This is a genomic window from Salipiger bermudensis HTCC2601, assembly GCF_000153725.1.
GTDB classification, from domain to species: Bacteria; Pseudomonadota; Alphaproteobacteria; order Rhodobacterales; family Rhodobacteraceae; genus Salipiger; species Salipiger bermudensis.
On record NZ_DS022276.1, the window covers coordinates 2,435,690 to 2,608,088 of the forward strand.

At 65.8% G+C, this 172,399-nt stretch carries 140 protein-coding genes, 1 tRNA gene and 4 pseudogenes; 85 read left to right on the forward strand and 60 right to left on the reverse strand.

The genetic code is table 11. The features are described from left to right. The first annotated feature begins 182 nt into the window (after window positions 1-182). The 5 genes from R2601_RS11625 to R2601_RS11645 all read left to right on the forward strand — a co-directional run bounded on the left by R2601_RS11625 (window position 183) and on the right by R2601_RS11645 (window position 4,701). On the forward strand, window positions 183-509 hold the full coding sequence (locus R2601_RS11625; protein ID WP_195903847.1) for a hypothetical protein: 327 nt from the start codon (window positions 183-185) through the stop codon (window positions 507-509). A 99-nt stretch (window positions 510-608) separates the two neighbouring features. After that, the gene (locus R2601_RS11630) at window positions 609-971 is read left to right on the forward strand and encodes a hypothetical protein (RefSeq protein ID WP_007798405.1); all 363 of its coding nucleotides are present in this window, start codon (window positions 609-611) and stop codon (window positions 969-971) included. 355 nt (window positions 972-1,326) lie between these two features. Beyond that, a complete protein-coding gene (locus tag R2601_RS11635; protein ID WP_007798406.1) occupies window positions 1,327-1,536 on the forward strand; it encodes an OmpA family protein in 210 nt (69 codons plus the stop codon). A 137-nt stretch (window positions 1,537-1,673) separates the two neighbouring features. Beyond that, entirely contained in the window at window positions 1,674-3,674 is a 2,001-nt protein-coding gene (locus tag R2601_RS11640; RefSeq protein ID WP_007798409.1) for an acetyl-CoA carboxylase biotin carboxylase subunit, read from the forward strand. 7 nt (window positions 3,675-3,681) lie between these two features. Then, the gene (locus R2601_RS11645) at window positions 3,682-4,701 is read left to right on the forward strand and encodes a hypothetical protein (RefSeq protein ID WP_007798412.1); all 1,020 of its coding nucleotides are present in this window, start codon (window positions 3,682-3,684) and stop codon (window positions 4,699-4,701) included. Window positions 4,702-4,866: 165 nt separating this feature from the next. Here the strand turns inward: R2601_RS11645 and R2601_RS11650 are convergent, their stop codons facing one another. Next, window positions 4,867-5,319 carry a DUF4174 domain-containing protein gene (locus R2601_RS11650; protein ID WP_007798418.1) on the reverse strand — a complete coding sequence of 151 codons (453 nt, stop codon included), beginning with the start codon at window positions 5,317-5,319 and terminating at the stop codon, window positions 4,867-4,869. 148 nt (window positions 5,320-5,467) lie between these two features. On the opposite strand from R2601_RS11650, the gene R2601_RS11655 reads away from it, so the two are divergent. The 6 genes from R2601_RS11655 (at window position 5,468) to R2601_RS11680 (ending at window position 11,600) form a co-directional block, all read left to right on the forward strand. Next, window positions 5,468-6,403 (forward strand): hypothetical protein, encoded by a 936-nt coding sequence (locus R2601_RS11655; RefSeq protein WP_007798420.1) that lies wholly within the window; start codon window positions 5,468-5,470, stop codon window positions 6,401-6,403. After that, window positions 6,366-8,495: a methylmalonyl-CoA mutase gene (gene scpA, locus R2601_RS11660; protein WP_007798422.1), complete on the forward strand. Its 2,130-nt coding sequence runs from the start codon at window positions 6,366-6,368 to the stop codon at window positions 8,493-8,495. The genes R2601_RS11655 and scpA overlap by 38 nt, the downstream gene beginning before the upstream one ends. Before the next feature lie 276 nt (window positions 8,496-8,771). Next, window positions 8,772-9,392 (forward strand): VOC family protein, encoded by a 621-nt coding sequence (locus tag R2601_RS11665; protein WP_007798424.1) that lies wholly within the window; start codon window positions 8,772-8,774, stop codon window positions 9,390-9,392. Continuing rightward, window positions 9,389-9,868, forward strand: coding sequence for a GNAT family N-acetyltransferase (locus tag R2601_RS11670; protein ID WP_007798427.1), 480 nt, complete (start codon window positions 9,389-9,391; stop codon window positions 9,866-9,868). Before R2601_RS11665 ends, R2601_RS11670 begins: the two co-directional genes overlap by 4 nt. Window positions 9,869-9,909: 41 nt before the next feature. After that, window positions 9,910-10,593, forward strand: a complete 684-nt coding sequence (locus tag R2601_RS11675) for a molecular chaperone DjiA (RefSeq protein WP_007798430.1) — start codon at window positions 9,910-9,912, stop codon at window positions 10,591-10,593. A gap of 5 nt (window positions 10,594-10,598) precedes the next feature. Continuing rightward, window positions 10,599-11,600, forward strand: coding sequence for an endonuclease/exonuclease/phosphatase family protein (locus R2601_RS11680; protein ID WP_007798433.1), 1,002 nt, complete (start codon window positions 10,599-10,601; stop codon window positions 11,598-11,600). Between the two features lie 5 nt (window positions 11,601-11,605). Here the strand turns inward: R2601_RS11680 and hisA are convergent, their stop codons facing one another. Next, complete coding sequence (hisA, locus tag R2601_RS11685) at window positions 11,606-12,328, reverse strand: 1-(5-phosphoribosyl)-5-[(5-phosphoribosylamino)methylideneamino]imidazole-4-carboxamide isomerase (protein ID WP_007798435.1); 723 nt, start codon at window positions 12,326-12,328, stop codon at window positions 11,606-11,608. A 143-nt stretch (window positions 12,329-12,471) separates the two neighbouring features. Between hisA and R2601_RS11690 the strand changes: the two genes are divergently transcribed. Beyond that, entirely contained in the window at window positions 12,472-12,858 is a 387-nt protein-coding gene (locus R2601_RS11690; RefSeq protein ID WP_007798438.1) for a DUF2147 domain-containing protein, read from the forward strand. 206 nt (window positions 12,859-13,064) lie between these two features. Here the strand turns inward: R2601_RS11690 and R2601_RS11695 are convergent, their stop codons facing one another. From R2601_RS11695 to R2601_RS11710, 4 genes are read right to left on the reverse strand one after another with little or no spacing between them, the layout of a single operon-like run. After that, window positions 13,065-14,183 (reverse strand): DNA polymerase III subunit delta', encoded by a 1,119-nt coding sequence (locus tag R2601_RS11695; protein WP_007798439.1) that lies wholly within the window; start codon window positions 14,181-14,183, stop codon window positions 13,065-13,067. After that, on the reverse strand, window positions 14,180-14,806 hold the full coding sequence (gene tmk / locus R2601_RS11700) for a dTMP kinase (RefSeq protein ID WP_007798441.1): 627 nt from the start codon (window positions 14,804-14,806) through the stop codon (window positions 14,180-14,182). Before tmk ends, R2601_RS11695 begins: the two co-directional genes overlap by 4 nt. Further along, entirely contained in the window at window positions 14,803-15,978 is a 1,176-nt protein-coding gene (locus R2601_RS11705) for a D-alanyl-D-alanine carboxypeptidase family protein (protein ID WP_007798444.1), read from the reverse strand. Before R2601_RS11705 ends, tmk begins: the two co-directional genes overlap by 4 nt. 49 nt (window positions 15,979-16,027) lie before the next feature. Then, window positions 16,028-16,954 (reverse strand): SPOR domain-containing protein, encoded by a 927-nt coding sequence (locus tag R2601_RS11710; RefSeq protein WP_050768447.1) that lies wholly within the window; start codon window positions 16,952-16,954, stop codon window positions 16,028-16,030. A gap of 257 nt (window positions 16,955-17,211) precedes the next feature. On the opposite strand from R2601_RS11710, the gene R2601_RS11715 reads away from it, so the two are divergent. The 6 genes from R2601_RS11715 to R2601_RS11735 all read left to right on the forward strand — a co-directional run bounded on the left by R2601_RS11715 (window position 17,212) and on the right by R2601_RS11735 (window position 28,682). Further along, window positions 17,212-17,301: transfer RNA gene (locus R2601_RS11715), tRNA-Ser, on the forward strand. Between the two features lie 946 nt (window positions 17,302-18,247). Continuing rightward, window positions 18,248-21,232, forward strand: coding sequence for a DEAD/DEAH box helicase (locus R2601_RS11720; RefSeq protein ID WP_254656050.1), 2,985 nt, complete (start codon window positions 18,248-18,250; stop codon window positions 21,230-21,232). A gap of 48 nt (window positions 21,233-21,280) precedes the next feature. After that, window positions 21,281-21,751 carry a protein NO VEIN domain-containing protein gene (locus R2601_RS27305; RefSeq protein WP_007798453.1) on the forward strand — a complete coding sequence of 157 codons (471 nt, stop codon included), beginning with the start codon at window positions 21,281-21,283 and terminating at the stop codon, window positions 21,749-21,751. Beyond that, on the forward strand, window positions 21,748-22,521 hold the full coding sequence (locus R2601_RS11725) for a hypothetical protein (protein WP_007798455.1): 774 nt from the start codon (window positions 21,748-21,750) through the stop codon (window positions 22,519-22,521). Before R2601_RS27305 ends, R2601_RS11725 begins: the two co-directional genes overlap by 4 nt. A 14-nt stretch (window positions 22,522-22,535) precedes the next feature. Beyond that, the gene (locus R2601_RS11730; RefSeq protein WP_040544645.1) at window positions 22,536-25,337 is read left to right on the forward strand and encodes a DUF1156 domain-containing protein; all 2,802 of its coding nucleotides are present in this window, start codon (window positions 22,536-22,538) and stop codon (window positions 25,335-25,337) included. A 12-nt stretch (window positions 25,338-25,349) separates the two neighbouring features. Further along, on the forward strand, window positions 25,350-28,682 hold the full coding sequence (locus R2601_RS11735) for a DUF499 family protein (RefSeq protein WP_007798461.1): 3,333 nt from the start codon (window positions 25,350-25,352) through the stop codon (window positions 28,680-28,682). Between the two features lie 89 nt (window positions 28,683-28,771). On the opposite strand, the gene R2601_RS26995 is transcribed toward R2601_RS11735, so the two are convergent. The 4 genes from R2601_RS26995 to R2601_RS11760 all read right to left on the reverse strand — a co-directional run bounded on the left by R2601_RS26995 (window position 28,772) and on the right by R2601_RS11760 (window position 39,974). Further along, window positions 28,772-28,897, reverse strand: coding sequence for a transposase domain-containing protein (locus tag R2601_RS26995; RefSeq protein ID WP_195903848.1), 126 nt, complete (start codon window positions 28,895-28,897; stop codon window positions 28,772-28,774). A 521-nt stretch (window positions 28,898-29,418) separates the two neighbouring features. Further along, a complete protein-coding gene (locus R2601_RS11745; RefSeq protein ID WP_007798469.1) occupies window positions 29,419-35,430 on the reverse strand; it encodes a DEAD/DEAH box helicase in 6,012 nt (2,003 codons plus the stop codon). 4 nt (window positions 35,431-35,434) lie between these two features. Next, window positions 35,435-38,749 carry an STY4851/ECs_5259 family protein gene (locus R2601_RS11750; protein WP_144266904.1) on the reverse strand — a complete coding sequence of 1,105 codons (3,315 nt, stop codon included), beginning with the start codon at window positions 38,747-38,749 and terminating at the stop codon, window positions 35,435-35,437. 505 nt (window positions 38,750-39,254) lie between these two features. Beyond that, a complete protein-coding gene (locus R2601_RS11760) occupies window positions 39,255-39,974 on the reverse strand; it encodes a hypothetical protein (protein ID WP_007798479.1) in 720 nt (239 codons plus the stop codon). 519 nt (window positions 39,975-40,493) lie between these two features. Here R2601_RS11760 and R2601_RS26645 point away from each other — a divergent pair. Next, entirely contained in the window at window positions 40,494-41,036 is a 543-nt protein-coding gene (locus tag R2601_RS26645; protein ID WP_144266905.1) for a hypothetical protein, read from the forward strand. Here R2601_RS26645 and R2601_RS11765 read toward each other — a convergent pair. Beyond that, entirely contained in the window at window positions 41,005-42,228 is a 1,224-nt protein-coding gene (locus R2601_RS11765; RefSeq protein ID WP_007796303.1) for an IS256 family transposase, read from the reverse strand. The genes R2601_RS26645 and R2601_RS11765 overlap by 32 nt on opposite strands. Window positions 42,229-42,310: 82 nt before the next feature. On the opposite strand from R2601_RS11765, the gene R2601_RS11770 reads away from it, so the two are divergent. Next, window positions 42,311-43,420 (forward strand): SEL1-like repeat protein, encoded by a 1,110-nt coding sequence (locus R2601_RS11770; protein ID WP_007798481.1) that lies wholly within the window; start codon window positions 42,311-42,313, stop codon window positions 43,418-43,420. Between the two features lie 278 nt (window positions 43,421-43,698). Here the strand turns inward: R2601_RS11770 and R2601_RS11775 are convergent, their stop codons facing one another. From R2601_RS11775 to R2601_RS11795, 6 genes are all read right to left on the reverse strand, one after another. Beyond that, window positions 43,699-45,216: a DUF3987 domain-containing protein gene (locus R2601_RS11775; protein WP_007798484.1), complete on the reverse strand. Its 1,518-nt coding sequence runs from the start codon at window positions 45,214-45,216 to the stop codon at window positions 43,699-43,701. Further along, entirely contained in the window at window positions 45,213-46,082 is an 870-nt protein-coding gene (locus R2601_RS11780) for a DUF7146 domain-containing protein (RefSeq protein ID WP_007798486.1), read from the reverse strand. Before R2601_RS11780 ends, R2601_RS11775 begins: the two co-directional genes overlap by 4 nt. Then, window positions 46,079-46,324 (reverse strand): transcriptional coactivator p15/PC4 family protein, encoded by a 246-nt coding sequence (locus R2601_RS11785; protein ID WP_195903849.1) that lies wholly within the window; start codon window positions 46,322-46,324, stop codon window positions 46,079-46,081. Before R2601_RS11785 ends, R2601_RS11780 begins: the two co-directional genes overlap by 4 nt. Before the next feature lie 104 nt (window positions 46,325-46,428). Beyond that, complete coding sequence (locus tag R2601_RS25905) at window positions 46,429-46,617, reverse strand: helix-turn-helix transcriptional regulator (protein ID WP_083793920.1); 189 nt, start codon at window positions 46,615-46,617, stop codon at window positions 46,429-46,431. Between the two features lie 144 nt (window positions 46,618-46,761). Then, window positions 46,762-47,790: a hypothetical protein gene (locus R2601_RS11790; RefSeq protein WP_144266906.1), complete on the reverse strand. Its 1,029-nt coding sequence runs from the start codon at window positions 47,788-47,790 to the stop codon at window positions 46,762-46,764. A 458-nt stretch (window positions 47,791-48,248) separates the two neighbouring features. Continuing rightward, on the reverse strand, window positions 48,249-49,010 hold the full coding sequence (locus R2601_RS11795) for an IclR family transcriptional regulator (RefSeq protein ID WP_195903850.1): 762 nt from the start codon (window positions 49,008-49,010) through the stop codon (window positions 48,249-48,251). Window positions 49,011-49,188: 178 nt separating this feature from the next. On the opposite strand from R2601_RS11795, the gene R2601_RS11800 reads away from it, so the two are divergent. The 8 genes from R2601_RS11800 (at window position 49,189) to R2601_RS11835 (ending at window position 58,335) form a co-directional block, all read left to right on the forward strand. Then, window positions 49,189-50,775 carry an ABC transporter substrate-binding protein gene (locus R2601_RS11800; RefSeq protein ID WP_007798497.1) on the forward strand — a complete coding sequence of 529 codons (1,587 nt, stop codon included), beginning with the start codon at window positions 49,189-49,191 and terminating at the stop codon, window positions 50,773-50,775. 85 nt (window positions 50,776-50,860) lie between these two features. Next, the gene (locus R2601_RS11805; protein WP_007798500.1) at window positions 50,861-51,712 is read left to right on the forward strand and encodes an alpha/beta hydrolase family protein; all 852 of its coding nucleotides are present in this window, start codon (window positions 50,861-50,863) and stop codon (window positions 51,710-51,712) included. Further along, window positions 51,709-53,322: a gamma-glutamyltransferase gene (ggt, locus tag R2601_RS11810; protein ID WP_007798504.1), complete on the forward strand. Its 1,614-nt coding sequence runs from the start codon at window positions 51,709-51,711 to the stop codon at window positions 53,320-53,322. The genes R2601_RS11805 and ggt overlap by 4 nt, the downstream gene beginning before the upstream one ends. Window positions 53,323-53,341: 19 nt before the next feature. Then, window positions 53,342-54,316, forward strand: a complete 975-nt coding sequence (locus R2601_RS11815; RefSeq protein WP_007798505.1) for an ABC transporter permease — start codon at window positions 53,342-53,344, stop codon at window positions 54,314-54,316. Between the two features lie 5 nt (window positions 54,317-54,321). After that, window positions 54,322-55,266, forward strand: coding sequence for an ABC transporter permease (locus tag R2601_RS11820; protein WP_007798507.1), 945 nt, complete (start codon window positions 54,322-54,324; stop codon window positions 55,264-55,266). Continuing rightward, complete coding sequence (locus R2601_RS11825; protein WP_007798509.1) at window positions 55,263-56,234, forward strand: ABC transporter ATP-binding protein; 972 nt, start codon at window positions 55,263-55,265, stop codon at window positions 56,232-56,234. The genes R2601_RS11820 and R2601_RS11825 overlap by 4 nt, the downstream gene beginning before the upstream one ends. Before the next feature lie 2 nt (window positions 56,235-56,236). Continuing rightward, window positions 56,237-57,292: an ABC transporter ATP-binding protein gene (locus R2601_RS11830; RefSeq protein ID WP_050768413.1), complete on the forward strand. Its 1,056-nt coding sequence runs from the start codon at window positions 56,237-56,239 to the stop codon at window positions 57,290-57,292. Next, window positions 57,289-58,335 (forward strand): AbrB family protein, encoded by a 1,047-nt coding sequence (locus R2601_RS11835; protein WP_007798514.1) that lies wholly within the window; start codon window positions 57,289-57,291, stop codon window positions 58,333-58,335. The genes R2601_RS11830 and R2601_RS11835 overlap by 4 nt, the downstream gene beginning before the upstream one ends. Before the next feature lie 486 nt (window positions 58,336-58,821). On the opposite strand, the gene R2601_RS11840 is transcribed toward R2601_RS11835, so the two are convergent. Further along, a complete protein-coding gene (locus R2601_RS11840; RefSeq protein ID WP_040544650.1) occupies window positions 58,822-60,123 on the reverse strand; it encodes a tyrosine-type recombinase/integrase in 1,302 nt (433 codons plus the stop codon). A 425-nt stretch (window positions 60,124-60,548) separates the two neighbouring features. Beyond that, complete coding sequence (locus tag R2601_RS11845) at window positions 60,549-61,481, reverse strand: IS5 family transposase (protein ID WP_040544652.1); 933 nt, start codon at window positions 61,479-61,481, stop codon at window positions 60,549-60,551. Between the two features lie 17 nt (window positions 61,482-61,498). On the opposite strand from R2601_RS11845, the gene R2601_RS11850 reads away from it, so the two are divergent. The 5 genes from R2601_RS11850 to R2601_RS11875 all read left to right on the forward strand — a co-directional run bounded on the left by R2601_RS11850 (window position 61,499) and on the right by R2601_RS11875 (window position 72,458). After that, complete coding sequence (locus tag R2601_RS11850; RefSeq protein ID WP_007798531.1) at window positions 61,499-61,804, forward strand: hypothetical protein; 306 nt, start codon at window positions 61,499-61,501, stop codon at window positions 61,802-61,804. Window positions 61,805-61,998: 194 nt separating this feature from the next. Further along, a complete protein-coding gene (locus R2601_RS11855) occupies window positions 61,999-63,564 on the forward strand; it encodes an ATP-binding cassette domain-containing protein (RefSeq protein WP_007798534.1) in 1,566 nt (521 codons plus the stop codon). Further along, the gene (locus R2601_RS11860; protein WP_007798537.1) at window positions 63,561-65,570 is read left to right on the forward strand and encodes an ATP-binding cassette domain-containing protein; all 2,010 of its coding nucleotides are present in this window, start codon (window positions 63,561-63,563) and stop codon (window positions 65,568-65,570) included. Before R2601_RS11855 ends, R2601_RS11860 begins: the two co-directional genes overlap by 4 nt. After that, a complete protein-coding gene (locus R2601_RS11865) occupies window positions 65,567-66,862 on the forward strand; it encodes an HlyD family type I secretion periplasmic adaptor subunit (RefSeq protein WP_007798540.1) in 1,296 nt (431 codons plus the stop codon). The genes R2601_RS11860 and R2601_RS11865 overlap by 4 nt, the downstream gene beginning before the upstream one ends. Before the next feature lie 10 nt (window positions 66,863-66,872). Beyond that, complete coding sequence (locus R2601_RS11875; protein ID WP_086003294.1) at window positions 66,873-72,458, forward strand: VCBS domain-containing protein; 5,586 nt, start codon at window positions 66,873-66,875, stop codon at window positions 72,456-72,458. Between the two features lie 258 nt (window positions 72,459-72,716). Here R2601_RS11875 and istB read toward each other — a convergent pair. From istB to istA (R2601_RS11890), 3 pseudogenes are all read right to left on the reverse strand, one after another. Beyond that, a pseudogene (gene istB, locus R2601_RS11880) lies at window positions 72,717-73,444 on the reverse strand (IS21-like element helper ATPase IstB). Window positions 73,445-73,459: 15 nt separating this feature from the next. Continuing rightward, window positions 73,460-74,937: pseudogene (gene istA, locus R2601_RS11885) on the reverse strand (IS21 family transposase); the annotation flags it as partial. Between the two features lie 110 nt (window positions 74,938-75,047). Then, window positions 75,048-76,208 (reverse strand): annotated as a pseudogene (istA, locus tag R2601_RS11890) (IS21 family transposase); the annotation flags it as partial. Window positions 76,209-76,315: 107 nt separating this feature from the next. On the opposite strand from istA (R2601_RS11890), the pseudogene R2601_RS27755 reads away from it, so the two are divergent. Further along, a pseudogene (locus R2601_RS27755) lies at window positions 76,316-76,726 on the forward strand (IS66 family transposase); the annotation flags it as partial. Window positions 76,727-76,924: 198 nt separating this feature from the next. Here R2601_RS27755 and R2601_RS11900 read toward each other — a convergent pair. Beyond that, window positions 76,925-77,758: a formate/nitrite transporter family protein gene (locus R2601_RS11900; RefSeq protein WP_007798565.1), complete on the reverse strand. Its 834-nt coding sequence runs from the start codon at window positions 77,756-77,758 to the stop codon at window positions 76,925-76,927. Window positions 77,759-78,178: 420 nt separating this feature from the next. Between R2601_RS11900 and R2601_RS11905 the strand changes: the two genes are divergently transcribed. Beyond that, complete coding sequence (locus R2601_RS11905) at window positions 78,179-79,039, forward strand: aldo/keto reductase (RefSeq protein WP_007798567.1); 861 nt, start codon at window positions 78,179-78,181, stop codon at window positions 79,037-79,039. Window positions 79,040-79,312: 273 nt separating this feature from the next. Here the strand turns inward: R2601_RS11905 and R2601_RS11910 are convergent, their stop codons facing one another. The 9 genes from R2601_RS11910 to R2601_RS11950 all read right to left on the reverse strand — a co-directional run bounded on the left by R2601_RS11910 (window position 79,313) and on the right by R2601_RS11950 (window position 87,703). Continuing rightward, the gene (locus R2601_RS11910) at window positions 79,313-81,508 is read right to left on the reverse strand and encodes a xanthine dehydrogenase family protein molybdopterin-binding subunit (protein ID WP_007798570.1); all 2,196 of its coding nucleotides are present in this window, start codon (window positions 81,506-81,508) and stop codon (window positions 79,313-79,315) included. Between the two features lie 3 nt (window positions 81,509-81,511). After that, the gene (locus tag R2601_RS11915; RefSeq protein ID WP_007798573.1) at window positions 81,512-81,958 is read right to left on the reverse strand and encodes a (2Fe-2S)-binding protein; all 447 of its coding nucleotides are present in this window, start codon (window positions 81,956-81,958) and stop codon (window positions 81,512-81,514) included. 353 nt (window positions 81,959-82,311) lie between these two features. Next, the gene (locus R2601_RS11920) at window positions 82,312-83,013 is read right to left on the reverse strand and encodes a dihydrofolate reductase family protein (RefSeq protein WP_007798576.1); all 702 of its coding nucleotides are present in this window, start codon (window positions 83,011-83,013) and stop codon (window positions 82,312-82,314) included. A gap of 236 nt (window positions 83,014-83,249) precedes the next feature. Continuing rightward, window positions 83,250-83,645, reverse strand: a complete 396-nt coding sequence (locus R2601_RS11925; protein ID WP_007798580.1) for a (R)-mandelonitrile lyase — start codon at window positions 83,643-83,645, stop codon at window positions 83,250-83,252. 29 nt (window positions 83,646-83,674) lie between these two features. Further along, the gene (locus R2601_RS11930; RefSeq protein WP_007798583.1) at window positions 83,675-84,310 is read right to left on the reverse strand and encodes an NADPH-dependent F420 reductase; all 636 of its coding nucleotides are present in this window, start codon (window positions 84,308-84,310) and stop codon (window positions 83,675-83,677) included. Between the two features lie 60 nt (window positions 84,311-84,370). Further along, on the reverse strand, window positions 84,371-85,132 hold the full coding sequence (locus R2601_RS11935) for a carboxymuconolactone decarboxylase family protein (protein ID WP_007798586.1): 762 nt from the start codon (window positions 85,130-85,132) through the stop codon (window positions 84,371-84,373). A 111-nt stretch (window positions 85,133-85,243) separates the two neighbouring features. Then, entirely contained in the window at window positions 85,244-86,140 is an 897-nt protein-coding gene (locus R2601_RS11940) for a LysR family transcriptional regulator (protein WP_007798589.1), read from the reverse strand. Between the two features lie 107 nt (window positions 86,141-86,247). Next, entirely contained in the window at window positions 86,248-87,252 is a 1,005-nt protein-coding gene (locus R2601_RS11945; protein WP_007798591.1) for a PQQ-dependent sugar dehydrogenase, read from the reverse strand. Beyond that, window positions 87,242-87,703, reverse strand: a complete 462-nt coding sequence (locus tag R2601_RS11950) for a (R)-mandelonitrile lyase (RefSeq protein ID WP_007798594.1) — start codon at window positions 87,701-87,703, stop codon at window positions 87,242-87,244. The genes R2601_RS11945 and R2601_RS11950 overlap by 11 nt, the downstream gene beginning before the upstream one ends. Before the next feature lie 353 nt (window positions 87,704-88,056). Between R2601_RS11950 and R2601_RS11955 the strand changes: the two genes are divergently transcribed. The 3 genes from R2601_RS11955 (at window position 88,057) to R2601_RS11965 (ending at window position 90,340) form a co-directional block, all read left to right on the forward strand. Continuing rightward, a complete protein-coding gene (locus tag R2601_RS11955; RefSeq protein WP_007798597.1) occupies window positions 88,057-88,410 on the forward strand; it encodes a cyclophilin-like fold protein in 354 nt (117 codons plus the stop codon). A 114-nt stretch (window positions 88,411-88,524) separates the two neighbouring features. Beyond that, window positions 88,525-89,271, forward strand: a complete 747-nt coding sequence (locus R2601_RS11960; RefSeq protein WP_007798599.1) for an SDR family oxidoreductase — start codon at window positions 88,525-88,527, stop codon at window positions 89,269-89,271. A 118-nt stretch (window positions 89,272-89,389) separates the two neighbouring features. Continuing rightward, on the forward strand, window positions 89,390-90,340 hold the full coding sequence (locus R2601_RS11965) for an alpha/beta hydrolase (RefSeq protein ID WP_007798602.1): 951 nt from the start codon (window positions 89,390-89,392) through the stop codon (window positions 90,338-90,340). 57 nt (window positions 90,341-90,397) lie between these two features. Here R2601_RS11965 and R2601_RS11970 read toward each other — a convergent pair whose 3' ends face one another. Further along, window positions 90,398-91,288 carry a LysR substrate-binding domain-containing protein gene (locus tag R2601_RS11970; RefSeq protein WP_007798603.1) on the reverse strand — a complete coding sequence of 297 codons (891 nt, stop codon included), beginning with the start codon at window positions 91,286-91,288 and terminating at the stop codon, window positions 90,398-90,400. Between the two features lie 188 nt (window positions 91,289-91,476). Between R2601_RS11970 and R2601_RS11975 the strand changes: the two genes are divergently transcribed. The 10 genes from R2601_RS11975 (at window position 91,477) to R2601_RS12020 (ending at window position 101,004) form a co-directional block, all read left to right on the forward strand. Beyond that, window positions 91,477-92,484 carry a hydroxyacid dehydrogenase gene (locus tag R2601_RS11975; protein ID WP_007798605.1) on the forward strand — a complete coding sequence of 336 codons (1,008 nt, stop codon included), beginning with the start codon at window positions 91,477-91,479 and terminating at the stop codon, window positions 92,482-92,484. Next, window positions 92,481-93,167, forward strand: coding sequence for an RraA family protein (locus R2601_RS11980; RefSeq protein WP_007798608.1), 687 nt, complete (start codon window positions 92,481-92,483; stop codon window positions 93,165-93,167). Before R2601_RS11975 ends, R2601_RS11980 begins: the two co-directional genes overlap by 4 nt. Before the next feature lie 30 nt (window positions 93,168-93,197). Further along, window positions 93,198-94,154 (forward strand): Bug family tripartite tricarboxylate transporter substrate binding protein, encoded by a 957-nt coding sequence (locus R2601_RS11985; RefSeq protein ID WP_007798611.1) that lies wholly within the window; start codon window positions 93,198-93,200, stop codon window positions 94,152-94,154. A 64-nt stretch (window positions 94,155-94,218) separates the two neighbouring features. Next, complete coding sequence (locus R2601_RS11990; protein ID WP_007798614.1) at window positions 94,219-94,668, forward strand: tripartite tricarboxylate transporter TctB family protein; 450 nt, start codon at window positions 94,219-94,221, stop codon at window positions 94,666-94,668. A 7-nt stretch (window positions 94,669-94,675) separates the two neighbouring features. Continuing rightward, window positions 94,676-96,181 (forward strand): tripartite tricarboxylate transporter permease, encoded by a 1,506-nt coding sequence (locus tag R2601_RS11995; RefSeq protein WP_007798616.1) that lies wholly within the window; start codon window positions 94,676-94,678, stop codon window positions 96,179-96,181. Window positions 96,182-96,305: 124 nt separating this feature from the next. Then, window positions 96,306-97,280 (forward strand): TRAP transporter substrate-binding protein DctP, encoded by a 975-nt coding sequence (gene dctP / locus R2601_RS12000; protein ID WP_007798619.1) that lies wholly within the window; start codon window positions 96,306-96,308, stop codon window positions 97,278-97,280. A gap of 8 nt (window positions 97,281-97,288) precedes the next feature. Then, window positions 97,289-97,804 (forward strand): TRAP transporter small permease, encoded by a 516-nt coding sequence (locus tag R2601_RS12005; RefSeq protein WP_007798622.1) that lies wholly within the window; start codon window positions 97,289-97,291, stop codon window positions 97,802-97,804. Beyond that, window positions 97,804-99,096 carry a TRAP transporter large permease gene (locus tag R2601_RS12010; protein ID WP_007798625.1) on the forward strand — a complete coding sequence of 431 codons (1,293 nt, stop codon included), beginning with the start codon at window positions 97,804-97,806 and terminating at the stop codon, window positions 99,094-99,096. Before R2601_RS12005 ends, R2601_RS12010 begins: the two co-directional genes overlap by 1 nt. After that, the gene (locus R2601_RS12015; protein ID WP_007798626.1) at window positions 99,093-100,043 is read left to right on the forward strand and encodes an SMP-30/gluconolactonase/LRE family protein; all 951 of its coding nucleotides are present in this window, start codon (window positions 99,093-99,095) and stop codon (window positions 100,041-100,043) included. Before R2601_RS12010 ends, R2601_RS12015 begins: the two co-directional genes overlap by 4 nt. Before the next feature lie 415 nt (window positions 100,044-100,458). Next, window positions 100,459-101,004: a peroxiredoxin gene (locus R2601_RS12020; RefSeq protein ID WP_007798629.1), complete on the forward strand. Its 546-nt coding sequence runs from the start codon at window positions 100,459-100,461 to the stop codon at window positions 101,002-101,004. A 107-nt stretch (window positions 101,005-101,111) separates the two neighbouring features. Here the strand turns inward: R2601_RS12020 and R2601_RS12025 are convergent, their stop codons facing one another. The 6 genes from R2601_RS12025 to R2601_RS12050 all read right to left on the reverse strand — a co-directional run bounded on the left by R2601_RS12025 (window position 101,112) and on the right by R2601_RS12050 (window position 106,813). After that, window positions 101,112-101,531, reverse strand: coding sequence for a DoxX family protein (locus tag R2601_RS12025; RefSeq protein WP_007798632.1), 420 nt, complete (start codon window positions 101,529-101,531; stop codon window positions 101,112-101,114). Window positions 101,532-101,711: 180 nt separating this feature from the next. Beyond that, window positions 101,712-102,491, reverse strand: a complete 780-nt coding sequence (locus R2601_RS12030) for a citryl-CoA lyase (RefSeq protein ID WP_007798635.1) — start codon at window positions 102,489-102,491, stop codon at window positions 101,712-101,714. Next, complete coding sequence (locus R2601_RS12035; RefSeq protein ID WP_007798637.1) at window positions 102,488-103,654, reverse strand: CaiB/BaiF CoA transferase family protein; 1,167 nt, start codon at window positions 103,652-103,654, stop codon at window positions 102,488-102,490. The genes R2601_RS12030 and R2601_RS12035 overlap by 4 nt, the downstream gene beginning before the upstream one ends. Before the next feature lie 37 nt (window positions 103,655-103,691). Next, complete coding sequence (locus R2601_RS12040; RefSeq protein WP_007798639.1) at window positions 103,692-105,215, reverse strand: tripartite tricarboxylate transporter permease; 1,524 nt, start codon at window positions 105,213-105,215, stop codon at window positions 103,692-103,694. 1 nt (window position 105,216) lies between these two features. Beyond that, the gene (locus R2601_RS12045; protein ID WP_007798640.1) at window positions 105,217-105,714 is read right to left on the reverse strand and encodes a tripartite tricarboxylate transporter TctB family protein; all 498 of its coding nucleotides are present in this window, start codon (window positions 105,712-105,714) and stop codon (window positions 105,217-105,219) included. Between the two features lie 115 nt (window positions 105,715-105,829). Continuing rightward, window positions 105,830-106,813, reverse strand: coding sequence for a tripartite tricarboxylate transporter substrate binding protein (locus R2601_RS12050; protein ID WP_007798642.1), 984 nt, complete (start codon window positions 106,811-106,813; stop codon window positions 105,830-105,832). Window positions 106,814-106,937: 124 nt separating this feature from the next. On the opposite strand from R2601_RS12050, the gene R2601_RS12055 reads away from it, so the two are divergent. The 4 genes from R2601_RS12055 to R2601_RS12070 all read left to right on the forward strand — a co-directional run bounded on the left by R2601_RS12055 (window position 106,938) and on the right by R2601_RS12070 (window position 111,175). Further along, window positions 106,938-107,606 carry a response regulator transcription factor gene (locus R2601_RS12055; RefSeq protein ID WP_007798643.1) on the forward strand — a complete coding sequence of 223 codons (669 nt, stop codon included), beginning with the start codon at window positions 106,938-106,940 and terminating at the stop codon, window positions 107,604-107,606. Beyond that, window positions 107,603-108,973, forward strand: coding sequence for a sensor histidine kinase (locus R2601_RS12060; RefSeq protein WP_007798646.1), 1,371 nt, complete (start codon window positions 107,603-107,605; stop codon window positions 108,971-108,973). The genes R2601_RS12055 and R2601_RS12060 overlap by 4 nt, the downstream gene beginning before the upstream one ends. Beyond that, window positions 108,943-110,019, forward strand: coding sequence for an ABC transporter substrate-binding protein (locus R2601_RS12065; protein WP_083793922.1), 1,077 nt, complete (start codon window positions 108,943-108,945; stop codon window positions 110,017-110,019). The genes R2601_RS12060 and R2601_RS12065 overlap by 31 nt, the downstream gene beginning before the upstream one ends. Window positions 110,020-110,206: 187 nt before the next feature. Continuing rightward, window positions 110,207-111,175, forward strand: coding sequence for a SphA family protein (locus R2601_RS12070; protein WP_007798650.1), 969 nt, complete (start codon window positions 110,207-110,209; stop codon window positions 111,173-111,175). Between the two features lie 64 nt (window positions 111,176-111,239). Here the strand turns inward: R2601_RS12070 and R2601_RS12075 are convergent, their stop codons facing one another. The 6 genes from R2601_RS12075 to R2601_RS12100 form a co-directional block, all read right to left on the reverse strand. Next, window positions 111,240-112,040 (reverse strand): HpcH/HpaI aldolase/citrate lyase family protein, encoded by an 801-nt coding sequence (locus R2601_RS12075; RefSeq protein WP_007798652.1) that lies wholly within the window; start codon window positions 112,038-112,040, stop codon window positions 111,240-111,242. After that, a complete protein-coding gene (locus R2601_RS12080; RefSeq protein WP_007798653.1) occupies window positions 112,034-112,870 on the reverse strand; it encodes an HTD2 family dehydratase in 837 nt (278 codons plus the stop codon). The genes R2601_RS12075 and R2601_RS12080 overlap by 7 nt, the downstream gene beginning before the upstream one ends. Continuing rightward, the gene (locus R2601_RS12085) at window positions 112,870-113,970 is read right to left on the reverse strand and encodes a CaiB/BaiF CoA transferase family protein (RefSeq protein WP_007798655.1); all 1,101 of its coding nucleotides are present in this window, start codon (window positions 113,968-113,970) and stop codon (window positions 112,870-112,872) included. The genes R2601_RS12080 and R2601_RS12085 overlap by 1 nt, the downstream gene beginning before the upstream one ends. Then, window positions 113,970-115,133, reverse strand: coding sequence for an acyl-CoA dehydrogenase family protein (locus R2601_RS12090; RefSeq protein WP_007798657.1), 1,164 nt, complete (start codon window positions 115,131-115,133; stop codon window positions 113,970-113,972). The genes R2601_RS12085 and R2601_RS12090 overlap by 1 nt, the downstream gene beginning before the upstream one ends. A 395-nt stretch (window positions 115,134-115,528) precedes the next feature. Beyond that, window positions 115,529-116,449, reverse strand: coding sequence for an SDR family NAD(P)-dependent oxidoreductase (locus tag R2601_RS12095; RefSeq protein WP_007798658.1), 921 nt, complete (start codon window positions 116,447-116,449; stop codon window positions 115,529-115,531). A 39-nt stretch (window positions 116,450-116,488) separates the two neighbouring features. Then, complete coding sequence (locus R2601_RS12100) at window positions 116,489-117,265, reverse strand: IclR family transcriptional regulator (RefSeq protein WP_007798660.1); 777 nt, start codon at window positions 117,263-117,265, stop codon at window positions 116,489-116,491. Between the two features lie 89 nt (window positions 117,266-117,354). Here R2601_RS12100 and R2601_RS12105 point away from each other — a divergent pair, with 89 nt between their 5' ends. The 8 genes from R2601_RS12105 to R2601_RS12140 are packed head-to-tail and all read left to right on the forward strand — an operon-like array spanning window position 117,355 to window position 125,670. Further along, window positions 117,355-118,521 carry an acyl-CoA dehydrogenase family protein gene (locus R2601_RS12105; RefSeq protein ID WP_040544660.1) on the forward strand — a complete coding sequence of 389 codons (1,167 nt, stop codon included), beginning with the start codon at window positions 117,355-117,357 and terminating at the stop codon, window positions 118,519-118,521. Window positions 118,522-118,523: 2 nt separating this feature from the next. Then, on the forward strand, window positions 118,524-118,943 hold the full coding sequence (locus tag R2601_RS12110) for a PaaI family thioesterase (RefSeq protein ID WP_007798664.1): 420 nt from the start codon (window positions 118,524-118,526) through the stop codon (window positions 118,941-118,943). Between the two features lie 22 nt (window positions 118,944-118,965). Next, window positions 118,966-119,346 carry a Zn-ribbon domain-containing OB-fold protein gene (locus R2601_RS12115; protein WP_007798666.1) on the forward strand — a complete coding sequence of 127 codons (381 nt, stop codon included), beginning with the start codon at window positions 118,966-118,968 and terminating at the stop codon, window positions 119,344-119,346. Continuing rightward, window positions 119,343-120,497, forward strand: coding sequence for a thiolase family protein (locus tag R2601_RS12120; RefSeq protein WP_007798668.1), 1,155 nt, complete (start codon window positions 119,343-119,345; stop codon window positions 120,495-120,497). The genes R2601_RS12115 and R2601_RS12120 overlap by 4 nt, the downstream gene beginning before the upstream one ends. Further along, complete coding sequence (locus R2601_RS12125) at window positions 120,494-122,614, forward strand: acetate--CoA ligase family protein (RefSeq protein ID WP_007798670.1); 2,121 nt, start codon at window positions 120,494-120,496, stop codon at window positions 122,612-122,614. Before R2601_RS12120 ends, R2601_RS12125 begins: the two co-directional genes overlap by 4 nt. Beyond that, on the forward strand, window positions 122,604-123,467 hold the full coding sequence (locus R2601_RS12130) for a MaoC/PaaZ C-terminal domain-containing protein (protein ID WP_007798673.1): 864 nt from the start codon (window positions 122,604-122,606) through the stop codon (window positions 123,465-123,467). The genes R2601_RS12125 and R2601_RS12130 overlap by 11 nt, the downstream gene beginning before the upstream one ends. Further along, window positions 123,464-124,225: an enoyl-CoA hydratase/isomerase family protein gene (locus tag R2601_RS12135; RefSeq protein ID WP_007798676.1), complete on the forward strand. Its 762-nt coding sequence runs from the start codon at window positions 123,464-123,466 to the stop codon at window positions 124,223-124,225. Before R2601_RS12130 ends, R2601_RS12135 begins: the two co-directional genes overlap by 4 nt. Continuing rightward, the gene (locus tag R2601_RS12140; RefSeq protein ID WP_007798679.1) at window positions 124,219-125,670 is read left to right on the forward strand and encodes a hypothetical protein; all 1,452 of its coding nucleotides are present in this window, start codon (window positions 124,219-124,221) and stop codon (window positions 125,668-125,670) included. Before R2601_RS12135 ends, R2601_RS12140 begins: the two co-directional genes overlap by 7 nt. A 70-nt stretch (window positions 125,671-125,740) precedes the next feature. Here the strand turns inward: R2601_RS12140 and R2601_RS12145 are convergent, their stop codons facing one another. Continuing rightward, window positions 125,741-126,667 carry a LysR family transcriptional regulator gene (locus R2601_RS12145; protein WP_007798681.1) on the reverse strand — a complete coding sequence of 309 codons (927 nt, stop codon included), beginning with the start codon at window positions 126,665-126,667 and terminating at the stop codon, window positions 125,741-125,743. A gap of 182 nt (window positions 126,668-126,849) precedes the next feature. Here R2601_RS12145 and R2601_RS12150 point away from each other — a divergent pair, with 182 nt between their 5' ends. From R2601_RS12150 to R2601_RS12200, 11 genes are all read left to right on the forward strand, one after another. Continuing rightward, window positions 126,850-127,980, forward strand: a complete 1,131-nt coding sequence (locus R2601_RS12150; protein ID WP_007798685.1) for a TAXI family TRAP transporter solute-binding subunit — start codon at window positions 126,850-126,852, stop codon at window positions 127,978-127,980. A gap of 74 nt (window positions 127,981-128,054) precedes the next feature. Next, entirely contained in the window at window positions 128,055-130,007 is a 1,953-nt protein-coding gene (locus R2601_RS12155; protein WP_217626368.1) for a TRAP transporter permease, read from the forward strand. An 11-nt stretch (window positions 130,008-130,018) separates the two neighbouring features. Then, window positions 130,019-130,684 carry a 3-oxoacid CoA-transferase subunit A gene (locus tag R2601_RS12160; RefSeq protein WP_007798690.1) on the forward strand — a complete coding sequence of 222 codons (666 nt, stop codon included), beginning with the start codon at window positions 130,019-130,021 and terminating at the stop codon, window positions 130,682-130,684. Between the two features lie 11 nt (window positions 130,685-130,695). Further along, window positions 130,696-131,331 (forward strand): 3-oxoacid CoA-transferase subunit B, encoded by a 636-nt coding sequence (locus R2601_RS12165; protein ID WP_007798693.1) that lies wholly within the window; start codon window positions 130,696-130,698, stop codon window positions 131,329-131,331. A gap of 71 nt (window positions 131,332-131,402) precedes the next feature. Continuing rightward, on the forward strand, window positions 131,403-132,236 hold the full coding sequence (locus R2601_RS12170) for an HpcH/HpaI aldolase/citrate lyase family protein (protein ID WP_050768449.1): 834 nt from the start codon (window positions 131,403-131,405) through the stop codon (window positions 132,234-132,236). Between the two features lie 49 nt (window positions 132,237-132,285). Beyond that, on the forward strand, window positions 132,286-133,251 hold the full coding sequence (locus R2601_RS12175; RefSeq protein ID WP_007798700.1) for an NAD(P)H-dependent flavin oxidoreductase: 966 nt from the start codon (window positions 132,286-132,288) through the stop codon (window positions 133,249-133,251). An 11-nt stretch (window positions 133,252-133,262) separates the two neighbouring features. Further along, entirely contained in the window at window positions 133,263-134,600 is a 1,338-nt protein-coding gene (locus tag R2601_RS12180; RefSeq protein WP_007798703.1) for an MmgE/PrpD family protein, read from the forward strand. A 270-nt stretch (window positions 134,601-134,870) separates the two neighbouring features. Continuing rightward, window positions 134,871-135,497 carry a nucleoside/nucleotide kinase family protein gene (locus R2601_RS12185; protein WP_007798705.1) on the forward strand — a complete coding sequence of 209 codons (627 nt, stop codon included), beginning with the start codon at window positions 134,871-134,873 and terminating at the stop codon, window positions 135,495-135,497. Window positions 135,498-135,833: 336 nt separating this feature from the next. Continuing rightward, window positions 135,834-136,814, forward strand: a complete 981-nt coding sequence (locus tag R2601_RS12190; RefSeq protein ID WP_086003312.1) for an ABC transporter substrate-binding protein — start codon at window positions 135,834-135,836, stop codon at window positions 136,812-136,814. Window positions 136,815-136,858: 44 nt separating this feature from the next. Next, entirely contained in the window at window positions 136,859-137,659 is an 801-nt protein-coding gene (locus tag R2601_RS12195) for an ABC transporter ATP-binding protein (protein WP_007798712.1), read from the forward strand. Beyond that, the gene (locus tag R2601_RS12200; protein WP_007798714.1) at window positions 137,659-138,423 is read left to right on the forward strand and encodes an ABC transporter permease; all 765 of its coding nucleotides are present in this window, start codon (window positions 137,659-137,661) and stop codon (window positions 138,421-138,423) included. Before R2601_RS12195 ends, R2601_RS12200 begins: the two co-directional genes overlap by 1 nt. Window positions 138,424-138,664: 241 nt before the next feature. On the opposite strand, the gene R2601_RS12205 is transcribed toward R2601_RS12200, so the two are convergent. The 4 genes from R2601_RS12205 to R2601_RS12220 form a co-directional block, all read right to left on the reverse strand. Further along, window positions 138,665-139,291, reverse strand: coding sequence for a GNAT family N-acetyltransferase (locus R2601_RS12205; protein ID WP_007798717.1), 627 nt, complete (start codon window positions 139,289-139,291; stop codon window positions 138,665-138,667). Between the two features lie 192 nt (window positions 139,292-139,483). After that, window positions 139,484-139,945, reverse strand: a complete 462-nt coding sequence (locus R2601_RS12210; protein ID WP_007798720.1) for a thiol-disulfide oxidoreductase DCC family protein — start codon at window positions 139,943-139,945, stop codon at window positions 139,484-139,486. A 61-nt stretch (window positions 139,946-140,006) separates the two neighbouring features. Beyond that, the gene (locus tag R2601_RS25490) at window positions 140,007-140,636 is read right to left on the reverse strand and encodes a TetR/AcrR family transcriptional regulator (RefSeq protein ID WP_007798723.1); all 630 of its coding nucleotides are present in this window, start codon (window positions 140,634-140,636) and stop codon (window positions 140,007-140,009) included. 256 nt (window positions 140,637-140,892) lie between these two features. After that, window positions 140,893-142,245, reverse strand: coding sequence for a cytochrome P450 (locus R2601_RS12220; protein ID WP_007798727.1), 1,353 nt, complete (start codon window positions 142,243-142,245; stop codon window positions 140,893-140,895). Window positions 142,246-142,489: 244 nt separating this feature from the next. On the opposite strand from R2601_RS12220, the gene R2601_RS12225 reads away from it, so the two are divergent. Further along, window positions 142,490-144,370 (forward strand): amidohydrolase, encoded by a 1,881-nt coding sequence (locus tag R2601_RS12225; RefSeq protein ID WP_007798729.1) that lies wholly within the window; start codon window positions 142,490-142,492, stop codon window positions 144,368-144,370. 163 nt (window positions 144,371-144,533) lie between these two features. Continuing rightward, complete coding sequence (locus tag R2601_RS12230) at window positions 144,534-146,849, forward strand: Tex family protein (protein ID WP_007798733.1); 2,316 nt, start codon at window positions 144,534-144,536, stop codon at window positions 146,847-146,849. Window positions 146,850-147,054: 205 nt separating this feature from the next. Here R2601_RS12230 and R2601_RS12235 read toward each other — a convergent pair whose 3' ends face one another. Then, on the reverse strand, window positions 147,055-148,572 hold the full coding sequence (locus tag R2601_RS12235) for an MDR family MFS transporter (RefSeq protein ID WP_007798736.1): 1,518 nt from the start codon (window positions 148,570-148,572) through the stop codon (window positions 147,055-147,057). 152 nt (window positions 148,573-148,724) lie between these two features. Between R2601_RS12235 and R2601_RS12240 the strand changes: the two genes are divergently transcribed. From R2601_RS12240 to minE, 4 genes are all read left to right on the forward strand, one after another. Then, window positions 148,725-149,333, forward strand: a complete 609-nt coding sequence (locus tag R2601_RS12240) for a MarR family winged helix-turn-helix transcriptional regulator (protein WP_040544661.1) — start codon at window positions 148,725-148,727, stop codon at window positions 149,331-149,333. Between the two features lie 232 nt (window positions 149,334-149,565). Beyond that, window positions 149,566-150,270, forward strand: a complete 705-nt coding sequence (minC, locus tag R2601_RS12245; RefSeq protein WP_311135726.1) for a septum site-determining protein MinC — start codon at window positions 149,566-149,568, stop codon at window positions 150,268-150,270. Further along, window positions 150,267-151,115: a septum site-determining protein MinD gene (gene minD / locus R2601_RS12250; protein ID WP_007798748.1), complete on the forward strand. Its 849-nt coding sequence runs from the start codon at window positions 150,267-150,269 to the stop codon at window positions 151,113-151,115. Before minC ends, minD begins: the two co-directional genes overlap by 4 nt. After that, on the forward strand, window positions 151,112-151,402 hold the full coding sequence (gene minE, locus R2601_RS12255) for a cell division topological specificity factor MinE (RefSeq protein WP_007798750.1): 291 nt from the start codon (window positions 151,112-151,114) through the stop codon (window positions 151,400-151,402). The genes minD and minE overlap by 4 nt, the downstream gene beginning before the upstream one ends. Before the next feature lie 78 nt (window positions 151,403-151,480). Here minE and R2601_RS12260 read toward each other — a convergent pair whose 3' ends face one another. Together R2601_RS12260 and xsc are read right to left on the reverse strand one after the other, a co-directional pair. Next, window positions 151,481-152,512, reverse strand: coding sequence for a YeiH family protein (locus R2601_RS12260; RefSeq protein ID WP_007798754.1), 1,032 nt, complete (start codon window positions 152,510-152,512; stop codon window positions 151,481-151,483). Between the two features lie 4 nt (window positions 152,513-152,516). Next, window positions 152,517-154,295: a sulfoacetaldehyde acetyltransferase gene (xsc, locus tag R2601_RS12265; protein WP_007798757.1), complete on the reverse strand. Its 1,779-nt coding sequence runs from the start codon at window positions 154,293-154,295 to the stop codon at window positions 152,517-152,519. A gap of 613 nt (window positions 154,296-154,908) precedes the next feature. Here xsc and R2601_RS12270 point away from each other — a divergent pair. From R2601_RS12270 to R2601_RS12280, 3 genes are read left to right on the forward strand one after another with little or no spacing between them, the layout of a single operon-like run. Further along, window positions 154,909-156,429: a CHAD domain-containing protein gene (locus R2601_RS12270; RefSeq protein WP_007798760.1), complete on the forward strand. Its 1,521-nt coding sequence runs from the start codon at window positions 154,909-154,911 to the stop codon at window positions 156,427-156,429. Then, the gene (locus R2601_RS12275) at window positions 156,426-157,169 is read left to right on the forward strand and encodes a ParA family protein (protein WP_007798763.1); all 744 of its coding nucleotides are present in this window, start codon (window positions 156,426-156,428) and stop codon (window positions 157,167-157,169) included. Before R2601_RS12270 ends, R2601_RS12275 begins: the two co-directional genes overlap by 4 nt. Further along, a complete protein-coding gene (locus R2601_RS12280) occupies window positions 157,166-157,639 on the forward strand; it encodes a CYTH domain-containing protein (protein WP_007798766.1) in 474 nt (157 codons plus the stop codon). Before R2601_RS12275 ends, R2601_RS12280 begins: the two co-directional genes overlap by 4 nt. A gap of 101 nt (window positions 157,640-157,740) precedes the next feature. On the opposite strand, the gene choV is transcribed toward R2601_RS12280, so the two are convergent. The 3 genes from choV to choX form a co-directional block, all read right to left on the reverse strand. Next, on the reverse strand, window positions 157,741-158,763 hold the full coding sequence (choV, locus tag R2601_RS12285; RefSeq protein ID WP_007798768.1) for a choline ABC transporter ATP-binding protein: 1,023 nt from the start codon (window positions 158,761-158,763) through the stop codon (window positions 157,741-157,743). After that, window positions 158,760-159,596 carry a choline ABC transporter permease subunit gene (gene choW, locus R2601_RS12290; protein WP_007798771.1) on the reverse strand — a complete coding sequence of 279 codons (837 nt, stop codon included), beginning with the start codon at window positions 159,594-159,596 and terminating at the stop codon, window positions 158,760-158,762. Before choW ends, choV begins: the two co-directional genes overlap by 4 nt. Window positions 159,597-159,702: 106 nt before the next feature. After that, window positions 159,703-160,623 carry a choline ABC transporter substrate-binding protein gene (gene choX / locus R2601_RS12295; protein WP_007798775.1) on the reverse strand — a complete coding sequence of 307 codons (921 nt, stop codon included), beginning with the start codon at window positions 160,621-160,623 and terminating at the stop codon, window positions 159,703-159,705. Between the two features lie 102 nt (window positions 160,624-160,725). On the opposite strand from choX, the gene betI reads away from it, so the two are divergent. Genes betI through betA form a run of 4 tightly spaced genes read left to right on the forward strand, consistent with a single transcriptional unit; the run spans window position 160,726 to window position 165,946 of the window. Then, window positions 160,726-161,301 carry a choline-binding transcriptional repressor BetI gene (gene betI / locus R2601_RS12300; RefSeq protein WP_007798778.1) on the forward strand — a complete coding sequence of 192 codons (576 nt, stop codon included), beginning with the start codon at window positions 160,726-160,728 and terminating at the stop codon, window positions 161,299-161,301. Next, window positions 161,298-162,809, forward strand: a complete 1,512-nt coding sequence (betC, locus tag R2601_RS12305; protein WP_007798781.1) for a choline-sulfatase — start codon at window positions 161,298-161,300, stop codon at window positions 162,807-162,809. Before betI ends, betC begins: the two co-directional genes overlap by 4 nt. A 21-nt stretch (window positions 162,810-162,830) precedes the next feature. After that, the gene (gene betB, locus R2601_RS12310; RefSeq protein WP_007798784.1) at window positions 162,831-164,288 is read left to right on the forward strand and encodes a betaine-aldehyde dehydrogenase; all 1,458 of its coding nucleotides are present in this window, start codon (window positions 162,831-162,833) and stop codon (window positions 164,286-164,288) included. Then, a complete protein-coding gene (gene betA / locus R2601_RS12315) occupies window positions 164,288-165,946 on the forward strand; it encodes a choline dehydrogenase (RefSeq protein WP_007798785.1) in 1,659 nt (552 codons plus the stop codon). Before betB ends, betA begins: the two co-directional genes overlap by 1 nt. A gap of 76 nt (window positions 165,947-166,022) precedes the next feature. Here betA and R2601_RS12320 read toward each other — a convergent pair whose 3' ends face one another. Together R2601_RS12320 and R2601_RS12325 are read right to left on the reverse strand one after the other, a co-directional pair. After that, entirely contained in the window at window positions 166,023-167,585 is a 1,563-nt protein-coding gene (locus R2601_RS12320) for a D-aminopeptidase (RefSeq protein WP_007798788.1), read from the reverse strand. 205 nt (window positions 167,586-167,790) lie between these two features. Continuing rightward, the gene (locus R2601_RS12325) at window positions 167,791-168,972 is read right to left on the reverse strand and encodes a GAK system CofD-like protein (protein WP_007798793.1); all 1,182 of its coding nucleotides are present in this window, start codon (window positions 168,970-168,972) and stop codon (window positions 167,791-167,793) included. A 318-nt stretch (window positions 168,973-169,290) separates the two neighbouring features. Between R2601_RS12325 and R2601_RS27325 the strand changes: the two genes are divergently transcribed. After that, on the forward strand, window positions 169,291-170,094 hold the full coding sequence (locus R2601_RS27325; protein WP_007798796.1) for a hypothetical protein: 804 nt from the start codon (window positions 169,291-169,293) through the stop codon (window positions 170,092-170,094). Between the two features lie 3 nt (window positions 170,095-170,097). On the opposite strand, the gene R2601_RS12335 is transcribed toward R2601_RS27325, so the two are convergent. Together R2601_RS12335 and R2601_RS12340 are read right to left on the reverse strand one after the other, a co-directional pair. Beyond that, window positions 170,098-170,715, reverse strand: coding sequence for a PAS domain-containing protein (locus R2601_RS12335; protein WP_007798801.1), 618 nt, complete (start codon window positions 170,713-170,715; stop codon window positions 170,098-170,100). A gap of 90 nt (window positions 170,716-170,805) precedes the next feature. Then, on the reverse strand, window positions 170,806-172,365 hold the full coding sequence (locus R2601_RS12340; RefSeq protein WP_007798804.1) for an HWE histidine kinase domain-containing protein: 1,560 nt from the start codon (window positions 172,363-172,365) through the stop codon (window positions 170,806-170,808). Window positions 172,366-172,399: the final 34 nt, after the last annotated feature.

Below are 172,399 nucleotides of genomic sequence, written 5' to 3' on the forward strand. Positions count from 1 at the left end.
CTACCGGCCGCCCATCCCTCAGCCCTGCGATCTCAAGGTCTTGTTGACCGAGATCATGGCTCGCATTCCCGTGATTGCTACTGTTCGACGCATTGGGTCGCCGTCTCTCCGGCGCCCTTGCAGCAAGCGGGAGGACGAGAATGTCACCAAGAGTCAAATTCGTTGCGGTCGGTGCAATGGCATTGGGCCTTGTGGCCTGTGCGCAGCCTGAGCCTGAGCCGCTTCCGGTTCAGCCGCTCTACGACAAGCTCGGCAATGCGGAATGTCCGGCAGGCTACATGCTGTCCGGCAATGTCTGCGTGCTTCCGGCCGGAACCGCAGCCCCGATGGGCGCCGGCGGCGATGGCGACATGGGAGGCGACGGCATGTCGGCAGATCCGGGCGATCCCGGTAACGATCCAGCCGACGCGCCTGATGACGGCAGCGGCACCCAGAACCAGAACGAAAACCAGAACCAGAATCAAAACCAGAACCGGAGCGACACCCAGTCTCGCAACCAGAACGGCTGATCTTGGCGGGCTGCCTTGCGGTGGCCCCGACCAGCCTGGCGGCCGGGATGTGATCGCGGGTCAGGCGCATGGGCGCCCGCTCCGTCTCGAGAGGGCAATATGCTGAAACACCGCGGCTTTCCCGGCCGTCTTCCCGGAACCGACTACCAGTTCGTCATCCGGCGCGCCAACCCGCGCGGCGTGAGCGCGATCATCCGACGCGAGCGCTATCGCGACCGCAAATCCGCCGACAAGCGTGCGGATCTGGCCTTCATGGCCTCGCTCTGGGCGCATTTCGGCGCCGAACCGTTCGAGCGCGGCAATCTCGATGCCGGTCGGCTGAGCTGGCTCTTCGGGCGCGAAGTGCTGCCCTATGACGATCCTTTCGATGCCGAGAGCTACGAGGCGCTGCTGGTGATCGACGAGCAGGCCGCCCGCGCCTCCTTTCCCGAAGCCTTCGAGGAGAACGAAGATTGGGCGTGATGCCGCCTGTCCCGGCCCGCGCTGAGCGGAGCGACGCCGACGTGCGAGCGTTCGGTGAATACCGCTATGCGTGTGTCGGAGACTCGGGCACTCTTCAGGTGTTGCGAGCTGTCTGGAGTCACCGCAGAGACCCGGGCAGACACCGTTACCCTTCCCCTTGCGGGCGGCGCGGCACATCCCCTGGCCCGTCGTCCGCCTTTCTTTCTGCACCCGTTGCCGGGCACCCGCGATATTCCGCCGTCACTCGGCAAGCTGGCGCCGGTCTCGGCAGGATCGTTAAGATCGTATGGAACCCTGTTCAGATCTGTGGCGTTGATCACCCGACAACGCAACAGGATCCAAGGGAACAGAATCCATGGCAAAATTCGCCGTTCGCACCGCCGCCATCCTCGGCCTTCTCACCGTCGCAGCCTGCGAGACCTCTGATCTCGGCCGCGCGGGCATCGGGGCCGGCAGCGGCTATCTCATCGACCGCGCCGTGGGTGGCGACGGCACCGTGGGCGCAGCCGTGGGCGCGACCGCAGGCGTCGTCTGCGACGACGTCACGCCGCAATACTGCAACTGATCGCCTGATCTCCGCCGCGTCCCGCGCGGCGGCCAGCAAGACATCGAAGCCATCGGAGCCCCGCGCTCCGGTGGCTTTTTTCGTGGCTGCGCCCGGGACGGGGCACGGCCTGAGGAATACGTAGGAAAGGGACGAGGATGTTCGACAAGATCCTGATCGCGAACCGGGGCGAGATCGCCTGCCGGGTCATCAAGACGGCGAAGAAGATGGGCATCAAGACGGTGGCCGTCTATTCCGAGGCCGACAAGCACGCGCTGCACGTGGCGATGGCCGACGAGGGCGTGCATATTGGCCCGCCGCCGGCCAACCAGTCCTATATCGTGATCGACAAGATCATGCAGGCGATCAAGGACACCGGGGCGCAGGCCGTGCACCCGGGCTACGGCTTCCTCTCCGAGAACCCCAAATTCGCCGACGCGCTCGACGCGGCCGGTGTCGCCTTCATCGGACCGCCGAAGCGCGCGATCGAGGATATGGGCGACAAGATCACCTCGAAGAAGATCGCCAAGGAAGCCGGGGTCAACACCGTGCCCGGCTACATGGGCCTGATCGAGGATGCAGACGAGGCGGTGAAGATCTCGGGCGAGATCGGCTACCCGGTGATGATCAAGGCCTCCGCCGGCGGCGGCGGCAAGGGCATGCGCATCGCCTGGAACGACCAGGAGGCGCGCGAGGGCTTCCAGTCGTCGAAGAACGAGGCTGCCAGCTCCTTCGGCGATGACCGCATCTTCATCGAGAAGTTCGTCACCCAGCCGCGCCACATCGAGATCCAGGTGCTCTGCGACGCCCATGGCAACGGCCTGTGGCTGAACGAGCGCGAATGCTCGATCCAGCGCCGCAACCAGAAGGTTGTCGAAGAGGCGCCGAGCCCGTTCCTCGACCCCGAGACCCGCAAGGCGATGGGCGAGCAGGCCGTGGCGCTGGCCAAGGCGGTGGGCTACACCTCGGCCGGCACGGTGGAATTCATCGTCGACGGCGAGAAGAACTTCTACTTCCTCGAAATGAACACCCGTCTGCAGGTGGAGCACCCGGTCACCGAACTGATCACCGGCATCGACCTCGTCGAGCAGATGATCCGCGTCGCCAATGGCGAGCCGCTCTCGATCACGCAGGACGACGTGAAGATCAACGGCTGGGCCATCGAGAACCGCCTCTATGCCGAGGATCCCTACCGCAACTTCCTGCCCTCCATCGGGCGCCTGACGCGTTACCGTCCGCCGGCAGAGGGCGAACTGGGCGAGGGCATCGTGCGCAACGACACCGGCGTCTACGAGGGCGGCGAGATCTCGATGTATTACGACCCGATGATCGCCAAGCTCTGCACCTGGGGCCCGACCCGTGACGCCGCGATCGAGACCATGCGCAACGCGCTCGACAGCTTCGAGGTCGAGGGCATCGGTCACAACCTGCCCTTCGTGGCTGCGGTCATGGACCACGAGCGCTTCATCACCGGCAACATCACCACCGCCTTCATCGCCGAGGAATATCCCGACGGCTTCGTGGGTGTGACCCTGTCGGACGAGAAGCTGCGCGAGGTCGCGGCGGCCGCTGCCGCGATGAACCGGGTGGCAGAGATCCGGCGCACCCGCATCTCTGGGACGCTCGACAACCACGAGCGCAAGGTCGGCGACGAGTGGAACATCGCGCTGCAGGGCGAAAGCTTCGACGTCACCATCGCCGCCGACAAGACCGGCTCGAGCGTCACCTTCGCCGATGGGGCGGTGATCCGCGTCGATGGCGACTGGACCCCGGGCCACGCGCTGGCCCACATGACCGTCGACGGCAATCCGCTGGTGCTCAAGGTCGGCAAGATCTCGGGCGGGTTCCGCATCCGCTCGCGCGGGGCCGATCTGAAGGTCCATGTGCGCACGCCGCGCCAGGCCGAGCTCGCGCGCAAGATGCCCGAGAAGCAGCCGCCCGACACCTCCAAGATGCTGCTCTGCCCGATGCCGGGTCTCATCGTGTCGATGAACGTGGCCGAGGGCGACGAGGTGCAGGAGGGGCAGGCGCTCTGCACCGTCGAGGCGATGAAGATGGAGAACATCCTGCGCGCCGAACGCAGCGGCACCGTCAAGAAGATCAACGCCGGTCCGGGCGACAGCCTCGCGGTCGACGACGTGATCATGGAGTTCGAGTAACTCCGGCATGGGCGGGCAGGAGCGGGCATATGGCGGCCTCAGGCTGGAGCGCGTCGGCGCTCCGGTTCTGGTGGCGTTGGCCTGCCTGCTCCTGTTCGTCTGGCCTGCGCTGCCCGCGAGCCTGCCGCAACGGCTGGTGAGCTTTGCGGCCGTGCTGCTGGTAGCCTACTGCATCTTCGATGCGAAGGTCCTGCGGGTGCTGTGGAAGGCGGCGCTGGTCGCCGCTCCGATCTCGCTTCTGGGCGTGGCCTCGGTGCTGGCGCTGCTGCCGGTGATCGACGGCATCCAGGCCGAGGGGGCGCAGAATCCGCGCTACCTTTACCAAGGGCTCATGGCCGGCGGCGTGGTCGCCGCGGGCTGGGTCTTCACTTTCCTCGTGCAGACATGGCGCGAGGAGAGTGCCCGCGACAAGGCGCTGAACGAGACGCTGCTGGCACTGCGCTCTGAGGTGTATGATTACCTCTCGGACATTCTCGCGATCTGGGAGCGCGAGGCCCCTGCGAGCGCCGCGCCCGAGGCGCGCCTGCAGGCGCTGGTCGCGGCCATGCTGGGCCATGATGCGGCAGGCCGCAGCGTGGCCGAGCGCATCGCGGCGGACGGCTACGAGCCGTTTGTCCCGAGTGGCAAGGAACCGGTGGTGCTGACCACCTTGGCCCCGAACCTCCAGCTTCTGCCCGAGGACGTGATGCAGCCGGTGATCGGCTTCTACACCCAGCTTGGCGACGTGCAGCGTCTGGCGCAGGATCTCAACGGAGCGGCCTATCGGCGGCTTGGCCGGGCGCGTCGGGCAGAGATCTATTTCGATTTCGAGGAGGTGCGTCTGCAGACCGTGCGGGTGGGCTGTCAGGCGTGGCTGGCGCTTAACGCGCGTACACGGCCGCAAAAGGTCGAGCCCGAGGTGTTCGGTCTTTTGGCAGAGGCGGATACCAGCCGCGCGCGACCGGATTTCGAGGCGCTGGTGCCGGCGGGCGCGGACGAATCGCGCAAGGCCGAAAGCTCCGGCGATGCGGAGCGGTCACATGATTAAGGCTTTGAAATCAGTAGCTGATCTTGGGGCCGGAGCGATGCGGAGAGCGTTCGACCGGTTCGGGGAGCGGCTTGAGAAAGATCCGCTGCAGGTATGTGATGAGCTTTTCCATGCCTCAAATATAGCGCGGGGCCGGGCGCATTTCAATCTTCACCGCCGCGCGGCTCACTGGTCGGGCAGGGCGCGGCGGTCGCGGACCTCCTGCTTGCGCAACGGCTGCTTGTCGATCGAGCGCGAGATCTCGCGCACATCCCAAGGCGCGGGTTTGCGCAGCAGGATGGTGCCGTCCTTGGCGATCAGCACGAACATGAAGCCGCGGGCGCGCAGCTCGTGGCGGATTGGGGAATCCGCCGCCGGGTCGGTGTCGGTGATCACCACCACGTCGCGATCCTCGAGCGCGTCGAGCCGTTCGGAGATCAGCTGCATCTGCTGCACGTATCGCGGATCTGCCGGATTGTCGGCGAACACCACCAGCGGCCGCTTCACCCAGAGAAACTCGTCGAGCGTCGACTCTCCCGCCGGGCGGATGGTCTCGTCGAGCGTATCCGGCGTTTCGGCCCCCTGCGCCGCGCCGAAGCTGGCGGTGAAGGTGAAAAAGGCGAGCGATGCGAGGGTCATGCGGCGGTTCATGCCCAGAGATATAGGCATGGCGGCACCGAGTTCACAACGTTTGCCGCAAGGTCGCGACGATTTTACCGCGTTTAACCGCTTTCTCAGGGAGGGGCGCGCATGATGCAGCGGTTCACTCTCGTGAGGACGGGCACGCATGGAGATCATCCTGCATGTCGGTGCGCATCGCACCGGCACGACCAGCTTTCAGAGCTACCTGCGCGGTGTCGCTCCGGGTCTCGCAGCGCAAGGGCTGGGGTTCTGGGGGCCGAGGTGGACCCGCAGGGGCCTGTTCCAAGGCGTGCTGAGCCCGGCTTCGGCGGCGGACAGCCGGCAAGCACAGGACCGCTTGCGCCGCGCGCTTGCGGCGTCGGCGGGGCAGGGCTGTACGCGGTTGCTGATCTCGGACGAGAACCTGCTCGGCTCGACGCGGGCCTGCCTTCGGGCGCAGGCGCTCTATCCGCAGGTCGGGGATCGGTTCCAGCGGCTCCATGCGGCGCTCGGGAGGATCGACCGGGTGGTGCTGCAGATCCGCTCGCCCGAGGCGTGGTGGACCTCGGCGCTGGCCTTTCTGGTGACGCGCGGCGTGGCGCCGCCGCCTGCGGCGCTGCTCGAGCGGCTGTCGCGGGAGGCGCGCGGCTGGCGCGAGGTGATCGCGGATCTCGCCTGCGCGCTGCCGCGCTGCGACATCGTGGTGAGCCGGTTCGAAACCTGCGCCGCCCGGCCCGATGCGCTGCTCATGGTGGCGACCGGCGGGGCTTGCGATGTGCCTGCGCTGCCCGAGGGCGGCATCTGGTTGCATCGCAGCCCGGCCTTGCCGGAGCTGCGCGCGGCGCTGGCCGAGACCGGCGCGGATGTCACACGACTGCCGATGGGGGAGGGCCCGTGGCGGCCCTTCTCGGAGGCGCAGGCCGCACGGCTGCGCGAGAGATACGCCGACGATCTGTTCTGGCTCATGGCCGGGGCGGACGGGTTGGCACGACTGACAGAGGACCCGAAGCCCGGCAGGGACAGGAGGCACTGGCCGCCGGCTTCACAGAAGAGAGGACAGGACGATGACAGCCAAGGTGGACGACTGGCGGGCACTCGCTGAAAAGGAACTGCGGGGCCGCCCGCTCGAGGATCTGACCTGGAAGACGCTGGAGGGCATCGAGGTCAAGCCGATCTACACGGCAGAAGATGTCGAGGGGCTGCCGCAGGTCGGCGAGCTTCCGGGCTTCGAGCCCTTCACCCGCGGCGTGAAGGCGACCATGTATGCCGGCCGGCCCTGGACGATCCGGCAATATGCCGGTTTCTCCACGGCGGAGGAATCCAACGCCTTCTACCGCAAGGCGCTGGCCGCCGGTCAGCAGGGCGTGTCGGTGGCGTTCGACCTCGCCACCCACCGCGGCTATGACAGCGATCACCCGCGCGTGGTGGGCGATGTCGGCAAGGCCGGCGTGGCGATCGACTCGGTCGAGGACATGAAGGTGCTGTTCAACGGCATCCCGCTCGACAAGGTCTCGGTCTCGATGACGATGAACGGCGCGGTGATCCCGGTGCTGGCCAACTTCATCGTCACCGGCGAGGAGCAGGGCCACGACCGCTCGCTGCTTTCGGGTACGATCCAGAACGACATCCTGAAAGAGTTCATGGTGCGGAACACCTATATCTATCCGCCCGAACCCTCTATGCGGATCATCTCGGACATCATCGAGTACACCTCGAACGAGATGCCGAAATTCAACTCGATCTCGATCTCGGGCTACCACATGCAGGAGGCCGGCGCGAACCTCGTGCAGGAGCTGGCCTACACGCTGGCGGACGGCAAGGAATACGTGAAGACGGCGATGGATGCCGGCATGGACATCGACAAGTTCGCCGGGCGGCTGTCGTTCTTCTTTGCCATCGGCAAAAACTTCTTCATGGAGATCGCCAAGCTGCGTGCCGCGCGGATGCTGTGGTCGCGCATCATGACCGAGCTCGGGGCCAAGTCGGCGCGCTCCAAGATGCTGCGCACCCACTGCCAGACCTCGGGGGTGAGCCTCGCCGAGCAGGATCCCTACAACAACGTCATCCGCACCGCCTACGAGGCGATGTCGGCGGTGCTGGGCGGCACCCAGTCGCTGCACACCAACGCGCTTGACGAGGCCATCGCGCTGCCGACCGAGTTCTCGGCCCGCATCGCGCGCAACACCCAGCTCATCCTTCAGGAAGAGACCGGCGTGACCAAGGTCGTGGACCCGATGGCGGGCTCCTACTACGTCGAGAAACTCACGGCCGATCTCGCCGAGGCAGCCTGGGCGCTGATCGAGGAGGTCGACGAGATGGGCGGCATGACCAAGGCGGTGGCCTCGGGCATGCCCAAGCTGCGCATCGAGGAGACCGCCGCCAAGCGTCAGGCCGATATCGACCGCGGCGACGACGTGATCGTCGGCGTGAACAAGTACCGGCTCGAGAAGGAAGACGAGCTCGACATCCTCGACATCGACAACGCCAAGGTGCGTGACGGCCAGGTGGCGGCGCTCGAGCGTATCCGCGCGAGCCGCGATCAGGCTGCCTGCGATGCGGCGCTGGGCGAGCTCGAGCGTCGGGCCAAGGAGGGCGGCAACCTGCTCGAGGCGGCCGTGGAAGCAGCCCGCGCGCGGGCCTCTGTCGGAGAGATCAGCATGGCGATGGAAAAGGTGTTCGGCCGTCACCGGGCCGAGGTGAAGACGCTGGCAGGCGTCTACGGTGCCGCCTACGAGGGCGACGAAGGCTTTGCCGCGATCCAGAAATCGGTCGAGGACTTCGCCGAGGAGGAGGGCCGCCGCCCGCGCATGCTGGTGGTCAAGATGGGCCAGGACGGCCACGACCGTGGTGCCAAGGTGATCGCCACCGCCTTTGCCGATATCGGTTTCGACGTCGACGTGGGCCCGCTGTTCCAGACGCCCGACGAGGCGGCGCAGGACGCCATCGACAACGACGTGCACATCATCGGCATCTCTTCGCAGGCCGCCGGCCACAAGACGCTGGCACCGCAGTTGATCGATGCGCTGAAGGCGCAGGGCGCCGGGGACATCATCGTGATCTGTGGCGGGGTGATCCCGCACCAGGATTACAAGTTCCTATACGATGCCGGCGTGAAGGCGATCTTCGGGCCGGGGACCAACATCCCCGATGCGGCGCAGGACATCCTCAAGCTGATCCGCGAAGCGCGCGGGTAACGGGACAGGGGCCGGGGCTTTTCCCCGGCCCTTTGCTTTCCGGAGGCGGTTCTTGCCAGAGGCGTGTTTCCGGCATGACGATGGCGCGCTGCCCCGCGTGCGAACGCGGCATTCTCCGCCGCTCCCCGGAGCCGATACGCTCGGGGACAATCTGCAAGGGTCCGTGTTCAGCTGAATGGTAGCGCGCAAACCCCGGGGGTTGATGCATTTTAGCCGTTGCGCAGCCGGTCCGCTCGCCTATCGTAGCTCGGATGCACGAAGAAACCCGAGCGACGGATGAAGCTGGAACTGGATCACATTGCGGTGGCGGGCGAGAGTCTCGAGGAGGCGGTCGCCCACGCCGAGGCCGCGGTTGGCATGCCGCTGCTGCCGGGCGGCGAACACCCGCGCTATGGCACTCATAACCAGCTGCTCGGCCTCGGCCGGGGGCTCTATCTCGAGGCCATCGCCATCGATCCCGCCGCCCCGCCACCGGAGGGCGCGCGCTGGTTCGGGCTCGACGACTTCCGCGGCCCCGCAAGGCTCGACAAGTGGCTCTGCCGGGTCTCCGACATGGATGCCGCGCTCAAAGCGCTGCCGATGGCCGGCAAGCCCGTCGATCTCGAGCGCGGGCGTCTGCGCTGGGTGATGTCGGTGCCCGAGGACGGGCGTCTGCCCTTTGATGGCGTGTTCCCGGCGCTGATCGAGTGGAAAAGCCCGGTGCCCGCCGGCGCCATCCTCTCGGCCTCCGGGACGCAGCTCGAAAAGCTCGAGGTGATCCATCCCGAGGCCAAGGCGCTCGAGGCGCTGCTGGGCCCGCATCTCGACGCGCCGCTGGTCTCCTTCGTCAGCGGCCCCAAGCCCGGCCTGCGCGCCGAGCTGCGCACCGCACAGGGCCAGCGCCGCATCCTGCAATGATCATCCGTCCCGCGCATGCAACGGACGCCGCCCCGCTCGCGGCGCTCTGGAACCCGTGGATCGAGACCACGGCGATCACCTTCTCGACCGCGCTCAAGACGCCCGAAGGGCTTGCCACCGACATCGCCGCGCGCGGCGACGCCTTCCTCGTCGCGGAGGCTGACGGCGCGCTCCTTGGCTTCGCCACATTCTTTCCGTTCCGCGGCGGGCCGGGCTATGCCCGCACCAAGGAACACACGGTGATCCTCGCCCCGGAGGCAAGAGGTCGCGGGGCGGGCCGCGCGCTGATGAACGCCCTCGAAGAGGTCGCCCGCAGCCAGCAGGTGCACTCGCTTTTCGCCGGCGTGTCGGCCGAAAACCCCGCAGGCGTGGCGTTTCACGCCGCCATCGGCTTCACCGAGACCGCCCGCCTGCCACAGGTCGGGTACAAGTTCGGGCGCTGGATGGATCTTGTCCTGATGCAGAAATTTCTCTGAACCGCGCTGACTTCGCCCCCGCAACGCACTAAAATTGGCAAATGTCGATTTGGACCCGCATCTCCGAGGCTCTGTCCGCGCTCGCCAATGGCGAGGGCCTTGGCGCGGTGTTCGACCGCCTGCGCCAGCCGCCCGAGCGCAGCGTCGCTTTCACCATCGCGGTGATCGCGCTTTCGGCCAAGATGGCCAAGGCCGACGGGCAGGTGACCCGCAACGAGGTTCTGGCCTTCCGCGAGGTGTTCCACGTCGCCCCCGAAGACGAGGCGGCGGCGGCGCGGGTGTTCAACCTCGCCCGTCAGGACGTGGCCGGGTTCGAGGAATACGCCCGCCGCATCCGTCGCATGTTCGACGACAGCAAGGGTCCGATCTGCGACCTGCTGGAGGGTTTGTTCTACATCGCCATGGCCGACGGCCACTATCACCCCGCCGAGGAGGAATTCCTCGACCGCGTGGCCGAGATTTTCGAGGTTGCTGCGGGGGATTACCATGCCATCCGCGCCCGCTTCGTGCCCGATGCGGCCCCCGACCCCTACGCCGTGCTCGGGGTCTCGCCCGACGCTTCGCTCGACGAGATCCGCAAGCAATGGCGTCGTCTGGTGCGCGACAGCCACCCCGACGTGATGCAGGCGCGCGGCGTGCCCGAGGAGGCGGTCAAGCTCTCCGAAAAGCGCCTGATCGATATCAACCACGCCTGGGAAGAGATCTCGGCGCAGCGCGCGGCCTGAGCCGGATGCGCCTGGCCACCTACAATATCGAGTGGTTCGACGCGCTTTTCGACGATGCCGGTCAGCTCTTGAACGATGACGGCTGGTCGGCCCGGCACGACATCACCCGTCAGCAGCAGACCGAGGCGCTGGGCATCGTCTTCACGGCGATGGATGCCGATGCGGTGATGATCATCGAGGCGCCCGACAGCAATTCCCGCCGCGATACCGACCGGGCGCTCAAGACCTTTGCCGAGGCCTTCGAACTCCGCACCCGCGACGTGCTCACCGGCTTCGTCAACGACACCCAGCAGGAAATCGCGCTGCTCTACGACCCGAGCGTGTTCACAGTGCGCCACGCGCCGGGGGAAAGCTCCGACGCGCCGCGATTCGACCACGTCTTCCATATCGATCTCGACATCGACGCCACCCGCGACAAGGTCAGCTTCTCGAAGCCCCCGCTCGAGATCGAGGCGGTGACCGCCTCGGGCAAGGTGCTGCGGCTGATCGGGGCGCATCTGAAATCCAAGGCGCCACACGGGGCGCGCACCCGTGACCAGATCATGCGCCTCGCCATCGCCAATCGCCGCAAGCAGCTGGCCCAGGCGATCTGGCTGCGCCGCCGGGTCGAGGCGCTGCTCGAGGAGGGCGAGAGCGTGATCGTCATGGGCGATCTGAACGATGGTCCCGGGCTCGACGAGTACGAGCACCTGTTCGGGCGCAGCTCGGTCGAGATCGTGCTCGGCGATGGTGGCCCGCCGCTCTTCGATCCCCATGCCGAGCGGGCACTGGCGTCGAAATTCGGCGCCCAGCCGACCACCGCACGGTTCTATCTCAAGCCCGAGAAACGCTACATGCAGGCGATGCTCGACTACATCATGGTGTCCGAAGACCTCGCCCGGACGCGCCCGTCATGGCGCATCTGGCATCCTTTCGATGACCCGGTCTGCTGGCGCACTCCCGAGCTGCGCGAGGCGCTGCTCGACGCCTCGGATCACTTCCCGGTCACGCTGGATATTGATCTCTGAGAAACTCAGCCCGCAAGGGCCTTCAACGCCTCCTTGAGGTCGAGCGCGCCGTCATAGAGCGCCCGGCCCGAGATCGCGCCGTTGAGCGCCGCGCCGCAATCGCGCAGATCCTTGAGATCCTTGAGCGAGGAGACGCCGCCGGAGGCGATCACCGGGATCGTCACCGCGCGGGCGAGTGCCGCGGTGGCCTCGATATTCGGCCCCTGCATGGCGCCGTCGCGGTTGATGTCGGTGTAGATGATCGCGGCCACGCCGGCATCCTCGTAGCTCTTGGCCAGCTCGACCGCATCGACATCGGTGACCTCGGCCCAGCCCTTGGTGGCAACGCGGCCGTCGCGGGCGTCGATGCCCACGGCGATCTTGCCGGGGAACGCCGCGGCCGCCTCGCGGACCAGCGCCGGGTTCTCCACCGCCACGGTGCCGAGGATGACGCGGGCCAGCCCCTTGTCGAGCCAGCGCTCGATGGTGGCCATATCGCGGATGCCGCCGCCAAGCTGGGCGGGGGTCTTGGACTGGCTCAGGATCGCCTCGACCGCGGCGGCGTTCACCGGCTCGCCGGCGAAGGCGCCGTTGAGGTCGACGAGGTGCAGCCACTCGCAGCCGGCGGCGACGAATTCCAGCGCCTGCGCGGCGGGATCATCGTTGAACACGGTGGCCTTGTCCATGTCGCCACGGAGCAGGCGCACGGCCTTGCCGTCCTTCAGGTCGATCGCGGGGTAGAGGATCATGGGCTCGCTGGGCTCCGTCTGTGGTCTCGTGCAGGTCGTTCGTGACGCGAGGTCTCATGAAAGCCTACCTTGCGTCAATGTTGAACGGAATCGGCGGCTTGCGTCACGCTCTCGATACATTGCTCAGAGGGAGGAGACGAGCCATGAAAGCATTGGCACTGGCGGTGGGGCTGATCGGCCTTGCCGGCGCGGCGCTTGCGGACCCGGTGGAGGGGGTCTGGCAGACGCAACCGGACGACAACGGCAATTTCGCTCTGGTCACCATCGCCGCCTGCGGCGCCGAGATCTGCGGCACGCTGGGCAAGGGCTATGACAGCGCCGGCCAGCCGATTGCCTCGCCCAATATCGGGCGGCAGATGATCTGGGGCATGTCGCCAAAGGGCGGCGGCGCCTATGGCGGTGGCAAGATCTGGGCCCCGGATCGCGACAAGACCTACAATTCCAAGATGGCGCTCTCGGGCGACCGGTTGAAGGTCGAGGGCTGCGTTCTGGGTCTATGTCGGGGCCAGACCTGGCGGCGGGTGAAGTAGCGCGCCGCCACCGCTCTTGGCGGTCGCGTCCTGCCAGAAACAAAGGGAGGGGGCGCTGCCCCCTCTTGGCGCAAGCGCCAATTCACCCCCAAGGTATTTTTGAACCAAAGAAGCCAGGAGCGCTGCGCCCCTGGCTTCTCTTCGTCAAAAATACTCCCGCCGGAGGCGTCCGGGATGGCCACCTGCGCGACGCCGGGACAGGGCGGTCAGGCGACCTTGTGCAGTTGCAGGATCATGTCGAGCACCAGCGCGGCGGGATCGACATTGACGGCGCGCGCGTGGCGGGCCCGGTCGCCGGCCTCTTGCGCCAGCTGCGCCCAGGCGCGGCCGGTGGCCGGGTCGGGAGAGAGGCGCGCCAGCATGGCGGCTTCTCCCGGCGCGGCCTCGGGGGCAGGGGGCGTACCGGTGACGCCGGTGCGGGCGAGCCGGGCAAGCAGCGTGTCCATCAGTGTCAGCGTCAGGTCGAGCCGTGCCTCGTTGGCCTTGCCTGCCGTGCTGTCGCCGAGCGCGATGGCGCGCGGACGGTCAAGGCGGGGCAGGGTGCCGACGGTGTGCACCAGATCCGCGTAGAGCTTGAGGCCGTCATGGTTCAGCAAGCGCATCGCCGCGCCCACCGAGCCCGAGGACAGCGCGGCCAGCGCCTGCGCGTCGGTGGCGGCGACCTCGGCCCCGGCCTGACCGAGCGCGCGGGCCATGTCCTCGGTGTCGAGCGGCGCCAGGCGCAGCTCGCGGCAGCGGGAGCGGATCGTCGGCAAGAGCCGCGACGGCTGGTGCGCCACCATCAGCAGCGTGGTGCGCGCCGGCGGCTCCTCGAGCAGTTTGAGGATGGCGTTGGCGGCGCTGGTGTTGAGCTCGTCCATGCTGTCGACGATCACCACGCGGCGTCCGCCTTCGGCCGAGGACAGGGTGAAGAAGCCCTTGAGCTTGCGCACCTCGTCGACCGTCAGCTGGGTCTTGAGCCGCTTGGCCTTGTCGTCCCAGGCCCGGCGCAGCAGGAACAACCCCGGCTCGGACAGCGCCAGCGTGCGGCGCATCACCGGGTGGTCGGCGCCGATCTCGAGCGTTTCGGGCGGCGGAGGCGCGCCGAAAAGCCCGTCATCCTCCTGTTCCGGCGTGGCCAGCAGGAAGCGCGCGATGCGCCACGCCAGCGTCGCCTTGCCCAGCCCCTTCGGCCCGGTCAGCAGCCAGCCGTGATGCAGCCGTCCGGTGGTGTAGGCGGTGAGGAAATCCTGCTCCGCCCTGTCCTGGCCGAACAGTCGCACGGTCTCGCGCGGGTGCGGCGCGCCCTCGACGCGGTCGGGCTGGGGAATCTCGGTCTCGCTCATGCCTGCGCTTGTAGCGCGGCCCGCACATCCTGCGCCACCGCTTCCGGGGCGCGGTTGCCGTCGACGATGCGGAAACGGCCGGAGAACTCGGCGGCCAGCGCGAGAAAACCCGCGCGCATCTTCTGTTGCAGCGGCAGGCCGAAATCCTCGAAGCGCTCCTCGGCGGTGGCGCGGGCCTTGGCGCGGGCCAGAGCGGCCTCGGGGTCCATGTCGATGAGCAGGGTGAGGTCGGGCTCGACCCCGATCATCAGGGCGTGCAGCGTATCGACCGCGCCGCGCAGGTCGCCGCGCGACAGGCCCTGGTACATGCGGGTGGAATCAGCGAAGCGGTCGCAGATCACCGTGGCGCCGCGCGCCAGCGCCGGGCGGATGGTGCGCTCGAGATGATCGCGCCGCGCGGCGGTGAACAGCAGCAGTTCGGTCTCGGCGGACCAGCGCTCGGGATCGCCCTGCAGCACCAGTGCACGGATTTCCTCGGCACCGGGCGAGCCGCCGGGCTCGCGGGTCAGAACGACCTCGCGGCCCGTGCTGCGCAGATGTTCGGCGAGGAGCCGCGCCTGTGTGGACTTGCCGGACCCGTCGATGCCCTCGAAGCTGATGAACAGCCCCGTGCCGCCGGTCACATCGCCTCCCCGGAGCTGTCGTTGAGGCGGCTGAGAAGCGCCTGGCTGACCACCATCATGCGCTTGCCGAAGCCGCCGCCGGCCACGGCATGCTCGGCGAAGAGCGGCACGCGGTGCTCGGGCAGGCCCTCGGGGCGGATGATCAGTTCGGCGAGCTGCTGCCCGGCGCTGATCGGCGCCTTGAGCGGGCCGGTATAGACCACCTCTGCCTCGAGCATGGTGCCCGGGGTCACCGGCACCAGAAGCGTGACGTCCTCCTCGGCGACCAGCCCGACGCTGTCCTCGGCGCCGAGCCAGACCTCGGCCTGCGCCACCGCGGTGCCCTGTTCGACGAGGGTGCGTTCAGCGAACTGCCGGAACGCCCAGTTGACGATCGATTCCGCTTCCTCGGCGCGGGCGCGCTCGCTGTCGAGCCCGCTGATGGTGAAGATCACCCGGCGGCCGTCCTGCTCGGCCGAGCCCACCAGCCCGTAGCCGGCCTCCTGGGTGTGGCCGGTCTTGAGCCCGTCGGCGCCGATGTCGAGGCGCAGGAGCGGGTTGCGGTTGTTGACGTTCGAGGGGGCACGGCCGTCGAACTCGAAGCGGCGCTCGGCGAAGATCGGGTAGAACTCGGGGAAGTCCTCGATGATCCGGGTCGCCAGGAGCGTCAGGTCTCGCACCGACATGCGGTGGTTCGGCGCCGGCCAGCCGCTGGCATTCTCGAAGGTCGAGTTGGTCATTCCGAGCTGCTGGGCGCGGCGGGTCATCAGCTCGGCAAAGCCGGCCTCGGTGCCGTTGGGCGAGAGCGCCTCGGCGATCACCGCGCAGGCATCGTTGCCCGACAGCACGATGATGCCGCGCAGCAGGTCCTCGACCGCCACCCGGTCGGTGGTGTTGAGAAACATCGTCGAGCCGCCGTAGGACATGGCGTGCTGCGACACCGGCAGGCGCTCATCAAGCTGCAGCCGGCCGTCGCGGACCGCCTCGAAGGCCATGTAGAGCGTCATCAGCTTCGACATCGACGCCGGCGGCAGGGCCTCGTCGGCGTTCTTGGCCATCAGCACGGTGCCGGTGGTGTAGTCGAGCACGAAGGCGGCACGGGCGCTGGTGTCGAAGGCGCCGGCCTGGGTGGCGAGCAGCGCCACCGCGGAGGCGGCGGCCAGCATCCGGCGCAGGGAACGGGTCGGGATCATGTGCGGGTCCTCGTCCTTGTGCGCCCCGGGCCGCGCGGGCCGGGACGGATCAGTTGGTGACGGCGTAGGCGTCGGTGAAGCCGGAGGCCTTGATCTTGGTCAGCAGCTCGGCGCGTTCGGCTGCGGTCTGGGCCGGGCCCACGATGACGCGCCAGAAGGTCTTGCCGGAGCTTTCCTGCTTGCGCACCGTCGGCACCATGCCCTGCTGACGCATGGCGGTGGCGGTGTTCTCGGCGTTCTGCTCGATGCTGAAGATGCCGATCTGGAGATAGGGCTTGTCGAGGCTCGAGGCGGGTTTCGCCGGCGGCTTCGGTTGCGGGGCAGGGGAGGCTGCCGGGGCCGCGGTGGTGGTCGCGGCGGCAACCTCGGCTCCGGGCGCGGGGATGCCGGCGGCACCGTCGAGCGCCGCTGCTGCGCTGGCGGCCACCGGGTCGAGCGTGCCCTCGGTCACATCGGGCGCGGCGGCGATCATTGCGGCCTCGTCTGGGGTTGCAGCGGGGGCGTCCTCGGCGGGAACCTCCTCGCGGCGCAGGGCGATCACGTCGAGATTGGTCGGGGCGCCGGCCAGCATGCCGAGTGCCGCGGCGGCATCGGACGAGACCTGAAGGCGCGGGCCGGGGGACTGCCGCTCGCGGCGGAACAGCGCGCCGATGACGAACTGGCCGTTCTGCTGGTTGCGGATGATGACGCGCTCGGGTTCGCTCACCTCGGGGTGGGCAACCCAGACGCCGCCGAGCGACGGGCGCCCGTCCCACAGGCCGGCCTCGGTGGCGTGGAACACGTCGGGCGCCTCGATGTCGCGCTCTACGCTCTGCGCCGCGCGGCTGACGGTCTCGCCGCTGGCGCTGGCATCGTCCTTGGGTTTGAGAAAGCCGGGCATCTGGGCATCGTCGCAGGCGGCGAGTGCCGCCATGCCGGTCAACAGCCACGCGGCCCGCCAGGCCGCCCCACGACGCTTCGAAAACGCTCTGCCCATGTTCTGCCCCATGCCTGTCTTGCGGGTGCTCCTGTCCCGCATCCCCTGCTCGCCCCGGATCTTGGTGCCGGGTTCCGCGATGAGCGGGATGTGCCGGTGCCGGGGTTCTGTGAGTGGACGCCCGGCGGCGCACCCGCCCTGATGCGCAAGAGTAACGGCTCGGCCAGATCAAGGAAAGCCTGCAATGCCGGATCGGCGGTTTTTCCCGCGCGTGGCGGCTTTCAGAATCGCGTGAGCGGGGCTAGAGCTTCGGGACCGGAGGTTTGGCAGAGTGGTCGAATGCGGCGGTCTTGAAAACCGTTGGGCGTGAGAGCGTCCCCAGGGTTCGAATCCCTGAGCCTCCGCCACCGGCCTTTGATTTAATTTGATAAATTGGCAATTTTTCGACGATACCCGCCTAAAAGCCCCTCAAACTGAAAGCGCTTGAACGCACCTTCATGCAACGCCCAGCGCGCCTCACTGAGAATCGCTCGCGGCTCGAACAGGCAAGGAAGGCGTGACAGGTTGCACCTCCCGCTACGCCCCGGGGTGCGGTCCGGCAAATCAATCCGAGGCGCACATGCTCGCAGGCCCTATCTGCTCCCACGTCGATCAGATCTGGAACCCATTCTGGTCCGACAGGGTCTCCAATCCGCTCGCAGTCCTTGAACAACTCACCTCCTCCCTGATGTTTACGAAGCGGCTTGATGATACATGCGGGGTATCGAGAGCAGTCAGGACATCCGTCTGGTTTTGGTGGATCCGGTCCGGGCCCGTGCGACAGATGGTGTCAATAGTCAACGGGTTGCAACTCCAACGCTGCCCCGGATAGCCTCGATTCAATCCAAGCCGAGACGCAAATGCAAACATACGACATTCGCAATCAGCTCTTTGAGATCTGGCCTGCGGTCTGGTCCCGCCGGGGACGGGCCCTGCCAGCGCCGATGAAACAGCTGTCTTGCTCATATGCATCACGCCGCACAGCTGCGTGTCCTGCCGAGACAGCCTCGCGGAAGAGCCCTATACTGGCTTTCGCACCTATTCGCCGATGCACACAAAGGAGCCCTTTCTCAGGACGTCAGGCTACGACCCGACGGCCAAGGGCGTGCCCAAATTCACGAAGGTTCGGCTGTTGCTTGTAGCGCACTTTCAGCGCCTGCAGCGCAATTTCAGGCAGCCATGGCGGCGTTCAGCTGGGCCTTTTCGGGGTGGAGCAGCACGCACTCCCGAACTTCGTAGCAGATCGGAGTTGTGTGATGAAAGCAGCGTGCAATTTCACACCTCAAGGCAATATTACGCTGGACGTCAGTCACCATGACAAAACTTGAAGACATCAAACCTGGCGGGCGTGTCTCTGGCGTTATGCTCGGCGGTGCCGTGGAAGTGGTCTCTGTCGAATGGATCGGCAACCAAGCTGTCAACGTCGTATATCGACAGTCGAGCGGATCGGTCGCTGAGACGACGATCTATCGCGACGATGAACATCGCCTCGATGTCCAATCCGCAGGTCGGAATTGGTCATTCGATGCCGATGGCGCTCTCTTGCGCCTGGTGACCGAGGCAAACCGCATCAAACTGGCCCATTTCTTCGACCCCTATCTCGCGATCCATACCAGCAAGGTCGATCCTCTTCCTCACCAGATTTCTGCGGTCTATGGGGAAATGCTGCCACGGCAACCGTTGCGCTTCCTGCTGGCCGACGATCCCGGTGCCGGGAAGACCATCATGTCTGGCCTTTTGATCAAGGAGCTTATCGCCCGCAGCGATCTCGAAAGATGCCTGGTGGTCGCACCGGGTAGTCTGGTCGAACAGTGGCAAGATGAACTTGGAGAGAAATTCGGGTTGGAGTTCGACATCCTGAGCAGGGACATGATCGAGAGCTCCCGCTCCGGAAATACCTTCAACGACTGCAACAGGATGATTGCTCGCCTAGATGTCCTAGCGCGCAACGAAGAGCTTCAGGAAAAGCTTCTCAAGTCGAGCGAATGGGACCTGATCATCGCCGACGAAGCCCATCGAATGTCCGCGACATTCTTTGGCAGTGAGGCGAAGTACACCAAGCGCTACCAGCTTGGGCAGAAACTGGGGCAGGTCTGCCGTCACTTCCTGCTGATGTCGGCCACACCGCACAACGGCAAAGAACGCGACTTCCAGCTCTTCATGGCTCTCCTGGACGGCGACCGGTTCGAAGGTCGCTTCCGGGACGGTGTCCATGTCGCTGACGTTGAGGACATGATGCGCCGTCTGACCAAGGAAGAGCTGCTGCGGTTTGACGGTCGCCCGCTCTTCCCAGAGCGTCGAGCCTACACAGTCAAATACGACCTCTCCCCTGAAGAGGCTGAACTTTATACCGCCGTGACGGACTACGTCCGTGACGAGATGAACCGCGTCTTGCGGTTCGCCGAAACCGATGGGCGCAAGAAGAACAACGTCGGCTTCGCGCTGCAGATCCTTCAGCGGCGCTTGGCCTCAAGCCCTGCTGCAATCTACCAGTCCCTGAAGCGTCGCCGGGAACGGCTTGAGGCAGAGCTAAGCGAAGTGCGGCTTGCGGCCAAAAGTGACCGGGCGGGCTTCGCACAGCCCAAGGTCAACCAAGACCTGCTGACCAATATGGATGAGTATGGTCAGGACGAAATCGACGAGATGGAAGACCTGATCTCGACCAGCGCTACCAGTGCCGAGACGGCTGAGCAGCTAGAGATCGAGGTTGAAACTCTGAAAGGTCTGGAGGGCATGGCCCTTCGTGTCCTGCATTCCGGGCACGACACCAAATGGCAGCAACTCGACAAGATCCTTGATGATGATCTGATGCTCGATCCTGACGGGCATCGTCGAAAACTGATCATTTTCACCGAGCCGAAGGACACGCTCGAATACCTCCGCAACAAGGTGACCGCGCGCCTCGGAAAACCTGATGCAGTGGACGTGATCTACGGGGGCGTGACGCGGGAAGAGCGCCGCAAAGTCGTCGAGCGCTTCATGCAGGACAGGGATATGCTTGTCCTCATTGCCAACGATGCGGCGGGGGAAGGCGTCAACCTTCAGCGCGGGCATCTGATGGTGAACTATGACCTGCCGTGGAACCCGAACAAGATCGAGCAGCGGTTTGGCCGTATCCACCGGATCGGGCAAACCGAAGTTTGCCACCTCTGGAACCTCGTCGCGAAAGACACCCGCGAGGGCGACGTCTACGCGCGCCTGCTAGAAAAGCTGGAAGCCGCCCGTGAGGCTCTCGGCGGACGGGTCTATGACGTCCTGGGCGAACTCTTCGAGGATCGGCCGCTTCGAGACCTGCTGCTGGAAGCGATCCAGTACAACGACGATGAGGACGTGAAGGCTCGCCTCTACAAGGCAGTGGACGGCGCAGTCGATCAGAGCCACCTTCTGACCCTTCTCCAGAAACGGCAACTCACCAACGACACGATGCCAGCGGCTCAAGTCCAGGAGCTCCGGATCGCGATGGAGAAGGCCGAAGCGCAACGCCTTCAACCGCATCACATCCAGAGCTTCTTCGTCGAGGCGTTCCAGCGTCTCGGCGGGCAAATCAAGCGACGCGAGGAAGGCCGTTGGGAAATTACCCACGTCCCGCTCATCATCAGGGAACGGGACCGTCAGATCGGTGGTGGCGCACCGATCCAGAAGAAGTACGAACGGATCTGCTTCGAGAAGTCGAAAATCAACCAGCAGCCGGTGGCGGCCTTCGTCTATCCCGGGCACCCCTTGCTGGACGCGGTGATCAGCATCGTCCGCGAGCAGAACGATCATCTGATGAAGCAAGGGGCCGTGCTTGTCGACGACACCGACGACGGTACGGAAGTCGAAGCCCTCTTCCTGCTGGAGCACTCGGTTCAGGACGGTCGTCCTGGTCATGCAGGCAATGCCAACCTCGTCTCGCAGAAGCTTCAGTTCGCGACGGTCAATCAGGCAGGCGAAATCCATGATGCCGGGATCGCGCCGCATCTGAACCTGCGGGCTGCGACACCGGAAGAGATCGCCTCTGTTCAGACAGAGATCAGCGCCCCCTGGCTCACGGCAGACCTGGAAAAGCGCGTGGTCCAATACGCGACCATCGAGCTTGCCCAAGGCCATGTCACCGAAGTGCGCGAGCGGCGCCTCCCCGAGATCGACAAGGTCGAGCACGAGGTCAAAGCCCGGCTGAAGAAAGAGATCAACTATTGGGATTCCCGCGCAGCCGAGCTGAAGGAAGAGGAAAAGGCGGCAAGAAGGTCCGATCAACTGGCGCATGCAGAGCGCCGGGCGGAGGACCTGGCCGAACGCTTGCGTCGCGTCTTGAGCTGATCGAACAGAACGGTCATCACGTCCCAGCCGCCGCGCGTCCGTGGCGGCATGGTCGTGGTCCCGAGGGGTCTGCTCCTGAGCAAGGGCAGCTCTGCCAAGCCCAAGGGCTTCTCCGAAGACCCTGAGGCCCGCCGCGCGATCGAGCTGAAGGCGATGAGCGCCGTCATGGCCGCCGAACGTGCCCTTGGAAACGAGCCCGAGGACGTGTCGGCCCGCAAGATCGGCTACGACATCGCGTCCTTCGACCCCGACACCAACCACATGCGGTTCATCGAGGTCAAAGGCCGGATCGACAGCGCCGACACGGTAATGCTGACCAGGCAGGAAATCATCACCTCGCTCCACGAGCCCGAGAAGTTCATTCTTGCCATCGTGCAGGTCAAAGAGGGGTTCACCGCAGCCCCGAGGTATGTCCGCGGTGCGCTTGACTCGCGTGAACCGCCGTTCGATCAGAACGCAATTCAGTTTGACATCAAAAAGCTCCTTGCCCGAGCTGTAGCGCCCGGAGAGCTCTCTTGACTACCAGATATGCGGAGAAAAGCTTTGAAATCAGGTTCTGCGCCGCACTGAGCGCGGCGATCACGCCTTTCAACCGAAACCCTCAATGGTTCGGTTTGACGCAAGCTCAGGAGCGCAGAAAAGGGATCGATGCCGTCTTGGGCATCGGCGGCAGCTTGATACTATTTCAGTTCAAAGCTCAATCGGGAAGCCGGATCAAGATCGAACGTGACCAGCTGACGAAGCTGACCTCTGTCGAGAAGCGGTACCCTGCAAGCACGTTCTACGTATTTCCAGAAGCTGAGGACATTCATGCGGCATCTCGTTCCGATTGCATGTTCAAGGAGGCCTGGTGCTGCACGCCATCGGCTCTTGATAGGGAGGTCGCCAAAACGGCGCAGTCAGCTGCTTTCACCCTTAATGCGGTTGCCTCGACGCTTTCACAGGCTCGTCCAAAGAAATCTTTGGCCATTGAGAAGACCTGTAAGCGCTTTGGCTGCTTTTGCCCGACCACGGCGCACGAACGAGTTGCGTTCCACAACAAAGCCCTAGACCAATTCCTAGGCCTTGTGGCCCGTAGTTGGGATGCGCGCGACTTGATGGACCCGTCTTTCGCGGAACACGGGATCGGGATACCCATTGGACAAGATCTGCCACGCAGTTCCTTGGATCGCGACGGGGACAGGGGTATCCGTTCAATAACAAGCGCTGAGATGTTTGAAGACCTGCTGGGAGAAGGGGCGCATCAGAACCTGGGCCCCGGTCTGCAAGCCCTTTTTGTCGCGCGATAAACTAGGGGATCGAAATGACCTACAAGAAGAAACTGATCGAAGTCGCGATCCCGCTCGAAGCGATCAACGCGGCGTCGGCGCGGGAGAAGTCGATCCGGCATGGGCATCCCAGCACCCTGCACCTGTGGTGGGCGCGGCGGCCGTTGGCGGCGTGTCGGGCGGTGCTGTTTGCGCAGCTGGTGGATGACCCGTCCAGCCACCCGGATCAGTTCCCGACCGAAGAGGCGGTAGAGGCTGAACGCAAGCGCCTGTTCCAGATCATCGAAGAGCTGGTGAAATGGGAGAACTCGACCAACGAAGAAGTCCTGGAGCGCGCGCGGGCGGAAATCCGACGCAGCTGCGGGGGTGAGCTGCCGCCGGTCTATGACCCGTTTTCGGGTGGTGGGTCGATTCCGCTGGAGGCGCAGCGGCTGGGTCTACCCGCCTATGGATCGGACCTGAACCCTGTGGCGGTGATGATCGGCAAGGCGATGATCGAGATCCCGCCTAAATTCAAGGACATGGAGCCGATCCATCCGGGGATGAAGGAGCGCAACCATTACCGCAACGCCGAAGGGTTGGCGGAGGACGTGAGATACTACGGCGAATGGATGTGGGAAAAGGCGTGGGAGCGCATCGGGCATCTCTACCCAAAGGTGGATCTGCCGAGTCAATACGGTGGCGGCAAGGCGACAGCAATAGCATGGATCTGGGCAAGAACTGTGCCAAGCCCTGATCCCGCGTTTAAAGGTTCAAGGGTGCCTCTTGCTTCGACCTTCTTGCTAAGCGCTAAAAAAGGCCAAGAGGCTTGGATTGAGCCAATTGTGGACCGCGACAATAAGGAGGTAAAGTTCCAGGTAAGACTTGGTGGGACGAAAGAAGAAATCGCGGCGGCCAAGAAGGGCACAGCTGCGGGAAAGCGCCAAGGCTTCACATGTTTGCTATCCGGAACGCCAATATCATACGACTACATTCGCGATGTGGGGCGTTCATCGGGGTTCTCGGAGGCGCTCATGGCAGTGGTTGCGGAAGGGTCAAAAGGAAGAGCCTTTATCTCGCCGCCTGTGGGTCACGAGAAGATCGTGCATACTATTGACCCAGCGTGGAGGCCAGAAGTTCGGCTCCCGGATAATCCCAGAAATTTCAATACTCCGGCATATGGCCTCACGACGATCGGGGACTTGTTTCTTGATCGGCAGCTTACGTCTCTGGTTACCTTCTGCGATCTGGTGAAGGAAGCTTGTGATCAGGCGGAGCGCGACGCGAAAATTGCCAAAGTCGGCGATGACCATAAGGGACTAGGACAGGGAGGAGACGGCAGCAAAGCATACGCTGAAGCAATCGGAGTTTATCTTGGGTTTGTAGTTAGCAGTCAGGCTGATCGCATGAGCACAATTTGCACCTGGGATGCAGGCGGCCCTACATGGGGGACCAAAACAAGGAATACCTTTTCCCGGCAAGCTCTTCCAATGACTTGGGACTTTACTGAGACCAATCCATTTTCTTCTCAATCAGGCAGCTTCAAGAACTCTCTGGACTACACAGCGAAGGGCGTTATCAGCAACGCTGCAAACATCGGAACGATTTCACAAATCGATGCCCGACATATAGATCCCAGAAAGTCATGCGTGATTTCCACCGATCCCCCATACTACGACAATATCGGATATGCTGAGCTTTCTGACTTCTTCTATGTCTGGTTAAAGAGAGCGCTCGCCTCCATTTATCCCGAAATTTTTGGCGTTATCGCCACGCCAAAGGCTGACGAGCTTATTGCATCTCAATACCGACATGGCGGAAAGTCAGAAGCAGAGGCTTACTTCCTCTCAGGCATGACAGATGCGATCTCACGCATGGCAGCGGTCAGTCCGAAGGACTTTCCAGCTACAATCTACTATGCATTCAAGCAAAGAGAAGTCGAATCCGAAGGCGTCAGTTCCACAGGTTGGGCGACCTTTTTGCAGGCAGTGATCGATGCTGGTTTTGCGGTTGTCGGAACCTGGCCAATGCGGACTGAGCTTGCAAACCGAATGATTGCTTCGGGTTCAAACGCACTAGCAAATTCAGTCGTGCTGGTCTGTCGTAAGAAAGACGGCACCTCAGAACGCATCACACGTGCGGAGTTCATTCGCGCTTTAAAGAGGGAGCTGCCACCTGCTATCGCCGAACTCCAAGCAGCCAACGTATCACCCGCGGACATGCCGCAATCCGCCATCGGCCCCGGCATGGGCGTCTTCTCTCGCTACAAGGCGGTGCTAGAGGCTGATGACAGCGCAATGACGGTCAAGACCGCGCTGCAGCTGATCAATACCGAGCTCGACGAGTTCCTGAACGACCTGCATGGTGAGTTCGATGCCGAGACGCGCTTCACCGCGACCTGGTTCCAGCAGCACGGGTTCGACAAGGGCGAGTATGGCACCGCCAACAGCATCGCCACGGCGCGCGGCATCTCGGTCGAAAGCGTCAAACATGCCGGGATCGTCGAAAGCTCGGCCGGGAGCGTGCGCATCTTCAAACGCGACGAGATCGACCCCGAGTGGGACCCCGAGACCGATGATCATTTCACGATCTGGGAGGCCTGCCAGCACCTGATCCGCACGCTGGAAAATGACGGCGAGTATGCGGCGGCAGAACTGCTGAAGAAGATCGGCAGCGAGCGGGCCGAGACGGTCAAGGACCTTGCCTATTACCTCTACGACGTCTGCGGCAACAAGCGCCAGGATGCGAAGGAGGCGACCTCCTACAACGGCCTGATCGCCGTCTGGACAGATTTGACCCGGCTGGCGGCCACGATTCACGTGACCGACAAGAACCGCCAGACCCGCATGGATATTTGAAGGTGATTTGAGATGGCAAAAAGCACGCGCCAATATGTGTTCGAGGGAATGGAGCATATGCAGAAGGGCCTTCAGCCCTTCGTGATGCAACGGCTCGAAGCGGGGATGGGCAAGGGATGGCCGCAGGACGTGATCTCGCGCTTCCCAGAGTGGCGGCCGGAATCCAACGGCAAGTTCACCCTCGACACGCAGAAGCTTCTGAAGATCATGGAACGCCTCTGGAACGAGGCGTTTCGCGACGTTCTGGACCGGACGCACCGCTCGATCGTCAACGAACTGATCGACGTCCGCAACAAGCTCGCCCATGACGGCAAGTTCTCCTATGACGATGCGGAACGGGCGCTGGACAGCATGCGCCGCATACTCGACGCGGTGAGCGCCGGGGACAGCGCCGACGAGATCGGCAAGATGCGGGAGTCGATCCTGCGGACCAAGTTCACCGAGCTTGCCCGGAACGAGGAGCGCAAGAAGAGCAGCGTCACAACCATCTCGACCGAGACTATTTCGGGTCTTCTTCCTTGGCGCGAAGTGGTGGAGCCGCATCAGGACGTGGCGACCGGCGAGTTCCAGCAGGCAGAGTTCGCAGCGGACCTTGCCAAGGTCCATAAGGGCACGGCGGCGCAGGAATACTGTGACCCGCGCGAGTTCTTCAGCCGGACCTACCTGACAGAAGGCCTGAGCGCCCTAATCAAAGGCGCGGCCAAGCGCCTGTCCGGGGCTGGTGGTGATCCGGTGGTTGAGCTGCAAACCAACTTCGGTGGCGGCAAGACGCACTCGATGCTAGCGCTCTATCACATGGCTGGGCAAACCCGTGTCGGCGATCTGCCGGGCCTCGACCAGCTGCTGTCGCGCAACGGGCTGGATGTTCCCGAGAATGTCAATCGCGCCGTGCTGGTCGGGACGTCGCGCGGACCACAGGACGTCATCACCCTGGAAGGTGGACAGGTCATCAAGACAACCTGGGGCGAGCTGGCATGGCAGCTTGGCGGTCAGGCTGGCTTCGACATGATCGCGGAAAACGATGCCCGCGGTATCGCGCCTGGATCGAACCTTCTGGAAGAGATCTTCAACAAGTTCTCGCCTTGCCTGATCCTGATCGACGAATGGGTCGCCTACCTGCGCCAGATCTACAAGATCGAGGGGCTGCCGTCCGGGTCGTTTGACGCGAACCTGTCCTTTGTTCAGGCGCTCACCGAGGCGGTGAAAGCCGCACCACAAACGCTGCTGGTCGCCTCATTGCCTGCCTCTCAGATCGAGGTCGGCGGTGAGGGTGGGCAGGAAGCTCTGGCCCGTCTGAAACAGACCTTCAGCCGAGTTGAAAGCTCCTGGCGACCGGCTTCACAGGAAGAAAGCTACGAGATCGTCCGGCGGCGCCTATTCCGGGAAATTCCCGGCGACAAGTACCTGCATCGCGACAATACGCTGAAGCAGTTCGCGAAGCTCTACCGAGAGAATCCGAACGACTTCCCGCACGGCTGCGCCGATGAAGACTACCGCCGGAAGCTGGAGAAGGCCTATCCGATCCACCCGGACCTGTTCGATCAGCTTTACACCGCTTGGGGATCGCTTGAGAAATTCCAGCGGACCCGTGGTGTTCTGCGTCTTATGGCCCAAGTCATCCATGAGCTTTGGATGTCCGGCGACCCTTCCGTCATGATTATGCCGGGCAGTGTGTCCATCAGTTCTGAACGGGTGGAGCCCGAGCTTCTGCACTATCTGGACCCTTCATGGCAGTCGATCATTGCGGGCGACATCGATGGCACATCTTCAACCCCCTACAGGGTCGACCAAGCTGCACCGAACCTGAACCGCTACTCGGCCACGCGCCGCGTCGCCCGCACGGTTTTCATGGGAACGGCCCCGCTGCACTCTCAGGAAAACAAGGGGCTCGACGACAAGCAGATCAACCTCGGCGTTGTGCAGCCCGGAGAGAAGATCGCGATCTTTGGCGACGCACTGCGCCGCCTGACCAACCAGGCCAAGTTCATGCACGGTGACCTTGGCCGATACTGGTACTCGATGTCCGCAAGCCTCAACCGAGTGGCGGCAGATCGGGCAGGACAACTCGAAGACGCGCTTGTCCTGGTCGAGATCGACAAGGCCCTGTCCACCTACATCAACGGCATTGCCGATCGTGGGAACTTCGATGCCGTCCAAGTCGCCCCGGACAGCTCCGCAGCTGTGCCAGATGAGGCAGGCGGTGTCCGTGCCGTGGTTCTTGGCGTGGCGCATCCGCACAGTGGTCGAGACAACTCGGATGCCATGACGGAAGTGAAGGACATCCTGCTTCAACGTGGTTCAACGCCACGCGTCTATCGCAACACCTTGGTCTTCCTGGCTGCGGACGCCCGTCAGCTCGACAACCTGAAGGACGCCATGCGCTCTCTTCTGGCATGGGATGGCATCGTTCGAGATGCGAACAGCGGTCGCCTGGACCTCAAGTCCAGCGAGATGTCTCTCGCCAAAGACAAGGCTCAGGAAGCAAAGGAGACCGTTCAGACGAGGCTCAAGGAAACATGGGCTTTCCTGATCTATCCGTATCAGGACAGCGCACAGACCGACGTCGGCTTCTCATCGGCCCGCATTCCCGCTCAGGATGGCCTCTTGAGCCGGGCAAGCAAGAAGCTCGTCAGCGAGGAGGCTCTTCTTCCCGAGATTGGTCCGGAGCGCCTGAACCGCGAGCTGGAAAAATACATCTGGAACGATCGCGACCACCTGCACCTCAAGGACCTGTGGGAATACCTGAATCGGTACACTTATCTACCAAGGTTGAAAGACCGGGAAACTCTCATCCGCTGCGTTCGCTCCTCAATTGCGCAAATGGTGGCGGGCCCCTTCGGGTATGCTGAAACTTATGATGAAGCTCAGAGCGAATATCGTGGTCTTTCCATCGAAAGCGCTGGAAGCGCGGCCGTCTCGATTGACGCTGACAGCGTCATTGTAAGGCCAACTGTTGCTGAAGCCGCGAGAGCAAAACAAGTGCCGGCTCAGGCGGAGAGCACTACCAGCACATCGGTAACTTCGTCTGGTTCCCCAATCTCGCCAACTACGGTCGACGGAGAACGTGAAGGCGGCTCTACGGGCCCAGCAAGTCCAGCCCCAGAAGCGCCCAAAGACCCAACGAGGTTCCAAGGCACTGTGATGATTTCAGCTGACCGCCCTGCCAGAGACATGGCCCAAATTGTTGAGGCGATCGTGGAGCAGCTGACAACGGTCCCTGGAGCTGAGGTCACGTTGCGACTGGAGATCGACGCGGAGGTTCCCTCTGGGCTAGATCGGTCGAAGGTCAGAACGCTGACCGAAAACGCCTCCACACTGGGCTTCATCGACAAGGCGATCAGCTGATCGCCTTGTCGGCTAAGGGAACTGCGGAGGCATAGAGTATGTGCCGCAAGCCCAGAGTGCGACCACAGCGTAAGCGCTTTGCAGTGGCCCTACGCGGCCAGGCTTGACGCGGGCGCGAAGTTCCACGGCATGAGTTCGTCGATGCGGCTCTTTGGGTGACCGTCGAGCAAGGCGCGCAGGGTCTCTGCGAGGTAGCCGCCCATTTTGCCGTCCAATCCTGCCTCTTCACAGGAGAAGGACTCTCACAGTCAAACTCAGCATGGCAGGAGGGGAACGGCGTGGCGCTTACACCACAGTCTCGTTTAGCTCATCTTTAGGTTGATCGATGTGCATGACCTCGGTGTGCGGGCACCCGGAAACGTCCCGGGTGCGATTTTGAGCGGCCAATGTATTAATTTGCAACCGAAATTGGGCAAATTGCCTGTCCGAAATACACTGCATTTCGGAGCGTCGGGTAGCGCGCCGGAGCATAGCTCTTTTATGGAGATCGTGAGAAAATTGTTAACCAAACTTAACATTCTTCATCATTTCGCAGCACAGCCTCTTCGGCCGAGGAAGACAATCTGGGGATGAGCCCTGCTATCCGTGTACTGGTTTGAAGTACTGAGTTTCGAAACGAGGACCAAACCGACTAAACTGACAATAGACAAATCGGGCGCTCGAAGCCGTCAATTTGCCGAGGCCAAAGGCCTCTGCCTGATTTCGAGAAAGGCCGCCACTTCCGATCCAACCAGCGTCACCAAGACACCCAGATCGGCGTTTCGATGCCGCTCGTCTGACGGTTGCGCAGACTGAACGTCATCTTCGCAAGCGCTGACGCCTGACGCTTCGGATCATCCTCGACGTCAAAGCGCGGTGCCAAGTGGTCTGCTACCGTCCAGCTGCCCAGCCCTTGGTCGAGGTGAATGCGTGCGGTGCGACCGTCTCGCCATGTCAGTTCGAAACTACGTGGGTGAGGGCAAAGTTTCCTTGGAAGAATCCGCACATCCACACCTGGCAGCAGAGCCTTCATGGTCTGCAGACGCAGTCGATCTTCGGTCCAGTTGTCCTCAATGTCGCGGCTCGGGAAGCGGCTCTCTCGATCCTGCGCCGAGGTTCTTACCATGATTGTCGTCGCCTCATTCCTATCCGGCATTGTACGGAGCACCTCGTAGAGAAGCCGCACAGGCAATGGTGCGCGCAGGTAGCGGTCCGAATAGGTGACCGAGGCCAGTGGCACCTCACGGGAGAGCTGAGGACGCATTTCTCGGACCATTTTCCAGAACTCCCTCCCGAAATGGCCTACGCTTCGATCGAAACGGGTGCCAGCATCGGCATAGATCGAGTTTCCTTCGTTAAAGACTGCGAGCTTCTCGGCAGAAAGCGATGCCCCAAGGTCCTCTGGCTTGCGAGGGCCGAGGAGGATCGGACCCTCTTCCGGTCGGCCCCAGCGTCCATCGGGCACTGCGTTGTCCTCGGTCTGGGCGGTAACAGCTTGCGCCTGCCCCTCGTAGAGGAATTGGCACAGAACTGGCTTGCCCCCTTGGCTCGGCAGGGTTTCGACGCCGTGCAGTCTTGCACCGCACTCCGCGAGGAAACGTACAAGATCGACCTTCTCTGGTGCCTCGAGTTTAACCATGTCCTTGTGCCGTAGGACGACCCGTGCGACCCGAGCTTCGTCGCGGCGGGGCAAACGCGCGGCAAGGTCACGGAGATCCCATGTCGACGGCGCGCCATGCATGAACAGCGCCAATTCGGTCACATGACCACCGCGCAGGCGCGGAGCCAGCCAATCGGGGAGCGCCTGGGGTAGGGCTCGGGTCGTTTCGCCAAAAAGCTTCAGCGCCTCTGGCAAGTTGAGCCGATCTCGCAGGCCCGTGAGCGTTTCAAGCGCGCCAGGGCGGTCCAAGAGCGCTATGTCATACTGGATGTCGCCGCGCAGGATGCACTCGGGGCATCCTGATGCACACCGCGCGGGACAATCAAGAATGCCTCGGGCCCGTTCGACGAGAACAGGCAGCGCATCCTGCGCCAGCGGAGCGAAGCCAGAACCGCCTGAGGCTCGATCGAAAAGAAAGACAGACATCGCGCGATTGTCATCTTCGAGCAAACTTGGGGCCGCTGCGATGCCCATGTCTTCGGCCTCGATGCCGAGAGACTTCGCCAGCGCCTCGCGCAGGGCCGCGGCGATCGCCATAGCACGGCTTCTGTCAGTAGATGTCGTTCCAAGGTCGCGCAGCTGCCATTCGAAGACGTCAGTCGTAATCTCATTACCAAGCGTCACGTTGCGCCGGATCTTGCGCGAGGTATCATCACAACCGGGGCAATTGCCGTCGTGGCGAGGATTGTTGCGGATGGGTTGCAGCGGCCTGTGCGCAGCCATTCTCTGTGACAGCGGCGTATCCTGCGCGGAGCCGGTCTCAGGCTCGGCTTGTCCGCAGGCGAGGCAAATGGCGTACCCATGGCCATTCTGGCCTGAGCCTGTGAATAGAACGTGCCCCTGTCGCGACGTTCGAAGCCGACCGACTGAAGGGTCGGCGAGACTGAGCCAGGGAACATCGCCGCTGGACACTCGCGGGCGGTCGGGGGCGACGAAGCTGACCTGCTCATAGCCTGCGTGGGGCTTCCTGCGACCGAGAAAACCGGAAGGGCGCAACAGCTCGCCATGCAATACGGGATCGCCGCATCGCGGGCATTCGTGGACGGCTTCGCGCGACAGGCCGAAGGCAGCGCAGGTCTGGCAGCGCCAGTGGCTGCGCAGATCGTCGAGGCTGTCGGCATCTGCGGTATTGCTCCAAGCCGGCAGTATCCCATCGGACCGGTGTACCAACCCGTCGATGACGATCTCCGAGCCCGGCGCATAGTCGCGGATCGCGATGTCGAGCTGCCGCGACGGTCCTTTGCCACCGTCTCCGCCGATGTGATCGAAGCTGACCACGTCCACTGGAAACCCATAGGCCGGCGTGAAGCCGCGCCGAGCCAGCTCCGTCATAAGGAACTCGCTGCGCATCCGTCTTGCACGGTTGGCAAAGAATGCTTTCTCGGGCTCGCGCGGAGGGGCGGCACGCCAGCCATCGACAAGGCGCTCATACTCCAGGCGCCAACGCTTCGCGAGGTCGGCGAATGCGGTCGCAGTCGCGGCTGGAAGGTTGGTCTTGCCCTCAAGTGCGGTACCACGCACCAATAGGGTGATCGCCTCGACAACTTCAGGTTCATTTGCCCAGCCGCCATCAAGTTCGGCAAGAAACTGGTCGGCCATGGCGCCTTCGGTCCAAGTGTTCGGTAGATCGTCTTCGAGCTTGAAGCTTCGGGCGCCGAAGAATGACCCAATCGCGGTCTTGATGCTCAGCCCGCCTTCTCTCCTCAGGAACATGCCAAGCAGCAGTGCATTCACGTGACGCGCGATCATGACCGGACTGTCAAGGCGGACTGTGGGTGCTGGGATTTCGGCCCTCAGGAGGGTTTCGGGAGTGCGGAAGACCTGCCAGTCGAGCGGCTTGTCCTTGCAGAAGGTAAAAGACATTGCCCATGGCTCTCCGCGCCGACCGGCGCGGCCGATGCGCTGGCGGTAGTTCGACGGGGCAGGTGGGACGTTGGTGTTCACCACGGTTCCGACATTGGGGATGTCGACGCCCATCTCCATCGTCGTGGAGCAATTCAGGATGTTGATCCGACCCTTTCGGAAGGCATCCTCGTAGCCCTTGAGGCTTTCACGGTCGATCTGAGCCGAATGTTCCTGCGCGCGTAGAAAAGGCGCGAAGGCCGCTGCACGGTCTTGGAGGTCGGTCCACAGCCCCTTCTTGCGCAGCGTGGCTATGGTTTCGTCAGTGGTGAGCCAGCTCTCGACCCGGGCGCGTTCGGCCCCTGTCAGCCCGGCGGGGCTCGTGACTGGGAGGTGGGGCAGCGTGACTTCCGCCATTGCTTCGGGGCTGGCGGCGTCGTTCGGAGTGATCCCCGCGAGCGTGTAGGGCAGAAGCTTTCCGGTGACGGGGCACTGCCAAGCGGACTCCATGCCGATCAGGGCCGATTTCGCGAAGTCGAGCTGCCAACAGCCGGGATCGGCCCTTGTTAGCACCTTCGCGCGCAAGGTTGCCCAAAGGGCATCCAAGACCGTCTGGCACCGTTCGAGGTCTGTGGCAGATTCGTCGTCGCCGTCAATTAGCCGATAGATGAGCTGCACAAGCCCGGCGCTGGAATAGGCAGTCCACCATTTATGGGTGCGCCTGCTCGCGCTTGTCTCGTCGAACTCGACACCCGGCTCCAAGACCTGTGTTGCGGCCTGTCGAGGTGAGATCCAGTGCGCAAGATCGACAGGGGTCTGCTGCATATGCACCGCAAGGCGGTTTCGAAAGGCCATATCGATGGCTGCTTGGCCGAGCGCAATCCAGACTGGCGCCTCATGTCCCGCCTCGCGCAATGGGGCAGGGATGTCGGACTCCTCCATCTGACGCTCGAGCTCGGGCCAGCAGACACGGGCGAGCCCCATTGTCTCCACGTTGTTCTGCAGTTTCGGTCGGCGGAAGATCTCGCGCAGCAGCAGTAGCTTTGCCAGCTCCACTGGCTCGCGCGCAAGCGTGAGCCCTCCGAACGGGTGACTCGCACCGCGCCCCTGCCAGACGTCGCCAGCGAAACTGCGAAGGTCCGGAACCTGTGCGAGAGTGTTGAGCATTTCGGTCCAAGGTACTGGGGCGAACCCTCCCTCGGCCTCTGCGAGCTGCTTCTCAAGCGCAGGGAGTAGACTTGCCATCAAAGGGTTGCCGCGTAGCGCATCAAGCTGAGCACGCAGTTCTGCCGCCTTTGTGGGATCACCTGCAGCTTTGCTTTGCACCGCGTGCCAGATCGCAGCGCGCGTCAGGCCACGTTCCGCCTCCTGTTGGAGCTTGGCGGCGAAGCGAGCGGTGCCCTGGCGACTGTCGGTGAAAGAGAGAAGCCTCCGTCCACCCATTGGGGCTGGACCTTGAATGCCATCAGGACGTGGCATCGCCTCAAGCAATTGCGGGATCGCGTTGCCCAACAAGAACGGCGAGCCGAAGCGTTGAACCGCCACTCTGCTTCGACTGTGATGCGCGCCAGCGCAGCAGCCTCGATCGTCATGCGAGCATAGGCGGATCGTGCTGTGCCCAGGCTCGTCCGTTAAGACATCGCGCACCACAGCATCGGAATGTCGCAGCTGATGTACCGGATGGGAGTCATCAGCGGGGCCGACAAGGCGGGCCGCACTAACCGATGCGTCGTCGCCGTCGTCTTCGGGCTCGACGTCGAGGCGGAAGTCGTCTTCTTCGGTGTCGGAATCAGACTGGTGCAGGATGCGCTGTTTGCCACTTTCCTCGTGCGCGAGAAGCCACGGGGTGCCACATTCCGAACACGCGCCGATCTCGAACACCGGGGCACCGCATCCGCAATGCTCTCTCTGGAACAGATGGATCTGTCCGAAATTCCAGTCACTGTCCTCGGCGCAAAGCTCAGGCGATCGATGGCCGCACGCCGGATCGACGCAAGCCCAGAGGCCGGCCTGGGAGCGCTCAAAGGCATTCAGTCGCCAAGGCGCCAGCGGCGGCCGATCCGGCGTCTCGCGCGCTTGCGCCATGGCGTCGAGTAGGTGCTCTGCCTCGACGGCGTTAGCACTCTCCGGCACAAGGACCTTGGCAAGATCTAGAAGCCGCGCACCGCCATCGCGCAGCATGGCGCGGGCCTGTTGCACTCGAGGGTGCGGAGCAAGGCCAGACCAGAGCGCTTCGGGTGTCTCGCCATGGACGCAGATCGGGCCGTCGGCGACTGGTTCTGGCAGAATCAACGGTTCTTCACGCCCCATGATGATGTCGACTTGCGAGGGATCGACGCCACCAAGGCTGGCAACGAAGCGGCGTAGGGCTTCGGTTGTCTCGGGACCTTCGCCGATCGTGGCGGAGGTGGCGACAAGCCGGACGTCCTCTGGCTTTACGCCGAAGGCCTGTCGTACGCGGCGCAGCAACAGCGCCATTTCTGCAGCCTGAGCGCCGACGTAGCTATGCGCCTCGTCGAGCACGATCCATCGGAGCTTCCCCTGAGACTGCTCGAGAATGCCCCGGTCCTGTGCCCGCGTGAGCATGTATTCCAGCATCGTGACGTTGGTCACCAACAGGTTGGCGGGCGTCTTACGCAGGGTTTTGCGGTCGCCGATCTCTGCGGCGCCAGGACGCTTGTGTGGGTTGCGGGTTTCTGGCGTGTCGCCGTTATAGAGAGCGTAGGAAATCTTCCCGTCGAAAGGAGCGATCCATGAGCCGAGTCGCTCCCGCTGCGAGTCGATCAGCGCGTTGAGAGGGTATAGGATCAACCCGCGGACGCCATGCTTTGCGCCGGTCTCCGCGCAGTTCAGCAGGTCGTTCAGCATCGGCACCATGAAACACTCGGTCTTGCCAGAACCTGTACCGCTTGTGACCATGTAGCTTCGACTGGCGGCGGCCGATTTCCAGGCCTCGTGCTGGTGCCAGTATGGATGGCGGTCCTTCGGGATGGCCTCAGCACCGGCAGCATCCAGCGCCTCGACGAGGTCGGGGCGCAGCAGTTCACCCGCGAGCTGGGCCATGTTTGGCTCGGCGGCCTGCCAGATACGGGCCGCCTCATAGAGGGGCGGCGCGATCAAGCTATCCGTTTCGCCGGGGATTGCGGACAGGCGGCGGAGCAGCATAGATCGCGCAGAATCTGACCGAATGTTGCCCCGTGCGACAATGGCCGAAGCTGCTCGGGTCGCGATGCTGGAAAGTGTGGCGCCGTAGCCGGAGGTCTTCATGGTTTCACTTCGTCTTGGAGCGGATCAGGGCGATGGCGGCTGGCATCGCCGTCTCGAAATAGTCGGGATCGTGCAGCCGGTAATACAGCAGCGCGATGGCGGTCTCGGTGTCTGGCGGTGTCGGCAGAAGTTCCAGCACATGTTCCGCAGCTATCAGCGGCGCATCGAGCAAGCCGCGAAAGCCGTCGAAAAAGGTCTTGAAGAGGGCCGGCGCATGAGATGAGCGAAGCGGGAAGGGCTGCCGCGCCGCCTCGTGCTTCTTGATTGCACTTTGCGCGCAATCGGCGAGGGTCTTTTCGGGATTGTTCAGGGCTAGCGGCGGTGGGCAGACCTTCACAAGGGCAGGAAGGAGGTCGGTGTCCATGGCAGCGGAAAACAACTGTCCGGAGATTTCTGGGCGGCGATCGACAAGCTGCCGTAGCCGGTGAACGATGGCCTGTTGGGAGAAGCTCTTTGCATCGCTCTCAGGCAGGCCGCTGGCGCTCAGTTGCATGAATAGAGAGCTCGCGTGGGTTTGCAGGGCATGGCGCCACGCGCTCAATGGTAGCGTGGTCCAGGAGAAGGGGCTGACAGTTTCCAGCTCGAGCCGCGCGCCTAGCGTATCGGGTGCGGCCCGCAGCAGCAGCAGGGCTGCCAGATCCGGCGCATGCGACAAGGCAACGACCGAGTCGAGGCTGGATAGTGCTTCGGTATCGCCGAGGTCGTCGAGTTGCTGCTCGAACACCCCGAGATCGCCCATACCGTGCGGTTCAATCAATCGGCGCAGCGCCCTGCCGAAAGCCGCCAGACGATCATTTCGCCGGGGGTGTTGCCCGCAGGACAGGAACTCTTCGGAGAAATGCGGTGCCGTGACAGGGGCCTCTGCGACGGTTTTTTGGATCGGACGGGGTGGACGAACGAGCCCACCGGCATCCCGGGCGAAGAACATCCACGGCCCTGGATGCTCGGGCAGGAGTGGCATGGGGTCCTCACCTGGCTGCAGTGCGGAAATCCTTGCGCTGAGTGATGGGGCTGACAGGTTCGCAGCCTCAATCTCCAACCCGCCGGGATCAACGTTGCCGTTGTCTGGACCAAGCGTGAACCCTCCGTCGGCCCAGTCACCGTTTCGCAAATGACGACGCAGCTTGATGCGTTGGCTCTGCGAAGCGCCGATCAGGACGCGCATCCGGAGTTCGCTGTCGGGCCCACCGATCGCCATCAGACCACGCAGGCGCGGTAGGAGGGTGCCCAAGGACGTCTCATTTGTGACACCCAAAAGGATCGGTTGGCGGGGTGTGTGGTCCCCCTGAAGGCGGATGCGCAGTTCGGCGTTTCGATCTGTGGGCGCAACGATCCGCCAGCCGCGCAGGCTGCCCAGGTCGAGTTCAATGTCCTCCTGTAGAATGTGGTCTTCAGCGTCGATGAAATAACCGCGGTCGCCTGGTCGCGGTAGCGTCGCATCAAAGGCGCGCGCTCCGCCCTCGGCTGGACGAATGTGCAGCGGAATACGCCCCATTGCAGAAGCGGCATCACCCATCCGCAAGGTCAGGGTTCCGTGCGTTGGAACCACGCCCGAAACCTCGCTCCCCAAACTGACCACTGTCCCGGCGGGCAGGCCCGATACCCGGCATTCGAGAAAACCATCGCCACAATCGGCCAATGCGACCTGAGCGTTTTCCGGGAGCAGCCGAACGGTGGCAAAGGCCCGCGCGGCACCGCCTTCATCCTTCCAGCAGAATTGGTGGGTGCCGAGGCAGGTTGTGGGGGCGGGCAAGCCATTCTTCCAGATCTTCTGCCCAAGCGGACGCCAACGCATCTGGGCCCGGGTAAGCCGACGACCGGTCCCGTCTGCGGTCAGCGCGTGGAATACGGGAATACCCTGCATGAACTCGGAACGGCTTGTGTCGCGCAAACCGGGCACATGAACACCGCTGGCCAACAAGCTGTCGGTTGCCTCTTCCTCGGCTCCGGTGATGATCGGCAGCCTTCCTGCCGGGGTGATGACGACGCCCTTTCCGGTCACGCGCCAGAGCTTTGCCGGGCCGATGCGGCCTTCTTCAACGGTCTCCAGATCCTCGAATTTTGCTGCCCCACCCTGGACGAGGACCCACAAATTGGGTGCCTTGGTTTTCTGAGCACTTGATCCGAGCTTGCGCAGACTTTGCACGGTGCCGTTTGGTGACAGATCTTCAGCGGACCAAACGGTGGGCATATCGTCATCGCTAAGTGCATCGCAGCCAGGCGGAACATGCGTCCCCTTGAGCTGTCCCTCCGCCATCAAGCGAAATGAGACCGGTGCATCCAACGGCATGGTAAATTCCGCACGACGACCGGCGCTGTCGCGGTGCACCTCCCAGACCTTGTCTCCCGGCTCCTTGTAGGCTGATAGCACAAGGCCGGGCGCTTGTTGTGCCAGATCGGTATCCGGGAGAAAGCGGAGCGACCTGATACGTGGATCGCCAAGCCCCAACATCCAGTCTGGCAACTCGGCGGTATGGGCGATGCGCAGCTTCGGGACCCAGCGATCCTCAACGCGAACAAGGTGGCGGGACGCGATGGTATCCCGTCCTAGGCTATTCTCGGAGCGGACAGCCTCGTGCAACAGGCTCTCGGCCGCGGCGGATTCGATCCGCAGTGGAAGTGCATCCTTCCAACCCGGTCTGTTTGCGTCCAGCCAGCTCTGCCGTGCCTCGGGTGGGATCGTTGTTGGTATTTCTGCTTTCCGGGCCAGCAGAACCAAGCAGAAATCACGCAACAGCGTTTTGAACTCTTCGGTCCGAAAACCCATGGGAAGCGACTGAATGCGCTGGGCAGTTACTGCGTTCAGCACCTGCTCAGGTGCACCCTGACCTACTTTATGAATGTCGCCAAGCAAGCCTCGGACGAGCCGACGGGTGCTGCCCTCCTGATCGGCCAGCAATGCTTCTGGTAGGCCACCTTCGGCGGCCAGCGTCTTGAGATAATAGGTCGTACCGCCGTCCGTTCGGGTGAGTTTGCGTCCAAACCACGACAAGCCCCGTCGGCAGACGTGATGGAGATCGAGCCCATCGGGTGTCGTAGTCAACTTTTCTGTCAAGAATATCCAGGTGTACTGGCCACCTTCAAACTCCCGGCGAAAGGTTTCCGCACTCCAAAGGACGAATGCAGCAGAGTATTCATTTAGTCGCCGTCTCTGAATGGCATCGATGAGATGCGTCCGAAGAAGATCGACAGCGTCTTCATGAATGCGATATGCGTGCAGCGGCTGGCCGGCGCGATAGGTCAGTTCAATTTTTTCAAAAAGAATACGGCAAGGATCAGATGTGTCCGCGGGGTATGGCATGCGGCAGTCGTGCGGCATCAAGGGTCCAGTTCAAAACAGTTCAATCACCGCGGCGCCCTCGCGATAAGTTAGCGTATTGGGCAGCGCTCTATTTCTTCAACTTATCCATGTCAGAACGTGTCATGGTTAAGATCTTAATGCGACCTTTCTCTGTCAGGAGGGCAGGCGTGCAAAACTGACCCCGTAGCGGGATGATCGGTGTCCAAAACGATTCCGGCTCTATTTCTGTGGAGTCGTCATGTCGGATGCTGGAGGCGCGCCACGAGAAGGTCAAGGCCGGCGGCACCATGACCTTGGCGAACTTCTCGAAACCTCCTTCGCCGGCGATGCGCTACACTGCAAGCGCCGCAGGGTCGCAGCGATTAACGCGGGCAGCGGTGATTGGTGTCTGGCGCTGAACGCTTTTGTGGTTTCGTCGACCAGTGCCTCAAGCGCAGTAACTTTGGTTCAGGCGGACGCATATCGCTGCTGACTGGTCGGCTAGAATGAAAAAGCTTTTACCCCCATTTCACGCTACCGCCGTTCAAGTTGGGGCGGCACTGATGTCCCCACCTAGATCAGCCAGTTTGACTAGGAGGACTTTCTTATTCCGCCCAATGCGGGTCTTGAGTGCGAGATCTTCCGACCCATCCTTTTTGACGCGGTAGAGCAGCCTTCGGATTGGGTAAGTGGTGCCTTCAATCGTCGCGAACCTACGATCCCACGAAATGTGGATGTCGAAGCCCTCCTGCTGCAACTTTGCAAGGACTTCGATCTTTGCATCGTTGTCAAAGCCTTTGATCTCAGCAAGAAGCTCCCGAACCGTGATCGGAGGTAGTCCGCCTTCAACGCGAGCTTCGTTGATCTCTTTCATTTTTCGCCCGGTCATGAAGTAGCCAAGTGAACCTGCGACAGTGGCGCCGGTTCCGGCAACAATCCACCCGATTGGCGTCAGCCCCAGAAAAGTTACGACCGGCGCGATGCCGAAGTAGCTGGCGACCCCACCCAAACCTACCTGCGTCAGCAGCACGCCTGTGCTCGATGCCGCCCCGGCAAGGAGCCCTGTGCCAGCCCCGGCAGCAAAGATACCCGCGCCGGAGATGAGGCCGAGAGAGCTGAGGAGGCTACTGTTGCCAAGGATAAAGCTGCCAATCCAAGTCGCGGTATGCGTTCCCGCGATGTACCCCGCAGCTGATGTGGACGCGATCCACCCTCCGCTTGAGTGTATGACCGGGACGGCAATCGCGATGAACGGCAAAGGCATTTGGAGTACTCCAGCTTCAGGTGGTCTTGGCCTAGTCAACCTAGCAGCCAAAATCCACCGTGACCGCGACAAAGGCCGATGGCAAGCCATTGAGATGTCGGATTTTCAAATTGCCGCAAGGTACGGTCAAGAACTACAATCTCCGGAAGGCGGCACGCTGCGGGTCTGCGCCGCATAGACGCTCGCAAGGATCTCAGTCTCCGTAGACAAGGGCCGGTGCGGCGCGTGCCAAACTTATGTCAGTTAAGTCAGTTCGGTCGGTCACGCGCTGAGATTACCATACTTAGTCAGTTGTGGCAGTGGATCACGGTATTGACGCTCAAAAGGCGCTGTGGTCGACCACCTTTCGATGAGGACGTCGTCTCATGTCCATTTAACTGGGTGGCATCCAGAGCGAAGGTCACTCCCCGAGGTCCGGTTCCTGCATTGTCTCGCACCGATTGCGGTTTCAATTTCCTGAGCGGCGTAGCACGTTGCCGGCACGGATATTGAAAGGACTGAACAATTGAGGGGGAGTTCATGCACCGTCGCCGCCAACCCATTCTGTCTCTGAGCCTTGTGACAGCACTTTTCGGAGCACCTGTCAGCGCGCAGTCCGGTGGCGTTCTTTCTGAATGGCTCGAACTCTTCTCGCCAGATCTCGTCGCTCATCGAGTAGTGCAATCGGCAGTCACAGCCCTGCGCTCAGAGATCGACATCACCTATGGCGGCCTGGCAGTCGATACTGGTGAGTGGAGAGCAACGCTCTATGACGTTACCGTATGGCCGATGAAATGGGTCGAGTATCGAGATTGCAAGATCACCATTGACCACATGTCGATGAAGCTTGCCTCTACCGAACGACGAGACGAATGGCGTCTCGGCGTCAGCATCGGCGGTGTCGAGATGAACAAGACATGCCTACCTGACGGCGCGCAGACAGAACTGACCCTCGCTGGCCTCAAGAAACTCAGCGTTCCCAGATTGGAGCTTGATCTTGAGTACGAAGTCGGTCCGAGACTGTCCGGAATTCTGTGCCCCGGCGCGTTGATTACGCCATTGGGAAGCGGTCCTCGAACATGATGGCGAGCTGGCTTTTCACTGCGTGCCACTCGCGCACCGAGCGCTTCCACTCCTGAGAAGTAGCATTCAGGGCCAGATATATCAATTTCGCTGCCGCTTCGTCGCTGGGGAAATGCCCCCGTGTGCGGACAGCCCGGCGGATCTTCGAATTCAGCGCCTCTACGGCATTCGTCGTATAGATCAGCCTGCGGACCTCGGGTGGATAGTCGAGGAACGGGATCACCTCGGTCCAGGCCCGTCGCCAGCTCGGCGCGATTGCCGGGTAGCGGGCGGCCAGATCGCTCTCCTCGAAGTCGGTCAGCGCGGCCTCGGCGGCTGCCGCGTCGACGGCGGAGTAGACCGCCTTCAGCGCCACTGCCACGGCCTTGCGGTCCTTGTAGCTGGCGAAGCTCATAGAATGGCGCAGAAGATGCACGATGCACGTCTGAACCTGAGTTTGTGGGAAGGCTGCCTCGATGGCCTGGGGGAAGCCCTTGAGGCCGTCCACGACCGCGATCAGGATGTCCTGCACCCCGCGATTGCGCAGGTCGTTGAGAACCTTGGCCCAGAACTTGGCGCCCTCATTGGCCTGAAACCATAGCCCCAGCACGTCCCTCGTGCCGTCCGGGAGGATAGCCAGGGCGACAAAGACTGCCTTGTTCGAGACCGCGCCATCGCTGCGGATATTGACCCGGATCGCGTCCATGAACACCACCGGATAGCAGGGCTCGAGCGGACGGTTCTGCCAAGCCGTGACCTCGTCCATCACCGCATCGGTGATCGCCGATATCAAGCTCGGGGAGGCCTCGATGCCGTAGATCTCCTCAATGTGTCCCTGGATTTCGCGGGTCGTCATCCCGCGCGCATACATGGAAATGATCTTGGTATCGAACTCCGGGAAACGGCGCTGGTACTTGGCGATCAGCACGGGATCGAAGCTGCCGTTGCGGTCCCGAGGGATGTCCAACACGACCTTGCCGCTGTCGGTGGTGACCGTTTTCTGGCTGCTACCGTTACGCCGGTTCGGAGCCTGAGACGCCCCTTCCGCTGGTGGGTCAGCTCGTTCCTCGGTCAGATGTTCTTCCAGCTCGGCACTCAAGGCGCGCTCTGCCAGCGCCTTGGTCAGCTCGGCGAGAACGCCGTCCTTGCCGAAAAGGTCCCCGGCCGATCGGCCTTTCATCAGCTGGTCCAGAAGGTCTTTGTCGATGCTCATACGTGGGTCTCCTCATTTCAGAGTTACCACGCCGGGGCACAAAATTCCGGACAGTCTCGTCGGTCCTGCGCGCCTCACTGCCTTGGCCGACGCCACTCTTGACGACATGGGTTCGATCTCGAGCGAGTTCATATTTTCCTACTTCGCGATCGGCGACCTTGATGAACGCGAGCCGCTCATTGCCTATCTTGAAGGCGCGCAGGTCTCCATTCGAAACGATGGTTTGTGGGATGCGGTTCGACCAATATTCCCGCGAGGCATGCTCAGCCCCGAAACGAGTGACGCCACGATCGACACTCTTCCCTGGCACTCCATGACCCTAGGGGCGGAGGACAGCGAAGCATCCAGCGCTGCTGTCGATTCGCTGAGATCATCATTCAAATCCACGTGGGGACAGTTCTTATCGGACCCCCAGACCCTCACGCTAAAGACGAACTTCGAAGACGATTACGAGCCGTACCTCGACTTCCAGAGTTTCTTGGAAGGCCCCGGGAACATCTACGCGACGCTGCGCCCGACACTCCAGACTTCCCCGTCGACGAGCCATGCAGTCATGTCTGTTGAGACCGTAGAGGCTCTTCTCTCTGGAAATCTCCCGGCAGAAAAAGAGGATCGCCTTGAAATGGGCCTCGCGCTCGTCACCGGGAACGGCGCTCCGAGGAACCGCGAGCTCGGGTTGGAACTCCTCATGCCCATCGGGATCCAGGGAGACCCTGATGCTTCGCTGATCATTGCGCAAGAGCTCGCCAAAAGCGATCCGAAGCGAGCCTACGACTTTGCCCTATGGGCCAGCTCCATCGGACGATCAGAAGCAACCCCGCTACTTGATGAGCTTGAGCAGGTGCTCTCGTTTGAGGACATCCTCACGATCCAGCCCAATCTCGAAAATACCCCCGACAACTTCTCGACCGTCGAGGCCATGCGCAGCGCGGCCGCGGACTACTTTCTCGGCATCGACGAGCAACGCTCGTACGCTCGTGCAAGCTATTGGGCCCGCATTGCGGCCGGAGCGGGCGATCTGGCGTCAGCGCACCTGCTTGAAGAAATCGACGCACGAGTGAAGCACCTCGCCGAAGATCCCGATGAACGGCGTCGCTTCGAGCAACAGATCGCGCAGCAGGCACTATCGGCCTGGGCCACTGAAGATCTGCATCGTGCTCCAAAACAGCCTGCATCTGGGGTGGACGAGTGAGGTATTGGAGGGCCGTCGAGTAATACTGCAATTCGCGAATACGGCCGCACTTCTTCCCGAAGGGCGGCTCTTTTCTTCCTGCTCGCCGAGCCTGGTGCCGGGAGCGAAGGTTGAGACACTACCGTCATTCCGGGGAGGCTTGACCTACCTGAACCCAATTAGCGAAACCCATACTGACAGAACTGACAATTCCGTGGGTCAGCAGCATCTGCAGCGCTTGAAAGAAGGCGACCCGCCTCATGTCGGGGGCGAGGCGCTCACGTGTTCTGTCAGTTCCGTCAGGTTGATCTAGCCCCGCTAGGCTGCCCTTGGCTCTGGATCAGCGGGCTGACCGCATAGCGCCGTTGCGGGCGGCCGCCCTGCGGCTGGGGCGGCATATCAATGCGCTGGATGATGTCTGCCCGTTCCAGCGCCGCGATTGCCATGTCGATGTGCTCCTGCGTCGCCAGCCCGATGCACTGCATCCGGCGTACCTCGCGGCTTGAGAAGCTCTCCCACCCCTTGCGCCGGATCAGGTCGAGGAGAGCACGCCCGGCGCGTTCCTTTTGTCCGACCGACGCGGCACCATAGCTGCGTTTCGCCATCGGTAGGACATAAGAAGTGATGAAGTCGATGGCGCTGCGCACCATCCGCGCGTCTATGGTGACAGGCTCGGATGTGGCCCGGCACGCCCAATGTAAGTAGGAGAGAACCAGCGAGAGCCTGACGGCCAGACCGGGAAGCTTACCCAGAAACGAGAGCAGCGGACCTTCGATACCGTCTTCCAGATCGCGCAGACGGCATTGGAAATCGTAAAGTACCTCGCTCGCTTCCGGGCTGAACGGGATCAGCTTGGGCTGTGCCATGCCGTTGTTGTCGGGCCACATCTCCAGCGAACCGAGCCGCTCGTAGATCGGGTCCAGCAGACGGTCGTCGAAGCCTTTTGGTGGAGGGCTGAGCGGCGCAGCCGCAGGCCAAATCGGGATGAACCGGGCAAGCAGCCCGTCATCGTCGGCCTTCATCAGCAGAGACCGCAGGCGGTCAGGTTGGATGTTGCCGACCACAGGGATGGCAAGCTGAGCCACATCGACAGGGGCCCGCCCCATGCGTTCGACGATGTAGGCCCGACCGCCATGGGCTTCGACCCAGAACGGACGGTCAGACCCGCCTCCGGCATAGCGGCTCATCCCGATCAGCCAGCCTGCAAGCTCATCACGCACCTGCAAGAGTCCTTTCGGCCGATATTGCATGAGCATCGCAACCTTCTCGATGGTGGCATCGGAAAGAGACAATCGCGGCAGTTCCGGCCTCGGGCCTGCGTTTGCTGCATCCGGTTTAGGCGGGGGCGGCTCACCTGCCTCCACTGCCGCCTTTGCGGTTTTCTTCCAGTTCTGCTCGATCAGCTGGGCAATTTCGGCCTCGGACTCCCAAGCGGCAAGCGCCTTTCTGGTCTCAGCGCGGTACTTACTTTCCAGACGCTTGAGGGGCGTCAGACCGACGTCCAGCCCGGGGGATTTGCCCATAGACGGCTTGCCGATGTTCATGACCCAGAGCGTTGGAGGCTCCTTCCAGCTATCTGACGCATCTGCCCAGCGCGCATTACCGACCAGCGAACTGACGACAGCAAGAATGCCCATCGCAACGTAGTCGACAGGGGCGCTCTTCGCCCGCGCAGCAAGGGCGAGAAAGCTGGCAAGCTTCGGCGGGAACAGGGTCTCGACCGGGAAGTCTGGCGGTTCCAACTGCTCGTCGCGCAGGTAGCGGGGATCAGGCTCCGGCCAGTCCGGCATGAAAGAAACAGGCATCGGGCGGGTCATTGGTTGTACCCTTCCGCGATCAGCATGTCGTTCCAGTCGCAACTCTCGGGTGCTTCGAGGATGGAAACCCGCCAACCGAGCGCATGGGCGCGCTTGGCGAGTTTTTGGCCTGCACGGTGACCTGCGGCATCGCCGTCGGTGGCGATGATCAGTGACCCAGGCGTCCGGGGTAGCAGGAGGTTCACCATGCCACTGGTCGACAAGGCAGCCCAAACCGGGCCAACGTGGTCGAGCATCCCTGGAAGCGACAGAGCGGTTTCGATGCCCTCCGCGACCACGAGAGGGCCGGCGGCATCGCCTGGGCCGAGGCGCACGGCGCCGCCCCTCGCGGCTCCGAGCATCATCTTGGTAGGAGCCACGGCCGCCTTGCCCGTGCCATCCGGCGCAAGATAGGTTCGATGGATCGCGAAGTCAGCGGCGCCGTCGATCCGCGCAATCATTGCCGGCAGGCATTGGGAGCTCGGGCCGTGCCAGCAGCAATGGTGATACCGCAGGCTTCCGTGCAGGTCACTACGGATGCCGCGCCGACGAAGGTAGTTCTCGGCCAGCGTCTTGTGGATCGAGGTGGCAGCGTCCCAGACTCGGCGCGCCTGCTTCCCCCGGCGCTCAGAGGTTTTGGCCGGACGCTCGGTCTTCGGAACTTGCGGATGCGCACGGTCAATGTAATCGCGTGCCTCGAGCGCCTTGGCGATGTCGCGATAGGCGCAGCCCGCAAAGCACTTGAGGAGGAGGCGGCCGTCCTCGCCGGTCGCAATGCTCAGAGCGGGTGTGTTGCGATTGTCATGGGCGGGGCAGAATGCGAGGCCGTAGTAGCGATGCCAGCGACCGCCCAGCGCTTTCGTGAGGTCTTGAGCCGTCATGGTCATGCGCTGTCCTTCGCATCAAAGGTCATCTGAAGCGACGTCAGTGCTGCGATGATGTCGGGTAGGCTCTCGGCACGGAGTGCTACGCCCTTTCGCGTAGGGTGCATGTCACCGTCTTTGCCGAGGTACCAGATGCGCAGGTTGAGCAAAACGTGCCCTTTGAAGGTATCGATGCAAACGCGCAGTTCTTCGCGGCTGTTCTTGGGCAGCACGACCATTGGGGTGTTTTTCGGATTGTCTTTCATGTGTGGCTCCATGCCTTGCTGGCACGAGCGGTACACGCTACTCTCGACGTTGCTGACTACCGAGAATATCGCCGCCGCCCGTCTATCAGCGGGTGGCGGTTTTATTAGGAGGTCTTGCCGCTCTTTGCGGCTTCCCAAGCTTCAAGATCGGCGAGTTTCCAGCGTGTGCAGCCGGGCGTTAGGGCGATAGGCTTAGGGAAGTTTGGATCAGTCTTTGCCCAGCGCCAAGGGGTGGTGCGGTGGACGCAGTAGCGTTCCGCCACCTGGCTGACAGAAAGGTAGGTGTGGTTCATGTAATGCGCTCCAATCAGTTGCGATGGAATGCATTCTCGACTGCGCGCGCCAGAAATTTGAAGCCGCATCCCAGCCCAAAAACGGGATATTCAGCCCAGAACTCACATTCTGGCGCGCGCTATTTCCTGCTAATTTTGGGCGGATTATTGGGCGCCTTCCAGCTGTTGCAAGATGGATTTCAAATATCTCTGAGCGGTTGAGCGAGTAATCTCCACGTTTAGCTCCTTCTCACACCAGTCAATGCAATCTTCGTATATCGCCTCACGCTTGGTCGGAAGCTCGCCTGCGGCGAGGCGGCGCCTGTACTCATACTGGATCGCTTTCTCTAGGACGTCGCCGCCCTTCTTGGGTCTTCCTTTGCGCGATTTGACTGGCTGCGCACGCGAAGTGATTGCCGCATTCGTCAGAAGTGTGTCGCCGTAGCATTCATAGGCAGCAGGACCGGATGGGGGGAGGTGTGGTTCCTGGAAGCAACTGATTAGGTCTTCGATCTTGATCCATCCGCAAATGTAGCCAGGAAGCTCCGCGGGAGAACAGTTGATCTCCCATGGTTGTTGATATTTGCGCCAGAGCGACGAGGGAATAGGTTCCTTGCGCAATCCGCCACGCAATTCGTCGACGGCAACGGCCGGGCCGCCGAAACAGCGCCAGTGATCAATCCTTCCTTTTAACTCTGTCGAAAGAGCATAGCCATAAGCGGGCAGGTCTCCTTCGATTAGCGCAAGAAGTATCTTCATCTGCGCACTGAGGATACGTTGCTCGAGAACCTCGTCAGTAGTCTCGAGGAGCGTAGCAGCTTCATATTCTTCTGGGCGCGGTGGACCCGGCGGCCTGAACCCCGTTCCCTCAAGGCGTCGGAGGGCTTCGTTTCCTTCGAACAACTCTTGCGGAAGCCGTGTGTCAGAGATCGTGTTGGCCGAAAGGTACTGATCGTAGTCCAAATGAAGGCCTAGCGCAGACAGCTCGCCTCGACCGAGGGGGTGGCGCCCAAAAAGATGATCTTCGTAGAACAGCGCTTCCGGCTCCGTTCGAACCTCTCGGAGCTGGCGACTTGAAGGTGTCTCATAATATTCCTCTAGTTTCGCTTCGGGAATACGACCTAAAGCCAGCCACTCTGCGGCTTCGCAGGGGTAACAGACCTCTGCGATGTTAATCATTCTGTAAGCTTTCATGTTGCTTCCCCGCGACGCCCACTTGGTACAAGGCAGGCTATATAGGTGCGCCGCCCATGCTTCTACACCGTAAGCGGCGGCGGTATTCATGTCAGATAGCGGAGCTTGTTATGCAAACTTGAATTGCCTTGGCCGCCGACGCCTTGCCAGCAGTCACCCCGTGATCGTCTCGCTGTTGGCCTTTAGCGAAGGCCGGTTCGGAGAGGGCAACGGGTTCGTCGTGGTCGGTGGAAATGCGCTGCGCTTCGGACGGTTTGCTGCCGTGGGACCCCGCCGCGATTAATTGTCCACCATCTCATACCGCCAATCCAGAGCCGACGCTTTCGATCGCTGGTACAGCTATGCGGCCGAAATGGCAGTCTGACGAGCACACATCCCGGCCCTTCTCACCGATGCCCAAAAAAGTTGGCACCCCCTCAGGGACTATCTCTATCTCCGTCGCAGGCCAGAGCGAAAACCTATGCATCGCCAGTCCATCCAAGTGCGCTTGAGAGACGGTGGGCGGCGTCGGTTGTGAGGCGGATGATGTGCTCCAACTCAGAATCGCCGGTGCGGAAGGCTGGAGCGACCGTGTGCACGGTTGCCACGACCGAAGCACTGATCGTGCGGACGGGGGCCGCGCAGGACACTTGATGGTCGCTCACCTCACCGCGGCTGATGCAATAGCCTTGCCGCCGGATGCGGGTCAGCTCCTGCAAGATGGCGCCCCGGGTGCGCGGGGTGTTGTTTGTGATCGCCGCGGGGGTCAGCGGTACGCATTCTTCGATGAAACGCGACGACTGGAAGGCCAGCAGGCACTTGGGCGAGCCGGCGTAGAGCGGCCGCCGACGGCCGACATTAGCGTGCACCCGCAGATCTCGCGAGGGTTCCGCCTTGGCGATGCAGATCGCCTCAGTGCCGTCGATTGTCCGGAGCTGAACTGTCTCGTTCACTCGCTGGCAAAGATCTTCGAGAATGGGCGTCGCGAGGCGAATCATATCGGTCTGCGAACTGGCTGTAATTCCTAGGATCAGCATCGCGTCGCCCAAACCATAGGTGCCGTCACTCGTGCGTTTGACTATCTGCCGCTGTTCCATTGTGTGCAACAAGCGATAGGCTCGTGACTTGGTGAGGCCAGTTTTTCGGGCAAGTTCGGTTACTCCGGCACCGGGGTTGCGTGCAACGGCCATGAGTAGGTCGAAGGCTTTACCTACTGATTCTACGTTGTAATCTTGAACCATCTGTTGTCGCTCCATGCGCATTTAGTCAAAAAGTTAAACGTTTCATCTAGTAAAACAAGTATGAAATATGTTTGACAGATTGATGATCGGCCTCCTTTTCTATGAGCACACAAGAGGCGCCTGACGCGCCGAGAAAGGGTCCGAAATGGACCGTCACCATGAAACAGGGAAAAAAACTTTGATCCACCTGACGAAACGCAACCTCCTGAAGAGTTCCGCACTTGCCCTGATCGCCGCAGCGACCGCGACGCCGGCACTGGCGCAGGATGCGCACCTGTCAATCGGGATGGCCGCGCCGATCACCTCGCTCGACCCGCACGAGGATTCAAACTCGCCCAACAACGCCACCAGCCGCCACATCTGGGACAGCCTGATCAATCGCGGGGGCTCGGCCGAGAACCAGCCCCAGCTCGCCACCGAGTGGGAGATCGTCGACGACACCCACTGGCGCTTCCACCTGCGCGAGGGTGTGACCTTCCACGACGGCAACGACTTTGATGCCGAGGATGTGGTGGCGTCGCTGATTCGCGCGCGTGACAAGGAAAGCCAGGCCTTCGCCTCCTACACCCGCAACATCGCCAAGGTGACTGCCGAGGATCCTCTGACTGTGCTCGTCGAGACCTCCGTGCCCGACCCCATGATCCTCAACTCGCTGAGCCGGATCCGCATCATCAGCTCGGACTATGCTGACGCCGAGGTGTCTGAGTTCGAGAACGGCCCCGCCGCCGTTGGCACCGGCCCGTTCAAGCTGGTCTCCTACACCCCCGGCGATCGCATCGAGCTGGAACGCAACGATGACTACTTCGCCGGTCCCGCGGACTGGGACGAAGTCACGCTGCGCCTCGTGCCCGACGAGGGTGGCCGACTGGCGTCGCTGCTTGCCGGGGATCTCGACCTGATCGAGGCGCTGCCGTCCGAGGGCGTGGCCCGTGTTGAGCAAAGTGATACGCTTAAGGTCATCCGCGGACAGTCGACCCGGATCGTCTACCTCGGAATGGATGTGTCGCGCGACGAGTCGCCTTTCATCACCGCCAAGGACGGCTCGCCGCTTGATGAAAATCCCTTCAAGGATGCCAGGGTTCGCAAAGCGCTGCTGATGGCGATGAACCGCGAGGCGATCGTCGACCGAGTGATGCAGGAGAACGGCAGCGTGGCGCACCAGTTCGTCGCCGAGGGCTTCTTCGGCCACTCCGATAACGTCGAGGAGGTTGCGTACGATCCCGAAGGCGCCAAGGCCCTGCTGGAAGAGGCGGGCTACCCCGACGGCTTCGCGCTGACTATCCACGGCCCCTCGGGCCGCTACGTCAACGACAGTGAAGTGGTGCAGGCCGCCGGCCAGATGCTGACCCGCATCGGCATCGACACCACCGTCGAGGTAATGCCGTGGTCGGTCTACTCGGGAAACTACTCGACGGGCGAATACTCGCTTTTCCTGGGATCCTGGGGCGTGAACACCGGCGAGGTGTCGAACCCCTCGGTCGCCATCGTCGCCGGCCGTGACGCCGACACCGGCATGGGCCGCTACAACGGCGGTGGTATCGACGTGCCCGAGATCAACGAGCTGCTGACCGAGGCAACCTCGACCCTCGAGGAAGAGGCGCGCGAGCCGCTGCTGCAGGACGTGTCGGACCTGATCTTCAACAACACCTGGCTGCTGCCGATGCACTACGAGAATGTGGTCATGGGCGCTAAGTCGGGGATCGAGTTCACCCCGCGCGGCGACAAGTACACGCTGGCCTACGAGGTGCATGGCACCGTCGAGTGACGCCGGACTTCGGCGGGGGCACCTGACGGTGCCCCCGCCCTCCAGCCCGCGAGCGGGCAAAGACGACCTTCCCCCAGGAGACCCCATGCAAGAGCTTGGAACGAGCGGCGCGGCCGAACGCGCCCGCGCGGTATACGACTATGGTGAAACGGCGATCTTCGCCTCGACGGCGGACCCGCGCTTTCACATGTTGCTGTACGTGCCGCCCGCCGCGGCCGAGGGCCGCCGGGTCGACCTGCTCGTCGCCGTGCACGGCACGGGCCGCACCTCGGCGCTGGAACTTCGCGACGGCTTTGCTGAGTTCGGGCTCTACAATGACTGCGCCGTGCTCTGCCCGATCTTCCCGGTCAACGTGCGCGGCGACGGCGCGCGCTCGGGCTACAAGTACATGGAAGAGGGCGACATCCGCTACGACCAAGTGGTGCTGTCGATGGTCGGGGAGATGGCCGAGAAATACGGACAGGACTGGTCCAAGTTCGCCATGTTCGGCTATTCAGGGGGCGGCCACTTCACCCACCGGTTCACCATTCTCCACCCGGAGAAGCTCTGGGCGTCGAGCATCGGTGCCCCGGGATCGGTCACACTGCTGGATCCGGACCGGGACTGGTGGGTCGGCGTGCGCGACCTGGCCGAGCGGTTCGGCAAGCCCTTCGATGCTGCCGCGCTGGCACAGGTGCCGGTCCACATGGTGGTCGGCGCGCTCGACCTCGAGACGTGGGAGATCACCCACAAGCCCGGCTCGACCTATTACATGGAGGGGGCCAATGACCCCGGCGAGACCCGCCCTGAACGGCTGCGCAGCCTCAAGGCCTCGTTCGAGGCGGAGGGCGTCACGGTGAGTTTCGACGAGGTGCCCGGCGTCTCGCATGACAGGCTGAAGTGCATCGGTCACGTGAAGGCGTTCCTCACCCGGACGCTGAAGGAGATGCGCGCATGATCCAGAACGCGACCATCGTTGCCCCCCAGCCCGAGGCCGTGGAGGCCGGGGCCGAGGTGCTGGAACGCGGCGGCAACGCCATCGACGCGGCGCTGGCCTGTGCCTTCGTGCAGGGGGTCGTCGACCCGCAGATGTCCGGCATCGGCGGCTTCGGTTCCATGCAGGTCTACATGCCGGGGCGCGGCGTTCACGAGATCCTCGAGTTCTACGCTCTCGCGCCTGCGTCGGCGACGCCGGACATGTGGCTGGACAAGCTCAAGGGGCAGAGTCGCGACGGATTCGGCTTCATTCTTGAGGATAACATTTCAGAAATCGGCTACCTCGCCTGCTGCACGCCGGGCTCGCTCAAGGGCTACGAGACGGCGTTGCGCGATTACGGTAGCTGGGACTGGGCCGACCTAATTGCGCCGGCGGTCAAATACGCCGAGGACGGCTTCAAGATCCGCCCGCACATGCACTGGTACTGGACCAAGGACCAGAGTAGCGACGGCCAAGTCAACACGATGGACAAGCTGCGCTATTCCACCACCGGTCAGCGCGTCTACTTCCACGAGGACGGATCGTTGCGGGGCGTGGGCGAGATCCTTCGCAACCCGGACCTCGGTCGCACCCTGCGCCAGGTGGCCGAAAGCGGCTCGTCCGACATCTTCTACACCGGCGAAATCGCCGAGCAGATCTCGGCGGACTTCGCGGCCCACGGCGGGCTGATCGGCATGGACGATCTCGCGCAATACGGCGTCACCAAGGCCGATCCCGTCTGGGGCAGCTACCGGGGGCGCAACATCGCGTCGAGCCCGCCGCCGGGCTCGGGCTTCCCGATGCTGGAATTGCTGCACATCCTCGAGAACTTCGACCTCGAGGCGATGGGCCACGGCTCCACCATGTACGTGCGCACGCTCTTCGAAGCGATGAAACGCATGACCATCGACAAGGACCTGCACATGGGCGATCCGGCCTATGTCGATGTGCCGGTCCAGGCGCTGTTGTCCAAGGAGCACGCGGCGCAACTGGCCGATGCCATCAAGCGGGGCGAGCGCGGCAACGTCGAGCGGTTGGACATGTCGCAGCGCGACACCACCCATATCTCGGTGATCGACAAGGAGGGCAACGCCGTCGCCCTCACGCATTCTCTGGGCAGCCCGTCGGGTGCTATCACCGAAGGCCTCGGCTTCATGTACAACGGGCTGATGGGTCGCTTCGATCCGCGGCCTGGAAGGCCCGCGTCCATCGCGCCGCGCAAGCGCAGGGCCAGCTCGGCCGCGCCCACCATCGTATTCGAGGACGGGCAGCCCTCCATCGTCATCGGCGCGCCGGGCGGCAGTTACATCGCGCCGACCGTGGCGCAGGGCATCGTGAACATGATCGACTTCGACATGAACATCCACGCAGCCGTCTCGGCGCCGCGCCTCGTGGGCGTGTCGAACAGTATCGACATCTGCAACCGCATCCGCCGCTCGGTCGCCGACGAGCTGCGCGCCGAGGGTTACGAGGTGCTGCGGTCGCCGCAGACCTATGCCTTTGCCGCTCTGCACGGTATCCGAGTCGAGAACGGCGTGTCGTCGGGTGCTGCGGATCCGCAGCGCGACGGCATGGCGATCAGCGTCGACTGAAGGGAAGGGAGCCACGGCCATGATAACAACGCTCATACGTCGGGCGATCCAGGCGGGCTTTGTCGTCATTGCCATGACGCTGATCGTCTTCATCGGGGTCAATGTCATCGGCAACCCCGTCGACATCCTAATCAACCCAGACCTGAACCAAGCCGAGCGGCTGCGGGTGATCGAGAACCTCGGCCTCGACCAATCACTGTGGCGCCAGTACCTGAGCTTCCTGCACGGGCTGACGCAGGGCAGCTTCGGGGACAGCTTCGTCTACGGGCGCCCAGCGCTCGACGTGATCCTGGAACGGCTGCCCGCGACGCTGGAGCTGGCGCTCTGCGCAATGGTCATCGCCATCGTGGTGGGCCTGCCGCTGGGGCTTTATGCCGGGCTCTACCCCGATCGGGTGTCTTCGAAGCTGATCATGACCGGCTCGATCCTGGGCTTCTCGCTCCCGACCTTCTGGGTCGGGCTGATGTTCATCCTCGTCTTCGCGGTACAGCTTGGATGGCTGCCGTCGAACGGGCGCGGTGATACTGCCGAGTTTCTTGGGGCGCGGTGGTCTTTCCTCACCGGAGATGGGCTGTCGCACCTCCTGCTGCCGGCGCTGAACCTCGCGCTGTTCAAGACCTCGCTGATCCTGCGCCTGACGCGGGCCGGCGTGCAGGAGGTCGTGATGCAGGACTTCGTTAAGTTCGCCCGCGCGAAGGGCCTTCGCGAGAACCGCATCATCCTGGTGCACATCCTTAAGAACTTAATGATCCCAGTGGTGACCATCATCGGGCTGGAGTTCGGATCGCTCATCGCCTTCTCGGTGGTGACCGAGAGCATTTTCGGCTGGCCCGGCATGGGCAAGCTGATCATCGACAGCATCAACCTGCTCGATCGCCCCGTGATCGTGGCCTACCTGATGATGATGGTTGTGCTCTTCGTGTCGCTGAACTTCATCATCGACATCTGCTACACGCTGCTGGACCCGCGCGTCCGGCTTGACGGAAAGGGCTGAGCCGCATGGAACGCAAGCTTGCCAGCACGACCGGCTCTCCCGAAGGCGTCGTAACCGGCGCTGCATCGGAGGCGCCTCCGCCGCCCAAGGTCAGCGCCGCCATCCGCCGCTTCCTGTCCGAGCCGACCGCCATTATCGGCGTCGCGGGGTTGACCCTCGTGGTCTTTGTTGCGGTCTTCGCGCCGCTTCTGTCGCCGCAGAATCCCTACGACCTGATGCAGCTCGACATAATGGACAGCCGGCTGGCGCCCGGCTCCGAGAGCTTCACCGGCGTGCCCTATCACCTGGGCACCGACGGGCAGGGCAGGGACATCCTGTCAGGCATCATGTACGGGCTGCGGACCTCGCTGATCGTGGGCATCGCCTCGGCCTTCGCAGCCGCCCTGATTGGCACCACCGCCGGATTGATGGCCGCCTATGTCGGCGGGCGCACCGAGAGCTTCATCATGCGCTTAGTGGACCTCCAGCTGTCCTTCCCGACGATCCTCATGGCGCTCATGGTGCTGGCGATCCTCGGGAACGGCGTGACCAACGTGGTGCTCGCGATCATCGTGGCCGAATGGGCCACCTATGCGCGGACGGCGCGGGGCACCGCCCTGGTCGAGCGGGAAAAGGAGTTCATCGAGGCAGCACGCTGCCTGCGCATACCGGGGCGCCGGGTGCTGCTGCGGCACCTGCTGCCCAACTGCCTGGCGCCGATCATCGTGATCGCGACCATGCAGGTGGCTCGCGCCATCGGGCTAGAGGCGACGCTGTCCTTCCTCGGCCTCGGCGCCTCGGTCACCCAGCCTTCGCTGGGGATGCTGATTGCCAACGGCTACCAGTACCTGCTGTCCGGCCTCTACTGGATCAGCTTCTACCCCGGCATCGCGCTGCTCATCACCATCGTATCCATCAACCTCGTGGGCGACAGGCTCCGCGACGTGCTTAACCCGAGGAACGCCCGATGACCCCGCTTCTGGATGTCCGCGACCTTGTGACCACCTTCCCTGGACGGGGGCGCGCGCTGCGTGCCGTCGACGAGGTGTCCTTCCAGCTCGGCCGCGGCGAGGTGCTGGGCCTCGTCGGTGAAAGCGGCTCGGGCAAAAGCGTCACCGGCTTCTCGATTATGGGTCTGGTGGATGCGCCCGGACGGGTGGCCTCGGGGCAGATCCTCTTCGACGGCGAGGACTTGGCGCAGCTCGATGCCGAAACCCGCCGGTCGCTGCGCGGGCGCCGCATCGCGATGGTGTTCCAGGATCCGATGATGACCCTGAACCCGGTGCTGCGCATCGGCACCCAGATGACCGAGACGCTGCACGCCCATGAAAAGCTCTCCGCCGCCGAGGCACGGGCGCGCGCCCGCGACGCGCTTGGCCTCGTGGGCATTCCCAGTCCCCAGGAGCGGCTCGATGCCTACCCGCACGAGTTCTCGGGCGGGATGCGTCAGCGGGTGGCCATCGCGATCGCGCTGTTGCACCGGCCCGACCTCATCATCGCCGACGAGCCGACCACCGCGCTCGACGTGACGATCCAGGCGCAGATCATCTCGGAGTTCCAGAAACTGACCGAGGAGCAGGGCACCTCGGTGATCTGGATCACCCACGACCTTGCCATCGTCTCGGGGCTCGCAGACCGCATCGCGGTCATGTACGGCGGGCGCATCGTCGAGGCGGGCACGATCACCGAGGTGCTTACCGCGCCGCGCCATCCCTACACGCGCGGGCTGATCCGCTCGGTGCCGTCGGAGAACACCCGGGGCACGCGGCTGGCCCAGATCCCCGGTGTGACGCCCGGGCTGGGGCGGATGCCAGAGGGCTGCGCGTTCCGCACCCGATGCCCGCGCGCCACCGAGGTCTGCTCTGAACGGCCCGGCCGCTTCGGTGACGCGATGGCATACCACCGCTGCTTTCACCCGCACGAGGAGGCGCTCGCGTGACCATGCCCGACATTCACACCCCCGCCGCAACCGCGCCGTCCCGTGACAGCTCCACGGAGACACCGCTGCTGGAGCTCAGGGACGTCTCGCGCCGCTTCGGGTCCCGCCCCGACCTCGCGGCACGCATCAGCATTGCGCTCGGTGCTGCCAAGCCGCCGCCCGTAGTCCATGCGCTCGACGGTGTCGACCTGACGATCCGGCGCGGCGAGGTGCTTGGCCTTGTCGGTGAATCCGGCTGCGGCAAGTCCACGCTCGGTCGCATCGCGGCGGGCATCCTGCCGCCGTCTGAGGGGCAGGTGCTGTGGAAGGGAGAGGACCGCAAGACGCTGCGCGGCAAGCGCCGCCTGCAGGCCGATCTCGAGGCGCAGATGATCTTCCAGAACCCGATGGCCGCGCTGAACCCGCGCATGACCATCGAGACGCTGGTCTCCGAGGCGCCGCAGATCCACGGAATGATCAACGGCGACCGCGCCGCCTATGTCGATGACTACCTCGTGAAGGCGGGCTTCGATCCGGCCATGAAACGTCGCCTGCCGCACCAGTTTTCGGGCGGTCAGCGGGCGCGGGTGAACATCGCGCGGGCGCTGGCCGTGCAGCCCGAGTTCCTTGTCTGCGACGAGAGCGTCGCGGCGCTCGATGTGTCGATCCAGGCTCAGATCCTCAACCTGTTCATGGACCTGCGCGAGGACCTCGATCTCACATACCTTTTCGTGAGCCACGATCTCGGAGTAGTCGAGCATATCTCGGACCGGGTGGCGATCATGTATCTCGGCCGGGTGGTCGAGGAGGCGCCGGTTGCCGAGGTCTTTGCCCGGCCCAACCACCCCTATACGCAGCAACTTCTGGCCGAGGTGCCGCGCATCCGCCCCGGCAAGCGGCACTTCAACGCCATGAAGGGCGAGCTGCCCAGCCCGCTCGATCCGCCGAAGGGCTGCCACTTCCACCCGCGCTGCCCATTCGTCCACGAACGGTGCCGTGTCGAGGCCCCGGTGCGGCGTGAAATCGCGCCGGGCCACAGCTCGGCCTGTCATCTGAACGATGTCTCCGCGGCGGCATGAGCGCGGGCCTGCGGCCCACCTTCGCGATGGCCCTCTCGCTGGGGGCCGCCGGCGGGGCGGTGTTCACGCTCATCGGGATGCCGCTGTCGTGGATGCTGGGGGCGATGACGGTGACCGGCGTCGCCTCTGTACTCAAACTGCCGGTGCGGGGCTGGTCGAAAGCCAGGCCGCCGATGTCGGCGGTGATCGGCACAATGCTCGGCTCGCAGTTCGGACCGCATACGCTCCAAAGCGCGGCGCAGTGGTGGCCGGCACTGTTGGGGCTGGCGGGCTACCTGCTGGTGGCCGCGACCTTGTCCAACATCTACCTGCGACGCGTGGTGGCGCTCGATCGGCCCACGGCCTTCTTCTCGGCGATGCCGGGCGGGCTCATCGACATGGTCCTTATGGGCGCCGAGAAGGGTGGGGACGAGCGCACCATCGCGCTGATGCATTCCTCGCGTATCTTCCTCGTCGTCCTCAGCTTGCCGCCCCTGATGACGCTGATCACGGGGGCGGATGTCGGGGGGCAGTCGGCGGCCTGGCGTCCCCTGGCGAACATGGCGATCGGCGACGTGCTGTGGTTCCTCGGTGCGCTTGCTGCAGGGGCGACATTCGGTAAGCTGGCGCGGCTACCGGCTCCCTTCCTCATCGGGCCGATGCTGGCAAGCATGGCGGTGCACTGGAGCGGCGTGTCGGGCTTCGTGGTGCCGAGCGCGGTGATCGCGGTGGCGCAGGTGGTCCTGGGCACGACGGTGGGCTGCCGCTTTGCCGGGATATCGACGCAGCGCATCCTGCACATCCTGCTAACCTCTGCCGGGGCGACTGCGATCTTGCTTAGCGTGGCGGTGGTCTTTGCCTTCGCGCTGCAATTCGTGCTCGACGTGCCGATCGAGGGCGTGCTGCTAGCCTTTGCGCCGGGTGGCTTGGCCGAGATGAGCCTTGTGGCGCTGGCCCTGAATCTCGAGGTGTCCTTCGTGGTGGTCAGCCACATCTGCCGCATCGGCATGGTGATCCTCGGCGCGCAGCTATTCCTGGTCTTCAAGGACAGCCGAAACCGCTGATCTGTCAGCCTCGCGCGATGTAGCCCCGCCGCGCAAGATAGCCGTCGAACTACCGGAGCAGCACCTCGAACATGCCCGCCTGGGCCAGGCTCTCGCGATAGAGCCAGACGGTTCTCTGTCCGTGTGGAAAAGATCGGCGGTGCACCTGCTCAACCTTCACATCGAGGGTATCGCCGCATAGTCCGTCCCGCGAGCCTGCTGACCCCGGAATATGTCGACCAAGCCGATGCGGAGCACGAGATGCTCAAGGATCTCGCCCTGGCGCGAGACGTCGACCAGACCGTGGAGCTGCTTCGAGCCCACCGTGGCCGGTCTCTCGAGGACATCCGGTCACGGATGCAATGAGAAGAACGTATCTTTTTGCGGGGTGTATGCAGCATTCGCAGCGAACGGCAGGACGGTCAGCATTGCAGCCCTTCGAACCGTCGTTGAGCAACCGAGGACACACGAGAGGCAGACAAGAAATCTTCTGTCAGGCGGCGAACACTAGCTTTCGCGGCTGCCCTTGTGGTCGAGTGGCTTGCTCTTCAAACGTCCCTCAAGATGCTCCGCCCATGCCGTCATCATTGCCCGGCGTTTCTCAACCATATCGCCGCGCCGATAGGACGCTTCGACTGCGTTGCCCACTTTGTGCGCCAGCGCCACCTCAGCCATGTCGCCGGGGAAGTGCGTGCGCTCGGCCACCCAATCGCGAAATGTGCTGCGCAGTCCGTGAGGCACGGCAGGGCGCTTGCTCACGCGGTCGGTGAAGCCCGGCCCGCCTGAGGCAATATCTGCCGCGTGCAGGCGCTTCATGGCGGCACTCAGCGTCATGTCGGACATTTGCCCCCCACGCGGTGCCGGGAACACCAGCGGGTTATCCTTTAAACGTGGGAGGGCCTCCAAGAGCGATACAGCCTCGGGCGTCAGTGGCACGCGGTGCTCCCGTTCCATCTTCATGCGTACTGCTGGGATTATCCAAAGCCCGGCCTCTAAGTCAATTTCATCCCAGACGGCGCCGCGCACTTCTTGCGAGCGCGTAGCGGTCAGGGCGGCAAGCTCCAGCGCGCGGGCCCCAATGCCGTCACGCTTGCGGAGATCGGCGAACCAGCGCGGCGCATCATCAATCTGCACCGCGGGGTGATTGCGCTGTTTCGCGACCTTCGCGGCAGCGGGCAGAAGCTCTTTCAGGTTTCCGGCCCAGCGTGCCGGATTGTCGCCCGTGCGATGCCCTGCCACAGTGGCCCATGACAAGACAGCCTCGATACGCCCCCGAAGTCGGGATGCGGTCTCGGTCTTGCTCCGCCAGATGGGTTCCAGCACACGCAGCACGTCCCGCACTGTGATTTCATGCACAAGCATCGCGCCAAGCTCGGGCATGGCGTAGGTTTGCAAGGTGTTCTGCCATTGCTGCCTGTGTTTGGCGTTCTTGAAGGCGTCGAGCTTTGCGGCAAGGTATTTGTCGGTCGCATCCGCGAAGGTTATGCCCCGGCGCTGAGCCGCCATAAGCGCAGCCCTCGCGGCCTTGCGTTCCTCTATCGGGTCAATGCCGCGCCGTATCTGGTCTTTGGCCTCACGTGCGCGGTCGCGCGCCTGCGCCAAGGTCACTTCGGGGAAGCCGCCCAATCCGATTTCGCGGCGCTTGCCGCCGATGGTCACGCGAAGCAGCCATGTGCGGCTGCCGTTCGGTGTGATTTGCAGGTTCAAGCCCGACACGCCACCCACCGCAAAGAGCACGTTGCTTCCCTTGCCGGGGTGCGCCAATCTCTTAACGTCAAGCGCAGACAGTTCCTTGGCGACACGTGGCAAAAGGCGACTCCATAATACCCGCCTAAAAGTTTGCGATTTTTTGCGACAAATTGCAACGGATGGCGGGTTCGGACTCGCAAAATTGTCCGGTAATCATCGGACAGAAAAGACGAATTGCGACAGAGTGCAAAAAGTCGCAACCTAACTATGGCGGGCTGAGCCTCCGCCATAAGTTGGATTCCCGATTATCGCATTGTTTTTGTAAATTTTATTGACGCTCTGATCGTTCCCTTCTACACACGCTTACCACACACGTCTTCGACACTTGTTCGGTCCATGCGTGATTCCCCTCTTCGACTTTGACGGCAACAGCATCCGCATCATCGACCTCGACGGCACCATCTGGTTCCCGGCCAAGGGCGTGTGCGACGGGCATTGTTGCAGAACCCGCACCTGAGACATGACTGCACCTTACCCTACTGACCTCATGCCACGCGGATGATCTCGGCGGTACCGAGGGCGGAGAAGTGGTTCATGAGGGCGATGCGGATGTGGATTTCGGCGGCCTGGCGGTCTGGGTCTCGTGCGGCAATGCGCTCGCCGAAGGCTTTCAGGCAGCGCATCTTCGCCTCGATCCGGCTGCGGGCGTGGTATCCGGTCCAGCGTTTCCAGAATGCCCGGCCGAAATGTCGGGTGGCGCGCAGGGTTTCGTTTCTGACGCGTGCGGCCGGGCAATCCTCTTTCCACAGGCGGCCGTTTTTCCGGATCGGGATGATCGGTGTGGCTTGCCGGTCAGTGGTGGCCTTGTGGCAGCGTCGCGTGTCGTATGCGCCATCGGCGGTCACGGTGCCGATCTGCTCTGCCTCCGGGATTTGGCCGAGCAGGTCTGGGAGGATCGGGCTGTCGCCGTCACGGCTGGGGGCGAATTCCACGGCGCGAATGTCGGATGTGGCCGGGTCCATGGCCAGATGCACCTTGCGCCATTGGCGTCGGCCCTGGACGCCATGCTTGCGTGCCTGCCATTCGCCATCGCCCAGGAACTTGATCCCGGTGCTATCGACAAGCAGGTTCAGCGGGCCATCAGTGCGGCGATAGGGAACCTGCACGGCCAGGGTCTTCTGTCTGCGGCACAGCGTGGAGAAGTCCGGCACGGGCCAGTCCAGCCCCGCCAGCTTCAGCAGGCTGGCCACCATCCCTGCGGTCTGGCGCAACGGCAGCTTGAACAGCACCTTGATCGACAGGCAGAATTGTATCGCCGCATCGGAAAACACGGCTGGACGTCCTGACCGCCCACCACACGGCGCGCGCCAGGTCATGTCCGTGTCCACCCAGATCAGCAGAGCCCCCCGCTTGCGCAGCGAGACATTGTAGCTGGACCAGTTCGTCGTGCGATAGCGGGCAGGAGCTGGCTTTCTCATGCAGCGTGTGTAACTGCATGGATTCGCCAAGTGAATCCTCTGTCGTCAGCGAGGTGCGACAACGCCCTGGCTGTGTCGAGACGACCGAAGACAGCAGCGCGCCAGGCACGCCCTCGGTCGCAAGCGCTTCCGACCTGGGCTCTTTTGAGGGTGCGCGCGCCGGCCAAGCCGAGATGGGCATTCGGAACCTCCGCTACGAACCGGTGCGCTCTGAGGGGCTGACGACTTGGAATTTCAACCGCAAAACCGGGGCCTGCGCCGAGATCACCACCTCTGACGGTCGCTATTCGTCGGTCACCATGCTGCCGGCACGGGATTGCTGAACGGGTCGCGCCCCCCCCTCAATTCTGACGGGCGCGGTTCTGTGCGGAAGACATCTGGGGCCTCGTGTAGATGTATTTCGCATACATCTATTGATTGTATTTGCCATGAAACCGGCACTGTCCTCTAATATCGTAAGAGCCCAGTGCCGGTCGAACTCCGGCGTCTCAGGAGTGTCGAAGAGAAGGCCAATTTCATGACGCGCCTCTGGACCTTCGTCCTCAGCATTGCGATCAACCTGCTGGCGCTGGCCGTTCCGCTGGCCTTGCTTCATGTCTACGACCGGATCCTGCCGAACCAGTCCATCGGCACGGCCTACGTGATCTTCTCGGTCGCCGCCGTCAGCGTCGTCGTCGCGGCTTTCCTGCGGTATGTTCGCTCGGCCAGTCTCGCGCGTTCCGGCGCCGAGGCGGAGTATCGCCTCTGGATGAGGGTCGTCCACGGGGCTTTCTCGGACCCTGCAACGCGCAGCCTGAAGCCAGAACACCGCGAAATTCTGTTCACTTCGCCAGCCCGCGCGCAGGACGCGCTTGTCGGGCAGTCGATGCTGCCGATCTTCGATGCGCCGTTCGGTTTGGTCTTCGTCTGGCTGGTCTGGTTTCTTGGCGGACCGCTGGTCCTTGCGCCGCTGGGGGTCGCTGCATTGGCGATCGTCATCATCATGACGTCCGCCGGTGCGCATCCCGAGGCGCTGAAGACAGAGCTGCACCGCGAAGGCCGCGTCAGCGCGGTGTTCGCGGCGCTGGCGCGCACGGGTGGCGGGGCACTGATCAAGGGTGTGAGCGCACAACTCTACGCCATGCTGTACCGCGAGCGCGGCACGATGGCCGCCGCGCAAGCCCGGCTCGACCGTATGGACGGGTTGCTGACAGACGTGACGCAGAGTGCGAGCCTGTTCGTCATGCTCCTCCTGCTCGGTTTTGGCGCGGGGCAAGTGCTGTCCGGGGATCTCACTTCGGGCGGGCTTGCGGCCTGCACACTGCTCGGATCTCGCGGGACGCTGCAGCTTGTGGGGCTTGCCTCGGCACTGGTGCGGCGGCAGCGCGCGAAGGTGGCCTATGATGAGCTTGAGCGGCTGATCGAGACCGAGACGGTCGAGGAGCGCCGGGAGGCGCCAGCGCTCGGCATGCCGCTTGGGGTCGAGCTTGAACTCGACGGGCATTTGGCGTCGATCGCGCCGGGTGAGATCGTGGCGGTGCAGGCGGGCGGTGCGGTGGCGAGCGGTCGTGCGCTGAAGCATATGGTCGACAGCCTCTGGAAGGAGCGCGCGTCGGTCTCGCTGCGCCTCGGCGGGCGGGCGGTGCGGTTTGCCGACGTCGAGCGTAGCGTGCGCTTCCTTGCTGCTCAGCCGGATCTTATCGACGGAAGCTTGCTCGACAACATCACCCGCTTCGACCCGTCGCTCACCGAGGAAGCGATGGCGCTTTCGCGGATGATCGGCCTCGACGCCGGGGTCGCGCGTCTCCCGCACGGGTACCAGACGCTGTGCGGCCCGAGCCAGACCACAGTGACCCCGGGCATGGCGAGCCGGGCCGCCATCATTCAGGTGCTTGTGGGCGGGCCCGGGCTGGTGCTGCTTCAACGCCCGGCCATTGGGCTCGACATCGCCGGGGTGCAGGCCCTCGCAGAGACGCTTTCAGCGCAGGCGGGCCACAAGACGATCATAATGGCCACCGAACGGGCTGAGTTGATCGCGATTGCCGGGCAGACGCTGACCTTCTCCACGCCTGAGCAGATCGCAGCGGAGGAGGTGGTCGCATGAGCCCACATGACCAGTCTCTGCCAGCCACCGAGGCCACCGAGACACGAGACACCGTGACCGCCACTGCACCGGACGCGCGGCTGCTTGCGCGCGCGATGACCGGTCTCGGTGGACGCAGAACCGAGGCCGTGATCGCCGAGGTCATCCCCGAGGGCGACCGGCTCCCGCTTCAGGATCTGGCCGAGGCTGCTCGACTGGCCGGGCTCTACGCCGATCTGCGCCATTCGGCACCGGCGGACTGGTCTGCCGGCATCGACGGCGCGCTGATTGCTGATGTCGACGGCAGGCGCTACGCTGTGGTCCGCCGGGACGGGGTGGGGCGGGTGCTCTCCGATGACGGCGAGGAAGACGTCGCGATCGGGGCACGGGTCGCGGCGGCGCATCCGGTGCTGCATCTGCGGGCGCTAGCCGAAGAGGAAAGCGGTCACGCGATGTACACGGCGCTTCGCAGCCGGGCGAGGCGCAACATGAGGGTGCTGTTCTTTCTCTCGCTGATGATCAACGCCGCCGCGCTGACGGTGCCGTTCTTCTCGATGGCGGTCTACGGCCAGGTGCTCGGCGCCGGCGCGGTCTCGAGCCTGCCCACGTTGATGTCCGGCGCCGCCATCGTGCTGCTGACCATGATGATCCTGCGCCACATCCGCTCGCGCTACATGGCCGACGAGCATGCCCGCATCTCCGTATCCATCGACCGGATGCTGATGAACCGCCTGCTGCGCAAGCCGCCGGGCACGACCCCACCGCAACTGCCCGAGGCGCTGCGCGCGCAGGCCCGGCAGGCCTCGGCCTCCGCCGATCTGTTTGCCCCGGCAAATGCCATGGCGATCTATGACGGCCCCTTTGTTGTGCTGACGTTGATCGCGCTCGTCTTCGTCGGCGGTGCGCTGGCACTGGTGCCGATGATCGTGCTGGGGCTCTTTGTGGTGACCGCGCATCTGGCAAGCGGCTCGTCGCACCCGGCGGATGTCGAGGTCACCCGCGCCGGCTCCGACCGGCGCAAGGCATTGGCCACACTGAAGGATCAGGCGACCAGCATCCGCCGCCGCGGCCTGCAAGATGTCTGGATTGCGCGTTTCGACCAGCTTTCGCGGCTCGCGACGCAGGATGCGCTGCGGGTCCGCCGGCGTAGCGGCGGCATGCAGGCGATCGGCTCCGCCGTCGGCACCGCGGCCGCGCTTTCGACGCTGGTGGTCGGGCTCGTCCTTGCGCTCGAGGGGCGGATCGCGCCCGGCGTCCTGATCGGGACGATGCTTTTGACGTGGCGCCTCACCGGTCCGGCGCAGGCGTTCTACATCGGCCTGCCGCGGATGCGCGCGCTGCAGGCGTCGTGGAAACGGCTGGAGCTGCTCCTCTTGCAGCCCACGGTCGCGAATGAGAACGTTGCCGCCCTGACGACACCGCGCGAGGCTCCGGGCGTCGAGGCCGCCGGGCTGTTCCTGCGCTACGACAAGGCGCCTTTTGCCGCGCTGTCAGGGATCTCGTTCAAGGTTGAGCCGGGGCAGGTCGTGGCGGTCATCGGGCCGAACGGTGCGGGCAAGTCGACGCTGATGCAGGTGCTCGCGGGACGGCTCAGACCCCAGTCCGGCAACCTGTTCCTGGGTGGTCGGCTGATGTCGCAATACGATCCCGACGACCTGTCGCTGACCATTGCCGCGACCGGGCTCTACCGCACGGATCTGGCGGAGGGCCCCGACGATATTAGCGAGGCCGAGCGCGAGCTCGAGGAGTGGCGCACCTTCAGCGCCCGGCCGGCGCCGCTCTATTTACTCGACAATCCGCTGGCGATCGGCGGCAGCGAGGCGCGGGACGAGATCGTGCGCTTCCTGCGCGCCACGCGCGGCAAGGCCACGGTGTTTTTTGCCACCCACGACACCGAGCTCGTTTCGGAGGCCGATCTGGCGATCGTCCTCGACAAGGGTGGGCTGGTGTATTTCGGGCCGGTTCAGGCCCCGGAACAGACCGAGGGACAAGCAATGGCGACTGTCACGACGGGAGACGCGACATGAAACGCAAGAAACTCGATTTCGTGCTGCACGATGGCCCCTCGGTGAAACTCGCCCGCCTCGCGGCGCTGGTCATCGTCATCGCCATCGCGGTGATCGTTGTCTGGAGCATCTTTGCCAATGTCTACGAGGTGGCCAAGGCCCACGGCGTGATCGAGCCGGTCGACCAGATCCGTCCGGTGGAGAGCCGGCAGGGCGGTCGTGTCGCGCTCGTTGCGGTCGAGCTTGGCGAATACGTCGAAGAGGGGGAGCTTCTGGTCTCGCTGTCGCGCTCCGAGGTTGTGTCGCGCCGCGATGAGCTGCGGGCCCAGATCGCCGGTCTCGAGATCGAGACCGAAATGCTCGACGCCCAAGTCTCGCAACGGCCGGCGGATTTCTCTCGCTGGGAAGATGAGTTCCCGACCCTCGTGGCGCGCGAAGAGGCCTCGCTCGAAGCGGCGCTGGCGCTGCTCGAGGTCCAGCGCCTTGAAGTGAAGGCCCGGATCGCGCAGCGCACCTCCGATATCGCCGCCGTGGGAGATCAGCTTCCGCTGATTGCTGAAGAGCTCGCGATGCTTGAGCGCTCGCAATCGGTCACCGAAGATCTTCGCTCGCGCAACCTCGCAACGCAGCAACAGGCCGACGAACAGATGCAGCGGTTGGATGGCCTCAGGCTCCGACAGCAGGAACTGCGCGGCGAGCGCGAGCGGGCGACGCAGAATATCGAGGAGCTCGAGGCCACGCTGCGCCGCATTGACCTCGATGCCGTGGCCGAGGCGCGCTCCCGGATCGCCGAGGCGCAGGCGCAATTGCGCGGCCTGAAAGCACGCGAGGCCGCGCTCGAGCAGGAGGTCGTCGAGGTCGACATCCGCGCCCCGGTCGCGGGCTTTGTCCAAAGCCTGCCCGACGAATCCACCGGCGACGTGATTGATCCGGGCGGGGTCGTGGCCACCATCGTGCCGGGCAGCGGCGAACTGCGCTTTGCCGGGCGGCTGGCCCCGCGTGACATCGGCTTCGTGCGGCAGGATCAGCCGGTGCGGCTGAAGATCGACAGCTACGACTTTAGCCGCTACGGCGCGCTCGAGGGCAGAGTGGTCGAGATTTCGCCCACCTCGACCGTCGATCAGCGCGGCGAGAGTTTCTACGAGGTGCTCGTGGGTATCGAGCAGACCTTCTTTCGCAATGCCGATGACGGGCTCGACCTGATGCCTGGGATGACTGGCGAGGCCGATATCGTCACCGGTGCCAAGACCGTGTTCCAGTATGTCTGGAAGCCGGTCTACACCAATCTCGACCTAGCTCTGAGCGAACGCTGAGGAGGACATCATGGCTGGATCCGATCCCGACACACCGATTGGCGTAACAAAGGGCGCGGGCTCGGAGCAGCAGGTCCGGGAAGAGATTTTCGGCTGGTTTTACCAGACACCGGAGGGCCTGGTTCCGGTGCCCGAAGAGGCTGGCGACGGCGCCGCTATGGGCGATACGGGCGAGGCACAGGATCCGGTCCGCTGTTTTGTTCTGCCTCATGCGGCCCTCGGTGGCGTGGCAACACACGGACCCGGGGCAGGATCGTCGCTCACGCCTGCGCCTTTGCCGACCCCGTTGTCGCCAGATCTGCACCGTCCGCTGACCGATATCGGCGTCGAGGTGACGCAAAACCATCTTGTCGTTCCCGAGCACGTCCTGCCGCACCTGCCCGCGGTCCTGCCGTATCTTCCGCCCCTTGTCGCCACGCCCGGCCCCGGTGCCCATCTAGGGACGGGGCCGGAGACGCCCGATCAGGTCGAAACGCCGAGCGAAAAACCGGCCCCCGGAGCGATGCCGCCGCAGAGGGGCCCGGACGTGCCGCCGCCGACGCTCGGCAATGACAAGACACCTCCGCTGACGCCGGATCCGCTGGTCGCACCGCCGCTCAAGGGCCCGGACGTATCGCCCCCGACGCTCGGCAATGACAAGACACCTCCGCTGACGCCAGATCCGCTGGTGGCACCGCCGCTCAAGGGCCCGGACGTGCCGCCGCCGACGCTGGGCAATGACAAGACGCCTCCGCGGACGCCGGATCCGCTGGTGGCACCGCCGCAGAAGGGCCCGGACGTACCGCCTCCGACGCTGGGCAACGACAAGACGCCTCCGCTGACGCCGGACCCGATGGTCGTGCCGCCGCTCAAGGGCCCGGACGTACCGCCTCCGACGCTGGGCAACGACAAGACACCTCCGCTGACGCCAGATCCGCTGGTGGCACCGCCGCTCAAGGGCCCGGACGTGCCGCCGCCGACGCTGGGCAATGACAAGACGCCTCCGCGGACGCCGGATCCGCTGGTGGCACCGCCGCAGAAGGGCCCGGACGTACCGCCTCCGACGCTGGGCAACGACAAGACGCCTCCGCTGACGCCGGACCCGATGGTCGTGCCGCCGCTCAAGGGCCCGGACGTACCGCCTCCGACGCTGGGCAACGACAAGACACCTCCGCTGACGCCAGATCCGCTGGTGGCACCGCCGCTCAAGGGCCCGGACGTGCCGCCGCCGACGCTGGGCAATGACAAGACGCCGCCGCTGACGCCGGATCCGCTGGTGGCACCGCCGCAGAAGGGCCCGGACGTGCCGCCGCCGACGCTGGGCAACGACAAGACGCCTCCGCTGACGCCGGACCCGATGGTCGTGCCGCCGCTCAAGGGCCCGGACGTGCCGCCGCCGACGCTCGGCAATGACAAGACGCCGCCGCTGACGCCGGATCCGCTGGTGACACCGCCGCTCAAGGGCCCGGACGTGCCGCCGCCGACGCTCGGCAACGACAAGACGCCTCCGCTGACGCCGGATCCGCTCGTGGTGCCGCCGCAGAAGGGCCCGGACGTGCCGCCGCCGACGCTGGGCAATGACAAGACGCCGCCGCTGACGCCCGATCCGCTGGTGACACCGCCGCTCAAGGGCCCGGACGTGCCGCCGCCGACGCTGGGCAATGACAAGACCCCGCCGTTGACGCCGGATCCGCTGGTGACACCGCCGCTCAAGGGCCCGGACGTACCGCCTCCGACGCTGGGCAACGACAAGACACCTCCGCTGACGCCAGATCCGCTGGTGGCACCGCCGCTCAAGGGCCCGGACGTGCCGCCGCCGACGCTGGGCAATGACAAGACGCCGCCGCTGACGCCGGATCCGCTCGTGGTGCCGCCGCAGAAGGGCCCGGACGTGCCGCCGCCGACGCTGGGCAACGACAAGACGCCTCCGCTGACGCCGGACCCGATGGTCGTGCCGCCGCTCAAGGGCCCGGACGTGCCGCCGCCGACGCTCGGCAATGACAAGACGCCGCCGCTGACGCCGGATCCGCTGGTGACACCGCCGCTCAAGGGCCCGGACGTGCCGCCGCCGACGCTCGGCAACGACAAGACGCCTCCGCTGACGCCGGATCCGCTCGTGGTGCCGCCGCAGAAGGGCCCGGACGTGCCGCCGCCGACGCTGGCCAATGACAAGACACCTCCGTTGACGCCGGATCCGCTGGTGACACCGCCGCTCAAGGGCCCGGACGTACCGCCTCCGACGCTGGGCAACGACAAGACCCCGCCGTTGACGCCGGATCCGCTGGTGACACCGCCGCTCAAGGGCCCGGACGTACCGCCCCCGACGCTCGGCAACGACAAGACGCCTCCGCTGACGCCGGATCCGCTGGTGACACCGCCGCTCAAGGGCCCGGACGTACCGCCCCCGACGCTGGGCAACGACAAGACGCCTCCGCTGACGCCGGATCCGCTCGTGGTGCCGCCGCAGAAGGGCCCGGACGTGCCGCCGCCGACGCTGGGCAATGACAAGACGCCGCCGCTGACGCCGGATCCGCTGGTGACACCGCCGCTCAAGGGCCCGGACGTGCCGCCGCCGACGCTGGGCAATGACAAGTCCCCGCCGTTGACGCCGGATCCGCTGGTGGCACCGCCGCTCAAGGGCCCTGACGTGCCGCCGCCGACGCTGGGCAACGACAAGACGCCTCCGCTGACGCCGGATCCGCAGGTGGTGCCGCCGCTCAAGGGCCCGGACGTGCCGCCGCCGACGCTGGGCAACGACAAGACGCCTCCGCTGACGCCGGACCCGATGGTCGTGCCGCCGCAGAAGGGCCCGGACGTACCGCCTCCGACGCTGGGCAACGACAAGACGCCGCCGCTGACGCCAAACTACATTGCGCAGGTCTCCGGCGATGATACCGGGTCGGTGACCGAGGACACGGCCCAGACGACAGGCGGCAAGCTCGACGTGACCGACCCGGACGAGGGCCAGGCGCAGTTCGTGCCGATGCCATCTGCGGCCGGCGCGCATGGCACGTTCGCGGTGCAGCCGGACGGGACCTGGACCTACACGCTCGACAACGACCAGCCGGCGGTTCAGGCGCTGACCTCGGGCGGCCGGCAGCTCACCGATACGGTGACGGTCTCGACGATCGACGGGACGACGCAGCAGATCACCGTGACGATCAACGGCACCGACGATGGTGCGCAGATCACCGGGACGGCGGTGGGGACGGTCACCGAAGACACCCATCTCACGACCTCCGGCAAACTCGATGTGACCGACCCGGATGCGGGGGAAGCGGCGTTTGTGCCGATGCCCTCCGCGGCAGGCGCGCACGGCACCTTCACCGTCGATGCGGACGGAACCTGGAGCTACCAGCTCGACAACAGCCAGGCAGCGGTTCAGGCGCTGGGGCCGAACAGCGCGCCGCTGACCGACACGCTGACGGTGACGAGTGTCGATGGGACCAGCCATGTGCTCACGGTGACCATCTCCGGCACCAATGATGCGCCGGGGCTGACGGCGACGACGGCCTCTGCGACGGAGGACGGCGCGCAGGTGACCGGCAGCTTGCCGGGCACGGACGTGGATACGGGCGACAGTCTGAGCTACGCGGTGACCGGCGCGACGCCGGCGGGCTTCACGCTGGATCCGGATGGCAGCTGGAGCTTCGATCCTTCGAACGCAGCGTATCAGTCGCTTGCGGAGGGCCTGGGTCTTCCGGTGCAGATTGCGGTGAGCGTGACCGACAGCGCGGGGGCGACGACGGCCTCGACGCTTACGATCACGGTGACGGGTACGGACGACCAGCCGGTGGTGGCTGGCGCCGTGACGCTGCCGGGCGGACCTGAGGACCAGACGCAGGTGATCACGGCGGCACAGCTTCTTGGCCGGACAACGGATGTGGACGCGGGCGATGTGCTGTCGGTGTCGGGCCTCCCGGTGGCGGATCACGGCACGTTCTCGCAGAACGCCGGCAGCAGCTTCACCTATCATCCCGAGCCGAACTACAACGGCCCGGTGGCGATCAGCTACGCGGTGACGGACGGCACGGGGCCGAGCGTTCCGGCGAGCGCGTCGATGGTGCTGAGCCCTGTGGGCGACCCGGCGGTGATCACCGGTGGCGCCGGAACGGTGACGGAGGATGTGCATGTCACCGGGGGCAACCTGACGACCGGCGGGACGCTTGGGATCACGGATCCGGATGCGGGCGAGGCGGCGTTCACGCCGGTGACGGCGGGTGCGGGGCGCTATGGCAGCTTCACGCTGGATGCTCACGGAGCCTGGACCTACACTGCCGACAACAGCCAGGCAGCGGTTCAGGCGCTGGGGCCGAACAGCGCGCCGCTGACCGACACGCTGACGGTGACGAGTGTCGATGGGACCAGCCATGTGCTCACGGTGACCATCTCCGGCACCAATGATGCACCGGTCGTCAGCCACGGAGACCTAGGCAGCACCAATCAGGATCAGCCGCGAAGCTTTACCGAGACCGAGCTGCTACAGAGTGTGCAGGCCACCGATGTCGACACCGGGGATACGCTCAGCATCAGGTCGGTGAGCGTCGATCCGCAGTTTGGCTCGTTCAGCCAAGGGCAGGGCGGCGCGTGGGAGTTCCACCCGGTTGCAGGAGGCATGCATGACAACATCCCCGTGCAGATCGTGGTGCGTGACAGCAGCGGGGCGACCAGCACGGCGAGCGCAGATCTCAACGTCTCGCCGCTGCCACAGCCGACACAGGTGCAGGGCGTCGGTACGCAGCACCTGACGGGCAGTTTCTCCGGTACAGCCGGTGGCTGGCGGATCGCGACGCCCGGTGGCGGCAGCGTCGTGACGTTGCAGGGGCAGTATGGCACTCTGACGATCAATCCTCAGACCGGGCATTTCGATTACCACTACAACCCGGACACGGCGGTTATCAAACACGGCGGGAGCGAGGCGGTGCCCGGGCTGCATACCGATCCCTTCACTATCATGCGCCATGGCCAGATGGTCGGCGATGCCGAGGTCGTGGTGAAGATCGACGTGCAGAGCGTCCACGGCAATAGCGGACACCATATCGACCACACGACGCTTCAAGGCATCACCCTCGTGCCGGTCGCGCCCTCACAGCCGGACGAACCTGACGACTCCACGGTCGAGAGCGTGACCATCAGCCCAATTGCCGACGACGCGGCTGGCCTGCCGGATCATAACGGGCTCGATGCCGCCGCACTGGGCGTGGCGCAGGATGCGGTCGCGCCTGCCGAGCCTGATCACCTTGCAGCGGAGCCGGACGACGCAGGTGCAGCGCCGCATCCGTCGCCGGGGCTTGCGGACCACGGCATAGGGGCGACATCGGAGCCAGAGCCGGACACAATGGCGCCTTACCTGCAAGCGGTCGGTGGCGGCGCCCCTCCGCCACAGGCCGACGTCGATCATGGCACGTCTGCCTATCTCGACAGCCTCGGCGTCAGCCCGGCCGATCTGCCCGACCCCGGCCAGAACGGCGTGCCCGACGATCCGGGGCTGCTGCCCGATCCGGCGGGGCTCGAGGCCGAGCACCACCCCGATCCCGAGGCGCATCACGATCTCCCAGTCGACGATCCGGTCGACGACCCAAGCCTGCCCGACCCCATGGACGACAGTTCCGGCTGAACCGCAAACCGGCGCGCAGCCATTGCGCCAACATTCCCAGGGTCAGGACACGTTCTCGTTCTGCGCGTCACTCAGCCAGAAAAGATCAGTCATGTTCACCGCTCGTTTTCGAGCCATGAATCACGCTGAGAGGCGTAAATTGTCAATCGGCAGCGAACTTTGACCCCCTTCCGGCGTCCAATAATGACCCCCTCGTTTGGCACAGCTTGCCCGGGGCGGCGTAGCCCCTAAGTCGCGCAGCCGGCTCGGGCAAGCTGATCAGGCGCGTGTCTTAAAGCGCCAGCTCTCGTTGCCGGTTTCGATGATGTCGCAGTGGTGGGTGAGGCGATCCAGAAGCGCGGTTGTCATCTTTGCGTCGCTGAAGACGCTGGGCCATTCACCGAAGTCCAGATTGGTGGTGACGATGATCGAGGTGCGTTCGTAGAGGCGACTGATCAGGTGGAACAGCAGTTGCCCGCCTGTCTGGGCGAATGGCAGGTAGCCAAGCTCGTCGAGGATCACGAAGTCCATCCGACAGAGGAGATCGGCGATGCGCCCTTGCCTGTCGTCGCGTGCCTCGGCATCGAGCTTGTTCACCAGGTCGACGACGTTGAAGAAGCGGCCCCTCTTGCCGCTGCGGATGCAGGCCCGGGCAATCCCGACAGCCAGATGCGACTTGCCGGTCCCGGTGCCACCGATGAGCACGACGTTGCGCTGCTGCTCGAGGAACTCCGCGCTGACGAGGACGCGCACCAGCGTCTCATTGACCGGCGTCTCCTCAAAGTCGAACTCGTTGACTTCCTTGGCAAGTGGCAGCTTCGCGATGGTCATCTGGTATTTGATCGAGCGTGCCTGCTTCTCGTTGATCTCGGCATGCAGAAGGTCGCCCACGATCTGCTGAGGTTCGTGTTGACGCTTCACCGCGGTCGCGATGATCTCGTCATATGCCGCCCTCATTCCGTAGAGCTTGAGCTGGCCCATCGCGTCAGAACCTTTGATCTTTCCATGATCTCGTCTCCTGAGCTGTCGTAGCGGGTGCAATCGGCACCGGCTGGCAGCGTAGCGCAGCGCGTCCGCGTGGTGATTGTCAGGGGTGGCGCGGGTTCCCGACGGCGCGCCAGAATGTTGAGAACAACGGCGGAGGAATGCACGCCTTCCTCGAGCGCTTCAGCGCACGCTGCTTCGACAGCATCCAGCCCATCCGTCAGAACCGCGCTGAGAACATCCACCATCTGCCGATCGCCATTGGGTGCTCTCCCCAGCTTGCGCTGGACCCGCCGCATGGCAGGTGGCAGCTCCCACTCCTTGAAGGGGGCGCCATTCCGCAAGGCGCCGGGTTTCCGTGCGAGCACGGGGATGTAGTGCAGCGGGTCGTAGACATCTTTGCCACGTCTGAAGACGCGCGCATGCTCACCCACGAGCTTGCCATCCTGCCAGAGCTCGACGCGTTCAGCATAGGCGCGGATCTCGACGGGACGGCCGACGGCATGAGCCTCGACCGAGTAGCGGTTGTTGTCGAACCGGACGAGGCAGGTCTTCGAGACCGAGGCCGGCACCGCATGGTATCCGTCGAAGGGGCCAGCATAGGGCACAAGGCTTGGGCGCTCAGCCTCGAGACGTCCCAGGTCGATCGCTCGCGCAGCTCGGGGTGCGGGTGGGACTTGGCCCAGGCCAAGCAGCGATCTCGCAGCCAAGCATTCAGTTCGGCAAGGCTTTTGAAGCGCGGTCGCGGCACGAAGAAGCGCCGGCGCACGACACCGACCTGGTTCTCGACCTGGCCTTTCTCCCATCCCGATGCAGGCGTGCAGGCCACCGGATCGACAAGGTAGTGCCCGCACATCTGTTGGAAGCGGCGATTGTAGGCACGCTCCCGGCCAACGAAGATCGTCTCCACCGCTGTCTTCATATTGTCGTAGATGCCCCGCGCACAGGCGCCACCGAAGAACGCAAATGCCCGGTCGTGTGCGTCGAAGACCATCTCTTGCGTCTCGCGTGGATAGGCCCTGACGAAGAGCATTCGACTATGGCACAGCCGGACATGAGCGACCTTGACCGTCATACTCACACCATCGATCAGGACGATCTCGTGGCTCCAGTCGAACTGGTAGGCTTCTCCAGGCGCGAAGGTCAGCGGCACATAGGCGGAGGCTGATGCCTCACGTTCCGACCTCGCCCACGCCGCAGCATAGCGCCGCACCGCATCGTATCCGCCTGCGTAGCCGAGGACCTGCAACTCCTCGAACAGACGGATGCGGGTGAGCCGGTCGCGCTTGGGCTTGCGCGCGTTCTCCTCAAGCATCCGATCAAGCTCGGCCTTCCAGGGACCGATCTTCGGCTGCGGCTGGACACTGCGCTCGTAGGTGAGTTCCGTCACACCAGAACGGATCACTTTCCGGACGGTGTTCCGCGAGACACGCAGGTCACGACAGATCTGCTTGATCGATTTGCCGTCCTGGAAATATGCCCGACGGATCTTCGCGATAGTCTCCACGACCAACATCCCAAAATTGCTCCCGGTTGTTCCCAGGAGCATGATGACCATCAATGTAAGGGGGTCATTCTTGGACGCCGATCACCCCGCTACGGGGTCAGTTTTCCATGCCTGTTCACAGGCAGATGGTGAGATCGCTGGATCAGCCGATCGTGCTCGCACAGGATTTGCCCTTCCGCGGCGACCACGAGGCGATCGGGGTAAATCCGGAGGCTGATTGGTCTATTGGCGAAGGAGGCGCGGACGCTGTAGCGATTGCGCTCGAAGCTGATCAAGCAGGTCGGTGACACGCGCTTGCTCTGCTCGACAAAGCCGTCGAAGGCGGGCGGCAATTGCATGAGCGCCGCTTGCTCCGAGCCCCAAGCATCCGCGATGCTGCCGGAGAGGGTGCCATGGGGGATTTCGCGCCAGAACTCCATACAGCGCCGCTCCAGCCATGCGTTCAGCGAAGCAAGGTCGGGGAAGTTCGGCATGGGGTTCCATAAGCGCGGGCGGGCGTCCTGGACGTTCTTTCCGACCTGACCCTTTTCCCAGCCCGCCGCCGGATTGCAGAACTCCGGCTCGAACACGTAGTGGTTTGCCATGGCCAGGAAGCGCATGTTCACCTGACGCTCTTTGCCACGGCCAACCCGGTCCACCGCCGTCTTCGCGTCCATTGTCCTCGGGCCAATGGCGGATCAATGAACGCTGTCGTAGATCCCACGCTCCGGAACGTCGCCTAAGACGCGGAAGCCGTGCCAGTGGGCATCGAACAGCATCTCGTGGGTCTGCAGCAAATAGGCTCGGACGAGGAAGGCGCGGCTGTGAGACAGCTTGATATGCGCGACCTGCAGCTTCTTGCGCTCTCCGCCAAGCACCGCATAGTCTTCGCTCCAGTCGAACTGGAAGGCCTCCCCGGGCCGGAACGACAAGGGGACGAAGATGCCGCGCCCGGTGGTCTGCTGTTCGCGCTGGCGTGCTACCCGCCATTTTCGGGCGAAGGCCGCAACCCGGTTGCAGGACCCCGTGTAGCCGAGCGCCACGAGGTCGCCATGCAACTGCTTCAGGGTTCGGCGCTGCTTGCGTGACTTTGCCGCCTCCGTCTTCAGCCACGCAGCAAGCTTTTCAGCGTAGGGGTCAAGCTTGCTCGACCGAGCCGGAACGTTGAACTTCGGCTCGATCGTCCCTGCTCTCAGATATTTCTTGATGGTGTTCCGCGACAGGCCGGTTCGGCGTGAGATCTCTCGGATCGGCAGCTTTTCCCGCAAGGCCATGCGGCGGATGACGTTCAAAAGTCCCATGTGGATCACTCCGGAAACCCTCGCTGCAAGCTGCGTTGCGGGGAGGGTCACATCGGTCAATTCTCAATGGAAATTACGCGCTCTCCCGGCTCAGTTCTGGTTGGAAATCAACACGCCAGGCCCGCAGCGCGCCCCTCGTCGCCGAGTTTGGCAACTGGCTGCAGGCACAGCGCCTTCGGGTCTCGGCCAAGTCGCGCCTGGGCGAGAAGCTGACATACATCCATCGCCAGTGGGCCGGTCTGCAGACCTTCCTCCACGACGGCCGCGTCGAGATCGCCTCCAACGCCATCGAGAACCTGATCCGTCCCATCGCCCTGACGAGAAAGAACGCACTCTTCGCCAGACACGACGAGGGTGGCCGCACTTAGGCCCGCATCGCATTCCTGATCGCCACCGCAAAGATCAACGGGGTGGAGCCCTTCGCCTATCTGAAGGCGACCCTCGAAGCCATCGCCGCCGGTCACCCGACCAGCACGATCGACGATCTGCTTCCTTGGAACTTCGCCCTGTCAAGCTGAACGGGCGTGGTGCGCAGACACCGCTTACCATGGTGAGACTGAGCGTTACATTGTGTCGAAGCGCTCGATCTGGCGGTGGACGCGCAACGGCATGGAACATGACCGTGTCGTCCTACATCAATCAGGGTAGCCTGCGGGCGCTTGCATCGGGTGACAGCTGGTCAGCCACGGCGCTGCGCGCGCCACCCGGCCGAGGGCTCAGCGCTCGATTTCCTGCGCGACCTGTCCGTAGGCGAGCAGGGCGAAGAGGCCAGTGCCGCCGAGGATGTTGCCCATCAGCGTGGCGCCGAGCAGGGATGCCACGCCAAGCGGTCCGACCTCGCCGGTCAGCAGCAGCAGGAACATCTCGGCCGAGCCCGCGATGACGTGGGTGAAACCGCCCATCGCGATCAGGTAGGTGAACATCACGATCACCAGCACCGAGGCGCCGCGCGCCGAGGGCATCATCCAGACGATCGCCGCGACGTAGAACCCTGCGGGGACACCAAGCGTGAACGCCTCCCACGGGGTGTGCTCGGCGAAGTGGCGCGAGATCGCGATCATGCCCTGCACGTTCTCCGGCGGGATCGAGCCGCCCCACACCGCGAAGGCGATGGCAAGGAAGGTGCCGACGAAATTGGCCAGCAGGATCACCGCCCAGAGCCTGGCCGTACACCATAGCATCTTCGGCGTGCGCTGCACGAGCAGCGGCAGAATCGCGGTGAGCGTGTTCTCGGTGAACAGCTGCAGACGCCCGAGGATCACCAGCACGAAGCCCACGGAATAGCCGAGATTCTCGATGGCGGCCTGGTAGGGATGGCCTTCGAACATCGTGTGCAGGATGCCCTCGGCGAGGACCGAGGCGGTGATGCCCAGCCCCGCCGCCACGCCCGACCACCAGAGCGAGGAGAGCGGGCGCTCGAGTTCCTCCACGCCCTCTTCGTGCACGATGCCGTAGACCGACACGGCGCTGAGCCCCTGATTGTCGGCGATGTCCCGCTTTTCCTGCTCGGACGGGTGGGGGGGCTTTTCGTGCGGGGCAGTTCTGGGCATCGGTGCGGGTCTTTCAATCTCTGGCGGGCCGCCATCGGCCCGTACGGCTGGCCTCGGTCGCGCCGCGGCGAGGTGAGGCAATGTTGCCGTCACAGGTAGGTCGGAGCGGGAGAAAGGGTATCGCTTATCGTGATGCAGATCGGTCTTTGCCCGGATTGAGACGGCAAGCGATAGGAGGGCCGCAGAAGCGGTAGCGTTTGGGGCCGTCGGTGCCCGAGCCGGGCCTGGGTCGTCTTCGGGCCCGCCCCGCAGGGTCGCGCCATTGATGCGGCTGTCTCATGAGTGGATGTCGGAAGGCGCCGGTTATCGGCAGGGGGCAATGCTTCTAGATTGTGGCCAGACGGTGCGGGCGCCCCCGGGCAAGTCCCCGTTCCGACCCGCGTTCAGGCCCGGCAGGGCCAGCAAGAAAAGGAGATCACCATGATCCTGCAAGATACCGACACCCTTCCGAATGGTGTGGCCGTCCCGAAACTGGCGCTCGGCACCTGGATGATCGACGACGACAAGGTCGCCGACGCGGTCGTCGCTGCCGTCAAGCTCGGCTATCGCCACATCGACACCGCTCAGGCCTATGGCAACGAGCGCGGCGTGGGCGAAGGCATCCGCGCCTGTGGCGTGGCCCGCGAAGACCTCTTCGTGCAGACCAAGCTCGCCGCCGAGATCAAGGATTACGACGGTGCCAAGGCCGGCATCGAAGCCTCGCTCGAGACCCTCGGGCTCGACTATATCGACCTGATGATCATCCACAGCCCGCAGCCCTGGGCCGACTGGGCCGGCGAAGACCGCTTCTTCGAGGGCAACCTCGCGGCGTGGAAAGCGCTGGAAGAGGCCGTCGAGGCCGGCAAGATCCGCGCCATCGGCGTGTCGAATTTCCAGAAGCAGGACCTTGACAACCTGCTGCAGAACGCCGCGACCAAGCCGATGATCAATCAGGTGCTGGCCCATGTCGGCAACACGCCGTTCGAGCTGATCGACTATGCCAAGTCGAACGGCATGCTGGTCGAGGCCTATTCGCCCATCGCCCACGGCAAGATCCTCGACAATGAAGAGGTCGGTGCCATTGCTGCGAAATACGGCGTGAGCATTCCGCAGCTCTGCATCCGCTACGTGCTGCAGCTGGGCCTTCTGGCGCTGCCCAAGACCGCCAATCCCGAGCACATGAAGACCAATGCCGACGTGGATTTCGAGATCACCGACGCGGATATGGACGTGCTGAAATCGCTCACCGCCAAGGATTACGGCGACGCAAGCGCCTTCCCGGTCTACAGCGGCAAGCAGTAAGCGTCACTTTGAAGACCTGGAACCGGGGCCGCGCTGCGCGGCCCCGTTTTCATGTGGAGCGATGGCTTCGGCCCGTGGATCGGTCCGCTGCGGATCAGCACGGGCGAAGAATGGTCACCGGCACCGCGCGCCGGGCGCCGGCTGTTTGTCCGCGCGGTCGCACATCCGCGCATTGAGACGGGCCATCTTGCCCTCGGGCAGGTGGGCCTGACGCACAAAGAAACGGGGCGCGCCGGAAAGGCACGCCCCGTAAAGCTGGATCTCAAGAGCGGATCAGGCGCCGCCGAACTCGTGCTTCGACAGCGGCAGGCTGCGGATGCGCTCGCCGGTCAGCGTTGCCACCGCGTTGACGATGGCGGGGCCAACGGCCGGCAGGCCGGGTTCGCCGACGCCGCCCATGGGGGCGCCGCTCTCGATGATGCGCACATGCACCTCCGGCATCTGGTCGGGGCGCAGGATCGGGTAGAGATCGAAGTTGCGCGCCGTGGGCTCGCCGTCCTCGTAGGTCAGCTCTTCGACCAGCGTCTGCGACACGCCGAGCGCGACGGCGGATTGCACCTGCGCCTCGACGATGGCCGGGTTGACGATCTGGCCGGGGTCGATGGCGACCCAGACCTGATGCACCGCCACTTCGCCACCGTCGAGCGAGACCTCGGCGATCGCCGCCGCCTCGGAGCCGAAGGGCGAGGCCATGGCGATGCCGCGCGCGCGCTGGCTGCCGTCCTCGGCCTCGAACGGGCCGGGCTGCCAGCCGCCCGAGAGCTCGCCCACCGCCTCGAGCAGAGTGCTCAGGCGCTGGTTGTCGGTGAGCAGCGCGCGGCGCATCTCGAACGGGTCCTGACCGGCGGCGCCGGCGATCTCGTCGAGAAAGCCCTCGTACATGAAATCATGCATCGAGTGGCCGACCGCGCGCCAGTAGCCGATCACCGCCGGGTTGGGGTGGAAGATCTGGCCGACATGGCTGTTGGCGATGGCGTAGCTCTTGCCCGAGATGCCCTCGGTCGCCGAGGGGTCGCTGCCCACCGGCGCGTCGTACCAGCGCCCGGTCGGGCCCTCGCCAACGACCTCGACCGACAGCGCGGTGGGGCCGTCGGGACCGATCGCGCCACGGAAGCGCGCAAGGCCCAGCGGGCGCGGTGCATCGCGCAGGAAGTCTTCCTCGCGGGTCCAGATCAGCTTGACGGGCTGGCCCACGGCCTTGGCCAGCGCGATGGCCTGCGGGAACGGGTTCGAAGTGGCGTAGAGGAAGTGCCGACCGAAGAAGCCGCCGAGCATCTGCGAGTGGATGCTGACCTGCGAGGGATCGAGCCCGGCGACCTGCGCCGCAGTGCCCTGGAACATCTCGGGTGCCTGACAGGAAGTCCAGACCTCGAGCGTGCCGTCGTCGTTGAAGCGCGCGGTGGCCGAGGGCGGCTCGAGCTGGCCATGCACCACGAAGGGCGCGTCGTAGATCGCCTCGATCACCGTGTCGGCGCTTTCGAGGGCCGAGGCGGCATCGCCCTTGGCTTCGACCTCGACGATCTCGCCTTTCTTGCCGGCCAGCGTGTCGCGGAACACGTCGGTCGAGAAATCCGCCGGCATCGGCCATTGCGCCTCGCCCTCGGTCCATTCGACCTCGGCGGCCTCCACGGCGCGGCGGGCCTGCCAGAACTTGCCGGCCACCACCGCGACGGCGCCGTCGAGCAGATGCACCGAGTGCACCCCGCGCATCGCCTCGATCTCGGAGAGGTTGCTGACCGAGGCCGGCGTCAGGCCAAGGCGCGGCGCGTGCTGCACCGCCGCCAGAAGCATTCCGTCGACCTCGACATCGATCGAGTACTTCGCCTGTCCGGTCGACTTGTCGCGCACGTCGAGACGCGGCACCGGGGTCTTGATCCAGCGGAACTCGGACGGGTCGCGCAGCGTCACCTCGGCGGGCACCGGCAGGTCCATCGCCACCGCCGCAAGCTCGCCATAGCCGGCGCGGCGGCCGGAGGCCTCGTGCACGACCATGCCCGGCTCGGTGGTGAGCTCGGAGGCGTCAACGCCCCAGTCCTGCGCCGCGGCCTCGAGGAACATCGCCCGGGCCGAGGCCCCAAGTTGGCGCATCAGCTCGTAGGAGGTGCGGGTCGACATGCTGCCGCCGGTGATGCGGAAACCGCCCATGACGTCATAGGGCGGGCCTGCGGGGGCGATCTCGACCGAGAAGTTCTCGGGCGCCAGATCCAGCTCTTCGCCGACCACCTGCGCAAAGGTGGTGTAGATGCCCTGGCCGCCCTCGATGAAGGGGCTGAGCAGCTTGGCGGTGCCGTCCTCGTGGATCTCGAGGAAGGCGGGCACGGCGGGACCGGCGGCGGCCTCGGCCTCCTGCGCCTTGGAGGGGCGCACGGGCAGGGTGGTGGACAGCACCAGCGCGCCGGTGCCGCTCAGGAAGCCGCGGCGCGAGACATTGACCGGCGCCTGCTTGAGGAGTTTCTGCATGAAGGTCATGGATCAGGCCTCCGACGCGTCGCGCACGGCGGCGCGGATCTTGTTGTAGGTCCCGCAGCGGCAGAGGTTCACCATCGCGTACTCGATATCCTCGTCGGTGGGGTTCGGCGTCTCGGTCAGCAGCGCGGTGGCGGCAAGCACCTGGCCCGACTGGCAGTAGCCGCATTGCGGCACCTGGTTGGCGACCCAGGCCTCGACAACGCGGCGGCCGGTCTCGGTCTCCTCGACGGTCTCGATGGTCTTGATCTCGGCGCCGGTGACGCTTTCTGCCGGGGTCTGGCAGGAGCGGGTGGGGTAGCCGTCGACAAGCACGGTGCAGGCGCCGCACTGCGCGATGCCGCAGCCATATTTGGTGCCGGTCAGTCCGAGTTCTTCTCGGATGACCCAGAGAAGCGGGGTGTCGGGATCGACGTCAACGTCGCGGCTTTCGCCGTTGATGGTCAGCTGCATGGCTTGGCTCCTTGTCGGACAAAGGACTGCGTGGCTCGGCATAATCACCGCTGCCGGGAACCGGCAGCGGTCAAAATACGTATCTTGAGTATAGCATAATCATCGCTTCATTGGTGCAGCATGGCTATACCGTGATCCGAGATAGCCTTCATGACAGGCGCTCATGAATGCGCTCCGGCGCGCGCCCAGGCAAGCGAGGCGGAGCCACGATTGACCCTGGGACGGCGAGACGCGATCCGGGAAAGGCGCAGCCTTCACCGTCGATCATTGCCCCGCCCTGCCGGCACGGCCTCCACCGTCGTGATGGCCGCGGGCGGGAGCCGGGTGGCTCTCGGACCCGCCGGCTGTGACGGTCATTGCGGGGCCAGCGCGTCCGCGCGCGGCAGCACCCGGTGGCGGAGCCAGACGGTGCCGGTGGCCAGCGTTTCGCTTGAGATCAGTTCGAGCCGGCGCGCAGCGATGGGGCCGTCATGGTCGTAGATCGATGCAACGCCGCTCTGGCCGTCGACCACCGGGTAGATCAGCGTGCTGGTCTCGTCGATCAGGTCGGCGGCGAGAAACGCGCCGTTCATCCGGCCCCCGCCCTCGAGCAGCAGGCGGCTCACGCCAAATGCCTCTCCGATGCGGATGAGCGCATCCTCGAGCTGGTCGCCCTCGGGGCCGGCAAAGATCACCGACACCCCGCGGGCGATCAGCATTTCGACATGCGCGTCCGGGACCTGCTCCGAGAGCACCAGAACGAGGTGTTCGCCGTCGAGCTCGCCGCTCTCGGGGTGCAGCGTGCCGTGGCGGTCGACGCAGATCGCGAGGGTGGCGCCGGCATGGCTGGCCACGTGGTCGGTGCGGGACGGCGCGGCGGGCCCGGGCACCGGCGTTTGCGAGGCGATGTAATGCTCCATCGTCCGACGGCCGACGATCCATCCATAGGCCCCAAGCTGGTCGGCGGCACCGTCGTAGATCTCGAGCAGGCTGTGCGCAGAGCAGGGCCAGCGCTCTGCCAGAAGCCGTCCGTCGAGAGACGTGATCATGTGGCAGATGATGTGGGGGCGTTGCATTCTGGCGGCCTCTGATCCTGTGGCAGTGTGGGCGTCCGCGTGATGATGCGGCGGCTCGGGCGGACCATAGGCTGTTCCGCGCCCCGCAGGTATGCCCGACCGGTCGCAGGCAGCGATGAACAGGGTTCATCAAACACGGGCGCAGGGGTTGTGCAGGCAGGGGGGGCGTGGCTCCGGGCCGCCCTCTGGCGCCCCGGAGCCGGTCTTGGGTCTTTCGCGACCTTCGGGCGGCAGGCTCAGCCGTCGTACTGTTCGTCCGAGACCTTCTCCATCCAGGTCACCGGCGAGCCGTCGATGCTTTCCTGAATGGCGATGTGCGACATCGCGTTCTCCGGCGAGGCGCCGTGCCAGTGCTTTTCACCGGCGGGGAAGAACACCACGTCGCCCATGGTCACTTCCTCGATCGGGCCGCCTTCGCGCTGCACCCGGCCGCGGCCGTAGGTGATGATGATGGTCTGGCCGGCGGGGTGGGTGTGCCACGCGGTGCGGGCGCCGGGCTCAAAGGTTACATGGGCGCCCGAGGTGCGGCCGGGCTCGTCGGCCTGGAACATCATCTCGAGACGGACGGTGCCGGAAAAGGTCTCTTCCGGGCCCTGTTGCGACGGGTTGCTTCCGCAGCGAATGATTTTCATGGGAGGTCTCCTTCTTCTGGGTCTGCGCCTTAGCGCAGTTTATCGAAACGGTAGGTCAGTGCGGGGCCGCCGGGCTGGACATAGGCCAGTTCGACCGTGGCCATAGCGAAAGGCTCGACATAGCGGCCATTGCGCAGGCCGCCGCAGTCGAGCGGCTCGAAGCCGATGTCGCGGATCAGGCCGCCGGCGATCTGCTTGGCGCCGTCATCGTCGGCATAGGTCAGCACCTGCGGCACGGGATCCTGCCCCTTGCGGGCATAGACCGGGGCAAAGCTCTCGGAAGGCGTGGTGTTGAAGCACGAGACCCAGCGCGTCTTGGGCCGCATCCGGGCCAGCTCCTCGGCGCCGGAGGAGGTGGTGCCGACCACGAGGTCGCGGTCGGAGGTGTCGAGCGGCACGCAGCAGTTCAGCACCACCTTGCCGTTCAGCGGCCCGGCCTGCTCAAGCACATCTTCGACCCGGCTCCAGTGCACCGCCAGCAGCAGCACGTCGCCGTGGCCCACGGCCTCGGAAACCGAGCCATGCTTGCCGCCGCAGTCCTTCGACAGCCGCTCGAGCTTGCTGTCGCTGCGCGAGTAGGAAAAGAGCACGTCATGTCCGGCGTCGGCCCAGTGCTTGCCAAGCTTGCCGCCCATCAGTCCCGATCCGAGAATGCCAATCTTCATCGTCTGCTCCTTGAACTGCGAGAGGGGCGTCTCCGCCCCCCTCTGTCGTGTGTCCGCGATTTACGAGCCGCGGTTCTCGAACACGTCCTTGGCAACCGGCATGGCCGAGAACACCTTCGGCCAGCCAGCGTAGAAGGCGAGGTGCGACAGCATCGCGCCGGCCTCTTCCTGGGTCATGCCGTTGTCCATGGCGCGGTTGAGGTGGAAGGTCATCTGCTCGGGCTGGCCGGCGGCGATGAGCGCCGCCACCGTCACCATGCTGCGGTCGCGCGGCTCGAGTGCCGGGCGGCGCCACAGGTCGAGGAAGAGCATCTGCTCGGTGGTGTCGACCACGCCCTGGCTCACGTCGCCATAGGTGCTCTGGACAAAGTCCTGACGGCTGGCCTCGGCCTCTTCGTCATAGCCCAGCAGCTCGGGGTCGACGGCCGGAAGGTCTTCGGCGGTGACACCGCGGGCCTCATAGACCGGGGCCATCGCTTCGGCCGCGGCGGTGGCGTTGCCCCAGCCGGTGTAGAAGGCGAGGTGGGTGATGGTCTCGGACAGCTCGGCCGGGGTCACGCCCGCATCGAGCGCCAGCTCGACATAGGAGCCGAGGTTCTCGGTCTCGTGCCGGGTCATCAGCGCCGCGAAGGTGACGAGCGCGCGGTCGCGCATCGACATCTGCTCACCGGACCAGACGTCGCCGATCAGACCGTCCGTCGAGTAGGCTTCGAGCGCAGGTGCGACCTGGCCCACGGCGGAGGGCAGGGTGGTCGAGACATCCTGAGCGGAGGCGGTGGTGGCGGCAAGTGCGAACGCCGAAGCGGCGAAATAGGTCTTCATGACATGGCTCCTCTGTCGGTTTGCAGTGTCTGCCTGACAGATGTGGCGCGCGCTGCCCTTAGGTTAATGCCACGTCTGACGATCGCACTCATGATGACGTCTCATCAATCCTCAGCGCCGCTCCCGCAGTGCCGCGAGCACCACCTCGAAGGCCGAGGACGGGCGCTGACGGCTGGGATAATAGAGGTGAAAGCCCGGGAAGGAGGGGCAATAGTCGTCGAGGCAGGTCCTCAGCCGTCCGGCCTCGATATGGGGCTGCGCCAGCCGCTCCGGAACAAGCGCCAGTCCGTGCCCGTCCATTGCCGCGCGCAGCACCGGGTTGATGGTGTTGAAACAGGTCTGGCCCGAGACCTTCACGCGGATCTCGTTGCCGTCCGCATCCTCGAACTCCCAGGCGTAGAGCGCGCCATGCGTCGACAGCCGCAGGTTCACGCAGCGATGGTCGCTGAGCTCGGTCGGCTCCTGCGGCACCCCGGCGGCCTCGTAATAGCCCGGCGCGGCAACGCAGATCATGCGCTCGTCGGGGCCGATGCGCATCGAGATCATGCCCTCGCTCACCTGATCGCCGTAGCGCACCCCGGCGTCGCATTGCGACGAGGCGAGGTCGGTATAGCCGTAATCCATCACGAACTCGACATTCACCGCCGGATGCTCCTTCAGCACCGGCGAGAGCTTCGGCCAGAGGATCGACTCGATGGCGTATTCCACCGCCACGATGCGCACCGTGCCGGTGGGTTGATCGCGCGAGTCGTTCAGCGCCAGCAGCCGCGCCTCGATCTTCTCGAAGCACGGGTTGAGCGTGGCAAGCAGATCCTCGCCCTCGAGCGTCGGGGCGACGGAGCGTGTGGTGCGGGTGAGCAGCCGCAGCCCGAGCCGCTGCTCGAGCCCCTTGATGGCGTGGCTCAGCGCCGATTGCGACACGTTGAGCCGCGCCGCCGCCTTGGTGAAGCTGCGCTCCTCGGCAACCGCGGCCAGTGCGATGAGGTCGTTGATGTTTTCGCGGATCATGGTGGAGGGGTCACTGCTGAGGGTCGGAATGGGTGTGTCTCCCCTTACCTATATATGTGCGAGTTTCATCAAGTCCATTGATTGTCCAATGCCCTAATCGAGACGGATCAGACGATCCCGCGAGGCCCCGTCGCGGCGCGGCGAGCGGTTGGTGGTGATGGCAAAGACGCCGCTTTCCGTAACCAGAACGTCGCGCATCCGTCGCCCGCATCGAAGGCGGTCGAGACGGTGCCATCGGCGTCGACCCCGAGCACGGCACCGGCGCGCAGACCGGCGAGCAGCAGGCGTTGTCCATCCCAGGCCAGCCCCGACGGCGCCCATGTGCTGCGCCCGGAATGGGCCAGCGGAGCGTGCATCCCGTCGCCGGTCTCGTCGCCCTGGATCAGTGGCCAGCCGTGGTTGCCGCCCGCCTCGACGCGGTTCAGCTCGTCATGGCCGGACTGGCCGTGCTCGGCGGCAAAGAGCTGGCCGTCGCTGTCCCACGCGATCCCCTGCGGGTTGCGGTGGCCCAGCGAATAGACCGGCGAGCCGGGGAAGGGGTTGTCGTCGGGGATGGCGCCATCGGGCGTCAGGCGCAGGATCTTTCCCGCGAGGCTCTGCATGTCCTGCGGCCGGTCGCGGTTCTCGGTCCAGCCGGTGGTGACGTAGAGCATTCCGTCCGGGCCAAAGGCCACGCGGCCGCCATTGTAGAGCGGGTGGCCGGGAATGCCGTCCAGCAGAACGCGGGTCTCGACCCAGGCATCACCGCGCCGTTCCACCTCGATCACCCGGTTCACGCGCGCCTCGGGGGTACCGGTGTGCTGATAGAGCACGACGCGCCCGGTCTCGGCGAAGTCGGGCCGCAGCGCCAGGCCGAGCAGCCCGCCGCCGCGATGGTTCAGGATCGGCGCGCTTGTCTCGACCGGCAGGCGGGTGAAATCGCCGTCGGCGAAGAGGCCCAGCGTGCCGGCCTTCTCGGTGACGTAGAGCGCGCCCGCATGGGCCTCGATGTCCCACGGGTAGTCGAGCCCGTCGAGAACGGTTTCGGCCGCCGCCGCGGGAAACGCGGTGACGGCCGTGATCAGCGCGGCCCCGAGGAGGCCGCGCAGTCCGGTGGCGCGATTACTCGCCATTGTACTCTTCGTCGGAGACCAGCTCGCCCCAGGTCACGGCGGAGCCGTCTTCATTGGCTTGGATGGCGTAGTGTGTGACCGAGGTGGTGTCGGTGGCACCGTGCCAGTGATTGACGCCTTCGGGCGCGAAGACCACGTCGCCGGTGCGCATGATCTGCTTGGGCTGGCCTTCTTCCTGGTACCATCCGGTGCCGGCGGTCACGACGAGATACTGACCGATCGGGTGGGTGTGCCAAGCCGAGCGCGCGCCGGGCATGAAGGTGACCTCGCCGGCGCTGACATCGTTCATGTTGGGGCCGAAGACCGGCGCCACGAAGACGGTGCCGGTGAAGGTTTCCTCGCTGCCGATCTGGCCGCCGCGCTCGAGTCCGGTGGTCTGGGACATCTCCTGCGCGAACGCGGCAGGGGCGGTTGCGAGCACGAGGGCGGCTGCGGTGAGGGTGCGTGTCATGTCTGGTCGTCTCCGTATGGTTGCGAGAGGCGGCCGGCTGGCCTGGAGCCGGGCAGCACCCGGTCTCTTACCTTAGGAGGTAAGTGAGGATGGCGACAGGATAATGCCGATCAGGCGGTAACGCTCATGAGGCCCCCTCATGAGCCGGCGTCGTGAGCCGGAGGCGAGGAGAGGCGCGCCGCAACGCGCGCTGTGCTAGGATGGTTCCTGCGGGATTGATGATCACCGCTCATGGGAGGGAGAAATATGCAGGGGCTAAAGATTCTGCGCCGCCCGGTTAGATATCGTCTCATTCAAGGGGCGGGACCGCCGCCTCACCCGTGCAAGACCGCCTCGCAAGGAGGACGACCGCAATGACGAAGATCACCGTAACCGTCGGAGAAACGCAGCTTCAGGCCACGCTCGACGACACGCCCGCCGGGCGCGATTTCGCAGCGATGCTGCCGCTGGAGCTGCGCCTCAGCGATTATCACGGCATCGAGAAGGTCGCGGACCTGCCGCGCAAGCTCGACACCACCGATGCGCCAGCGCGCTATGCCGCCAAGGCTGGCGACATCACGCTCTACGCGCCGTGGGGCAACATGGCGATCTTCTACAAGCCGTTCCAGGCGGCCAGCGGGCTGGTGCGTCTGGGGGCCTTCGACGGCCCGATCGACGCCCTGCTGCAGGACGGCGCCTTCCCGGCGCGCTTCGCACTGGCGGACTGACAGCGCGGCAACATCACGGAACCGATCCCCGGCCCAATGCGCTTTCCCGACCGAAAACGCCAGAGGCCGACCCGCCCAATCTGGGCGCGGACAGCAAAGACAAGGAGCTACTCCATGACCGAGAACATCGCAGGAAAAGTCGTCGTCATCACCGGTGCCTCGAGCGGCATGGGCGAAGCCACCGCCCGCTCGCTGGCCGAGCAGGGCGCCAAGGTGGTGCTGGGCGCGCGCCGGGCCGACCGGCTCGAGAGCATCGTCGCGGACATCAAGGCCGAGGGTGGCGAGGCCATCGCCAAGGCCACCGACGTGACCAAGCGCGAAGAGGTGCAGGCGCTGGTCGACACCGCCAAGCAGACCTTCGGCACCGTCGACGTGATCTTCAACAATGCCGGCCTGATGCCGCTGTCGATGCTGGCGAGCCAGAAGGTCGACGAGTGGGAGCAGATGATCGACGTGAACCTCAAGGGCACGCTCTACGGCATTTCGGCCGTTCTGCCGATTTTCCAAGAGCAGAAATCCGGCCAGGTGATCAACGTCTCGTCGGTCTACGGGCACAAGACGGTGCCCACGGGCGCAGTCTACTGCGCCACCAAGTACGCCGTGCGCTCGCTCTCCGAGGGGCTGCGCCAGGAGGTGAAGGATTACAACGTGCGCGTCGCCGTGCTGTCACCGGGCGCCGTCAACACCGAGCTGACCAGCCACATCACCGAGGAAGGCACCGGCGACCAGGTTCGTGACTTCGTCAAGCAGATCGCCATCCCGGCCTCGACCATGGCAGACATGGTGAGCTTCGCGATCTCGCAGCCCGAGAATGTCGACGTGAACGAGATCCTGTTCCGCCCGACCGTCCAGCCCGAGTAACCCGGCCTTCACCGGCCTGTTTCACCGCCCGCCCGGGCGCCTTCGCGGCGCCCCCCCCTTTCCTGCGGCCTGGGCCTAGCCGGGGCCGCCCCCAAGATCATATCCAAGGATTCAAGACATGCCTGCCAACGACTACATCTTCGAGCTTTCTGAAAACGTCACTCGCACCCCGGTCTCGTTCGAGACCCGCTATGGTCTCGGCCTTTCCGCCGACCTCTACCGCCCGGCGGATTTCGACGAGAGCAAGCAGTACCCGGCGCTCATCGTCGGCGCGCCCTATGGCGGCGTCAAGGAGCAGGGCCCCGGCATCTATGCCAATGAACTGGCCCAGAAGGGTTATGTCGTGCTCACTTTCGATCCGGCCTATAACGGTGCCTCGGAAGGCTACCCGCATCACCTCTCCTCGCCCGACCAGATGGTCGAGGACTTCATGGCCGGCGTCGACTTCCTCGGCACCCGCCCCTTCGTCTCGCGCGAGAAGATCGGCGCGATCGGCATCTGCGGCTCGGGCGGCTTCGCGCTGTCGGCGGCCAAGGTCGACCCGCGCATCAAGGCCGTGGCCACCGTCTCGATGTACGACATCAGCCGGATGCAGAAGAACGGCATGAACGACAGCATGAGCGATGAAGATCGCCTTGCCACGCTCAAGACCCTCGCCGAACAGCGCTGGGCGGATTTCGAGACCGGCGAGCCGGCGCTCACCGGTCGCGGCGCGCCGCTCGAGTGGGATGCCGAGGCGAACCCTGTGGGTGCGGAATTCGGCTCGTTCTACTCGCGTCCGCGTGGCTATCACCCGCGCTCGATCACGCAGTTCACCATGACCTCCACGCCGAGCTGGATGAACTTTGCGCTGCTGCAGGACCTCGACTGGCTCGCGGGCCGTCCGATCCTGCTGGTTGCCGGCGACGAGGCGCACTCGCTGTATTTCTCGGAAGACGTCTACAAGGACGCGCCCGAGCCGAAGGAACTCTACCTCGTCGAGGGCTCGAACCACGTCGATCTCTACGACAAGGTCGAGAAGATTCCCTTCGCCAAGATCGAGAGCTTCTTCGCCGACGCGCTGAAGTAAACGCGTTCGTGTGAAAGCTGGGCCCCGTCACCTTTGCGTGGCGGGGCCCTTTTCGCGTCAGGGCCGGCGCGGCAAACCGTGCTCGCCGCAGAGCTCTGCCAGCACCGCGTGCAGCCGGGCGATGATTTCCTCGCGGGGCGAGACGGTGCGCTCGACGAGGCCGATCTGACGCTTGATCTGCGGGCGCCCGAAGGGCAGCCGCAGCAGGTTGAGGTCCTCGGGCTCCTGAAGGGCCTTGTGCGGTACGACCGAGATGCCGAGCCCTTGCCGCACGCAGGTGACGATGGCGCCGATGGTGTCGATCTCGGCGATGTCCTGCGTCACCACGCCAAGGCGCGAGATCTCGGTATCGATCAGGTTGGCCAGCGGCACCGCGCTGCGGAAGCGCACGTAGGGCAGGGTGCGCATCAGGGCCATCGGCTCGCGCGCCCGCGTGCCCGGCGGCGCGATCAGCCAGAGCGGCTCGCGCAGGAACGGACTCCAGCGCAGCGCCTGCGGAAAGCCCACATGCTCGGCGACCACCGCCGCGTCGAGCCGCCCCGCCGCCACGTCTGCAATCAGGGTGGCGGAAAGCGACACCCGCAGGCTCGTCTTCAGCGCCGGATATTGCTGGCGCATCTGCACGATGGCCTGCGGCAGCAGATTGAGCGCGCTCGACCGCACCGACCCCAGCATCAGCGTACCCGAGATCTGGTCGCCGCGCAGCGCCGCCTTGGTGTCCTCTTCGCGGCGCAGGATGTCCTTGGCCATCTCGAGCACCTGCAAACCTTGCGGCGTGAGCTTCGGCGGTCGCGCGCTGCGGTCGAAGAGCTGTATCCCAAGCTCTTGTTCCAGCGCCTGAATTTGCTGGCTCACCGCCGAGGGTGTCAGCCGCACAACATCCGCCGCATGGGCAAAGGTGCCATGGGTGTCGATGGCGATCAGGGTCTTGAGCTGACGGGTGTCCATGTGAAGATCCAGTTTTTCTTAATCTGATAACCAGAATTACGCGCTGTCGTGAAGCAAAAGTTTTCGATATCACATTTCGACAGGAGGAATGCCGCACCCCGCTGGGAGGCTGGGCGCGTGCTTCACAGACACAGAATGATCAAAACCAGCGTCCCGCCGTCTTTCGGGACGCGCAGGAGACATGCGCGATGAGCAAGACCATCCTCGTAACGGGCCCCGATCTCGATCCCGCGGCAGTGGCGCTGGCGACGGAGCATGGCTTCGATCTCGTTCACACCCCCGCCTATGCCGAGAGCGCGGTGATCTCCGAGCATCTCGAAGCCTGCAAGGCGGTGGGCATCGTCTCGCGCATGGGTCGCATCGACGCCGACGTGATGGATGCGGCGCCGCAGCTCAAGGTGATCTCGAAGCATGGTGTGGGGGTCGACAATATCGACCTCACCGCCGCCGCCGAGCGCGGCATCCCGGTGCTGGTGGCCACGGGCGCCAACGCGGTCTCGGTGGCCGAGCACGCCATCGCGCTGATGCTGGCGGCGGTGAAACGGGTGCTGCCGCTGGATGCCGGGCTGCGCGCCGGGCGCTGGGAAAAGCCCGGCTTTGCCGGCCGCGAGCTCGACGGCGCGATCATGGGCCTGATGGGCATGGGCGCCATCGCGCAGGCGACCGGGCGCATGGCGAAGGGTCTGGGCCTGAAGCTGGTGGGCTTCGACCCCTACGCGCCGGACAGCGTCTTCGAAGAGCTCGGCGCCGTGCGCTGCGACAGCGTCGATGCGCTGCTGGCGCAGTCGGACGTGCTTAGCCTGCACTGCCCGCTGACGCCGGAAACCCGCGAGATGCTCAATGCCGAGAGCATCGCCCGGATGCCCAAGGGCGCCTACGTGGTCAACACCGCCCGTGGCGGCCTGATCAATGAGCCGGCGCTGGTGGCCGCGATCCGCAGCGGGCAGCTGGCCGGGGCAGGGCTCGACACCTTCGCCTCCGAGCCACCCGCCGCCGACCATATCTTCTTTGACGAGCCCGCCATCGTCCTCACCCCGCATATCGGCGGCGTCACCCGCGAGGCCGGTGCCCGCGTCGGCGTCGAGGCGGTGCGCGGCATCATCCAGATCGTCGAGGGGCAGGAGGTGCCGCAGACGCGCATCGCCAACCGCAAGCTGCTGGCTGCGGCCCCGACGCTTGAAAACGTGGAGAAATGAACATGACCATCGGTTTCCGGATCCTGAACCGCGAGCGCACCGCTTCCAAGGAGCTGGTCGACGCCTTCGCCAAGCTGCCGGTGGCGAATGTCTCGGACAGCATGTCGCGCATGACCGCGGCCGGCCCGACCCTGCGCCCGATGCATGCCTCGGGCGGCATGGCCGGCGTGGCGCTGACCGTGAAGGCGCGCCCGGGTGACAACCTGATGCTGCACAAGGCCATCGACATGGCGGTGCCCGGCGACGTGATCGTCGTCGATGCGGGTGGCGATCTGGCCAACGCGCTGATGGGCGAGCTGATGCTGGCCTACGCGATCAAGAAGGGCGTGGTGGGCTTCGTGCTGAACGGCGCGATCCGCGACGCGGACAACTTCATCGAGACCAATCTGCCGACCTTTGCCGCGGGCATCACCCATCGCGGCCCCTACAAGGACGGCCCCGGCGAGATCAACGTGCCGATCGCCATCGACGGCATGGTGATCCACCCCGGCGACATCATGATCGGCGACAGTGACGGCGTGCTTTGCGTGCCGATCGACGAGGCAGAGGATATCCTCGCCCGTACGGAGGCGAAATCCGACGCCGAGATCAAGCAGATGGCGGCCATCGAGGCCGGCACCAACGACCGCAGCTGGGTCGACCGCGCGCTCAAGGAGCGTGGTTGTACCTTTCCGGCGGACTGAATGACAAGCGTGTAAAGAGGAGGAGAACACATGCTCAAGCTCATCAAATCGGCGACCATCGCCGGCACCATGGCCCTGGTGGCGGGCGCGGCCTTTGCGCAGGACTACCCGAGCAAGCCGATCGAGGTGATCGTCGGCTATTCCGCGGGCGGCGGCACCGACGTGATGGCCCGCACCGCGGCGCCCTTCATCGAGAAGTATCTCGGCGACGGTTCCAGCCTCGTGGTCAAGAACATGCCCGGCGCCAGCGGCCAGATCGGTGTCACCGAGGCGGCCACTGCCGATGCCGACGGCTACACGCTCGGCACCTTCAACCTGCCGGGCATGATGGCGCGGACCATCGACCGTGAAGCCGCCTATGACCGCGACAGCTTCACCTATCTCGCCAACGTGGTGAACGACCCCAACGTGATCGTCACCACCAAGGGCGGCGGGCTCGACAGCATCGACAAGCTGGTGGAAGAGGCCAAGGCCAACCCCGGCGCGGTGACCGTCGGCATGTCGAGCCTCGGCGGTGACGACCACTTCATGCTGATCAAGCTGCAGGAACTGACCGGCGCCGAGTTCACCATCGTGCCGTTCAAGGGGTCGGCCCCGGCGCGCACCGCGCTGATGGGCGGCCACGTGGCGATGGGCATCCTGAACATCTCGGAAGTGGCCGAGTTCCAGGAAGAGCTCAACGTGCTGGGCGTCGCCACCGAGGAGCGCTCGGACTTCGCACCGGACCTCGCGACCTTCAAGGAACAGGGCTACGACCTGATCAATGGCTCGATGCGCGGCTTCATCGCACCGGCGGGCCTGCCCGAGGATGTCCGGGCCAAGCTGCTCGACGCCTTCGCGCAACTCGAGACCGACGAGGAGTTCCTCGCCGCGATGAAGGCCACCGCGAACCCGGTCGAAGTCGTCACCGGCGACGATTTCAAGACGCTGACCAGCGATCTCTACGACCTCGCCAAGAGTGTGTGGGAAACCACGCCCTGGAACTGAGGCTGTCCGGCGCGGGGGCCCACCCCCCGCGCCACCCTTTCCCCCTGATCCCGGAGCCAGTGCCATGTCCAATCGCCTGACCCGTCCCGAGACCCTTACGGCGCTCGGCATCGTCGTGGTCGCCGCGGGTTTTCTCGTTCCCGCCGCCGCGCTGCGGCCGATCTCGGCCCTGCTGCCCGTCGCCATGCTGATCGGCCTGATCGTCCTGTCGGTGGTGCTGCTGATCTCCGACCAGCGCAAGGCCGCCGCCGGAGAGGCCGCGCAGCCGATGACCAAGTCGCCCAAGCGCGTCTTCGGTGCCTTCGCCCTGATCGTGGCCTATGCCCTGGCCGCCGATTTCATCGGCTTCTACGTCAGCACCGTCGTCGCGGTGCCGCTGACCGCCTTCCTGTTCGGTTTCCGCAACCCGCTGGGCCTCGCCCTTGCCACGGTGATCGTGGTGGGCGCGATCTGGTTGATCTTCGATTTCGGCATGTCGCAGGATTTCCCTGCCGGCCGCCTCTGGGCCGCGTGAGGGCACCATGTATTCCGATCTTCTCAGCGCCCTTCCCGAAGTCATCGGCTTCAGCAACTTCGCCGCCGTTATCATCGGCGTGATCGCCGGCATCGTGGTCGGCGCCATGCCCGGCCTCAGCGCCACCATGGCGATCTCGGTCCTAGTGCCCTTCACCTTCGGCCTCGAGCCGCTTGTCGCGCTTGGCCTGATGGCGGGCATCTACAACGGCGCCATGTATGGCGGCGCCATTCCGGCGGTCCTGCTGCGCATCCCCGGCACGCCGGCGGCAGTGGCCACCACCTTCGACGGCTACCCGATGGCCCAGAAGGGCGAGGGCGGCTTCGCGCTGCAGGTCGCCGTGGTCTCCTCGGCCATCGGCGGCATCGCATCCGCCTTCGCGCTGATGCTGCTGGCGCCGCCGCTCTCAAAGGTCACCCTGCTCTTCGGCCCGTCCGAGGTGTTCTGGGTCGCCGTCTTCGGCCTGGCCTCGATCATCTTCCTGCTCGGCGGCAACCCGGTGAAGGGCCTGATCTCGGCCTGTTTCGGGGTCTTCGTCTCGGTCATCGGGGCGGATCCGATCTACGGGACCGACCGCTTCACCTTCGGCCAGCTCGAGATGCTGGACGGCATCTCCATCGTGATCCTGCTCGTCGGTCTCTACGCCCTGCCGCCGGTGATCGACTTGCTCGAGACGCCGCTCAAGACCGACGGCGTGGAAAGCTCCAAGCTCGGCACCGAGCCGATCTGGAAGGCGATGCCGCGCATGAAGGGCTTCTGGAAGACCTGGCTGCGGTCGTCGGTAATCGGCATCTGGATCGGCATCCTGCCCGGCGCCGGCGGCTCCATGGCGGCCTTCATGTCCTACAACGAGGCGCGCCGCAGCTCGAAGAACCCCGAGAAATGGGGCGAGGGCGAGCCCGAGGGCGTGGCCGCGTCGGAGACCGCCAACAACGCCGACACCGCCTCGGCCCTGATCCCGGCGCTGACTCTGGGCATCCCGGGCACCGCGGTGGCCGCGGTGATGCTGGGCGGCCTGCTGGTGCATGGCCTGCAACCGGGCCCGATGCTCTTCCGCGAGAACCCGGACGTGGTCTTCGGCTTCATGTGGCAGTTCCTGTTCGGTGCGATCCTGCTGATCCTGCTCGGCGGCTCGCTGGCCACCAACAGCTTTGCCCGGCTGCTGAACCTGCCGCGCCCGCTGCTCGGCTCGGTGATCATCGTGCTGATGCTGATCGGGGTCTATTCGATCCACGGCCGGATGTTTGACGTCTACCTGATGCTGGGCTTCGGTGCCGTCGGCTGGGTGATGGACAAGCTGAAGTTCCCGCTGCCGCCGGTAGTGCTCGGGCTGATCCTCGGCGGCTTTGCCGAAGAGAACCTGCGCCTTGCCCTGCGCATCGGACGTGGCGACTGGGGCGTGCTGTTCCAGAACACCACCAGTCTGATCCTCGTGGCGCTGACCGTCGCGGTGATCGTCGGCCCGATCGTCAAGCGCCGCATTCTCGACCGTCGCAAGCAAGCCGAAAGCTGACGGCATCGGACAAGTACCCGGAGGGGCGGCTCAGTAGACCGGCCCTCCGGCCCGGAGATCGGCGCATCCCGCGCCGGACATTCGCAAAGCGAGGCACCCCAAAGGTGCAAAGGAGGAAAACGCGATGAAACTCATGACACTCGGCGCCTCGGCGCTTCTTCTGGCCTCCACGGCCGTAGCCCAGGCCGACAACTGGACCGCCTACACCTACTCCTCGGTCTCCACGACCTCGGCCGTGAAGGGCATGAACCGCATCGCCGACCGCGTCGCGGAAGAGACCGGCGGCGATCTCGAGATCACCCTGCACCTGGGCAAGACCCTGCAGATCGCCTCGGCCGACATCACCCAGGCGGTGGGTGACGGCATCGTCGACATGGCAGCCGATTTCTTCTTCTCGGGCAACGTTCCGATCGCGCGGGTGCTGAACCTGCCGATGCTGATCGAGAACGACGAGGAATGGGACAAGGCCTATGCCGCCATCGAGCCCACCCTGGTCGAGGCCTTCGCCGAGCAGGGTGTGGTGCTGCTGGGCGGCTACCGCTACCCCGAGCAGACCATCTTCACCACCTTCGAGATCAATGACCTTGCCGACCTCGAAGGCCACAAGATCCGCGTGACCTCGCCCGAGCAGGGCCACTTCATCGAGGAGTTCGGCGGCGCGCCGATCACGCTGTCGGGTTCGGAAGTGCCGACCTCGCTTGAGCGCGGCGTGATCGAGGGCGTGCTGACCGCCAGCGCCGGCGGCGCCAAGAACTGGCACGAGTTCCTGCCCTACAACTACCGCTTCGCGGTGAACTACGGCAACTCGATGATCATCGCCAACGCCGATGCCTTCGAGGCTCTGTCGGAAGAGAGCCAGCAGGCACTGCGCGACATCGTTGCCGAGGAAGGCCCCGCGACCACCGCTGCCTTCCTCGAGGACGAGGAGGCGCAGAAGGCGTCGCAGTCCGAGGCCGGCATGACGCTGATCGAGGCTGCCGAGGGCGATGCCGAGATGGCGGGCGAGCAGCTGGCGCCGTTCTGGGAAGAGTGGGCCGAGCAGAACGGCCCGGATTATGTCACCGCGCTTCAGACCGTGCGCGACGCGATCGGAAAGTGAGCCTTTGAATGATGGACGAACGTAATAGCGGACCGGCGTCAGCCGGTCCCGTCTTCGACGCGGCGGCGCTGGCCACCCGGGTGCTCAGCGGCGCGGTTCTCGCGGCGCTGGTCGGGCTGGTCTGCCTCGAGGCTTTCCTGCGGGGCGCCTTCAACTACTCGCTCGGCTTTGCCGAGGAGCTGACGGGCTATTGCGTCGTCCTTCTCACCTTCTTCGGAGCCGCGCTCGCCCTTCGGGCGAACGCGCTCTTCCAGGTGCATTTCCTGTTCGACAGCTACTCTCCCAATGTCCGGGTCTGGGTGCAGCGCATCTTTGTCATCGTGGCGCTGATCGTCTGCGTCATCCTCGCCTGGAAGGCCAAGGACCTGACCCTCAGCTCGTTCTCGCGCAACCGCTTTGCCGCGACCGTGCTGCGCACGCCGCTGTGGATCCCGCAACTCATTCCGCCGGTCGGCTTCTGCGTCATCGGCATTTTCCTGGTCGAGCAGTTCCTGCTGACCTTCCGCAAAAAGGACACCGCCTGATGGAAGCGCTTCTCGCATTCGGCCTGCTGATCGGGCTGATCCTCGGCGGCATGTGGGTGCAGTTTGCCGTCGCCGGCGCCGGGCTGGTCTATATCTACCTGCTGGGCGGCTTCGGCGGTTTCCGCGCCCTCGGCATGGTAAGCTGGGGCGCCGCCAACAGCTTCACCCTCGCCGCCATCCCGCTCTTCGTCCTGATGGCCGAGATCCTGCTGGGCTCGGGCCTTGCCGGCCGGCTCTATAACGGCGTGGCGCCCTTCATGCGTCGGCTGCCGGGCGGGCTGATGCACACCAACATCGCCGGCAGCGGCATCTTCGCGGCGATCTCGGGCGGCTCGGCCCCCACCGCCGCCGCCATGTCCACCGTGGCCCTGCCGGAGCTGACCAAGCGCGGCTACGACAAGCGCCTCGTGGCGGGCTCGCTCGCCGCCGGCGGCACGCTGGGCATCCTGATCCCGCCGTCGATCACCATGATCATCTACGCCACCTTCACCGAGACCTCGATCGCGCGCCTCTTTGCCGCCGGCCTGTTGCCGGGCATCCTGCTGGCGCTGTGCTACATGGGATTCATCGTCGCCCGTGTGCTGCTCAACCCGAAGCTGGCGCCGAAATCCGACGAGCGCGCCTCGCTCGGCGATCTCGGCCGTGCGCTGCTCGACATCGTGCCGTTCCTCCTGCTCATCGTCATCGTACTGGGCAGCATCTACGGCGGCTTTGCCACCCCGACCGAGGCCGGCGCGGTGGGCACCATCGGCGCCATCGTGATCGCCGGGATCTATGGCAAGCTGAGCCTGAAACTGGTGACCGACGCGCTGTCGCGCACCGTGCGGATGAGCGGCAACATCCTGTTCATCGTGTTCACCTCGATGATCTTCGCCTATGCCACCGCGCTCTCGGGTGTCGGCGAGGATCTCGTGGGGATGCTGGAAGAGGCCAACGTCTCGCGCACCACCTTCCTTCTGATCATCATGGTGGTCTTCGCCATCCTCGGCTGCTTCATGGAAGGGCTGGGCATGATCGCGATCATCGTGCCGGTGATCTTCCCGGCGCTGCTCGCGCTCGAGGTCGATCCGATCTGGTTCGGGGTTTTCGTGGTGATCCTTGTCGAGCTCGGCCAGCTGACGCCGCCTCTGGGGGTGATCCTCTTCGTGGTCGCCAGTTCCTCCGACAAGGTGCGGGTCGAGGACGTGATCATGGGCACGCTGCCGTTCTTCATCATCATCCTCGCCTTCATGCTGCTGCTGATCGGCTTCCCGCAGATCGCGCTCTTCCTGCCGGAGTTCACGTTCGGATGACCGTCTCGACCTATCCCTTTCCCGAACCCGTCGTCATCGACGCCACCGTGTTCACCGAGCTGCCCGCCGCGCTTCGCCGGCCCGGTATCTCCTCCTACTGGGCCGAGAAGAACCGGCGCGGGCAGCCGGTGGACAGCTTCCTCGAGGGGCCGTCCTTCGACCGCGAGGGCAACCTCTACTTCGTTGACATCCCCTTCGGGCGGGTGTTCCGGGCGACGCCGTCGGGCGAGGTGAGCCAGATTGCCGAGTATGACGGTCAGCCCAACGGGCTGAAGATCCACGCCGACGGGCGCATCTTCCTGGCCGACTACCAGAATGGCATCATGCAGCTCGACCCCGAGACCGGCGCGGTGACCACGGCGCTGGGGGACGCGGATACCGAAGCCTTCAAGGGTTGCAACGACCTGCACTTCGGCCGCGACGGGGCGCTCTATTTCACCGACCAGGGGCAGACCGGGCTTCAGGATCCGAGCGGCCGCGTCTGGCGCTGGCAGATGGAGACCGGGGCGCTGAGCTGCCTGATCGACAAGGTGCCGAGCCCGAATGGCCTCGTGCTCGATCTGGCCGAGCACGTGCTGTTTCTTGCCGTGACGCGGGCCAACGCGGTCTGGCGTCTGCCGATGGCGGCCAGTGGCCGGGTCAACAAGGCCGGGCTGTTCATCCAGTTCTCGGGCGGGCGCGCCGGGCCCGACGGTCTGGCGCTGACCGATGCGGGTGGGGTGGTGGTCTGCCAGACCGGCATGGGGCTCGTCTGGGTGCACAACGCGCTTGGCCAGCCCATCGCGGTGGTGCGGTCGCCGCGCGGCCTCGGCACCACGAACTGCGCCTTCGGCGGCGAGGGCGGTCGCACGCTCTACATCACCGAAAGCGACAGCGGCAGCATCCTGCAGGCGGAGTTCCCGCCGGAGCTTGGGATCGCCGGGGCCCCGATCTTCGGGCTGAGCTAGGATCAACGCGCCGGGCGCGCGCCCGGCACGCAGCATGCGCTTCCGCGGCCCGTTGCCGAGCCAGCGCAAGGGCCGCGCGCGGGCCGCCGGTCTCAGACGTTGCCGCGCTGCAGAATCGCTGGCCCGAATGCCTCGGCCCGGCGGCCCCGTTCCCCTCTCTTCGCGGTGCGCCATTGCGTCGCAAATCTGCCGAACCGTCGCGCATGGCGACATTTTTTCCGCATCGACAGCCAGCAGGCGACGAGAAATGGCTCCGGGAGGTTGACCTCGGAAGCTGGGGCGATCAGTGAGCGCACGGACGTATTTGCTGCCCGCCCCGCACGCGCCGATGAGGCCGTACGGGCCGGGCGCCGTCCCCTCATTTTTCCCTGCGGCGGTTCTCCCCAAGCCCGCCGGATCCTCAATGGAGAGAGACATGAAGACCGGAATGAAACTCCCCGACGTCACCTTCCGTACCCGCGTGCGCGACGAAGCGGTTGGCGGCCCCAACCCGTTCCGCTGGCAGGATATGACCACCGCCGATTACTTCGCCGGCAAGCGGGTTGTCCTTTTCGCGCTGCCCGGCGCGTTCACCCCGACCTGCTCGACCTACCAGCTGCCCGGCTTCGAGAACGGCTTCGCCGATTTCCAGGCCGCGGGCGTCGACGAGATCTACTGCCTTTCGGTCAATGACAGCTTCACCATGAACAAGTGGGCCGAGTTGCAGGGCATCTCGAACGTCAAGGTGATCCCCGACGGCTCGGGCGACTTCACCCGCCGCATGGGCATGCTGGTCGCCAAGGACAACCTCGGCTTCGGCGCGCGCAGCTGGCGCTATGCCGCCGTGGTCAACGACGGCGTGATCGAGGCATGGTTCGAAGAGCCGGGCCTGATGGACAACTGCCCCGACGATCCCTACGGCGTCTCCAGCCCCGAGACCCTGCTGGCCTACCTGCAGAACGAGGCCGTCGCGGCCGAGTGATCGCGGCATCGCACGTGACAGCAAAGGCCCCGCCGGATCGGCGGGGCCTTTTTCGTTTGCAGGGGCAGTGCAGGGGCGGCGCTTTCGGTCGCCTCTGCGGATGGTGATCAGGCGGTGATCGCGAAGGCGCCGCCGCCGATCAGCGAGAGGGCGAAGAGCGCGATGGCCCAGAACACCGGGTACTCCCAGCCGCCGCCCTGCCTGTCGAACCAGAACCCGTTCTTGAAGTGGGCAAAGATGGCGGCGCCGAGGATCACCGGGATCAGGCCGAGCGCGACGAGGCTGGTCTGCACGCCGAGGATCAGAAGCACGCCGCCGACGGTTTCGGCGGCAATGGTGGCGTAGGCGAACCAGCCGGGCAGGCCGAGCGAGCGGAAGAACCCGGCGGCGCCCGCGGGGGTGAAGACGAAGTATTTCAGGCCCGCATGAGCGAGGAAGAGCCCGCCCAGAGACAGGCGCAGGACGAGGGCGGCGAGGTCGATTGCGGTGTCGGAGCCAAAGCCAAGGAACGCGAGAAGGTTGGTCATGTCATTTCCCTTTCAGAGGAAGGCGCCGCGGCGGCGCGGTGTGTCGATGACACAGAGATGCGCTTCCCGGACGAGGAATGAAATGACGAAGGTCGGGAATGACTTTCCTTGAATTGTTCCTTATTGAGCGGCTGCGGGCGAGCGGGGGCCGGTGGATTTCCGGTCCCCGATGCAGGCGCGTCAGTCGCCGTCGTAGGTCCAGCGATATGCCGGCGGGGTCGGGCCCTTGTTGCGGCCGCCCTGCTCGGTCTGCTCCCAGGCGTGGGCAAGGATGCCGACCGAGCGCGACAGGCCGAAGAAGCCGCGCGCCAGCGGCGGCGGGCAGCCCAGCTCGGCATAGATCACCGCCGTGGCGCCATCGATGTTCATCGGCACCGGCTTGCCGCGCTCTTCCGCCAGATGGGCTTCGATGCCGCGCCCGATCTGCGCGTAGACGCCGCTGACCGCACCGGCCTCGGCGGCCTCGTCGACCAGCCCCAGCAGGCGCGGCGCGCGCGGGTCCACCGGCTTGTGGAAGCGGTGGCCGAAACCGGGAATGAACTTGCCATGCTCGGCTCGCCAGTCGTTGAGCACCCGGGGCAGGGCGTCGAGCCCCGCCGCCTCGATCTGCCGGTAGAGCGCGACCGCCTGCTCGCCGGCGCCGCCATGCACGTCGCCCAGCATGTTGAGCCCGGTCGCCATCGCCGATTGCAGCCCGATGCCACAGGTTGCCGCCATCCGCGCGGCGGCGATCGACGGCGCCTGCGGGCCGTGATCCACCGCCGAGACCAGCGCCGCCTCGAACAGCGTCGCGCGCGGGCCCTCGATCTGCTCGCCGGTGACCATCAGCCAGATCATCCGGGCAAAGCTCACATTGCCGATCAGCTCTTCGACCGGCGTGCCGCGCAGCGCGATGCGCCCGGGCTCCATGTCGATGATGCTGGTGCGCCACCAGTCCTTGACGTCATTGCACTCGGTCATGTCACGCCCTCGCTTTGCATCTCGTCGATCTCTGCCTCGGTGTAGCCCAGTTCGGCGAGGATCGCCGTGGTGTCGACGCCGAGCGCCGGGGGAGGGGTGTCCACCGAGGGGCGGGCACCGTCGATCATCGCGCCGATGCGCATCAGGTCGATGGCCCGGTCGAGCCCCGGCGTGTCGTCGAACCGGGCCAGCAGCCCACGCTCGGTGATCTGCGGATGGGCCAGCACCTCGGGCAGGCTCAGCACCGCGCCCGAGGGCACGCCGATGCGGTTGAGCTCGTCCTCCCAGTCCTGCGCGGGCCGCGTGGTGAGCACGGTTTCGAGTTCGGCCTTCAGGCGCAAGCGGTTGGCCTTGCGCAGCTCGCGGGTGGCGAAGTCGGGGTGCTCGAGCAGGTCGTCGCGGCCAAGATGGTGGGCGAGGAGCTGCCACTGCTCGTCCTTGTTGGCGGCGATGTTGATCAGCTTGTCGGCGCACTGGAACGCCCCCGAGGGGGCAGAGGTCGGGTTCTCGTTGCCCTGGGGCTGCGGATCGACCCCGCCGACAAGGTAGTTCGAGACCACCCAGCCCATCGTCGCCAGCACCGAGTCGAGCATCGACACGTCGATGAAAGCGCCACGCTCGGGCGCGTTCAGCGCCGCAGAGATCGCCATGGCGGCGGTCAGCCCGCCGACCGTGTCGGCCAGCGGGTAGCCCACGCGAAGGGGCGCGCTCGCGGTGTCGCCGGTGACGGACATGACGCCCGAGGCACCCTGGATAATCTGGTCATAGGCCGGGCGGTGGGCCCACGGCCCGTCCTGCCCGAAGCCCGAGATGGCGCAGTAGATCAGCGCCGGGTTCTCGGCCTTCAGCGTCTCGTAGCCGAGCCCGAGCCGGTCCATCACGCCGGGGCGGAAATTCTCGACCAGCACGTCGGCGCTGGCCACGAGGCGCTTGAGCACCGCCTTGCCCTTGGGCGCCTTGAGGTTGAGCGTCAGTGAGGTCTTGCCGGCGTTCTGCGCGAGGAAGGAGATCCCCATGCCCTGTTTCGACAGCTCCGCATCGGCACCGAGATTGCGGGCAAGATCGCCGCGGCCGACCGCCTCGACCTTGATCACCTCGGCACCCAGATGGGCGAGCTGGTGACAGGCGAAGGGGCCGGCCAGGACGTTGGTCAGATCAAGCACGCGAAGGCCCGCAAGGGGCCTCCGCCTGTCTTTGGGATCAATCGCCATCGGCGACCCCCTTGGCCCGGGCGCGGGCGCGGCGGGCGCGGAAGCTCGGCAGCAGCACCAGCACCGCGGCGAGGATCAGCAGGCCCATCGTCATCGGGCGCTCGAGGATGAAGTCGAGACCGCGATAGAGCTGCATAGACCGGGCGAAGTTGTCCTCGAGCATGGTGCCGAGAATGAACCCGATCAGCGCCGGGGCCAGCGGGTAGTCGGCAAAGCGCAGGATCGTCGCCAGCACCCCGAGCCCGACGAGCATGAGCAGCTCGGTGGCATTGTTCTGGCCGATATAAGCCCCCATCAGGGTGAAGAACAGGATGAACGGGATCAGGTAGTTGCGCGGGATCGCGAGAATCTTGGCGATGTAGGGGATGAGCGGCAGGTTCAGCACCAAGAGCACCAGGTTGCCGATATACATCGAGATGATCACCGCCCAGAAGATATCCGGCTCGTCGACCATCAGGCGCGGGCCCGGGGTCACGTTGAGCGCGATCAGCGCGCCGAGCAGGATCGCCGTGGTGCCCGAGCCGGGAATGCCCAGCGTCAGCAGCGGCACGAACGAGCCGGTGCAGGCAGCGTTGTTGGCGGTCTCGGGGGCGGCAAGGCCCTTGACCGAGCCCTTGCCGAACTCCTTCTGCTCTTCCTCGCTGGCGATGTTGCGCTCGACCGCGTAGCCGAGGAACGAGGCGATGGTGGCCCCGGCGCCGGGCAGCACGCCGATGAAGAAGCCCTGCACCGATTGCCGGCCGATCACCGGGATCATGCTGCGGCCCTCTTCGCGGGTGAAGCGCAGGTTGGTGATCTTGCCCGAGCCGCCGCCCTCGCCCTGGCTCGAGCGAGCGGGGTTGAGCACGAGGAAGATCGCCTCGGGCAGGGCGAACATCGCCATGGCGAGGGTGATGAACGAGATGCCGGACTGCAGGTCCATCAGGCCAAGCGTGAAGCGCGGCATGTTGAACAGCGCGCCTTCGCCCACGGTGGCGAGGATCAGGCCGAGCAGCGTCATCATCAGCGCCTTGGCCACCTGTCCGGTGCCGGCGAAGGCGGCGATGGCCGAAAGGCCCACCACCATCAGCGCGAAATACTCGGCCGAGTGGAACAGCAGCGCCACCGAGGACAGGGCGGGCGCGAAGATCGCCAGCAGCACCGCACCGATGGTGCCGCCGCAGAAGCTCGAGACCGCGGCGATGGTGAGCGCCTTGCCGGCCTGGCCCTTGCGGGCCATGGGGTAGCCGTCGAAGGCGGTGGCCACGGTGCCCGCCACGCCCGGCGCGTTGAGCAGGATCGACGAGGTCGAGCCGCCGAAGATGGCGCCGTAGTAGACCCCCGCGAGCAGGATGAGGGCGGCGGTCGGGTCGCCCATCGAGATGGCGACCGGGATCATGATGGCGATGATCGACATCGGGCCGAGGCCCGGCAGCATGCCGATGAAGGTGCCGATCAGGCAGCCCGCGACGACCATCAGGAGGTTCTGGAACGAGAAGGCGGCGTCGAGGCCGATCAGGATACCGTCAAGCATGTCAAAGTCCCATCACGTAGGGCAGCGGCCGCAGGAAGATGCCAAGCACCTCCTGCACCAGGTACCAGACGAAGCCGGAGGCGATGAGCGAGACCGGCAGCATGATGTGCCACTTGCGCTCGCCGAGAATGGCGCTGCCGCCGGCAAGGAAGATCGTGGTGGCGAGCAGGAAGCCCGCCGGGCGCAGCGCGAAGGCATAGACCACCATCAGCCCCAGCAGGGCGAGCGCTTGGCCGAGATTGTACTCGTGCAGGCGGCGGTAGTTGATCTCGGCGGCGTCGGGCTCGGAGTCCTTGGTCTCGTGATGCTCGAGACCGAACAGTACGATCAGCCCGACGACGATGCCCATGATCGAGAGGATCTTGGGGAAGGTCGATGGCCAGACCGGGTTGCGCTGCATGAACGGGGGCAGCAGCTCGTCCATGGTGAAGAAGGCCAGATAGCCGTAGGCGGCACAGAATGCGATGAAGACAAGCGCGATCCAGCGGTCGAGCGCCATGACGTCCCCTCCCTTGAGTTCTTGGCGGTGATCTTGCGGTGTGAAACCGGTGTCCGGAGGGCCGGTGGTGGTCGGCCCTCCGGAGTGGCTTAGGTCAGTCGATGGGTTGGGGAGATCAGAGGAAACCCAAAGTCTTCATCAGGTCGCCGATTTCCTTTTCCTGCTCTTCGAGGAAGCTGCGGAAATCGTCGCCCGGATTCCAGATGTTGACCCAGCCGTTCCGGGCGCGGACTTCTTCCCAGGCCTCGGTATCGTACATCTTCTCAAGTGCAGAGATGTACTCGGCGACCTTCTCGTCGGAGGTGCCGGGGGCCGCGAAGAAGCCGCGCCAGTTCACGAATGTGGTGTCGATGCCCTGCTCGGCAAAGGTCGCCGCGCTGTCATAGGCGGGCACGCGATCAGGGGCGGAGACGCCCAGCACGCGGACCTCACCCTGCTCGGCCAGCGCGATGGCTTCCGAGAAGCCGGTCGACAGGGCGTCGATCTCGCCCGAGAGCAGGCCGGCCATGGCTTCGCCGCCGGCATCGTAGGGGATGTAGTTCAGCGCGATCGGGTCTTCGCCCGCCGCCTGCATCACCATCGCCGCGACGAGGTGGTCCATGCCGCCCGGCACCGAACCGCCGCCGATGGCAAAGTCGGGGCCCTGCTCGGCATAGGAGGCGAGCAGGCCTTCCATGTCGGTGATCTCGCTGTCGGCAGGGACCACGAGTGCCGCGTAATCGCCGATTGTGCCGGCCACCAGCGTCAGGTCGCGGAAGCTCTGCGGGAATACGCCGGTGAGCGAGCGGATGACGATCGGTGTCGAGTTCACCATCAGCGTGTTGTCGAGGCTGGCGGCGTTCTCGATCATGTAGCCGATGGCCTTGCCGCCGCCGCCGCCGGACATGTTCTCGTAGCTGGCATTGCCCACGAGGCCCGACTTGGTCAGCGCCTCGCCGGTGCCGCGCGCGGTGCCGTCCCAGCCGCCGCCGGCGCCGCCGGGAACGACGAAGTGAAGCTGCTCGAGCACCTGCTCTTCCTGAGCATTGGCCGCACCGGAGAGTGCGAGCGTCGCGGCGGCCGCAGCCATCACGACCCGACGGGTCATGTTCGTTTTCATCTGGATTCCTCCCATTTGACAGGCGGCCCTCTTCCGCCCATGCTTTGATTGACCACACAAAGCTGACACGGGCCTGACACGTCTCGCCCCGTCGCTCGGGAAGGTTAACGGGAGTGATGAGGGCGTGCGGTTCCTTCTGGTTGAAGACAATGGCGAGCTGGCCGAGGCGGTCAGCAACCGGCTCGCGCTGGATGGCCATGCTGTCGACCACGCCGGCAGCCTCGCCGAGGCCGAACATTGCCTCGCGGCGACCTCCTACGACCTGATCCTGCTCGACGTCATGTTGCCGGATGGGGACGGGCGCGACTTCCTCGCCCGCTCTCGGGCACATCTCGAGACCCCTGTGATCGTGCTCACAGCGCGCGCCCGCGTCACCGACCGGGTGGGGGCGCTGGATCAGGGCGCCGACGACTACATCACCAAACCGTTTGATTTCTCCGAGCTCGAGGCGCGGGTGCGCGCGGTGCTGCGCCGTCGCGGCGGCTCGGCCCGCAACGAGATTCCGCTCGGCGAGGCGCTGTTCGATCCGATGTCGGGCACCCTGCGCGCGGGCGGCGAAAGCGTCACGCTGCGCAACCGCGAGACCCGGCTGCTCGAGGTCTTTGCCCGCCATCCCGGGCAGACTTTCTCGAAGGGGCAGCTGCTCGACCGGCTGTTCTCCTTCGATGCCGAGGTCACCGAGAACGCAATCGAGGTCTATGTCGGGCGGCTGCGCAGGCGCATCGGCCCGCTGGGCCTGCGCATCGAGACGGTGCGCGGCCTCGGCTACCGGCTCGAGACCGCGCCGGCATGATCGCCCGTCTGTCGATCGGCCATCGCCTCACGGTCCTGCTGGCCGGGGTGGCGGCGCTGCTGTCGCTGCTGTCGTGGTGGATGGTCTCCGAACTGGCCCGGCAGGCGGCGGCGCGCTCGCAGGACAACGTGCTCGCCGCCTCGGCCACCACCATCGCCGAGACCATCCGCAGTGAACAGGGCGAGGTGCGGCTCGAGCTGCCCTACTCGGCGCTGTCGATGCTGGGCGCAATCAGCGAGGACCGGGTGTTCTACAAGGTCGTCGCGGGCGAGCGGGTGCTGACCGGCTACGACGATCTTCCGGTTCCGACCGATGCGGCCACCGGCGCGCGGGTGGCCTTTGAGACCGGGCAGTATTCCGGCGAGGCGATCCGCATGGCCTCGGTGCGCCGCACGGTGCTGGCGGGCGCCGGGCCGGTTCCGGTGGTGGTGACCGTGGCGCAGACCCTGAGCGGGGTCGATGCGGTCTCGGGGCAGCTGTCGCGCCTGGCGGCGGCCCTGTCGCTGGCTTTCTTTCTTGTGGCGGTGGGGCTGTCGGTCTTTGCCGCGCGCGCCTCGCTGCGCCCGCTCAACGCCTTCGCGCAGGCGGTGTCGCGGCGTGGACCCTCCGACCTGCGCCCGCTGCGCCGCGACGCCCCGCCCGAGCTTGCCCCGCTGCGCGGCGCGCTCAACCGCCTGATGGACCGGCTGGGCCAATCGATCCGGCGCTCGGAGGATTTCATCGCCGAGGCCGCGCACCGGGTGCGCACGCCGCTGGCCACGGTGCGCGCGCAGGCCGAGATCGCCCTGCGCAGCGCCGAGAGCGAGGAGTCACGCCAGCGCCTGCGGCGGATCATCCGGGCAGTGGATGAAAGCTCGCGCTCGGCGGGGCAGTTGCTCGATCACGCCACCGTGGCCTACCGCGCCGAGGACCTGGCGCGTGACCGCATCGACCTTGGCGAGCTGGTGGCGCAGGCCGCCGCCGCGCTCGAGCCGACGGCAACGATGAAGGACATCGCGTTCCACATCGCCACGTCGCAGGCGCGCGTGGTGGGCGACGCCGTGCTGCTCGAGTCGGCGCTGGGCAACGTGCTCGACAACGCGGTGAAGTACTCGCCCGACGAGACCACCGTGCATATCGCGGTGAGCGCCGAGGAGGGCGTCGCCCGCATCACCGTGACCGACGAGGGGCCGGGGCTTGGCGAGGGGCCGATCGAGACCCTGACCGAGCGCTTCCGGCGCGGCGGCAACACCGAGGGCGTGGTCGGCTCGGGGCTGGGCCTGACCATCGCCGCAGACGTGCTGGCCGCCCATGGCGGGCGGCTCGATCTTCGCAACGCAGCTGAGGGAGGTGGCGCATGCGTGACGCTCGTCTTGCCGGCGGACTGAGACTGGGTCTGAGGCTGGGCCTGAGGCTTGGGCTGGGTCTCTGTGTGGGGCTCTGGGCGACACTGGCCGCCGCGCTCGAGGTCGAGAACCGCAAGGTCTATCCCGGCACCACCGATCGTACCCTGAGCATCGTCTCGACCGCCGATCTCGAGGTGTTCGAGCCCTACATCCAGCGCTTCCAGCAAAGCCACCCTGAGCTGACCGTCGACTACACGGTGGCCTCCTCGGTCGAGCTCTACCGCGCGATCCGCGACGGCGCCGCGTTCGATCTGGCGATTTCCTCGGCGATGGACCTGCAGCTCAAGCTCGCCAATGACGGCCTTGCCCAGAGCCACCGCTCGGACCGGACCGACGCACTGCCCGACTGGGCCCGCTGGCGCGACCTGATATTCGCCTTCACCGCCGAGCCTGCGGTGGTGGTGATGTCGTCGCGGGCGCTGGACGGCGCGCCGCCTCCGGCCACGCGACAGGAGCTCATCACCCTGCTGCGCGACAACCCCGAGCGCTTCCGCAATGCCATCGGCACCTATGACGTGCGTGACAGCGGTCTGGGCTACCTGTTTGCCACGCAGGAGGCGCGCTCGACCGATGCCTACTGGCGGCTCAGCGAAATCATGGGGCGGCTCTCGCCCGAGCTTTATTGCTGCTCGGGGCAGATGGTCGACGCGGTGATCAGCGGCCGCCTCAGCCTCGCCTACAACGTGCTGGGCAGCTATGCCGCGCAGCGCATGGCGCAGGAGGACAGGCGCGATATCGAGATCGTGCAGATGCAGGATTTTGCCAACCTGATGCTGCGGACGGCGATCATCCCGGCCACGGCAACGCAAACCACGGCGGCGGGCGCGCTGATCGACATGCTGCTCGAGCTGGGCCTGCGCGAGACGCCGGGCGACTGGCCGCTGCCGCCGCTGAGCCAGGGCACGTCGGATTTCGGGCCGATCCGGCTTGGCCCGGCGCTGATGGTCTATCTCGATCCGTTCAACCGGCGCGCCTTTCTGGCAGAGTGGGAGAACGCGCTCGTGCAGGACATCGTGATCGAGCCCTGACGCGCGGCGGAGGCACCCCGGCAAAGCCGCCACACCTGCCGATAAAGTGACGCCTGGTCAACCGGCGCATCGACAGGATGTGCCTCGGTCGCTAAACTTAAGCGCGACTTGAGAAGCGCTCGTGCGCCCTAAAGCGAGGCTCCTCCGGCCACTCGGACGATGTCAGGCAAGGGAGGGAACGATGCAAATGTCAGACTTTCAACGAGGGGCCCCGGCGGTCCTGAAGGGCGCGGCTCTCGGCGTCGCTCTCGGGCTTGCCAGTGGCGGCGCGGCTTTCGCGGCCGAGGGCGCGGCGGGCTTCTACCTGCTCGGCTCCAAGGGGCCCTTTGCCGGGGTGTTGCCGGCACCGGGCACCTATATCAACAATGACCTCTACCATTACACCGGCTCGGCCTCGGCGGGGCGTGACCTCTCGTTCGGAGGCGAGATCATCGCCGATGTCGAGGCCACCGCCTGGATCGACGTGTTCACCGGCATGTGGGTGCTGCCCGATGAGGTGCTGGGTGGCAATCTGGCGCTGACGGTCTCGCTGCCCTTCGGCAGCAAGGCAATCGACGCGAGGGCCGCGCTGGACGGCGGCGGACTCGGGGCCTCGCTGGACGATGATATCTTCACGATGGGGGACCCGGTTCTGGGTGCGACGCTTGGCTGGCACGACGGCAACCTGCACTGGACGACCGGGGCCATGCTCAACGTCCCGATCGGCGATTACCACGAGGGGGACATCGCCAACGTCGCCTTCAACCGCTGGGGTCTCGATCTCAACGGCGCTTTGACATGGTTCGACCCGGCCAGCGGCTGGGAGGTTTCGGGCGCGGCGGGTTTCACCTTCAACGGCGAAAACCCCGAGACCGACTACAACACCGGCACCGAGTTCCACTTCGAGGGCGCGGTGACCAAGACCTTCTCGCCATCCTTCTCGGCCGGCCTCGTGGGCTACTACTACGAGCAGATCACCGGCGACAGCGGCGACGGCGCGAACCTCGGCGACTTCAAGGGGCAGGTGAGCGCGCTTGGCGCGACCTTCGGCTACAATTTCCAGATGGGAGACACGCCGGTTTCGATGCGGGTCAAGGTGTTCGAGGAGTTCGACGCAAGGAACCGCCTCGAGGGCACGGCGGCCTACGTGACCTTCACCGTCCCGGTCGGCGGCTGACCTGTCGGGGGGGCGCTTTCGGGCGCCCCCCGGTCTTCTGGCGCAACCTTGTGCCGCCTAGCGCCTAGGCTGCCTCGACCTGCGCGAGGATACCTTTCGCGCGCAGCCGCACCGGGGCGTCGACCATGGCACCATCCACCGAGACCGCGCCGTCCCCCGAGGCCATCACCCGGCGGGCCCAGTCGATCTCTGCCTCGGAGGGCAGGAAGGCGCGGCGCACCTCGGGGATCTGCACCGGGTGGATGCAGAGCTTGCCGGTCAGTCCCAAGGCACGGGCATGCACCGTGTCCTCGTAGGTTTCCGACAGGTCGTCGAGCCGCGCGGTCACCCCGTCGACAGGCGCGGCGATGCCGGCGAGGCGCGAGGCGAGCACCAGCTCGGAGCGCGCCGGCAGCAGCACCTCGCGCAGGTGCTCGCAGCCGAGATCGGCGCAGTAGTCGATCGAGCCAAAGACCAGACGGCAGACCCCGGGCAGGGCGGCTATGGCGCGGCACTGGCCAAGGCCCAGCCCGCTTTCGATCAGCGCCATCACCGGTGTGGCCTCGCCAAGCACCTCGCTCACAGCGGCGACGCTGGTCGGATCCTCGGCCTTGGGCAGGATCACGGCGCTCAGGTTCAGGCCGCGCAGCGCGGCGAGGTCATCCTCGTGCCAAGGCGTGCCGGTGGCATTGATCCGCACCAGCACCGGCAGGTCGGTGAAATCGCTGCGCAGCGACGTGCGGGCGGCCTCTTTGCGGTCGTGGGCGACGGCATCCTCGAGATCGAGGATCACCGCATCGGCCCCCGAGGCCGCGGCCTTCTCGAAGCGGTCGGGCCGGTCGGCAGGAACGAAGAGCGGGGTCCGGAGGGTCTCGGGGCTCACCATTGCGCGCTCGCCTCCATCGCCACGGGGCCGCCGGGTGCGGCGCTCCAGAGTGTCATCTCGCCGTCCTCCTCGGTGGCGTGCAGCAACAGCGGGCTGCCGGAAAATGCCGGTGACAGGCCACGGAAGCGGAAGCGCGCGGGCGCCGCGCCGCGCAGATCGGTGGCGTATTGCACCAGCAGGGCAGCCTGAAGCGGCCCGTGCACCACGAGACCGGGATAGCCTTCCACACCCGTCACGTAGGGCAGGTCGTAGTGGATGCGGTGGCTGTTGAAGGTCAGTGCCGAGTAGCGGAACAGCAGCTCCGGCGAAGGATAGACCTCGCGCCGAGACGTGCCTTCGGGGGCGGGCGCCGGTGCTGTCGGCGTGGCACCGGCGGCGGGTGCGTCGCGATAGACGATGTCCTGCCGTTCGCTCAGCACGGCGCGCCCGTCGGCGGAGAAGTCATGCGTGACGGTGACGAAGCACAGCGTGCCGCTGCGGCCCTGCTTGATGCGCACGTCGTCGATCACCGAGTTGCGGGTGACGATCTCGCCGACACGCGGGGCACTGTGAAAGGCGATCTCGCCACCGGCCCACATGCGCCGGGGCAGGGTGACGGGGGGCAGGAAGCCGCCGCGATGCGGGTGCCCGTCAGGGCCGAGCTCCGAGGTCGCGGCCACCGGGTGGCAGAGCGCGTGATGCAGCAGGAGCGGTGCCTCGGCGCCCGGGCCGCTCTCGCCGTCGCGGTCGAACGTGGCGAGGAAGCGCTCTGTGAGCACCGGGGTCAGCAGCTCGGAGGCGCTCTCCTCGCGGCCGATCCACCCCTTGAGATGGTCGAGGGTCATGTCCATCACACCACCTCTTCGAGCGGGGCGAGCCGGGGCACCGGGCCGAAGCGCGGGGTTTCGCCCTCCCAGACCGGGGCCGGAGCGGGGTAGGCGACCGGGCCGTTCGGGGTGTCGACGGTGATGCGCCGCAGGTGGGGGTGGCCCGAGAGCCCCTCCATGTCGTTGACCCGCGCCAGGGCCACGTCGGCGCGGAGCAGCGCGTCCTCTGCATCATCGGCGGAAAGTGCCGCGAAGCGGGCGGCGAGCACGGCATCGGTCTCGGCCCGGTTGGCAACCCGCGCCACGTTGGTGGCGAAGCGCGGATCGGTGGCGAGGCCGGGCAGGCCGAGGAACACGTCGCAGAGCTTCTTCCACTCCCGGTCGCTCTGGATCGAGAGCAGGATCTGCGTGCCGTCCTTCGCGGTGAAGACACCGTAGGGCGCGATCGAGGGATGTGCGAGGCCAACCCGTTCGGGGCTCTTGCCGCCCTCGTGGTTCAGCAGCGGTACGGTGAGCCAGTCGGCCATGACGTCGAACATCGAGATCGAGATGTTGGCGCCCTTGCCGGTCACGCCGCGCCGGATCAGCGCCTCGAGGATCGCCGTCTGCGCCGTGGCGCCGGTGGCGATGTCGACGATCGAGATGCCGACGCGGGCCGGCTCGGAGGGCCCCCCGGTGATCGAGCAGAGCCCGGATTCCGCCTGCACCAGAAGGTCATAGGCCTTTCGGTCGGCCATCGGGCCACCCTCGCCATAGCCCGAGATCGAGCAGGTGATGAGGCGCGGGAACTCGCGCGTCAGCCGCTCGAACGGAAAGCCGAGCCGGGCCAGCGCGCCGCGCTTGAGGTTCTGCACAAGCACGTCGCTTTCGCCGAGCAGGCGCGCCAGCTCTTCGCGGCCCTGCTCGGACATGAGGTCGAGCGTGCGCGACTGCTTGCCCCGGTTGAGCCAGACGAAATAGCTCGACTGGCCGTTCGCCACCGCGTCGTAGCCGCGGGCGAAATCGCCCTCGGGGCGTTCGATTTTGATCACCTCGGCACCGGCATCGGCCAGCCGCGAGGTGCAGAAGGGGGCGGCCACCGCCTGTTCGATGGACACCACCCTCACGCCGTCGAGCGGGCGCATCAGAACGACCTCGGCAGGCCCAGCACGTGCTCGGCGACGTAGGACAGGATCAGGTTGGTCGAGATCGGCGCCACCTGGTAGAGCCGGGTCTCACGGAACTTGCGCTCGACATCGTACTCGCAGGCGAAGCCGAAGCCGCCGTGGAACTGCAGGCACGAGTTGGCGGCCTCCCACGAGGCCTTGGCGGCGAGGTATTTCGCCATGTTGGCCTCGGCGCCGCAGGGCTGGCCGGCATCGTAGAGGCGGCTGGCCTTGCGGCACATCAGGTTGGCAGCCTCGACCTCGATATAGGCCTCGGCGATGGGGAACTGAACGCCCTGGTTCTGGCCGATGGCGCGGCCGAAAACGTTGCGCTCGCTGACGTAATTCACCACGCGATCGGTGAACCAGTAGCCGTCGCCGATGCACTCGGCGGCGATCAGCGTGCGCTCGGCGTTGAGCCCGGTGAGGATGTACTTGAAGCCCTTGCCCTCCTCGCCGATCAGGTTCTCCTCGGGGATCTCGAGATTGTCGAAGAACAGCTCGTTGGTCTCGTGATTGACCATGTTGGGGATCGGCCGGACGGTCATGCCCGACTGCATCGCCTCCTTGATGTCCACGAGAAAGATCGACAGCCCCTCGGATTTCTTCTTCACCTCGGAGAGGGGCGTGGTGCGGGCGAGCAGGATCATCAGATCCGAGTGCTGCACCCGGCTGATCCAGACCTTCTGGCCATTGATGACGTACTTGTCACCCTTCTTGACGGCAGTGGTCTTGAGCTGGGTGGTGTCGGTGCCGGTGGTGGGCTCGGTCACGCCCATCGACTGCAGTCGCAGCTCTCCGCTGGCGAGCTTGGGCAGGATGCGCTGGCGCTGCTCCTCCGAGCCGTGCCGGACCAGCGTGTTCATGTTGTACATCTGGCCGTGGCAGGCGCCGGAATTGCCGCCGGCGCGGTTGATCTCTTCCATGATCACCGCCGCCTCGGTCAGCCCGAGCCCCGAGCCGCCGTATTCCTCGGGGATCAGCGCCGCCATCCAGCCCGCCTTGGTGAGCGCGTCGACAAAGGCCTCGGGATAGGCGCGGTCTTCGTCGATCTTGCGGTGATACTCGTCCGGGAAATCGGCGCAGAGCGCGCGGACGGCATCGCGGATGTCTTGGAATTCGTCGCTGTCTTGGTCGTACACGTGGGTCTCCTCCCGGTCTTTCGGGGATCATCCGACGCGGCGAGTCATAATTCAAATATCTAGGTGGTCTTTCAGAAATGCTTCTGAGGTATGGGTGAGTATGGTCTGTCGACTCCGTTTGGCTGTGCGATGCTCGAGCAAAGCGTTCGCGCGGAATTAAGCCCGCAGGGCGCCGCGCCATCGCCGGCCCGCGCCATCGGGCTGGCGATTTGGTGACGCCGGCGCTGCGTTTAGAGGTCCTTCGGATTTGGCCGGGATAAATCGCAAGGCTCGAAAGGAAGATCGCCATCCCGCGGACCGGCGATGGCGCGGCGCCGAGCCGACGGACGAACAATCGCGCCCGCAGTCTCCTGCGGGCGCGTCTCGATCATCTAAGGCCGTGGAAGGTTGTGGCCCTACACCGGATCCCAGCAGAACACGTCGGCGGACACGTCGAGCGGCACGTAGCTCGCCTTCAGCGCCGGGATCGCGTGGCTGGCAACGCTTTCCACGTCCCAGCCCTCGCCGCGATGCACCGAGCGGGTCGGGCGCGGCTGCGACATCAGGAAGATCTCGTTGTTGCGCACCGCGAAGATCTGGCCCGTGGTGTCGGCGCCCGCGTCGGAGGCGAGGTGAAGCGCCAGCGGGGCGATCTTCTCGGGTTTCATCTCTTTCATGCGGTTGACCCGCTCTTCCTGCTCCGGGCTGTCGACCTTGATCGACGAGGTCATCCGGCTCCAGGCGAAGGGGGCGATGCAGTTCGAACGGATGTTCCACCGCTGCAGGTCCAGCGCCAGCGACTTCGAGAGCGCCGCGACCCCGAGCTTTGCGGCGGAGTAGTTGGCCTGCGCGAGGTTGCCCACCAGCCCCGAGGTCGAGGTCATGTGGATCAGGCTGCCCGAGCCCTGTTCGCGCATCACGTCGGCGGCGGCACGGCTGACGTTGAACGTGCCGTAGAGATGGACCTTCACCACCGCGTCGAAATTCTCGAAGGTCATCTTGTGGAAGAACTGGTCGCGCAGGATGCCGGCATTGTTGACCACCGCATCGAGCCGTCCGAACGCATCGGTGGCCTGCTTGACCATCGCCTTGGCGCCGTCCGGGTCCGAGACGTCATCGCCATTGGCGACCGCCTTGCCGCCGAGCTTCTCGATCTCGGCCACGGCCTCCTGCGCGGCGGCGCTGGACTCGCGCTGACCGTCGAGCGAGGCGCCGATGTCGTTTACGACCACCGATGCCCCGGCGCGGGCCGCTTCCATGGCGATGGCGCGGCCGATGCCGCCGCCGGCGCCGGTCACCAGCATGACTTTTCCGTCGAGGGGTTTCATATCGGACATGTCTCCTCCGTCTTGTCCTGAACGTGTTCCGTTTGTGTGTCAGTCACCGGCCCGCAGGCCGAAGACGCCGCGCTCGATCTGCCGCGCGGCCTGAGCCAGCGCCGCGCCGACCGTGTCGAGGCTTTCGTCGGTCTGCTGGCCAGTGATGGTGATGCTGCTCATGCCGAGCCGAGGCACGCCGGCGGCGTCCACCGAAAGCGCCGCGACGATGTCGAGGCCGCGAAACAGATGGCCTCGGTCCTGCGCGGTGCCGCTGTCGCGCGCTGCCTGCACGTCGGCCCAGTAGGTTTCGAACTCCGGCTCATCCTGCCAGCGCACGCTGTCAAAGCCCTTGCGGGTCTGCGCCTTCGTAAGCCCCTGCCGGGCCGCGTAGACCCGCCCTACCGCACCGGCGAACACCGGCAGGCGGCTGCTGCGCGACATCACCGCCTGCACGATGTTGGGCGCGGTGAAGCGATCGATCAGCACGATGCGCTCGTTGGCGGTGATCTGCCAGAGCGCGATCGCCACCTGATGCTCCTGCGCGATTGCGGTGAGGGTGGGGCGGATCAGGTCGGCGGGGTTGGCGCCCAGCAGGGGGGCCGCGAACTCCATCAGACCCATGCCGATGACATAGGTCTTGGCCTCTGGATCGAAGCTCAGAAGCCCCTCGTGGCTCAGCGTGCGCAGGATGTTGAACGCCGAAGAGACGTTCAGCCCGGCCTCGCGGGCGATCTGCGTCGCGCCCATCGGGCGACCGCTCGCTGCCAGCAGGCGCATGATGATCATCGCGTTCTGAACTGCGGGTACGAGCTTCTGTCCGGTATCGTCGACCATATCATTCCTCATGGAGAATTGCATTTACCATACAGAATTGTTCTGCTAGAGCAAGGGCAGACTGAAGGCATCCCGAGGGAGGAACGAAGATGGCGTCAGGTGTGGATAGCGATGTTTTCGAGCAGCTTGTGGCAACCGTGGAGCGATTCGCCCGCGAGCGCCTGATCCCTGCCGAGCGGCAGGTCGAAGAGGAGGACGACATCCCCGAAGAGATCGTCGCCGAGATGAAGGAGATGGGGCTTTTCGGGCTGTCGACGCCGGAGGAATATGGCGGCATCGGCCTCAGCGTGCCGCAGGAGGCGCGGCTGATCGAGACGCTGTGCTACGCCTCGCTGACCTTCCGCTCGCTGATCGGCACCAATGTGGGCATCGGCTCGCAGGGCATCGTCATGGACGGCACGCCGGAGCAGAAGGAGCAGTGGCTGCCCGGGGTTGCGAGTGGCGACGTGGTCGCCTCCTTCGCGCTGACCGAGCCCGACAATGGCTCTGATGCCGGTGGCATCCGTACCTCGGCCAAGCGTGACGGCGGCGATTTCGTCATCAACGGGACCAAGCGCTACATCACCAACGCGGTGCGCGCCGGCGTCTTCACCGTCTTCGCCCGCACCGACGCGGACAAGCCCGGCGCCGATGGCGTCTCGGCCTTCATCGTGCCCGCCGACACGCCGGGCATCACCGTGGCCAAACCCGACCGCAAGCTGGGCCAGAAGGGCACCAAGACCTCGGACGTGATCTTCGAGAACGTGCGGGTGCCGGAAAGCGCCATCATCGGCGGGCCAAAGAACCTCCACAAGGGGTTCCGCACCGCGATGAAGGTGCTCGACCGGGGCCGCATCCACGTGGGCGCCATGGCGGTGGGGCAGAGCCAGCGCATGCTCGACATCGCCACCGACTACGCGCTCGAGCGCAAGCAGTTCGGCAAGCCGATCGGCGAGCACCAGCTGGTGCAGGGCCTGATCGCCGACTGTCAGGCCGAGCTGCACGCCGCCCGGGCGCTGGTGCGCGCCAGCGCCGACACCTTCGATCGCGAGGGCAAGGCCATCATCGAGGCCTCCTGCACCAAGTATTTCTGCACCGAGGCCGCGGGCCGCATCGCCGACCGGGCGCTGCAGATCCACGGCGGCGCAGGCTACATGGCGGAATACGATATCGAGCGGCTCTACCGCGATATCCGCCTGCTGCGCATCTACGAGGGCACCAGCCAGATCCAGCAGCTGGTCATCGCGCGCCGTACGCTGGCGCAGCGGGCGGCGTGAGCATGGGCGCGCGTCCGACCCGCAGCCTCGAGGAGATGCCGCCGCGCTCGGCCTTTGCCGCGCTTCTGGGCATCGAGGTCGAGACCTGCACCCCTGAGGAGGTGGTGTGCTCGATGCTCGTGACCGAGGCGATGGGCAATCGCAACGGCGTTCTGCATGGCGGCGCGCTGATGGCCATCGCCGACACTGCCGCCGGCACATCGGCCTTCATCAACAGCCCCGCCGAGGTGTCGAACACCACGGTCGAGGCCAAGACCAATTTCATCCGGCCGGTGCGGGTGGGCGACAGGCTCACCGCGCGCTGCGTCCCGGTCCATGTGGGCCGCATGACGCTGGTGCTGCAGGTGACGCTGACGCGCGGCGACGGGAAGGTCGTCGGCAGCACGTCGCAGACGCACCTGTTCCTGGGCTGGAAAGACTGAGACAGAGAAAGGGAGGGGAAAGATGAAAGACACCGATGTGTCGCAACTGGGACCGCAGGCCGCCTACGAGGCGTATCTTGCCGCGGGCTGGTTCATGATCCAGCGCGCCGCCAGCACCGGCGAGTACGTGTTCTGGCCCAAGGTCACGTCGCCCACCGGCGCCACCGATCTCGAGTGGGTCGAGGCGAAGGGCACTGGCACGGTCTACGCCATAACCGTCAACCGCGCCCGCTCGGGCGCCTACAACGTGGCGCTGGTCGAGCTCGACGAGGGCGTGCGCATGATGTCGACCCTTCCCGGGGTCGAAACCGCCGAGATCGGCGCGCGGGTCACGGCCCGCATCGAGGACACCGAGGAGGGCCCGCGCGTGGTCTTCGATCTGGCCGGGGAGGACGCGGCATGAGCATGGACAGCATGCGGGGAAAATCCGCCATCGTGGGCATGGCCACCGCCGGCGTCGGCGAGGCGCCGGGCTTTTCGGCGATGGAGCTTCTGGGGCAGGCGGCGGTCAAGGCGGTGAACGAGGCCGGGCTGAAGATGCAGGACATCGACGGCGTCTTCGCGGCCACCTCGAGCCACGCCTTCCCGACCATGAGCGTGGTCGAGTATCTTGGCCTCAAGCCGCGCTTCTTCGACGGCACCAATGTGGGCGGCTCGAGCTTCGAGATGCACCTGCTGCAGGCGACGCTGGCGCTCGAGGCCGGGCTCTGCGACGCGGCGCTGATCTGCTACGGCTCGAACCAGCGCACCGCCGGGGGCCGGCTGGTGTCGATGAGCGAGCCGCAATGGCACGAGACCCCCTACAAGCCGCGCCATCCGATCACCGCCTACGGTCTGGCGACCAGCCGGCACATGGCCGAATTCGGCACGACGCGCGAGGACCTCGCCGACGTGGCGCTGGCCGCGCGGGGCTGGGCCAATCTCAACCCCGAGGCCTTTGCCCGCGGCCCGCTCAGCAAGGACGAGGTTCTGTCGGCGCGGATGATCTCGGACCCGCTGACCAAGTCCGACTGCTGTCTCGTGACCGATGGCGCCGCCGCCTGCGTGCTGGTGCGCGCCGACCGTGCCAAGGACCTGCCGGGCAAGCCGGTCTACTTCATGGGGGCCGGTGGCGCGAACTATCACCGCTCGATCGTGGCGATGCCCGACCTCACCACCACCGCCGCCGCCGAAAGCGGGCCGCGCGCGATGGAGATGGCGGGGGTCAGCCAGAAAGACATCGACGTGGTGATGCTCTACGACGCCTTCACCATCAACACGATCCTGTTCCTCGAGGATCTCGGCTTCTGCCCCAAGGGCGAGGGCGGGCGCTTCGTTCGGGACGGGCGTATCGCGCCGGGTGGCGAGCTGGCGGTCAACACCAATGGCGGCGGGCTGTCCTGCGTGCATCCGGGCATGTACGGGCTATTCCTGATCGCCGAGGCCGTGGCGCAGATCCGTGGCGAGGCCGGCGAGCGCCAGCAGGACAACTGCAACATCGCGCTTTGTCACGGCAATGGCGGCACGCTGTCGAGCCAGTGCACCGCCATCCTCGGCTCGGAGGCCGCGCTATGACCGATCTGTCCCTCATCGACGGGCTCATTGCCCCCAAATCCGTGGCCATCATCGGCGCGTCGGAGGATCCGGGCCGCATCGGCGGGCGGCCCATCGCTGCGATGCTCAAGGCCGGCTACGAGGGCCGCATCCTGCCGGTGAACCCCAAGCGTGACACGGTGCAGGGGCTGCCCTGCTATGCCAGCGTCGGCGATCTGCCCGAGGCGCCCGAGGCGGCGCTGATCGCGGTGCCCGCCAAGCTGGTGCCGCAGACCATCGAGGCGCTGGGCCGCAAGGGCTGCAAGGCCGCGACGCTGTTCTCGGCGGGCTTCGCCGAGACCGGTGCCGAGGGCGAGGCGGCGCAGCGCGAACTGGTGGCGCTCGCCGGAAAGCACGGCATGCGCCTGCTCGGGCCGAACACGCTCGGTGTTTACAACGTCGATATCGGCTATTACGGCACCTTCTCCTCGTCGCTCGACACCGGTTTTCCGCGCCCCGGCAATATCGGGATCGCCAGCCAGTCCGGTGCGTTCGGCGCGCATCTCGGCGCGCTGGCGCGGGATCAGGGTTTGGGCTGTTCGGTGCTCATCACCACCGGCAACGAGGCCGACATCACCGTGGCCGACGCGATCCGCTGGATGGCCGAGAGCGACAGCATCGACGTGATCTGCACCTACATGGAGGCGGTCAACGACGCGCCTGCGCTGCTCGCCGCGCTCGACGTGGCGCGCGCCGCCGGCAAGCCGGTGCTGGCGCTGAAGTCGGGACGCTCGGCGGTCGGTGCGCGCGCGGCTGCCTCGCATACTGCCTCGCTCACCGGCGATGCGGTGGTCGCCGACGCGGTGCTCACGGATCACGGCGCGATCATCCTGCGCGACCCGGAATCGATGATGGACATCGCCTATGCCGCGTCCAAGAAGGTGCTGCCGTCGCAGCATTCCCTCGGCGTGGTGACGGTCAGCGGCGGGGCGGGGATCGTCGCCAGCGACGAGGCCGAGCGCATCGGTTTGCCGATGCCCTCCATGCCCGATGAAGCGCAGGCCAAGCTTCTCGAGGTGCTGCCCTATGCCTCGGCGGTCAATCCGCTCGACTGTACCGCGCAGGCGCTGAACGAACCGGCGCTGCTCGAGCAGTTCACCCGCGCCGGTCTCGAGGAGGGCGGCTATGGCGCCGTGCTCTGCTTCCTCACCTACGTGGCGGGCAGCGAGCGGCTCTCGAAGGTCATCCTGGAGGCGATGGCCCCGCTGCGCGCCGCGTTCCCCGACCGCATCATCGCCTTCTGCGCGCTGGGCGACCCGGAGGTGCTGCGCCGCTACGACGAGGCAGGCATCCTGGTCTTCAACGATCCCTGCCGTGCGGTCCGCGCGCTCGACGCGGTGCTGCGGCTGGGCTCGGCGCAGGCCTCGAGCGTGAAAGCGGCGCTGCCCGAGCCCAAGCCGGTGTTGCTGCCCGCAACCAGCCCCGACGAGGCCGAGGCCAAGGCGCTTCTCGCCGAGGCGGGCATCAACGCCGCGCCCGAGCAGGCAGTGCAGAGCGCCGAGGAGGCGGTCGCTGCGGCCGAGGGCTTCGGCTACCCGGTGGTGATGAAGATCCTGTCGCCCGACATCCTGCACAAGTCCGACATCGGCGCGGTCAAGCTCAACATCCGCGACGCCGATGGCGTGCGCGCGGCCCATGCCGATATCCTCTCCGCCGCCGCGACCCACGCTTCGCACGCCCGCGTCAGCGGCGTGCTGGTGGCCCGGCAGCTCTCGGGCGGGGTCGAGTGCCTGATGGGCATCAACCGCGACCCGACCTTCGGTCCGGTGGCGGTGTTCGGGCTTGGCGGCATCTTCGTCGAGCTCTTGAACGACGTGGCGCTGCGCGCCTGCCCCTTCGGCCCCGAGACGGCGCGCGAGATGATCCTGTCGATCCGCAGTGCGGCGATCCTGCAGGGGGCGCGCGGTGCCGCTCCGGCGGATATCGACGCGCTGGCCGAGATGCTCTCGAAGCTCTCGGTCTTTGCCGCCGGCGCTGGCGAGCGGCTGGTCTCGATCGACCTCAACCCGGTGCTCGCGATGCCCGAAGGGCAGGGTGCCTACGCGCTCGACGCGGTGATCGAGCTCGACGCGCAGGAGGTCGCCGCCGATGGCCATTGATTACGACCACCTGATGAATTTCGACATTCCCGAAGTCCGCCAGAGCTACGGCGCCGAGGAGGTGGCCCGCTTCGGGCTCACCGTGGGCATGGGGCAGGATCCGATGGACATGCGCCAGCTGCCTTACGTCGGTGCGCTGGCCGACGATGCGCGGGCGATGCCCGCCATCGTCAACGTGCTGGGGCATCCGGGCTTCTGGCTCGGCAATCCCGAGACAGGTGTTGATGCGCTGAAGCTGGTGCATGGCGAGCAGGGCATCACCATCCACCACCCGATCCCGCCCGAGGCCACCATCGTGGGCAAGACCCGTGTCACCGGCCTTGTCGACAAGGGCGAGGGTCGCGGTGCGCTGCTGTACTACGAGAAAGAGATCCGCGACGCCTACAGCGGCCTGCATCTCGCGACCTGCCGTGGCACCACCTTCCTGCGCGGCGATGGCGGCTTCGGCGGGCCTGACGGTCCGGTGAAGCAGGCGCACACGCTGCCCGAGATCGAGCCGGATCATGTCTTCGACACGCCGACCCGGCCCGAGCAGGCGCTTTACTATCGCTGGAACGCCGACCCGAACCCGCTGCACCTCGACCCGCGTGTGGCTGAAAAGGCAGGCTTCGAGCGACCGATCCTGCACGGGCTCTGCACTTTCGGCTTCGCAGCGCATGCGCTGCTGGCGGTGATGTGCGAGTATGACGCGACGCTTTTCGGCTCGATGGACGCGCGCTTTACCGCCTTCGTCTACCCGGGCGAGACGCTGCGCACCGAGATCTGGAACGATGGCAGCTTCCGCACCCGGGTGCTTGAACGCGACAAGATCGCCATCGGCAACGGGCTGTTCAAGCGGAGGGAGAGCGCATGAGCATCGAGATCACGACAGACGGGGAGGGGCTCTGCACGCTCACCCTGAACGAGCCGGAACGCCGCAACCCGATCGGCCATGCAAGGCGGCAGGACCTGCGCGACGCGCTGGCGACGGCTGCCACCGATGATGCGGTGCGCGCCGTGGTGCTGACCGGTGCCGGCGGGCACTTCTCGGCCGGCGGAGACATCCGCGATCAGGGCGCGCGCAGCCTCGGCATTCACCGCGAGCGGTTTGCTGTCGTGAGTGACATGGTGACCCGCATGGCGCGCTTTCCCAAGCCGCTGGTCGCGGCGGTCGAGGGCTGGGCGGCGGGCGGCGGTCTGGCTTTGGCGATGGCTTGCCCGATGGTGGTGGCCTCGCGCGAGGCGCGCTTCGTCGCGGCCTTCACCAAGATCGGCCTGATCCCCGACATGGGGCTGCTGAGCACGCTGCCACCGCGCATCGGCGGGGCGCGGGCCCGGCGCCTGCTGCTCGACAACCGTGTGGTCGAGGCGGCAGAGGCGGAAGAGATCGGCCTTGTCGACACGCTGGCGGATCCCGGCGCGGCGGCCCGCGTGGCCGGGGAGCTGGCCCTGAAGGAGGCCGGGGAGGCGCCGCTGCCGCGGCAGTTCATCCTCGACTGGTTCGCCCGCGACATCTCGGAGGCGCTGGAGTACGAGGCCAGGCTTCAGCCGATGCTGATCAACAGCGCAGACGCCGCCGAGGGCCGCGCGGCCTTTGCCGAGAAGAGGCGGCCGCAGTTCCGCGGATGCTGAGTGCCGGGGGGCGGCTGTCCCCCGGCGTGGCCGGGGAGGATGGCAGCGCCGCGCTGCGCCGTGGCCTGATGGCGGCGATCATGCTGGCGGCGCTGGTGCTGGTGTTCGTCGACTCGAAACTGGTGACTGGCGCGGCAGTGGCCGCGCTGGTGCTCTACCTCGCGCTGGCCCGCCGCCAGTTCGGCTTTGGCACATGGGTGCCGGTGCTGATGGCGCTGGTCGGGCTGGCCGCCGCGCTCTGGCGGGGTGTCGAGGCGTCGGTGCTCTGGCAGGGCGCCGATCGGATGCTGTTCCTCGCCGCGCTTATCGCCATGCTGGGCACGCTGCGCTCGGCCGCCGCCATCGCGCCCGAGGTGCATCGTGCCGGGCTCTTCGTCACCGGCCAGCCGGCCTCGCGGCGCTATCTGGCGATGACTGGCGGCGGGCACCTCTTCGGCGTGCTGATCAATTTCGGCGGGCTGGCGCTGCTCCTCGACCTTGCCAAGCGCTCGATGGACAGCGCGGCGGCGGCAGAGCTGCCGCCCGAGGCGCGCGAGGCGCGGCTCAGGCGGATGACCATGGCGGTGGTGCGGGGCTTTTCGCTGATCTCGCTGTGGTCGCCCTTCGGCTTTGCCACCAACGCCATCCTGATCTCCGTGCCGGGGCTGAGCTATGCCAGCTTCGGCCCGCTGGGCTTTGCCATGTCTTTCGTCTTCATCGCGATTGGCTGGCTGTTCGACTTTCTCGACGGCCGGCGCTTCCGCCGCCTCGGCCTGCCGCGTCCGAGCCCGCCGCCGGGCAGCTGGACCGGCGCCGCGGCGCTGGTCGGCCACGTGCTGGCGCTGGGCACGGCGGTGTTCCTGCTCCACGAGGTGACGCCCCTGAGCTTCCAGCAAGGGCTGATCTGCGCGGTGCCGTGCTACGCGCTGCTCTGGGCCGCCGCCGCCACCCGCCAGGCGCCCGGCGGGCCGGCTTCCGGCGTGGCCGAGGCGGCGCGGACGACATGGGGTCGGCTCGGCGGGCTGGGGTCCGAGGTCGGGGTGTTCGCCTCGGCGGGGTTCCTGCCGGTGGTGCTGCTGGCGCTGATCCCCGCCGAGGAGCTGCGCGCGGTGATCTCGGGGCTTGGGCTCGGGCCGGTGGCGCTGGCCTGCGGCATTTCGCTCTCGATCTTCGGGCTGGCGCTGATCGGGGTGAACCCGATCGTGGTGGCCTCGGTGCTGGGCGCCATCGCCTCGCAGCTGAACGTGCCGGGGCTCAGCGACACCGCCATCGCGCTGGCGATCACCGGTGGCTGGACGGCGGTGATCGGGCTGTCGCCCTTCATCACCACGCTGGTGATCTGCTCGGCCATCGTCGGGCGCAGCACTTCGACCATCGGGCTGAGATGGAACGGAGCTTATTGCCTCGCCATCCTGACGGTCTGGTCGCTGATGCTGGCGGGGCTGATGTTGGGGGGGCTGATCTGACGTAGCCAGATTCATGCTTCCGTGGCATGTTCATAGTATCAGGAATGCCTCCTGAGCATTCCGATCGTACTCAAAGCGTCGTCCCCGGCCACTGGCCGGAGGCCACCATCGCGTGCACCTCGGAGGTGAGGAAATCGGCGAAGCTGCTGGTGAGGCGCGAGCCGGGCCGGTTCAGCGGCGTCATCAGCACCAGCGTGCGGTCGATGGTGCGCCGGACGATAGGCCGGGCGATCAGCCGGCCCTCGCGGACATGGTGGATCACGCTGACCAGCGGCAGGATCGTGGCGCCCAGCCCGCGTTCGACGAAAGCGAGCATCGTGGGCAGGATATCGATCTCGAGCACGACGTTCAGATCGATGCGGTCCTCATGTGCGATGGCCTCGACCCGGCCACGCAGACCATGCTCGGGATTGGGCAGGATGAGCGGCTGCTCGAGCGCGTCGCGGGCATGGATCGGCACGCCGTCTCGCGCGCCTTCGGTGTTGGCCGACTGGATCAGGAAAAGCTGTTCCATGATAATTGGTTGCGCCTTGATCGAAGGGGATTTCTGGCCCTCGTAGGCGACCCCCAGATCGATCTTTCCGCGCAGCAGCCAGTCCTGCACGTGGCCGCTGAATCCCGAGATGATCCGCAGCTTCACCTCGGGGTAATCCTGCATCGTGCGCTCGATCAGGTGGGTGGCCAGAATCTCGGAAACCGTGGGCGGCAGACCCAGCGTCACGGTGCCCGAAAGCGGTGCGCTGTGGCCCGAGATGTCACCCGCCAGATCCTCCATCTCCTCGAGAATCGCCTTGGCCCGGCGGGCCAGCCGGATGCCCTCTTCGGTGGGCATGACGCCGCGCCCGTGGCGGCGCAGAAGCGACACGCTCAGCTCCTCTTCCAGCGCCTTTACCTGCCGGCTCAGGGCGGGCTGGGCGATGTTCAGACGCTCGGCCGCGGCGGTGATGCTGTTGAGCTCGACGACCTGGATGAAGTTGCGGAGCTGGCGGAAATCCATTCATGCCTCATTCGTATCTCTGTTATGTCTATAATGCATTTGAATCATATGTGCCAGTCGGACAGTGTTTCTCTCAGGGAAAGAGACGTCCGGCCGATCACCGCTCTTGCGGGGCCGTTGCCGGGGCAGGGCCAGAGGAGGATTGGCCGCCGGACGGGCTTTCGCCACACAGGGAGGATTACATGAAGACCAGATTCAAACTCGGGGCTGCCGTAGGTGGCCTGATGGCGCTTTGCGGCGCGGGCGTATCGGCGCAGGAGCTGCCGAACACCATGGTGTGGACGTCCTACGACGTGGGCTCGGCCGGCTACGCCGAGGCCTCTGCCATCGCCGATGCCTTCGGCAAGGAGTTCGGCACCCGTGTCCGCATCCAGCCTTCGGGCAGCGGCATCGGCCGTCTGCAGCCGCTTCTTCAGGGCCGCGCCGACTATGCCTTCCTTGCCACCGAGGCGTTCTTCCTGTCCGAGGGTGCGTTCGACTTCGCGACCCCGGAATGGGGGCCGCGCGAGCTGCGCGCCGTAGCCGGCCGTCCGGCGGGCATCACCCTGATCGCCGCCGGGGATGCCGGCATCGAGACCGTGGCGGATGCTCGCGGCAAGCGCATCGCCTTCGTCGCCGGAAACCCGTCGGTGAATGTGAAATGCGAGGCGATCCTGGCGTTCGGCGGGCTCACCCTCGACGATGTCGAGGTGGTGACCTTCCCGACCTACGCCTCGGCCATGTCGTCGATGACCCGCAACGAATCCGACGCCACCTGCACGACGCCTACCACAAGCCAGCTCTATGAGCTGGCCGAGAGCCCGCGTGGCATCCACTACGCGCCGCTCGAGGCCGACAATGCCGAGGGCTGGGAAGGCCTGCTCAAGGTGCTGCCGATCATGGGGCCGTCCGACGAGGATGTGGCCGCCGGGCTCGAGGAAGGCGAGATCGCCAAGATGGCGGCCTACCGCTATCCGGTGATCACCACCACGGTCGAGAAATCCGCCGATGACGTCTACGCCTTCATCAAGGCGCTGGATGAGACCTACGATCTCTACAAGGACGGCACCGCCACGATGACGCGGTGGACGCTGGAGAAATCGGGCAAGCCGGCGATCGACGTGCCGTTCCACGAGGGCGCCGTGCGCTACCTCAAGGAAAAGGGCATCTGGACCGAAGAGGACGATGCCTGGAACGAGAAACGCACCCAGCGCATGAACGCGCTCGTCGAGGCCTGGGACAGCTTCAAGTCCGAGAACGAGGGCCTGTCGGAAGAAGACTTCGCAGAGGCCTGGATGGCCCGCCGTGCCGAGATCGTCGCCGGCCTGAACTGAGCCACTGAACGCTGATCGTGCCCCCGGCGGTTCGCCCGCCGGGGGAAGACCTCTTGCCAGATCAGGACGAGATCATGGATTCCGACCAAACCACCTCGGCCGCGGCGCCGGAGGGGGGCTCTGCGCAGGCACAGCCCGACTCCGCCCTCCAGACGGCCCTCCGCGCGATCGTGATGGTGCTTGGCGCCCTCGGCGTCATCATGGCGATCAACCAGCAGTTTCTCCTCAATATTTTCGGGTTCCAGCCGCTCGGCAACGCCTATCTCTACTACCTGATCGGCATCTTCCTGGCGCTGGCCTTCCTGACGCTGCCCGCCACCGCGATGAACCCGCGCCGGTTCTGGTGGCTCAACATCGTGCTCGCCATCGCCGCGATGGGCAGCGCCGGATGGCTGGGCTTCCACGGGCTCGACATCATCCAGAAGGGCTGGGAATACGACGCGCCGCTGGGGGCAGATATCGCGGCCTCGGTGCTGATCGTGCTGGTGCTCGAGGGCGTGCGGCGGGCGGGTGGCCCGATCCTGCTGTTCACGGCGCTGCTGTTCGGGACCTATCCGCTTTACGCCGACTACATGCCGGGCTTCCTCTGGGGCACCGAGTATTCGCTGGTCGGCACCGTCCGGGCGCATGTGCTGGGCGTCGAGTCGATCATCGGCATCCCGATGCAGGTGGTGGCCGAGCTGGTCATCGGCTTCGTGATCTTCGGCTCGGTTCTGGTGGCCACCAAGGGCAGCGATTTCTTCATGGAGCTGGCCTCGGCGCTGCTCGGGCACAGCCGGGGCGGGCCCGCCAAGGTCGCCGTGATGGGCTCGGGCATCCTTGGCTCGCTCTCGGGGAGCGTGATCTCGAACATTCTGACCTCGGGGCCGTTCTCGATCCCGACCATGCGCCGGGTGGGTTATCCCGCGCATTACGCCGCCGCCGTCGAGGCCTGCGCCTCCACCGGCGCCACCTTGATGCCGCCGGTGATGGGTACCGTGGCCTTCGTCATGGCCTCGTTCCTGGGCGTACAATACTCGTCCATCGTCATCGCGGCGGTGATCCCGGCGATCCTGTTCTACGTGGCGCTGCTGTTCCAGGTCGACATGTATGCCGCGCGCCGCGGCCTCAAGGGCCTGCCGCGCAGCGAGACGCCGCCGATCTGGCCGGTGCTGAAGAGCGGCTGGCCCTACCTGCTGAGCCTCGCGGTGCTGATCTTCGTGTTGATGGGGCTGCGCATGGAAGCGCGTTCGCCCTATTACGCCTCGGTCGTGATGCTGGTCGCCACCGCGTTCCGCAAGGAGACCCGCCTGACGCTGGCCCGCGCCAAGGGCCTGCTGCTCGACATCTCGTGCAATATCGCGAGCCTTGTGGCCGTGCTGGCGGGCATCGGGCTGGTCGTTGGGGGCCTGTCCTATACCGGCGTCGCAGGCGCCTTCTCGCGCGAGCTGCTGCTCTATGCCGGTGGCAACACTGCGCTGATGCTGATCGCGGGGGCGGTGACGAGCTTCGTGCTCGGCATGGGGATGACGGTGACGGCCTGCTACATCTTCCTGTCGATCCTGCTGGCGCCGGCGCTGGTGCAGGCCGGGCTCAACCCGATCGCCAGCCACCTGTTCATCCTTTACTGGGGCATGCTCTCCTACATCACGCCGCCGGTGGCGCTGGCGGCGATCACCGCGGCCAACGTGGCGGGCTCCAAGCCGATGAAGACCGGCTTCCATGCCATGCGCCTGGGCATGCCGCTCTTCGTGCTGCCCTTCATCTTCGTCTACGACCCGGCGCTGATCATGGAAGGCAGCTGGCTGCAGATCATCGAGCGCGTGGGCCTGACAGTGCTGGCGATCTGGGCGATCACCTCGGCCTTCGAGAGCTGGATCTACAAGGTCGGCCGCATCGGCATCGCCAGCCGCATCGCCTTTGGGGCAGGGGGGATCCTCGTATTGTTTCCCGAACTCACAACCAGCCTGATCGGGGCGGCGGTGCTGGTGGGCGTGATCGTGGTGAACCTCGGCCTGGGCCGCCGCCGCGCCACCGTGAAGGCCTGAGGGAGGACCGCATGGACAAGAGTGTCGACGATCTGGCGCACGCGGTCGCGCCGGTCACCGATGGTGCGTCGGTGATGATCGGGGGCTTCGGCTCCTCGGGCATCCCCTTCGGGCTGATCGACGCCCTGCTCGAGCAGGGCGCCACCGGGCTGACGGTGATCTCGAACAACGCCGGGGCCGGCGAGACCGGCATCGCCAAGCTGCTCAAGGCGGGCAGGGTCGCCAAGGTGATCTGCTCCTACCCGCGCACGCCGGGCTCGATCTGGTTCGAACAGCGCTTCAAGGCGGGCGAGGTGGAGCTCGAGGTGGTGCCGCAGGGCACGCTGGCCGAGCGCATCCGCGCCGCGGGCGCCGGGCTGGGCGGGTTCCTGACGCCCACCGGCTACGGCACGCGGCTGGCCGAGGGCAAGGAGACCCGGGTGATCGATGGGCGCGGCTACGTGCTCGAGGCGCCTCTGCCGGCGGATTTCGCGCTGATCCGCGCCGATCGCGGCGACAAGTGGGGCAATCTCAATTTTCACGCCACCGCCCGCAACTTCAATCCGGTGATGGCGATGGCCGCGACGCACGCGATCGTCGAGGTCCGCGAGCTGTCGGACGCGCCGCTCGATCCCGAGACCGTGGTGACACCGGGTATTTTCGTGCAGGGCGTGGTGGAATACGGGGTGAGACCATGACCGTAGTGACGATGAACGCGCTCGACGATGCGCAGCTGGCCGCCCGCGTGGCGCAGGACATCCCCGACGGCTCTTACGTGAACCTCGGCATCGGCAAGCCCACCCATGTCTCGGGCTACGTGCCCGACGGGCGCGAGGTGATCTATCACTCCGAGAACGGGATCCTTGGCGTCGGGCCAACGCCCGCGCCGGGCACCGAGGATCCCGAGCTGATCGACGCCAGCAAGCGCTATGTCACCGCCGCGCCCGGTGCGGCCTATTTCGAGCATTCCGACAGCTTCGCGATGATGCGCGGCGGTCATATCGATATCGCGGTGCTCGGGGCCTACCAGGTGGCCGAGAATGGCGATCTGGCCAACTGGGCGACGCTGGACGAGACCTACCCCCCGGCGGTAGGCGGCGCGATGGATCTCGTGGTTGGTGTGCCGACGATCTTCGTGATGATGCGCCACGTGAACCGCGACGGCAGCCCCAAGCTGCTGAAACGGTGCACCTATCCGCTCACCGGCCTCGGCGTGGTGAGCCGGGTCTATACCGATCTCGCGGTGCTTGACGTTACGCCCGAGGGCTTCCGCCTCGTCGAGCTTACCCCCGGCAACAGCCTCGACGCGGTGCAGGCCGTGACCGAGGCGCGCATCCTGACCTGATGGCCCGGGGCGAGCCTGCCGGCCCGCGCGGGCGCAAGGAGGGGCCGCGCGCGCGCAAGGGGGGTGAGCCGGTGGCGCGCGCTGCGGCCGAGCCTGGGTCTGCGAACGGCCCGTTCCTGCCGCTCTTCGTCTCTGCCGACCGGCCCGATCTCTTCGCCAGGGCCTGCACCGCGGGTGCCGATGCGGTGGTGATCGATTTCGAGGATTCGGTCCCGCCCGAGAGCAAGGCGCTGGTGCGGCGGATCCCGCAGAGCGCGCTTCCGGCCGAGCGTCCGGTGCCGATCTACCTCCGGGTCAATGCGCCCGGCACGCCGTGGTATCGCGACGACGTGGCCTTCGCCCGTGGTGCCGGCTTCGAGGGCGTGGTGCTGCCCAAGGTCAAGAGCGTGGCGCAGCTCACCGCGCTGCGCGAGGCGCTGGGGGAGGGGCAGACCATCATCGCCCTGATCGAGACCATGCGGGGCCTTGCCCGGGTCGAGGAGATCGCCTGCGCCGCCGACCGGATCGCCTTCGGCTCGCTGGACATCTGCGAGGACCTGGGCTGTGCGCACACCCGCATGGCGCTCTTGCCGCTGCGCAGCCGCATGGTGCAGGCCGCGCGGCTGGCCGGGCGCCCGGCACCGCTCGACGGGGTTACGGTCTCGGTGGTAGACGCGGCGCTGGTCAGCGACGAGGCGATGCACGCCAGCGAGCTGGGCTTCGGCGGCAAGTGCCTGATACATCCGCGCCAGATCGCCCCGGCGCGGGCCGGATTCCGTGCCGAGCAGCCGGATCTCGACTGGGCGCGCAACGTGATCGCGGCAGAAGCCGGCGAGCTCACGGCCGCCGACGAAGCCGAGTTGATGCACTCGCCGGTGGTGGCCCGCGCGCGGCGGCTGCTGAACCGCGGCAAGGCAGGATTGTAGACGCGGGCAGCCCCTGAGCGGGCCGCGCGTCGCTGTAACGGAGAAGACGATGACACAGCATTCCCCCATCGAAGCGCTCGGCACGGGGCTCACGCTGCCGCTGATTGGCGCGCCGATGTTTCTTGCCTCGGGCGTCGATCTGGTCGTGGCGCAATGCTGCGCCGGGGTGATCGGCACCTTCCCGGCGCTCAACGCCCGGCCCGCCGCGCAGCTCGACGACTGGCTGTCCGAGATCGAGACCCGTCTCGAGACTTTCCGCCGCGAGACCGGAAAGCCCACCGCCCCCTATGGCGTCAACCTGATCGTCAACGACTACAACACCCGGCTGGAGGAGGATCTGGCGACCCTCGTGCGCCACGAGGTGCCGCTGGTCATCACCTCTCTCTCGGCGCCCGACAAGGTGGTCGAGGCGGTGCACGGCTATGGCGGGCTGGTGTTTCACGACGTGGTCAAGGCGCGCCACGCCCGCCGCGCCGCCCGCGCCGGTGTCGACGGGCTGATCCTTGTCTGCGCCGGGGCCGGGGGGCACGCGGGCACGCTCAGCCCCTTCGCGCTGGTCGAGGAGGTGCGCGCCTTCTGGGAGGGGCCGCTGGCGCTTTCGGGGGCCATCGCCAATGGCCGCTCGATCCTCGCAGCACAGGCGCTGGGATGCGACTTCGCCTATGCCGGAACCGTCTTCATTCCCACCGAGGAGGCCATCGCGCCGGAGGCCCACAAGCAGATGATCGTCGAGGCAGGCTCGGACGAGATCCTCTACACGCCGATGTTCTCGGGCACCCACGCCAACTACCTTGTGCCGAGCATCGCGGCGGCGGGGGTCGACCTCGACGAGGCACGGCTGGCCCAGCCGCGCCGCATGGGCGCCAAGACCGACCCCGACCGCCCCAAGGCGTGGTCGCAGGTCTGGAGCGCCGGCCAGGCGGTGGGCCAGTCCCGGGCGCTTGAGCCGGCGGGCGAGGTGATTGCCCGGCTCGACCGCGAATACCGCGCCGCCCGCGCAGCACTTTGCGGCTGAAAGGAGCCTCCATGACGCTTGCACAGACCCTCGGCGGTTTCGCCGCCGACTGCCCCGCCGACGATCCGCTGATGACGCGTTTCGTCCGGTTCTCGCTTTTCGACTGGGCCACGGTCGGGCTCGCCGGCATCGATGAACCCGTCGCCCGCGCCGCCCGCCGCACGGCGCTGGCGGACGCCCCCGCGCAAGGCGGGGCAACGCTTTTCGGCGGAGGCCATGCGGCGCCCGCCGCCGCGGCGCTGGCCAACGGCGCCACCAGCCACGCGCTCGACTACGACGACACCCATTTCGGCCATATCGGCCACCCGAGCGTTGCGGTGATCCCGGCGGCGCTGGCGCTGGCCGAGGCGCGCGGCGTCGAGGGGGCACGGCTGATGCAGGCGCTTGGCGTCGGGCTCGAGGTTGCTTGCCGCGTCGGTGCCTGGCTCGGGCGGCCCCATTACGAGGCGGGCTTCCACCAGACCGGCACCTCGGGCGCCTTCGGTGCGACCGCCGCCGCGGGCCGCGTGCTGGGGCTTGATGCGGCGCAGATGGCGCAGGCGCTGAGCCTCGCCGCGACCCGCGCGGCGGGTCTCAAGAGCCAGTTCGGCACCATGGGCAAACCGCTCAACGCGGGCTTCGCCGCCGAGGTGGGGGTGACCTGCGCGCTGCTGGCCGAGGCCGGCGCGGGCGCCACGCCCGAGGCCATCGAGGGCGCGCAGGGCTTCGGCCCGACCCATGCGGGCCGCGCCGACGAAACGGCGCTCGAGGGGCTGGGGGAGGCGTGGGTGTTCCCGGCAATTTCCTACAAGTTCCACGCTTGCTGCCATGGGCTCCACGCCATGCTCGAGGCGCTGCGCAAGGCGAAGGCGGAGGGCATCGCGCCAGAGGCCGTGCAGGCGGTCGAGATCCGCACCCATCCGCGCTGGCTTGCGGTTTGCAACCAGCCCGCGCCGGCGACCGGCCTGCAGGCCAAGTTCAGCTACCGTCTGACCGCGGCGATGGGCCTTGCCGGCCTCGATACCGCCGCGCTCGACGTCTACAGCAACGCCACCTGCGCGCTGCCCGATCTGGTGGCGCTGCGCGACCGGGTGACGGTGGTGGCGGATGCCTCGGTCGAAGACACCGCCTCGGAGCTCCGCGTCACAGTGGGCGGGCGGGTGATCGAGGCCGCGCATGACGTGCTTGGCGACAGCGATCCCGAGGTGATCGCGCCACGCCTGAGGGAGAAATCGGCAACGCTGCTGGGCGATAAGGCCAGCGCGATGCTCTGGAAGGAGGTCGCCCACATCGACCGGCGGGGCGGGCTCGCGGCGCTGGCCGGGCGTCTCGCATCAAACCCTGCGCAGCAGCCGGTCGCCGCTCGGTGATGGTGATGAAGGGGGAGGGGGCCAGCCCCCTCTTGGCGCTGTGCGCCAATTCACCCCCGAGGTATTTTTGAACCAAAGAAGCCAGGAGCGCTGCGCCCCTGGCTTCTCTTCGTCAAAAATACTCCCGCCGGAGGCAGGCCGATCGGTCCGGCCGGGAGCCGCGCTGGCTCAAGGACGCGGCCTGCGTTGCGTGGCCGAGGCAGGTGGTGGACGGCGCGCGCGAGGGCGGGCATTGTTCTGGAGGCAGATTGCGCAGGGGAGGGCAGGACCATGAGCGAAAACACCGATGTCGCAAGCCTTGTGGAGCGGCTGACCGCCCTGGCAGGCGCAGAGGCGCGGGTCTTCGTCGCCATCGCCGGGGCGCCGGCCTCGGGCAAGAGCACACTGGCCGAGAGCCTGCGAGACAGCGTCGACCGCACCCATCCCGGCAAGGTCGAGATCCTGCCGATGGACGGCTTTCACTACGACGACGCGGTGCTGCGGGCGCACGGCACGCTGGCGCGCAAGGGGGCGCCCCACACCTTCGATGCGGACGGGCTTGCGGCGATGCTCGACCGCCTCGCCTCGAGCGATCGGCCGGTCGCGGCGCCGGTCTTCGACAGGGCGCTCGAGATTTCGCGCGCCGCCGCCCGGATCATCGACCCCGAGGTGCGGCTGATCCTCGTCGAGGGCAACTACCTGCTGCTCGACGATCCCGACTGGGCGCGGCTGCGGCCGCGCTTCGACCTGACGATCTTCGTCGATGTGCCGCTTGCGGTGCTGGAGGCACGGCTGACAGAGCGCTGGAGCGACATGGATCCGCAGGCGGCGCAGGCCAAGATCGCCGGCAACGATCTGCCAAACGCGCGGCTGGTGGCCGAAAGCAGCGTCGGGGCGGACCTCGTTCTCAGGGCCTGAAACGCGGTGCCGCAGAATTGGGCATTCGCACAGGGGGAAGGACCGTCAGGCAGGCCAGAGGCCCCCTGAAATGTGCCGATCCACGCTGTTCCACGCCGCAGAAACGGTGCCTTGAGCCGTGGAGAAATTTGTCCACATGGTCATTTTTTCTTGACTAATTTTTGCGCACACGTGTCCTTTTTCGTACAAACGGGTGTCGCTGGGCGTGGGGTGGCCTGCCTGCTGCCGGCAAGACCTGTCAATCTGCAGCCGGCTGGGGCCATAGCTCGCGCCAGTCAAGACTTATGGGAGCAAGCCTTGTTCAATCGATACATCTCCACCGCCTTCGCCGCCTCCATGGCCGTGATCGGCGCAACCGGTGCCGCGAGCGCCGAAACCGACATGCCGTTCGCGCTGGACTGGAAATTCGAGGGCCCCGCGGCGCCGTATTTCCTTGCGGTCGACAGTGGCCTGTTCGCTGACGCCGACCTCAGCGTCGAGATCTCCGAGGGCAAGGGCTCGCTCGATGCGATTCCGAAAGTCGCCACCGGCGCCTACCCGGTGGGCTTTGCCGACATCAACAGCCTGATGCGCTTCATCGATCAGAACCCCGGCGCGCCTGTGACCGCGGTCATGATGGTCTATGACAAGCCGCCCTTCGCGGTGGTCGGCCGCAAGTCGCTCGGGATCGAGACGCCGAAGGATCTCGAGGGCAAGGTGCTGGGTGCGCCGCCCCCCGACGGTGCCTGGGCTCAGTTCCCGATCTTTGCCGCCGAGAACGATCTCGACATGGACGCGATCACCGTGGAGCCGGTCGGTTTCCCGACCCGCGAGCCGATGCTGGCGCAGGAAGAGGTCGACGCGGTGACCGGCTTCTCGTTTTCCTCGACGCTGAACCTCAAGCGTCTCGGCGTGGCCGAGGATGACCTGAGCGTGATCCTGATGGCCGACAATGGTGTCGAGCTCTATGGCAACGCGGTGATCGTGAACACCGATTTCGCCTCCGAGAACCCCGAGGCCGTGACCGCCTTCCTCGGTGCCATCGCCGGTGGCTGGAAGGCCGCCATCGCAGATCCCGAGGCCGCGATCGAAGCGCTGCTCGAGCGCAACCCGGCCGCCGATGCCGAGCTCGAGACCGAGCGCCTGCAGATGGCGATCGATGACAACGTGCTGACCGATTACGTCGCCGAGAACGGCATCGGCGGCGTCGATGCCGACCGCATGGCGGCGGCCATCGAGCAGACCAAATCGGTCTACGAGTTCACCTCCGAGCCCGACGCGTCGCTCTATTTCGACGACAGCTACCTGCCTGGCGCCGACGCGCGCATGCTGAAGTAAGGACGACGGGCGCCGGCAGCAGCCTCGCCGGCGCCCGCATCGATATGACCAATCTCATCGACATCAAGGGCGTGACCCACGCCTACCAGACACCGAACGGCCCGCTGCCGGTGCTGGACAATCTCAACGTCTCGGTTCCCGAGGGCGAGTTCGCCGCCGTGGTCGGCCCGTCGGGCTGTGGCAAGTCCACCCTCACGCGTCTCGTCGCCGGGCTGATGAAGCCCGATCAGGGCGAGGTCTGGCTGCATGGCAAGCTGGTGAAATCACCGCGCAAGACCGTCGGAATGGCGTTTCAGAACCCGGTCATGCTGGAATGGCGCACCATCTTGCAGAACGTCATGCTGCCGCTCGAGATCGTGGCCCCGGGCATGCCCAAGAAGCAGCGCGTCGAGCGTGCCATGGAGCTGCTTGATCTGGTGGGCCTGACGGGCTTCGAGAACAAGCGCCCGTCGGAGCTTTCGGGCGGCATGCGTCAGCGCGCCTCGCTGTGCCGCGCCATCGTGCACAAGCCCGACGTGCTGATCATGGACGAGCCCTTCGGCGCGCTTGATGCCTTCACCCGCGAGGACCTGTGGCAGACCATGCACGAGCTGCGTGCCAAGGAGCCCTTCACCGCGGTGCTGATCACCCATGACCTGCGCGAGAGCGTCTATCTCGGGGATCAGGTCATCGTGCTCTCGGGCCGTCCGGCGACGACGCAATACGTGCTCGACGTGCATTATCCGGGCGAGGGGCTGCGCAAGCTCGAGGGGCTCTACACGCCCGAATGCGCGCAGATGCTGGCCACCCTGCGCGAACAGATCCAGATCGCCCAGGGGCGACAGCCAGAACCGGCGGTGCACTGATGCGAAATTTCCAGAAAGTCGCCGTTCCGGTCGGCGCCATCGTCATCTTTCTGCTGCTGTGGGAGTTCCTGGTCTGGGTCAATGGCTGGCCGAACTACGTCATGGCCTCGCCCTCCGACCTGCCCGACGCCTATATCCGGTTCTGGTCGCTCTTCGTCGAGGGCAGCTGGCAGACCCTCTGGCGCACCGTCGCCGGTCTGGCGCTGGCGGTGATCTTCGGCACCGCGCTGGGGATGGTCATGGGCTTCTCGCGCATCGCGCGCGACGCGCTGTACCCGCTGCTGGTGGGGTTCAACGCCATTCCCAAGGCGACGCTGGTGCCGGTGCTGGCGCTGCTCTTCATCGGGCAGCACAATTTCAACACCGTGCTGATGGCGTTCCTGATCTCGTTCTTCCCGATCGCGGTCTCGGTCGGCATCGGCCTGTCGACGTTGGAGCCGGAATACCGCGACATCCTGCGCTCGCTCGGGGCCAGCCGGCTGACCATCTTCCGCAAGATTGCCCTGCCCAAGACGCTGCCCGAGTTCTTTGGCGCGTTGAAGGTGTCGGTGACGCTGGCCTTCATCGGCACCAACCTCGTCGAGATCATCTCGCCGCACGGGCGCGGGCTGGGTGCGCTGTTCCTGTCGGGGCAGACCAACTCGAACTACCCGCTGATGTTCGCCGTGCTCATCGCGCTCGCTGTGCTGGGCATCATCCTCTACTACGCCGTGGTCATGCTGGAGAAGATCTTCGCAGGCTGGGCGGAGCGGCCGCAGCACTGAGGCGGATGGCCTCTATCCAGAGCCAAGAGCGCCCCCGCAGGAAACTGCGGGGGCGCTCATGGTTTTTCCACTGCCGGTCGCCCGAGCGATGCCCGTGCGGCGGGGTCGACCATTGCAAGGCATTGGCCCTATCGCAGGATTGTTGGGGGTTCGGGACATGACATCCTGAACTGGCCCGCCACGCAAAAGAAAAGGACCCGCACCAGTGGTGCGGGTCCCTCATTCAAAACAGGCGCGACCCTCAGACCATATGCGGCCGCGCGTAAAGATCGAGCGGGGTGCGCGGGAAGCGGAACATGCCCTCGGCCTTGCCGGCGTGCGTCTGGAAGCCGTGGCGGTTGTAGAACGCGACCAGATCCTCGCGGCTCAGGCCTTCCTCGCCGAACGGTTCGTGATCCAGCGCGATGCCGAAATCGGTCTCGTCGGCGGCCTCGACCAGGCGGCGCAGGATGCGGTGCGCGATGCCCTTGCCGCGATAGGCCGGCGCCACCCAGATGCCATTCAGGATGAAGCGCTTCTTTTGCAGCGCATGCTCGATATAGGCGACGTTGTCCTCGGCGGTGCGGTAATAGGTCCGCTCTTCGGTCTCTCCGCGCGTGGCGTGAAGCCCGGGGACGCGCAGGATCTGCGCGAGGATCTTGGCGTATTTCATCTCGGCCCGCTCGCGCGAGCGCTGGATCCCGGCCTCGATCTCGCGGGTCAGGTCGGGGTGGCGGGTCTCGCAATAGTCCCGCATCCCGTGCTGCAGGGCCACGGCGACAAAGGCGCGCAGCTCGCTCTCGAGCTCCTCGATTTCGCTCAGCAGTTCGTTTTCGCGCGCACTTTGCGCGTAGATGGGCCGCAGGCCCTCTCTATTCGTGTATGGCATGTGATCCTCCCGGACAGGATATTAGCGCACGGAGGCCGCTTGAGCATCTTTTTTTCGCCGCCGCGGTGGAAATTAGAACACGTATAGATTGATTCTCAACCTGATACATCACTATAGCGATAGCGCTTCCACCTCAAGAGGTCCGGCGCGGCCCGGGACACCGGTAAGGAGCAGCTCGACGGAATCGATTGTTCAGTCGATCAGCCGGCGCTGCAGGGCCTCGTCCGGCAGAGCGCACATATCGCTGCGTCCGAAGCGGTAGCGGTTGAAGGCGATGCGCCTGTAAAGCCAGTCGCGCAGCGGCGCGGGCAGGATACGGAGCGCGCTTGCGAAGCGTCCGATGCCGCCAAGCCGTTCGCCGATGCGGATGATCGCGTCCATGCCGGACCAGGCCCGGCCTTGATCCAGAAACAGCCAGGTCTGCGGATCGTCGGGGTCCTGCTCGAAATGCCTCACCAGAGCGGTGCCGAGCGGCGACTGCACCGGACAGATGCGGAAGGCCTCGTCACGATCGAGCCGGGCGATCATGCGCGCGCCCCGCGAGCACAGGGCGCAATTGCCGTCCATCACCGCGAGCGGCCGGTCGTCGTCGAACGCGGGAACGGTCGGGTCGTCTCGCCAAGAGTGGGCGGGGCGGTCGGGAAGCTTGGCCATCGGGTCTCCTCCTGCTGGGCGCATGGTGGACCAGATGTTGCGCGAGGGAAAGCGCCGGGGCTCAGGCGGCGGGCTTGTCCGGCCAGCGCGCCTCGACCAGCATCGGCAGGATGCGCCTGAGGAAATCCCCTTGGGGATCGTCATGCGAGACGATGAAACGCCAGTTGCCCTCGACCGCGGTCAGCGCCATGCCCTGTACGGTGGCGTAGTCGAGCAGCAGCTGCGGATGCATCTGCGAAGCGCTCTCGCGGCTGGGGTGAGGCACGCCGTGGTAGCGTGCCGCGCTGGCGAAGAACTGCCCGAACGCTTCGCCCGAGGAGCGCATGAACTCAGGATCGCTGCGGTCGACGATGGCGCGGCGATAGGTGACCTGAAGCCGGCCGGGATACTCCATCGAATAGCGCACATAGACCGAGGCCAGCTCGCGCACCTGTGCCGCGAGCGGCAGGTCCGTCGACACCGCGCGCATGCGCTCGGACAGCTCGTCGAGGGTCAGCACCGCCACGGCAGTCAGCAGGCCGGTCACCGATTTGAAGTGATGCGCCGGGGCGCCCGGCGAGACGCCCGCGCGGGCGGCGGCCTTGCGGAGGGAGAAGCCCTCGATGCCGCTTTCGTGCAGGATCTCGTCGGCAGCGGTGATCAGCGCTTCCCGCAACTGACCGTGATGATAGTTCTCACGGCTTCTGGACATTCGCTGAACCCCTTAGCTACATCTTATCCTTGCAGCGGATAAGCTTAAAGGCGACCGGACAACAGGCCGCTTCACAAATACAATTATTCCGAAATCGCGACATGAGCGCTTCGAACCTTGGCGCTTTACGCCGTCTAAATGTAAAACGCAAAGCTGGCCAGTGGGTTCCCTGACGCAAAGGCGGTGCTCTGCCCATCCGCTCTGCGGGCTCGACGATGACCGGCAGGGCGCACGCCGCATGTCCCGGGTCGCGGCGTCAGACCGGGTGGACCTCAAGCGTCACGCCCGGCTCGGGGCGCACGGTCATGTGCATGATGGGCTCGGGCACCTTCCCGGCGGGCGCAAAGCGGAACCGCGCCACCAGCGTGGCGAGGATGATCTGTGCCTGCATCATCGCGAAGTTTGCCCCCACGCAGACCCGCGGACCGGCACCGAACGGAAGGTAGGCATAGCGGTCACGCGCCTCGCGGGCGGCGGGCGAGAAATGGTCGGGGTCGAAGGCGTGCGGGCGCTCCCAGAGATCCTCGTGCCGGTGCAGTGCGTAGGTGTTGACGAAGACCGTCTCGCCGGGGCGGATGTCGCGGTCGTAGATCTCGTCATCGTCGAGCACGTTGCGCGCCAGCATCCCCACCGGTGGGTAGAGTCGCATCGCCTCGTCGAGCACCTGCTCGGTATAGGGCATGGCGGCGAGGTCGCCGCCCGCTGCGGCACGCTCGCCCAGCACGCCGCGTGCCTCTTCGCGGGCGCGCTCCTGTGCGGCGGGATCGTTGGCCAGCAGGTAGAGCGCCCAGGAGATCGCCAGCGCCGTGGTCTCGTGGCCGGCGACGATGAAGAACTGCATGTTGTGCAGCAGGTCCTGCGGCGACATGGTGCGCCCGGTCTGCGGATCCTTGGCGCGCAGCATGTGGTCGAGCAGGTCGTCGAGCGGGCCGGCCCCCTGCCTGCGCCGGTCGTTGATCGCCGCCGAGACCATCCTGTGCATGGTCTTGACCGCGCCGCGCCCGAGGAACTCGCCGGGGCGGGGCACCCAGATCGGCATCTCGAGGAAATCCAGCAGCGATGCGCGACCCACGGTGAGGAAATACTTGGTGATCGCCTCGCCGTAGAGATCGGCGTCGAAATGCTCGCGCCCCGAGAGCGCCACGTCGCAGATCACGTCGAAGGTGGCCGAGAGCATCTCCTTGACCAGCTCGGCCTGACCACCGCTGGCGGCGAGCCGGCCAGCGGCGCGGGCGGCGGTTTCTGTCATCACCGGGGCCAGCGCCTCGACATTGCGGGCGGCAAAGACCGGCGCGATGGCGCGGCGCTGCCAGCGCCACTGCGCGCCCTCGGAGGTAAACAGCGAATTGCCCACCGCCGGGCGCAGCATCCGCAGCATGACCTCGGATTTCGGGTAGTTGCCAACGTTGTCGAGAAAGATCCGCTTCATCCCCTCGGGGCCCTGCACCATGTGCCAGCGCGACGGGCCTGTGGTGCCGGTGACGATGGGCTGGGTGTAGGCGATGCCGGGAATGATGCTCAGCACGTTGCGCCGCGCCTCGCGCACGCTGGCGAGCATGCCGAGCGGCTTTGCCGGCGGGGTGACGGTGGGCGGAACGAAGACGGACATGGGATCCTGACGGTAGGGTGGCCAAGCGCCGGCGATGCAACGCCGGGCTTGCCCTCAACATATGGCGGCGGCGCAGTGGGGCCAGCACTTTCCGGCGCCGTGGCGGCGTCAGCCCCGAATTGCCCGCCCTGATTGAAAAATGCGTGAGCTGAATCAAGGACAGTGCCATCCTGCCAGTATCACATTGGCAGTGTATGCCGCGGGCCTGCTCCGGCCCGGCGGCATGAAATAGGAGGATGACCAGATGATGTCCCGTTCCGTGCTCGGCGCTTCGCTCGCCGCCGTTCTCGTGGCCGCCGCGCCCGGCTTGCTGACCGCGCAGGAGGTCGCCGACACGATCTATTCCGGCGGCCCGATCCTGACCATCGACGACGCCATGCCGCGGGCCGAGGCGGTGGCGGTGCAGGACGGGCACATCCTCGCGGTGGGCTCACTGGCCGACATGGAGGCGCTGAGGGGCGAGGGGACCAAGATGTTCGACCTCGCCGGGCGGGCCATGCTGCCGGGCTTCGTCGACAGCCACGGCCATGTCGTCCTGGGCGGCATCCAGGCGCTCTCGGCGAATATGCTGGCGCCGCCCGACGGGGATGTCTCGGACATCGCGAGCCTGCAGCAGGGGCTGCGCGCCTGGATGGACGAGAACCGCGAGGCCGTCGAGAAGATCAACCTCGTCGTCGGCTTTGGCTATGACAACGCGCAGCTCGCGGAGCTGCGCCACCCGACCCGCGACGATCTCGACGCGGTCTCGACCGAGGTGCCGATCCTGATCATTCACCAATCGGGGCATATCGGGGTGGCCAACTCGAAGGCGCTCGAGTTCGTGGGCATCACCGATGACAGCGAAAGCCCTCCGGGCGGGGTGATCCGCCGCGGCGAGGATGGCCGCCCCAACGGCGTGCTCGAGGAATACGGCTTCTTCAACGCGCTTGTGCCGCTGCTCAGCCAGCTTGGCCCGGATGGCTTCAATGAATTCGCCCGCGCCGGGGCCGAGATGTGGGCCCGGTTCGGCTACACCACCGCGCAGGAGGGGCGCTCGAGCCCCGGCAACGTGGCGGCGCTCAGGGCGGTGGACGCCGCCGGAGGCCTGCCGATCGACGTGGCGGCCTATCCTGATGTGCTGGCGGCGCAGGATTTCATCGAGGCGGAGGTCTCGCAGGACTATGACGGCCACGTCCGCGTGGCCGGCTGCAAGCTGACCATCGACGGCTCGCCGCAGGGCTTTACCGCGCTGCGCGACCGCCCCTATTACGACCCGGTGGGCGACTATCCCCCGGGCTACAAGGGCTATTCGGCCATCACCGAAGAGCAGGTCAACGAGATGGTCGACTGGTGCTATGGCAAGGGCATCCAGATCATCACCCATGCCAATGGCGAAGGCGCGTCCGACATGCTCATTGCCGCGATCGCGGCGGCCGAGGAGAAATACGGCGCGCCCGAGAGCCGCCCGGTGCTCATCCACGGGCAGTTCCTGCGCGAGGATCAGGTCGACAGCCTGCAGGAACTGGGGATTTTCCCCTCTCTCTTCCCGATGCACACCTTCTACTGGGGCGACTGGCACCGTGATCACACGGTGGGCCCGGTCAATGCCGACAACATCTCGCCCACCGGCTGGGTGCGCCAGCGCGGCATGATGTTCGGCACGCATCACGATGCGCCGGTGGCCTTCCCCAACAGCATGCGGATCCTGTCGGCCACGGTCACCCGGCGCACCCGCTCGGGTGACATTCTCGGGCCGGCGCAGCGGGTCGACGTGATGACCGCGCTGAAGGCGATGACGATCTGGCCGGCGTGGCAGCATTTCGAGGAGGAGGAAAAGGGCTCCATCGAGGCGGGCAAGCTGGCCGATTTCGTGATCCTGTCGGACGATCCCACGGCGGTCGACCCGGAAACGCTCGCCGAGCTGAGCGTCGAGGTGACGATCAAGGAAGACGCGGTGATTTTCGAGGCCGAGGAGGGCGTGCAGAAGACCGATCTCTTCGACCGCCCGTTCCTTGGCGATCCGGCCGGGGCGCATCTGCTGCTGCACGCGATGAACCGCGGGATCGGGGCCGAGGCGCCGCCGGCCTGCCTGCTCGCCCCGGAAGACTGCCGCCGCCTGTTCGGTGCCTACATCGCTCCGATGTAGGGCGCGACACGCATGGCGCGCCGTGTGGGGCCAAGGCCTTGCGCGCCGCGTCCTTGCGGGACGGGCCATGCGCTCGGCAAGAAACCCGCCTGCCGCCGCGCATGCCCTTGGCGCTGGCCGGGCTGCGCGGTATGACGATCCTCCCGAGTGACAGGAGGCCCCCTTGGACCAGATCGCCGAGCGCATCGCCCGCACCATCGCCACCGAGATCGCCGCCAGCCCGAAGCAGGTCAGCGCCGCGGTCGAGCTGCTCGACGGGGGCGCCACGGTGCCCTTCGTGGCGCGCTACCGCAAAGAGGTCACCGGAGGGCTCGACGACACCCAGCTGCGCACGCTGGGCGACCGTCTGGTCTATCTGCGCGAGATGGAGGCCCGCCGGGCCTCGATCCTCGAGTCGATCAAGGGGCAGGGCAAGCTCACCGACGCGCTGGCCCGCTCCATCGCGCAGGCCGAGACCAAGGCCACGCTCGAGGACATCTATCTTCCCTACAAGCCCAAGCGCCGCACCAAGGCGATGATCGCCCGCGAGAACGGTCTCGAGCCGCTGCTGCGCGCCATCACCGAGGATCGCTCCGCCGATCCGCAGCGCCTCGCCGAGGGCTATGTCGGCGAAGCTGTCGAGAGCGCCAAGAAGGCGCTCGAGGGCGCCCGCGACATCCTCGCCGAGGAGCTGAGCGAGAATGCCGACCTGCTGGGCCGGCTGCGGAGCTTCATGAAGGAGGAGGCGGTGATCTCCGCCACGGTGCAGCCGGGCAAGGAACAGGCCGGGGCCAAGTTCTCGGACTATTTCGACCACTCGGAAAAATGGGCCGACATTCCGGCCCACCGGGCGCTGGCGATCCTGCGCGCCTCGAAGGAAGAGATCCTGACGGTGAACATCGCGCCAGAGCCCGAGACCGGCCCGACCCGCGCTGTAGGCATCATTTCGCAGGTCATCGGTATCCCCGGCGAGGCGCCGGGCGACCAATGGCTGCGCGACGCGGCGGGCTGGACATGGCGGGTGAAGCTCAGCCTGACCATGTATGTCGACCTGATGACCGATCTGCGCCGCCGCGCCCATGACGAGGCCATCCGGGTGTTCTCGCGCAATCTCAAGGATCTGCTGCTGGCCGCGCCCGCCGGGGCCAAGGCGACGCTGGGGCTCGACCCCGGCATCCGCACCGGGGTGAAAGCGGCGGTGGTCGATGCCACCGGCAAGCTGCTCGAGACCGCAACGCTCTACCCGTTCCAGCCCAAGAACGACCTTCGCGGCGCGCAGGCCGAGATCGCCCGTCTGGTGAAGCGCCACGGGGTTGCGCTCATCGCCATCGGCAACGGCACCGCCAGCCGCGAGACCGAGCGGCTGGTGGGCGACACGCTGAAGCTGCTCGAGGGGCCGAAGCCCACCAAGGTGGTGGTCTCCGAGGCCGGCGCCTCGGTCTATTCCGCCTCCGAGCTGGCGGCGAAGGAATTCCCCGATCTAGACGTCAGCCTGCGCGGCGCGGTGTCGATCGCGCGCCGCCTGCAGGACCCGCTGGCCGAGCTGGTCAAGATCACCCCCGAGAGCATCGGCGTGGGCCAGTATCAGCACGATGTCGATCAGCGCCAGCTCGCGAAAGCGCTTGAGGCGGTGGTCGAGGATGCGGTGAACGCCGTGGGGGTCGATCTCAACACCGCCTCGGCGCCGCTTCTGGCGCATGTGGCGGGGCTCGGGCCGTCGCTGGCGCAGAACATCGTGGCGCATCGGGATGCCAACGGCGCCTTCGCTTCGCGCAAGGCGCTGAAGAAGGTGACGGGCGTCGGCCCCAAGGCCTTCGAGCAGAGCGCCGGGTTCCTGCGCATCCGCGAGGGCGACGAGCCGCTCGATGCTTCCTCGGTACACCCCGAGGCCTATGACGTGGCGCGCCGCATCGTGAAGGCTTGCGGTCGCGACATCCGCCAGATCATGGGCCACCCCGAGGCGCTGCGCGGGGTTCGAGCAGAGCAGTTCGTCGATGCCAGCTTCGGCCTGCCGACGGTGCAGGACATCCTGTCGGAGCTGGAGAAGCCTGGCCGCGACCCCCGCCCGAGCTTCAAGACCGCGAGCTTCACCGAAGGCGTCGAGCAGATCACCGATCTCAAGCCCGGCATGTCGCTCGAGGGCACGGTCACCAACGTGGCGGCCTTCGGCGCCTTCGTCGATATCGGCGTGCATCAGGACGGTCTGGTGCATGTGAGCCAGCTTGCCGATCGTTTCGTGAAGGACCCGCACGAGGTGGTGAAGGCCGGCGACGTGGTGCGCGTGCGGGTGACCGAGGTCGACGTGCCGCGCAAGCGCATCGGCCTGTCGATGCGCAAGGACGGCGGCGGCAAGCCCGAGCGCGGTGGCAAGCCGGGCGGGCAGGGGGCTCCGAAGGGGCGGCGTGGCGGAGGCGCGAGCAGCGCGCCGCGCGGCAAATCCTCGGGCGGCGGTCAGGGCGCGCTGGGCGCGGCGCTGGCGGATGCGATGAAGAAGCGCTGAGGGACGCGGTCGCCGGGGCGACGTAGCAGATTGCTATGACGCTGGTGCCCGCTGCGCAGCGCCGGTCCGGGGGGGCGGCCCGGCGATGCGTGGCGGCCTGCGGCCTTGATTCCGCGCGAGGCCCCGATCGGATGATGTAGAAAAAACGCCCGCCAGCCTGACCACGAAGCTCAGGGCTGACGGGCGACAGGGAGCAACTCTTGGCTCAGCTCGAGAGCGGCAGCTCTCGCAGCATCAGCGACGCGAGGCAGGCCAGCAGCGCCGCGCCGGCGGCGATCCAGAACACCGGGTGAAGCGCCTGGCTGATGCTCTCCATCACCAGCACCTGAGCGTCATGCGGCAGCGCCTGCACCATGTCTGCGCCGATGCTGCGCACGCCGCCATCGCCCATGCCGGGCACCTCGCCCTCGAGCGAGCGCGCCAGCTGGGTGCTGAACAGCGCGCCGAAGGCGGCGGTGCCCACCGCGCCGCCGATCAGGCGGAACATGTTGGCACTGGCGGTGCCGACACCCAGCATCGACACCGGGATCGCGTTCTGGATCGCGGCCACGCCGATGGCGAAGACCGGCCCGAGGCCGAGCCCGATGCCCACCATCGACAGCGCAATCACCCAGAGAGGGCTCTCGACCGACAGCGTGGTCATCGACAGCAGCGACAGCGACAGCAGCGCGGTCGAGGCCACCGGCAGGAACTTGTAGCGTCCGGTGCGCGCCATGTAGCGGCCCGACAGGATCGAGGCCGACAGCAGCCCGCCCATCATCGGCACCAGAAACAGCCCCGAGGAGGTCGGCGAGATGCCCTTCACCACCTGCAGGAAGAACGGCAGGAGGGTGATGGTGCCGAACATCGCCATACCGACGAGGATGCCGACCGCGTTCATCACCACGAAGGTGTTGTTGGCAAACAGGCTCATCGGCAGGATCGGTTCGGCGGCGCGGCGCTCGACTCGGATGAACAGCGCCAGCGCGCTGAGCGCAATGATCCCGAGGGCGAGCACCTGCGGGCTGGCCCACGCGAAGACGGTGCCTCCGGTGTTCGAGATCAGCACCAGCGATGCCAGCAGCGTCGCCAGCAGCGCGCCGCCGGCATAGTCCACCGACTTGCGCGAGCGATCGCTGCGCCGGGGCAGGGCGATGCCCAGCACGATGAAGGCCAGCGCGCCCACGGGGAAATTGACGAAGAAGATCCAGTGCCAGCTCAGGTTCTGCACGAGGAAGCCGCCGAGCAGCGGTCCGATGACCGTCGAGATGCCGAAGGCCGCGCCCAGCACCGCCTGCGCCTTGCCGCGCTCGCGCGCCGGCAGCAGGTCGCCCACTAGCGCCATGCAGGTGACGATCAGCCCGCCGCCGCCTGCGCCCTGGATGATGCGGCCTGCGATCACCATGCCCATGCTGGTGGCCGTGCCGCAGATCACCGCGCCGAGGATGAACACGCCGATGCCCCATTGCAGCACCGGCTTGCGGCCGTAGAGATCGCCCAGCTTGCCCGCCACCGGTGCGCCGATGGTCGAGGCCAGCAGATAGGCGGTCATCACCCAGGTGATCTTGTCCATGCCGCCGAGGTCGGCGACCATCACCGGCAGGGCGGTCGACACGATGGTCTGGCCGAGCGAGGCAAACAGCAGCGTTGCCGCCACCGCACTCAGGACGAGCTTGATCGGCACCGGCTCGGCGCTGGCAGGTGAGGGCGGCATGTCGGTCGCGCCTTGGTCAATGGCGGTCATTCGAGTATCTCCACGAAAACTGTGCGGGCCCGGGGCGGGCGCAACGGTCTGCAAACTGGCGCCGACATGCCCCTTGGGTCAGAATGGTCTGGGTCTTATATCTGTGCTGGTGGCATATATATGTCAATAGCATCTAATTGCGCGAGGCAGCTTTGAGCCGACGAGACGAGATACTGAAGGACGGCCTCGAGCGGGCGGGGATCGAACGCGACGTGTCGCAGGCGGCGCTCGACGTGGACGCGGTGCTACAGCGCTGGCGGCGGCGTGTGATGAAGCGCGATTTCGGCCACAAGGCCCTGCGCGACCTCGATCTTCCCATCGATCTGGCGCAGCTCGACGTGCTGATGGCGGTGCGCGCGCCGGCCAACGAATTCGGCGACGAGGAGGCGACCTGCGAAACCACCGTCGGCACCGTGGCGCTGCGGCTCAGCATCGACCCCTCGCGCGCCAGCCGGATCAGCACAGACCTGATCCGCCGGGGACTCGTGCAGCGCGCCGTCAGCCAGCAGGACGCCCGCCGCGCGGTGCTCGAGCTGACCGAGGCGGGCGGCCGCATCGTCGAGGCGGTCCGGACCTATAAGCTGTTGGTTTTAGGATCTTTCTTTCGGGACTGGACGATGGAGGAAATCCAGACCTTCCTGCCGCTTCTGGCGCGGTTCAGCGAATGGTCGGAGCGCGCCGAACAGCCCGGTGGCCCGGTCGAGAGCGAGATTGCCGAATTGCGCGGCAGCCTTGCCGGGATCGTCGGCGACGGGGGCTGACGCGTTAGAATTCCTGCCCGCCGGCGGCTTGCCACCGAGCCGCCCCCGAGTCCCGGGCAGGAAGCCGCGCAATCTCACGATTGTGATATTTTCTCCGTGCACCGGCCCCTCGGAGAATCTAAAGGGTCGACCAAAACGAGTGCGCGTGCGAGTCGCGCCCAGACATACGAGAGCAGGAGCACGCATCCAGGTGCCAGCAGACGTTACCCGAGACCGAGGCGCCCGCGCGTCGGTGGCGGTCAAACCGTTCCAGGTCCGCGGTCGATTCATGACCGCAATCGCCCTCCGGATCGAGAGCGACCAGTTCGACGACGCCTTCTTCGAGGCCATTGACGCACAGATCACCAAGGCGCCGCAGCTGCTGCTCGACGCGCCTCTGGTGCTGGATTTTTCCAAGGTGCCGGAGTTTGCCGACAGCGCCGCTCTGGCCGATCTGGTCGCGAAGCTGCGCACCCGCAACATGCTGGTCTTCGGGGTGCAGAACACCACCTCGCCCCAGCTCGAGGCGGCGGACGGGCTCGGCCTGATCCCGGTGCGGATCGGTCGCGACGGCCCCGCACCCGAGGCCAAGCCGGCGCGCAAGAGCAAGGTCGACCGGCTGCTGCCGCCCGACAACAAGGTTATCACCAAGCCGGTCCGCTCGGGCCAGCTCGTGGTGGCCGAGCGCGGCGATCTGACGGTGATCGGGCCGGTGTCGTCCGGGGCCGAACTGGTCGCGGCGGGCAACATCCATGTCTACGGACCGCTGCGCGGCCGGGCCATGGCGGGCTGTCATGGCGATGAGACCGGTCGGATTTTCTGCCGGGCACTGCACGCCGAGCTGCTGGCAGTCGCGGGGCTCTACAGGACAAGCGAAAGTATCGAGGACGAGCTGCGCGGCCAGGCCGTGCAAATTTTCCTTAAAGACGAACGACTATGTGTGGAGGCGCTCGGATGACGACGCAACTCAAGGACGAGGCGCCGCTGGGCCGGATCGTCGTGATCACCTCGGGCAAGGGCGGGGTTGGCAAGACCACCTCTGCCGCCGCGATCTCGGCAGGGCTGGCACAGCAGGGCTACAAGACCGTGGTGATCGACTTCGATGTCGGCCTGCGGAACCTCGACATGATCATGGGATGCGAACGCCGCGTGGTGTTCGACTTCATCAACGTGATCCAGGGCGATGCCCGGCTCAAGCAGGCGCTGATCAAGGACAAGCGCCTTGATACGCTGTTCATCCTGCCGACCTCGCAGACCCGCGACAAGGATGCGCTGACCCAGGAAGGCGTCGAGGCGGTGCTGAACGAGCTCAAGGAAGAGTTCGACTACATCATCTGCGACAGCCCGGCAGGCATCGAGCGCGGCGCCCAGCTGGCGATGTATTTCGCCGACGAGGCCGTCGTGGTGACCAACCCCGAGGTGTCCTCGGTGCGCGACAGCGACCGCGTGCTCGGCCTTCTCAGCAGCAAGACCCAGCGCGCCGAGAAGGGCGACAGCGATCCGGTCAAGGCGCGCGTCCTGCTGACCCGTCACGATCAGGGCCGCATCGACCGCGGCGAGATGATGACCGTCGACGACGTGCTCGAGATCCTCGCCGTGCCGCTTCTGGGGATCATCCCCGAGAGTCAGGCGGTGCTGCGGGCGTCGAACGTCGGCACGCCGGTGATCCTCGACGAGCCGTCCTCAGCCCAGACCGCCTACAAGGACGCGGTGTCGCGCCTGCTTGGCGAGGAGATCGAGATGCGCATCGAGAGCGAGCGCAAGCCGGGCCTGTTCCAGCGGCTGTTCGGACGGTCGGCATGAGCCTGTTCGGTTTCTCTCTCAACCGCCGCCGTCCCAAGACGGCCCAGACCGCGCGGGATCGCCTGCAGCTTCTGCTGGCGCATGAACGCGGGCAGGGCTCGGGCACGCCCGACTACCTGCCGCAGCTGCAGAACGACCTGATCGCGGTGATCCGGAAATACATCGACGTCGCCGATGACGAGGTCGATATCCGGATGGAGCGCGACGACGACGTCTCCAGCCTCGAGATCAACATCGATCTCCCCTCGGCCGAGGAGAAGGCGGACAAACCCGCCAAGAAGCGCTGAGATCAGATCTTCGTACCGCCCGCGTCGCAGCCCGACGCGGGCGGTTTTCTTTTGCGCGCCCAAAGTGGACTGCCCTGCTCAGGGCGCCAGATCGATCAGGCTGATGCCGCCAAGCACGAGGGCGGCAAGGAACAGCGTCTCGGCCACGATCAGGGCGATGGCGCCGCCGCCGACCTGGATGATGTTGCGCAGGTCGGTCTTCATGCCCACCGCGGCGATGGCCGAGAGCAGCGCCCAGCTCGAGATCCGCGCCAGCACCTGGCCGAGGCCCGCAGGGATCAGTTCGAAGGAGTTCAGCGCCGCCAGCACCAAAAAGCCCAGCACGAAACCCGGGATGAGCGGCGGGCGCTTGCCCCCGGTCACGGCGCCGCGCGGCGTCCAGAGCGCGATCACCACCACCACGGGGGCGAGGAAGGAGACCCGGATGAGCTTGACCAGCGTCGAGGTCTCGCCGGCGGTCTCGGAGATCGAGAAGCCCGCGCCCACCACCTGCGCCACGTCATGCACGGTGCCGCCGATGAAGGCCCCGGCGGTGAGATCGTCGAAGCCCAGCGAGCGGGTGAGGATCGGGTAGAGGATCATCGCCGCGGTCGAGAGCACGGTGACGCCGAGCACGGTGAACAGCAGGTCTCGTTCCGAGCGCTCGTCCTTTGGCAAGACCGCCGCGATCGCCATCGCCGCCGAGGCGCCGCAGATCGCCACAGCGCCAGCGGTCAGCACGGCGAAGCGGCTGCGCTGACCGATCAGCCGCGCCAACCCGATGCCGAAGAGGATCGTGAGACCCACCCCCGCCACCAGCAGCGCGATCATGCTCCAGCCGAGCGACAGCAGCATCTCGACGCTGATCCGTGCGCCCAGCACCGCCACGCCGAAGCGCAGAACGGTGCGGGCGGTGAAGGAGATGCCGGGGGCGGTGGGGCCCTCGTCGCCCAGGAAGTTGAGCGCGATGCCGAAGAGAAGCGCCATCAGCATCGCTGGCGCACCGTAATGCTCGGCCACGAATTGCGCCGCGAGCGCCACGAGGATCGAAACCATGACCCCGGGAAAATGGTCCTTGAGGCGGCCGGCCAGACGCGGGCCGGACGTCAGGTCTGCAAAGCTCTCGCGCATGGGGTCAGCCGGGCCGGTCGATCATGTCGGCAGCATCGATCCCGGCCACCTCGACCGGCTTTTTCATCGCGTCGCGGCGGAAGGGCTCGCCCAGTTCCTGGTTGATCATCGCCTCGATCAGCGTGGTGGTGCCGGTCTCCATCTGCTCCAGGATGGCGGTGTTCAGCGCTTGGGTGAGCTCCTCCATCGTGCGCGCGACCACGCCCTTGAGGCCGCAGGCCTTGGCGATGCCGGCATAGCTCACCTGCGTGTCGAGCTCGGTGCCGACGAAATTGTCGTCGAACCATAGCGTCGAGTTCCGCTTCTCGGCGCCCCACTGGTAGTTGCGAAAGACGATCTGGGTGATCGCCGGCCATTCGCCGCGGCCAATGGCGGTGAGTTCGTTGACCGCGATGCCGAAGGCGCCGTCGCCGGCAAAGCCCACCACCGGCACGTCGGGGCAGCCGATCTTGGCGCCGACGATGGCCGGCAAGCCATAGCCGCAGGGGCCGAAGAGGCCGGGAGCGAGGTATTTCCGCCCCGCCTCGAAGGCCGGGTAGGCGTTGCCGATGGCGCAGTTGTTGCCGATGTCCGACGAGATGATCGCGTCGGTGGGCAGGACGGACTGTATCGCGCGCCACGCCATGCGCGGGCTCATCCAGTCGGGCTTGTCGGCGCGGGCGCGCTGGTTCCACGTCGTGCCGGGATCGTCGTCCTCGTGATCCATCGACGAAAGCTGCTGAGCCCATTTCGACTTGGTCTCGGCGATCCGCGCTTTTCGCGCCTCGCGGCCTGCGTCGCCGGCGCTGTCCGACAGCTGCGCGAGGATGCCGTTTGCCACTTTGGCGGCATCGCCCACGATGCCGACGCTGACCGTCTTGGTCAGGCCGATGCGGTCTGGGTTGATGTCGACCTGGATGATCTTGGCATCCTGCGGCCAGTAATCGATGCCATAGCCGGGCAGGGTGGAGAACGGGTTCAGGCGGGTGCCGAGGCAGAGCACCACGTCGGCCCCGGCGATCAGCTCCATGCCGGCCTTGGAGCCGTTGTAGCCCAGCGGGCCGGCAAACAGCGGATGCGAGCCGGGGAAGGCGTCGTTGTGCTGGTAGCCGACGCAGACCGGCGCATCGAGGCGCTCGGCCAGCGCCATCGAGGCACGAATGCCGCCGTCGCTCAGCACCACGCCTGCGCCGTTCAGGATCACAGGGGTCTTTGCCTCAGAGAGCAGCGCCGCGGCGCGGCTGACCGAGCTCTCGCCGCCGGGGGACAGCTCGAACTCCATCGGCTCGGGCAGCTCGATATCGACGACCTGGGTCCACATGTCGCGCGGAATGTTGAGCTGGGCCGGGGCCGAGAGCCGCTTGGCCTTGGCGATCACGCGGGTCAGCACCTCGGCCACACGCGTCGGATCACGGACCTCTTCCTGGTAGGCGACCATGTCCTCGAAGAGCTTCATCTGCTCGACTTCCTGGAAGCCGCCCTGACCAATTGTCTTGTTCGCGGCCTGCGGCGTCACCAGCAAGAGCGGCGTGTGATTCCAGTAGGCGGTCTTCACCGCGGTGACGAAATTGGTGATGCCGGGGCCGTTCTGGGCGATCATCATCGACATCTTGCCGGTGGCGCGGGTGTAGCCGTCGGCCATCATCCCCGCCGAGCCTTCGTGCGCGCAGTCCCAGAAGGTGATGCCGGCCTTCGGGAACAGGTCCGAGATCGGCATCATGGCCGAGCCGATAATGCCGAAGGCATGGCGAATGCCGTGCCGCTGCAGAACCTTCACGAAGGCTTCCTCGGTTGTCATCTTCATGCGCGTCGCTCCCCCCGGGCGTTGGACGGTGAACCGTCATCTCTCTGTCTGGTACGGTGTCTCAGATCGCGAGATCCGGGAAAGGTCAGCCATCCCGGACCTTGGACCCGCCGCATCTCGTGCTCAACAGGCCGGGACGCGCGGAAAATGATACTCCTCGTCTCATTTGGTAGTCAGTCGGTCCGGACGCGTCAACGCGCCTTGCGCAGGGGCCGCACACCGCCGGAGGCTCGGCTTGACTTGCGAGAGGGCACATTCGAGGCAAGGCGGGTCGCGGTGGTGAAAGCGGGAAAAATCAAATGGATTGAACGGGATGGGCGAGGGGGCGGCTGAAGCGCGCGGTTGTCGCCGAACTGGCCCACGTCCGAGAGCCGGCCCGCGCTCGCTGTATGAGCACCCGCAAGGGCCGGGGCGCGGTCTCGTCAGCACAGGTCCACCCGGTGTGCTTGGCTGTCAGTCCGGCTGACGAAAAGCTGTTGCGGCTCGGAATGGTTCCATGACATTGACACGGCCCGCCGTAGCCTTTCGTAGCGCTTCCGGTGTCTTGATTGATTTTGATAGGAGGCCCACAGTTGCCAGGACAGCCCGAGAACGAGAGGCGATCGTGCCAGACATGCTGACAATCACAAGCGGGGGCGACCTGCGCACCCTGCTTCGGGACGCCGATCTCGGAAAGCTGCACCTTGCGCTCGACGAGGGCGAGGGCACGTCCGCCTTCGCGCTGCTCGACACGTTCGACGCGCAGGTCGCGGCGGCGGGTCTGCTGCTGGTACTGACGGATGCGGGGCTGCACCTGCTGGGCGGGACCGAGGCACTGGTGCAGGAGCGCGCCGAGCCCGACTTCATCGCGCAGATGCCCGCCGGCCCGGTGACCAAGCGCCTGTCCGGCATCGTCTCGCCGCTGCGCACGTTGATGACCGTGGCCGAAGGCACGCTCTCGCGGCACGGGCTGCGGGTGCTCGACGACAACGAGAAGACCCACCTGCGCGGCACGCTCTGGGTGCTCGACGCTGGCAAGGCAGGGGCGGTCTCGGTCTCGGCGCTGACGCCGTTGCGCGGCTACGACAAGACGCTCGGCAAGGTCAAGGCGGCGCTGTCCGCGGCGGCCGGCAACGGCAAGGTCGGCACCATGCTCGAGGCCAGCGCCGCGCTGCGCGGCGAGGATCCGGCGCTGATCGGCAAGACCCGGATCGTGATGTCGGCGGATGAAAAGGCCTTCAAGGCCGCCAATGACATCATCCGCGCCCAGCTTGTCGCCGCCCGGCGGCAGGAAGACGGCATCGGTGCCGATCTCGACAGCGAGTTCCTGCATGAATACCGCGTCGCCCTGCGCCGCGTCCGCTCGGTGATCTCGCTGTTCAAGGGCGTCTACGACGAGAAGCAGACTGCCGATCTCAAGGCCCGGTTCGGCGCGATCATGGCGCGCACCGGCCGGCTGCGCGATCTCGACGTCTACCTGATCGAGCGTGACCGCTATCTCGCGCTGGTGCCCGAAGGTTTCCGGCCGGGCATCGGCAAGCTCTTCGACATGTTCGCCGCACAGCGCGACCTCGAGCACGCCAAGCTGACCGCCTATCTCGACAGCAAGGCCTACGAGAAGGAAATGGCCAGGCTCGAGAAGCTGTTCGACAAGACCAAGGCGCTGTCGAAAGGGCCCGAGGCCAACCGCCACGCGCTCGACTACGCCAAGGCACTGATCTGGAAGCGCTACCGCAAGGTCTGCAAGATCGCCCGAGGCATCGACGAAGCGACGCCGGACGAGCAGGTTCATGAGCTGCGCATCGAGTGCAAGAAGCTGCGCTACCTGATGGAGTTCTTCGCGCCACTGTTCGGCGATGCCGAGGTCCGAAAGCTGATCAAGGCGCTGAAGAAGCTTCAGGACAACCTTGGCAACTTCAACGACTACTCGGTGCAGCAGGCCGCCCTGCAGGAGCAGGCCGATGCGCTCGCCGGCAGCTCTGAGCCGGACACGGTCGAGATCGCCACCGGCATTGGTGGCCTGGTCACCGTGCTCCACAACAAGCAGCTCGAAGAGCGCGCCCGCGTCACCGCCTCCTTCGCGGCGTTCGACAGCGAGGAGACGCAGGCGCAGTTCCGCACGCTCTTCAAACCCGAAGGAGAGGCGAAGAAATGAAGATCGTCGCGTGCTATTCCAACAAGGGCGGCGTCGGCAAGACCGCCAGCGCGGTGAACATCGCCTACGGGCTGGCCAAGGCCGGCCAGCGCGTGCTCCTCTGCGATCTCGATCCGCAGGGGGCCTCGGGCTTCTACTTTCGCGTCAAGCCGTCGAAGAAGTTGACCGACGAGCGGTTCTTCACCGATGTGAAGCGCTTCACCAGCGCCATCCGGGGCAGCGATTTCGACAATCTCGATATCCTGCCCGCGAACATGAGCTTTCGGGATTTCGACGTCTTCCTGTCGCGCATGAAGAACTCGCGCTCGCGGCTGAAGAAGGCGCTGAAAAGCGTCGACAAGGATTACGACGTGGTGCTGCTCGATTGCCCGCCGAATATCTCGACCTTGTCGGAGAACGTGTTCAAGAGCGCCGACGCGATCCTCGTGCCGGTGATCCCGACCACCCTGTCCGAGCGGACCTTCGAGCAGCTTCTCGCCTTCTTCGACGAGAATGGGCTGCCGAAGAAGAAGATCCTCGGCTTCTTCTCTATGGTGCAGGGCACCAAGAAGCTGCATTCCGAGACCGTCGCGGCCATGCGCAAGGAATACGGCAAGCGGCTGCTCGACGTGGCGGTGCCGTTCAGCTCCGAGGTCGAGAAAATGGGCGTGCATCGCGCGCCGGTGGGCACCTTTGCCCGGAACAACGCGGCAGTGAAAGGCTATGACCTGCTGTGCAAGGAACTGCTGGAGCGTCTATGACCGACAACCCCGTTGAAATCGAACGCAAGTTTCTGGTGGCCGAGCTGCCATCGCTGGACGGCGTCGACAGCAAGAAGATCCGGCAGGGCTATGTCACGGTGCCGTCGGACTCGGTGCAGGTGCGGCTGCGCCAGAAGGGCAAGAAGTTCTTCATCACGGTGAAGGGCAAGGGCAAGATGATGCGCTCCGAGCGTGAGAGCGAGATCGACGCCGCCACGTTCGACCGGCTCTGGCCCGCCACGGGTGACCGCTGCATCGCCAAGACCCGCTGGACCGGTCTGCTCGAGGACGGGCGCACCTTCGAGCTCGATCTGTTCGACGACCGCGACCTGCGTCTGGTCGAGGTGGAGTTCCAAAGCGTCGAAGAGGCCGAGGCCTTCGTCCCGCCGGCGTGGTTCGGCGAGGATGTGACCGGCAACCCGTCTTATTCCAACAACGTGCTGGCCAGCGGCGGGGTCGGGGTCGCCTGAGTGCTCCGCAGCCCCCGGAATGGGCTCTCGAAAACGACAAGCGCCGCGATGGTCCCATCGCGGCGCTTTCTTGTTCTTGGGCAGGTTTGCTCTGCGCAGCCTCACTCGGTGGGGCTGAGGCCCCTCAGGACATCGTCCTTGCCCAGCTGGCCGACGAGTTGGCCGTTTTCGGTGACGCCCACCGGTGCGTCGCTGCCCAGAAGCGTGTCGAAGCCATCGCGCACGAGGCTGTCGGCCTCGATGGTGCGGCTCGGGCTGGTGGTCAGCGGGGTCATCAGGTCCCGCGCCCGCAGAACGCCCAGCGGGTTCATATGCTGCACGAACTCTGCCACGTACTCGTTGCGCGGATCGGTGAAGATGTCCTGCGGCGCGCCGCTCTGGACGATCCGGCCGCCCTCCATGATCGAGATGTGGTTGCCGAGCTTGAAGGCCTCGTCGAGATCGTGGCTGACGAACAGGATGGTGCGCTTGAGCCGCTCCTGCAGTTCGAGAAGCTCGTCCTGCAGCTTGGTGCGGATCAGCGGGTCGAGCGCCGAGAACGGCTCGTCCATCAGCAGGATCGGCGCCTGCGTGGCGAAGGCACGGGCAAGGCCCACGCGCTGCTGCATGCCGCCCGAGAGCTCGCTGACCTTGTTGTCGGCCCAGTCGGCCAGACCGACCAGCGCGAGCTGCTCCTCGACGCGGTCACGCGCCTCCTTGCCCTTCATGCCCGAAAGCTCGAGGCCAAGGCCCACATTCTCGCGCACCGAGCGCCACGGCAGCAGGCCGAACTGCTGGAAGACCATGGCGACGTTGTGCATGCGGATCCGCCGCAGGGTGGCGGCGTCGCAATGGGTGACGTCGACCATCCGGTCGCCGTCATTGACCTCGACCTTGCCGCGCACCACCGGGTTGAGCCCGTTGACCGCGCGCAAAAGCGTCGACTTGCCCGAGCCCGAGAGGCCCATGAGCACGTGGATCTCGCCCTGCTGGACCTCGAGGTTGCAGTTGTGCACGCCCAGAACCTGGTCCGTTGCGGTCTGGATTTCGGCGCGGTCCTTGCCCTCGTCCATCAGGGGCAGGGCGCGCTTTGGGCGATCGCCGAAGACGATCGAGACGTTGTCGATATTGACGGCGGTGCTCATTTGCGGCCTCCGACGTTGAGGATGCGGTCGAGCATGATGGCGACCACCACGATGACGAAGCCGGATTCAAAGCCGAGCGCCGTGTTCACCTGGTTGAGCGCGCGGACGACCGGCACCCCGAGCCCGTCTGCACCGACCAGTGCCGCGACGACGACCATGGAGAGCGACAGCATGATGGTCTGGTTCAGACCGGCCATGATCTGCGGCACCGCGTAGGGCAGTTCGACCTTGTAGAGCGTCTGGGTCGGCGTGGCACCGAAGGCGGTGGCCGCCTCGAGCAGCGCCTTGGGCGTCGAGGAGACGCCGAGATAGGTCAGGCGGATCGGCGCGGGCAGCACGAAGATCACCGTGGCGATCAGGCCCGGCACCATGCCGATGCCAAAGAACACGATGGCCGGGATCAGGTAGACAAAGGTGGGCAGGGTCTGCATCAGGTCGAGAATCGGGCGCAGGTAGGTATAGACCTTGGGCCGGTGCGCCGCGTAGATGCCGATCGGCACCCCGATGGCCATGCAGACGAGGCAGGACGAGAGCACCAGCGTCAGGCTTTCGGTGGTCTCCTCCCAGTAATCCTGATTGAGAATGAAGAGGAAGCCCGCGAACACGAACAGCGCGGTCTTCCAGTTGCGCTGCAGCGCGTAGGTGATGGCGACGAAGGTCAGGATGACGATGAGCTCGGGCGGCTCCTGCAGGATCCAGAGGATCGCGTCGATCATCGCTTCCATGAAGGTGGAGAGGGCATCAAGGACAACTTCTCCGTTGTCCCGAACCCATTCGAAGACGGCACTGGCCGCGTCGCCTACGGGAATCTTGTAATCGGTCAGCCACTGCACGGCGCCGGGTCCCCCTTGGGTTTTATTTTTTGAAATTTGCGAGGCCCGTCAGAGGGCCGGGGCAGGGGCGTCGCCCGCGCGCGGTCGCGCGGACGACGCAAAGGCCTTACATCCCCAGATGGCCTTTCACCGCGGCGACCGCATCGCCACCGTCAACGGTGGTCACACCGTCGAGCCAGGTGTCGAGAACGTCGACGTTGTCTTTCAGCCACGCTTCGGTGGCATCGGCCGGGTCGGCGCCATCGTCGAGGATCTGACCCATGATCATGTTTTCCATGTCGAGGGTGAAATCCATGTTCGAGAACAGCGTGCCGAGGTTCGGGCACTCTTCCGAGAACCCGGCGCGGGTCACGGTGTGCACCACGCCTTCGCCACCGAAGAAGTCCTCGCCGCCCGGCAGGTACTTCAGGTCGAAGTTGGCGTTCATCGGGTGCGGTTCCCAGCCAAGGAAGACGACGGGCTCCTCGTCCTTGTAGTAGCGGGCGACCTGCGCCAGCATGCCCTGCTCGGAGCTTTCGACCACGTCGAACTCGCCAAGGCCGAACTTGTCTTCCTCGGTCAGGCTCACGAGATAGGCGTTGCCCTCGTTGCCCGGCTCGATGCCGTAGATCTTCTCGTCGAGCTCGTCGGCGAACTTGGCGATGTCGGCATAGCTCTGCAGGCCGGCCTCATAGGCGTAGGTCGGGGTCGCGAGCGTGTACTTGGTGCCCTCGAGGTTGACGTTGATCTGCTCGATCTCGCCGCTGTCGAGATAGGGCTGGATGGCGCCGCTCTGGGCCGGCATCCAGTTGCCGAGGAACACGTCCACGTCATCGCTTTCCAGCGAGGCGAAGGTTACCGGCACCGACAGGACCTTCACGTCCACTTCGTAGCCGAGGCCCTCGAGCACGTGCTTGGCGGCAGCGGTGGTGGTGGTGATGTCGGTCCAGCCCACGTCGGACATCGAGACGGCGTCGCAGTCGGCAAAGGCCGCGCCCGCGCCCGCGGCAGTGAGTGCGATGGCCGAGATTGCTGTGCGGAGTTTCATGTAGTTTCCCCTGTGCTTTTGGTTACGCGTTTTATTGATTGACCAGTCAAACAGTGCCTGATTATCTGAGCATTGCAACCCTTTTTCTGAGAAAGGCCCGCGATGTCCGCGCAGGCACACCGTCGAACGCAACTTATCGAGGCAACGATTCACGAGATCGGTGCGACCGGTACGTTGTCGGTCACCGTCGGCCAGATCGCCAAGCGCGCAGGCGTGTCTCCGGCGCTGGCGTTTCACTATTTCGGCGACAAGGATCGACTGTTTCTGGCCTCGATGCGGCACATCCTCTCGTCCTATGGGGAGGATGTGCGCGCCGCCCTGACAGGGGTCGAATCGCCTCGTGAACGGCTTGAGGCGGTGATTCGTGCCAGCTTCAGCGAGTCGAACTTCCGCCACGACGTGATCGCGGCATGGCTGAATTTCTACGTTCTCGCCCATCGCTCCTCCGAGGCCCAGCGGCTTCTGGTGGTCTATCACAGACGGTTGCACTCGAACCTGACACGTGACCTGCGGCCGCTCGCGGGCGACGCCGCAGCGCCCGGGATCGCCCGACGCATAGCGGCGCTGATCGACGGGATCTACCTGCGCTACGCGCATTTCCCCTCCAACGAGCCCGAGCAGAACGCCTCGGCCCACGTGCTCGCCGCACTGGACAACGAATTGAAGGCTCTCGCATGACCCGACCGAACATCCTCATCCTGATGGTGGACCAGCTCAACGGCACCTTCTTCCCCGACGGTCCCGCCGACTGGCTGCACACCCCGAACCTCAAGAAGCTGGCGGCCCGCTCTGTGCGCTTCCGCAACTGCTACACCGCCTCGCCGCTCTGCGCGCCGGGGCGGGCGAGCTTCATGTCGGGCGAGCTGCCCTCGGTCACCGGCGTCTATGACAACGCGGCCGAGTTCCCCTCCGATCTGCCGACCTACGCCCACCATCTTCGCCGGGCAGGGTACCACACCTGCCTGTCGGGCAAGATGCATTTCGTCGGTCCCGACCAGATGCACGGCTTCGAGGAGCGCCTGACCACCGACATCTACCCGGCCGATTTCGGCTGGACGCCCGACTACCGCAAGCCCGGCGAGCGCATCGACTGGTGGTATCACAACATGGGGTCGGTCACCGGCTCGGGCGTGGCCGAGATCTCGAACCAGATGGAATATGACGACGAGGTCGCCTACCACGCCACCCGCAAGGTCTATGACCTCGGCCGCCGCAAGGATGACCGCCCGTGGTGCCTGACGGTGAGCTTCACCCACCCGCACGACCCCTATGTTGCGCGGCGCAAGTACTGGGATCTCTACGAGGATTGCGAGCACCTGCTGCCCGAGGTGGGTGATCTCGGCTACGAGAACCAGGACAAGCACTCGAAGCGCATCTTCGACGCCAATGACTGGCGCAGCTTCGACATCACCGAGGAAGACATCCGCCGGTCGCGTCAGGCCTATTTCGCCAACATCTCCTATCTCGACGACAAGATCGGCGAGATCCTGGAGGCGCTGGAAGGCACCCGGCAGGATCAGGACACCATCATCCTCTTCGTCTCCGATCACGGCGACATGCTGGGTGAGCGCGGGTTGTGGTTCAAGATGAGCTTCTTCGAAGGCTCCTCGCGCGTGCCGATGATGATCTCGGCCCCGGGGCTCGAGCCCGGTCTCTGCGAGATGCCGGTCAGCAATATCGACGTCTGTCCGACGGTCTGCGATCTCGCCGGCGTCAGCATGGACGAGGTGATGCCCTGGACCGCCGGCGAGACGCTGGTGCCTGTCGCCAAGGGCGCGCCGCGCGGGCCGGTGGCGATCGAGTACGCCGCCGAGGCGTCCTATGCGCCGCTCGTCGCGCTGCGCGAGGGCGACTGGAAATACACCCGCTGCAGCCTCGATCCCGAGCAGCTTTTCGATCTCGCGAACGACCCGCACGAACTGACCAACCTCGCCGAGGATCCGGCCCATGCCGAGACGCTGGCCCGGTTCCGCGCCATGGCCGACGCGCGCTGGGATCTCGAGCGCTTCGACGCCGAGGTCCGCAAGAGCCAGGCCAAGCGCTGGGTGGTCTACGAGAGCCTGCGCAATGGCGCCTACTACCCGTGGGACTACCAGCCGCTGCAGAAGGCCAGCGACCGCTTCATGCGCAACCACATGGATTTGAACGTGGTCGAGGAAAACGCCCGCTACCCGCGCGGCGAATGACCTGACGACAAGGAAAGACCGATGACTTACGAAATTCAGCCCGCCGGCAGCCACTATATCGACGGCGCCTATGTCGAGGACACCGCCGGCGCCGAGATCCCGGTGATCTACGCCGCCACCGGCGAGCGCATCGCCACGCTGCACGCCGCAACGCCCGCCATCGTCGAGCAGGCGCTCGTTGCCGCCGAGAAGGCGCAGGCCGAATGGGCCAAGCTCTCCCCGCGTGAGCGGGGCCGGGTGCTGACCCACGCCGCGGCGATCATGCGCGAGCGCAACCACGACCTGTCGGTTCTGGAAACCTACGACACCGGCAAGCCGCTGCAGGAAACACTTGTGGCCGACGCCACCTCCGGCTCGGACGCGCTCGAGTATTTCGGCGGCCTTGCCGCCAGCCTCACCGGCGAGCATATCCCGCTCGGCGAGGACTGGGTTTACACGATCCGCGAGCCGCTCGGCGTCTGCGTCGGCATCGGCGCGTGGAACTACCCCACGCAGATCGCCTGCTGGAAGGCCGCCCCGGCGCTGGCCTGTGGCAACGCGATGGTGTTCAAGCCCTCCGAAACCACCCCGCTCTGCGCCCTCAAGGTGGCCGAGATCCTGACCGAGGCCGGCGCGCCGGCGGGCCTGTTCAACGTCGTGCAGGGCATGGGCGAGGTCGGCGCCTCGCTGGTCACCGACAGCCGCGTTGCCAAGGTCTCGCTCACCGGCTCGGTGCCGACCGGGCGCAAGGTCTATGCCGCCGCCGCCGATGGCATGAAGCACGTCACCATGGAGCTTGGCGGCAAGTCCCCGATGCTGGTCTTCGATGACGCCGATATCGACAACGCCGTGGGTGGCGCGATCCTTGGCAACTTCTATTCCTCCGGCCAGATCTGCTCGAACGGCACCCGCGTCTTCGTGCAGAAGGGCATCAAGGAGGCTTTCCTCGCCCGCTTGAACGAGCGCCTGAAGGACGCGGTGATCGGCGATCCGCTCGACGAGGCGACGAGCTTCGGCCCGATGGTCTCCGAGCAGCAGATGACCATCGTGCAGGGCTTCATCGAGAAGGGCGTGGCCGAGGGCGCCCGCCTTGTCGCCGGTGGCAAGCGCATCGATCGCGACGGATGGTATCTTGAGCCCACGGTGTTTGCCGATGTCACCGACGACATGACCATCGCCCGGGAAGAGATCTTTGGCCCGGTGATGAGCGTGCTCGATTTCGACACCGAGGAAGAGGCCATCGCCCGTGCCAACGCCACCGAGTACGGTCTGTCCGCCGGGGTCTTCACCTCCGATCTTAGCCGCGGTCATCGGGTGATCGGCCAGCTCCGGGCCGGCAGCTGCTTTATCAACTCCTACAACGACGCGCCGGTCGAGGCGCCGTTCGGCGGCGTGAAGATGTCGGGCGTCGGCCGTGAGAACTCCAAGGCCGCGATCGAGCACTGGAGCCAGATGAAATCCGTCTATGTCCGCATGGGCGACGTGGAGGCACCGTTCTGATGCAAGCCGAATACGTCATTGTCGGCGCTGGCAGCGCCGGCTGCGCCATGGCCTACAGGCTGGCCGAGGCGGGCAAGCGGGTGCTGGTGATCGAGCATGGCGGCACCGATGCCGGCCCGCTGATCCAGATGCCCGGCGCGCTCAGCTACCCGATGAACATGAAGCGCTACGACTGGGGCTTCCAGTCCGAGCCCGAACCGCATCTCGGCGGCCGCCGCCTCGCGACGCCGCGTGGCAAGGTGATCGGCGGCTCGTCCTCGATCAACGGCATGATCTACGTGCGGGGCCATGCGCGCGATTTCGATCACTGGCGCGATCAGGGGGCAGATGGCTGGGGCTATGCCGATGTGCTTCCCTATTACCAGCGGCAGGAAAACTGGCACGATGGCGGCCATGGTGGCGACCCGGCGTGGCGCGGCACCGATGGCCCGCTGCATGTCAGCCGAGGGCGGCGCGACAACCCGCTGACGCAGGCCTTCGTCGAGGCCGGCCGCGGGGCGGGCTACCCGGTTACCCCCGATTACAACGGCCACCAGCAGGAGGGCTTCGGCCCCTATGACATGACGGTCTGGCAGGGCGAGCGCTTCTCGGCGGCCAAGGCCTATCTGCGCCCGGCGCTCAAGCGCGAGAACTGCGATCTGGTGCGCGCTTTCGCGCGTCGCGTGGTGATCGAGGAGGGCCGGGCGGTCGGCGTCGAGGTCGAGCGTGGCGGCAAGATCGAGGTCATCCGCGCCGAGGCCGAGGTGATCCTCGCGGCGTCGTCGCTGAACTCGCCCAAGCTCTTGATGCTCTCTGGCATCGGCCCGGCGGCGCATCTGGCCGAGCACGGCATCGAACTGGTCGCAGACCGCCCCGGCGTGGGCCAGAACCTGCAGGACCATCTCGAGCTCTATATTCAGGCGGCGGCGAGCCAGCCGGTGAGCCTGTTCAAGTACTGGAACCTGCTCGGCAAGGCCTATGTCGGCGCGCGCTGGCTGTTTTCCAAGACCGGGCCGGGGGCCTCGAACCAATTCGAGAGTGCGGGCTTCATCCGCTCCGAGGCAGGCGTCGACTATCCCGACATCCAGTACCACTTCCTGCCCATCGCGGTGCGCTATGACGGCCAGGTGGCCGCCGAGGGGCACGGCTTCCAAGCCCATGTCGGCCCGATGCGCAGCCCGTCGCGCGGCGAGGTCACCCTGCGCTCGTCGGACCCGAAGGACGCGCCGCGCATCCTGTTCAACTACATGGCGCACGAGAAAGACTGGTCGGATTTCCGCAAATGCATCCGCCTCACGCGCGAGATCTTTGCGCAGGACGCGTTCAAGCCCTACTACAAGCACGAGATCCAGCCCGGCGCGGAGGTTCAGAGCGATGACGAGCTGAACGATTTCATCCGCCAGCATGTCGAAAGCGCCTATCACCCCTGCGGCACGGCCCGCATCGGGCGGCGCGACGACCCGATGGCGGTGGTCGATCCCGAGACCCGGGTGATCGGTGTCGAGGGGCTACGGCTCGCCGACAGCTCGATCTTCCCGCGCATCACCAACGGCAACCTCAACGCGCCGTCGATCATGGTGGGCGAGAAGGCCAGCGATCACATTCTCGGCCGCACGCCGTTGCCGCCGAAGAACGATGCGCCATGGATCAACCCGAACTGGGAAAACGCGCAGCGCTGAGCGCAGGGCGCCAAGATTTTTCGTACGAAAAATCTTGGCGCAAAGAAAATTCGCAGAATTTTCTTTGGCGCGTCGCTCAGGCGGTCTTCTCGTAGGGGATCTGGCGCGCCAGCCAGCAGCCGAGCCGCGCGCCACTGACCGAGCCATCCTCGCGGCGGGTCACGATCAGTGTCCAGTCGCCGGGGGCGGGGGCGTCCATCGCCCGGCGTGTCGCCAGCCGCCAGACATCCCGCGCCAGCGGCGCCATGCGCTCGAAACGGCCCGTGCCGAGCAGCCCGTCGAACCGGGCATAGACGCCACCGTCGCGCGCCTCGATCTGCATCTCCGCCTCGAGCTCCTCCGAGCGGTAGCGCCCGGCGATCTCGCGGCCATCGGCGGTGTCGATCGGCACCAGAGGCGTGAGCGCGCGGATGGTGTTCTCGCCCGGGCGCGCCATCGCGAGCCCCGCGCCATCGCGGGTGATCCTGACACCGGCGGCTGCTAGCGCGCCGTCCTGGCCAGCCTCGGTCGGCTGCGGTCCGACCGCGTAGCCCAGCTCGACCGCGCGCCGCCCGGTCTTGAGCGTGGCGGTCAGCCCGCGCGCCTCGTCGAGCCAGAGCCCGTCCCACTCCTCGGCGATGAAGGTCGGCTCGGACGCAGGCGTGCCCATCGCCGCGCGTGCCACCATCTCTGCCGCGCCGTGGGCGTCGGCCTCATGGTTGAACAGCACCACCACCGAAAGCCGCTCTGAGCGCGCGTTGAGCCGGTGGGCCCGGAACCCGCGCAGCGCGCCGGCATGGCCGGTGAAGGCCACGCCGCCGATGGTTTCGTGCGCCAGCCCGTAGCCATATTGCGCCGGTGCGCCGTCGACGAAGCGCGGCGGCTCGGAGAGCCGGCGGTAGAGGCTCTGCGGGTCCTCTCGTTCGGCGTCGATCCACGCCTCATAGGCCAGCATGTCGTCGAGCGACGCCGAGATGCCGGCGTCGCCGATCCAGAAGATGCCATTGTCGGCGGGAAAGAAACCGGTGGCGTCGCTGCCCTCGTATCCGATCACGCCGTCTTCCGGCTGTCGCGTGTCCGAGGTCAGCACCGCCGTCGTCATCCCCGCAGGCTCCCAGATGTGGCGGCGGTAGAGATCGGGCAGGGCCTGTCCGGTCTCGCTCTCGATGATCTCGGAAATGATGCGGAAATTGCAGTTGCAGTAGGAATACTCGCTTCCGGGAGTGAAATGCCCGGTCTTCATCCGGGCAAGCAGCGGCAGCGCGTGCTCGCGGGCAAAGGTCTGCTCGGCCAGCCCGCCTTGCAGCACGGTCAGTGCCCAGTAGTCGCGAAGCCCGGACTGGTTGTCGCAAAGCTGGCGCAGGGTCGGCATCGGGCCTTCGTAGCGCGGCAGGAACTCGGCAACGCGCGCGTCGTATTGCTCGGGTTCGCCGAGGGCCGCCAGCAGCACGCCGCAGGTGAACTGCTTCGAGATCGAGCAGATCGGCATCCGGGTCGCGGCGGTGAGCGGAGCGCCTGCGTCGAGATCGGCATACCCCCAGGCGCGGCTGGCGACGATCTTGCCGTCCTTCACCACGCCAACAAGGCCGCCGGGGCCGGGAAAGGCCTTGGGCAGGGCGTCGAGCGTGGTTTCGAGCGCGGCAAGGTCGATGGCTGTCATGGCAAGAGGTCCTTGGGATCGGTCATTCGGCCGTGGAAACGGGCCGTTTTGTGGGAGATGCGCCAAGGCGTAGCGAAGCGGATGATGACGTGGAAGCCATGGCGCCGAAAAACGGCTTCTGCGCCCGGACATGGGTGAAAAACCGGGCACTGGGCGGGACCCAAGAAAATTCGCAGAATTTTCTTGTCACGTCTCGCCCGGTGGCTCAGTCGAGCGAGACCAGAACTTCGGCCACGCGCTGCGCGTCATATTTCTTGTCGTCCGAGCGGCGCAAGGGCAGCCGAATGCAGGGGATGCCGAAGCGCTCCGTCACCGCGGCGCAGTCGCTCTTGGGCACCGCGCTGTCGCAGATCACGTGGGTGAGGAAGCGTGCCGGCTTCAGCGTCTCGCCGGCATCGGCCCGCAGCGGGGCCAGAAGCGCCGCCACCTGATCGGCGAGCCCGTGGCCAAGCGCTTCCGGGTCGCGGCCAAGGCTCGGCAGGTAGACCTTGGGCACATGCCGCGCGGCGATGGCGGTGCCGGTGCCAGCGGGCAGCAGGTTGGCGATGACGCTGGAATAGAGGCTGCCCGGAGGGTAGCAGATCAACTCCGCCTGACCGATGAGCTTACGGTTGCGCTTGGGCAGCGTCACCTCGGACGGGGCAAGCTCCTGCGCGCCGTCGCTCAGGAAACAGCGCCGGATCGGGCTGTCGAGCGGCGCGACCTCCTTGCCGCTGATCGCGCGCTGGCCAATCACGCGCCGCCCGTCCGCGAGTTCGGCGCCGAGCTGCAGGTTGGCATCGACCGCTGCGCGCACGGTGCCGCGCACGTCGACCATCTTGGACATCAGGAACAGCACCGGCTCGAGCGCGCGCTCGTTGCGCAGGTAGCCCCCCGCAAGGATCAGGTTGCCGATGCTGGCGTGGCGATAGTCGAAGCCCACTGGCACGGCTTCGGCAAAGGCGCGCAGGGTGGTGCGGATGAGCTTGCGCATCGGCTGAGAGATGGCGGAAATCAGCGGGTGCCTGCCCGCGACCATTTCGTCCACCTCGGCGCGCAGCGCCGCCTGCGGGGCATCGGACGGCAGCCGATGGTTGAACAGCGCGTAGATGTCGGGCTGGCCCAGCACGGTTTCGTCGGCCAGCGCCATCAGGCGGCTGCGCAGGTCGCCCACTGCCGGCATGCCGAAGGCTTCGCGCAGCACCTGGCTGCTGCCGCCGCTGTCGAAGGGCGTGATCAGGTGGACCGAGTTGAAGGTATAGCGCTTGAGCTGTCGCGAGATCCCGTTGAGCGCGCTGCCGCCGCTGAAGAACAGCAGGCGCGGCCCGAGATGCGGCGCGCTGCGCGCCCGGGCAACGCGGAGATCGTCGGGCAGCGTGATCTCGCGCTCGATCCGTATCGCTGTCATCGTCGCTGTCCTTGCCCGTCGTCCGCGTCTTTCAATACGCTAGCAGTCGGGCCCTGTCACCCACCGCCAACGGTCTCTCATGCGGGACGTTCGGGAGAGCGGTCGCGAGACGAGAGGGAAAGCCCGGGCAGGGCGCGGCGAGGCGACTGGACGCAGGCTCGGTGCTTTGCGAAGGCACAACCAAAGCGGGATAATTTTGCACCGCTTCGCATGGCGCGAGGATCCGTCACCTTCTTCGGATCGTGTTTCGGGCGTAGGCTTATTCCATTGTTGAAGCACCGATGCCGGTGCCGACTCGCGCATTCCGAGGGTGAGACCATGCAACAGACCGTTTCCAAATTCCTCTCCGCCAGTGCCGCCGCCGCTGCCCTGATGCCTGCCACGGTTGCCGCGCAGGACGCCGACGAACTGGCCCGTCAGCTCGCCAACCCGATTGCCAACCTCTACAGCCTGCCGTTCCAGCTCAATTACGACGAGGGCTATGGCGCCGATGGCGAGGGCAGCCGCTACACGCTGAACATCCAGCCGGTGATCCCGATCTCGCTCACGGATGACTGGAACCTTGTGTCGCGAACCATCATCCCTGCCATCAGCCAGACCGATGTCGTCCCGGGCTCGACGCAGAAAGGCTATGGCGACATCGTCCAAAGCTTCTTCTTCTCGCCCAAGGAACCGACCGCCGGCGGGTTGATCTGGGGCGTCGGTCCGGTCTTCCTGCTGCCCACCGGTTCGGAGGAGTTCAGCGCCGACCAATTCGGAGCGGGCTTGACCGCGGTTGCCCTGAAGCAAGCCGGCCCGTGGACGTTCGGCAGCCTGATCAACCACATCTGGGATGTCGGCGGCGAAGATGATGGCACCGATATCGACACCACCTTTTTCCAGCCGTTCGCGACCTACGGGTTCAGCGGAGGCTGGTCGGCGACGCTCAATTCCGAGCTGAGCTATGACTGGATCAGCGAACAAGCCTCGGTGCCGATCAACTTCAACGTCGCGAAGGTCACGACCATCGGCGACACGCCGGTCAGCATCGGCGCAGGTGTGCGCTACTGGGCCGACTCGCCCGAGAATGGGCCCGATGGCTGGGGGGCGCGGTTCACCGTCACCTTCATGTACCCGAAGTAACGATCAGCGTTCGGGGCGCGCGCCGGTGAGCGCCGCGCGCAGTTCTGACATCGCATCCTGAGCCTTGCGCGCCGCCTGAGCCAGTTCGGCGGCGATATCGGCAATCAGCTTGTCGTCCTTGGCGCGCGGCAACATGCGCGAACTCGACTGGCTGACGGTGGCGATATTGGCCATCGCGTGCAGGGTCTCGTTCAGCGACTCGAGAAGGCCGGTCTGGTCGCTCTCGCGCTCTTGTTCGGCGCGTTCGGTAACATCGACCGACAGGGCGAGAACCGAGCGGACGCCGTCTTCACCACGCTCGAGCGGCAGGATCTCGATCTCCCAGACGGTGCGCACCCCGGAGCCGAAGAAGTCGCCGGTGAAGGCGCTCGGGCGCCCATCGAAAGCCGCCGCAAGTGCGTCCTGCGCCTTGACGGCCTCGCGCCCCTCCCAGAAGTCGACCCAGACCTTGCCGCAGATATTCCCGCTCTCGACGCTGAGCATCTCGAGTCCGCGACGGTTGATGCCGACGACCTTTCCGTCGCGGTCGATGACCTTGGCGCAGACGGCCGAGCGTTCCGCCAGATGGCCCTGCATCAGCGCGAGGGCCTGCAAGCTCACCTGTTCAGCACTAAGAATCATCCGGACGCTCCTCGACACAACTTTGACGCGTGCGAGTATAGGCGATCTTGACGGCTCTGCCGAATAACAATTTGGTCTTGCTGGAAGATTTCAGGCGCCGCTCATGGCTTGCCGCAGCGCCTCCTCCAGCGAGGTCGAGGTGAACGGCTTCTGCACGATGGTGCAGGGCGGGTAGGTGGCGACCAGTTCCTCGGCCGAGCCGTAGCCGGTGGCGAGCACGAAAGGCACGCCGGTCTCGTGCAGGCGGCGGGCCACTGGCAGCGATTGCTCCTCGCCCAGATTGACGTCGAGGATCGCGAAGTCGACCGCGTTGTGGTCGAGCCAACGCAGCGCCTCGGGCACCGAGGAGAGGATCTCGACCTTGGAGGCGCCGAGATCCTCGAGCGAGGCGGCAGCATCCATCGCGATGATCAAAGAGTCTTCGAGCACCATGCCCTGACCCGAGAGCCGGAGCGCGCCGACGGTTTCGGCCGCGCGGGCAGGGGGCGCCGCCGCGGTTGTGCCGTGCTCGGCCACGACCTGCGAGATCACCGTCGGCGGCAGGCGGAAATGCGCCTCGAGCCCGGTGACCTTGTAGGACACCTCGGCATCACCCCTGAGTTCATGCGGGATCGAGCCCTCGATGATGGTGGTGCCGAAGCCCCGCCGCTTGGGCGGGGTCACCGGCGGGCCGCCGCGCTCGGCCCAGTCGATCAGCAACCCGCCGCTGCTGTCCTCGGTGAGCTGCACCTCGACGGTGCCGCTCTGGTCGCAGAGCGCGCCGTACTTGATCGAGTTGGTGGCCATCTCGTGCAGCACCAACGCCATCGTCGTGTAGGCGTTGGGGGCGATCATCGCGTCGGGTCCGGTGATCTGCACGCGCGCCGATTTGTCCGAGGCATAGGCGGCGAACTCGCACTGGATCAGGCTCTTGAGCGAGGTTGGCTCCCACTGTTCCGAGGTGAGCTGATCATGGGCGCGGGCCAGCGACTGGATGCGGCCGTCGAGATTGGCGGTGAAGCCCTCGAGCGTGTCCGACGAGGCGCGCGACTGCGACAGCAGCCCGCGCATCAGGTTGAGGATGTTGCGCACCCGGTGGTTCAGCTCCGAGATCAGCAGCTGCTGTTGCTCCTGCGCGCGCTTGCGCTCGGCCTCGGAGGCGTCGAGCACCTTGAGATAGACCTCGAGCAGGATGGTGCGCAGCTTGTTCGCCGCGTGTTCCTGCTCCAGCGACCAGGGCTGGCTGCGGCCCTCGACCGTCTCGCGCCAGGTCTCGAAGCTCTGGCGCGGGGTGAGGCGGTGGCCATTGGGGCCGACGTTCACCGGCTTGGTGGGATCGCCCGCCCAGGCAACGGTTTCCTGGATCTGCTTGCGGAACAGCACGAGGTAGTCCCGCGGCCGCTTTGAGATCGGGATCGCCATCAGCCCGGCGGCGCGTTGCGGGTAGTCGCGCGCGGCCTCGAGATAGCGGCCGATATGGTCGGTGTGGAACACGCCAGCGCCGATCGAACGGTCGAGGAAGCGGGCGATGCCGCGAAACTCTTCCTCGCTGGGCACGGTGCCGGTGGCGTGGAACGCGTCGTTCTCGAACAGCACGACCCCGTCATGGGGGATCACCGATGCGATGTCCTCGGAGATCGACAGCAGGCCATCAAGCGGCCTGTCTGCCATCGGCCATGTGGCCCATCAGGAGGGTTGCAGGCGG

What these genes read in the sequence shown, in the direction of transcription:
- betA (WP_007798785.1), top strand. Translation starts at nt 164,288, where the DNA reads ATGCAAGCCGAATACGTCATTGTCGGCGCTGGCAGCGCCGGCTGCGCC.
- R2601_RS11760 (WP_007798479.1), bottom strand. Translation starts at nt 39,974, where the DNA reads ATGCCTTTGCCGTTCATCGCGATTGCCGTCCCGGTCATACACTCAAGC.
- R2601_RS12125 (WP_007798670.1), top strand. Translation starts at nt 120,494, where the DNA reads ATGACCGATCTGTCCCTCATCGACGGGCTCATTGCCCCCAAATCCGTG.
- R2601_RS11875 (WP_086003294.1), top strand. Translation starts at nt 66,873, where the DNA reads ATGGCTGGATCCGATCCCGACACACCGATTGGCGTAACAAAGGGCGCG.
- R2601_RS12160 (WP_007798690.1), top strand. Translation starts at nt 130,019, where the DNA reads ATGGACAAGAGTGTCGACGATCTGGCGCACGCGGTCGCGCCGGTCACC.
- R2601_RS11645 (WP_007798412.1), top strand. Translation starts at nt 3,682, where the DNA reads ATGGGCGGGCAGGAGCGGGCATATGGCGGCCTCAGGCTGGAGCGCGTC.
- R2601_RS11695 (WP_007798439.1), bottom strand. Translation starts at nt 14,183, where the DNA reads ATGAGCGAGACCGAGATTCCCCAGCCCGACCGCGTCGAGGGCGCGCCG.
- R2601_RS11970 (WP_007798603.1), bottom strand. Translation starts at nt 91,288, where the DNA reads ATGGACACCCGTCAGCTCAAGACCCTGATCGCCATCGACACCCATGGC.
- R2601_RS12335 (WP_007798801.1), bottom strand. Translation starts at nt 170,715, where the DNA reads ATGATTCTTAGTGCTGAACAGGTGAGCTTGCAGGCCCTCGCGCTGATG.
- R2601_RS12260 (WP_007798754.1), bottom strand. Translation starts at nt 152,512, where the DNA reads ATGCGCGAGAGCTTTGCAGACCTGACGTCCGGCCCGCGTCTGGCCGGC.
- R2601_RS12030 (WP_007798635.1), bottom strand. Translation starts at nt 102,491, where the DNA reads ATGACCGAGTGCAATGACGTCAAGGACTGGTGGCGCACCAGCATCATC.
- R2601_RS12275 (WP_007798763.1), top strand. Translation starts at nt 156,426, where the DNA reads ATGAAGATCGTCGCGTGCTATTCCAACAAGGGCGGCGTCGGCAAGACC.
- R2601_RS12185 (WP_007798705.1), top strand. Translation starts at nt 134,871, where the DNA reads ATGAGCGAAAACACCGATGTCGCAAGCCTTGTGGAGCGGCTGACCGCC.
- R2601_RS11765 (WP_007796303.1), bottom strand. Translation starts at nt 42,228, where the DNA reads ATGAGCATCGACAAAGACCTTCTGGACCAGCTGATGAAAGGCCGATCG.
- R2601_RS12015 (WP_007798626.1), top strand. Translation starts at nt 99,093, where the DNA reads ATGACCGTCTCGACCTATCCCTTTCCCGAACCCGTCGTCATCGACGCC.
- R2601_RS12100 (WP_007798660.1), bottom strand. Translation starts at nt 117,265, where the DNA reads ATGGTCGACGATACCGGACAGAAGCTCGTACCCGCAGTTCAGAACGCG.
- choX (WP_007798775.1), bottom strand. Translation starts at nt 160,623, where the DNA reads ATGAAACTCCGCACAGCAATCTCGGCCATCGCACTCACTGCCGCGGGC.
- R2601_RS12150 (WP_007798685.1), top strand. Translation starts at nt 126,850, where the DNA reads ATGAAGACCAGATTCAAACTCGGGGCTGCCGTAGGTGGCCTGATGGCG.
- R2601_RS27325 (WP_007798796.1), top strand. Translation starts at nt 169,291, where the DNA reads ATGCAACAGACCGTTTCCAAATTCCTCTCCGCCAGTGCCGCCGCCGCT.
- R2601_RS11860 (WP_007798537.1), top strand. Translation starts at nt 63,561, where the DNA reads ATGAGCCCACATGACCAGTCTCTGCCAGCCACCGAGGCCACCGAGACA.
- betI (WP_007798778.1), top strand. Translation starts at nt 160,726, where the DNA reads ATGTCCGCGCAGGCACACCGTCGAACGCAACTTATCGAGGCAACGATT.
- R2601_RS11855 (WP_007798534.1), top strand. Translation starts at nt 61,999, where the DNA reads ATGACGCGCCTCTGGACCTTCGTCCTCAGCATTGCGATCAACCTGCTG.
- R2601_RS11915 (WP_007798573.1), bottom strand. Translation starts at nt 81,958, where the DNA reads ATGCAGCTGACCATCAACGGCGAAAGCCGCGACGTTGACGTCGATCCC.
- R2601_RS11720 (WP_254656050.1), top strand. Translation starts at nt 18,248, where the DNA reads ATGACAAAACTTGAAGACATCAAACCTGGCGGGCGTGTCTCTGGCGTT.
- R2601_RS11710 (WP_050768447.1), bottom strand. Translation starts at nt 16,954, where the DNA reads ATGGGCAGAGCGTTTTCGAAGCGTCGTGGGGCGGCCTGGCGGGCCGCG.
- R2601_RS11850 (WP_007798531.1), top strand. Translation starts at nt 61,499, where the DNA reads ATGGATTCGCCAAGTGAATCCTCTGTCGTCAGCGAGGTGCGACAACGC.
- minE (WP_007798750.1), top strand. Translation starts at nt 151,112, where the DNA reads ATGAGCCTGTTCGGTTTCTCTCTCAACCGCCGCCGTCCCAAGACGGCC.
- R2601_RS11785 (WP_195903849.1), bottom strand. Translation starts at nt 46,324, where the DNA reads ATGAAAGACAATCCGAAAAACACCCCAATGGTCGTGCTGCCCAAGAAC.
- R2601_RS11960 (WP_007798599.1), top strand. Translation starts at nt 88,525, where the DNA reads ATGACCGAGAACATCGCAGGAAAAGTCGTCGTCATCACCGGTGCCTCG.
- R2601_RS12005 (WP_007798622.1), top strand. Translation starts at nt 97,289, where the DNA reads ATGATGGACGAACGTAATAGCGGACCGGCGTCAGCCGGTCCCGTCTTC.
- R2601_RS12325 (WP_007798793.1), bottom strand. Translation starts at nt 168,972, where the DNA reads ATGACAGCGATACGGATCGAGCGCGAGATCACGCTGCCCGACGATCTC.
- R2601_RS11900 (WP_007798565.1), bottom strand. Translation starts at nt 77,758, where the DNA reads ATGCCCAGAACTGCCCCGCACGAAAAGCCCCCCCACCCGTCCGAGCAG.
- R2601_RS11705 (WP_007798444.1), bottom strand. Translation starts at nt 15,978, where the DNA reads ATGATCCCGACCCGTTCCCTGCGCCGGATGCTGGCCGCCGCCTCCGCG.
- R2601_RS11675 (WP_007798430.1), top strand. Translation starts at nt 9,910, where the DNA reads ATGTCGATTTGGACCCGCATCTCCGAGGCTCTGTCCGCGCTCGCCAAT.
- R2601_RS11990 (WP_007798614.1), top strand. Translation starts at nt 94,219, where the DNA reads ATGTCCAATCGCCTGACCCGTCCCGAGACCCTTACGGCGCTCGGCATC.
- R2601_RS11905 (WP_007798567.1), top strand. Translation starts at nt 78,179, where the DNA reads ATGATCCTGCAAGATACCGACACCCTTCCGAATGGTGTGGCCGTCCCG.
- betC (WP_007798781.1), top strand. Translation starts at nt 161,298, where the DNA reads ATGACCCGACCGAACATCCTCATCCTGATGGTGGACCAGCTCAACGGC.
- R2601_RS11750 (WP_144266904.1), bottom strand. Translation starts at nt 38,749, where the DNA reads ATGCCGCACGACTGCCGCATGCCATACCCCGCGGACACATCTGATCCT.
- R2601_RS11670 (WP_007798427.1), top strand. Translation starts at nt 9,389, where the DNA reads ATGATCATCCGTCCCGCGCATGCAACGGACGCCGCCCCGCTCGCGGCG.
- R2601_RS12320 (WP_007798788.1), bottom strand. Translation starts at nt 167,585, where the DNA reads ATGACAGCCATCGACCTTGCCGCGCTCGAAACCACGCTCGACGCCCTG.
- R2601_RS12175 (WP_007798700.1), top strand. Translation starts at nt 132,286, where the DNA reads ATGACACAGCATTCCCCCATCGAAGCGCTCGGCACGGGGCTCACGCTG.
- R2601_RS11940 (WP_007798589.1), bottom strand. Translation starts at nt 86,140, where the DNA reads ATGATCCGCGAAAACATCAACGACCTCATCGCACTGGCCGCGGTTGCC.
- R2601_RS12040 (WP_007798639.1), bottom strand. Translation starts at nt 105,215, where the DNA reads ATGCTTGACGGTATCCTGATCGGCCTCGACGCCGCCTTCTCGTTCCAG.
- R2601_RS12270 (WP_007798760.1), top strand. Translation starts at nt 154,909, where the DNA reads ATGCTGACAATCACAAGCGGGGGCGACCTGCGCACCCTGCTTCGGGAC.
- R2601_RS12010 (WP_007798625.1), top strand. Translation starts at nt 97,804, where the DNA reads ATGGAAGCGCTTCTCGCATTCGGCCTGCTGATCGGGCTGATCCTCGGC.
- R2601_RS12065 (WP_083793922.1), top strand. Translation starts at nt 108,943, where the DNA reads ATGCGTGACGCTCGTCTTGCCGGCGGACTGAGACTGGGTCTGAGGCTG.
- R2601_RS12080 (WP_007798653.1), bottom strand. Translation starts at nt 112,870, where the DNA reads ATGGACATGACCCTCGACCATCTCAAGGGGTGGATCGGCCGCGAGGAG.
- R2601_RS12025 (WP_007798632.1), bottom strand. Translation starts at nt 101,531, where the DNA reads ATGACCAACCTTCTCGCGTTCCTTGGCTTTGGCTCCGACACCGCAATC.
- minD (WP_007798748.1), top strand. Translation starts at nt 150,267, where the DNA reads ATGACGACGCAACTCAAGGACGAGGCGCCGCTGGGCCGGATCGTCGTG.
- R2601_RS11975 (WP_007798605.1), top strand. Translation starts at nt 91,477, where the DNA reads ATGAGCAAGACCATCCTCGTAACGGGCCCCGATCTCGATCCCGCGGCA.
- xsc (WP_007798757.1), bottom strand. Translation starts at nt 154,295, where the DNA reads ATGAAGATGACAACCGAGGAAGCCTTCGTGAAGGTTCTGCAGCGGCAC.
- choV (WP_007798768.1), bottom strand. Translation starts at nt 158,763, where the DNA reads ATGAGCACCGCCGTCAATATCGACAACGTCTCGATCGTCTTCGGCGAT.
- betB (WP_007798784.1), top strand. Translation starts at nt 162,831, where the DNA reads ATGACTTACGAAATTCAGCCCGCCGGCAGCCACTATATCGACGGCGCC.
- ggt (WP_007798504.1), top strand. Translation starts at nt 51,709, where the DNA reads ATGATCCAGAACGCGACCATCGTTGCCCCCCAGCCCGAGGCCGTGGAG.
- R2601_RS12340 (WP_007798804.1), bottom strand. Translation starts at nt 172,365, where the DNA reads ATGGCAGACAGGCCGCTTGATGGCCTGCTGTCGATCTCCGAGGACATC.
- R2601_RS11835 (WP_007798514.1), top strand. Translation starts at nt 57,289, where the DNA reads ATGAGCGCGGGCCTGCGGCCCACCTTCGCGATGGCCCTCTCGCTGGGG.
- R2601_RS11655 (WP_007798420.1), top strand. Translation starts at nt 5,468, where the DNA reads ATGGAGATCATCCTGCATGTCGGTGCGCATCGCACCGGCACGACCAGC.
- R2601_RS11995 (WP_007798616.1), top strand. Translation starts at nt 94,676, where the DNA reads ATGTATTCCGATCTTCTCAGCGCCCTTCCCGAAGTCATCGGCTTCAGC.
- R2601_RS12105 (WP_040544660.1), top strand. Translation starts at nt 117,355, where the DNA reads ATGGCGTCAGGTGTGGATAGCGATGTTTTCGAGCAGCTTGTGGCAACC.
- R2601_RS11640 (WP_007798409.1), top strand. Translation starts at nt 1,674, where the DNA reads ATGTTCGACAAGATCCTGATCGCGAACCGGGGCGAGATCGCCTGCCGG.
- R2601_RS11955 (WP_007798597.1), top strand. Translation starts at nt 88,057, where the DNA reads ATGACGAAGATCACCGTAACCGTCGGAGAAACGCAGCTTCAGGCCACG.
- R2601_RS11815 (WP_007798505.1), top strand. Translation starts at nt 53,342, where the DNA reads ATGATAACAACGCTCATACGTCGGGCGATCCAGGCGGGCTTTGTCGTC.
- R2601_RS11690 (WP_007798438.1), top strand. Translation starts at nt 12,472, where the DNA reads ATGAAAGCATTGGCACTGGCGGTGGGGCTGATCGGCCTTGCCGGCGCG.
- scpA (WP_007798422.1), top strand. Translation starts at nt 6,366, where the DNA reads ATGACAGCCAAGGTGGACGACTGGCGGGCACTCGCTGAAAAGGAACTG.
- R2601_RS11805 (WP_007798500.1), top strand. Translation starts at nt 50,861, where the DNA reads ATGCAAGAGCTTGGAACGAGCGGCGCGGCCGAACGCGCCCGCGCGGTA.
- hisA (WP_007798435.1), bottom strand. Translation starts at nt 12,328, where the DNA reads ATGATCCTCTACCCCGCGATCGACCTGAAGGACGGCAAGGCCGTGCGC.
- R2601_RS12235 (WP_007798736.1), bottom strand. Translation starts at nt 148,572, where the DNA reads ATGACCGCCATTGACCAAGGCGCGACCGACATGCCGCCCTCACCTGCC.
- R2601_RS12205 (WP_007798717.1), bottom strand. Translation starts at nt 139,291, where the DNA reads ATGCCATACACGAATAGAGAGGGCCTGCGGCCCATCTACGCGCAAAGT.
- R2601_RS12085 (WP_007798655.1), bottom strand. Translation starts at nt 113,970, where the DNA reads ATGCGCCCGCTCGACGGCGTGAGGGTGGTGTCCATCGAACAGGCGGTG.
- R2601_RS11795 (WP_195903850.1), bottom strand. Translation starts at nt 49,010, where the DNA reads ATGGTTCAAGATTACAACGTAGAATCAGTAGGTAAAGCCTTCGACCTA.
- R2601_RS11635 (WP_007798406.1), top strand. Translation starts at nt 1,327, where the DNA reads ATGGCAAAATTCGCCGTTCGCACCGCCGCCATCCTCGGCCTTCTCACC.
- R2601_RS11730 (WP_040544645.1), top strand. Translation starts at nt 22,536, where the DNA reads ATGACCTACAAGAAGAAACTGATCGAAGTCGCGATCCCGCTCGAAGCG.
- R2601_RS12280 (WP_007798766.1), top strand. Translation starts at nt 157,166, where the DNA reads ATGACCGACAACCCCGTTGAAATCGAACGCAAGTTTCTGGTGGCCGAG.
- R2601_RS12095 (WP_007798658.1), bottom strand. Translation starts at nt 116,449, where the DNA reads ATGTCCGATATGAAACCCCTCGACGGAAAAGTCATGCTGGTGACCGGC.
- R2601_RS27305 (WP_007798453.1), top strand. Translation starts at nt 21,281, where the DNA reads ATGGTCGTGGTCCCGAGGGGTCTGCTCCTGAGCAAGGGCAGCTCTGCC.
- R2601_RS11980 (WP_007798608.1), top strand. Translation starts at nt 92,481, where the DNA reads ATGAACATGACCATCGGTTTCCGGATCCTGAACCGCGAGCGCACCGCT.
- R2601_RS25490 (WP_007798723.1), bottom strand. Translation starts at nt 140,636, where the DNA reads ATGTCCAGAAGCCGTGAGAACTATCATCACGGTCAGTTGCGGGAAGCG.
- R2601_RS11680 (WP_007798433.1), top strand. Translation starts at nt 10,599, where the DNA reads ATGCGCCTGGCCACCTACAATATCGAGTGGTTCGACGCGCTTTTCGAC.
- R2601_RS11985 (WP_007798611.1), top strand. Translation starts at nt 93,198, where the DNA reads ATGCTCAAGCTCATCAAATCGGCGACCATCGCCGGCACCATGGCCCTG.
- R2601_RS11965 (WP_007798602.1), top strand. Translation starts at nt 89,390, where the DNA reads ATGCCTGCCAACGACTACATCTTCGAGCTTTCTGAAAACGTCACTCGC.
- R2601_RS12165 (WP_007798693.1), top strand. Translation starts at nt 130,696, where the DNA reads ATGAACGCGCTCGACGATGCGCAGCTGGCCGCCCGCGTGGCGCAGGAC.
- R2601_RS12045 (WP_007798640.1), bottom strand. Translation starts at nt 105,714, where the DNA reads ATGGCGCTCGACCGCTGGATCGCGCTTGTCTTCATCGCATTCTGTGCC.
- R2601_RS12190 (WP_086003312.1), top strand. Translation starts at nt 135,834, where the DNA reads ATGGCCGTGATCGGCGCAACCGGTGCCGCGAGCGCCGAAACCGACATG.
- R2601_RS11790 (WP_144266906.1), bottom strand. Translation starts at nt 47,790, where the DNA reads ATGAAAGCTTACAGAATGATTAACATCGCAGAGGTCTGTTACCCCTGC.
- R2601_RS11920 (WP_007798576.1), bottom strand. Translation starts at nt 83,013, where the DNA reads ATGCAACGCCCCCACATCATCTGCCACATGATCACGTCTCTCGACGGA.
- R2601_RS11925 (WP_007798580.1), bottom strand. Translation starts at nt 83,645, where the DNA reads ATGAAAATCATTCGCTGCGGAAGCAACCCGTCGCAACAGGGCCCGGAA.
- R2601_RS11780 (WP_007798486.1), bottom strand. Translation starts at nt 46,082, where the DNA reads ATGACCATGACGGCTCAAGACCTCACGAAAGCGCTGGGCGGTCGCTGG.
- R2601_RS12110 (WP_007798664.1), top strand. Translation starts at nt 118,524, where the DNA reads ATGGGCGCGCGTCCGACCCGCAGCCTCGAGGAGATGCCGCCGCGCTCG.
- R2601_RS12220 (WP_007798727.1), bottom strand. Translation starts at nt 142,245, where the DNA reads ATGTCCGTCTTCGTTCCGCCCACCGTCACCCCGCCGGCAAAGCCGCTC.
- R2601_RS11950 (WP_007798594.1), bottom strand. Translation starts at nt 87,703, where the DNA reads ATGACACGCACCCTCACCGCAGCCGCCCTCGTGCTCGCAACCGCCCCT.
- R2601_RS12115 (WP_007798666.1), top strand. Translation starts at nt 118,966, where the DNA reads ATGAAAGACACCGATGTGTCGCAACTGGGACCGCAGGCCGCCTACGAG.
- R2601_RS11630 (WP_007798405.1), top strand. Translation starts at nt 609, where the DNA reads ATGCTGAAACACCGCGGCTTTCCCGGCCGTCTTCCCGGAACCGACTAC.
- R2601_RS11845 (WP_040544652.1), bottom strand. Translation starts at nt 61,481, where the DNA reads ATGAGAAAGCCAGCTCCTGCCCGCTATCGCACGACGAACTGGTCCAGC.
- R2601_RS11830 (WP_050768413.1), top strand. Translation starts at nt 56,237, where the DNA reads ATGCCCGACATTCACACCCCCGCCGCAACCGCGCCGTCCCGTGACAGC.
- R2601_RS11775 (WP_007798484.1), bottom strand. Translation starts at nt 45,216, where the DNA reads ATGACCCGCCCGATGCCTGTTTCTTTCATGCCGGACTGGCCGGAGCCT.
- R2601_RS25905 (WP_083793920.1), bottom strand. Translation starts at nt 46,617, where the DNA reads ATGAACCACACCTACCTTTCTGTCAGCCAGGTGGCGGAACGCTACTGC.
- R2601_RS12020 (WP_007798629.1), top strand. Translation starts at nt 100,459, where the DNA reads ATGAAGACCGGAATGAAACTCCCCGACGTCACCTTCCGTACCCGCGTG.
- R2601_RS26645 (WP_144266905.1), top strand. Translation starts at nt 40,494, where the DNA reads ATGCACCGTCGCCGCCAACCCATTCTGTCTCTGAGCCTTGTGACAGCA.
- R2601_RS12075 (WP_007798652.1), bottom strand. Translation starts at nt 112,040, where the DNA reads ATGGTGAGCCCCGAGACCCTCCGGACCCCGCTCTTCGTTCCTGCCGAC.
- R2601_RS12135 (WP_007798676.1), top strand. Translation starts at nt 123,464, where the DNA reads ATGAGCATCGAGATCACGACAGACGGGGAGGGGCTCTGCACGCTCACC.
- R2601_RS12050 (WP_007798642.1), bottom strand. Translation starts at nt 106,813, where the DNA reads ATGAAAACGAACATGACCCGTCGGGTCGTGATGGCTGCGGCCGCCGCG.
- R2601_RS12225 (WP_007798729.1), top strand. Translation starts at nt 142,490, where the DNA reads ATGATGTCCCGTTCCGTGCTCGGCGCTTCGCTCGCCGCCGTTCTCGTG.
- R2601_RS12120 (WP_007798668.1), top strand. Translation starts at nt 119,343, where the DNA reads ATGAGCATGGACAGCATGCGGGGAAAATCCGCCATCGTGGGCATGGCC.
- R2601_RS12145 (WP_007798681.1), bottom strand. Translation starts at nt 126,667, where the DNA reads ATGGATTTCCGCCAGCTCCGCAACTTCATCCAGGTCGTCGAGCTCAAC.
- R2601_RS12155 (WP_217626368.1), top strand. Translation starts at nt 128,055, where the DNA reads ATGGATTCCGACCAAACCACCTCGGCCGCGGCGCCGGAGGGGGGCTCT.
- R2601_RS11825 (WP_007798509.1), top strand. Translation starts at nt 55,263, where the DNA reads ATGACCCCGCTTCTGGATGTCCGCGACCTTGTGACCACCTTCCCTGGA.
- R2601_RS12195 (WP_007798712.1), top strand. Translation starts at nt 136,859, where the DNA reads ATGACCAATCTCATCGACATCAAGGGCGTGACCCACGCCTACCAGACA.
- R2601_RS12210 (WP_007798720.1), bottom strand. Translation starts at nt 139,945, where the DNA reads ATGGCCAAGCTTCCCGACCGCCCCGCCCACTCTTGGCGAGACGACCCG.
- R2601_RS11650 (WP_007798418.1), bottom strand. Translation starts at nt 5,319, where the DNA reads ATGACCCTCGCATCGCTCGCCTTTTTCACCTTCACCGCCAGCTTCGGC.
- R2601_RS11935 (WP_007798586.1), bottom strand. Translation starts at nt 85,132, where the DNA reads ATGAAGACCTATTTCGCCGCTTCGGCGTTCGCACTTGCCGCCACCACC.
- R2601_RS12060 (WP_007798646.1), top strand. Translation starts at nt 107,603, where the DNA reads ATGATCGCCCGTCTGTCGATCGGCCATCGCCTCACGGTCCTGCTGGCC.
- R2601_RS12180 (WP_007798703.1), top strand. Translation starts at nt 133,263, where the DNA reads ATGACGCTTGCACAGACCCTCGGCGGTTTCGCCGCCGACTGCCCCGCC.
- R2601_RS11745 (WP_007798469.1), bottom strand. Translation starts at nt 35,430, where the DNA reads ATGAAGACCTCCGGCTACGGCGCCACACTTTCCAGCATCGCGACCCGA.
- R2601_RS12140 (WP_007798679.1), top strand. Translation starts at nt 124,219, where the DNA reads ATGCTGAGTGCCGGGGGGCGGCTGTCCCCCGGCGTGGCCGGGGAGGAT.
- dctP (WP_007798619.1), top strand. Translation starts at nt 96,306, where the DNA reads ATGAAACTCATGACACTCGGCGCCTCGGCGCTTCTTCTGGCCTCCACG.
- R2601_RS12070 (WP_007798650.1), top strand. Translation starts at nt 110,207, where the DNA reads ATGTCAGACTTTCAACGAGGGGCCCCGGCGGTCCTGAAGGGCGCGGCT.
- R2601_RS11945 (WP_007798591.1), bottom strand. Translation starts at nt 87,252, where the DNA reads ATGGCGAGTAATCGCGCCACCGGACTGCGCGGCCTCCTCGGGGCCGCG.
- R2601_RS11735 (WP_007798461.1), top strand. Translation starts at nt 25,350, where the DNA reads ATGGCAAAAAGCACGCGCCAATATGTGTTCGAGGGAATGGAGCATATG.
- R2601_RS12130 (WP_007798673.1), top strand. Translation starts at nt 122,604, where the DNA reads ATGGCCATTGATTACGACCACCTGATGAATTTCGACATTCCCGAAGTC.
- R2601_RS11665 (WP_007798424.1), top strand. Translation starts at nt 8,772, where the DNA reads ATGAAGCTGGAACTGGATCACATTGCGGTGGCGGGCGAGAGTCTCGAG.
- R2601_RS12200 (WP_007798714.1), top strand. Translation starts at nt 137,659, where the DNA reads ATGCGAAATTTCCAGAAAGTCGCCGTTCCGGTCGGCGCCATCGTCATC.
- R2601_RS11930 (WP_007798583.1), bottom strand. Translation starts at nt 84,310, where the DNA reads ATGAAGATTGGCATTCTCGGATCGGGACTGATGGGCGGCAAGCTTGGC.
- R2601_RS11865 (WP_007798540.1), top strand. Translation starts at nt 65,567, where the DNA reads ATGAAACGCAAGAAACTCGATTTCGTGCTGCACGATGGCCCCTCGGTG.
- R2601_RS11820 (WP_007798507.1), top strand. Translation starts at nt 54,322, where the DNA reads ATGGAACGCAAGCTTGCCAGCACGACCGGCTCTCCCGAAGGCGTCGTA.
- R2601_RS11910 (WP_007798570.1), bottom strand. Translation starts at nt 81,508, where the DNA reads ATGACCTTCATGCAGAAACTCCTCAAGCAGGCGCCGGTCAATGTCTCG.